The sequence below is a fragment of the Paenibacillus assamensis DSM 18201 genome, from assembly GCF_000422445.1.
Lineage (GTDB): Bacteria > Bacillota > Bacilli > Paenibacillales > Paenibacillaceae > Paenibacillus_B > Paenibacillus_B assamensis.
Genome location: NZ_KE383837.1, coordinates 461,371 through 692,056, shown reverse-complemented (window position 1 = coordinate 692,056; position 230,686 = coordinate 461,371). Strand labels below are relative to the sequence as shown.

Annotated in this window: 204 protein-coding genes, 4 tRNA genes, 1 other RNA gene, 1 pseudogene and 2 other annotated features (2 of these 212 running past the window's edge); of the genes and pseudogenes, 183 read left to right on the top strand and 27 right to left on the bottom strand. The window is 44.3% G+C overall.

Annotated elements, in window-relative coordinates:
- The 24 genes and pseudogenes from H580_RS0117490 to leuS form a co-directional block, all read left to right on the top strand.
- A protein-coding gene (locus H580_RS0117490; protein ID WP_028595933.1) for a non-ribosomal peptide synthetase crosses the window boundary here: on the top strand, nt 1-3,904 show its 3' portion. Its footprint begins 998 nt before the window's first position; the window shows 3,904 of its 4,902 coding nt (coding positions 999-4,902); the start codon falls outside the window, past its left edge; its stop codon occupies nt 3,902-3,904.
- A gap of 33 nt (nt 3,905-3,937) precedes the next feature.
- Nucleotides 3,938-4,678 (top strand): TrmH family RNA methyltransferase, encoded by a 741-nt coding sequence (locus H580_RS0117485; protein ID WP_028595932.1) that lies wholly within the window; start codon nt 3,938-3,940, stop codon nt 4,676-4,678.
- 687 nt (nt 4,679-5,365) lie between these two features.
- On the top strand, nt 5,366-5,692 hold the full coding sequence (locus tag H580_RS27070) for a helix-turn-helix transcriptional regulator (RefSeq protein WP_051217522.1): 327 nt from the start codon (nt 5,366-5,368) through the stop codon (nt 5,690-5,692).
- Complete coding sequence (locus H580_RS0117475; protein ID WP_028595931.1) at nt 5,685-5,948, top strand: acyl carrier protein; 264 nt, start codon at nt 5,685-5,687, stop codon at nt 5,946-5,948. The genes H580_RS27070 and H580_RS0117475 overlap by 8 nt, the downstream gene beginning before the upstream one ends.
- Nucleotides 5,949-6,245: 297 nt before the next feature.
- The gene (sigK, locus tag H580_RS0117470; RefSeq protein ID WP_028595930.1) at nt 6,246-6,944 is read left to right on the top strand and encodes an RNA polymerase sporulation sigma factor SigK; all 699 of its coding nucleotides are present in this window, start codon (nt 6,246-6,248) and stop codon (nt 6,942-6,944) included.
- Nucleotides 6,945-7,130: 186 nt separating this feature from the next.
- Nucleotides 7,131-7,856 (top strand): carbohydrate-binding family 9-like protein, encoded by a 726-nt coding sequence (locus H580_RS0117465; RefSeq protein ID WP_051217521.1) that lies wholly within the window; start codon nt 7,131-7,133, stop codon nt 7,854-7,856.
- Between the two features lie 143 nt (nt 7,857-7,999).
- Nucleotides 8,000-8,134 (top strand): hypothetical protein, encoded by a 135-nt coding sequence (locus H580_RS26850; protein WP_281167983.1) that lies wholly within the window; start codon nt 8,000-8,002, stop codon nt 8,132-8,134.
- 183 nt (nt 8,135-8,317) lie between these two features.
- The gene (gene spoVAC / locus H580_RS0117455) at nt 8,318-8,815 is read left to right on the top strand and encodes a stage V sporulation protein AC (RefSeq protein ID WP_028595928.1); all 498 of its coding nucleotides are present in this window, start codon (nt 8,318-8,320) and stop codon (nt 8,813-8,815) included.
- Nucleotides 8,816-8,891: 76 nt separating this feature from the next.
- On the top strand, nt 8,892-9,908 hold the full coding sequence (gene spoVAD, locus H580_RS0117450; RefSeq protein WP_028595927.1) for a stage V sporulation protein AD: 1,017 nt from the start codon (nt 8,892-8,894) through the stop codon (nt 9,906-9,908).
- The gene (gene spoVAE / locus H580_RS0117445) at nt 9,905-10,255 is read left to right on the top strand and encodes a stage V sporulation protein AE (protein ID WP_028595926.1); all 351 of its coding nucleotides are present in this window, start codon (nt 9,905-9,907) and stop codon (nt 10,253-10,255) included. Before spoVAD ends, spoVAE begins: the two co-directional genes overlap by 4 nt.
- A 354-nt stretch (nt 10,256-10,609) precedes the next feature.
- Complete coding sequence (locus tag H580_RS0117440; protein ID WP_051217520.1) at nt 10,610-11,563, top strand: AAA family ATPase; 954 nt, start codon at nt 10,610-10,612, stop codon at nt 11,561-11,563.
- A gap of 4 nt (nt 11,564-11,567) precedes the next feature.
- Entirely contained in the window at nt 11,568-12,821 is a 1,254-nt protein-coding gene (locus H580_RS0117435; protein WP_028595924.1) for a DUF58 domain-containing protein, read from the top strand.
- Nucleotides 12,821-15,118 carry a transglutaminase TgpA family protein gene (locus tag H580_RS0117430; RefSeq protein ID WP_028595923.1) on the top strand — a complete coding sequence of 766 codons (2,298 nt, stop codon included), beginning with the start codon at nt 12,821-12,823 and terminating at the stop codon, nt 15,116-15,118. The genes H580_RS0117435 and H580_RS0117430 overlap by 1 nt, the downstream gene beginning before the upstream one ends.
- Before the next feature lie 117 nt (nt 15,119-15,235).
- Nucleotides 15,236-15,754, top strand: a complete 519-nt coding sequence (locus tag H580_RS0117425; RefSeq protein WP_028595922.1) for a YqeG family HAD IIIA-type phosphatase — start codon at nt 15,236-15,238, stop codon at nt 15,752-15,754.
- A gap of 5 nt (nt 15,755-15,759) precedes the next feature.
- Entirely contained in the window at nt 15,760-16,875 is a 1,116-nt protein-coding gene (gene yqeH, locus H580_RS0117420) for a ribosome biogenesis GTPase YqeH (RefSeq protein ID WP_028595921.1), read from the top strand.
- Between the two features lie 66 nt (nt 16,876-16,941).
- Entirely contained in the window at nt 16,942-17,832 is an 891-nt protein-coding gene (aroE, locus tag H580_RS0117415) for a shikimate dehydrogenase (protein WP_051217519.1), read from the top strand.
- Nucleotides 17,833-18,048: 216 nt separating this feature from the next.
- Nucleotides 18,049-18,348, top strand: a complete 300-nt coding sequence (gene yhbY / locus H580_RS0117410) for a ribosome assembly RNA-binding protein YhbY (RefSeq protein WP_028595919.1) — start codon at nt 18,049-18,051, stop codon at nt 18,346-18,348.
- A gap of 57 nt (nt 18,349-18,405) precedes the next feature.
- A complete protein-coding gene (locus H580_RS0117405) occupies nt 18,406-19,017 on the top strand; it encodes a nicotinate-nucleotide adenylyltransferase (RefSeq protein WP_036605394.1) in 612 nt (203 codons plus the stop codon).
- Complete coding sequence (yqeK, locus tag H580_RS0117400; RefSeq protein ID WP_084509313.1) at nt 18,998-19,585, top strand: bis(5'-nucleosyl)-tetraphosphatase (symmetrical) YqeK; 588 nt, start codon at nt 18,998-19,000, stop codon at nt 19,583-19,585. Before H580_RS0117405 ends, yqeK begins: the two co-directional genes overlap by 20 nt.
- Nucleotides 19,586-19,688: 103 nt before the next feature.
- Nucleotides 19,689-20,036 carry a ribosome silencing factor gene (rsfS, locus tag H580_RS0117395; protein ID WP_028595916.1) on the top strand — a complete coding sequence of 116 codons (348 nt, stop codon included), beginning with the start codon at nt 19,689-19,691 and terminating at the stop codon, nt 20,034-20,036.
- Nucleotides 20,033-20,902 (top strand): annotated as a pseudogene (locus tag H580_RS24660) (CvfB family protein); the annotation flags it as partial. The gene rsfS and the pseudogene H580_RS24660, both read left to right, overlap by 4 nt.
- 379 nt (nt 20,903-21,281) lie before the next feature.
- Nucleotides 21,282-22,040, top strand: a complete 759-nt coding sequence (locus tag H580_RS0117385) for a class I SAM-dependent DNA methyltransferase (RefSeq protein ID WP_028595915.1) — start codon at nt 21,282-21,284, stop codon at nt 22,038-22,040.
- 199 nt (nt 22,041-22,239) lie between these two features.
- Nucleotides 22,240-23,511, top strand: a complete 1,272-nt coding sequence (locus H580_RS0117380; protein WP_028595914.1) for a hypothetical protein — start codon at nt 22,240-22,242, stop codon at nt 23,509-23,511.
- A gap of 107 nt (nt 23,512-23,618) precedes the next feature.
- Nucleotides 23,619-23,878 (top strand) — a binding site (T-box leader).
- Between the two features lie 102 nt (nt 23,879-23,980).
- On the top strand, nt 23,981-26,422 hold the full coding sequence (gene leuS / locus H580_RS0117375; protein ID WP_028595913.1) for a leucine--tRNA ligase: 2,442 nt from the start codon (nt 23,981-23,983) through the stop codon (nt 26,420-26,422).
- A 9-nt stretch (nt 26,423-26,431) separates the two neighbouring features.
- On the opposite strand, the gene comER is transcribed toward leuS, so the two are convergent.
- Nucleotides 26,432-27,256: a late competence protein ComER gene (comER, locus tag H580_RS0117370; protein ID WP_028595912.1), complete on the bottom strand. Its 825-nt coding sequence runs from the start codon at nt 27,254-27,256 to the stop codon at nt 26,432-26,434.
- 113 nt (nt 27,257-27,369) lie between these two features.
- On the opposite strand from comER, the gene H580_RS25575 reads away from it, so the two are divergent.
- The 8 genes from H580_RS25575 to holA all read left to right on the top strand — a co-directional run bounded on the left by H580_RS25575 (nt 27,370) and on the right by holA (nt 35,637).
- Entirely contained in the window at nt 27,370-27,990 is a 621-nt protein-coding gene (locus tag H580_RS25575; protein ID WP_051217518.1) for a ComEA family DNA-binding protein, read from the top strand.
- Between the two features lie 142 nt (nt 27,991-28,132).
- Complete coding sequence (locus H580_RS0117360) at nt 28,133-28,663, top strand: deoxycytidylate deaminase (RefSeq protein ID WP_028595911.1); 531 nt, start codon at nt 28,133-28,135, stop codon at nt 28,661-28,663.
- Nucleotides 28,664-28,792: 129 nt separating this feature from the next.
- Nucleotides 28,793-31,447, top strand: coding sequence for a DNA internalization-related competence protein ComEC/Rec2 (locus tag H580_RS0117355; protein WP_028595910.1), 2,655 nt, complete (start codon nt 28,793-28,795; stop codon nt 31,445-31,447).
- A 173-nt stretch (nt 31,448-31,620) separates the two neighbouring features.
- A complete protein-coding gene (locus tag H580_RS0117350; protein WP_028595909.1) occupies nt 31,621-32,172 on the top strand; it encodes an RNA polymerase sigma factor in 552 nt (183 codons plus the stop codon).
- The gene (locus H580_RS0117345) at nt 32,169-33,593 is read left to right on the top strand and encodes an anti-sigma factor family protein (RefSeq protein WP_028595908.1); all 1,425 of its coding nucleotides are present in this window, start codon (nt 32,169-32,171) and stop codon (nt 33,591-33,593) included. Before H580_RS0117350 ends, H580_RS0117345 begins: the two co-directional genes overlap by 4 nt.
- Before the next feature lie 175 nt (nt 33,594-33,768).
- Nucleotides 33,769-34,095, top strand: coding sequence for a YbjQ family protein (locus tag H580_RS0117340; protein ID WP_028595907.1), 327 nt, complete (start codon nt 33,769-33,771; stop codon nt 34,093-34,095).
- Entirely contained in the window at nt 34,095-34,322 is a 228-nt protein-coding gene (locus H580_RS0117335) for a hypothetical protein (RefSeq protein WP_028595906.1), read from the top strand. The genes H580_RS0117340 and H580_RS0117335 overlap by 1 nt, the downstream gene beginning before the upstream one ends.
- Nucleotides 34,323-34,596: 274 nt before the next feature.
- Complete coding sequence (holA, locus tag H580_RS0117330) at nt 34,597-35,637, top strand: DNA polymerase III subunit delta (protein WP_028595905.1); 1,041 nt, start codon at nt 34,597-34,599, stop codon at nt 35,635-35,637.
- A gap of 217 nt (nt 35,638-35,854) precedes the next feature.
- On the opposite strand, the gene rpsT is transcribed toward holA, so the two are convergent.
- Nucleotides 35,855-36,127, bottom strand: a complete 273-nt coding sequence (gene rpsT / locus H580_RS0117325) for a 30S ribosomal protein S20 (protein WP_028595904.1) — start codon at nt 36,125-36,127, stop codon at nt 35,855-35,857.
- A 267-nt stretch (nt 36,128-36,394) separates the two neighbouring features.
- On the opposite strand from rpsT, the gene gpr reads away from it, so the two are divergent.
- Nucleotides 36,395-37,396 (top strand): GPR endopeptidase, encoded by a 1,002-nt coding sequence (gene gpr / locus H580_RS0117320; RefSeq protein ID WP_028595903.1) that lies wholly within the window; start codon nt 36,395-36,397, stop codon nt 37,394-37,396.
- A 77-nt stretch (nt 37,397-37,473) separates the two neighbouring features.
- Here gpr and H580_RS0117315 read toward each other — a convergent pair whose 3' ends face one another.
- Nucleotides 37,474-38,553, bottom strand: a complete 1,080-nt coding sequence (locus H580_RS0117315) for a M23 family metallopeptidase (RefSeq protein ID WP_157282967.1) — start codon at nt 38,551-38,553, stop codon at nt 37,474-37,476.
- Nucleotides 38,554-38,851: 298 nt separating this feature from the next.
- Here H580_RS0117315 and H580_RS0117310 point away from each other — a divergent pair, with 298 nt between their 5' ends.
- The 13 genes from H580_RS0117310 to dnaJ all read left to right on the top strand — a co-directional run bounded on the left by H580_RS0117310 (nt 38,852) and on the right by dnaJ (nt 54,685).
- Entirely contained in the window at nt 38,852-39,661 is an 810-nt protein-coding gene (locus H580_RS0117310; protein WP_028595901.1) for a response regulator transcription factor, read from the top strand.
- A gap of 2 nt (nt 39,662-39,663) precedes the next feature.
- On the top strand, nt 39,664-41,394 hold the full coding sequence (locus H580_RS0117305) for a sensor histidine kinase (protein ID WP_028595900.1): 1,731 nt from the start codon (nt 39,664-39,666) through the stop codon (nt 41,392-41,394).
- A gap of 237 nt (nt 41,395-41,631) precedes the next feature.
- A complete protein-coding gene (locus tag H580_RS24650) occupies nt 41,632-42,945 on the top strand; it encodes a stage II sporulation protein P (RefSeq protein ID WP_051217516.1) in 1,314 nt (437 codons plus the stop codon).
- 70 nt (nt 42,946-43,015) lie between these two features.
- Complete coding sequence (locus tag H580_RS0117295; RefSeq protein ID WP_028595899.1) at nt 43,016-43,468, top strand: hypothetical protein; 453 nt, start codon at nt 43,016-43,018, stop codon at nt 43,466-43,468.
- 86 nt (nt 43,469-43,554) lie between these two features.
- Nucleotides 43,555-45,375: a translation elongation factor 4 gene (lepA, locus tag H580_RS0117290; protein WP_028595898.1), complete on the top strand. Its 1,821-nt coding sequence runs from the start codon at nt 43,555-43,557 to the stop codon at nt 45,373-45,375.
- A 160-nt stretch (nt 45,376-45,535) separates the two neighbouring features.
- A complete protein-coding gene (locus H580_RS0117285; RefSeq protein WP_028595897.1) occupies nt 45,536-45,895 on the top strand; it encodes a hypothetical protein in 360 nt (119 codons plus the stop codon).
- 147 nt (nt 45,896-46,042) lie between these two features.
- Entirely contained in the window at nt 46,043-47,245 is a 1,203-nt protein-coding gene (gene hemW / locus H580_RS0117280; RefSeq protein ID WP_028595896.1) for a radical SAM family heme chaperone HemW, read from the top strand.
- 307 nt (nt 47,246-47,552) lie between these two features.
- Entirely contained in the window at nt 47,553-48,020 is a 468-nt protein-coding gene (locus tag H580_RS0117275) for an N-acetyltransferase (RefSeq protein ID WP_028595895.1), read from the top strand.
- 127 nt (nt 48,021-48,147) lie between these two features.
- The gene (gene hrcA / locus H580_RS0117270; protein WP_028595894.1) at nt 48,148-49,191 is read left to right on the top strand and encodes a heat-inducible transcriptional repressor HrcA; all 1,044 of its coding nucleotides are present in this window, start codon (nt 48,148-48,150) and stop codon (nt 49,189-49,191) included.
- Nucleotides 49,192-49,229: 38 nt separating this feature from the next.
- Nucleotides 49,230-50,813 (top strand): TCP-1/cpn60 chaperonin family protein, encoded by a 1,584-nt coding sequence (locus H580_RS0117265; RefSeq protein ID WP_028595893.1) that lies wholly within the window; start codon nt 49,230-49,232, stop codon nt 50,811-50,813.
- Nucleotides 50,814-50,922: 109 nt separating this feature from the next.
- The gene (gene grpE, locus H580_RS0117260; RefSeq protein ID WP_157282964.1) at nt 50,923-51,477 is read left to right on the top strand and encodes a nucleotide exchange factor GrpE; all 555 of its coding nucleotides are present in this window, start codon (nt 50,923-50,925) and stop codon (nt 51,475-51,477) included.
- A 109-nt stretch (nt 51,478-51,586) separates the two neighbouring features.
- Nucleotides 51,587-53,428, top strand: coding sequence for a molecular chaperone DnaK (gene dnaK / locus H580_RS0117255; protein WP_028595891.1), 1,842 nt, complete (start codon nt 51,587-51,589; stop codon nt 53,426-53,428).
- A 129-nt stretch (nt 53,429-53,557) separates the two neighbouring features.
- Entirely contained in the window at nt 53,558-54,685 is a 1,128-nt protein-coding gene (dnaJ, locus tag H580_RS0117250) for a molecular chaperone DnaJ (protein ID WP_028595890.1), read from the top strand.
- Between the two features lie 121 nt (nt 54,686-54,806).
- On the opposite strand, the gene H580_RS0117245 is transcribed toward dnaJ, so the two are convergent.
- Together H580_RS0117245 and H580_RS0117240 are read right to left on the bottom strand one after the other, a co-directional pair.
- Complete coding sequence (locus H580_RS0117245) at nt 54,807-56,084, bottom strand: MFS transporter (RefSeq protein ID WP_028595889.1); 1,278 nt, start codon at nt 56,082-56,084, stop codon at nt 54,807-54,809.
- A gap of 24 nt (nt 56,085-56,108) precedes the next feature.
- Nucleotides 56,109-57,008 carry a polysaccharide deacetylase family protein gene (locus H580_RS0117240; protein ID WP_028595888.1) on the bottom strand — a complete coding sequence of 300 codons (900 nt, stop codon included), beginning with the start codon at nt 57,006-57,008 and terminating at the stop codon, nt 56,109-56,111.
- 274 nt (nt 57,009-57,282) lie between these two features.
- Between H580_RS0117240 and H580_RS0117235 the strand changes: the two genes are divergently transcribed.
- Nucleotides 57,283-57,615: an antibiotic biosynthesis monooxygenase family protein gene (locus H580_RS0117235; RefSeq protein ID WP_028595887.1), complete on the top strand. Its 333-nt coding sequence runs from the start codon at nt 57,283-57,285 to the stop codon at nt 57,613-57,615.
- A gap of 51 nt (nt 57,616-57,666) precedes the next feature.
- Here the strand turns inward: H580_RS0117235 and H580_RS0117230 are convergent, their stop codons facing one another.
- Entirely contained in the window at nt 57,667-59,193 is a 1,527-nt protein-coding gene (locus H580_RS0117230; RefSeq protein ID WP_028595886.1) for a glycine betaine uptake BCCT transporter, read from the bottom strand.
- 448 nt (nt 59,194-59,641) lie between these two features.
- Here H580_RS0117230 and H580_RS0117225 point away from each other — a divergent pair, with 448 nt between their 5' ends.
- From H580_RS0117225 to deoC, 8 genes are all read left to right on the top strand, one after another.
- Nucleotides 59,642-61,507 carry a fibronectin type III domain-containing protein gene (locus H580_RS0117225; RefSeq protein ID WP_028595885.1) on the top strand — a complete coding sequence of 622 codons (1,866 nt, stop codon included), beginning with the start codon at nt 59,642-59,644 and terminating at the stop codon, nt 61,505-61,507.
- 151 nt (nt 61,508-61,658) lie between these two features.
- Nucleotides 61,659-61,832: a YfhD family protein gene (locus H580_RS26260; protein WP_157282961.1), complete on the top strand. Its 174-nt coding sequence runs from the start codon at nt 61,659-61,661 to the stop codon at nt 61,830-61,832.
- A 224-nt stretch (nt 61,833-62,056) separates the two neighbouring features.
- Nucleotides 62,057-63,034, top strand: a complete 978-nt coding sequence (gene prmA / locus H580_RS0117215) for a 50S ribosomal protein L11 methyltransferase (RefSeq protein ID WP_028595884.1) — start codon at nt 62,057-62,059, stop codon at nt 63,032-63,034.
- Between the two features lie 76 nt (nt 63,035-63,110).
- Nucleotides 63,111-63,791 carry a site-2 protease family protein gene (locus tag H580_RS0117210; protein WP_028595883.1) on the top strand — a complete coding sequence of 227 codons (681 nt, stop codon included), beginning with the start codon at nt 63,111-63,113 and terminating at the stop codon, nt 63,789-63,791.
- Nucleotides 63,792-63,913: 122 nt separating this feature from the next.
- Entirely contained in the window at nt 63,914-64,681 is a 768-nt protein-coding gene (locus H580_RS0117205) for a 16S rRNA (uracil(1498)-N(3))-methyltransferase (RefSeq protein ID WP_028595882.1), read from the top strand.
- 3 nt (nt 64,682-64,684) lie between these two features.
- On the top strand, nt 64,685-66,034 hold the full coding sequence (gene mtaB / locus H580_RS0117200) for a tRNA (N(6)-L-threonylcarbamoyladenosine(37)-C(2))-methylthiotransferase MtaB (RefSeq protein WP_028595881.1): 1,350 nt from the start codon (nt 64,685-64,687) through the stop codon (nt 66,032-66,034).
- 135 nt (nt 66,035-66,169) lie between these two features.
- Entirely contained in the window at nt 66,170-66,601 is a 432-nt protein-coding gene (locus tag H580_RS0117195; RefSeq protein ID WP_028595880.1) for an NUDIX hydrolase, read from the top strand.
- A gap of 5 nt (nt 66,602-66,606) precedes the next feature.
- Nucleotides 66,607-67,317 (top strand): deoxyribose-phosphate aldolase, encoded by a 711-nt coding sequence (gene deoC, locus H580_RS0117190; protein ID WP_028595879.1) that lies wholly within the window; start codon nt 66,607-66,609, stop codon nt 67,315-67,317.
- On the opposite strand, the gene H580_RS0117185 is transcribed toward deoC, so the two are convergent.
- Nucleotides 67,250-68,215, bottom strand: a complete 966-nt coding sequence (locus H580_RS0117185) for a Na/Pi cotransporter family protein (RefSeq protein WP_028595878.1) — start codon at nt 68,213-68,215, stop codon at nt 67,250-67,252. The genes deoC and H580_RS0117185 overlap by 68 nt on opposite strands.
- A 178-nt stretch (nt 68,216-68,393) precedes the next feature.
- Here H580_RS0117185 and H580_RS0117180 point away from each other — a divergent pair, with 178 nt between their 5' ends.
- From H580_RS0117180 to H580_RS0117035, 31 genes are all read left to right on the top strand, one after another.
- Nucleotides 68,394-69,779 (top strand): class I SAM-dependent rRNA methyltransferase, encoded by a 1,386-nt coding sequence (locus H580_RS0117180; protein ID WP_028595877.1) that lies wholly within the window; start codon nt 68,394-68,396, stop codon nt 69,777-69,779.
- A 381-nt stretch (nt 69,780-70,160) separates the two neighbouring features.
- Nucleotides 70,161-73,691, top strand: a complete 3,531-nt coding sequence (gene addB / locus H580_RS0117175; RefSeq protein WP_028595876.1) for a helicase-exonuclease AddAB subunit AddB — start codon at nt 70,161-70,163, stop codon at nt 73,689-73,691.
- Nucleotides 73,675-78,054, top strand: a complete 4,380-nt coding sequence (gene addA / locus H580_RS0117170; RefSeq protein ID WP_051217515.1) for a helicase-exonuclease AddAB subunit AddA — start codon at nt 73,675-73,677, stop codon at nt 78,052-78,054. The genes addB and addA overlap by 17 nt, the downstream gene beginning before the upstream one ends.
- 104 nt (nt 78,055-78,158) lie before the next feature.
- A complete protein-coding gene (locus H580_RS0117165) occupies nt 78,159-79,364 on the top strand; it encodes an exonuclease SbcCD subunit D (protein WP_028595874.1) in 1,206 nt (401 codons plus the stop codon).
- Nucleotides 79,361-82,882 carry an AAA family ATPase gene (locus tag H580_RS0117160; protein ID WP_028595873.1) on the top strand — a complete coding sequence of 1,174 codons (3,522 nt, stop codon included), beginning with the start codon at nt 79,361-79,363 and terminating at the stop codon, nt 82,880-82,882. Before H580_RS0117165 ends, H580_RS0117160 begins: the two co-directional genes overlap by 4 nt.
- A 383-nt stretch (nt 82,883-83,265) precedes the next feature.
- Nucleotides 83,266-84,108 carry a hypothetical protein gene (locus H580_RS24645; protein WP_036605393.1) on the top strand — a complete coding sequence of 281 codons (843 nt, stop codon included), beginning with the start codon at nt 83,266-83,268 and terminating at the stop codon, nt 84,106-84,108.
- A 217-nt stretch (nt 84,109-84,325) separates the two neighbouring features.
- Nucleotides 84,326-84,673 carry a histidine triad nucleotide-binding protein gene (locus H580_RS0117150; RefSeq protein ID WP_028595872.1) on the top strand — a complete coding sequence of 116 codons (348 nt, stop codon included), beginning with the start codon at nt 84,326-84,328 and terminating at the stop codon, nt 84,671-84,673.
- Nucleotides 84,674-84,798: 125 nt separating this feature from the next.
- A complete protein-coding gene (gene rpsU / locus H580_RS0117145; RefSeq protein ID WP_005547957.1) occupies nt 84,799-84,972 on the top strand; it encodes a 30S ribosomal protein S21 in 174 nt (57 codons plus the stop codon).
- Nucleotides 84,973-84,987: 15 nt separating this feature from the next.
- Complete coding sequence (locus H580_RS0117140) at nt 84,988-85,431, top strand: GatB/YqeY domain-containing protein (protein WP_028595871.1); 444 nt, start codon at nt 84,988-84,990, stop codon at nt 85,429-85,431.
- Nucleotides 85,432-85,721: 290 nt separating this feature from the next.
- Nucleotides 85,722-87,074, top strand: coding sequence for an NfeD family protein (locus H580_RS0117135; protein ID WP_051217552.1), 1,353 nt, complete (start codon nt 85,722-85,724; stop codon nt 87,072-87,074).
- A 59-nt stretch (nt 87,075-87,133) separates the two neighbouring features.
- Nucleotides 87,134-88,129 carry a flotillin-like protein FloA gene (gene floA, locus H580_RS0117130; RefSeq protein WP_028595869.1) on the top strand — a complete coding sequence of 332 codons (996 nt, stop codon included), beginning with the start codon at nt 87,134-87,136 and terminating at the stop codon, nt 88,127-88,129.
- Between the two features lie 10 nt (nt 88,130-88,139).
- A complete protein-coding gene (locus H580_RS0117125; protein WP_028595868.1) occupies nt 88,140-88,661 on the top strand; it encodes a hypothetical protein in 522 nt (173 codons plus the stop codon).
- 137 nt (nt 88,662-88,798) lie between these two features.
- On the top strand, nt 88,799-89,095 hold the full coding sequence (gene yqfC / locus H580_RS0117120; RefSeq protein WP_028595867.1) for a sporulation protein YqfC: 297 nt from the start codon (nt 88,799-88,801) through the stop codon (nt 89,093-89,095).
- On the top strand, nt 89,092-90,279 hold the full coding sequence (gene yqfD, locus H580_RS0117115; RefSeq protein ID WP_028595866.1) for a sporulation protein YqfD: 1,188 nt from the start codon (nt 89,092-89,094) through the stop codon (nt 90,277-90,279). The genes yqfC and yqfD overlap by 4 nt, the downstream gene beginning before the upstream one ends.
- A 38-nt stretch (nt 90,280-90,317) precedes the next feature.
- Nucleotides 90,318-91,286 (top strand): PhoH family protein, encoded by a 969-nt coding sequence (locus tag H580_RS0117110; protein ID WP_028595865.1) that lies wholly within the window; start codon nt 90,318-90,320, stop codon nt 91,284-91,286.
- Between the two features lie 15 nt (nt 91,287-91,301).
- Entirely contained in the window at nt 91,302-93,635 is a 2,334-nt protein-coding gene (locus tag H580_RS0117105; RefSeq protein WP_028595864.1) for an HD family phosphohydrolase, read from the top strand.
- Between the two features lie 37 nt (nt 93,636-93,672).
- Complete coding sequence (gene ybeY, locus H580_RS0117100) at nt 93,673-94,170, top strand: rRNA maturation RNase YbeY (RefSeq protein WP_028595863.1); 498 nt, start codon at nt 93,673-93,675, stop codon at nt 94,168-94,170.
- A complete protein-coding gene (locus tag H580_RS0117095; RefSeq protein ID WP_028595862.1) occupies nt 94,170-94,544 on the top strand; it encodes a diacylglycerol kinase family protein in 375 nt (124 codons plus the stop codon). The genes ybeY and H580_RS0117095 overlap by 1 nt, the downstream gene beginning before the upstream one ends.
- Before the next feature lie 64 nt (nt 94,545-94,608).
- Nucleotides 94,609-95,046: a cytidine deaminase gene (cdd, locus tag H580_RS0117090; protein WP_028595861.1), complete on the top strand. Its 438-nt coding sequence runs from the start codon at nt 94,609-94,611 to the stop codon at nt 95,044-95,046.
- Nucleotides 95,047-95,176: 130 nt separating this feature from the next.
- Nucleotides 95,177-96,082 carry a GTPase Era gene (gene era / locus H580_RS0117085; protein WP_028595860.1) on the top strand — a complete coding sequence of 302 codons (906 nt, stop codon included), beginning with the start codon at nt 95,177-95,179 and terminating at the stop codon, nt 96,080-96,082.
- Between the two features lie 119 nt (nt 96,083-96,201).
- Nucleotides 96,202-96,339: a YqzL family protein gene (locus tag H580_RS26255; protein ID WP_157282958.1), complete on the top strand. Its 138-nt coding sequence runs from the start codon at nt 96,202-96,204 to the stop codon at nt 96,337-96,339.
- Nucleotides 96,340-96,368: 29 nt separating this feature from the next.
- The gene (gene recO / locus H580_RS24640; RefSeq protein WP_051217514.1) at nt 96,369-97,172 is read left to right on the top strand and encodes a DNA repair protein RecO; all 804 of its coding nucleotides are present in this window, start codon (nt 96,369-96,371) and stop codon (nt 97,170-97,172) included.
- 382 nt (nt 97,173-97,554) lie between these two features.
- The gene (gene glyQ / locus H580_RS0117070; RefSeq protein WP_028595859.1) at nt 97,555-98,442 is read left to right on the top strand and encodes a glycine--tRNA ligase subunit alpha; all 888 of its coding nucleotides are present in this window, start codon (nt 97,555-97,557) and stop codon (nt 98,440-98,442) included.
- Nucleotides 98,435-100,510 carry a glycine--tRNA ligase subunit beta gene (gene glyS, locus H580_RS0117065; RefSeq protein ID WP_028595858.1) on the top strand — a complete coding sequence of 692 codons (2,076 nt, stop codon included), beginning with the start codon at nt 98,435-98,437 and terminating at the stop codon, nt 100,508-100,510. The genes glyQ and glyS overlap by 8 nt, the downstream gene beginning before the upstream one ends.
- A 239-nt stretch (nt 100,511-100,749) precedes the next feature.
- Nucleotides 100,750-101,235, top strand: a complete 486-nt coding sequence (locus H580_RS0117060) for a YaiI/YqxD family protein (protein ID WP_028595857.1) — start codon at nt 100,750-100,752, stop codon at nt 101,233-101,235.
- A gap of 36 nt (nt 101,236-101,271) precedes the next feature.
- Entirely contained in the window at nt 101,272-103,101 is a 1,830-nt protein-coding gene (dnaG, locus tag H580_RS0117055) for a DNA primase (protein WP_028595856.1), read from the top strand.
- Nucleotides 103,102-103,140: 39 nt separating this feature from the next.
- On the top strand, nt 103,141-104,265 hold the full coding sequence (gene rpoD / locus H580_RS0117050) for an RNA polymerase sigma factor RpoD (RefSeq protein ID WP_028595855.1): 1,125 nt from the start codon (nt 103,141-103,143) through the stop codon (nt 104,263-104,265).
- A 295-nt stretch (nt 104,266-104,560) separates the two neighbouring features.
- Nucleotides 104,561-105,343: a tRNA (adenine(22)-N(1))-methyltransferase gene (locus tag H580_RS0117045; protein WP_051217513.1), complete on the top strand. Its 783-nt coding sequence runs from the start codon at nt 104,561-104,563 to the stop codon at nt 105,341-105,343.
- Nucleotides 105,319-106,434 carry a Nif3-like dinuclear metal center hexameric protein gene (locus tag H580_RS0117040; RefSeq protein ID WP_028595853.1) on the top strand — a complete coding sequence of 372 codons (1,116 nt, stop codon included), beginning with the start codon at nt 105,319-105,321 and terminating at the stop codon, nt 106,432-106,434. The genes H580_RS0117045 and H580_RS0117040 overlap by 25 nt, the downstream gene beginning before the upstream one ends.
- 54 nt (nt 106,435-106,488) lie before the next feature.
- An RNA gene (gene rnpB / locus H580_RS25590) (RNase P RNA component class A) lies at nt 106,489-106,891 on the top strand.
- A gap of 1,001 nt (nt 106,892-107,892) precedes the next feature.
- Nucleotides 107,893-108,474 carry a hypothetical protein gene (locus H580_RS0117035; RefSeq protein WP_028595852.1) on the top strand — a complete coding sequence of 194 codons (582 nt, stop codon included), beginning with the start codon at nt 107,893-107,895 and terminating at the stop codon, nt 108,472-108,474.
- A 224-nt stretch (nt 108,475-108,698) separates the two neighbouring features.
- Here the strand turns inward: H580_RS0117035 and H580_RS0117030 are convergent, their stop codons facing one another.
- Complete coding sequence (locus H580_RS0117030) at nt 108,699-110,657, bottom strand: S8 family peptidase (RefSeq protein WP_028595851.1); 1,959 nt, start codon at nt 110,655-110,657, stop codon at nt 108,699-108,701.
- 215 nt (nt 110,658-110,872) lie between these two features.
- On the opposite strand from H580_RS0117030, the gene H580_RS0117025 reads away from it, so the two are divergent.
- From H580_RS0117025 to H580_RS0116975, 11 genes are all read left to right on the top strand, one after another.
- A complete protein-coding gene (locus H580_RS0117025) occupies nt 110,873-111,370 on the top strand; it encodes a DUF3907 family protein (RefSeq protein WP_028595850.1) in 498 nt (165 codons plus the stop codon).
- 133 nt (nt 111,371-111,503) lie between these two features.
- Nucleotides 111,504-111,722 carry a DUF1540 domain-containing protein gene (locus tag H580_RS0117020; protein ID WP_028595849.1) on the top strand — a complete coding sequence of 73 codons (219 nt, stop codon included), beginning with the start codon at nt 111,504-111,506 and terminating at the stop codon, nt 111,720-111,722.
- 19 nt (nt 111,723-111,741) lie between these two features.
- Nucleotides 111,742-112,086 carry a hypothetical protein gene (locus tag H580_RS24635; RefSeq protein ID WP_036605392.1) on the top strand — a complete coding sequence of 115 codons (345 nt, stop codon included), beginning with the start codon at nt 111,742-111,744 and terminating at the stop codon, nt 112,084-112,086.
- Nucleotides 112,087-112,307: 221 nt separating this feature from the next.
- Nucleotides 112,308-113,492 carry a cysteine desulfurase family protein gene (locus tag H580_RS0117010; protein WP_051217512.1) on the top strand — a complete coding sequence of 395 codons (1,185 nt, stop codon included), beginning with the start codon at nt 112,308-112,310 and terminating at the stop codon, nt 113,490-113,492.
- A gap of 10 nt (nt 113,493-113,502) precedes the next feature.
- The gene (thiI, locus tag H580_RS0117005; RefSeq protein ID WP_028595847.1) at nt 113,503-114,807 is read left to right on the top strand and encodes a tRNA uracil 4-sulfurtransferase ThiI; all 1,305 of its coding nucleotides are present in this window, start codon (nt 113,503-113,505) and stop codon (nt 114,805-114,807) included.
- Between the two features lie 69 nt (nt 114,808-114,876).
- Nucleotides 114,877-115,539 (top strand): TerC family protein, encoded by a 663-nt coding sequence (locus H580_RS0117000; protein WP_028595846.1) that lies wholly within the window; start codon nt 114,877-114,879, stop codon nt 115,537-115,539.
- A 243-nt stretch (nt 115,540-115,782) separates the two neighbouring features.
- Nucleotides 115,783-116,271, top strand: coding sequence for a hypothetical protein (locus H580_RS0116995; protein WP_028595845.1), 489 nt, complete (start codon nt 115,783-115,785; stop codon nt 116,269-116,271).
- A 177-nt stretch (nt 116,272-116,448) separates the two neighbouring features.
- Nucleotides 116,449-118,281, top strand: a complete 1,833-nt coding sequence (gene typA, locus H580_RS0116990) for a translational GTPase TypA (protein ID WP_028595844.1) — start codon at nt 116,449-116,451, stop codon at nt 118,279-118,281.
- An 85-nt stretch (nt 118,282-118,366) separates the two neighbouring features.
- On the top strand, nt 118,367-118,651 hold the full coding sequence (locus tag H580_RS0116985) for a YlaH-like family protein (RefSeq protein ID WP_028595843.1): 285 nt from the start codon (nt 118,367-118,369) through the stop codon (nt 118,649-118,651).
- Between the two features lie 29 nt (nt 118,652-118,680).
- Nucleotides 118,681-118,953 (top strand): hypothetical protein, encoded by a 273-nt coding sequence (locus tag H580_RS0116980; RefSeq protein WP_028595842.1) that lies wholly within the window; start codon nt 118,681-118,683, stop codon nt 118,951-118,953.
- A gap of 12 nt (nt 118,954-118,965) precedes the next feature.
- Nucleotides 118,966-120,126 (top strand): LCP family protein, encoded by a 1,161-nt coding sequence (locus H580_RS0116975; RefSeq protein WP_028595841.1) that lies wholly within the window; start codon nt 118,966-118,968, stop codon nt 120,124-120,126.
- 222 nt (nt 120,127-120,348) lie between these two features.
- Here H580_RS0116975 and H580_RS24630 read toward each other — a convergent pair whose 3' ends face one another.
- Nucleotides 120,349-120,873 (bottom strand): YhcN/YlaJ family sporulation lipoprotein, encoded by a 525-nt coding sequence (locus H580_RS24630; protein ID WP_036605390.1) that lies wholly within the window; start codon nt 120,871-120,873, stop codon nt 120,349-120,351.
- A 155-nt stretch (nt 120,874-121,028) separates the two neighbouring features.
- Here H580_RS24630 and H580_RS0116965 point away from each other — a divergent pair, with 155 nt between their 5' ends.
- The 3 genes from H580_RS0116965 (at nt 121,029) to H580_RS0116955 (ending at nt 124,648) form a co-directional block, all read left to right on the top strand.
- Nucleotides 121,029-122,363, top strand: a complete 1,335-nt coding sequence (locus H580_RS0116965; RefSeq protein WP_028595840.1) for a PhoH family protein — start codon at nt 121,029-121,031, stop codon at nt 122,361-122,363.
- Nucleotides 122,364-122,561: 198 nt separating this feature from the next.
- The gene (locus H580_RS0116960; RefSeq protein ID WP_028595839.1) at nt 122,562-122,990 is read left to right on the top strand and encodes a hypothetical protein; all 429 of its coding nucleotides are present in this window, start codon (nt 122,562-122,564) and stop codon (nt 122,988-122,990) included.
- Between the two features lie 233 nt (nt 122,991-123,223).
- Nucleotides 123,224-124,648, top strand: coding sequence for an extracellular solute-binding protein (locus H580_RS0116955; RefSeq protein ID WP_028595838.1), 1,425 nt, complete (start codon nt 123,224-123,226; stop codon nt 124,646-124,648).
- A gap of 196 nt (nt 124,649-124,844) precedes the next feature.
- On the opposite strand, the gene H580_RS0116950 is transcribed toward H580_RS0116955, so the two are convergent.
- Complete coding sequence (locus H580_RS0116950; RefSeq protein ID WP_028595837.1) at nt 124,845-125,960, bottom strand: coiled-coil domain-containing protein; 1,116 nt, start codon at nt 125,958-125,960, stop codon at nt 124,845-124,847.
- Between the two features lie 108 nt (nt 125,961-126,068).
- Between H580_RS0116950 and H580_RS24625 the strand changes: the two genes are divergently transcribed.
- A complete protein-coding gene (locus tag H580_RS24625) occupies nt 126,069-127,190 on the top strand; it encodes an SAM-dependent methyltransferase (protein ID WP_036605389.1) in 1,122 nt (373 codons plus the stop codon).
- Between the two features lie 98 nt (nt 127,191-127,288).
- On the opposite strand, the gene H580_RS0116940 is transcribed toward H580_RS24625, so the two are convergent.
- A complete protein-coding gene (locus H580_RS0116940; protein ID WP_028595836.1) occupies nt 127,289-127,525 on the bottom strand; it encodes a DUF2626 domain-containing protein in 237 nt (78 codons plus the stop codon).
- Between the two features lie 278 nt (nt 127,526-127,803).
- Between H580_RS0116940 and H580_RS0116935 the strand changes: the two genes are divergently transcribed.
- The 34 genes from H580_RS0116935 to H580_RS0116775 all read left to right on the top strand — a co-directional run bounded on the left by H580_RS0116935 (nt 127,804) and on the right by H580_RS0116775 (nt 164,981).
- Nucleotides 127,804-128,448 (top strand): RsfA family transcriptional regulator, encoded by a 645-nt coding sequence (locus H580_RS0116935; RefSeq protein ID WP_028595835.1) that lies wholly within the window; start codon nt 127,804-127,806, stop codon nt 128,446-128,448.
- A gap of 145 nt (nt 128,449-128,593) precedes the next feature.
- Complete coding sequence (locus H580_RS0116930) at nt 128,594-129,547, top strand: ketopantoate reductase family protein (RefSeq protein ID WP_028595834.1); 954 nt, start codon at nt 128,594-128,596, stop codon at nt 129,545-129,547.
- A 23-nt stretch (nt 129,548-129,570) separates the two neighbouring features.
- The gene (locus tag H580_RS0116925; RefSeq protein WP_028595833.1) at nt 129,571-129,957 is read left to right on the top strand and encodes a DUF3397 domain-containing protein; all 387 of its coding nucleotides are present in this window, start codon (nt 129,571-129,573) and stop codon (nt 129,955-129,957) included.
- A gap of 218 nt (nt 129,958-130,175) precedes the next feature.
- Nucleotides 130,176-131,807, top strand: coding sequence for a bacillithiol biosynthesis cysteine-adding enzyme BshC (gene bshC, locus H580_RS0116920; RefSeq protein WP_028595832.1), 1,632 nt, complete (start codon nt 130,176-130,178; stop codon nt 131,805-131,807).
- A 145-nt stretch (nt 131,808-131,952) separates the two neighbouring features.
- A complete protein-coding gene (locus tag H580_RS0116915) occupies nt 131,953-133,227 on the top strand; it encodes an adenosylhomocysteinase (protein ID WP_028595831.1) in 1,275 nt (424 codons plus the stop codon).
- 136 nt (nt 133,228-133,363) lie between these two features.
- Nucleotides 133,364-134,359: a DUF4349 domain-containing protein gene (locus H580_RS24620; RefSeq protein WP_051217511.1), complete on the top strand. Its 996-nt coding sequence runs from the start codon at nt 133,364-133,366 to the stop codon at nt 134,357-134,359.
- 153 nt (nt 134,360-134,512) lie between these two features.
- Nucleotides 134,513-134,944, top strand: coding sequence for a division/cell wall cluster transcriptional repressor MraZ (gene mraZ, locus H580_RS0116905; protein ID WP_028595830.1), 432 nt, complete (start codon nt 134,513-134,515; stop codon nt 134,942-134,944).
- Between the two features lie 72 nt (nt 134,945-135,016).
- Entirely contained in the window at nt 135,017-135,970 is a 954-nt protein-coding gene (rsmH, locus tag H580_RS0116900) for a 16S rRNA (cytosine(1402)-N(4))-methyltransferase RsmH (protein ID WP_028595829.1), read from the top strand.
- Between the two features lie 13 nt (nt 135,971-135,983).
- Nucleotides 135,984-136,370 carry a cell division protein FtsL gene (ftsL, locus tag H580_RS0116895; RefSeq protein ID WP_028595828.1) on the top strand — a complete coding sequence of 129 codons (387 nt, stop codon included), beginning with the start codon at nt 135,984-135,986 and terminating at the stop codon, nt 136,368-136,370.
- Nucleotides 136,371-136,427: 57 nt separating this feature from the next.
- Nucleotides 136,428-138,608 carry a penicillin-binding transpeptidase domain-containing protein gene (locus tag H580_RS0116890; RefSeq protein ID WP_028595827.1) on the top strand — a complete coding sequence of 727 codons (2,181 nt, stop codon included), beginning with the start codon at nt 136,428-136,430 and terminating at the stop codon, nt 138,606-138,608.
- 69 nt (nt 138,609-138,677) lie between these two features.
- Nucleotides 138,678-140,606 (top strand): stage V sporulation protein D, encoded by a 1,929-nt coding sequence (locus H580_RS0116885; RefSeq protein WP_028595826.1) that lies wholly within the window; start codon nt 138,678-138,680, stop codon nt 140,604-140,606.
- 18 nt (nt 140,607-140,624) lie between these two features.
- Nucleotides 140,625-142,112 (top strand): UDP-N-acetylmuramoyl-L-alanyl-D-glutamate--2,6-diaminopimelate ligase, encoded by a 1,488-nt coding sequence (locus tag H580_RS0116880; RefSeq protein WP_028595825.1) that lies wholly within the window; start codon nt 140,625-140,627, stop codon nt 142,110-142,112.
- Entirely contained in the window at nt 142,109-143,521 is a 1,413-nt protein-coding gene (locus H580_RS0116875) for a UDP-N-acetylmuramoyl-tripeptide--D-alanyl-D-alanine ligase (protein WP_028595824.1), read from the top strand. The genes H580_RS0116880 and H580_RS0116875 overlap by 4 nt, the downstream gene beginning before the upstream one ends.
- A 48-nt stretch (nt 143,522-143,569) precedes the next feature.
- Complete coding sequence (mraY, locus tag H580_RS0116870; protein ID WP_425414137.1) at nt 143,570-144,514, top strand: phospho-N-acetylmuramoyl-pentapeptide-transferase; 945 nt, start codon at nt 143,570-143,572, stop codon at nt 144,512-144,514.
- Nucleotides 144,515-144,517: 3 nt separating this feature from the next.
- On the top strand, nt 144,518-145,945 hold the full coding sequence (gene murD, locus H580_RS0116865; protein ID WP_028595822.1) for a UDP-N-acetylmuramoyl-L-alanine--D-glutamate ligase: 1,428 nt from the start codon (nt 144,518-144,520) through the stop codon (nt 145,943-145,945).
- Between the two features lie 42 nt (nt 145,946-145,987).
- Nucleotides 145,988-147,085, top strand: coding sequence for a stage V sporulation protein E (gene spoVE, locus H580_RS0116860; RefSeq protein ID WP_028595821.1), 1,098 nt, complete (start codon nt 145,988-145,990; stop codon nt 147,083-147,085).
- A 5-nt stretch (nt 147,086-147,090) separates the two neighbouring features.
- A complete protein-coding gene (gene murG / locus H580_RS0116855) occupies nt 147,091-148,197 on the top strand; it encodes an undecaprenyldiphospho-muramoylpentapeptide beta-N-acetylglucosaminyltransferase (RefSeq protein WP_028595820.1) in 1,107 nt (368 codons plus the stop codon).
- Nucleotides 148,198-148,554: 357 nt separating this feature from the next.
- Nucleotides 148,555-148,710, top strand: a complete 156-nt coding sequence (locus H580_RS26845) for a hypothetical protein (RefSeq protein WP_084509305.1) — start codon at nt 148,555-148,557, stop codon at nt 148,708-148,710.
- A 16-nt stretch (nt 148,711-148,726) separates the two neighbouring features.
- Nucleotides 148,727-150,013, top strand: a complete 1,287-nt coding sequence (gene murA / locus H580_RS0116850) for a UDP-N-acetylglucosamine 1-carboxyvinyltransferase (protein ID WP_028595819.1) — start codon at nt 148,727-148,729, stop codon at nt 150,011-150,013.
- A gap of 47 nt (nt 150,014-150,060) precedes the next feature.
- Nucleotides 150,061-150,918: a cell division protein FtsQ/DivIB gene (locus H580_RS0116845; RefSeq protein ID WP_245583583.1), complete on the top strand. Its 858-nt coding sequence runs from the start codon at nt 150,061-150,063 to the stop codon at nt 150,916-150,918.
- A 214-nt stretch (nt 150,919-151,132) separates the two neighbouring features.
- Nucleotides 151,133-152,383 (top strand): cell division protein FtsA, encoded by a 1,251-nt coding sequence (ftsA, locus tag H580_RS0116840; protein WP_028595817.1) that lies wholly within the window; start codon nt 151,133-151,135, stop codon nt 152,381-152,383.
- 65 nt (nt 152,384-152,448) lie between these two features.
- Nucleotides 152,449-153,567 (top strand): cell division protein FtsZ, encoded by a 1,119-nt coding sequence (ftsZ, locus tag H580_RS0116835; protein WP_028595816.1) that lies wholly within the window; start codon nt 152,449-152,451, stop codon nt 153,565-153,567.
- Between the two features lie 272 nt (nt 153,568-153,839).
- Nucleotides 153,840-154,829 (top strand): sigma-E processing peptidase SpoIIGA, encoded by a 990-nt coding sequence (gene spoIIGA / locus H580_RS0116830; protein ID WP_028595815.1) that lies wholly within the window; start codon nt 153,840-153,842, stop codon nt 154,827-154,829.
- Between the two features lie 68 nt (nt 154,830-154,897).
- Nucleotides 154,898-155,620: an RNA polymerase sporulation sigma factor SigE gene (gene sigE / locus H580_RS0116825; protein WP_028595814.1), complete on the top strand. Its 723-nt coding sequence runs from the start codon at nt 154,898-154,900 to the stop codon at nt 155,618-155,620.
- Nucleotides 155,621-155,724: 104 nt separating this feature from the next.
- Nucleotides 155,725-156,507, top strand: a complete 783-nt coding sequence (sigG, locus tag H580_RS0116820; protein WP_028595813.1) for an RNA polymerase sporulation sigma factor SigG — start codon at nt 155,725-155,727, stop codon at nt 156,505-156,507.
- Nucleotides 156,508-156,715: 208 nt separating this feature from the next.
- Complete coding sequence (locus H580_RS0116815) at nt 156,716-157,003, top strand: YlmC/YmxH family sporulation protein (protein ID WP_028595812.1); 288 nt, start codon at nt 156,716-156,718, stop codon at nt 157,001-157,003.
- A gap of 86 nt (nt 157,004-157,089) precedes the next feature.
- Nucleotides 157,090-157,980 (top strand): peptidoglycan editing factor PgeF, encoded by an 891-nt coding sequence (gene pgeF / locus H580_RS24615; RefSeq protein ID WP_084509303.1) that lies wholly within the window; start codon nt 157,090-157,092, stop codon nt 157,978-157,980.
- Nucleotides 157,981-157,984: 4 nt separating this feature from the next.
- Nucleotides 157,985-158,668 carry a YggS family pyridoxal phosphate-dependent enzyme gene (locus tag H580_RS0116805; protein WP_028595811.1) on the top strand — a complete coding sequence of 228 codons (684 nt, stop codon included), beginning with the start codon at nt 157,985-157,987 and terminating at the stop codon, nt 158,666-158,668.
- Nucleotide 158,669: 1 nt separating this feature from the next.
- The gene (locus H580_RS0116800) at nt 158,670-159,143 is read left to right on the top strand and encodes a cell division protein SepF (protein WP_028595810.1); all 474 of its coding nucleotides are present in this window, start codon (nt 158,670-158,672) and stop codon (nt 159,141-159,143) included.
- Nucleotides 159,144-159,150: 7 nt separating this feature from the next.
- Entirely contained in the window at nt 159,151-159,429 is a 279-nt protein-coding gene (locus tag H580_RS0116795) for a YggT family protein (RefSeq protein WP_036605384.1), read from the top strand.
- 12 nt (nt 159,430-159,441) lie between these two features.
- Nucleotides 159,442-160,224 carry a YlmH family RNA-binding protein gene (locus H580_RS0116790; RefSeq protein WP_028595808.1) on the top strand — a complete coding sequence of 261 codons (783 nt, stop codon included), beginning with the start codon at nt 159,442-159,444 and terminating at the stop codon, nt 160,222-160,224.
- 152 nt (nt 160,225-160,376) lie between these two features.
- Entirely contained in the window at nt 160,377-160,862 is a 486-nt protein-coding gene (locus H580_RS0116785) for a DivIVA domain-containing protein (protein ID WP_028595807.1), read from the top strand.
- Between the two features lie 107 nt (nt 160,863-160,969).
- Nucleotides 160,970-161,248: a binding site (T-box leader), on the top strand.
- A 90-nt stretch (nt 161,249-161,338) separates the two neighbouring features.
- Nucleotides 161,339-164,431: an isoleucine--tRNA ligase gene (ileS, locus tag H580_RS0116780; RefSeq protein WP_028595806.1), complete on the top strand. Its 3,093-nt coding sequence runs from the start codon at nt 161,339-161,341 to the stop codon at nt 164,429-164,431.
- Nucleotides 164,432-164,600: 169 nt separating this feature from the next.
- On the top strand, nt 164,601-164,981 hold the full coding sequence (locus tag H580_RS0116775) for a DUF5665 domain-containing protein (RefSeq protein WP_028595805.1): 381 nt from the start codon (nt 164,601-164,603) through the stop codon (nt 164,979-164,981).
- 21 nt (nt 164,982-165,002) lie between these two features.
- Here H580_RS0116775 and H580_RS0116770 read toward each other — a convergent pair whose 3' ends face one another.
- Nucleotides 165,003-165,728 (bottom strand): TraR/DksA C4-type zinc finger protein, encoded by a 726-nt coding sequence (locus H580_RS0116770; RefSeq protein WP_028595804.1) that lies wholly within the window; start codon nt 165,726-165,728, stop codon nt 165,003-165,005.
- A 64-nt stretch (nt 165,729-165,792) separates the two neighbouring features.
- Between H580_RS0116770 and H580_RS26430 the strand changes: the two genes are divergently transcribed.
- From H580_RS26430 to pyrE, 11 genes are all read left to right on the top strand, one after another.
- Nucleotides 165,793-165,957 carry a hypothetical protein gene (locus H580_RS26430; protein WP_169449380.1) on the top strand — a complete coding sequence of 55 codons (165 nt, stop codon included), beginning with the start codon at nt 165,793-165,795 and terminating at the stop codon, nt 165,955-165,957.
- A complete protein-coding gene (gene lspA / locus H580_RS0116765; protein WP_028595803.1) occupies nt 165,917-166,423 on the top strand; it encodes a signal peptidase II in 507 nt (168 codons plus the stop codon). The genes H580_RS26430 and lspA overlap by 41 nt, the downstream gene beginning before the upstream one ends.
- A gap of 7 nt (nt 166,424-166,430) precedes the next feature.
- The gene (locus tag H580_RS0116760) at nt 166,431-167,435 is read left to right on the top strand and encodes an RluA family pseudouridine synthase (protein ID WP_028595802.1); all 1,005 of its coding nucleotides are present in this window, start codon (nt 166,431-166,433) and stop codon (nt 167,433-167,435) included.
- A 151-nt stretch (nt 167,436-167,586) separates the two neighbouring features.
- Nucleotides 167,587-168,840, top strand: coding sequence for an LL-diaminopimelate aminotransferase (locus tag H580_RS0116755; RefSeq protein ID WP_028595801.1), 1,254 nt, complete (start codon nt 167,587-167,589; stop codon nt 168,838-168,840).
- Between the two features lie 491 nt (nt 168,841-169,331).
- Nucleotides 169,332-169,886, top strand: coding sequence for a bifunctional pyr operon transcriptional regulator/uracil phosphoribosyltransferase PyrR (pyrR, locus tag H580_RS0116750; protein ID WP_036605487.1), 555 nt, complete (start codon nt 169,332-169,334; stop codon nt 169,884-169,886).
- A 3-nt stretch (nt 169,887-169,889) separates the two neighbouring features.
- On the top strand, nt 169,890-170,801 hold the full coding sequence (locus H580_RS0116745) for an aspartate carbamoyltransferase catalytic subunit (RefSeq protein ID WP_028595799.1): 912 nt from the start codon (nt 169,890-169,892) through the stop codon (nt 170,799-170,801).
- Nucleotides 170,802-170,963: 162 nt separating this feature from the next.
- The gene (locus tag H580_RS0116740) at nt 170,964-172,244 is read left to right on the top strand and encodes a dihydroorotase (RefSeq protein ID WP_028595798.1); all 1,281 of its coding nucleotides are present in this window, start codon (nt 170,964-170,966) and stop codon (nt 172,242-172,244) included.
- A 78-nt stretch (nt 172,245-172,322) separates the two neighbouring features.
- On the top strand, nt 172,323-173,453 hold the full coding sequence (carA, locus tag H580_RS0116735) for a glutamine-hydrolyzing carbamoyl-phosphate synthase small subunit (protein ID WP_028595797.1): 1,131 nt from the start codon (nt 172,323-172,325) through the stop codon (nt 173,451-173,453).
- A gap of 2 nt (nt 173,454-173,455) precedes the next feature.
- Nucleotides 173,456-176,668 carry a carbamoyl-phosphate synthase large subunit gene (gene carB, locus H580_RS0116730; protein ID WP_028595796.1) on the top strand — a complete coding sequence of 1,071 codons (3,213 nt, stop codon included), beginning with the start codon at nt 173,456-173,458 and terminating at the stop codon, nt 176,666-176,668.
- A gap of 159 nt (nt 176,669-176,827) precedes the next feature.
- Nucleotides 176,828-177,565 (top strand): orotidine-5'-phosphate decarboxylase, encoded by a 738-nt coding sequence (pyrF, locus tag H580_RS0116725; RefSeq protein WP_028595795.1) that lies wholly within the window; start codon nt 176,828-176,830, stop codon nt 177,563-177,565.
- A 1-nt stretch (nt 177,566) separates the two neighbouring features.
- Complete coding sequence (gene pyrE, locus H580_RS0116720) at nt 177,567-178,211, top strand: orotate phosphoribosyltransferase (RefSeq protein ID WP_028595794.1); 645 nt, start codon at nt 177,567-177,569, stop codon at nt 178,209-178,211.
- 147 nt (nt 178,212-178,358) lie between these two features.
- Here pyrE and H580_RS0116715 read toward each other — a convergent pair whose 3' ends face one another.
- The 4 genes from H580_RS0116715 to H580_RS0116700 form a co-directional block, all read right to left on the bottom strand.
- Nucleotides 178,359-179,075, bottom strand: a complete 717-nt coding sequence (locus H580_RS0116715) for a PepSY domain-containing protein (protein WP_028595793.1) — start codon at nt 179,073-179,075, stop codon at nt 178,359-178,361.
- 198 nt (nt 179,076-179,273) lie between these two features.
- Nucleotides 179,274-180,467, bottom strand: coding sequence for a PepSY domain-containing protein (locus tag H580_RS0116710; protein WP_028595792.1), 1,194 nt, complete (start codon nt 180,465-180,467; stop codon nt 179,274-179,276).
- Between the two features lie 102 nt (nt 180,468-180,569).
- Entirely contained in the window at nt 180,570-181,931 is a 1,362-nt protein-coding gene (locus tag H580_RS0116705; protein WP_028595791.1) for a sensor histidine kinase, read from the bottom strand.
- A 7-nt stretch (nt 181,932-181,938) separates the two neighbouring features.
- Nucleotides 181,939-182,643, bottom strand: coding sequence for a response regulator transcription factor (locus tag H580_RS0116700; protein ID WP_028595790.1), 705 nt, complete (start codon nt 182,641-182,643; stop codon nt 181,939-181,941).
- A gap of 666 nt (nt 182,644-183,309) precedes the next feature.
- On the opposite strand from H580_RS0116700, the gene H580_RS0116695 reads away from it, so the two are divergent.
- The 12 genes from H580_RS0116695 (at nt 183,310) to H580_RS0116640 (ending at nt 192,624) form a co-directional block, all read left to right on the top strand.
- Nucleotides 183,310-184,041, top strand: a complete 732-nt coding sequence (locus H580_RS0116695; protein WP_245583595.1) for an ABC transporter ATP-binding protein — start codon at nt 183,310-183,312, stop codon at nt 184,039-184,041.
- Nucleotides 184,004-185,128: an efflux RND transporter periplasmic adaptor subunit gene (locus H580_RS0116690; RefSeq protein WP_028595788.1), complete on the top strand. Its 1,125-nt coding sequence runs from the start codon at nt 184,004-184,006 to the stop codon at nt 185,126-185,128. Before H580_RS0116695 ends, H580_RS0116690 begins: the two co-directional genes overlap by 38 nt.
- Entirely contained in the window at nt 185,128-188,010 is a 2,883-nt protein-coding gene (locus tag H580_RS0116685) for an ABC transporter permease (RefSeq protein WP_028595787.1), read from the top strand. Before H580_RS0116690 ends, H580_RS0116685 begins: the two co-directional genes overlap by 1 nt.
- A 3-nt stretch (nt 188,011-188,013) precedes the next feature.
- Complete coding sequence (locus H580_RS0116680) at nt 188,014-188,877, top strand: ABC transporter ATP-binding protein (protein ID WP_028595786.1); 864 nt, start codon at nt 188,014-188,016, stop codon at nt 188,875-188,877.
- Between the two features lie 5 nt (nt 188,878-188,882).
- Nucleotides 188,883-190,364: an ABC transporter substrate-binding protein gene (locus tag H580_RS0116675; RefSeq protein WP_028595785.1), complete on the top strand. Its 1,482-nt coding sequence runs from the start codon at nt 188,883-188,885 to the stop codon at nt 190,362-190,364.
- 255 nt (nt 190,365-190,619) lie between these two features.
- Complete coding sequence (locus tag H580_RS26425; RefSeq protein WP_169449379.1) at nt 190,620-190,784, top strand: hypothetical protein; 165 nt, start codon at nt 190,620-190,622, stop codon at nt 190,782-190,784.
- 135 nt (nt 190,785-190,919) lie between these two features.
- Nucleotides 190,920-190,996 (top strand) — tRNA-Met (locus H580_RS0116665).
- A gap of 29 nt (nt 190,997-191,025) precedes the next feature.
- A tRNA-Ile gene (locus H580_RS0116660) sits at nt 191,026-191,102 on the top strand.
- Nucleotides 191,103-191,141: 39 nt separating this feature from the next.
- Nucleotides 191,142-191,230 (top strand) — tRNA-Leu (locus tag H580_RS0116655).
- Nucleotides 191,231-191,368: 138 nt separating this feature from the next.
- On the top strand, nt 191,369-192,040 hold the full coding sequence (locus tag H580_RS0116650; RefSeq protein ID WP_211224420.1) for a uracil-DNA glycosylase: 672 nt from the start codon (nt 191,369-191,371) through the stop codon (nt 192,038-192,040).
- Nucleotides 192,041-192,148: 108 nt separating this feature from the next.
- Nucleotides 192,149-192,224: transfer RNA gene (locus H580_RS0116645), tRNA-Val, on the top strand.
- 196 nt (nt 192,225-192,420) lie between these two features.
- Nucleotides 192,421-192,624 carry a hypothetical protein gene (locus H580_RS0116640; protein ID WP_028595783.1) on the top strand — a complete coding sequence of 68 codons (204 nt, stop codon included), beginning with the start codon at nt 192,421-192,423 and terminating at the stop codon, nt 192,622-192,624.
- A 145-nt stretch (nt 192,625-192,769) separates the two neighbouring features.
- Here the strand turns inward: H580_RS0116640 and H580_RS24610 are convergent, their stop codons facing one another.
- Nucleotides 192,770-192,973, bottom strand: a complete 204-nt coding sequence (locus tag H580_RS24610; RefSeq protein WP_036605379.1) for a hypothetical protein — start codon at nt 192,971-192,973, stop codon at nt 192,770-192,772.
- Nucleotides 192,974-193,077: 104 nt separating this feature from the next.
- Between H580_RS24610 and H580_RS0116630 the strand changes: the two genes are divergently transcribed.
- The 3 genes from H580_RS0116630 to helD all read left to right on the top strand — a co-directional run bounded on the left by H580_RS0116630 (nt 193,078) and on the right by helD (nt 196,571).
- Nucleotides 193,078-193,521 (top strand): GNAT family N-acetyltransferase, encoded by a 444-nt coding sequence (locus H580_RS0116630; RefSeq protein ID WP_028595782.1) that lies wholly within the window; start codon nt 193,078-193,080, stop codon nt 193,519-193,521.
- Between the two features lie 141 nt (nt 193,522-193,662).
- The gene (locus tag H580_RS0116625; protein ID WP_028595781.1) at nt 193,663-193,893 is read left to right on the top strand and encodes a DUF3892 domain-containing protein; all 231 of its coding nucleotides are present in this window, start codon (nt 193,663-193,665) and stop codon (nt 193,891-193,893) included.
- A gap of 320 nt (nt 193,894-194,213) precedes the next feature.
- A complete protein-coding gene (gene helD, locus H580_RS0116620) occupies nt 194,214-196,571 on the top strand; it encodes an RNA polymerase recycling motor HelD (RefSeq protein ID WP_028595780.1) in 2,358 nt (785 codons plus the stop codon).
- A 117-nt stretch (nt 196,572-196,688) separates the two neighbouring features.
- Here the strand turns inward: helD and H580_RS0116615 are convergent, their stop codons facing one another.
- A complete protein-coding gene (locus tag H580_RS0116615) occupies nt 196,689-197,426 on the bottom strand; it encodes an MBL fold metallo-hydrolase (RefSeq protein WP_028595779.1) in 738 nt (245 codons plus the stop codon).
- A gap of 201 nt (nt 197,427-197,627) precedes the next feature.
- On the opposite strand from H580_RS0116615, the gene H580_RS24605 reads away from it, so the two are divergent.
- The 3 genes from H580_RS24605 (at nt 197,628) to H580_RS0116600 (ending at nt 199,510) form a co-directional block, all read left to right on the top strand.
- Nucleotides 197,628-198,401, top strand: coding sequence for an N-acetylmuramoyl-L-alanine amidase (locus H580_RS24605; RefSeq protein ID WP_169449378.1), 774 nt, complete (start codon nt 197,628-197,630; stop codon nt 198,399-198,401).
- 108 nt (nt 198,402-198,509) lie between these two features.
- Complete coding sequence (locus H580_RS0116605; protein ID WP_028595778.1) at nt 198,510-199,076, top strand: stalk domain-containing protein; 567 nt, start codon at nt 198,510-198,512, stop codon at nt 199,074-199,076.
- Nucleotides 199,077-199,198: 122 nt separating this feature from the next.
- Nucleotides 199,199-199,510, top strand: coding sequence for a DUF1292 domain-containing protein (locus tag H580_RS0116600; RefSeq protein ID WP_028595777.1), 312 nt, complete (start codon nt 199,199-199,201; stop codon nt 199,508-199,510).
- 165 nt (nt 199,511-199,675) lie between these two features.
- Here the strand turns inward: H580_RS0116600 and H580_RS0116595 are convergent, their stop codons facing one another.
- A complete protein-coding gene (locus H580_RS0116595) occupies nt 199,676-201,154 on the bottom strand; it encodes an aminotransferase class I/II-fold pyridoxal phosphate-dependent enzyme (protein WP_028595776.1) in 1,479 nt (492 codons plus the stop codon).
- A gap of 218 nt (nt 201,155-201,372) precedes the next feature.
- Between H580_RS0116595 and H580_RS0116590 the strand changes: the two genes are divergently transcribed.
- Complete coding sequence (locus H580_RS0116590) at nt 201,373-202,554, top strand: MFS transporter (protein WP_028595775.1); 1,182 nt, start codon at nt 201,373-201,375, stop codon at nt 202,552-202,554.
- 144 nt (nt 202,555-202,698) lie between these two features.
- Here H580_RS0116590 and H580_RS0116585 read toward each other — a convergent pair whose 3' ends face one another.
- The gene (locus H580_RS0116585) at nt 202,699-203,325 is read right to left on the bottom strand and encodes a YktB family protein (protein WP_028595774.1); all 627 of its coding nucleotides are present in this window, start codon (nt 203,323-203,325) and stop codon (nt 202,699-202,701) included.
- A 249-nt stretch (nt 203,326-203,574) separates the two neighbouring features.
- On the opposite strand from H580_RS0116585, the gene H580_RS0116580 reads away from it, so the two are divergent.
- Both H580_RS0116580 and gndA read left to right on the top strand, forming a co-directional pair.
- On the top strand, nt 203,575-204,171 hold the full coding sequence (locus H580_RS0116580) for a hypothetical protein (RefSeq protein ID WP_028595773.1): 597 nt from the start codon (nt 203,575-203,577) through the stop codon (nt 204,169-204,171).
- 225 nt (nt 204,172-204,396) lie between these two features.
- A complete protein-coding gene (gene gndA, locus H580_RS0116575; RefSeq protein ID WP_028595772.1) occupies nt 204,397-205,812 on the top strand; it encodes an NADP-dependent phosphogluconate dehydrogenase in 1,416 nt (471 codons plus the stop codon).
- A 91-nt stretch (nt 205,813-205,903) separates the two neighbouring features.
- Here the strand turns inward: gndA and H580_RS24600 are convergent, their stop codons facing one another.
- The gene (locus H580_RS24600) at nt 205,904-206,245 is read right to left on the bottom strand and encodes a hypothetical protein (RefSeq protein ID WP_051217509.1); all 342 of its coding nucleotides are present in this window, start codon (nt 206,243-206,245) and stop codon (nt 205,904-205,906) included.
- A gap of 191 nt (nt 206,246-206,436) precedes the next feature.
- Between H580_RS24600 and H580_RS24595 the strand changes: the two genes are divergently transcribed.
- A complete protein-coding gene (locus H580_RS24595; RefSeq protein WP_245583582.1) occupies nt 206,437-206,988 on the top strand; it encodes a shikimate kinase in 552 nt (183 codons plus the stop codon).
- Between the two features lie 2 nt (nt 206,989-206,990).
- On the opposite strand, the gene H580_RS0116560 is transcribed toward H580_RS24595, so the two are convergent.
- A complete protein-coding gene (locus H580_RS0116560; RefSeq protein ID WP_028595771.1) occupies nt 206,991-207,308 on the bottom strand; it encodes a rhodanese-like domain-containing protein in 318 nt (105 codons plus the stop codon).
- A gap of 160 nt (nt 207,309-207,468) precedes the next feature.
- Between H580_RS0116560 and aroA the strand changes: the two genes are divergently transcribed.
- The 4 genes from aroA (at nt 207,469) to ptsP (ending at nt 213,183) form a co-directional block, all read left to right on the top strand.
- Entirely contained in the window at nt 207,469-208,767 is a 1,299-nt protein-coding gene (aroA, locus tag H580_RS0116555) for a 3-phosphoshikimate 1-carboxyvinyltransferase (protein ID WP_028595770.1), read from the top strand.
- A 45-nt stretch (nt 208,768-208,812) separates the two neighbouring features.
- Complete coding sequence (locus H580_RS0116550; protein WP_036605377.1) at nt 208,813-209,253, top strand: CoA-binding protein; 441 nt, start codon at nt 208,813-208,815, stop codon at nt 209,251-209,253.
- A 250-nt stretch (nt 209,254-209,503) separates the two neighbouring features.
- Entirely contained in the window at nt 209,504-211,387 is a 1,884-nt protein-coding gene (locus tag H580_RS0116545; RefSeq protein WP_028595768.1) for a glucose PTS transporter subunit IIA, read from the top strand.
- Between the two features lie 2 nt (nt 211,388-211,389).
- Nucleotides 211,390-213,183 (top strand): phosphoenolpyruvate--protein phosphotransferase, encoded by a 1,794-nt coding sequence (ptsP, locus tag H580_RS24590; RefSeq protein ID WP_084509301.1) that lies wholly within the window; start codon nt 211,390-211,392, stop codon nt 213,181-213,183.
- 126 nt (nt 213,184-213,309) lie between these two features.
- Here ptsP and H580_RS0116535 read toward each other — a convergent pair whose 3' ends face one another.
- Nucleotides 213,310-213,834, bottom strand: a complete 525-nt coding sequence (locus H580_RS0116535; protein WP_028595767.1) for a type 1 glutamine amidotransferase domain-containing protein — start codon at nt 213,832-213,834, stop codon at nt 213,310-213,312.
- A 303-nt stretch (nt 213,835-214,137) separates the two neighbouring features.
- Here H580_RS0116535 and H580_RS0116530 point away from each other — a divergent pair, with 303 nt between their 5' ends.
- From H580_RS0116530 to H580_RS0116515, 4 genes are all read left to right on the top strand, one after another.
- Nucleotides 214,138-214,575: a hypothetical protein gene (locus tag H580_RS0116530; protein WP_028595766.1), complete on the top strand. Its 438-nt coding sequence runs from the start codon at nt 214,138-214,140 to the stop codon at nt 214,573-214,575.
- An 88-nt stretch (nt 214,576-214,663) separates the two neighbouring features.
- A complete protein-coding gene (gene ytxJ / locus H580_RS0116525) occupies nt 214,664-215,005 on the top strand; it encodes a bacillithiol system redox-active protein YtxJ (RefSeq protein WP_028595765.1) in 342 nt (113 codons plus the stop codon).
- 118 nt (nt 215,006-215,123) lie between these two features.
- Nucleotides 215,124-216,134 (top strand): catabolite control protein A, encoded by a 1,011-nt coding sequence (gene ccpA, locus H580_RS0116520; protein WP_028595764.1) that lies wholly within the window; start codon nt 215,124-215,126, stop codon nt 216,132-216,134.
- An 84-nt stretch (nt 216,135-216,218) separates the two neighbouring features.
- On the top strand, nt 216,219-216,917 hold the full coding sequence (locus H580_RS0116515; RefSeq protein WP_028595763.1) for a 5'-methylthioadenosine/adenosylhomocysteine nucleosidase: 699 nt from the start codon (nt 216,219-216,221) through the stop codon (nt 216,915-216,917).
- Nucleotides 216,918-216,956: 39 nt separating this feature from the next.
- Here H580_RS0116515 and H580_RS0116510 read toward each other — a convergent pair whose 3' ends face one another.
- On the bottom strand, nt 216,957-218,141 hold the full coding sequence (locus tag H580_RS0116510; protein ID WP_028595762.1) for an acetoin utilization protein AcuC: 1,185 nt from the start codon (nt 218,139-218,141) through the stop codon (nt 216,957-216,959).
- A gap of 20 nt (nt 218,142-218,161) precedes the next feature.
- On the bottom strand, nt 218,162-218,794 hold the full coding sequence (locus tag H580_RS0116505; protein ID WP_028595761.1) for a GNAT family N-acetyltransferase: 633 nt from the start codon (nt 218,792-218,794) through the stop codon (nt 218,162-218,164).
- Nucleotides 218,795-219,042: 248 nt separating this feature from the next.
- Here H580_RS0116505 and acsA point away from each other — a divergent pair, with 248 nt between their 5' ends.
- Nucleotides 219,043-220,767, top strand: coding sequence for an acetate--CoA ligase (acsA, locus tag H580_RS0116500; RefSeq protein ID WP_028595760.1), 1,725 nt, complete (start codon nt 219,043-219,045; stop codon nt 220,765-220,767).
- Between the two features lie 81 nt (nt 220,768-220,848).
- Here the strand turns inward: acsA and H580_RS0116495 are convergent, their stop codons facing one another.
- Nucleotides 220,849-224,001: a transglycosylase domain-containing protein gene (locus tag H580_RS0116495; protein WP_028595759.1), complete on the bottom strand. Its 3,153-nt coding sequence runs from the start codon at nt 223,999-224,001 to the stop codon at nt 220,849-220,851.
- A gap of 340 nt (nt 224,002-224,341) precedes the next feature.
- The gene (gene rpsD, locus H580_RS0116490) at nt 224,342-224,941 is read right to left on the bottom strand and encodes a 30S ribosomal protein S4 (RefSeq protein ID WP_028595758.1); all 600 of its coding nucleotides are present in this window, start codon (nt 224,939-224,941) and stop codon (nt 224,342-224,344) included.
- Nucleotides 224,942-225,465: 524 nt separating this feature from the next.
- On the opposite strand from rpsD, the gene H580_RS24585 reads away from it, so the two are divergent.
- The 6 genes from H580_RS24585 to H580_RS0116460 all read left to right on the top strand — a co-directional run.
- Nucleotides 225,466-227,436 (top strand): sensor domain-containing diguanylate cyclase, encoded by a 1,971-nt coding sequence (locus H580_RS24585; RefSeq protein ID WP_051217508.1) that lies wholly within the window; start codon nt 225,466-225,468, stop codon nt 227,434-227,436.
- 87 nt (nt 227,437-227,523) lie between these two features.
- Complete coding sequence (locus tag H580_RS0116480) at nt 227,524-228,321, top strand: hypothetical protein (protein ID WP_028595757.1); 798 nt, start codon at nt 227,524-227,526, stop codon at nt 228,319-228,321.
- Nucleotides 228,322-228,436: 115 nt separating this feature from the next.
- On the top strand, nt 228,437-229,552 hold the full coding sequence (locus H580_RS0116475; protein WP_028595756.1) for an aminopeptidase: 1,116 nt from the start codon (nt 228,437-228,439) through the stop codon (nt 229,550-229,552).
- A gap of 137 nt (nt 229,553-229,689) precedes the next feature.
- On the top strand, nt 229,690-229,932 hold the full coding sequence (locus H580_RS0116470; RefSeq protein ID WP_028595755.1) for an HPr family phosphocarrier protein: 243 nt from the start codon (nt 229,690-229,692) through the stop codon (nt 229,930-229,932).
- A 145-nt stretch (nt 229,933-230,077) separates the two neighbouring features.
- The gene (locus H580_RS0116465; protein ID WP_028595754.1) at nt 230,078-230,377 is read left to right on the top strand and encodes an Fpa/YlaN family protein; all 300 of its coding nucleotides are present in this window, start codon (nt 230,078-230,080) and stop codon (nt 230,375-230,377) included.
- A gap of 281 nt (nt 230,378-230,658) precedes the next feature.
- Nucleotides 230,659-230,686, top strand: the beginning of a protein-coding gene (locus tag H580_RS0116460; protein ID WP_028595753.1) for an Asp23/Gls24 family envelope stress response protein. The gene runs 362 nt beyond the window's last position; the window shows 28 of its 390 coding nt (coding positions 1-28); the start codon lies at nt 230,659-230,661; its stop codon lies beyond the right edge, outside the window.

Sequence of the window (230,686 nt, the reverse complement as noted above, 5' to 3'; positions counted from 1 at the left end):
AGATTTTGTTGTTTCCATGCTGGGTATTTGGAAAGCGGGTGGGGCGTATGTTCCCATAGATCCAAACTTTCCGCAAGAGAGAACCAAAGCATTGCTAAGAGATGCCGGAATTAAGCTTGCAATTAGTGAAGAAAGATATTTCAGCATTTTTTCTGAGTATCAAGAGCATGAAGATAACGAGCTTTATGTTTTGAGTATAAGTGAAATGCAAGAATATCAGACGGACCGAGTTACAATAAATGAGCACCCTGAGACCACATCTGAAGATTTACGACGGTTGGCTTATGTAATTTATACCTCAGGTTCTACAGGAAATCCAAAAGGAGCAATGGTAGAGCATCTGGGTATGATGAATCATATCAGGGCAAAGATAGAAGACTTGGAAATGACGGAACAAACTATTCTTGCACAGAATGCATCTCAATGCTTCGATATATCGGTATGGCAATTTTTAACCCCCCTTATAGTTGGTGGGAAAACGGTTATTTATTCAAATGATAGTATTATGAATCCTTCTACATTCTTATCGAAAATACTTGATGATAAAATATCAATTCTAGAAGTGGTACCATCTTATTTATCAGTTATTAATGATCTTATTGAGTCAGAACAATTCAAAAATATAACGCTTAAATATATTGTCGTTACAGGCGAAGAGGTGAAACCGAAGCTCGTAAAGCAGATTTTCGACAAGCTCTCGAACATAAGAATCGTAAATGCATATGGGCCGACTGAAGCTTCTGATGACATTACACATCATATAATGGCTGAAGCACCAGTCGTAGATACTATACCGATTGGTAAACCCGTAAGAAATTTTACGATATATATCGTAGATCAAAATATGCAGTTATGCCCGATTGGTGTGAAAGGTGAGATTTGTGTTGCTGGTATAGGAGTAGGGCGTGGATATTTGAATGATGAAGTGAAGACAAACAACGTATTTGTTCACAATCCGTTCCTTGTAGATGATAATAAAATGTATAAAACAGGAGATGTAGGTTGCTGGTTGCCAGATGGTTCGATTACGTACTTTGGTAGAAAGGATTATCAACTTAAGATCAGAGGACATAGAATTGAGCCTAATGAGATTGAAAAGACAATTGCTTCGTTTCCAAACGTAAAGGAAACGGTGGTTATGGCACATGAGAAGGAAGATGGAGGTAAATTTCTTTGTGCATATGTAGTTATGTATCAACATAGTCAAACGACAAGTGAAGAGTTGAGGGAGTATTTAAAAGGACACCTTCCTGACTATATGATCCCAAATTATATTATTCAGTTGGATAAATTTGATCTTACGTATAATGGTAAAATAGATAGGAAATCACTTCCTATGCCGCGTTCTAATGACAGTACAGAATCTGTACTTCCATCAGGCCATATTGAAGAAGTATTAATTAAGGTTTTTTCAGAGGTGCTGCGTGCTGATAATGTAAGTGTAGCATCTAATTTTTTTGAATTGGGTGGAGATTCGATTAGTGCTATGCAAATAGCAGCCAGAGTTCAAAAATACGGTTATTTTGTGAATATAAAAGATATTCTTAATTATGTAACAATTATGCAATTAAAGAACCATGTCACTCTCGTTAATCGTAATATTGATCAAGGTACTGTAGAAGGCGAGTTACCACTAACTCCTATACAGCATTGGTTTTTTGATCAGAACTTTACCAATAAGCATCACTATAACCAATCTGTTATTTTGCACGCTGAACAAGGCTTTGACAAAAAAATAATAAGTAACGTGTTCAAGCAAATGGTACGTCATCATGATGCACTCAGAATCGTTTATGCATTTTCCGCAGAAGGCATTAGACAAATGAATAACGGTATTTCGGATGAACTAATTGATATTGAAGAGATCATCTTAAAAGAAAATTGTGATGTGGAAGTAGAGATTGAGAAAAAAAGTGCTATGTTACAAAGTCAATTAAATCTAACGGAAGGCCCACTTATGAAATTGGCTCTATTTAAAGGGTTCGGGGCAGGGGATTACTTATTGATTCTTGTTCATCACTTACTTATAGATGCTGTGTCATGGCGGATTGTAATGGATGACTTTGCAACTGGATACCAACAAGCCCTCCAAGGTGAAGACATTGTCTTTCAGGATAAGACAGAGTCATATATGACATGGGCCAACAAACTTAAGGAATATGGTAACCGTAGTGAGCTTCCACAAGAGATGGACTATTGGAAAAGCATCGTGTATTCCAATGTTGAAAAGTTACCGCGAGATTTTATTATTGAAGAGAGCGAACGAATAGTTCATAATATGAAAGTAATTGAGATGAAACTTAATTCAGACTTAACGGACACTCTTTTAAAAAGAGTGACTCAAAATTATGATTCTGAAATCAACGATATCCTTCTGACTGCCCTAGGAATGGCTATAAAAAAATGGTGTGGTATAGAGAGAATATCTGTTAACCTAGAAGGGCATGGAAGAGAAGGGGGGATTTATGATCTTAACGTAAACCGCACAGTAGGTTGGTTTACTTCATTATTCCCAGTAATGTTGAATAGTAATGAGCATTCTTTAAGAAACAGCATTGATTCTATCAAAAAATCATTAAGAGATATTCCGAACAAAGGGTTTGGCTATGGGATAATCAAATATTTACTATCTGATAATGGTGATATAAAAGATCAGATGCATCAATTTCAACCTGAAATTCTATTTAATTATCTTGGTCAATTCAACAACCATGACTATGATAACATGTTCAAAATACTTGATATGAATATGGGTGAGATAAAAAAAGGTATGAGTATGGGGAGTACATTAAGTCCTCAGTCCGAAATATTGCATACTTTTGAAATAAGCTGTGAAGTTATTGATGGTGAGCTATCCATTTCATTTGGATATAATCGTGCTGAATATTCGGAACGCAATGTACAGCAACTTGTCACTGACTATTATGGCGCTCTGATAAATATGATTGAGAGTGTTGAGCAACTTGCTTATTTCCCTTGTTTTTTCAATTCCTTTTTTCCTGTTATCAAGCACTTCAAAAAAGGTATCACACCTTTCCTCATCAATGATGTTGTCGTATATACAAGAAACTCCACGAACTCCACTAACTTTGATATCGAGTATATTGAAAATCAAACTGCTGAAGAAATCTGCAAAAATCAAGGGATATCTTTTGAAGTAGATTATGCGATTCATGATATAATAGGAAAAATAAAAACAACTACCTCCAAGAAAAGACCGATTCTTATATGGATCGATTGCTACTATGAATCTATTAAATTAGATTCATATATGAAATTCCATCAACCACACACACTTTTTATATATGGCTATAACGAGAAAGAGGACATGTTCACAGTTATGGAGCGTGGCACATTGTCTTATGAAAGCAAGTTAATTCCTGCTAATGATATTAAACAAGCGTATGAAAGTTATATTCAACGATTTTATGAGAATAATTCCCCTACTTTTTATGAATTTTACCCTACTCTAGAACATCAACTTAGTTATGACTTCCATAATTTCAAAAGTATCCTGAACAACAATTTGTTACTCCACAGAGATTCAATTGAAGAAGGTTTGAGGCATTTAAGTTCTTTTGTTGGCGACTATAAAATGATAGTATCCGATGAAGAAGTATTACAAACCCATCATAAAGAGCTGATTGAATTTCTTAATAAGGTAATTTTGGCAAAACAATTTGAAAAGTATAGATTAATTGAGATTCAAATAAATAATCCGCTACTCATTGATTTGGCGGACAGAATCATTGAAACGTGGAGTTACGTTCGTGCAGTACTAATAAAATATATTTACTCGTCCAAATATTCTTATAGAAAATTTGATGTTTCTGTACAAAAATTATCCCAACTTCCTATTTTAGAATCTGATTTTTATGACCAGCTGTTTAGTGGAATTGATTGAGCTTAAATCATGATGAAAGAGGAGAGCATTATTGTGGCTTATCAAGTATATAAAAAAGACCAGGACATCTCATATTCTTTTGGTGTTTATCCTACTATTGAATTGCTGCATCATAAGGTAAACACGGTAAGAAAGATACTATTACACTCTAAAGGTATGAATAATACCGGTGTGGATCTCATACTTGATTTGTGCAATAAAAAAGGAATTGCATATGAAGTAAATGATAAACTTATTTATAAGCTAACTAAGAAAGAAAATTGCTATGCCGTTGGAATTTTTGAAAAATATAATTCACTTTTAATGCAGGGAGAAAATCATATAATACTTGTTAACCCGAGCGACATGGGAAATCTAGGTTCCATTATAAGAACAATGGTTGGGTTTGGCGTTACCAATCTAGGTATTATCAAGCCAGCAGCAGATGTGTTTGATCCCAAAGTAATACGAGGTTCTATGGGAGCTGTTTTTAAAATTAATATTTGTGAATATGAGGATATCTATGAATATAGAGCAAGATACAACAATAACTTGTATTCATTTATGCTAAACAGTAATAGGACACTTCATTCAGCCGTAGCTAATCCACATGAAAATTATACGCTTGTATTTGGCAATGAATCTTCTGGATTGGATGAAAGTTATCATGAACTGAGTACTAGTCTAATTATTCCCCATAGTTCCGATATAGATTCTTTAAATCTTTCTGTTGCAGTAGGTATAGCAATATACCACTTTAGTCGTGTTGAACATGCATTAGAGATGAGTCTATAAAAAGAAGCCCGTCACATTCGTTGTATAACCTGATTTACTAATCGAACAGGGGTCACAAGTGCTCCTGTTCGACAATAATAAGATTAACTCCTTTTTCCTAATATCATTCCCCTTATCCTCACTATTATTGCAAATAAGCCAAGAGTCCATAAACTAGAGCTTTATTTTACTATAAATTCAATTATTTTCCGTAAGAAGATATGTGCGTGTTTTACATTTGTTCGATACAAATACTACCTAAAGGGGGATGAGATTATTCTATCTTCAATACAGCAACTTGTTTTATTTCCTGGTCAGAAATACGAGATAAGTGGGAGTAATAGTTGTTATATTTTAGATTGTTCCAGTTATTTAGAGATATGCGGTAAAAAGCGGTATGTCATTAATGAAGAACAACTGGTAGTAGGTAGTAGTATCCAATTAAAGAATGCACGCAAAGATACTCGTGTAACAGTAAGGATTATCATATTTAAAAACAAGAAGCTAGATAAGACCCCAATACAACCTATAATCATTCATAAAAATGAATGTAATGGTGGTATACTTTTTGGTAAATTTCTTAGGGTTTTTGAAGTTGATGCAATCCATGAAATAGATGCTGAAAAAATCGAGAATGTTGTATGGAGTACCCTTTATCAAAAGGATTGCGAAGAAAAGCCAAAAGGTAAAATTGACAAAAGGATAATAATGGTTAACAGATATTTAAGGAAATTTTATTACAAGCCGATTTCTTTACAATTACTCGCTGACCTTATTAATTGTAATCCTGTTTATTTGAGTAATACTTACACCAAAGTATTGAAAGTTTCACCTATTAGGCATTTACAAAATATTCGAATGTCAAAATCTGAACAATTGTTACTGACAACAAATTTGAAAATAGGGCAAATAGCCGAAGCAGTTGGATACATCTCTTTATCTCAATTTTCTTCAGTATTCAAACAATACTTTGGTGTAACTCCCTTTGAGTATAGGAAGGAACAGATTATTAAAAGGGGTATCTTTTATGAATGAGTTGATTTCTAGGGAAGAACTGTCTATAAAAATTACCCGATTAGTTGGGGATATACTTGAGATAACAGAAGAGGATCACGCAATATTATATGATGATGATTTAACAGTGTTAGGATTAGACTCAGTAAAATCAGTAAGACTTGTTCTCGTACTTGAGGAGATATTTAACGTCATTTTTAATGACGATGAACTTTTGTTTGAAAGTTTCAATACAATTAATAAAATCATTGATAGAGTTAGTTGCAGATTGGCATGATTATGTGAATTGCTTATTTTCTAATAATTAGCGTGTTTATGGTCAAAAATTTCAGATTGATGTTATCGGTAGTCGTCAAAAGTGAGTCTGTAAAGTCTCCTCATCTTACAAGGTTAGCCGCTACGATAGGGTTAACCTTATTTTCATTTAGTTTGAGAATGAATCGAACCGTACATGCACGACTGGGCGGCCGCCTACATACAATGTATCACTGCGCTGCGAACAGCAGGTTGTGAAAGGCCAGATGTAGCGCAACATGCAGAATACAACGTCGTCAGACTTCTGGAGGTGGCCGGCATGGCGGGCTTATTTACAGCAATTGCCCTCTTTATTAAGCAAATATCTATGCTCGTGTCCTATGTGAAAAACAATGCATTTCCCCAACCGTTGACCGAAGAGGATGAGATGAAGCATCTGTTGCAGATGGCCGAAGGCAATGCGCACTCACGCAATATGCTGATTGAACACAATCTCCGGCTGGTGGCGCATATCGTGAAGAAGTTCGATAATACGGGCGATGATTTGGAGGACCTGATTTCAATTGGTACGATTGGATTGATTAAGGCAATAGAGAGCTTCCAGCCAAACAAAGGGACGAAGCTCGCTACCTTCGCAGCTCGGTGTATTGAGAATGAAATTTTAATGCATTTACGCTCATTGAAGAAAACACGTAAAGATGTATCGTTACATGATCCAATCGGTACCGATAAAGAAGGCAACGAAATTACCTTGATCGATATTCTCGGTACAGACGGTGACGATGTCGTAGACAAAGTACAACTGAAGATAGAGAAGAGCAAAATTTATCGCAATCTTGATATTTTGGACGAACGGGAACAAGAAGTCATTCGCGGTAGATTTGGCTTGGATGGCGGAGGGGACGAACGAACACAACGGGAAATAGCGCGTGAACTGGGAATATCACGGAGCTATGTATCTCGGATTGAGAAGCGAGCTTTGATGAAGCTGTATCACGAATTTTATAAGAAAAAATAATACCAAACACATAAAGGCCGTACTTCCAATTGGAAATCGGTCTTTTCGTGTTATTAATTTAGTAATTGCATGGATATGGTTGTAGGTGTAACCTGATTTATATGTCTTTTGAATGCGTAGTTCTCATGCAATAGCATAACACTTTAACTTATCGTATATTTTATAGTGGAAATGGAGTTATCAAATATGACTGTTATCGAGTATCACTCCGTGTCTAATGAATCTGGCAACAGTGAAGAAATTACAGCAAGTACGAGCACAGTACCAACCTATTTGTGTCGACATATCGCTCATGCGCCCGCAGACATGGACTGGCAGGAGATGCAGGTGATCCAATTAGTCGATGTAGAAACAGGGGAGCAGCCAAGACTCCAAACTACTGTTCAAGCATGTTGGACGGATGCAGCACTGCATATTAGGTTTACTTGCGAAGATGATTATATACATAGTCCTTACCATGATCGAGATGATCTTTTGTTTCATGGGGATGTCGTGGAATGGTTTATCGATGTAGATGGAAAGGGATTGCAGTATTATGAGTTTAATTTGAGCCCTAACAACGTTGTGTTTGACGCGCTTATTTTGAATGAACCAGGTAAGGAAAGAGAGTATTTATTGGAATGGAATGCAGATGGTCTGAGCACAAGCGTTACACAACTGGAGTCAACTGCGTATGATAAGCAAACTGCCCAGCAATCGATACAAGAACAGGTGCGTGTTTTCTCATATATGATTGAACTTCCCTTCACAGATTTGAACACGACTCCTCAAGAGGGAAGTGAGTGGAGATTCAATGGTTACCGTATTGATGAGAACACAGATAAGGAACGTTCTTACTGGGCTTGGTCACCTACAGGGGAAATAAATTTCCATGTGCCTGAACGATTTGGTTGTCTGCGTTTTGTCCGATAAGCAGCAGTATAAGTAATATAATCGTATCCGAAGCCTTCTCACCTCTACAAAAGTGGAGAGAAGGTTTTTTGCTATGGGTAATGTCCAGACAGGCAAATGCCACATACAATGAAATATGCAGCTAAGGTAAAGGAGTGATAATTATGGTTTCTTACGGTAACTATAAGTCCAAATCAGTTGATTTAGACGCGAATCAACATCTATACACGTTTTTGTTTGATGTTCTTGCGCTGCTGCTGTTTGTGTTGCTTGTTTATCTTCTATTGCAGGCAGCGTAAAGGTAAATAAAGCATAAAGCCCCTTTTCTCCTTATAGAAAAAGCTACTTACACACAAATCTATAATCCCCATAATCTAACAATCAACTTTATTGTCATGGTTAACATATTCCCGCTTCATTGGACAAATACTGTAACAGACATCTGCCTGACAGATGCGATTAAGATGGCAGGAGGGTTGCCCGTGGCGACTTCGACGAAATCTAAATCCCCATTGTGGAAAGACGGCCAATGGAACATGTCCGATCAGCAATATCAGCAAATCGCAAAGAAGCGGGAGCCTGCACGTTCGGTCTTCGCTAACTGTGTACGAGCATTTCTAGTGGGCGGTACCATTTGCGTGATCGGACAAGCGATTTCGCAAGCATTAGTGAAATGGGCGGATATGACAAAGGAAGAAGCGAGTGGACCTACCATTTGCATATTAATTTTTATTTCCGTCGTTTTGACCAGCTTCGGTGTGTACGACAAATTAGCTCAATGGGCAGGGGCTGGTTCAGCGGTTCCGGTAACAGGATTCGCCAACTCCATGTCTTCGGCGGCGATGGAGCATCGTTCGGAAGGCTTGGTGCTTGGAGTAGGGGCTAATATGTTCAAGTTAGCTGGTTCGGTTATCGTATTTGGAACGGTGGCTGCCTTTTTTGTAGCGTTGGTGTATCTCATTTTTGGCTTGAAGCATTAGTGAGATGATTTTCTTTTATGTACACAATGATGTACACATTTCTAGAAGAACAACGTGAATGAAAGGAGGACGACGTATGCATATTGGCCGCCAAACGTGGCTGTTCAAGAACAAGCCGGTCATTATAAGTACGGGAACAGTGGTTGGCCCAGATGAAGGTGAAGGGCCGCTTGCAGCGACCTTTGATTTTGTCCACGATGATTTGGACATGCAGGAGAAAAGCTGGGAGAAGGCAGAGCGTAAGCTTCTGGAACAAGCGACAGAACTTGCTGTGCTGAATGCTAAGCTGAAAGACGAGGATATTAACTACTTTGTTGGTGGGGACTTATTAAACCAAATTATTAGCAGCAGCTTTGCTGCACGCAAGCTCGGGATACCGTATTTGGGCGTGTTCGGCGCCTGTTCTACAGCGATGGAATCATTAGCTGTTGCATCTCTGCTTGTAGATACGGGCAATGCGAAGTATGCGATGGCTGGGACATGCAGTCATAACTGCACCGCGGAGAAACAATTCCGCTATCCAACGGAATACGGCTCACAGAAGCCGCCTACTGCACAATATACGGTAACAGGTGCAGGGGCAGCCGTAGTAGCCCAGCAAGGAGATGGTCCGCGAGTCATTGCGGCTACCATTGGTAAAGTCATTGACTTTGGCATTACGGATCCGTTCAATATGGGAGCAGCGATGGCTCCTGCTGCAGTGGATACGATCCAGACCCACATTGAAGATTTGAAGCGCAAAGCCTCGGATTATGACCTTATCGTTACAGGTGACTTGGCAAAGGTTGGACATGCTATTGCAAAAGATTTATTTGCACAGAACAATTTTTCATTGGAAGGTACTGTGTTCAACGATTGCGGTCTCATGGTATTTGATACCGATAAACAGAAGGTGCAGGCTGGTGGGAGTGGCTGTGGTTGTACGGCTGTTGTCACGTATGGGCATATATTGCAGCGTATGAAAAAAGGAGAGTTAAAGCGGGTGCTGATCGCCGCGACGGGTGCTTTGTTGTCGCCGTTATCGTACCAGCAAGGGGAGACGATTCCGAGTATTTCACATGCGGTTACGCTCGAAATGGAGGATGCACCATGACCTTTGTATGGGCTTTTATTGTAGGTGGATTAATATGTGTAATTGGACAGCTTATGTTTGACATTGCAAAACTTACACCAGCACATACGATGGCCATTCTCGTTGTGGCTGGCGCTGTAATCGATGGTATTGGATGGTACGATCCACTCATTGAGTTTGCAGGTGCAGGAGCAACTGTTCCCATTACAAGCTTCGGCAACTCACTTGTCCATGGAGCTTTGACTCAGCTTGATAAGGATGGTTGGGTTGGTGCAGTCAGTGGTATTTTTAAGACGACAAGCGCGGGCATATCAGCAGCGATTGTGTTCTCATTTTTAGCAGCGCTGTTTGTTCGACCGAAGGGGTAGCAAGCCTGAATGTGACGCTTGTGATAGTCAAAGCTAACGTAGATCAGTTCACACTAGAAGAAGCCGTTTCTTATAAAATGGGATTCCAAACCATTTAAAAAGAGACGGTTTTTTGTTTTTTTATAATAGCCCCAATCTATCAATGTGAGATATTAAAAAATAATATTTGGGTCAAATGTGCTGTTTAATCAAGCAGCGGAAGGTGATTCGACAGAAATGGGAGTGATTAATATAAATAGTCGTTGTTTTTGGTACGTGTACGTTCGTTCTCTTATAGTGTAAAATAATAGGATGTAATCTTGATTATACAATTTTATACATCAATATTCATAAGTTGCCTGAGGAGGTTTCAGCATGAACACATCCCCACTGCACGCTAGTATGTTGCATCTTCAATCTACATTGGAAAAATACATATTAGGGAAACATCAAGAAATTGAACTACTATTAACAGCGGTTATCGCTGGCGGACATATTCTCATTGAAGATGTACCAGGTACAGGGAAGACACAGCTCATTAAGTCGCTCGCGCGATCATTGGAGGGGCAGTTTCGCAGGGTGCAGTGCAACCCGGATCTGCTGCCGACAGATATAACGGGTATGTTTATTTTTCATCCGAAAGATCAAGCATTCATATTCCGCCAAGGTCCGATCATGACGAATTTTTTACTCGTAGATGAAATAAACCGAGCTACGACGAAGACGCAATCGGCTTTGCTTGAAGCGATGGAAGAGCATCGAGTGACTATTGACGGTCAAACCTTTGATCTGCCGCAGCCATTTGTCATGTTCGCTACGCAAAATCCGATAGAGTTTGAGGGTACGTATGCGCTGCCTGAGGCGCAGCTCGATCGTTTTATGATGAAGATTCATTTAGGTTATCCAGATGAGGCAACAGAGAAGTTGATGTTGTTCCGTCATGTATACGGTCAGCCGTCTGAGCGAGTAGAGACAATTGCCAATATCGAACTCATACATAAAGTACAAGAAGAAGCGAAGCATGTGCATGCCGATGATGCGATAGGTGGTTATATTATCGATATCGTTCGTGCGACACGCAAGCATCGTCATATTTTGCTTGGAGCGAGTCCACGTGCATCGCTTGCGCTTATACAGGCTTCCAAGGCGTACGCATGGTTGAAAGGCCGCTCTTATGTTACACCAGATGATATTAAAGAAATAGCTCCACATGTGCTGTGCCATCGCCTGATGATAAGTATGGACGCTAAAATAGAAGGTGTTAGTGCTAAGTCTATTTTGGATCAAATTCTTAAACAGGTGCCAGTGCCAATTCGATTGGAGATGTAAAGTGATGACAGAGCACCAGCCGTTATTTTTACGTCGTCGAAATCGTTATGTGCCTGTGTACGCAGCTTGTCTCATTTATGCTTCATTAATTTTATATTTTTTATTTCAAGGTGGAAAAACTTCTTTCATGCTGCTCGTGATGGCAACCATTCTTGCTTGCTACTGGCTACTTGGAGCTAGAAATGGTATTAGAAAGGTGACAGGTGCTCGTACATTTGGGAGTGGGGCTGACCAATCTTTTACTGTGGGTTCTTCTATCCCTGTACATGTAGAAATCTGTGTTCCAGGTTGGTTCCCAATCCCATATATCGTGGTAAAAGACGGTGTAAGCCGTTTTGGCAAGCCGATACGGATACACGAGACAGTCGTTTCCTTAGATACGAAGCGACGAGCTGTCGTTGAATATCGAATTGTTCTGCACAAGAGGGGCAGCTATCAATTTATCGAGACTAGCTGTCAGACAAGGGATCTGTTTGGGCTATTTATGCAGGAAGGACGTTTTCAAGAGAAACAAGAGATTCATGTGCTTCCGCAAACGATAACGATAGCATCCTGGCCAACGTCTCCTTATTGGCGCAATATGCATCATCATGATCAAATAAAAGCGATTCATCGCAGAGAATCGACTCAGCTAAGCGGTATACGAGAATATGTACCGGGAGATCGCTTATCAAGAATTCATTGGAATGCTACCGCTAGAACAGGAGAATTGAAATCCAAACAGTACGAGTTCGAAGGCATTCCACGTCTTATCATTGTGTTGGATTGTGCTGCGGAGGCGTATGATTCTGAGGAGCAATTCGAATTAGCTGTTTCGGTCGCTGCTTCTCTGGCAGAATACGGACGTAAAAATAAACGCCAAGTAAATGTTGTCGGTATTCATTCCGGATTGACGATATGGTCATCGGATGCCGTACGTGAGAAGACTAAATCCTACCGTGAGTGGTTGGCTTCGGTGCATCTTGATGCTACCGTGGGAAATAAGCTTGATGGATCTGCTTGGATAAGCAGTTGGATGAGTCATTCCGAACTTCAGCGAGGCGGGATGGTTGCTTGGGTAGGTGGGGAAGACAACCCACGTCAGCTGTCGGCAGCAACCGTGCTTAGTCAATACGGTTTGTTCGGCAGTTGTTTTGGAGTTGGTCAGCAATCTGGTCAAGGAACAAATAACCAAGCTCAATTAGCGCGTCTAGGATTTGATTACATTTTTGTTCCAGAGTTGAATCAACTCCCGGTTCGATTGGGGGGACAGAAGTAATGGAACTTGCTCGTTCAAAGGAAAACCGCGAGAGCTTCGATCGCAGGCAGCAGCAGGCGCATGATCATAACGCTGGACGATCAAAAAGATGGAAATATGCTTTTTTTGGTCTTCACTGGGAGAAGCGTCTTATTGCCGTATGTATATACTTGATTATGTCTCAATGGACGACGGCTCTTGTTCCTTACTGGTATGAAGAGACGATTGAAATGACGAGAAATATGCTGGATGGGGTACTCATCTTGACCCTTCTGCTTCCAGCTGTGCCTTGGGCGAGATTATTAGCAGGCATGTTTATTGTCATATGGTCTGTAAGAGCAGGTGGACATGCCTATGAACTATGGGGGTCTGCGGCAAGTTACGAAGGCATCCGATTTTCTTTTTCAGACTACCATCCTTATATTTGGTTAGTTGGCCTTATTTGGTGCACCTATGAGATTTTTAATCAAACAGTCCGCTGGACATGGCATGTTATGTTATTGCTCGTTATTCAGTTTATCGTGTTTGGTGCGCTCGATTCCTTTACATCAGACGAGTTGTGGGATCAGGTTGCATGGTTGACAGGAGCATCGCTAGTATGGTTGATTGCCCTTCACTTCAGCTCGATCAATCGTCGGTTTCCCCATATGTGGCGGGGTTCTGCACGTTATCCGATTCAGATGTTGGTCAGTGCTGTTGTATTAGTCTCGCTCATTGTTACTTCGGGTGTTAGTATGCCGACGGTGCAGCCTATTTTGCAAGATCCTTATACCACTTGGGTAAATGGAGGATATGGTGCAGGTATGGGAGGCGGTACATCGCAAGCTAATACAACTTCGGGATACAGTCGCACGGATCAAGATTTGGGTGGAGGCTTCAACCTTGATTTTTCGCCTGTTATGGATGTAACTTCGGATGTGCGCGGCTATTGGCGAGGTGAATCAAAGTATTCTTATGATGGTACCGGTTGGAAAGATTCCGTTCCGCAACTAGATGAGCCATTGCCGAATGAACAGCTTCGGCTTCCTACGGATACACGACCTGATGAATTAATACCGAAACGTAAAATAAAGCAGAAAATTGAAATGCTGAATGATGAAGCGTATCCGGTGTTGTTCGGTATGGGGATGATAGCTTCCTATGATATTATTTCGACTGAACAGCAAGGTACAGTACGATGGGGGGCTAGAGATGCAGAGCTATGGTATTACTCCAAGCCAGAATCATATCCCAAATCGTATAGTATTGTATCTGAAGTTGTCATTTTGGAGTCTCATATGGCTGCCAAAGCTACAAAGGATGGCAGTACCCCGGAGTATGGTCTAGACGAAAATTGGGATCCTTATTTGCAACTTCCGGATACTGTACCTGCAAGGGTAAAAAATTTAGCCTATGATATAACTCGTGATGTTGACAACGATTATGAGCGTGCGGTTCTCATTGAGGAGCATTTACGAGAGAAGTATTTTTATACGACGAAGCCTGATGTAAGCAAAAAGGAGAGTGAGGACTTCGTCGATTCCTTCCTATTTGAAATACAGGAAGGATATTGTGACTACTATTCTTCTTCTATGGCGGTTATGCTTCGTTCATTAGGAGTACCAACGCGCTGGGTTAAAGGGTATGCTCCTGGTACGAACACGTATATGATGGACGGGGGCCGTCCTGATCAAATGAATAGCCCTGCGAATGATCTTGGCAGTGCAACGTATCGCGTGACCAATGCGGATGCTCATTCTTGGGTAGAAGTATGGTTAGACGAGTATGGTTGGGTTGCGTTCGAGCCGACACCAGGCTTCAACTTGCCAATTATTTCTGAAAATCCAGGTGCCGAGAAAGAAAAGGCTCAAGAGCCTGAAGTGAAACAGGAAGAAAATAAGCCAGTAGCAGAGAAAGAAGAAGAATCCGAGGTTTCCTTGCCCACTTGGGTAGCGAAAGCAGCACAAATCATTCTCATGTTGAGTGTTGCAGCAGCGCTTGCTTATATGTTGTTCCGTTGGTCTCAGGTTGGATTCTCCTTGCGCTGGTTCCGCCTACTGAGTAAGAAACTGTCCATGCGCGAGCGCATTATACTTGAAACTGAAATGTGGCTTAGTTATTGCCGTATGAAGGGATGGCGGCGTGCGGAAGGCGAGACGGTTCGTGAAATGGTCACACGTTTATTCCCGCAAGATGATAGCCGCAAAATTGCAGCTGAGCAAATTGTAGCGGCTTTTGAAGAGGCAAAATATAGTGGACGTGAACTTAGCGAAGAGGATTGGCAACAATTGAAAAATGCGGTTCGCCGATTTAAACACCCTCGTTCGACAGTTTTATGATAAGATGAACAAAGATAGCCGTATTCGGTACGTGAGCTAAGCGACGAATACGGCATTTTTTTGCATGAAAAACGAACAATATGGTATAGTTTTTCGTATGAAAAAGAGGTGACAGCGTTGTTAGAGGGACTTATTCCACGTTTGCGTGTAGGTACGGTTTATGATATCGACTTGGACTTGCTTCAAGATAAAGGATATAAAGGCATTATTACAGATTTGGACAATACGCTAGTTGGGGCCAAAGACCCTCTCGCGAACCCGAAGCTGGAAGCTTGGTTGGAAGAAGTAAAACGCAGAGGCTTTAAATTGGTCATCGTATCGAACAATAACGAGCATCGCGTGGCGCATTTTGCCACTCCATTGGATATTCAATATGTGCATGCGGCACGTAAACCAGCGCTAAAGGCGTTTCATAAGGCACTCCGACTTATGGAATTGAAGCCAGAAGAAACGATTGTAATCGGTGATCAGATGCTGACTGATGTAATGGGTGGCAATCGAATGGGAATGTTTACGATTCTTGTACAGCCGATTGCGATTCATGATGAAGGCTGGACGACACGGATTAATAGAAGAATAGAACGGATTGTCACTGCTCGTTTACGGAGAACAGGCAAGTGGCATGAGGAGGACTAACATCAATGGGTAACGAAACGATACAGCAGTGCAGCGGCTGTGGGGTCAAGCTGCAAACGGACAAGCCAGCGGAGCTAGGCTATTTGCCTCAGCAAGCATTGGAGCGGACGCCAGTTATTTGCCAGCGCTGTTTCCGTATCAAAAACTATAATGAAGCAATGAGCGTAACGATGAACAATGATGATTTCCTTCGTATGCTGAGCCGAATTGGGCAAGAGGATGCAGTTGTCATTCACATCGTCGATTTGTTCGATTTCGATGGAAGCTTAATTTCGGGTTTGCAGCGTTTCGTGGGGAACAATCCTGTGCTGCTCGTTGTTAACAAGATTGACTTGCTGCCGAAGTCTACGAACTGGAACCGTTTGACGAACTGGGTACAGCGTCAGGCGAAAGAGCATGGCATTCGTATTGTGGACGTTATTTTAGTGAGTGCGAAGCGCAATCTAGGTTTCGAACGCTTGTTGGATCAGGTGGGTAACTATCGTGGCAATCGTGACGTGTATGTGGTTGGTGCAACGAATGTAGGCAAGTCTACACTTATTAATCGCCTCATTAATGATTACAGCGATATGGAGCGAGAATTGACTACGTCCCGTTATCCAGGGACAACTTTGGATATGGTAAACATTCCATTGGATGATGGCAAGCATATCGTAGATACGCCTGGTATCGTTTATACGAGTCGTTTGACAGAGCTAGTGGCTAGAGAAGATCTTGGAACTTTGCTGCCAGACAAGCCGCTTAAGCCGAAAGTATATCAATTGAATGAAGGGCAGACGTTATTCTTTGGTGCTTTTGCTCGTATGGACTTTGCAGAAGGGGAACGTCAATCCTTCACATGTTATGTATCCAATGCAATGCCAATCCATCGTACAAAGTTGGATCGCGCAGATGAGTTGTATGAACAGCATGCGGGTGACATGCTTGCTCCACCAACGAAGGAACGTCTTGTTGATATTCCGGCATGGACGAAGCACCAGCTTCGCATTAATCGTGGCAGTGCGACAGACGTATTTGTATCTGGCTTAGGCTGGATTCGCTGCAATGGCAAGGAAGGTGCGATTATTAACATCCACGTACCAAAAGGAGTTAAGGTCATTACACGACCTGCTTTAATCTAAAAATAGCACTCCCGATATCGCAACCAGACACACGATTAAATTCGGGTGAAGGAGTTGGAGATAAAGATGGTAACGCCGACTGTGGTGAGTACTGCTAGCACATCCCTTATATCGAGCAGCACGCAGCTGCTTGCCGTTATAGGAGATCCGATAAGACAGTCCAAATCACCGCTTATGCACAACGCTGCCTTGCAGGCTTGCCATTGGGATGGTGTATACACTGCTTTTCAAGTGCCTTCGGAGCAATTGGAGCAAGCCATTGCCGGTATGCGCGCTTTAGGAATCAAGGGAATGAACGTTACGATTCCTCACAAAGAGCAAGTCGTACACTATCTGGACCAACTGGATGAAAGTGCAAGCGCGAGTGGAGCGGTTAATACAATTGTGAATGACAACGGGACATTAATCGGTTACAATACGGACGGACTTGGATATGTGCGATCTTTAAAGGAAGAGTCCGGTGTTGATGTATCTTCTGCCTCGATCCTTATTGTCGGTGCAGGGGGCGCGGCACGCGGAATCGCCTATGCGCTGTTGAGAGAAGGCTGTCGCAAGTTGTATGTAGCTAATCGGACGCAAGAGCGAGCGATTCAGCTTGCTGAGGACTTAGCGAAGTTTGGGACCGTGTTCCCAATTGGCATCGATGAAGGGATTCCAGATTTACATCCAGACGAGGTAAATGTGGTCATTCAGACAACTTCAGTTGGTATGCATCCGAATGTGGATGAATCTCCCGTTGCGGTCTCATGGCTTAGACAGCATATGGTTGTGAGCGACATTATTTACAATCCGCTTCGCACAAAGTTGCTTCAATCCGCAGAACAGCTAGGAGCAACGGTTCATGAAGGATTAGGCATGTTTGTGTATCAAGGAGCCATTGCATTTGAGCTGTGGACGCAGCAGCCAGCTCCGACGGCATTGATGAGACAGACCGTCTATGATACGCTGGGCAAATGATTTGACTCGTATCTAAATATGGTATAAAGAAGAAGGTTGTCCCATTTAGGACAGCCTTCTTACAGTGAGTATACGAAATATAGCTAGCTGTTCAACGTCTTCGTTTCGTAAAGAGTAGATAATCACGTACCGTACCGATATGAAGGCATAGCTTATCCTAGTTTGCAGGATAAGAAGTATATTAGGCAGTGACAACAGGAAGGATGAATAACATTCATGTTAACAGGTAAACAAAAGCGCTATTTGCGTTCTCTAGCTCATAATCTACAACCTATTTTTCAAGTTGGTAAAGGCGGCGTAAACGATCAGCTTATTCGCCACATTGAAGAAGCAATCGAAACACGTGAACTTATTAAAATATCGATCTTAAACAACTGCTTGGAAGATCGTTTCGAAATTGGCGACGAGTTGTCCAAACAATCTGGTGCAGAGCTTGTACAAGTTATCGGCAAGACGATTGTATTGTACAAGGAGTCTAAGGATAAGAAGCAAATTGAATTGCCTAAGTCCAAATAATTAGACAAAACACGTTAATTGTGTGAAATAGAATGGAAATGGCTAGGGGGCTCGGTGATGCAGGTTGCTGCAAAGCGTATTGGAATTATGGGGGGAACATTTGACCCGATTCATCTTGGTCATTTGCTGGCAGCGGAAGCAGCCTACGAGGCAGCGGGGCTGGATGAAGTATGGTTCATGCCGACGCATGTTCCACCTCACAAGACGAGGCAGCCTGAAGCGAGCCAAGAGTATCGCTTGCAGATGGTCGAGCTCGCTGTCGCCCCTGTAGATCATTTTCATGCTAGTTCATGGGAATTAGAACAAGGCGGCGTTTCGTATACATGGGATACGGTGCAAGGACTGCGGGCCCAATATCCAAATGTAGACTGGTACTGGATTATTGGCGGTGATATGGTGGCTTATTTGCCCCAATGGCATGCTATTGAGGAATTGATGAGCGCGATTCACTTCATTGGCTTACAAAGGCCAGGATCGTCGTGGACGGTTGAAGCGCTGCCGCCAGCATGGCAGCAGCGAATTATTGAAGTAGCAATGCCTCAGCTGGATATTTCCTCAACGAATATTCGCAAGCGTCGTAAAGATGGAAGGTCCATTCGCTTCCTCGTACCGGATACGGTGGAGCAATACGTGAAGAGGTGGGAATTGTATGAAACTGACTCGCGATGAGCTAATGGAAGCGGTTCGTTCCCAGATGCCGGCTTCTAGATGGAATCATACAGCTGGAGTGATGGCAACCGCTATACAGCTTGCTGAACAATACGGAGTAGACCCGGTTAAGGCAGACTTGGCAGCACTGCTGCATGATGTAGCCAAATACTGGCCCACGTCCAAAATGGAACAGGTTATTCGTGAGCAGCAGTTGCCGAGCGATCTCCTTCATCATGATAAAGTATTGTGGCATGCTCCAGTGGGAGCGGTTGTGGCGGAACGTGATTACGGTGTGACGGATGTGGAAATATTGGATGCCATCCGATACCATACTTCTGGGCGTGTGCAAATGACGATGTTGGATAAAGTGATTTGTCTAGCTGACTACATGGAGCCAGGACGTGATTTTCCAGGTGTGGACCGGATTCGTGAGTTGTCGAAGCAGAGCTTGGAGAAGGCGCTGCTTGCTGGATTGGACAGCACAATTTCGTTCCTGCTCGAAAAGGGCGCGCGTATTTATCCGTTAACGATAGATGCACGCAATGCCTTAATAGAAGAAATTCAGGCAGGCGCTGCCGTGAACTAATGGCGTGATGCCTTAAGGTGTGCAGCCGCAGAGGGCGAGCCTACGGGGAGTAGCGTTTGTACAGAAAAATATAGAATGAAAGTAATTACCAGGAGGCTAACTAATGAAATTGACAATTGAACAATTGCTTGAAAAAACAGTACATGCTGCAGAAGATAAGAAAGCGATGGATATCGTGGCGCTAGATTTGAAAGGAATTTCTTTGATCGCCGATTATTTCGTAATTTGTCATGGTAACTCCGATACACAAGTACAGGCGATTACGAACGAAATTCGTAAAACGGCACATGAAGCAGGAGTAGCTGTTCGTGGTACAGAAGGGCTTGATTCTGCTCGTTGGGTACTTGTGGATCTTGGAGATATCGTTGTACACGTATTCCATCGTGAGGAACGCGAATTCTACAACTTGGAGAAGTTGTGGTCTGATGCGAAAGTTGTGGAGCTAGCATGACATTAACAGCTGGTACGATTCAACGATTGCGAGTGGCACGTGAAGTGTCACCGTTCGGTTATTTTTTAACGGATGAAGAGCATGACGTTATTTTGCACTATACCGAGCTAACGCGCGAGATTCATATTGAGGAAGAGCTGGACGTGTTTCTGTTCTTTGATACCGAAGATCGTCTTGCATCAACGATGAAACACCCTATGTTGACTTTGAACGAAGTTGGCTTAGTGAAAGTGGCTGATCAAACTCGTTATGGATATTTCCTTGAAATCGGCATCGGCAGACAATTGTTGCTGCCAAAGTTCGAGCTGCCTGATTTTGAGCCTTTGTATCCAGAGGTGGGCGATTCGGTTTATGTGAAAATGGTTCATGATAAATATGGCCGCTTAATGGCTAAGCTTGCAACAGAGGAAGATCTAGCACCACTAGTGTTCCATGCACCTACAACTTGGATGAATACGTGGCAGGATGCGATTGTGTATCGTGCTTTGAAAATGGGTACATTTTTCGTCATTCAAGGTGGATTGCTTGGATTCGGTGCGATCGGACTTCTTCATCAATCACAGCGTCCAACGGCGCTTCGAATTGGCGAACGTGTTCGCGTCCGTGTTTCTCATGTGCGTGAGGACGGTCGTGTAAATGTAACGTTGGCAGAGCGAAAAGAAGTTGGCATGGATCAAGATGCAGAGAAGCTGTTCAAGCTGATTAAAGAACGCTCCAATGGGGCAATGCCTTATTCCGATGAGACGCCAGCAGATGTCGTTAAGCAGCGCTTCAATACGAGCAAGTCATCCTTCAAGCGGGCAATGGGTCGTTTGATGAAGGCTGGACTTGTCGTGCAAGAAGGCAGTTGGACGAAGCTGACAGAGAGCGGTGAAGCTACGAGCATTGAAGACGCGATGCATATGCTGAGCATGATGCCATCGCAGCCTAAGCGCCCAGCTTCTGCTTCAGAGGCTCCTCGTGGCAAGGGAGGTCAAGGAGGCGCTCCACGTAAGCCGTTTGGCTCTGATCGAGTGCAGCAAGGCGAACGTAGTCAACGCAGTGGCAGTGCAAAGCCGAGCGATAGGCAGCATCGTGCAGGTGCTGGCACAGGACACGGAGCGAAGTCTTCCTTCGGTCAACAGCGTTCTGCATCAAGGCCTTCTCCGTCTACTAATCGTTCGGCATGGGCGGATCAAAATAAGCCTAAGTCAGATCGTTAAGCGCGAGGCTAGGGTTAACCGCTGACGATTGGAGGGGAGCATCATGAACGCTTACGAATCATTTGCACTTGTCTACGATCGACTGATGGCCGATATGCCGTATGACGAGTGGCAGCGAATGGCGAAGGAAGCGCTTGAGCGCTATCAGATACGTCCCACACGAATCGTGGATCTAGGTTGTGGGACAGGCTCACTTACTCTTCCACTTACTAAAGAGGCGGCTGAGGTCATCGGAATCGATCTTTCGGAGACGATGTTAACGATGGCCCGTGAAAAGGCGGATGCACATGGACGTGTGGGGGATAAGATTCAATGGGTATGTCAAGATATGCGTTCGTGGTCTATTCCTGAGCCTGCCGATGCTGTTTTTTCTTTTTGCGACTGCATCAACTACATCACAGAGCTTGAAGGCGTAAGAACGGTATTTGAGCATACAGCGAGAAATTTGCGATCTGGCGGGTTGTTCATGTTTGATATGCATCATGCACGTCAATTTGAACAATATGAGCAGGAACAGCCGTTCACACTCGATGAGCAGGATATAGCTTATATGTGGCACTGCGACTATGACAGGGAGCAGAAGCTGATTGAGCATGACCTAGCTATTTTCGTTCAGGATGCGGATAGTGACCGTTATCATCGAATTGATGAAGTTCACGTTCAACGCGCCTATGACACAGAGAAAGTCATCGAAATGCTAAAGGATGCAGGCTTCGGTCAAATAGAAGTGTTTGCAGACTTCGTGTGGCAATCGGCTAATGAAGAGAGCATGAGGTTGTTCTTTACAGCTGTGCGTCAGTAAGTAACGGCTATTAGAAACCGTCAATATGGTTTCTTTTCTTTCATTGTTGCAGATTTTCTTTTGGTGTAGTGTAATAAGGTATAAGCCCGGCTCACATGCCGGGCTTATTTGTGTAGCTAATAGTACATTGAATGAAAACTTAACGTGATAGCGAAGTTGTAAATGTTCTTAAACGTAAACAAACAGAGGTGACGAGGAAGTGGACAAAAAAATACAAGAACTAATTGATTTAACAAATGAGAAATTTGGATTAAGGAACTATCGTTTAGAACGATATAGCCTTTATCGAAAAGTAAATGTGTTCAACGATACCGTTTACACAATGGTTATGGAGTGGTTTCCTAAACATGTTACTACACAAGAGGATGATGATTCCAACCCGGAAGGTACAGCGGTTGTTGAGATAAATGTTCATGATCGTAAGTTTTTGAGTGCCATTTTTGTCAGAGGGAAGACCTATGCAACCGATGGAGTTATGTTCACTGATGTGCGTTCGAACAACATTATCAGATGGATTGAAGATGAAACGGGACTGGTATACGGGGAACAATTTCAATTGGACCAAGCAAAAGAGAGAGACTTTTTATTTAAAGAATGTATCAATGGTATTGCTATTTCTCCATCTGGATTGATTCAAGTAACATGCAATCAGGAAGGCAAACTGATTTCTTTCTCTGCGCATGGGCAATTTCCTCCTACAGCAATGATTAGAGAAGAGTCGTATACCCTTTCACTTGATAAAATAAAGCATTTAGCAATGGAACAATTGAAATTGATTGAATTTCCCTCTAATAAAGACGAAACATTAGTTCCTGTTTATGCGATAGAAGAGATTTTTGTCCAGAATGATGGAAAATCAACGATTCCATATGAAGTTTTTTCGGATACAAGGTCCTATTTGAAAATAGACCAGACTTTGTGCTGGGATGATCCGATTGATACACCATTTGAGAGGCAAGAAGTTAGTTGGATGGAAGAAGTGACATGGGAACAAGTATGGTTAAGTGAACGGAGTCCTGATTCGTTTCCAATCACAACAGAAGAGCAGACGAAATGTTTAGTGGCAGTAAAGAACTTATTGCGACAGCAATATCCGAATGATTCAGATCAGTGGATGGTCAAAACGTTGCATCGTGATCAAGGCCATATCTATGCAGTCTTGAGAATGAATAATCAGGTGAACCGTGTATTTCAAAGAAAATTAACGATTATAATAGATACAGGGAGCTATCAAGCGGTAAATTATATGGATAACGAATCGATGCTAAACTTTTTCGACCCGTTTAAAGTAGCTAATCCAGTATCGATCAACAAAGAAGAAGCATATGACAACCTTTTAGAAAGGATCGAGCTTACGCCTTGCTACGTTTATGACTTCGAACAAAAACAATTTATTTTATATGGGAAATTAGATTGTCATTACGCCGTGAATGCAGGCAGTGGGGAAGTTATTTCATTAGCTACTTTGTAGATGAGAAGTAGAGAAATCGCAACCTAATCATGTCATACATTGACAATGTTCGCTTTTTTTCATATGATAAATTTAATTATCGAACAACGGCTGAACAATGGAATACATGGATGACGGTGAAGAGGAATAGTAGCTAGCTGAGAGTACTTCAGAGAGCCGGCGGAAGGTGCGAGCCGGTGTGCACAGTAGGGAACTCACCTCGGAGTCATGCGACTGACAAATTGACAGTACTCTGCCTATGTGGAGCTGGCAGCCAGGTCGCAGCGTGATGCTCGCGTTAAGAGCATACAAGTGAGCAGCAGACAAAGCATGTCTGACGCTAACTAGGGTGGTACCGCGGGAAAATATATAACCTCTCGTCCCTAGCGATTGACGCTAGGGATGGGAGGTTTTTTGCTGGTTTGAGCAATGATCCGGCCGCTTCATTCATGTGAAACCTTACAAGACCGTTGGAGGAGGCAAAGTATTAATGAGTACAGAACAACAGAAGGTTGGCTATCAACCACAGCAACTTGAGCCGAAGTGGCAGAAATACTGGGACGAGCATAAGACTTTCGCTACATTGGATAACGATGAATTGCCGAAGTTTTATGCACTAGACATGTTCCCATACCCTTCCGGCTCGGGCCTCCATGTAGGTCATCCAGAAGGCTACACGGCTACAGATATTATTTCCCGCTTTAAGCGTATGCGCGGATACAATGTTCTTCATCCGATGGGATGGGATGCATTCGGTCTTCCTGCGGAGCAGCATGCTTTGGACACAGGTGAGCATCCACGTGACATTACGGTAAAGAACATTAACAACTTCCGTCGTCAAATCAAGTCTCTTGGCTTCTCTTACGATTGGGATCGTGAGATTAGCACAACAGATCCAGAATACTACAAGTGGACCCAATGGATTTTTATCCAATTGTACAAAAAAGGTCTTGCTTACGTAGACGAAGTGGCAGTTAACTGGTGTCCTGCATTGGGCACGGTACTTGCGAATGAGGAAGTTATTGATGGCTTGTCCGAGCGTGGTAACCACCCGGTTATCCGTAAGCCAATGCGTCAATGGGTATTGAAAATTACCGAATATGCAGAGCGTTTGCTTGAAGATTTGGAAGAGTTGGATTGGCCAGAAAGCATCAAAGATATGCAGCGTCACTGGGTTGGCAAGTCAACAGGTGCGGAAGTTCGCTTTGAGATTGACGGGCACCAAGATGAAGCTCTTGTGGTGTTTACAACTCGTCCAGATACATTGTTCGGTGCGACATACTGCGTGTTGGCTCCAGAGCATACATTGGTGGAGAAGATTACGACAGAAGCACAGCGTGAAGCTGTAAAAGCTTATCAAGAACAAGCTGCTCGTAAGAGTGACCTTGAGCGTACAGACTTGGCAAAAGAAAAGTCCGGCGTATTTACAGGTGCATATGCAATTAACCCTGTAAACGGAGCTCAAGCACCGATTTGGATTGCTGACTATGTATTGGCTGGCTATGGTACAGGTGCAATTATGGCTGTTCCAGGTCACGATGAGCGTGATTGGGAATTCGCGAAGCAGTTCGAGCTGCCGATTATCGAAGTTGTATCCGGTGGCGATGTGACGAAGGAAGCATACGCAGGCGACGGAGCTCACGTTAACTCTGACTTCTTGAACGGTCTTGAGAACGAAGCGGCAATCGCGCGTATGATTGAATGGTTGCAAGAAAAAGGCGTAGGTCAAGGTAAAGTGACGTACCGTCTGCGTGACTGGTTGTTTAGCCGTCAGCGTTATTGGGGAGAGCCAATTCCGATCATCCATCTAGAAGATGGCACAATGAAGACTGTTCCTGAATCCGAGCTTCCGCTTATGCTGCCGGATGTAGATCAAATTCGTCCTTCTGGTACAGGCGAGTCACCACTTGCGAATGTAACGGATTGGGTAGAGACGATTGATCCTGAGACAGGCATGAAAGCACGTCGTGAGACAAATACGATGCCGCAATGGGCAGGCAGCTGCTGGTACTACCTACGCTTCATTGATCCGAAGAACAATGATGAGATTTGTTCCAAAGAAAAACAAAGCAAATGGTTGCCTGTAGACTTGTATATTGGTGGAGCTGAGCATGCGGTACTTCATTTGCTCTATGCTCGCTTCTGGCACAAAGTATTGTACGATATCGGTGTAGTTGAAACGAAAGAGCCATTCTACAAGCTCGTTAACCAAGGTATGATTCTTGGTACGAACGGTGAGAAGATGTCCAAGTCTCGCGGAAATGTCATCAATCCTGATGAAATTGTAAACGAGTACGGTGCAGATACACTTCGTATGTATGAAATGTTCATGGGTCCTTTGGAAGCAACAAAGCCTTGGAATACAAATGGTGTTGAAGGTATGTACCGCTTCTTGAGCCGTATTTGGCGATTGTTCATTACGGAGGACAATCAATTGAATCCGAAAATTGTAGATGAGCAAGGTGACGATGCATTCGTTCGCGTATGGCACAAAACAGTTAAAAAAGTAACGGAAGACACAGAGGCATTGCGTTTTAATACAGCAATTAGCCAAATGATGATCTTCATCAATGATGCTTATAAGCAAGAAACATTGCCACGTAAAGCAATGGAGAACTTTGTTCAATTGTTGTCTCCTTTGGCACCGCATATCGCGGAAGAGCTATGGGAGCGTATGGGCTTCAACGGTACGATTTCGTATGTGGCATGGCCAACGTATGATGAGCGTCTTACGGTTGATGCAGAAGTTGAGATCGTTGTACAAGTGAATGGCAAAATCGTTGAGCGTCTAAAAGTAGCTGCAGACGCGGATGAAGCCACTACACAAGAAACAGCGATGCAGTCTGCGAATGTCCAAGCCGCAATTGCGGGCAAGACAGTGCGCAAAGTGATCGCTGTTAAAGGTCGCCTAGTTAATATCGTAGTTGGCTAATGTTACGTGTTAGGTCTCTGACCATGACGTTTTTACTTTTTCCAAGTCCTCTTGGAATTTACCATGTGTAACATCAATAAGCTGATGGAATACACCATCTAACTTATGCTGTAGCAAGTGCAGTGCTTCGGCGGTTATGCCGCCGGGTACTGCAACTCGCTGCTGCAACTGTTCAGGCGTCAATTTCCCTTCGGTTAAAAGCTTGCCGGTACCAAGTACCATTTCGCAAGCCAACCTCGTAGCCTCAGAATAATCAATTCCTGTACGTTCTACCGCCGCATCAATCCATTTCTGTACGAATAATGCTAAAAATGCGGGTCCACAACTACAAATATCACTTGTAATTCGTGTGTGCTGCTCCGATATGACAATCGGCTGGCTAATCGATATCATCAATTGCTCCAGCAGTAACCGATCTTCTGTCCCAATACGGGAACCATACATACAGATGGAAGCACCACTTTGTACATAATTTGCAATACTCGGAATGATTTTTGCTACTTTGCAAGACAGACTGCTCTCTAACTGCTCGATCAGTATCGGGCTAGTGATGGAAACAACGAGTTGATCCGGTGTGACGACATTGGCAATCTCGTTCACCACACGTTTGAACTCAAGCGGCTTTACGCATATAAATACGATATGACTAAGTCGCGTCGTTTCTGCTACATCTGCAGCAGTATGCAGTCCTGGATACTTTTCGGCTAAACGCTGCGCCTTCGCGATTGTGCGATTCGTTACGACAACTTGCTTTGACTCCAATACGCCCGATTGTATAAAGGCTTCGATTAATATAGAGCCCATGCTGCCCGTTCCTATGAATCCGACCTTCACGTGGACGTCCTCCTTTCTTTCGACCGTACACGGGCCGTTATGCAACGCTTTAAATCACTATATGAACGACTAGTTGACCACTATACCGCATCAATAATATTGGGGGGATGTTTATGTCTGCTAATCGTAAGCAGGCTTCACTTGTATCTTGGATGGTTGTCGTAATAGTTGGTGTTATTGGTATCATCTTATTTGCTTTTATGTGGCTTCGTCCTCAGCTTGGAGGTGCGACAGAGGGGTGGAAACCTGTCAATGATCAAGTGTCTCAACTGCTGGAGACTGAGAGCAGTGCTTCATCTAATGGAGAGTCTGCCCAAAAAGCACCCAAAGTCTCTACTAATGTACCGGCTAAAGCTGCACAAGCTAATGAAAGTAGCAATCCAACAGGAGTGAGTGGGGAATCTCAGCACGATCAGCACGGAGTAAGTAATAGTCTTAATGAAAGGTCTAATAATGAAGAGACACCAACCTCTAGAGATGCGATGAATGCCAACAATGCCCCTTCTAATGCGACTGGAAAAGCCTCAGAGCAGAACAGTGAACTTATTTCATTAAATCGTGCAGATGAGCAGCAGCTTGACGAGCTGCCAGGCGTTGGTCCCTCAAAAGCAAAAGCAATTGTTGCTTATCGCGAGCAGCATGGAAAGTTTAACTCGATTGATGAGGTAATGAAGGTTAAAGGAATCGGTCCTAAAATGTTTAAAAAGATGAAAGACAAGCTTACAGTCGACTAAAGTGCGTGTTGAGGGTGCGGTTTGACTATAAACGTTGCAAGTCCATTTCTTGCATATGACAGAAGAGGTTGCATCTCTTAATCTGCCATTTTACAATAGGATGTAATTCAAACATAGAGTGGGTAGAGAAGGGGTAAGCATCATGACGGCAACGCTACGCAAAGATTGGGATACGTATTTTATGGATATCGCATATATGGTTTCTACACGGTCTCGCTGCCCGCGCAGACATGTTGGCGCAGTGCTCGTTCAAGGCAAGAAATTGCTTGGGACGGCGTATAATGGGGCACCTATGGGGGTGCCAGATTGTAGTGAAGAAGGGTGTATGATTGTAGAGCAGTATGAGGTTGTGCATCAAGCGGATGGCAGTGAGGAAATGGTGAAGAAGCAGCGCTGTATTCGTACGATTCATGCGGAGCAAAATTTGCTATTGTTTACTGACCGGATCGACCGTGAAGGCTCTACTGTCTATGTAACGGATCAACCGTGCTGGACATGTGCGAATATGCTAACGAATAGTGGTGTGACGGAGATTGTGTTCCATCGCCCTTATTTAAAGGACACCGAGAAAGTCTCACGGATGATGGAGCAAAGAGGAATTGTATTCCGTCAGCTGTTGCAGTACGACCCTCCGCAGCAAGCGGTCGAGGAAATACAAAAAGAACATATGTAGGTTATGTTAAGGAAGAACCTTGCGGCCATTCGTAAATCGTTGCATTTACGTAGTTGGCAGCAAGGTTTTTTGTTTTTCGTAAATCGTGATGAAGGTATAGAATTTGTACAGAAGGGAAGAGAAGGGGAGATGACTATCGAACGGCGACCTATCGTTACGGCAGCTTGCTGCTGGGTGTTTGGCATTTATTTTGCGATTACGATGGCTTTTGTGGATATCGTATGGAGTTTGATTGGGTTAGGTCTGCTGCTTCCGCTGCTGGATCGTTTAAAATGGCTGAGCTGGAGAATTGGCTGTTTATGTCTATTGGCTATGTTAGTATCAGCTAGCTACTATTGTTGGTATGACAATAGGCAGCTTTCGGAACTTCCGATGTTAGTGAACGTTCTGCCTGATGATCGGCAGGTGGCAGAAGAAGCATGGAGCGGGACAATGGAAGGTACGATTGCTTCAGGTGTTGAGCGAGACGGAGATCGGGTACAATTTCGACTTAGTGTACGTACTTTTAGCCATAATCAGAATCGGATAAAGCCTACTTCTGAGCTTGTATTCGTGCAAATAAAGCTTTTAGAAGAAATTGAATTGCAGCAAGCTGCTCAATGGAAAAGGGGCGCAAATATAAGCTTAGAAGGTGAGCTGAAGCTGCCTTCAGATGCAGACAACTTTGGGGTGTTTGACTACAGGAGCTATTTAAAACATCAGCATATTTATGGAGTTTTTCAAGTCAAAGGAGCACAGTCTGTACAAATAAATGATTCAGCAGACATGATGGACTGGGAGCACTGGATGGGGGCCGTTGAACAGCTGCGGCTACACAGTGCTTCCCAGTTTGACGCGTTGTTTCCTGTGGAACAGAGCAGTTATTTGCAAGGATTAATATTAGGGTTACGCAGTGATCTTGATCTAGAGTTGGAGCGTTCATTTTCTCAACTAGGATTGACTCATGTTCTAGCCATATCAGGGTTGCATGTGGCTGTATTTGTTGGAGGATGCTTGTATTTGCTTCGTTGGTTGAGATTACCTAAGGAGTCGGCATTAACGGTAGTTATCGTTCTTATTCCTCTTTATGTTTTGTTTACAGGGGCTTCTCCATCTATTCTTCGTGCTGGCTTTATGTCCATACTTGTCCTCATTGGGCTTCGTCAAGGTTGGCTGCGTGATGGGCTTCATATTTTGTCTGCGGTGTTGCTAATGATGTTGTTGTGGAATCCTTATTATGCAGTAGATGTTAGTTTTCAGCTGTCTTTTGCTGTAACTGCTGGTCTTATCATCGGTGTGCCCTTATTTACGAGACTCCTTCCTGCTAGTTGGCCAGTATGGCTGACTTCTTCTTTAGCTGTGTCTATTGTAGCTCAGGCCGTATCTTTTCCTTTAACCATTTATTATTTCAATCAAGTGTCACTTCTATCGCTAGGCGTGAATATAGTGCTTGTCCCATTCATAAGCTTGGTAATTCTTCCACTTGGTACAATCATTTTATTGATAAGCTATTTGTACATGCCCTTAGCAGAGGGTCTTGCTATTATGGTGCGAATCGGGAATGAATGGACATTTGCGCTGGTTCATTATTTGCCACAGTGGGAGGGGACAAGTGTTATTTGGCCGAAGCTCTCTGCAGCTTGGATAGTTGGATATTATGTATTGTTATTTGTACTGCTGAAGCTAGGTGCAAGTCTAAGACAAAGACAAAGACAAAGCCATACTTATTGCAATGATTTAGCCCAACATAGGTTAGTAGAAGATGAAAATTTAATACCTGATACGATGCCGTTAGCGAACTTTATTGTATTACAACCAGTTTCTCGGCGACCAATCTATGTTGGTCTTGTGTGCACTATAAGTTTACTTTCTTCTTTACTTTATGCTGGGTACCACGCAGGAAGGCCTGAGGAGACCGTAGTATCTTTTCTGAATGTGGGACAAGGGGATAGCATTTTGATACGCACAGCTTCTGGCCGCAATATCCTCATTGATGGAGGCGGAGAAATAAAGTTTGGCAAGGCAAAGGAAGCTTGGAAGCAGCGACGTGATCCGTACGAGGTAGGCGAGAAGCGGATTGTTCCTCTGTTAAAGCAGCGGGGAGTTCGGCATTTGGATGCGGTTGTTGTTACACACGGAGATGCTGACCATGCAGGTGGTTTGCGAGCGGTTCTTAAACATATACCAGCAGATCGGCTAGTTATGAATGGAACGTGGAAATCTTCTTCCGTTATGCGTGAGTTGTATAGTATTGCACTTGAGCGTCATATATCTATAATTGGATGGAAAACGGGAACAAGCTGGCAAGTTGATCCGGATACCCGAATTGATGTATGGCATCCGTCCTCTTCAGTCACGGCATCCAGTACGCAGCTTGACGTTGAAGAGGAGCAAAATGAATTCTCGTTAGTACTGCTGCTGACATTAGGTGAAGGGAAGAGTAAGAGTACTTTCTTGCTTACTGGCGATATCGGAGCTGATGAAGAGATGATTTTACTAATGAATGATAAGGAGAGGGAACAACAGGGGAGCCCATATCCCGAAAGGATCGATGTATTAAAAGTCGCGCACCATGGCAGTCGTTCCTCAACAATTCCAGAATGGGTGGATCGATGGAAGCCTAGAACATCTGTTATATCAGCAGGAAGAAACAATCTGTACGGTCATCCTCATCCGCAGGTATTAAGAGAACTATCGCGTGTAGACAGTGTTATATTTCGTACTGACCTTCATGGTGAGGTGCAATATAAGTCTACCAGACTAGGTTTGAAGATGAGAATGAAACGTGATAGGATTGCACAGTAGAGACATTCATTTACAATAGAAGCTTGGCGGACTCATACATAATGGTAACTGTTATTTTCTATATTCCTGCTGCTTCTATTCAGGCCCAGTTATTGGGTGGCAAAAAATAAAATCTGACTGCAACCATTTGCGCTTACGCTGCGTCAATGGATATGCAAGAGAGGGGGGGCAAAGTGATAGAGCAAGGTCTCATACGAGCCGCTCAATCCGGTGATCGCGAGGCTCTAATCACCCTTTTGCGAGAAATAGAACCGTATGTGTATCGAACGGCTTATTACGTATTGAATCACAACGAGCAAGATGCCATGGACGCGTCCCAAGAGGCATTGATTCGTATATACTCCAAGATTAACTCTTATGAGGAGAAAGCTCAATTTAAGACATGGGTACAACGAATTGTAACGAATATTTGTATTGATAAATTCCGACGTGCCCGTCCCACGGTCTCCATTGATGAGCATAATCTGGTGTTTCTCGGGGATCAAAGTGTGGAGAAAGAAGTGTTATCCGCCTATGCGGCTCAAGATATACGTGAGGCCATCGACCGCCTACCTGAGCACCATAGAACAGTCGTCGTTTTGCGGTACCTACAAGACTTCTCTTACAACGAAATTGCGGATAGCTTAGACATTCCGTTGAATACCGTGAAGTCTTATCTATTCCGTGCGCGTCAACAATTGCAAACGATGCTACAAGATTATGAGAAAGGTGGTGTGCGAGGGTGAACTGTTCAGAGGTGATGGAAATGATGCAATTAAAGCTGGATGATATGGAATACGACCATAACCTGCTGACAGAACATATGCGCCGTTGTCCCGCCTGTGCCGAGATGTTTGAACGCTTGTCACGTCTACATCAACAATTAGTGGAGCTTCCTAAAGTGCAACCAGCTTATAGCTTGGTTGATGCCATATTGCCTCAACTAGATGAACTTGATCGAGAAAAAGCAAACGCACCTCAAGCAGAAGAGAATCCGATTGTAGCAGCATCTGTGCCGCTTATGCAGCAATCCAATTCTCAAGAGGAAACATTAAGCAGGGCTAAGAACGTACATGGAAGCGCCATCCCAACCGTACGTGCGAACAAGTGGTTCAAATGGAAAGCAGTCAGCGGCGTTATTGCAGCAGGATTAATAGTAGGATTGTTTGTTATTAATTATCAGCCCGTTTCGCAAGAGAGTGCAGACTTTAAAGAACTTTCTCTTCACAAAAATGAAGAAAAGGTTGCGAACTCTACGGATCCTTCCTCAGAGCAAGGATCGACAGAGGTTGGTGGTGAAGCTGCTGCTAATGAATCTAATCAAACGGACCCAAACCATAATGGTAATGGTGATAGTCCAGGTCAAATCGATGCACAAGATGCCATTGGGCCAGAACAGGAGAGCAATGAATCTAATCGTGAGCAGATGGAGCAGCCGGGAACAAATGAAGATTCGTCGAAGCCGCTAACTACGAGCAGAATAAGTCCTGTTAATCCAACAGACAATGGAAGTGAACAGCCTTCTAGTAGGAACGGAAATAAAGGGAATCAGCCACAGCCGAATCCCAAAACCGTGAAACCTGCAATCACTGAGACGCCAGATACGAAGCCTCAAGGTGATAAAGATAAACAACAGCCTCCAAAAGGAGGGCATGGGATTACAGATGGTGCAGGTGAGTCCGAAGGAAGGGATAAAAAAAGCATCGTCCCTGACGGTAAAGAAGCATCTTTGTTTAGTGCATCTATAGACTCCCATTCCCCAGATAAAAGTTACACCGTACGTTGGATCAACGGACAGCTTATGCTGTATCGATATGAGAATGAGAGCCCGGTGATTGTACAGATTTTGGATTTCGCTGATACGCCTGAGCAGATAAAGTGGAGCGAGGATAGTAAGCAGATCACTGTCACGGCTTGGGTAGCGGATGGAAAGATAAAAGACGTTGTGTATCAGGTAGATAATAAAGGTCTGCACAAAGTTGATGCTCCAGCTAAACCAAGTGAGGACCATGCTAAATCTCCAACTTTGCCTTCATTGGAGACAGAGCAAGGAGTTCCAGCAAATGAGAGCCCCTCACCAGTGAATGGAGATACTCCAGCGACGGAACCAGGTGGAGATCCGACGGTGAACCCAGATCCTAATGCAGGTGCGGGTTCCAATCCGTAAATAGTTTCATTTAATGCTTGCTAAGAAGCAGCCTAGCTAATTACAGTAGGCTGTTTTCTTGTTATCAGACATTTGAATTTGCGTATGAGGCATTTCATTTATTTCAGATAGAAGTTGAAACATATGTATCGCTTCTCCGTATGAAATAATAAATCAACGGATGAGGGGCGATAGTATGTTAATCGTAACAACTGAACGCGTTCCAAATTATGAGGTGAAGGAAGTAATTGGTCCTGTATTTGGTTTAACTGTACGTGCACGAGGGCTAGGTAAAGATATTATGGCAGCGTTTAAAGGACTTGTTGGTGGTGAGATTACACAATATACTGAAATGCTGGAAGATGCTCGTAAACAGGCAATGGATCGTATGGTGCAAAATGCTCAAGCCATGGGTGCCAATGCGATTGTAATGGTTCGTTTTGATTCTGGTGAAGCAGGCAGCAACATGACGGAAATTGTAGCTTATGGCACTGCCGTTGTCGTAGAGAAAGTTAAAGCATAATGGACAAATTTCTGTGGGTTTATTTTGGTGTTCAGGCATTGATACTCCTTGTGTTACTTATTGTTGCACGATTCAAAGATCGCAGATATCGAAATGAATCAGATAAGGACGACGTGCCAAATGGATATGAACGTACATCTGAAGTAAGTATTGATCCACGAACAGGGCAAAAGGTAAGAGTGTATTATAACCCTCGTACAGGAGAGCGGTTTTATAAAGCTGAATGAGTTCTTATGGAATGGAAAAGTTCAACATAAAATTGCACGGGATGCTGCACACTTGAAGCATGACCTGCGTATAGTATTAGCAGAAAGAAACAACACATAACTAGTAACGGACCCGTCGTCGTGTAACCGTCTGCGAGGAGGACCTAGGCCTTCTCCACACAGACGTTTATCATAGATGTTGGGGACAAAGGGATTGATCGGATTGCCGTTCAATCCCTTTGTTTTTCTTCTTAAGTCTGATATGATCGGTACAGATGTTAAGGAGGAATGGTACGTGGATTTGAAGACGGCTGTGAAGCAAATTAAGAAGGGCCAAGCACAACCGTTCTATGTGTTATATGGTTCAGAAAAATATCGAATGGATGAATTCGTTCAGTTTATGTTGGAGCAGCTCGTGCCTGAAGATAATCGTGAATTGGCGATTACGAAGATGGATACATCTGAAATGCCGGTTGAGCTAGTTGTAGAAGAAGCGGAAACACCGCCGTTTCTCGTTGAGCGGAAAGTGATTCTTGTGAAGGACCAGTCGATTTTTGGTACGGGCAAGGACGGGAAGATGGAGCATCGTACCGATCGTTTGCTGCAATATATGGCGGAACCGATGGATACCACGATTATTATCTTTATGGTGCAGGGGGAAAAGCTTGACGAGCGCAAGAAGACGTCAAAGGCTGCCAAGTCGGTTGACGCTGTACTAGCGTTTAATCCATTCAGTGCGGAAGAACTGGTGCAGTGGGTAATAAAGCAAGCTGAGCAGCGTCAGTGTATCATTGAGGAGCAAGCGGTAGATGTGCTTATTCGAAGTGCTGGAACGAAGCTGCAAGCTTTATCGAGTGAAATGGAGAAGCTGTGTCTGTATGTAGGTCAAAGTCAGCAAATAGATGTTCATGCAGTTGAAAGCTTGGTTCCTAAAAATACAGAACAAAATGTGTTTCAGCTGGTAGAAGATATAATAGGGAAACGTACGGATCGGGCTCTTTCTACTCTACATGAATTGTTGAAGCAGAAGGAAGAACCTATCAAGATCGTTGCCCTTATTGTTCGCCAACTTCGTATTATGCTGCAAGTGAAAGAACTGACTGGCCAAAGTTTTAGTCAGCAGCAGGCAGCATCTCAGTTAGGATTGCATCCCTATGCGGTTAAGATGGCAGCAGAGCAGGCGCGCTCACATCCAGCCAGTGCGTTGGCAGCATGGCTCACAGAGGCAGCGGAGTTGGATTATGAAATGAAGAGCGGACGTGTGGAAAAGACGCTAGGGCTGGAGCTGTTCATTATGAGACTTAGCAGCGGCGTGCCTCGTCATAAGCTGCACTAGATCGTATTTCTTCTAGAACATGCTGCGTAAAGAGAAGGAAGACATAGAGATTAAGAATACTGAGAGGTCGGATCGAGTCTGCTAGAAGAGACTCGAGAAGATTTCCTGCTGAATATATTCCTAGTTATAGAAAATGGATCGTAAGTATGCAAATAAAAAAAGCTGTCCAGTAGGACAGCCTTTTTTTGCGCTTTAAGCTAAGTATGAAAGGCTTTGATTATGCTTGTGCAGTCAAAGCGTTCAATTTTTGTGCTAAGCGAGATTTTTTGCGGGCAGCCGCATTTTTGTGGATCAAACCTTTAGTCACAGCTTTGTCCAATTTCTTGGAAGCCAAAGCTACAGCTGCTTTAGCTGTTTCCACTTCAGTAGTTGTCAAAGCGACATCAGCAGCTTTAACAGCTGTACGAAGTGCGGATTTTTGGGAAGCGTTCAACATACGACGTTTGTCGTTTGTTTTTACGCGTTTAACAGCGGATTTAATGTTTGGCATTGCTTTCACCTCCGTTGCATCGTAGTGCGACAATAGAATCAATTCCACAGAACAAGGTCTGAATGAAATGATTCACAACTTAAAGTATTCTATCATGATGTATAGTAAAAAGCAACACACAACCCATACTGGCAGCACCTCCCATTACGTGGAAATCCCGCGATTTGACGCGAGTTTATCGAGGAATTTACGTAAGCTTACGCATAATGGAATGAACAACTTGCGCATAATAGCGAGAGCACAAGATGTTTTGACGGGAGGAAGACGATGACGGCAGATTTGAACAAGTATTCGGTACGAACGGACTTAGCACTCGAAGCTCGTGAAATGGCGCAGCCTGATATCCATGTGCCACTACCTGGTGTGGAGGAACATGTAGAGAATGTGGCGGGAATTAAAGTAACCAACTTGAATGTATATAATGAAGAAGGTTCTCGAGTAATGGGGCGCGTACAAGGGCGGTATTTGACATTAGAAGTGCCTGCCTTGCGTAAAAAAGACTCTGACTTGCAAGATCGAGTCGCGACGAAGTTTGCTCAACTATTTGAAAAATATTTAATAGATGCAGGAGTAAAGTCAACTGACAAAGTATTAATCGTCGGATTAGGTAACTCGAATGTAACGCCGGATGCGCTCGGCCCGATGGTTGTAGAAAATATATTAGTAACAAGGCATTATTTTGAACTCGTGCCTGAGCAAGTAAGTCCAGGTTATAGACAAGTTAGTGCTGTAGCTCCTGGTGTACTCGGGACAACGGGTATCGAATCTAGTGAAATTGTGCATGCTATCGTGGAAAAGACGCGTCCTGATGTTATTATTGCAATCGATGCGTTAGCATCAAAGGCTTTGGAAAGGGTCAATACGACGATACAGGTTGCTGATATCGGTATTCATCCAGGTTCTGGGATCGGTAACAAGCGTAAAGGATTGACGAAAGAAATACTTGGTATCCCTTGTATTGCAATTGGTGTGCCAACTGTATGCTATGCCTCAACGATTGTAAATAATGCAATTGAGCTGATGAAAGAGCATTTTAAGCATGAAAATGTAAAATCAAGAGACGTTATTGGTCTTTTAGATGAAGTATCAGAGCAAGAACGTTTGCAGCTTGTAAAAGAAGTGTTGGAACCGTTGGGACATGATGTCATTGTAACACCTAAAGAGGTCGATGAATTTATTGAGGACATGGCGAATATTATTGCCAGCGGCTTGAATGCTGCACTTCATGAAGCGGTGGATACGAATAATGTAGCTGCTTATACGCATTAATGAAAAAACCTTTCCTAGTAAGGGTAGAGATTATTGAAATCTCTCACTTACAGGAAAGGTTTTTTGTGTAGAGCATTTTATTTATTTGTTGGCGACTGGCCTTTTAGTATTTGACCTTGTACAGGGAAAATTCCTTTTGCGAAACGTGGAGGCAATGAACGACCAAGTTCCAAGCTTGGTTTGTCACTTACTTGATAGTGAATGTGCGCCTCACTTGAGTTGCCTGAATTGCCGCAGTCTCCCAGATAGTCACCAGTTTTGACCTTGTCGCCTTTCTTGACTTTGATCGTATTCTGCTTGAAATGTGCTAAAAAACTATATTCGTTGTTGCCATGATCAATAATGACATAGTTGCCAGCAGTTTGTTCTGAGTTCATCTTTCCGGGCATGTTGTCTGGGATATCAGTTACTACATCAACGATGGTTCCGCCCGCAGGGGACAACACTTTTTTACCGAATGCGTAATAGTCTTCATTTTTTTTGCCATCGCCCTTAAAGCTTTTTCCGTTCTTCGTTACGATAAGGTCAAGTGCATAGCGTTGTGTATCATAAGCGTAGTGATAATTTTCGATTACATTGTGACCGCCCCAGGCTACGAACCATTCGCCATCAAATGGAAGCTGGAAAGTCGTTTTCGTTTGATAGGAGTCTGTCTCTGGAAACTTTAAAGGTGGCGGCATGAGTAAATACTGTATTTTCCCGTTTTTAATCATTGCTAAAATAAGTTTGCTTTTATCTTTGTTTGTCCAGGATTCAACAATGAAACCTTCGGGTGAAAATCGCTGCCCTACATAACGAGGCTTCTCTCCTTTTGTCCAGAAAGATTCTAAAAGCTGCTGAATATCTTTTTGGCTGACATCTTTTTGAAAACTTGCTACTAATGCTGCGTGCAGGGAGCGACCATCATGTGCCGATACCCATTTTTCAAAATTTTCTTTAGTTGCTGTGATCGGTTTCTTTTTTTCCGCAGTCAAAGTCCCCTTATTTGCTTTCGTTACATGTTGCGTAGCTGCCTCCGCTTCTTTATCGACACATCCGCCTAGCAATAGAGAAGAAAAAAGTAGAGTTGCAAGCATAGCTGCTGTTGAACGTGATAGCGATGTTCTATTTTTCCTTGTAAGGTTTGAATGGTTTGTAACGTCTACGCTCTTTTTCATTATGCAATCTCCTTTGTGAGTGGCTCGTTTTTGTTTGTTTTCGTTTCTCTAATATGAATAATAAAGGTTTACTTTTACGTGCAGCGAAACGGAATATAAATGATTTATGTAATATATTGGTTAAAAATAAAGGTTGTTAAGATTCCGTTAAGGAACTGTTAGAGGAAAGGTAAGCATAGCGTGGTATGGTGTAGCGTATAGCGCCCTAGTTTACAGGTTTGGGTCATATGATATGATGATTTTACTTATTTGGAACATGTTAATTATTAGTAGAAGGGGGACATACATAATGAAAGATTTGCAGCAAGCACATATCCTTATCGTCGAAGATGAGTTAGCTTTGCAGAAGCTCGTCGTAACCGTATTGAATAAAGAAGGATTTGTAAACGTACATACAGCTTCAAATGCAGAAGAAGCTCTACTCATAAATGAACAAATTCAACTGCACTGTATCATATTAGATGTGATGCTGCCCGGAAGAAGTGGATTCGAGATCGCTCCTCTTCTTAGACTGAAAACAGAAGCGCCTATTTTATTTGTGACCGCCCGCACGACGGATTTGGATAAGTTAACTGGCTTCGCTCTTGGAGGAGACGATTATATGACGAAGCCGTTCAATCCGCTGGAGTTAGCTGCGAGAGTGAAGGTACAGTTGAAGCGACATTTATCTTATCAGCAAGCCATTCAGCATGCTCAAGGAAGCGTAGATTCGTTATCGAAACATGATAGAGCGGCTTTAGAATCTATAAATGAAGAGCGGACTTCATATACGTCGCAATCTACTAGAGACATATATGATTTCGGTAGATTCCAAGTTGATGAGCAAGCTGGCGAATTAATTGTTGCTGGTCAATCTATGGATTGTCCAGCGATGGTGTTCCAACTGCTGCTCTATTTGTGCAAGCATCCGAATCGGATTTTTTCCAAAGGCGAACTGTATGAACAAGTATGGGGCTTGGATGCTGTCAAAGACGACAACACGGTCATGGTACATATTCATCGAATTAGGGAACGGATTGAGGAAATGCCGAGTGAACCATCCTACCTCGTTACGGTACGCGGAATGGGCTATAAGCTGCTCTCCCGTCCAAAACGCAAGGAGGGTTAATCGTGAAGGCGACTCAAAGACTTGCATGGCATTATATTAGACAGTGGTTGTTTATTTCGATCGCTTTGCTTCTTAGTGTTGTCATCGCATTTTCATGGATTGTAGATCGTACGATGGCTCTAAATATGAACCGGAGTTTTGCGAATCATGGATTTGACAATTTGGTAGATTCGATTTCGATTACAAATGGACAGCTTCAATGGGATGAGCAGTTGATGCAACAAGTGAAGGTTAGCGGAGGGTGGCTTCAGATTGCAGATTCAAGCGGAGCTGTTTTACATGAATTTTTCGTTCCTGACGATGTGCCTAAGAAGTATAAGGCAGGAGAGCTTGCCTCTTATATGCATCAAAAAGTTCCATTTCCATATGACGTATACGCTTATTTGAGGCCTATTGGTGACTATGAAATCATGCTCATTTATGGTGAGAAGTCAGAAGAGGAGCATTTGTTGGACTCATGGATAGAAGATTCTGAACAGGCAAAAGAAATATTAAAATCGGCATCGGCTTGGGTGCAGTTGGTGAATGCGGAAGGCGATGAATTGGAGAGTTGGAATAAGCCTAAAGGTGTTGAAAGTGGAATTAGTCCATATGAATTGGTGCTACGTGCTATCTATGAGAATCATTATGGTGAGCGAGTTGCTTTCGAGTATAATCCAAACTCAGGAGAAACATGGATTGTTCGGATGCCTTATTCACCGTCGGAGGCAGAGCCATATGTGATGATGTCAGGCATGCGCTTACATAGCGAAATGGAGATATGGATGGTCGGCATCGGGGCTGTCGTACTCTCAATGCTGCTTCTGTTTGTCATCATGGCATGGTGGGAAAGTAGTCGAATTGGTCGTCCACTTGCTCATTTTATGAGATGGGCAGAAGCGATGTCTAATCATCAATACGAGGAGCCACGGAACCTATCTGGAAAGTATCCTTCGCTTAATCGTAAGGGGAGGTTAAAGCTTAATTATCGGATATATAGCGATGTTTGGCAGGCATTGCGTACGTTATCTGGCCGATTACAGCAGTCTGAAAGTGACCGAGAACAGCATGAACGGCTGCGAGAGCAATGGTTGACGGGATTGACTCATGATCTTAAGACGCCATTAGCTTCTATTATTGGCTATGCTCATCTATTGAATGCTAACCAGTATGACTGGAGTGAAGCAGAGCGAATGGAGTTTAGTATGCTGATTCAACAGAAAGCAGAGCGAATGGATGAGCTTATTCAAGATTTGAATTTAACCTATCAATTAAAAAGCAATGCCTTACCGATGGATCGAGTGGAGACCGAAATGAATGATTGGCTGTCTAGTATCGTCCATGAACTGCTGCCGGTGCCGGCTGATGCAGAAGCGAAAATCATTTTTAACCCTTCTCCGCAATCGATTATGCTGAACATTGATGTTCGATATTTTGTACGGGCAATAGAAAATGTGTGTATGAATGCTTGGATTCATAACGAATCAGGAACGACAGTGACGGTATTTATCGAGCAAAATGAAGCAGGAACGACCATTCTGTTTATGGATGATGGACGTGGTATGGATGAGCATGCCCAGCAAAACTTGTTCCAAAGATATTACCGCGGGACATCTACAGATACGACGGATCAAGGCAGCGGTCTTGGTATGGCTATTACGAAACAATTAATAGAAGCGCATGAAGGTGAAGTTTCTGTACAGAGTCAGATAGGAAAAGGAACGACTATTCGTTTTTATTTCCCGAGAAATTAGGTTTTAGTTCTAGTATTTTGTTTGTCCTCATAGAGTCTACTAATAGCAATCTTTCATTCCATGCACTTGCTTGCAGAGCCTATGCAATATTGAGAGATTACGAGAATGTAATAGGATGCGAAACAATACTCTACTCATTTCGCCCTTCATTTTCGCAGCTGTTCAACAAAGGTTTCTCGCAAGGTTGTGTTATCCGAATGAAAGACGGTGACAGCAGGCAAGGAGGCGAACAAATAGATGGAATGGAATGATGAAAATAATAATCGTTGGAATAAACAGAATTTGAAGAAGTGGGAGCCGCTCATTTTATCCGGGCGGATGTTTATGTTGATGGCGGTTGCTTCAGCTGCTTTTTTCATCGTAATTGGCATAGGGGTTATTGCTGAGCAGAAGGTGCAGTCTACTCCTTTGGCTGGTATGAAAGGCATGGCAGCTCAAATGCCTGCGCAACTATTTATGAACGCGATTGCGATGGAGATGCCAGGTGTACCCGATTCTGCACAACAATTGCAATGGAATAGCAAGGATGCAGCGAGGCTGTTGGTTCGTTTGATGACCAATATGAATCCGCTTGATCCTAAAACATTGCTAGCAGGAGAATTGCCACGGGCCAATCGTGAACAGACTGTTCCACTACGGCTTCCAGAGGGGAATCAGTATGCGAAAGGCCCTGCTGATTATATGCCTTTGCCTAATCAACTTACGCAAGGTGAAGACGATCCTCAGTCATCACAGGATGATAGGATCAAGCCATTGCCGGGGGGGGCGGGTAAAGATTCCGCTGGCACGAAACAGCCTTCTTCACAGTTGAGCAATAAAGTCGTGTTCATTTATCACTCGCATAACCGGGAATCTTGGAATCCAGTATTAAAAAGCAAAAGCTCCAATCCAAACGATGCTGAATTGAACATTACACTTGTTGGTAAACGACTTCAGGATCAATTAGAGAAGCGAGGGGTAGGAGCTGCGCATTCCGATAAAGATTATGCATCCAGTGTGGAAGGATACAAATGGAATCAGTCTTATAAATATTCACATAGCACGATTAAAGAAGCGATGTCGCAGCATAAAGATTTACAGTTCTTTTTTGATATTCATCGCGATGCGCTTCGTCGGGAAGATTCAACCGTGACGATTAATAATAAATCATATGCCCAAGTATACTTTATTATTGGACATCGCAATCCGAACTGGAAGAAGAACGAGAAGTTCGCTTCAGAAATTCATAGCAGGTTGGAAAAAGATTATCCTGGCATCTCTCGTGGCATTTGGGGCAAGTCGGCTGCTCAAGGCAACGGTGAGTACAATCAGTCTATATCTCCAAACAGTGTCATTGTGGAAATAGGCGGTATCGACAATACGTTGGAGGAGAGCTACCGGACGGTGGATTTACTGGCAGATCTAATCGCTGATATCGTGCATAGGCAGCAGGGAGATAAGCCAGTAACGAAACCAGTGAATGCGGATAGCAACAAAGGGAAGAAAGCCTATTCGGCTTACTCTCCAGAACAATTGCTTGACGATACGAATGCTGCTACCTCTATTGGTTAGGTTAAGACAGCACATTTTGGGATACACCTTCTATTGTGATTCGGTACCTAATGAAATGGAGGTTTAGGAGATGAAACGTATTGTTCCGCGCCTTACGGTTTTGCTTCTGTTCACCATTATTGGCGTCTTAGTTGGTATGGAATGGACGCGTCTAGGTATCGAGAGGGTGTATGGCCCTATGCCGCAAACTGCCGTCACGGAGGCATCATCTGAGCTGTCTGACAGTGGACAGCAGGATTTAGAAAAGCAGCAGTGGAATGTGCAACCAGGTTCAACCGAACCAACTGCACGTTGGGAAACAGAATGGAATCGACAACTAAAGCCTGTATCTGAAGTGAATCATCGTAATGAGGAGCAGGCTGCTGAAGAAGAATGGGAGGAGCAGATGCCTGAGCATCTGGGACTACCTCCAATTGAAGAGCCTCCGGTCAACAAATTAGCGGATAAAACAGCTGGTTTCTTATCTAGATTGTCTGAAGCAGGAATCCAGGCTGTTGTAGGAATATTCGACGGATTGTTCTAAATGTTACTGCGCCATTGATGCCGGCGGCGTTATTCGGTATAATAAAACAATTGAAACTTGGCACAGTGGTGGGGGTATTAGATCGAATGACGGAATTGCTGTCACGACAGAAGAAAATTCGCAATTTTTGTATTATTGCACATATTGACCACGGGAAGTCCACGCTTGCCGATCGTATTCTGGAATATACGGGAGCACTAACTTCCCGTGAAATGCAAGCACAGGTGCTTGACCAGATGGATCTGGAGCGCGAACGTGGTATTACGATTAAATTGCAAGCGGTTCGTCTTACTTACAAGGCGGACGATGGAGAAGAATACATTTTGAACCTGATCGACACGCCAGGACACGTCGACTTCACGTATGAAGTTTCCCGTAGTTTGGCAGCTTGTGAAGGGGCATTGCTGGTTGTTGATGCTGCGCAAGGTATCGAAGCACAGACTTTGGCTAACGTATATTTGGCACTTGATAACAACCTGGAAATTATTCCTGTTATCAATAAGATAGACTTGCCAAGTGCAGATCCTGAGCGTGTTAAGCAGGAAGTAGAAGATGTAATCGGTTTGGATTGCTCGGATGCTGTTCATGCTTCTGCCAAAGCAGGTATCGGTATTCGTGAAATTTTGGAGCAAGTCGTTACTAAGATTCCGGCTCCTACAGGAGATCCAGAAGAGCCGTTGAAGGCGCTTATTTTCGATTCTCATTATGATCCGTATAAGGGCGTAATCGTTTATGTTCGTGTTGTGAATGGTGCGATTCGTGCCGGCAGCAAGATCAAAATGATGGCAACGGACAAAACGTTCGAAGTTATCGAAGTCGGTGCATTCAAGCCGCGTATGACAATCGTCGATGAGTTGAATGTCGGTGATGTAGGATTCGTCGTTGCTGGTATTAAAAATGTCGGTGACACACGTGTCGGTGATACAATTACAGACGCGAAAAAACCTACAGCAGAGCCATTGCCAGGTTACCGCAAGATTAACCCGATGGTATTCTGTGGTCTATATCCGATTGAGACGACAGACTATAACGATCTGCGTGAGGCGTTGGAGAAGTTGCAACTGAATGATGCATCTCTAACATTCGAGCCAGAAACATCGACCGCGCTTGGCTTCGGTTTCCGGTGTGGATTCTTGGGTCTATTGCATATGGACGTTATTCAAGAGCGTATCGAGCGTGAGTTCAACATTCCGTTGATTACGACAGCGCCAAGCGTTATTTATAAAGTTACGCAGACAGATGGAATAGAGCTGCGTATTGATAACCCTTCTAACTATCCAGATCAGCAGAAGATCGATTTTGTAGAAGAGCCATTTGTCAAAGCATCGATTATCGTTCCTAACGATTATGTTGGTGCAATTATGGAGCTTTGCCAAGGCAAGCGCGGTGAGTTCGTAGATATGCAGTATTTAGATGCGACTCGCGTTACCATTACGTATCAGATTCCATTGTCAGAAGTTGTGTATGACTTCTTCGATCAGTTGAAGTCCAGTACGCGCGGATATGCGTCCTTCGACTACGAGTTGTCCGGTTACCGCCGTTCGAACCTCGTGAAAATGGATATTATGCTTAACGGTGAGCAAGTGGATGCCTTGTCCATCATCGTTCACAAAGACCGTGCTTACTCACGTGGTAAAGTCGTTTGTGAGAAGATGCGCGAATTGATTCCGCGTCAAATGTTCGAAGTACCGATCCAAGCTTCGATCGGAACGAAGATTATTGCTCGTGAAACGGTTAAAGCGATGCGTAAAAACGTATTGGCGAAATGTTACGGTGGTGACATCTCCCGTAAACGTAAGTTGTTGGAGAAGCAGAAGGAAGGTAAGAAGCGCATGAAGCAAGTCGGTTCCGTTGAGGTTCCGCAAGAAGCGTTCATGGCGGTTCTTAAGATTGACGATAGCAAGTAAGCAGCGAGCATACTTGTCTAGATCTGAGTGCTTTGAACAGTGAACCGTGCCTAATAGGTGCGGTTCTTTGTGTTTATTCGATTTTTTGAAAATGATTTGGTTGTCCAAGCCAAACTCCATGACAAGCCATATGTTATTTTATAAGGAAGGAGGGAGGACAATGGACGAAGTTAAAATCTCGCAAGTGGTATATCCGAGGTTAACACTTTATTCTGAAGAAAATTATCGAGGCAGGACACGTATTCTAAACGGAAATTTAGGATTAACGAACACAGATGAAGTAGAGAGTTTACGATTCTTTTCCACAAGTGCGAATGCAACCTTGGTATTGTTTACTCGCATTAATTTCAAAGGAAATTTCCGTATCTATAGAGGGAGTCGAAACATCCCTGATTTAGATGATCTGATTGCTGGCAATGATGTTGAATCCCTTATTTCATCCAATATTCGCTTGAGTGAAGCGCAGGTAAGAGAAATTCGTAGAACAGGTACGCTGCCACAAGGCTTTAGAAGAATATGATGAACGGAACGAGAGAGATGTCCTATTGGAGTTTGGGTTAATCCAGAAAAGGGCATGTCTCTTTTATTTGTAGATGGCTTATGATTGAGAACCGTATAGGAGTGTGCTATTCTGTACTACATAAAAGAAAGCAACGAGGAGGAAGTTATGACGGCTTCAGCGGACTCATCTATTCAACAGCAAGTACAGGCAAGCCACTCGCCGCGGGCTGTCTATATTCATATACCGTTTTGTACAAATAAATGCTTTTATTGCGATTTCAATTCTTACGTTCTGAAAGACCAGCCCGTGATGGAGCATTTGCAGGCGATGGATCGTGAGATGGCATATACGGTGCAGCAACAACCTGCTGGGACGATCGATACGATTTTTGTAGGTGGAGGAACGCCTACTGTGTTGAATCCAGTAGAGATGGAATTTTTCCTTAAGTCTGTTCGTACCCATTTCCCGCACTGGAATGAAAATATTGAGTTCAGTATGGAGGCTAACCCAGGTACGACGGATGAAGAGAAGCTGCGTGTCATGATGACTGGCGGTGTAAATCGCATCAGTTTTGGCGTGCAATCATTTAATAATACGCTGCTCAAAGATATCGGACGTATTCACCATACAGATGATGTATACCGTAGTATTGAGGCGGCGAGACGTGTCGGTTATGAGAACATGTCGATCGACCTGATGTTCGGATTGCCGAATCAGACGTTGGAAATGATGTCGCACAGCTTGGATCGTGCGCTTGAGCTGGATCTCCCGCATTTGTCGATTTACAGCTTAAAGGTAGAGGAAAATACATTGTTCCATACGATGTTCCGCCGCAATCAGCTGCCGCTGCCTAGTGAGGAGACAGAGCTAGCGATGTACTTGCTCATTATGGAGCGAATGAAAGCAGCAGGATATGTGCAGTATGAAATCAGTAATTTTGCTAAGCCAGGCTATGAGAGCCGTCACAATCAGACGTATTGGCGAAATGAAGATTATTATGGTATCGGTGCTGGTGCTCATGGTTATGTACAAGGACAGCGTCATATCAATATAAAGGGCGTGAATCCTTATAATGAAGCGTGCAAGCATGGCTTGCCTCGACTCGATACGTTTAAAGTAGATGAGCAGGAAGCGATGGAAGACTTTATGATGGTTGGTTTGCGCATGCATGAAGGAGTTAACCGTTCTAGCTTCCAAGCACAATTTGGCGGTCGTGACTTTGACGATGTATTTGGAACTCAATTGAAGAAGCTGCTTGCTTCTGAGTTGATCGAGCAAACAGATATCGGATATCGATTGACAGATCGGGGTGTGCTGTTCGGTAATGATGTTTTCGGTACATTTGTTGGTGTGCTTACTGAGGAATAGAAATAAGGCTGTTTCGAAAGTATCGCGACTTGGCTTCCACGCAAGAAAGTCGTATGTGCTCCAAACCTGTAAGTTATAACAGCTTCATGCAGTGAACAGAATGAATCAAGCTTTTATGAAAGAGAGGTGCCGTTGTGGCGCCTCTCTTTTATTTTATATATAGGTTTGAAAAAGGCCTTGTGCTGTGGAAAAAACAGACGAAAGGCGGGAATGTTTTTTATGAAACAGGATTGAAATATTATGCATAATGATGTATATTAATTCGTATTCATATTTGCAATCACTACCATCCAGAGGTGAAGGTAAGATGACCACGACGCTTGTTTGCCGCTCGGCGACAGAGAGCGATGTAGAGGCGCTTTATCAATTAATACAAGGTTATGCGGTTCAAGCTATTATGTTACCGCGTACACGTGAAATACTAGCAACTTTAATCCCAGACTTCGTTGTTGTTGAAGCGGAAGGAGAGCTGGTCGGGTGCGGATCGTTATGTCAGCTAGGTCAAGATCTCGTTGAAGTTCGATCGTTAGGGATATCTCCGGGCTATCAAGGAAAAGGGATTGGCAGTATGATCATGGACTCCTTACTGCAGATGGCTAAGGAAAGAGGACTGACTAAGGTAATGGCATTAACCTATGAAGTTCGTTTTTTCGAGAAGAATGGTTTTACGGTTGTAGAGAAAGAGATTTTTCCTGAAAAAGTATGGAAGGATTGTATCCATTGCAGCAAACAACATTGCTGTGATGAAATAGCAGTGCTTAAAGTACTGAACTGACTTGACAATCGTCTTGTCCGTTTGGTATTTTTGTTATATCGGTTAGCACTCGACGCCGATGAGTGCTAACGAAGAGGAAGTTCGGAATGGCAGTAAGCTGCCTATACTTATATTTGGAGGGATGCGTATGTTGACGGAACGCCAGCGACTTATATTAACAGCGATAGTAGATGACTACATTAGCTCGGCAGAGCCAGTCGGTTCACGCAGCATTTCGAAGCGTGGCGACGTTGGATATAGCCCGGCGACGATACGGAACGAGATGGCGGATCTTGAGGAGCTTGGTTTTCTTGAGCAGCCTCATACGTCAGCAGGGCGCATCCCTTCACACAAGGGATATCGTTATTATGTCGATCATCTTGTTCGTTTGGATGATTTATCCAAGGAAGAAGTACATCGATTGAAATCGATGTTCGCGGAAAAAATAACAGCGATGGAACAAGTTGTTCAACATACAGCTTCTACACTAGCCCAGTTAACGAATTATACGTCGATCGCACTTGGGCCGGGTATGTTCGATACGACCTTAAGACATTTTCAACTGTTGCCGCTGAATGAAGATACGGCGGTTGCGATCATTGTGACGAATACAGGACATGTTGAAAATAAGACAGTGGCGATTCCACCAGGCATCTCAACCTCAGAGTTAGACAAGGTTGTGAATTTGCTGAATACGAAGTTGGCGGGTGTTCCACTCATCAAGTTGAGATCTCAGCTGTACAAAGAAATTGGCGATGAGATGAATAAATACGTATCTCATGCCCAAGAGATGATTTCACTGGTTGAGACTGTTCTTAGCGGTGATGAGGCTCATCGGGAAGTGTACTTGAGTGGAACGACGAATATGCTGAACCAGCCAGAGTTCAAAGACGTCGATCGGATTAAGACAATCTGGGAGCTGCTTGAGGAAACGCCTGCTCTGATTAAAGTAATCGGGGCACCGGGCGGAGAGGAGCAAGGAACGGGTATCCAAGTGAGGATTGGTCAGGAAAACACACATGCCGCAATTTCGAATTGCAGTTTAATTACAGCAACGTATTCTGTTCATGGACAAAATCTTGGGACGATCGGGCTTCTTGGTCCAACTCGTATGGAATATGCCAAGGTCATTAATTTGATGCAGCAGGTATCTCAGCAGCTAGCTGTATTTATGGAACGATATCATAAGTAAGTTTGAAGAATCGTCAAGAATCAGAAAGGAGGAGTTCGATGGCGCAGCATCCATCTTCAAGGCAGGACAGTGATGAGCGTTATGCGACGCTCCTCAACAATGCTCAAGCGGTTCGCACCTTGTGCTCAGCCGTAGAAGGCACATTAGGTCCGAAAGGGCTGGACGTTATGTTGGTCGGAGCGCAGGGGGATATCATATTAACGAATGATGGTGTCACTATCCTTGATCGAATGGATGTGACGCATCCTGTTGCCAAACTTGTTATTCAGGTTGCACGAGCTCAACAGCAGGAAGTTGGAGACGGGACGACGACAGCGACGGTGCTTGCGGGAGCGTTAGTGGAAGCGGGTGTGCAGCAAGTGATGCGAGGCGTTCCTGCGGCAAAAGTTGTGGCAGGCATTCTTCAGGGCGTTGCTTATGCTTCGCAACTGCTGGGTGAACGGTCTATAGTTTTACAAGGCTGGGACGACCCATTGCTGAGGCAGGCTGTTTATATAGCAGGGCGTGAACAAGAAGACATCGTGCAGCTTGTGCTGAACGCAGGCAGACAAGTAGGGTGGGAAACGCTAAAGAGCCGTTCCTTCCGCTTGGCAGATACGGTAGAAGCTCACGAGCTAGCTGACAACGAATGCTTTGAAGGTTTGTTATTGAAGCAGAAGCCGCTTCATTATGAATGGTTGTCTGAGCAATCTGATTGTCGAGTACTCGTCTTGCAGGACGGACTTGTGCCGGAGGAGCTTGATGAGCAGGTGCTCTCTACAGAAGCTGGCTTCCAGCAGTATATGCAGCTGCAGCGTGCTTTTATGCTACAGTTGGAGCAGTTGAAGCAGCTTGGTGTTGGCCTCATCGTCTTAGAGCGAAGCATTCACCCAGAGGCAGAGCAGTTCTGCTTCGACCATGAGATTATGGTCGTGCAGCGCGTAAGCCGCGAGCAGGTGAAGCGTGTGGCGCAGCTCACGGGAGCGAAGCCGCTCAAGCGGACGGCCTTAAGCAAGGCCGTCGACGAGCTCGAAGCGATGCTCGGGCGGACGCCAGCCGTTCGCTATGACGAACGGCTGGAGCGCGTGCGGCTGTATGCATCGCCACAGCCGTCACCGTCTGCATCGTCACCTGCGGCAGGAGCCGCGAAGCAGGTGACGATGCTCGTCGGTGCGAGCACGCGCGAGATTGTCGGCGAGCGGGCACGCATCGCCGCCGACGCAGCCTCCGCGCTGCAGGCCGCCATTCAAGGCGGCGTCCTGCCGGGCGGAGGCACCGCCGAATTGGCGGTGTCCTACGCGCTGGAGCGCTATCGCGAGACGGTGCGCGGCATGGAGGCGTTCGGCATTGCCGCAGTCGCTGAAGCGCTGCGCAAGCCGATGGCGCAAGTGGTGCTTAATGCCGGCTACAATCCGCTGGAGAAGCTCGAGGAAGCGCGCGCAGCGCAGACCGCCGCAGGCAATGATGCCATTGGCATCGACTGCGATACAGGCGCCCTGCTGCCTGTCATGGAAGCAGGCATCGTTGATCCAGCGCGCGTGAAGCTGCATGCATTGCGTGCGGCGGGTGAAGTAGCCGCAGCAGTCCTTCGCATTCATACGGTAATCAAAATGCGCGATAGCACTTCAAGCAGAGAGCAATGAGGGCATTTCATCAATGAGTCCATATAATCATCAATAAGATGAATGAGATCAATGACGCAAGTCATCTTGATAGAGAAGTTAAGTTTACTACATAGGGGAGGTGAAGGAGTTGAAACAAGAACAAGATGCGAACCTGCAAGAGCAGGAGGCAACTGCTTTCGAGCAAGAGCAAACAGAAGCTGCTGCTGAGGTTGGTGGCGAGGAGTCAAACGACCTTCAAGCAGCATTGGAGCAAGCGAAAGCAGAAGCGGAAGAGAACTATCAACGTATGCTGCGCGTACAAGCAGATTACGATAACTTCCGTCGCCGCACGCTGAAAGAGAAGGAAGACTTGGCGAAATACGCATCTTCCAAGCTCGTTACGGACCTCGTTCCGATATTGGATAACTTTGAGCGCGCACTTTCCACGAATCCATCTAACGATAGCGATTCGTTCTCGAAAGGTGTCGATATGATATTCCGCCAGTTCCAGCAAGTGTTGGAGCAAGAGGGTGTAACTGCGATTAAAGCGGTAGGCGAGCCGTTCAATCCGGAGTACCATCAAGCGATTATGCAAGTGGAGTCCGATGAGCATGAAGAAGGCATCGTCGTAGAAGAGCTGCAAAAAGGATACATGCTGAAAGATCGCGTTGTGCGTCCAGCAATGGTCAAAGTAAGCTCCTAGTTCCGTAGATCAAAGCAAATTCAATTTTTAATAGTAACTATAAAACATTCTACGCAGCGGCAATAACCACTATTTGCGAAGCTGCATAACGTTAAGGAGGTCACTTTTCATGAGTAAAGTAATCGGTATTGACTTGGGAACAACAAACTCTTGTGTGGCAGTAATGGAAGGCGGCGAGGCTGTCGTAATTCCAAATCCAGAGGGTGCACGTACAACTCCATCCGTTGTAGGTTTCAAAAAAGACGGTGAGCGTGTTGTTGGTGAAACAGCAAAGCGTCAAGCGATCACAAATCCAGATCGTACAGTAATGTCTATTAAGCGTCATATGGGTACAAACTTCCCAACGAAAATTGACGACAAGAGCTATTCTCCACAAGAAGTATCTGCAATGATTCTTCAAAAGTTGAAAGCAGATGCAGAAGCTTACTTGGGTCAACCTGTAACACAAGCGGTTATTACCGTTCCAGCTTACTTCAATGACTCCCAACGTCAAGCGACGAAGGATGCAGGTAAAATTGCAGGTCTAGAAGTACTTCGTATCGTCAACGAGCCGACAGCGGCTGCATTGGCATACGGTGCAGATAAAGAAAACGATCAAACGATCCTAGTATATGACTTGGGCGGCGGTACATTCGACGTATCCATTCTTGAGCTTGGCGACGGCTTCTTCGAAGTTAAAGCAACTAGCGGCGACAACAGCTTGGGCGGCGACGACTTCGACCAAGTTATCATCGACCATTTGGTTGCAGAATTCAAGAAAGAGAACGGCATTGACCTAGGTAAGGACAAAGCAGCTGTTCAACGTCTTAAAGATGCTGCTGAGAAAGCGAAAAAAGAATTGTCTGGTGTGATGACAACAACAATCAGCTTGCCGTTCATTACGGTTGTTGATGGCGTTCCACAACACTTGGAGCTTAACTTGACTCGTGCGAAGTTCGAAGAGTTGTCTGCGAACTTGGTAGAGCGTACGCTTGCTCCTACACGCCAAGCAATGCAAGACGCTGGCTTGACACCAGCTGACATCCACAAGATCGTTCTTGTTGGTGGTTCTACTCGTATTCCAGCTGTTCAAGAAGCAATCAAAAAGTTGACAGGTAAAGAGCCATACAAAGGCGTTAACCCAGACGAAGTTGTTGCACTTGGTGCAGCTGTTCAAGCAGGTGTCTTGACTGGTGACGTGAAAGACGTTGTATTGCTAGACGTAACTCCATTGTCTCTAGGTATCGAGACAGCTGGCGGCGTATTTACGAAAATGATCGAGCGCAATACAACAATTCCTACGCAAAAGGCTCAAGTATACTCTACGTATGCTGACAACCAAACAAGCGTAGAAATCCACGTGCTTCAAGGTGAGCGCTCTATGGCAGCTGACAACAAAACACTTGGACGCTTTATCTTGTCTGACATTCCACCAGCACCACGTGGCGTTCCACAAATCGAAGTTACATTCGATATCGATGCGAACGGTATCGTTAAAGTATCTGCACAAGATAAAGGTACTGGCAAAATTCAAAACATCACGATCACATCTTCCAGCGGTTTGTCTGATGATGAAATCGACCGCATGATGAAAGAAGCAGAGCTTCATGCGGAAGAAGACAAGAAGCGTAAAGAGATGGTTGAAGTAAGAAACAACGCTGACCAACTCGTTTACACAACAGAGAAAACAATTAAAGATCTTGGCGACAAAGCAGACCAAGCTGACGTTGACAAGGCAAACGAAGCTAAAGAAAAAGTGAAAAAAGCGCTAGAAGGCGACAACCTGGATGAGATCAAAGCAGCGACAGAAGAACTTACTGAAGTAGTTCAACAGTTGTCTGTGAAGCTTTACGAGCAAGCTCAAGCAGCTCAACAGGGTGCTGAAGGTCAAGGCGCTCAAGATAGCGGTGCGGCACAAAGAGACAACGTCGTAGATGCGGATTATGAAGTTGTTGACGAAGACAAGAAGTAATCGTCTTCGCTAGGAAGTCAAAGCTGAGCTGTGCTCGGCTTTGACTTTCCTTTTGTCAGCGGTGCTAGACTTGAATGGGAGAGCCATCGCTGATAAGATTAAAATTTGTAAGGTAATGGGGGTGGAACAGTGGCAGATAAACGCGATTATTATGAGGTGCTTGGAGTCAATAAAGGCTCTGGCGATGATGAGATCAAGAAAGCATACCGCAAATTGGCTCGTCAGTATCATCCTGACGTGAACAAGGCTGCAGATGCTGAAGATAAGTTCAAAGAAGTAAAAGAAGCTTATGACGTGTTGAGCGATACGCAGAAACGTGCAATGTACGATCAGTATGGTCACGTCGATCCGAACCAAGGTATGGGCGGCGGAGGTTTCTCTGGCGACTTTGGTGGCTTTGGCGATATTTTCGACATGTTCTTTGGTGGCGGAGGCGGCAATCGTCGTGATCCGAACGCACCGCAGCGCGGGGGCGATCTTCAATATACGATGCAAGTGGAATTCAAAGAAGCGGCATTCGGCGTAGAGAAGGAAATCACGATTCCGCGTACGGAGCAGTGTGATCCGTGCTTCGGTACAGGCGCTAAGCCAGGTACAAAGCCAGAAAAATGTTCTACATGTAGTGGAACAGGTCAACAGGAAGTTGTACAGAACACACCGTTCGGCCGTATGGTAAACCGTCGTGCTTGCTCAACTTGCCAAGGAAAAGGCAAAGTGATCAAAGAGAAGTGCGGCAGCTGTCATGGTAGCGGAACCGTGAAGAAGCAGCGTAAGATCAACGTCCGCATTCCAGCGGGTGCTTATGACGGCGCACAGCTTCGCATGACAGGCGAAGGTGAGAGTGGACTGCGCGGCGGACCGGCAGGCGACTTGTATATCGTCATTCGCGTGAAGCAGCATGAATTCTTCCAACGTGAAGATGATGACATTTACTGCGAAGTACCATTGACGTTCGCGCAAGCGGCGTTAGGTGACGAGATTGAGATTCCGACGCTTCATGATAAAGTGAAGCTGAAGATTCCAGCGGGTACGCAAACTGGTACGTATTTCCGTCTGCGTGGCAAAGGTGTTCCTCATCTGCGCGGTAACGGCAACGGTGACCAGCACGTAAAAGTTATCGTAGTGACACCTACAAAGATGAATGACGAGCAGAAAGACCTGCTTCGTCAGCTCGCTTCTATTAGCGGTGAACATCCAAAAGGCAGTCATGAAGAGACATTTTTTGACCGTATGAAGCGTGCATTCCGTGGTGAATAACCAATAATGCTTGTTATATAGGTTATGCAGATGTTTATGGAGTTAACTCATAAGAAAACATAGGCAAACGATACTGCAAACCTTAGCTGAGTGCTGCTCGGCTAAGGTTTGTTTTTATAGGCTATGCTTTGACTTTTAAACGATAGAAACAAACAAATGCAAATAGCAGTGCTGTTATAGGGATGCCCGCGAGCATAAGACGTATACCCAATATCGCTAACTCAGGCTGCTGTGCAGCGTCTCGAACGTATCCGGTCTTTTCAAGGAGGAAGCTCATAATTAGCGCTTGAAGAGAAACACCCCAACGAATAATGAACCCATTCATACCAAAGTACATTCCTTCTCGTCTAGCCCCGCTTACTGCTTCATCCTGATCAATGACTTCCGCAAGCAGAATTTCCAACAACACCATCAATCCAGCTAGGCTAAATCCGATAAATAAACTGGTCACATAAGTAGCTGCGCTTGTTGAAATAAAGAGTAGTGGTAGTAAAGAAAGCATATACAGTACAATCGCTGCTAAAATGACTCGTTTAGGACCATATCTTGTTGTCCAACTCGCCCATACGTAAACGCTCGGAATAGCCGTTAGGAACACGATGCCTAACATATACGTATTTGCTAGCTCAGGGGCGTTCAACACATATTTGCTGAAAAAAGGGATAGCGGCAGGTACAAGCGCGAACGTAAATTGGATAAGAAATCCGCCAGTGACGTATATAACAAACATGCGATTGCGCAGCGTAAGGCGAAGGGACTTGACTAGATGGATTGGTGTGGTTGCGTTTACATTTGATCGTTCTTTGGCGCCAGCAGCAGTAACGAGAAGAAAGACGACTGAACAAAGGCCGAATACTAAGCCCATAGACTCCCACCCGTACTCAGTATAAATAAGTGGAGGGAGCGCCACGCCGACAAGCATGCCGACAATGCCGAACATTTGCTTCCAAGATGCTGCCGCCGCTCGTTCGCGTATCGTAATAAACATCTCAGGAAACAGAGCAGAATAGTTCAAAATAACAAGTACGTATAAAATATCAAATAAAATGACGACTCCGAAAAAATAATAGATGATGCTTTCCTGTGGCGCTAGGGGAAACCATACAAGGGTGAACACAGCAGCTAATGGAATGGAGCCAAATGCAATGTAAGGGATGCGTCTTCCCCAACGCGTTCGATATCGATCTGAGACATATCCGAACAAAGGATTAAGAACAGCACCGATAATCCCATGCACGACCATAACAATGCCGACATGGGAAGGTCGTGCACCTAAAATGTCTACATAGTAATACACGATATAGGCAGCAAACATTTGCGCCATCACATTAGCTGAAAAGTTGCCGGAAGCATAGAAAATCGTTCGTTTCCTTGGCAGCGACTGTGACTGTTCACCCATTGTCAATCTCCTCCTCCATCGATTTTATGGAATAGAGCGGCGTTGAGCATCACGAACTTCGGACCATTTTATAAGCTTAATCCCTTCTTCTTGAATGACTTGCTGTACGTCAGGATCACGGAATAGCTCGAACTCCATGCCGCGTCTCTCCCAATGTGGGGTAATCGATTTGAGCTCATCGGTGACGATAGCAGGATGAAGAATGATCTCGGTTAAGCCAGCAGTTATGCTGCGCAGCAGGGCAATCATCTGTGCTTTGACTCCTTCATACGTATCTCCAGGTTGGCCTGAATAAGGAAGCCCTACGAGGTCATCAAGAATATAAACACCCTTAGATAACCCGAGTTCAGCACGCTGCTGAGCCAAGGGTTGTAAAATAGCAGGGATCGATGTTCCATGCTGAGGCATGCGGAAAGGCAACTGATATTGCGTACATACGTCGAATACGATATCCAGGAAATCATGGCCTGCTGCCAGCCCATAGACGCTGCCCATATGGTTATCCAGATGGGAAGGTACAAGACCTGCACGCACGGCCATTTCAATTTGACTGGTCATTTCAGCACGCAGCTCTTCGGGATTCGCATGTTCTTCTACAGCTAAGCAATGTTCAGGAAAATGTCCAAGCTCATCTACTAATGACAAGGTGGAGCTGGTTCGGTTCACAGGTCCCCATTTATAAGAATCCCATTCACTCGTAAAGGTAAGATGCACACCTACATCATAGCTCGGATGACTTGCAGCCCAGTTCACCGCATCTTTGGACCATGGACATGGCATCATCACTGTAGCAGAGCTTATCACTTGCTCCGTTAATAGCTGTTTTATGGCTGCGTTAACAGAATGACACATGCCGAAATCATCAGCATTTATAATCAGTAATCTGTCATGTGGGGAATATCCTAATCGTTCAGCACCATTCATGATGCAACCTCCTTTTATGGTTGAGTAGCTGATATTGTTATCGCTTACTTCATCGTTACTTTAACATATTCAACTTATGAGTAAATTGAACGTAGAACGCACGAAGCAAACGCATATGTTTCAAACAAACAGCATTTAAATCGTCCTTTAGATTTTGCATAAATAACATCGATGATATTCAATTAAGATATGCGCTGTTTTATACTTAGAGAATGGCATAGAAAATGACATGGACCAGCGCTGCTGGACTAATGTTTATCAATGGAGGGGTTAAATGAGTGATATTGCACAAACGCCACAGCCGCCATACTATGCGGTCATTTTTACTTCTGAACGGACAGAAGGAGGTCACGGATATGTCGAAATGGCAGATGAAATGGTAGAGCTTGCATCCCTTCAATCTGGATTTTTAGGTGTGGAGAGCGCCCGTGAAGGTGTAGGCATCACCGTGTCATATTGGGACTCTCTAGAAGCGATACATAAGTGGAAACAAAACGAGAGACATGTCGTTGCACAACGTAAAGGTATGTCTGAATGGTATAGTAAATATAAAACGAGAATTTGCAAAGTCGAGCGAGATTATGGATATGAAGCAGCACATGAATGAATGGGAGTAGCAAAAGAGGGGCCTTCTGTTCGAAGTGCCCCTCTAGCTGTATTAAGATTGATTAGCACGCAGTAATTTCTCAAGCTGCTTGCGTTTCTGTTTCTCAATTAAACGTCGTTCCCGATCTTCTGCTTTGAGCGCTCGATTCAAGGACATGACCATGCCAAGCAAGACAAACGTAAATGGTAATGCGGTCATGATCGATGCACTTTGCAAGGAATTTAAGCCTCCACTCATAAGAAGAACAGCAGCAATTAAAGCGGTAAATACGCCCCAAGCAAACTTCACCTTTCTACTTGGGTTAGGATTGCCGTCTGTAGACATCATCCCTAGAACAAATGTTGCTGAGTCCGCAGATGTGATGAAGAAGGTTACGATTAGAATAATAGCCAACACGGCGAGTATAAGGCCGCCAGGTAAGCTTTCTAACGTTATGAATAGAGCAGATGTCAAATCAGCCTTCACTGCCTCAACGATCGGCTTGCCTTGGAACATATCAAGATGCAGAGCTGTCGAACCAAATGTAGCAAACCAGATAAAGCTGAATCCACTTGGCAGCAGCAAGGTACCTAGTACGAATTCTTTAATCGTGCGTCCTTTTGATACTCGTGCAATAAATGAACCGACAAATGGAGCCCAAGCGATCCACCAAGCCCAATAAAATAAAGTCCAATTCGCTACCCATGAATCTTCGGTAAACGGAGTTAATCGCAAACTCATTTGGATAATATTTTGGAAGTAGCTTCCTAATGTTGTTGTGAACGTTTCGAAAATAAATGATGTTGGCCCGATTAACAAGATGATGAGCAGCAAACCGATTGCAATAACCAAGTTCGTATTGCTCAATAATTTCATACCTTTATCCAATCCAGACAAGGTAGAGGCCAAGAACATGATGGATACGATGACGATAATAATAATCTGCATCGTTGTCGTATTAGGTATGCCGAATACATGAGACAAACCACCATTGATTTGCAGTGCTCCAAGACCGAGTGAAGTAGCGACACCAAAAGCAGTTGCGATAACAGCTAAAATATCAATTGTTTTTCCAATCGGACCGTTTACTTTATCGCCTAGCAGTGGGTGGAATGTCCAACTAATAAGCCCTTTGTAGCCTTTGCGGAACATAAAATAGGCAAGTCCCAATGAGACAAGTGTATATATTCCCCAAGGATGAAGCCCCCAATGGAAGAAGGAGTAGCGCAAAGCGGTACGAGCAGCTTCTACAGTCATGGGATCGCCTTCTGGTGGTACCATGTAATGGCTGATCGGTTCAGCAACTCCCCAAAATACGAGACCAATCCCCATGCCGGCACTAAATAGCATAGCGAACCAGGACATATTCGAATACTCAGGTTCATCATCTTCATCACCAAGCGTAATATTGGCGTACTTACTGAAGGCCAGATATAGCGTGTAAAGGAGGATAATCAACGCAGCGATTAAATAAAACCAGCCAAACTTATTCGTGGCGAACGATAGGGCTTCATTAGTAAAGGCACCTAAATGTTCAGGGGCGACCAATCCCCATAATACAAAAATCATAATGATAATAAGAGAAATAAGAAATACCATCGATTCACTCCTGTTCTGATCTCAGGATTTTGGAAAATTCCACTTCTGACACAGCATTTTTCAACATATACACGAATATCGTCTCTTTTGAGCGGCTATCTGCCGGTAATGATCGACTGTGTGGAATTTTGCAAAATCCTAAATATGATAAGTACGACATATTAATTACCCATTTTGTGTAGAGGTGAAACAAGTTTGTTTCATAAAAAGAAAATTTATTTCCGCGGCACTATGTAGCTAGCATCTGAGCATCTGAATCATCGAACATGTTGATCAGAACCTGTATTTGTGAACGCGATCATTCGCCGCTTTTTCTTTTAACATGTACGATTTCCTCATCTTCCATCCATTGAGTTTTTCATTAAGGGGGTGATTGAGCAAATACGAACAGGCGCTTAATTATGTAAGCACTATGAATGCATGAACATAACAAAGGAGGTATGGTTTAATGAATGTTTGGTTGGAAAAAGTTTGTTGTAAGGCTGCTGTTATCGTATGGATTACTGCGCTTATCAGTACACTTTTCCCCTTAACTGTCGCTAATGGAGCTCCTGGAAGTAGCACTTATGCACAAGCTTCTGCTATCGCATCACTTCCTGCCACCAACAAGCTGATCGTCGGCTATTGGCACAATTTCGATAACGGGTCGGGCTACGTTAGGTTGAAAGATGTCTCCCCCAAATTTGATGTAATTAATGTTGCATTTGCTGAACCGACAAACGGGCCACGAGGCGGAACGATTGGATTTACCCCGTATCAAATTACTCCAGCAGAGCTTAAAGCGGACGTTCAATATTTGCAAAGTCTAGGGAAAAAAGTTATCATCTCCATCGGTGGTGCAAACGGACAAGTCCAGTTGGAAACGGCACAAGCGCGTGACCAATTCGTTAGCTCCATGAAATCGATTATTACGACCTATGGCTTTGATGGCTTGGATATAGATTTTGAAGGACATTCCCTCTACTTAAATAATGGTGATTCAGACTTCCGCAACCCAACTACTCCTGTTATAACCAATCTCATCTCAGCAATAAGAGAACTCCATACTCACTTCGGCAATTCCTTTATGATTACGATGGCTCCAGAAACTTTCTTTGTACAGGTTGGCTACAGCTTCTATGGCGGCACAGGCACTGGTGCTGATCCCCGCGCAGGGGCTTATTTGCCAGTCATTCATGCGGTACGTGATATTCTCGATTGGCTGCAAGTACAGCACTATAATTCAGGGCCGATTACAGCGCTCGACGGTACGTACTATACGATGGGAAATGCGGACTTTCATGTCGCGATGGCGGATATGGTGCTCACGGGTTTTCCAGTGGCGAGAAACAATGAGCGATTTTTTGCTCCGCTGCGGCCTGATCAGGTCGTGATCGGTTTACCTGCGAATGTGAATGCTGGAGGTGGCTTTACAACCGTAGCAGAGGTGCATAAAGCATTGGATTATTTATATAAAGGGCAAACGTTTGGCGGTCGATACGTACTGCGAAATCCTGCTGGATATGCCAATATGCGCGGGTTGATGACATGGTCGATCAATTGGGATCGCTACAATAACTTTGAATTTTCAACGAGGCATCGTGCTTATCTTGATTCGTTGAATGTGGTGCCTGATACACAAGCGCCGTCTGTTCCAGATCAAGTACGAACAACAACCATAGGTACGACGAGTGTGGGTTTAGCATGGCAAGCATCTACAGATAATGTAGCCGTAACGGAGTACGATATCTTTGAAGGAGTGAATAAAGTGGGCAGCACGGCAGGTACATCGTTTACCGTGCAAGGGCTTACTCCTGATACAACGTATTCGTTTACGGTTAAAGCAAAAGACCGTGCGGGTAATCTATCTGGGGCCAGCACGGTAGTAACGGTCAAGACAGGGGCAATTGTGCCAGATCCAACACCACCAACCCCTCCGACGAATGTTGTCGTCAGCAGCACTACTGCATCTTCTATTGCTCTTACATGGACGCCTTCAACAGATAATATAGGTGTCACCGGCTACACCGTTAACTATGGCACTTCGCAAGTGAATGTTGCAGCGGCCAATGCAACGATTACCGGATTAGTAGCCAAAACCACGTATACCTTTACAATCGTGGCTAAGGATGCAGCGGGCAATCAATCGACAGGTACGACGATACAAGCCACAACGAGCCAAGCACCGAGTGCGAGTGATTGGAAGGCAGGTGTCAGCTACAAAGTAAACGACGAGGTGACCTATGCTGGAAAGGTGTATGTATGCCGTCAACCTCACACATCGCTGTTAGGGTGGGAGCCTCCGAATGTACCTGCACTTTGGAAATTGAAATAGAAAGCGCCGTTGGACTAATCTTAATGGAGGATCAAGGATAGTTAAAGCAAGGATAAATAATAGCTCCTTCAGTCATGTTAATGAATGACGTCCATGCCCTAGTTCATTAGAGGTGTAGATAATCGTTCTATAAGTGACGGGAGGGATTACGATGACCCAGCATGATGAAAATAAGCAATTGAGCCTTTATGGTCAAGGAGCACAAAGCAGCAAGCTGCCAGTAGCTAAAGCCGAGGATGTTGAGTTCTCTGAAGAATTAGCAGATGAAGCGGATCGCATCGCAGCAGAACGTGCACGTCAAGCTGATGCGCGTGCAGAACAGTAGTAGGGACTAGGGCCTGAACTCCTATTTTCACATCAGAAAACATTTTAAGATACGAGTTAAGTAACAATTCGTTAAACCAAACAGGTTGAACCCCTTCCGAACAGATGTTAATGGCTTTGCTGCTATTGGCCTGTCATTGTAAGGGGTTCTATTTTTGTGTACAATAGTAAGGATGTAGACCTATTTCTGCATGCAATATGAGAGTTTAAGGGAGGCACCAATACGTGTATTGGCATGAATTAACGATACATACAACAGAAGAGTCGCAGGAGATGATCTCCAACTTCTTGCATGAAGCAGGAGCGGGCGGCGTCGCAATTGAAGAATCCGGTACTTTGAATAAACAACGTGATACGAGCTACGGACAATGGTACGAGCACGATTTGAACGATATTCCTGAAGGTCAAGCTGTTATTCAAGGCTATTTTGCAGATGGTACTGATTTGCAAGCTGTTGAAGCAGAAGTGAAGTCGCGCATCGATGAATTGAGCGGCTTTAACATTGATACAGGTGATGTGAAGATGAGCTGGCGTCGTGTTCATGAGGATGATTGGGCAAATGCATGGAAGCAATATTTCAAGCCTATTCGTGTGTCGGAACGTTTAACGATTAAGCCGACATGGGAAGATTACAAGCCTGAATCAGAGAACGAGCAAATTATTGAGCTTGATCCAGGTATGGCATTCGGAACAGGAACGCATCCGACGACTTCTCTATGCTTGCGTACGCTGGAAACCGTTATTACAGGCGGGGAAGAAGTTATCGATGTAGGGACAGGTTCTGGTATTTTGGCGATCGGTGCGTTGAAGCTTGGAGCTCGTCACGTACTTGCTATCGACCTTGATCCAGTAGCGGTAGCGAGTGCGGCGGAAAATGTTAGTTTGAATGGATTGTCCGATCAAGTTACGGTACGTGAAGGCGATCTATTGAAGATCATCGATACGCAAAGTGGTGACAAGAACACTGGATTAGGTGTAACGTTGCCTGTTCCTGTTGTAGTTGCTAACATTTTGGCAGAAATAATTGTTCTGTTTATCGATGACGTGTATAAAGCCCTTCAACCGAACGGTATTTATATCGCTTCTGGTATTTATAAGAACAAAGAAGATCTTGTTGAGCAGGAGCTTATCAAGGGTGGCTTCGTGATCGAAGCGAAGCATCGTGATGAGGACTGGATCGCAATGGTTGCTCGCAAAGTTTAGGTTAACGTCATTCCAATTTCAATGGATATCATGATCAAGATGTCATGATGTCTGAACAAGAAAGGCGTGGGAGAGTATGGATTGGAGTAGCTTTTTTCGTGTGCCACTTGATCACCTGCCGTTCGTAGTATTAGTCTTATTAATCGCGTTTGCGGTGCATGAGTTTGCACATGCGTATGCTGCATACAAGTTCGGTGATCCAACGGCTAAAATGCTTGGTCGCGTGACGTTAAATCCGGCCAAGCATATCGATATTTTAGGCTTGCTGCTATTCGTCATTGTCGGGTTCGGATGGGCGAAGCCTGTACCTGTTAATCGTGCGAATTTTGAGAAGCCACGTATGATGAGTATTATCGTGACAGCAGTAGGCCCCTTAAGCAATCTGCTGCTTGCATTTTTCGGTATGCTTATTTATTACTTGCTTATTTTTAATCTTGGGCTTGATTTAGGAACGGGCAATCCACGAGTTGGAGAAGCGCTATCTATCTTCTTCGGGTACTTCTTACAATTTAATATTGTTATGTTCGTCTTTAACTTGATACCGCTGCCGCCGCTTGATGGCTATCGCATTGTAGAGGAGCTTGCTCCCCTGCCTGTCCGTCGCAAGTTGGCGCAGTTTGAACAATGGTCGGTCTTTATCTTTTTGTTAATCGTGTTTATACCGCCGTTACGAGCAGTAACGATTGAGCCATTGTTTAGTCTTGTGCAACCAATGATGACAGGCATTATGGAATTTTGGCTCCGCTTCTTCGTGTGACCTTAATCTAGTAGGTAACAACGCGGTTGAATGGTGCGGTTTCCTTGATTCATCTTGTGCTAGTCAAGCGGATCGGTAGCGTTTGAGTGAATAAAGTTGTATGATGAGGAATGTTGATAACGATGCAAAAATATTTTGTAGAGCCTGCACAATTTGGCGCTGAAGAAGTCATCATTACGGGGCAGGATGCACATCATCTTGTCCGTGTCATGAGATCGAAGCCAGGTGCAAAGTTCATCGTCAGTGATGGAGAAGCTAGAGAAGCTTTGGTAGAGCTTGTAGAAGCAAATAGCGAGCAAGTTATAGCACGTATTGTCGAGCATCGTGAGACGAAGGCAGAAGCCGCGTGTCAAGTAACGATTGCACAAAGCTTGCCAAAGGGCGACAAGATGGAGCTTATTATTCAGAAATGCACGGAGATCGGTGCTGTTTCTTTCATTCCGTTTCAATCGGATCGGACGGTCGTACAATATGACAGCAAGAAAGAAGCGAAGCGACTGGAGCGTTGGAGCAAGATAGCGAAGGAAGCGGCTGAGCAAAGCCATCGCAACCGTGTTCCTGATATGCAACCAAGTATGAGCGTAAAGCAGCTCGTTCAGGCAATGGAACAGTATGATCTGGTACTTCTTTGCTATGAAGATGAACGCGGCACTCAAATTCGCGACGTTGTGCAGCCTTTCGCAACGAAGGTTGCAAACGAAGTGGACAAGGGTGAAGTTCTTATTATTGTTGGCCCTGAAGGCGGATTCACCGCACAGGAAGTAGAAACATTTGTGAATGCAGGTGCTGTGAGCATAGGCTTGGGGCGCCGCATATTACGAGCAGAGACAGCAGGCATGTTGGCATTAACGTGCGTGCTGTACGAAACAGGTGAAATGGGAGGAGTGTGAACAATGCCATCGGTAGCTTTTTACACCTTGGGCTGTAAAGTTAACTTTTACGATACCGAAGCCATTTGGCAGCTGTTCAAACAGGAAGGTTACGACCAAGTCGAATTCGAGGAAACAGCAGATGTCTACCTAATTAATACATGCACGGTGACGAATACGGGAGATAAAAAGAGCCGTCAAATTATTCGTCGCGCCGTGCGTCGCAATCCAGACGCAATTATTGCAGTAACAGGCTGCTACGCGCAAACGTCGCCAGCAGAGATTATGGATATTCCAGGTGTGGACTTGGTTATTGGTACACAAGACCGTGAGAAGCTCATGGACTTCGTCGCTCAAATTCATGCGGAACGCAAGCCTATCAATGCGGTTCGCAACATTATGAAGACGAGAGCGTTCGAAGAACTGGACGTTCCTGACTTTGCAGAACGCACGCGTGCGTTCCTCAAAATCCAAGAAGGCTGCAACAATTTCTGTACATTCTGTATTATTCCATGGTCTCGCGGTTTGTCCCGCAGCCGTGATTCGGAGAGTGTACTGAACCAAGCTCGTCAGCTCGTTGCTGCGGGCTATAAGGAGATTGTCCTTACAGGTATCCATACAGGGGGGTATGGAGATGATCTGGAAAATTACGATTTGACAGATTTGCTGTGGGATTTGGACAAAGTGGATGGACTAGAGCGTATTCGCATCAGTTCTATCGAGGCGAGCCAGATTGATGATCGAATGATTGAAGTGTTGAAGCACTCTAAAAAAATGTGCCGTCACCTTCATATTCCATTGCAAGCTGGTAACACAGATGTATTGAAGCGCATGCGCCGTAAATATACGACAGAAGAATTCGGTACGAAGCTTGCTCGCATTCGTGAAGCAATGCCGGATGTAGCGATTACAACGGACGTTATCGTTGGTTTCCCTGGTGAAACAGATGAGCAGTTCCGTGAAGGCTATGAATTCATGAAGCAAGTTGGCTTCTCTGAGATGCATGTATTCCCTTACTCCAAGCGTACGGGAACACCTGCTGCTCGCATGGAAGACCAAGTGAATGAAGAGGTCAAAAATGACCGCGTTCATCAACTGATTGACTTGTCTGAACAAATGCAGCTGCAATATGCAGAGCAGTTCGTTGGAGAAGTATTGGATGTCATTCCAGAGCGCGACTATAAAGGAGCACCAGGAACAGGCCATGTTATGGGTTACTCCGATAACTACTTGCAAATTATTTTCGAAGGCGACGAATCATTGATCGGACAATTATGCCGTGTGAAAGTGACCGAAGCTGGCGTAAACGAGTGTAAAGGTGTGCTCGTGCGTGTACTTGATGAGAAGGTATTGAACCAAGCGGCGAACCTGTAATTACTGTTCGCTTTCCTTAATAGCGGTTGAACACGCAGTAATAGATGGGAGGATTTTGCTTGCTGCCAAGGCAGAGGTGAAATCCTCCCTCTTTTGGGATAGGATATAGATAACACATATAAAGGAGGAACGGGGATGAAAGAAATATCAGCAGGCGGGGTCGTATTCCGTAAACGTGAAGGCCAATTGGAAATTCAGCTTATTCAAGACCGTTATGGCAAAGTTTCGTTGGCGAAAGGGAAAATGGAGCCGGGCGAAACCATTGAAGAAACGGCACTGCGCGAAGTGGTGGAGGAGACTGGCATTCATGGTCGTATCATTGAGCCGATTGATATGATTAAATATCAATACAATCATCCTGAGCATGGTCTTGTGGATAAGGAAGTTCATTATTATTTGATCGAGGAAGAAAGCGGAAGCTTGCAGGCGCAAGTTGAAGAAATTCGTGGTGTAAGTTGGTTCTCACCTGAAGCTGCATGGCAGCAGCAGAAGCAATCTGGGTATGATAACAATGACATTATTGTAAGTAAGGCATTCCAAAAACTTGGTCTAAGCATAGGAGGATAATCATCATGACAACCGTGAATCTTGCTTCATACATCGATCATACGTTTCTTAAGGCTGACACGAACTCGAAACAAATCGAGCAATTATGCAAAGAAGCACTTGAGCATCAGTTTCATAGTGTTTGCGTAAATGGAGTATGGGTTCCTGCTTGTCGTGAATTATTATCAGGTTCCTCTGTGAACATAGCGGCCGTAGTCGGCTTTCCTTTAGGTGCTAATGCGCCATCTGCCAAGGCATTTGAAGCAGCTCGTGCTGTAGAAGATGGCGCGACAGAAATAGATATGGTACTGCAAGTGGGGCAGTTGCTTGAAGGCAATCATCGTGCGGTTGAAGCGGACATTGCTGCCGTTGTACGCATGGTCGAGGGAAAAGCAATCGTCAAAGTGATTTTTGAGACTGGATTGTTGAACGACGAGCAGAAAATAACGGCATGCAAATTGTCCGAGCAGGCTGGAGCGCATTTCGTCAAAACCTCAACAGGCTTTGGTATTGGTGGCGCAACAGTTGAAGATATTCGATTAATGCGTGCTAATGTGTCTGCTGCTATAGGTGTTAAAGCATCAGGTGCTGTTCGTGATCGTGCGACAGCGCTCGCGATGATTGAAGCGGGAGCGAATCGAATTGGTACAAGTTCAGGTATTGCGATTGTTACCGGAGGCGGTTCCACAACGGCAAATAGCACAGCGGGAGGGCCAGAAGCGAACTCGCAATATTAAATATCGTTTGTGCATGAGCAATTTGCGCGGATTCAGTTGCTGAAATCATTGCTGATATATCATGCAGCAGGTGGATGAGCGGATAAAATAACAGTGCACCACCTACATTTAAGGCGACATGGCTCCAAGCGACGAATTGTCCACTGCGACTGCCGCCAAGTGAAGCAATCAAGGCAGTGAAGCAAGTTCCTACGTTGGAACCGATAACGATTGCGATGCCGACTTCTACAGGCAGTGCACCCGTTGCAGACAGGCCCATTGCCATGGCAATAATCGCTGCGCTGCTATGTACGAGCGCTGTAATGACCATGCCGGCGAGAAATGCCCATAGTAGGCTTTCTTGGGAACGTTCAAGGAACCAGGTAAATAAGCCGCGCTGCTGTAAGGGCTCACTAATCGCCTTCATCCATTCGATACCAAACAGAATGAACGCAAACCCCGCCGTTGCAATGGCAGCATATTGCAGCGGCTTCCACCATGCATGTAGGCGCGGCAGCATTTCTGGGCATATATCATCGGCAATCACACCCCAGATCCATGCGGTTACAGCAATGAGCAGCAGGGGCAATGCATAATGATTAATATTTAGACCAATTAATTCTGTCGTCAACGTTGTACCTATATTGGTACCTAAAATGATGCCAAGAGATCGTTGAAATGTCATTAGGCCAGCGTTGACTAAACCGATAGAGATAACGGTAATCGCCGTACTGCTCTGCATAATTGCAGTCATAATGGAGCTAAACAGCATGCCGTGGATTGGTGTGCTTGTCGAGCGATGCAGCAGCCGTTTTAAATGGGGACCCGCCCACAAATGTAGGGCAAATTCCATTGTCTTCATGCCGAACATAAATAGTGCGAATCCGCCAATAAGCGGAAAAATTATGGATTGCATCATAGGTCGGCTCCTTTTTGAACCTTTATAGTAAAGGTGCTCATAAGTGTGTCTGCTTGTACTATCATTAGGACATATGTATGCATGAAAGAGGACAACCATGACAATCATGGATCGGCACTATCCTATATTTAGGCATGAACTTGAGATAAGTTATTAGTAGAGGAGAAATCGTATTAACATGCAGTTACAGCGTCCATATGTGCAATTAAAGCGTGCGCGAAAGAAGCGCATCGAACGTTCTCATCCTTGGGTATTCCAATCTGAGGTTGAACTTGTATCAGGAGACCCTAAGTCAGGGGCATTAGTCGATGTATGGAATGAAAAGGGGAAATACATCGCGACAGGTTACTACAATCCAGAATCACAAATTATTGTTCGTATTGTGAGCTATGAACCGATCGATGTGATGGATACGGCTTTCTTCGTTGCTAGATTCGAAGCTTGCTTGGAACATCGGGATCGCTTCTTGCAAGGTGCTAAGGCGTACCGTCTTGTGTATGGTGAAGCAGATTTCCTGCCAGGTCTAGTTGTAGACCGTTTTGACGATGTACTCGTCGTTCAAATCGTGACATTAGGTATGGATCTATGTCGTGACGCTATTATTGAAGCGTTGGTCCAAGTCATGAAGCCGCAAGGTATTTATGAGCGCAGTGATGTGCCGATTCGTGAAAAAGAAGGATTAGAACAGCGTACTGGCTTGCTTTACGGAGAATGCCCACGTCACGTACAAGTGAAAGAAAATGACCTAATTATCGAAGTAGACATCGTAGAAGGTCAAAAGACAGGATATTTCTTCGATCAACGTGAAAACCGTGCTTCCATCGCTCCATTGATGAAAGGGTGGGGGAAACGCAGTGGAATCGCTTTGCAAACCGTTGAAACGGAAGAGGGAACGCAGCAGCTTCCCGTCAATGCGAATGGAAAAGTGGTTAGCTTTCCTTGGTGGGATGGTGCAACTGTACTAGAGTGCTTCGCTCATACAGGTAGTTTCACGCTGCATGCTTGTAAGTATGGTGCGAAAAAGGTGACTTGTCTCGACATCTCCGACCATGCAATTCAGAGTGCGAAGCGCAATGTGGAGCTGAATGAGTTCACAGATCGTGTGGAATTCGTCGTTGCCGATGCATTCGATTATTTGCGTGAACAAGTTCGTGGTCGCGATGAGCGCAGCGAGCGCAATGAAGCAGGCGGCGCTGCTAAAAAAGTAGATACATCGAAGAAGATGACTGCTGGCGGCGGACGCACGTGGGATGTCGTTATTCTTGATCCGCCTGCATTTGCAAAAACACGCCATGCGGTTGAAGGCGCCTATCGCGGTTACAAAGATATCAACTTGCAAGGGATGAAGTTGGTTAATGAGGGCGGATACCTCGTAACAGCGAGCTGTTCCTTCCATATGAGACCAGACCAGTTCATGCAATCCATTCTAGATGCAGCGCAGGATGCTGGTAAAGTGCTTCGCCTCATTGAATGGCGTGCTGCTGGCAAAGACCACCCGCAAATTGCAGGTGTCGACGAAGGTCACTATTTGAAATTTGCGATCTTTGAAGTGCGTTCCAAATAACGTTGGTTCTACCTATCACATGACAAAGTCGGACAACTCTTTTTAATAAGGGATGTCCGACTTTTTGTTATTTGATGGGAATGACATGATGGCTATGGGCTGGCACCATAATATACAAACGGGTGTTCTAGAAATAGTCATGTTATAATCGTAATCAAAGCTTGTTAAGAAGAAGGATAGAACAAAGATAGAACAAAGATAGAACAAAGAGTTACCAATCATTCACGAACGGAGCATTCCAACATGCGCGAAGACCTCTTTATAGAGCTGAGCTGCACATATGGAACGTTGAAATATAAATGAGTCATTGATTCGTTATTACATGATCGGAATTTTCACGACACACAGGACACATACACGACATAAGGGCGGTGAGAAACGATGGCTTTGACATTTATAATAGGGCGTTCTGGAAGCGGGAAGACGACTTATATATTGGATCGAATTCGGGAACAGGTCATGCAGCAACCGGAAGGACCTCCTATAATACTGCTCGTACCGGAACAAGGAACGTTCCAATTGGAGCATGAGCTAGTGAAGACGGAAGGGCTTCACGGTTTGCTGCGTGCACAAGTATTAAGCTTTCGACGTTTGGCCTATCGGGTTATGCAAGAGACTGGCGGTACGGCATTGACTCCCATTAATGAAGAAGGGAAGAAAATGCTGCTGTATCGTATTATGCAGCAGAAGAAGAACCATCTTTCTCTCTTCTCAGGTACAGCAGAGCAGTTTGGTTTCATTGAGAAATTGAATGCTTTGTTCGATGAGATGAAACGTTATCGGATTCAATCTTCTGATGTTGAGGAGCAGCTTAGTTGGCTGACAGGAGGGTCCGGGCATCCGCTGCTGGCTGCAAAGCTGCGAGATATTACAGAAGTTATGCGGGAGTTCGAGATTGAATTGTCGCAGCATTATTTAGATGGTGAAGATGTGTTGATGCGATTGGCAGAAAGTGTGCCCCAATCTACCTATGTGCGTGATGCTCAAATATGGATCGATGGATTCCATGGCTTTACGCCGCAGGAGCTATCCGTATTGGCTGCACTCATGCTCCAATCTAAAGATATGCGAATTGCGCTTACTCTGGATCGACCATATGAGCAAGGACAAACGCCGCATGAACTGAACCTATTTCATCCTACAGCTACTACGTATATTCAGCTTCGAGAAATTGCCGAAACATTGCAAGTACCGACTGGGGATTTGGTTCAATTGGATGGTCGAACAGAAGGTAGTTTGCTACGTTTTAAGGAGTCACCGTTGCTGTCTCACCTTGAGAAGCATTATGAGCGTCGGACGGCTTGGCAGGAAACAACGGCTACAGAGCAAGAACAGCAAGCTGTTACTGTGCATGCAGCCGTTAATCGCCGAGTAGAAGTAGAGGCGACAGCAAGAGATATGTTGGCTCGTGTACGTAATGGGGAAGCGCGCTGGCGAGATATGGCGGTCGTGGTGCGAAACATTGGAGACTACAGCGCCCTTATAGATACGGTGTTTACAGACTTTGATATTCCTTATTTTAAGGACCAAAAGTCAGTGGTGCTTCATCATCCGTTCGTTGAGATGACGAGAGCAGCGCTAGATATTTGGATTGGTTTCTGGAAGCCAGATGCGGTGTTCCGCTTTATTAAAACTGATTTTGTACTGCCGGAGGATGGTTCCATCTCACGGTTGGATATGGACCGGTTTGAGAACTATGTATTGGCGGCTGGAATTGAGGGCAGACGTTGGATGAGTAAGCGTCCATGGCCTAAGATCCCTTCCTTGTCTTTGGATGCAGACAGCTCTTCAGATGAAGAAACGGGAGCTCCAGCCTTGATCGAGCAGTGTCGACAAGTCGTTGCTGCACCGCTTATGGCGTTAGAGCGAGGTTTGACTCGCGCAAAGGATATTCGCGATATGTGTGAGGCTTTGTATCGATTTTGGATCGATTTAGGTGTACCGCATCGATTAGAGCGTATGAGTGCTGAAGCGATGATGAATGGGGATGTTCAACGTGCTCGCGAGCATCGTCAAATATGGGATGCGGTACTTAACATCCTCGATCAGCTTGTTGAAATGGCTGGAAGTGAAACGATTACGCTGGAATTGTTCGCGGGTATGTTGGAGACAGGCTTTGAAAGCGTGAAGCTGGCACTTGTTCCTCCTGCGCTTGATCAAGTGCTTATTGCTTCGATGGATCGGACGAGAACAGGTCACATTAAACATGCTTATTTACTAGGGGCCAATGATGGCATTATTCCAGCTCGTCCCATCGAAGATGGTGTGCTTACAGAGAATGAGCGTGACGTCCTGCTTGATACGGGTATGCAATTAGCGCCTGGAGTCCGTCGTCAATTATTGGATGAACGTTTCCTTATTTACAATGCATTGACGGCAGCTAGCCATACACTATGGGTGAGCTATGCGCTTGCTGATGAGGAAGGAAAATCATTGCTTCCATCTGAGGTGATTCGTCAAATTAGACAACTCTTCCCGCATGTAGAAGAGCAGTTGGAGCTGGCTGAGCCAAATGAATTCATGGGTGAGCTGGAGCAGCTTCGTTATGTTGCGCATCCAGAAATGGCCTTGCGACATCTTATTTCGCAGCTGCGAGAATGGCGTCGTGGAGTAGCAATCTCTCCTGTATGGTGGGATGTGTATCATTGGCTGCGTGCCCAGCCAAGCTGGCAGCACCGACTACGTACGTTAACAGGCTCGCTGTTGTATCGCAATCAAGTGCAGCCTTTAGATAAAAATACGAGCCGCAAGCTTTACGGGAACAAGCTGCGAACGAGTGTTTCGCGGATGGAGCGATTTGTCGCTTGTCCATTTTCTCATTTTGCTTCACACGGCTTAAAGCTTAGACAGCGCCAATTGTACCGCTTGGAGGCGCCGGACATCGGCCAGTTGTTCCATGCGGCTTTAAGCCAATTTGCGAATGATTTGAAGTCCAACCAACGTTCGTGGGCGGCATTGACGGCTGATGAAAGCCGAGCGGAAGCAGATCGAATTGTCGATTTGCTATCGCCTCGCTTACAAGGCGAAATATTGATGAGTTCCAATCGCTATAAACATATTTCGCGCAAATTGAAGCAAATCGTCGCCAAGGCTGCGGATGTTATAGGGCAGCATGCAAAGCGTGGAGAATTCGAACCGCTTGCGCTTGAAATCGATTTTGGACCAGACAAGCCGTTACCGCCGCTTCAATTTACGTTGGACAATGGCTGTACGATGGAGATTATCGGAAGAATCGATCGGGTTGACTGTGCGGATAGCGAACAAGGCATTTTGCTGCGAGTGATTGATTACAAGTCCAGCGCTACTGACTTGAAGCTTCACGAAGTCTATTATGGCTTATCGCTGCAAATGCTAACTTATTTGGATGTGCTGTTGACTCATGCGGAGGAATGGATTGGGCAAACTGCATTGCCGGCAGGAGCGCTTTATTTCCATGTGCATAACCCATTGCTTGCTGCTACGAACGGAATGGCACCAGACTTGGCCAATGAGCAGTTAATGAAGAAGTTTAAAATGAAAGGTCTTGTACTGGCGGATCGAGAAGTAGTAGCGAAGATGGATGCACCGTTGGAGAAAGGTTATTCTGACATATTGCCTGTTGCTGTTAAGCAAGATGGGTCTTTCTATAGTAACGCGAGTGTAGCTACAACGGAACAGTGGGATGTTTTACGTGACAACGTCAGAAATGTGATTCAACGTATAGGCACGCACATTACAGATGGTGAAGTACAAATTGAGCCATATCGAATGGGAACTAGCAAAGCTTGCGACTATTGTGATTATAAGCCCGTGTGTCAATTCGATGAGCTGCTGGAAGGTAATCAATATCGGATGCTGCCTCGGATGAGCAAAGACGACGTATGGATGCAACTGCAGGGAGGAGGCGATTTATCACATGGATCAAACGAATAAGCGAACAAATGTCAAATTGGGACAGTCCTCCCAGCAAGAAGTAGAGCAGATAGCTATTGATCTTTTTGATATCGTGGACCAAACCATGGAGGACGAGCTAATTGTGCAAGCTGCTGAACCAACAACTACATTACCACCAAAGCCGCAAGATGCGACTTGGACCGATGAGCAATGGCAGGCTATCGTTGACGGTGGCCGCAACATTCTTGTAGCTGCGGCAGCTGGATCAGGCAAGACGGCAGTTCTGGTAGAGCGCATTATCCGAAAAATTATAGATGAGCACCAACCCGTCCATGTCGATGAATTGCTGGTGGCAACGTTTACGAAGGCAGCGGCAGCTGAAATGCGCGAACGTATTCGTCTTGCGCTTGAGACGAAGCTTGCTGAGACTCCTGATTCGGAGCATATTCATCGTCAGCTGGCGCTGTTGAATCGAGCTTCGATTACGACCTTGCATTCCTTCTGTCTAGAAGTAATTCAACGTTACTTCCAAATGATCGGATTGGACCCTTCTTTCCGCATTGCGAACGAAACAGAGACGCAGGTAATGCGTCAGGATGTGTTGGAGGAGCTGTTCGAGGAACAGTATGAGCAAGAAGATGAGGGGTTTCGTCGCTTTGTTGACTGGTTCAGTGGGGAACGAAATGATGAAGCTGCTTTCCGCCTTGTCCAACGTTTATATGATTTCTCACGCAGTCATCCGTGGCCAGATGCATGGTTATCGCAAATGGCAGCTTCGTTTGGAGCTGGCTCTGTAGAGGAGCTTTCTGCTTCACCGTGGGCGACAAGTATTATGGCTGATACAAAATTGACACTGAATGCAATTGTAGAGCTGCTGCGGCAAGCGACACAGCTGAGCGGGGCGCCTGGTGGGCCTGAGCCTTATCAGGCTGTAATAACGGAGGAGTGGCAGGTGGCTGCTCAATTGTACAACCGATCGCTTCAGCACCGATGGCATGAAATGGGCGAGTTTATGGACCAGCTTGAATTTGGCAGGCTGCCTGCATGTCGAGGCGATCGTTACGAGAAGTCCTTGCAGGAGCAAGTAAAGAGGCTGAGGGATCAAGCGAAAGCTCGTTTCTCGCAGCTTCGTGAAGAATTGTATAGACGTGCACCAGAGCAATTTCTTATCGAAATGAACCAAATGGCGCCGCTTATGGATACGCTCGTCCATGTCATTCAGCAGTTTGGTGAGCGTTATGAGCATGCAAAGCGCGGCAAAGGCTGGCTTGATTTCTCGGATTTAGAGCATTATTGCCTTCGTATTTTGCGTGCACCTCATAGTACACCTGAACGTACGGAGCCTTCAGATGCAGCGCTGCAATATCGAGCGCAATTCGCTGAAATTTTACTCGATGAATATCAAGATACGAACATGGTGCAAGAGGCAATTGTGAACTTAATTTCGCGTCAAGATAAAGGCAATCGTTTTATGGTAGGCGATGTAAAGCAGAGCATTTATCGCTTCCGTTTGGCAGATCCTACGTTGTTTATGGAGAAGTATGATCGCTATGTGCGTTATGATCAAAGTGATGACGATTGGAACATGCATGCCGTTCAAGAAGGAATGAACGATGAGGCTGAGCTAGAAAAGGCTTCTTCGGATTTGAATAGTTATAGAGATGAAGTTGCTCTAAAGGGTGGCCGTATTGATTTGGCGCGCAATTTCCGCAGTCGAATGGAGGTTGTCGATGCAGTCAATATGCTGTTCCGTCAGCTTATGAATCGGCAAGTGGCAGAACTAAGCTATGATCAAGATGCAGAGCTTGTATGCGGTGCGATGTATTACCCTGAGCTGGATGTGGAAGATGATTCGGCATCTGGGGACTACAGCTATCATGTTCGCCCAGAGTTTGTCTTGATTGAAAAAGGTGGAGCGGCGGAGTCTCAGGCTGGGGATGAAGAAGATGTGCTTGATGGGGATCAGCCTCCAACACAGGAAGTTGATCCATCAGAGCTAGAAACCGCACGAATCGAGGCCAGAGCAATCGCTGCTCGGATACGAATGATGATGGGCGATGGGCGTGAGAAGCCTGCTCAAGTGTACGACAAGCAATTGAAGCGCATGCGGGCAATTAGCTACCGTGATATCGTCATTTTGCTCCGTGCGACCCAATCATGGGCCCCATTGATGGTTGAGGAGCTGCGTTTGGAAGGCATTCCAGCTTATGCGGAGTTCAATACGGGCTACTTTCAAGCGACAGAAGTGGAGATCATTGTGTCGTTGCTTCGTGTCATAGATAACCCTTATCAAGATATCCCGCTTGCGGGCGTGCTTCGCTCTCCTATTGTAGGGCTATCCGCAGAGTCCTTGGCGCAAATTCGCTTATATGCGAAGAATAAGCCGTATTTTGATGCATTAACGTCAGCAGCCGAAATCGGAACAGCTGGTGCAGCACAATTGGAGTTGGATGGTGAGGTGTTGCTGTCTGAGGAAGATGTGCAGCGGGTTCAGCATTTCATGTCCTTATGGGAGCGTTGGCGTGAGGAAGCACGTCAAGGCAGTTTATCAGAGCTTATTTGGCGCATCTATCGCGAGACAGGGTATTACGAATGGGTTGGAGGATTAGCAGGTGGTACACAGCGTCAGGCTAACTTACGGGCGTTGTACGATCGTGCTCGTCAATACGAAAGTTCTTCTGTTCGAGGGCTGTACGCGTTCCTTCGTTTCATAGACCGGATGAAAGAAACGGGCGGCGACTTGGGGACAGCTCGCGCATTGGGTGAGCAGGAAGATGTCGTTCGTCTCATGACGATTCATAAAAGTAAAGGGCTTGAGTTCCCTGTCGTGTTTATTGCAGGCATGGGGAAAATGTTCAATCAGCAAGACTTGAACGCTGCTTTCCTGATGCATAAGCAAATGGGATTCGGGCCGAAATATGTAGATGAATCAACACGTGTTACGTATCCGACACTGGCTAATTTGGCTATTCGTCGTCAAATGAAACTGGAATTGCTGGCAGAGGAACTGCGTGTGCTTTATGTTGCTTTAACCCGTCCAAAAGAAAAGATGATTCTTATCGGCACGGTAAATGATGCCGCTAAAGTCATTTCGCAGTGGGGAGAAGCCCTTGATGTGGAGTCTTTGCTGCTGCCTGACTACTTGATAGCTCGTGCGCGCAGTTATATCGACTGGATCGGCCCAGCACTAATTCGCCACCAAGCTGCATCGGAATGGCGTACGTTAGCGGGTTTGCCAAATCGTAACGGCAGTTGCATGATCGACGAGCCGTCGGATTGGAAGCTGACGCTTATTCCTGCCTCGATGCTTGCACTTACTTCCAGCTTGGAAACGGATGATTCCTCGGTAAGCGATAAGTTAGCATTGTTGGAACGAATAGCTGCATTGGATGAGCATGTTGAGGTAGAGCCTTCGGAACATGAGCAGACGATTGCGGAGCGGCTTAGCTGGAGGGATCCTTATCGTCTTGCAGAAATGCTTCCAGCGAAGACGTCTGTTACGGAGATGAAGCGTTTATTTGCACAGGATGATTTGCCTTCTTCTACTTGGGTTCATAGCAGCGAGGTGGAGGATGGTATTGCGGACAGAGATCATTTGCCAGCTGAGAAAAAGCTTCCAGAGCTCCCAGAGCAACCAGTTGAGCTTGCAAAGCTGGAACCAGAACAGCAGGCTCCAACTGGACTGGCAACTACTACTTCTACGAAAGAAGTGCAAGTGAACTCTGTGTCAGAAATCGCAGACGGGTCTGACTTTACGTACACGCTGCATTTACGCCGTCCTCGCTTTATGGAACAGAAACGACTGACTCCAGCAGAGCGTGGAACTGCCTATCATTTGCTGATGCAGCATTTGCCGCTTAACGGCAGCATGAGCACTGATATTATTGCGCAAACGCTGAACGGAATGCAGGAGCGTCAGATTATGACGGTTGCACAAGCAGAGGCGATCGATGTGGATAGCGTCTATGCCTTCTTTGAGAGTGATATTGGTCAGCGGCTGCTTCATGCAGATTGGGTGCAGCGAGAGCTACCATTCTCCTATGGGCTAACAGCTGCAGAAGCATACACAATTGAATTATCTACGCAGGGGGATGCGGATGAAAAACTTCGCTATGTGGCGACGTCCTCGTTCGCAGCGAAGGATAATTCTCATTTATTAGATGATGAGACCGTACTTGTACAAGGGGTTATTGATTGTATTTTCCAGTCCAATGACGAGCTTATATTGCTTGATTACAAGACAGACCGTGTGTTAAGCCATGAAGGTGGCGTAGAGGGTCTAGCAGAGCATTATCGTTTCCAACTTGATTTATATGCACGTGCGATTGAACAAATATGGAAGCGTCCTGTCCATAAGCAAGCCTTGTATTTCTTTGATGCTAGAGAAGCGAGATTCCTATAACTTGCGAAAAGCAATCAGAGCAATTTGAAGTGCTGACGATGTGTAAACGAATAGATGATAGATAGACAAGCTTAGCGAGTAGTAAAAGGGAGAGGAGGATGGATATGCGGGTGTTGCATACGGCGGATTGGCATTTTGGCCGGACGCTTGAAGGACGCAGTAGAATGGAGGAGCAAGAGGCTTTTGTAGATGAGCTTGTACAGATCGCCGATGAAGAAAAGATCGACATTATTTTATTGGCTGGGGATGTATACGATACCGTCAATCCTCCGGCGGCAGCGGAGCAATTGTTCTATGAATCGATGGAACGTTTGTCTGACCAAGGCAGACGCTCCATCGTGATTATATCGGGCAACCATGATCATCCTGATCGATTAGCTGCGGCATCTTCACTCCTGCGGCGTCAAGGAATAACGCTCATTGGTCAGCCCTCTGAGCAGGCGGTGCGTATTCAGCTCGCGCGTACGAACGAAGAAGCGATTATTGCCGCACTTCCTTATCCGTCAGAAGCGAGATTGAAGCAATTGCTTACGCACAACAATGAGGAAGAGGCTATTCGCTCCGCTTATAGCGACAAGGTGGCCCAATTGTTTGCAAGGCAGACAGCAGCTTTTCGGTCAGATACGGTAAATTTGATGATGAGTCATTTGTATGTACTCGGCGGCAAAGAAACGGAGTCGGAACGTCCGATTCAAGTTGGAGGCGCATATACGGTACATCCTGATGCCTTTTATCCATTGCTTGGGGAGGAGTTGCTGCAAGCACAATATGTTGCATTAGGGCATCTTCATCGACCACAGATGGTTAAAGGAAAAGGGGTTATTCGTTACAGTGGATCTCCCATTGCCTACAGCTTCTCAGAGGCGGGTCAGACGAAGTCAGTTACTGTATTCGATGCTGCTCCAGGCGCTGTTATTACACCTGAAGAAAAGTATTTATCATCGGGGAAAGTGTTGTCTACGTGGACGGCGAAAGGTGGATATGCGGAGCTGTGCAGTTGGCTTGACGAAGGCCGTGATGCGGAAGCATGGCTGGACGTAAGTGTCCATTTAACAGAAGCATTAACGATGGAACAAATACAGCATATTCGCCGTGCCCATGGTGGTATTGTGCATATTCGTCCTATTTATCCGGAGATGGAGGCAATTGCTATTGAGGAAGGTCAGCGTTCAGCTATGCCTGTTCATGAGTTGTTCAGACGATTCTATGAGCGGCAAACGGGCGGCGCAGCTCCTGATGATGCGCTAGTCGATCTGTTCCTTGAACTGATTGGCGAAGAAGAACCTGTAGAGGAGGAGACTGCTGGATGAAGCCATTAACGTTAAAACTGAGTGGTCTCCAGAGCTATCGGGAAGAACAAGTTATTGATTTTGAAACGTTGTGTGAAAGTGGCTTATTCGGCATTTTTGGTCCAACAGGCAGCGGGAAGTCGACGGTTTTAGATGCGATAACACTTGCGTTGTATGGCAAGGTGGAGCGGGCGACAAATGGGACACAAGGCATTATGAACCAAGCTGAGAAACAATTGATGGTTTCTTTTGCGTTCCAGTTGAGTAATGCGGAGGAGACGAAGACATTTCGTGTGGAACGTAGATTTAAGCGCGCTAATGAAATAAGTATAAGCAATTCCGTTAGCCGATTTGTAGAGATTACCCCAGAAGGCGATGTTGTGTTAGCGGACAAGCTTGCTGATGTTACCCGACTCGTTGAGGAGCATATCGGATTAAAAATGGATGACTTTACTCGTGCGGTTGTACTCCCACAGGGCAAGTTTGCTGAATTCCTCTCGCTTAAGGGCAGTGAGCGCCGCCAAATGCTCCAGCGTTTATTTTCTTTGGAACGGTATGGCGATGTGCTGGCAGGTAAATTGTCACGATCACTCAAGGAAACGGAGAGTGAAATACGTACCAGCTTGGCAGAACAGCAAGGGCTGGGTGATGCATCTGCTTCCGCCTTGGAAGCGGCAGAAGCAGTCATGACAGAGGCGGCACAGGCGGCAGAGACAGCTAAGGCTGAACGACAGCAAACAGAAGAACGGTATCAAGCTTGGAATGAGCTTCGTAAAATGCAAGCTGAGCGTGATCAGCTGGAAGAACGCCGTAAGCAGGGCGCACAGCAATCTGAGCGGATGCAGCAACAGCAGCAGCGTTTGCAGCGTGCGCTGGAGGCTGAGCAAGTCATGCCTTCTATTCATGAAATGGCGAGAGCGCAATCGGAACATAACCGCAGTATAGAGGTGCTCCGAAATGCTGAAGTGCTGGCTAAAACCGAGCAAGCAGTACGACAAACAGCAGAGCAAGCATGGAACGAAGCTAAGTCTCAGCGTGAACAGCAAGAGCCTGAGCTTCATCAGCGGATTGATCAATTAAAACAGGCTGCACAAGTTAATCAAGAGTTGGAGCAATTGACTATTGAGCTGACAGAACATGAGGCAAAGGGGCAGACGTCTGCCGATAAGGCTGCCCAGGCGCAAGTGGAAATGACTCGTGTCAGTCAACTTTTGCAGCGAGCTGCTGTGCGGCAGGGTGAGTTAAAACAACGGATGCGTGAGCTTGATTGTCCATCTGCGCTTAGAGAGCGCATGCAAGAAGCTCGTCTTGCGAAGACGACGTTAACAGAGGCAGAACGTCGTAGAGTTGAGTTGGGCAGCCAAATGGAACAGGCTAACAAGCAGCTTGAACGTGCGAATGCAGTGCTGCGAGAGCAGATGGAGCATATGGTTGCCTGGAGCGAGCGATTACCAACTTGGCTGACATCTGTAGGTGAAGTGCAGCGCGAGTTGATGACAGCGAAGCAGTGGACCGAACAATGCACGATACAGGTGCGCATCGAGTTGGAGCAGGCACGAGTTGAAGTGCGGAATGCTTCAAAGGCGGCATTGGCTGCTGAATTGGCGGAGACATTGCAAGCCGGAGAGTCTTGTCCTGTATGTGGATCGAAGGAACATGCCGTAGTGACTCATAATTATTCAGAGCAGCAGCAGGCATATCTTGAGGCGGAAAAACAAGCTGAGAACTATGAGCGCTGGCTAGAGGAATTGCGGACAACAACTATATCGGTGGAAAGTGCGCTTGAGCGTTGTTATTCATTGCGCACAGATCTCCGTGATCGTCTAGCAGATGCGAATAAGCGTGCCGCATCTTGGTTGCCGTCCTCCGTCGCAGAAGCAGAAGGGGCGGCTGCTATACAGGCTAAGCTCATGTTTGAGGGAATGGCGGTGAACGAACTATCGGAACCTCTTCTAGCTGATGAAGTGTCGCATGTTAGAGACATGCAGTCAGAGCAGGCGAATAGCACTCGTTTAGATGAACTATCGGACATGAAGAAATGTGTCGGTCAGGCGGTTGCTGGAATTGATACTCTGACACAAGAAAAAGACAGCATACTTCGTTCCATTGATGAGCTGTTGTGGAATTTGCAGCAGGCGGTATCGAATCTGAATACTTCACAGCAAGCTTATCAAGAAGTAACCGTACAGCATACTGCAGCAGATCAAGTGCTAAAGGACAAGCGCCAGTCTTGGCAGGAGCTTTATCCTGAATGGGAACCTCAATCGCTAGAAGTGCAATGGCAGGCACGTCAAGAAGCGGACCGTGAGCTTGAAGATAGCCGTCAGCGTTACGAGAAAAGCGTAGCCTATATTGAGGAGATGGAAGGGCAGCTGAAGCAGCAGCAGATGCTGCATCGTGAGGCTGAGCTTGTAGTTGTACAAAGTGAAACAGCCAAACAGGGCTTATTGCGCATAAAGGCAGAGTACGATGCTAGACTCGCTCCTTGGTTGGAGTTTGGTCCAATTCCAACACAACTTCATTCCAATGAGCAGCAGCTGTTTGCTATTCGTCAGCGCGAAGAACAAACACAGCAGCATGCTGAGACAGCAAGACGCCGTGAGGCAGAAGCGGCGCAGCAGCTAGCCTTATCACAGCAGTTCACGAACAGCGCAGAGGTTCGACTTCGTGATACGCAGCAGCAGCTTCATCAAAGGCTAGAGCAATCTGGATTTGCGAACCAAGATGAGGTTGTTGGTTGCCGATTAGAAGAGATAGAACGTCAACAGCTTGCTGATGAATATGCGGCTTATGAAGAAGAGCAGCGTACGATTCAAATTCGTATGAACCGAATTGTAGAGCAGCTTCAAGGCCGAGAGATCGGTGATGAAGAATGGTCTTCATGCGTGCAGCAATGGCAGTTGGCAGCGGAGCGTGATGAAGCAGCTTTCGCTTTGCGTGTGAAGACGGAGCGTGATGTGGAACAGCTGCGTGCTAAGCATGCACGGTGGATGGAGTTAGAGGAAAATATGAGCGGCGGTCGCGAACGACATAGTCGTTTGCAGCAGCTTCAAAGTGTATTCCGTGGCAATGCATTTGTTGAGTTCGTTGCCGAGGAGCAGCTAATGCAAGTTAGTCGTGCTGCCTCTGAACGATTGAAGCTGTTAACGAAGCAGAGATATGCGTTGGAAGTTGATTCAGGTGGAGGATTTGTTATCCGGGATGATCTGAACGGCGGAATTCGAAGACCTGTGTCAACATTATCGGGTGGCGAAACATTCTTGACATCCCTTGCCTTGGCGCTTGCACTATCTGCTCAAATTCAACTTCGTGGCATGTATCCATTGCAATTTTTCTTCCTTGATGAAGGCTTCGGTACGCTGGATCCAGAATTGCTGGATACCGTAATTACTGCGTTGGAGAAACTGCATCATGATAAGCTTTCTGTAGGAGTCATTAGCCATGTGCCTGAACTTCGAGCGCGTTTGCCGCGCAAGCTTGTAGTGACGCCAGCTGAACAGGCGGGCAGAGGTTCGCAAATTGGACTAGAGACGTTGTGAACGTTTTTGTTTAATTCGGAAAATGGAAGTTGCTGATCTGATCTTTTGTGAAGCAAATCACAGTAACCGTTTCTACCGACTGTTATAATACAGTTACCGACATTTTTACTTTGGATGGCACCTCGGTAAACTTGTTGTTTCTACAATACACATGTATGTTAAGTCCGCCTTCATTTGTAGAAACAACATGTTTACAGCGTTTATGCGCAGCCTGCAACTGCAGGAGGGGGTGTCTTTTTGTTGTGCAATACATTCAAGTGAACTTGAATTTGTATCTATATTATAAATATTTACTTGTTCTTAAGGTAATTTGCTCACCTCCTTGGGCGTAGGCGAATATCATGGAGCATTACATGATTGTGCTAGTCAATGAGGAGGTTCTTATGGAAAATAACAAGCAAGGTAACCAGATTGAACGACAAGGTGCTCAAGAGGAAAATCGATTTGATGGAAACAATGCGCCTAACTTTGGCGCTTCGTATGTACCACAATATACACAGCCTAATATGGCTCCTATGCAGTCGGTACCAAATATGCAGCCTATGATGCAGTCCATGCCTAACTTCCCACCAATGCCAATGCCGAATATGCAGGCTGCGATGCAATCGATTCCTAACATACAGCCGATGCCCAATATGCAGCCAATTACACAACAGGCTGTGCTGCCTAATCAACAACCATATCCAGCTATGCCGCAAGGGTCTGTTGTACAACAGTCCATGGGAGAAAATGCATGGAAGCCAAATGATGAATATGGTGGATTGGCTGTTAATGGTGAAAATATGAAAGACATGTGTAAAAAATATATGCATCACCATGTCCAACTAAAAACAAGTGAGAATCAAGTTTATCAAGGTGTAATTACTCACGTTGATGATACGTATGTACATTTATCCCCAACGTCTACAGGTGGAGGAAATAGTCAGTATAGTGAGCAAATGACGTCGTATCCATACACGATGTCACAGGACTATTCGGCATATTCAACACCTTATTATTGTGAATCATGTTACCGCGGATTGGCTTCGCACCATGGTTTTGGAGGCGGTGGCCCTGGGTACCATGGTGGAGGCTATGGATATCACGGAGGGTACTATCCCCGGCCACGCCCGCCCTATTATCCATACTATGGTGGCTACTATCCCTACAACCCGTATTACTATGGATATGGCTACAATCCGATCATTTTGCCTCTTGCAACGCTAGCAGCTTTAGCTCTTCTCTAAAGTAAATCCATGATTCAAGCACCTCTATGCTGTGGCTGTGGGGTGCTTTCATTTTTTATAAAGATGCATAGGGTAACTAAGAGAATGGATTGAAAATTGGACGTGCGATGCATTTTTCGATATGATAATTGTATAGTCTAGGTTCATTCGTACTGCATAAGATAACGCTGAAGTAACATGGGCTGTATAGGTGAATATATTTCTAGGAGGAATTAGGATGGATTGCATTTTTTGCAAAATAATCGAAGGTACGCTGCCTTCTAAAAAAGTATACGAAACAGAACGAGTGGTTGCTTTTCATGACATCCAGCCTAAAGCGCCTGTACATATTGTAATTATTCCTAAGAAACACATTCCGACAATGAATGATCTGCAAAAAGAAGATTATGCGTTGTTAGGAGATATCCATGAAGCGGCACAACAAATCGCAAAAGATCTGGGTGTGGCGCAGTCAGGCTATCGTTTAGTTAACAACTGCAACAAAGACAGCGGACAGATTGTGTTCCATATTCACTACCATCTATTAGGTGGCGAACCGCTAGGAGATATTGTTGGTTCTAGATAGTGATTTCAGTAATTATTTACAGTTCGCAAGTGCAAGGTTGACACTGTATTTCACCATCACATATAATGTAATTTGATGAACCGTGATTTGTTCTTGGACGGTCTGGTCGGAGGGAGGGATAACTGGTGTCTGAAACGAAAGTTCGCAAAAACGAGACGATCGATGCTGCACTTCGTCGCTTTAAGCGCTCCATCGCAAAAGATGGCGTATTGGCTGAAGTTAAAAAGCGTAAGCACTATGAGAAGCCAAGCGTCAAGCGTAAGAAGAAGTCCGAGGCTGCTCGCAAGAGAAAGTTTTAGGAGGATATAGCACCAATGGATCTAAGCCTACGATTGAGCGAAGATATGAAGCAAGCGATGAAGAGTAAAGACAAGTTCAAACTCTCCACCATCCGCATGGTTCGTTCGGCAATCCAGAATATTGAGATAGAATCGAAACGAACTTTGAATGACGATGAAGTGCTTGAAATTCTAGGTCGTGAAATCAAACAGCGGAAAGATGCCCTCCATGAGTTCGAGAAAGCTAACCGATTCGACCTTGTAGATAACTTGAAACTAGAGCTTGACATTTTGTTGGAATACCTTCCAGCACAGCTTTCTGAAGAAGAAATTAAAGCCATTGTACGAGAGACCATCCAAGAGACCGGTGCTACTTCGAAAGCAGACATGGGTAAGCTTATGGCTGCCCTAATGCCAAAGGTCAAAGGACGTTCCGACGGTAAACTTGTCAATTCAATTGTTCAACAGCATCTGCAATAAGCGAATCTTTATAACTGATCGACTTCAAAAACACTCCTTGTTTCAAGGAGTGTTTTTATTATGCCTTCTTTTTGCGTAATAGTTGGTTGCACTTGGATCATTTTTATGTTCTGCTTTGCAGTTGAACGTTGTTGGGCCTGATGGCTTTGTTAGATTATTGAAACGTAATTGATGGAATTACGTATTACCGCATATATGGAATCAAGAAAGTAAGAACAATTGATATACTAAACAAAGAAGGGGGTAGTGGATTGAATTCACGTTCTGTAACGTTAAAAAGATGGCTTATTATGACGACGCTTACTGTTTTTGTGTTGACAGGCCTGCTAGGGGTAATGAGCAGTGTTGGTGTACAACCAGCCTATGCTGAACCTGTTCCTGGGACTGTGAATGATGGAGTAGTTGCCGTCATAAATCTAGAGGGTGCTGTAGATCCAGTTATGGAGTCATACGTGCGCCGGGCGATTGAAGAGGCGAAGCAATCAAAAGCGGAGCTTATCGTGTTTGACATGAACACACCTGGTGGAAGGTTGGACAGTGCTGAAGCATTGGGGCTTCTCATAGCGGAGAGTCCGATCCCAACCGTCGTTTATGTAAATGGTAAAGCAGCTTCTGCTGGTAGTTATATAGCACTCAGCGCGGATCAGATTGCAATGACACCTACGAGCATGATTGGCTCAGCTGCAATTGTGGATATGAATGCCGAATTGGTTGATAATCCTAAACTGGTCGCTGCCTGGTCGAGCATGATGAAGGGTGCCGCTGAGGCGAATGGCCGTGATGGAACTTATGCAGTTGCAATGGTCGATGTGAAAAATGAAATAAAACTTCCTGAGCTGAACCGTACCAAGAAGGCGGGAGAAGTGCTTGCCTTGGATACGAAAGAAGCAATTAAAGTTGGTTATGCAGATTATGAAGCCTCCTCCCTTCAAGAATTGCTCACTCAAATGAAGCGCAGCAATCCGCTTGTGCTCACAATCGAGGTAGCTGCTTCGGAGAAGATTGCTTCATTCCTAATGAATCCAATTGTCGCTACGGTACTACTGTTCATTGGTATTGCAGGTATTGCCATTGAACTGATTGTGCCAGGATTCGGTGTGCCAGGTATTTTAGGTGTACTTAGTTTCGGTCTATATTTCTTTGGCGCTTATGTCGCTGGATTAGCTGGTATGGAGGCGTTTGTCCTCTTTATTCTGGGGCTTGTGCTGCTTGTATTAGAATTGTTTGTACCTAGCTTTGGCATATTGGGAATACTAGGTTCTGCCAGTCTTATTACAAGTGTGGTGCGAGCTGCATATGACACATCTGATGCACTGTTATCGTTGGGAATTGCATTTATTGCAGCTACTGTTGTCGTTGTCATCATTGCACGTATATTTAAGCATCGTGGAGTATGGAACCGATTCATTCTTCGTGAGCAATTGACAACGGAAGAGGGCTTTGTGTCTGCACGAAATGCATCAGAGCTTATTGGAGAAATTGGTGTTGCATTAACTACGCTTCGACCATCTGGTACCGCATCGTTCAACGAGCGCAAAGTTGATGTCGTTACAGATGGTGGATTTATTAGCGCTGGCAAGCGCGTAAAGGTGATTCATGTAGAAGGAGTTCGTGTCGTAGTGCGCGAACACGCAGATGACTAGGGGTCGCGGTTTATTGTAAACCTGCCTATATAGAAAATTGAATCGGAGGTTGTGCTTTTATGGAATTGAATATTAGCTTTTTGCTTACGATCGCAGTCATTATTATTGCGGTCAGTGTATTCCTCAGTTTCTTCCCAGTGATGCTCTGGATTTCTGCTATCGCATCCGGTGTGAAAATTAGCATTATTACGTTGGTGGCTATGCGTCTACGTCGTGTTACTCCGAGCCGTATCGTTAACCCAATGATCAAGGCGACTAAAGCTGGATTGGGACTGTCCATTAACCAGTTGGAAAGTCACTATTTAGCGGGTGGTAATGTAGACCGAGTTGTTAATGCGCTAATTGCTGCACAACGTGCAAACATTAGCTTGGAATTTGAGCGTGCAGCAGCTATCGACCTTGCGGGTCGCGACGTACTGCAAGCTGTACAAATGAGTGTTAACCCTCGTGTTATCGAGACGCCGATCGTTGCAGCTATGGCGAAAGACGGTATTGAAGTGAAAGTTCGTGCTCGTGTAACGGTGCGTGCTAACATTGAGCGTCTCGTTGGTGGTGCAGGTGAAGAAACGATCATCGCTCGTGTAGGTGAAGGTATTGTTACAACAGTAGGTTCTAGTGGTACGCATAAAGACGTATTGGAAAACCCAGATTTGATTTCTCGCACAGTACTTGGCAAAGGATTGGATGCGGGTACAGCGTTTGAAATCTTATCGATTGATGTTGCTGATGTTGATGTAGGTAAAAATATCGGTGCACACCTTCAAACCGAGCAAGCAGAGGCTGATAAGCGTATCGCTCAAGCGAAGGCAGAAGAGCGTCGTGCGATGGCGGTTGCACAAGAACAAGAGATGAAGGCTCGCGTCGTAGAGATGCGCGCGCGTGTTGTTGAGTCTGAGTCTCAAGTTCCATTGGCAATGGCTGAAGCGCTTAAGAGCGGCAAGTTGGGTGTTATGGATTACATGAACCTTCAAAATATTGAGGCGGATACGCAAATGCGCGGCTCGATTGGTAAGAACTCAGACGCAGGGCGTACCGACCACAGTTCAGAAAGCTAGGCGATAAGCCATGGACAAATTATTTGATTTTATTGCTTCAAATATTTTTGTAGTCGTTGCGGTTGTGGGCTTCTTACTTTCACTAGTGGGCAATAAAAAGAAGTCAGCCACTGGTATGCCAAACTTTGGTGGTGATGCCCAAACTACGGCTAGCCAGAACCAATCTAATCATGATCATGATAAGGGTAGCTATGATGATTATGAAGAAGATGAGGAAGAGTATGAGCGTCAACAGTCTCGACTAGAGGATGTGCGTACTACTCCTGTATTCTCGACAGATTATAGCAATGATCGAGAAGAGAGTACATTTGGTTATCCATCATCAAGATTGGCCGATACAAGCTATCGTACTCAAACCGCGGCAGCTAGAGAAGCTTCTTCACCTATTTACTCGCGGAATGTTCATGGAGGGCAGCAACAGCGTAGTAAGGCTGACTCCAATCAAACATTAGCTGAACAGGCGCGTCAAGGTGTAATATGGGCTGAAATATTAGGTCCGCCTCGAGCGAAACGTCCGTTCCGCAATCGATAAATACAAAAGTAGTCCCAGTCAATGTTCCTGTTTGGAACGGGCTGGGACTTTTTTTGTATTGGCATCCTGCTGCTAATTTTCATATTCATTGCTGCTGGAGCATAAGTTGTAAAGTACAGGAAGGGGGCCTCGCACGTATGAGCCGTATCATGCGCAAGTTGAATCAGTGGACGGCGCATTTGTTTGATTTGCCGCAGGATATCGTATCTGATGTGCCCCGTGTATCCTTAATAGGCAATCGCAAGCTGTTCGTAGAGAATCATCGTGGAATCGTTCATTTTTCCAATGAAAATATGAGATTGTCGCTCGCAAAAGGGGAATTGGAAGTGACGGGAAGTGAGCTTGTCATTCGAGGAATATGGACAGAGGAAATATGTATCGAGGGCTACATAACTGAAGTGAAGGTTCACGGAATGGAGGACGCAAAGCCATGAAACCACCGTTAATGGGTAAAATACGTGGATATGTCAAAATTCAAATTCGAGGACAGCATACTGAACAACTGCTTAATCACCTTTTAGCAAAGCGGATAGCGATATGGGATGTGAGGCGCACAGAGGATCATCAGGTGAGCCTCTTTATTATAGTGCCTGACTTTTTTCGGTTACGTCCGTTTTTAAAAAAGACAGGCTGCCGTGTTCATGTATTGGCGCGTCATGGGCTTCCATTTTCTATAGGACAAGTACGTCGACGTTCTTTTTTTGTAACCGGTGCTTTTTTATTTTTGCTAGGACTGTACATGCTGTCATCTCTTGTATGGACGATAGAAGTAAAGGGGAACGAATCGATCTCAACCGAGCAAGTGCTTGCAGCAGCGCATGAGGAGGGCATATATCCATTTCAGTGGACATTTAGGCTTAAAGAGACAGAAGAGCTGTCAAAAGCGCTGCATGCAAAGCTGTCTTCTTCATCCTGGGTTGGGGTGACAAGGCAAGGTACCAAAATTGTTATTCATATTGTAGAATCCACTGTGCCAAAATCGAGAAAGCTGAATAATCCGCGCAATATCGTAGCAAGTACAGATGCTGTCATTACAAGCATTATAGCTGAAGAAGGCAAAGCAATCGTAAAACCGAATGATCGTGTGAAAAAGGGTCAGGTCCTTATTAGTGGCGCTCTGGGATCTTCGGAGTCTCCATTAACCGTTGTTGCCAAAGGCAGCATACGAGGCCTCGTTTGGTATGAATATTCGATACAGTCACCTCTTGTAAGCAAGCAAAAAGTAATGACTGGACAAAGTGTAGAAAAGTCTTATGTACAATTGGGGGAACGACGCTTACAAGTAAGTGGTTATGGTCAAGTTCCATTTTCTCATTACGAAGTGAAGACCGAATTCAATGATGTAAGTGTAGGGATGTTAACTTTGCCGCTTAAATGGGTAAAAGAAAAGATAATGGAAGTACAAATTGTTGAAGAGGCGCAAGAACAGCAAGAGGCTGCTCAAATTGGATTGCGTCATGCAAGAACGGATATCATGGCGAAATATGGGCCAAACGCTCGAGTTGTAACGGAAAAGATTTTGCATCAGAAGACGGAGAATGGTAAAGTGAAACTTAAGGTTATGTTTGAAGTAGAACAATCGATTGCAGAAGAGCAGCCTATTCTCGGCACTTCATAAAGATTGAATCATATGACTAAGGCAAGGAGACTGAGATTTTGTCGCAACAACAAACAGTGAAACTTTCATTAGAGAATGCAGCTGAAGGTCTTGCATTATTCGGACCACAAGACAAGTATTTTAAGCTTATCCAATCCCATACCGAAGTCGAAATATCGTCACGTGAAGCAGAGATTGTCCTGACAGGTGATTCTGAAGAAGTGGAAAAGTTTAAGCAGTTATTTGAAGTGCTGCTCCAACTTATCCGCAACAATGTTGGGTTGTCAGAACGGGATATGATGTACGCGCTTGAATTGGCAGAGCAGTGGAAGGTCCATGAGTTGTTGGATTTATTCAAGGGAGAAGTGGCTCATACATATCGTGGCAAGCCGATTCGTGTCAAAACAATCGGTCAACGTCACTACGTTTCTTTAATTAAGAAGTTAGATGTTGTATTTGGGATTGGACCTGCGGGTACTGGTAAGACGTACCTTGCTGTTGTTTTAGCGGTTACTGCTTTGAAGGAAGGAGCAGTTAAGCGTATTATCTTGACACGTCCGGCTGTGGAAGCAGGAGAGAATCTAGGCTTCTTGCCGGGAGATTTGCAAGAGAAAGTAGATCCATACTTACGTCCTTTGTATGACGCCTTGCATGATGTGATGGGCCCTGATCAAGTGGCTAAGGCACTAGAGCGAGGCTTAATCGAAATTGCCCCGTTGGCATATATGCGTGGGCGTACATTGGATGATGCATTCATCATCTTGGATGAGGCGCAAAATACGACTCCTGAACAGATGAAAATGTTCCTGACGCGCCTTGGGTTTGGCTCAAAAATGGTCATTACAGGCGACGTTACGCAAATTGATTTGCCTAGGGGCAAACATTCAGGACTTGTCGAAGCGTATAAAGTGCTTCGAGATATTGAGGAAATTGGCTTTATGCATTTTGCTGAACAAGATGTCGTTCGTCATTCCTTAGTACAAAAAATTATTGTAGCTTACCAGAAGGAAAGCGAAAACCAAGGATAGAGAGGGTTGTTCTCTATGCTAGAAGCTCAAAATAACGGTAATAAACGAAGTGTGCGTCCTGTGAAAACGGGAGGATGGAAATATAGCTTAGGCATGCGTATTGTATTATTCGTTGTCCTAACGATATTTATTTATTTTTCCCTCGCACCTAAAATGCTTCCAGAAAAGTATGATATTCAAATTGGTAATTCGGTAGAGAAAAATATTATCGCTCCCATGCAAATTAAGGACAAGCAGGCGACGCTGAATGCTCAAGAAGAGGCAGCTGAAGGCGCACCACCTGTTTATCCAATTGTGTCGATCAAGAACGATCGGTTAATTGATAATATTTTTAATCGTATTGAATTGTTGAATCAAGATGAACAGCTATCTTTCTCTGAGAAAGTGGATTTGTATCGGCGTGTGATCCCACAAATATTCGATGATTATATTCGTACGTTTATTTTAACCAGTCGCAATGCCAATACCTATTCTGCGCAGTTGTTAGAAGAAGTAACGAAACGAATTGAAGAGCAGAAATATCGGGTGCCTGAAGAAACCTACATCAAAATGGCACGTCTTTCAAAAGAGGACATTGCTGAAATGAAGGTTGTAGCTCGCGATATTGTTAGTAAGTTAATGGCTGATTCCATCGCAGATGCGGCAGTAGCCAGAGCCAAAGTAGCGGAGTATGTCAATACAAGTTCATTGGATAAACGTGCAGAACGTGAAGTTGTCCAAGAGCTTGTTAGGTTGGCGATTACGCCGAACAAGTTCTATGATGAGGAAGCTACGAAGCAGGCGAAGGTACAGGCTCGCGAAAATACGCATGAGGTGTTTATTAAGCAGGGTGAGATCATCGTTCAAAAAGGCGAGATTATTACAAAAGATATGTATGATCTGCTCAAAGAAAATGGTCTATTGAAAACAGAAGTAAACTTGTGGCCGCAGCTTGGTCTATTGCTTCTTTCAACACTCTTTACTGTGCTGCTAGTTATGTTTATGCGTCAGGCAAGCCATACTCATTTTAAGTACAACAATTCACAGCTGTTAATGCTGTTGTTAATTTTCGTCATTAATATTATTTTGATGGAAATTGTATCTTTTGCGCAAACGGAAACAACCGCTTATATCGGCTACATTGCTCCCGTTGCGCTTGGCGTTATGCTAATAACGCTGCTGCTTGATGTCTCGCTTGCTTATGTCTCGGCTGTACTGTTCAGTATTATAGCGAGCATATTGTTAAATACTCATCAAAATATGCTGTTTGATTTCAACTATGGTCTGTTTGCGCTCGTTGTGTCTTATGCATCAATCTTTGCTATACATCGAGCAAGTCAGCGTTCAACCATATTAAAGGCTGGAATTATGATATGCATCTTTGGTGGTTTAACTGTATTGACTGTAGCGATGCTTAATGGTCTGCCGTTGAACAGTAAAGAAACAACTTTGGCTGCGGTATTTGCTTTTAGCAGTGGCTTAGTTACGGCAGTGCTAGTTATCGGGCTTATGCCATTTTTCGAGGTTACGTTCGGCATATTATCTGCATTGAAGTTGGTTGAGCTGTCGAATCCGAACCACCCACTGCTTCGCAAGCTATTAACTGAAACGCCAGGTACTTATCATCACAGTGTAATGGTTGGTAATTTGGCTGAGCAGGCAGCAGAATCGATTGGAGCAAATGGTCTATTGTGCCGGGTTGGCGCATTTTACCATGATATTGGCAAGACGAAGCGTCCAAGCTACTTTATTGAGAATCAGACCAATATCGATAATCCACATGATTTTATTGATCCGAAGCTGAGCACCTCGATTATAGTCGCTCATGCTGGTGATGGTGCGGAACTGCTTAAAGAATACAAGCTGCCAAAGCCAATACGAGATATTGCAGAACAGCATCATGGAACTACGTTCCTGAAGTATTTTTATCATAAAGCATTGAAGCAGGCTGAAGAGCAAGGGGAAGAGCCGAATTTCACAGCCGATGATTTCCGTTATCCTGGTCCGAAGGCGCAGTCAAAGGAAGCAGCAGTTGTCGGCATTGCGGATTGTGTTGAGGCAGCGGTTCGTTCACTTCGTCATCCGACAGTGGAACAGATCGAAAATATGATACAAAAAATCATTAAAGATCGTCTCGATGATAACCAGTTTAATGAATGCGACTTAACGATGCGCGAACTGGATATGGTTGCTCATTCACTAAAAGAAACGGTAATGGGTATTTTCCATTCTCGTATTGAATACCCGGATGGTGCGAAGAAACAATCGGAGCTTGCTAAAGGTGATTCCATAGAAGTAGCAGTTAATCAGTCTAAACCTGATAACTCGACTGGTGAAGATACAGCTGCTACCAAGAACGCACTGAAATAATGAACAAATAAGCAAGGCAAGAAGGAGAGTTTAATTGATGAACATCAAGTTAGAGTGGAGCGACGAACAGTCCATTTACCCTATTAGCGAAGCATTAATACAAAAGTTGGAGCGTGTGCTTGAAGAAGCGGCTCAGATGGAAGGGATCGTGGAAGGTGAAGTAGCGCTTACATTCGTCGATGATGAACGCATCCATGAACTCAATCGTGATTATCGTCAAATTGACCGTCCCACAGATGTGCTCTCGTTTGCATTGAATGAGTCTGTGGATGAGGAAATGGACATATTGTACGAAGTAGAAGATGAGCAAGAGCTAGCCTCTTTAGGGGACATGCTTGGAGACATCATTATCTCTACAGAACGTGCCCAAGCTCAGGCAGACGAATATGGTCATTCCCTGGAAAGAGAAATTGGCTTTTTGTTCGTGCATGGATTCCTTCATCTGATCGGTTACGATCATCAAGATGATGAAAGTGAACGTGTAATGATGGACAAGCAGGAAGCGGTTCTCTCCAAGATCGGGTTGACACGATAATGGACTGGCGTCATAATTGGCGTCGAACGTTCCAAGCGGCCATAGACGGAATTAAGTATGCATATGCTACGCAGCGCAATATGCGAGTGCATCTATTTGCTTCCATCATTGTTATACTGCTTGGCATACTGTTAGGTGTTAATACGAGCGAGTGGCTATGGCTCTTGCTTAGTATCACAGTTGTGATCGCAGCAGAACTCATAAATACTGCGATTGAAGCAGTAGTAGATATGGTCATGCCGGATCAGCATCCGCTGGCTAAGATAGCGAAAGATACCGCCGCCGGAGCCGTTTTGGTAACGGCGGCGTTCGCCGTTATAACTGGAGTTACTATATTCGGTGGGAGATTCGTAAGTGTGATTGGTACACTGTAAATTTTGTTGTAATATGAAGATGTGAGGATTTATACCCAATCCTGAATATAAGGAGTTGAACATCATGGATAAACAACAATTGATGGAATTGGCAAGACAAGCGAGGGAGCGTGCTTACACTCCTTATTCGCACTTTAAGGTAGGTGCTGCCTTGTTGGACAACGAAGGAAACGTTCACATGGGCTGCAATGTTGAGAATGCTGCTTACGGTCCTACCAACTGTGCGGAGCGGACGGCATTGTTCCGTGCAATCGCAGATGGCTGCAGTGCGAAATCTTTCACAGCTATCGCAGTCATTGGAGATACAACTGCTCCTATAACTCCTTGTGGGGTATGTCGTCAAGTTCTAGTTGAATTATGTTCTGCTGACATGCCCGTTTACATGGGCAATTTGAACGGTCAATTAGTAGAGACTACGATTGGTGAATTACTCCCGGGTGCATTTGATGTATCCAGCCTAGACAGTTCAGCTTCACGCGCTGAAGGCTTGGCAAATAGCTAATAGAGGATTAATTTTGTTATTGCACACGAAAAGGGAGCAGAATCAGGTCAGAGATCTGATCTGCTCATCTATGATTGGCAATACGCTGATTGTTATAAAGAAAAGTTATAAAGAAGATTAGGAGTACAACATGAACAATAAATCATCTTATAAATCTGGATTTGTCGCAATCGTAGGTCGTCCAAATGTGGGGAAATCAACACTGATGAACCATGTTATCGGCCAAAAGATTGCGATTATGTCGGATAAACCACAAACGACGCGTAACAAAATTCACGGTGTTTATACGCAAGAATCATCGCAAATCGTATTTTTGGATACTCCGGGTATTCATAAACGCACATCAAAGCTTGGTGACTATATGAATCAGGTTGCTCTCAACACGTTGAATGAAGTTGAGGCAGTGCTGTTCTTGGTGGATGTTGCTGCTGGTTTAGGCGGGGGAGATCGTTTTGTTATTGAACAATTGAAACAAGTTAAAACACCGGTTATTCTTGTCATGAACAAAATTGACCAAGTGCGCCCTGATGAAGTACCTGCGATGATTCAGCAGTACAATGAATTGCATGAGTTTGCGGCGATTGTTCCGATCTCTGCCTTGCAAGGAAACAACGTAGATCGATTGCTTCAAGTGCTGCACGGCTACTTGCCAGAAGGACCACAATACTATCCAGATGATCAGATCACAGATCATCCAGAACAATTCGTTGTGGCAGAGCTTGTTCGTGAAAAAATATTGCATGCGACACGTGAGGAAATTCCACATTCTATCGCTGTAACCATTGAAGATATGCGTGTGCAGGAAAATGGTGTAGTTTACATTTCAGCTGTTATTTTTGTTGAGCGTGACTCGCAAAAAGGAATTATTATTGGCAAGCAAGGTGCCCTGCTTAAGCAAGTAGGTAAGCAAGCCCGCAGAGACATTGAGACACTACTTGGATCTCGTACATTTATCGAGTTATGGGTCAAAGTGAAGAAAGACTGGCGTAACCAAGATCGTGTGCTCAAGGATTTAGGTTTCCGTCACGACGTGTAGCAGACAACATATCACTTATACATCCAGCACATGTCCATTTTTTGCAAAGGATAATCCCCTTCTGCTAGCACATGCTAGTGTTGAAGACAACGTCATGTCCGACGAAAGGGGATAACACAATGCGTGATTTCTCATGGAATGTGTTCGCAATGACTGGTGATGTAGATGCATATTTGTTGTATAAGCATATTGCTCAGGTTCGAGATGCTGTTCCTACAGACGTTGAACCTGTGCAACCGTCAGAGCATGCGGAGTAAGTGATCGCTTGTCACATGGGAGGGACAAGGTGTTATATCGCATAGAAGGTATTGTCATCCGCAGTATGGATTATGGGGAAGGCAACAAGATTATAACGCTGTGTACGAAGTCTCACGGCAAAGTAGGAGTGCTCGTTCGCGGAGCCAAAAAAGTACGCAGCCGCCATGGTGCAGCCACACAATTGTTTACGTTTGGTGAGTACGTATTTTTTCGTGGTATGGGCTCGATTGGCACTTTGAACGCATGCGAAATTACGGAACCGAATCATATGCTACGAGAACAGCTCCATCTGGCGGCGTACGCGTCGTACGTGGTGGAGCTTGTTGATCGTGGATTGCAAGATGAAGAAGCCGGGGGCGCGATGTTTGACCAACTGCTTGCCTATATGCGAGCAATTCGAGCAGGCAAAGATGCGCAGGTAACGACTCACATATTTGAAATGAAGCTGTGCCAAGCTGTAGGGGTTGCCCCGTCTGTAGACAGTTGTGTGGTGTGTGGTCGAACGGATGAATTATCGGGGTTTGGATGGAGGCTTGGAGGAGCGATTTGCTCGCGATGTCGACCTCGTGAACATAGCCGTTACATTTGTTCAGGTAACATACTAAAGCTCATGCAAGTCTTTATCAAGACGGATTTACGAAGACTGGGTGATATAACACTCAAACAAGAAACGAAACTTCAACTTCGAGACTGCATGCGGGGTTATATGGATACTCATATAGGGGTTCGCTGTAAATCGCTGCAATTCCTAGAACAGATGGAGAAGTATGATCTTGCTCCGCTTCCATCTGTTGATAAAGCGGTGGAGGATCAAGGGGAAAACAGCGAATGATAATCTAAATTGTCCTGCGACTGCATTGCTTGACTAAAGTTGAGTCATTCGATATGATATAATTTATTAATCAATTTAATAACATGCAGTGATGAAGTAAGTAGTTCGATCCTCAATTCGAGAATAGCGATTCAGGGATGGTGGGAGCCTGAGCGAATGGACGAATGAAACGGCACTTCGGAGCATGGATAACTCAAAGTGGATAATTGCGAATTCATGGAATCACGTTGGAATCGCGATTATCAAGTAGGGTGGAACCGCGGGATACAACTCTCGTCCCTATGTCTGGCAGCAGACGTAGGGGCGGGAGTTTTTTTGTATAACCACACTCGTGCTCATCACGTCAGAGCTGAACCTATTCGTGTTAGGAGTGAACAGTCGCATGAATTTTCAACAAATCATTTTGACTTTGCAAAATTTCTGGGCAAAGCAAAACTGTATCATCGTGCAGCCGTATGATGTCGAAAAGGGTGCCGGTACGATGAATCCAATGACATTCCTTCGTTCTATTGGGCCTGAGCCTTGGAATGTTGCTTATGTAGAGCCTTCTCGTCGACCAGGAGACGGTCGTTATGGGGAGAACCCGAACCGTCTGTATCAGCATCATCAATTCCAAGTTATTATGAAGCCTTCACCAGACAACATTCAAGAATTGTACTTGGAAAGTTTGAAGCAGCTTGGCATTGATCCTTTGGCGCATGATATCCGCTTTGTCGAGGATAACTGGGAATCACCGACACTAGGTGCATGGGGGCTAGGCTGGGAAGTGTGGCTTGACGGCATGGAGATCACGCAGTTTACTTACTTCCAACAAGTAGGTGGAATCGACGCGAATCCAGTAGCAGTAGAGATCACATACGGACTAGAGCGTCTAGCATCATATATACAAGAAAAAGAAAATGTATTCGATCTGGAATGGGTAGAGGGGATCACTTACGGTGATGTTTTCCTACAGCCTGAATTCGAACACTCTAAATATACATTTGAAGTTAGTGACACAGCGATGTTGTTCAATTTGTTCAATACGTATGAGCAAGAAGCGAAGCGTGCGATGGATGAGCATTTGGTATTCCCGGCGTATGATTATGTGCTGAAATGCTCGCATACGTTCAACTTGTTGGACGCACGTGGTGCAATCAGTGTAACAGAGCGTACAGGATTTATTACACGTGTACGCAACTTGGCTCGCCAAGTAGCAGCTACTTACTATGAAGAGCGCGAGAAGCTTGGCTTCCCGTTGTTGAAGAAGGGAGAGAACCAAGATGCCTAAACATTTGCTCCTAGAACTAGGACTTGAAGAAGTGCCAGCACGTTTCGTACGTGGTGCTATTGAGCAGCTGCAAGAGCGTGTGGAGCGTTGGTTGGAGCAATCCCGTATCGCCCATGAAGGTGTCAAAGCTTATGCAACTCCACGTCGTCTTGCTATCGTTGTACATCATGCAGCTGACAAGCAGACAGATGTGCACGAGGAAGTAAAAGGTCCTGCTCGTAAGATTGCAGTAGATGATCGAGGACAATGGTCAAAGGCTACACTTGGTTTTGCTCGCTCTCAAGGCGTAGATCCTGAACAGCTTTTCTTCAAAGAGTTGAACGGCGTTGAGTACATTTACGCAAACAAAAGCAGCATTGGTACGGATACGGCTGATGTATTGGCTGAAGGCTTGAGCAGCATTGTTCACGCAATGACGTTCCCTAAAAACATGAGATGGGGCGGCTATGAAATGCGCTTCGTTCGCCCAATTCGTTGGGTTGTCGCATTATTTGGTAGTGATATCATTCCTATTGAATTTACAGGCGTTCAAGCAGGTAATGTATCACGCGGACATCGTTTCTTGGGTCAAGAGACTGTCATTACAAGTGCAGAACAATACGTAGAGCGTCTTCGTGAGCAGCACGTTATCGTTGATATAGAAGAGCGTAAAGCGCTTATCGTCAGTCAATTGGAACAGCTGGCTGCTGAGAAGCAATGGCATATTTCGATCAAAGAAGACTTGTTGGAAGAGGTATTGTTCCTTGTTGAATATCCGACCGCATTGTTCGGTACATTTGATGAGTCGTTCCTTCGTATTCCGCAAGACGTGCTCATTACTTCGATGCGTGAGCATCAGCGCTACTTCCCTGTACTTGATGCACAGAATCAATTGCTGCCTTACTTCGTCACTGTACGCAACGGTGATGACAAAGGTCTTGATATTGTTGCAAAAGGTAATGAAAAAGTTCTTCGTGCTCGTCTGTCCGATGCGAAATTTTTCTATCAGGAAGATCAAAAGCTTCGCATTGAAGATTGCGTGAAGAAACTCGATTCTATCGTGTTCCACGAAGAGTTGGGTACGCTTGGAGACAAAGTACGTCGTATTCGTGCGATTGCAGATAAATTGGCAGCAGTCGTTAAGGCTGATGATCAGGTAGCTGTGCAAGTAAGCCGTGCAGCTGATATTTGTAAATTCGATTTGGTTACGCAAATGGTATACGAATTCCCTGAGCTGCAAGGTCAAATGGGTGAGGACTATGCCTTGAAATTAAATGAAGATGCTGAAGTGGCACGTGCGATTAACGAGCATTATAAGCCTCGGTTCGCTGGTGATACAGCACCGGCTTCACTTGTCGGTCAGCTTGTAAGCTTGGCAGATAAAATGGATACGTTGGTGGGCTGCTTTGCAATTGGCATTATTCCCACTGGTTCCCAAGACCCATATGCATTGCGCCGTCAAGCAACAGGTATCGTACAAATGATTGTGGAACAAAATGTACCGCTTACTTTGTCACAATTGTTCGACGTTGCACTGGATGTGCAGGAACAAGCACAATTATTGAAACGTAATCGTGTTGACGTACGTAATGATTTGTATGAGTTCTTCGGCCTACGTGTTAAAAATGTATTGTCTGAGGAAGTTCGCTATGACGTAGTAGACGCTGTGCTGGCAGCTGGCTATGATGATGTGAAGCTTACGATTGCACGCGGTAAGTCCTTGATGAATGCGGTTCAGCAAGAGACATTTAAGACAACTGTCGAATCCTTCAATCGTGTTGCTAACTTAGCAGCCAAGGCTGAACATGAAGATGTGAAAGAAGAGCTATTTGAGCAAGATCAAGAACGTGAGCTGTATGCAAGTTGGAAACTGGCACATGAGCAGATCGAGCGTTCCATTCAACAGCCTGAACAAGTTCTAGTCGAACTTGGCAAGTTGGAGAAGCCGATTACTGCATTCTTTGATGATGTTATGGTTATGGCCAAGGATGAGGCAGTGAAAAATAACCGATTAGCTCTATTGAAACGAATTGCTAACGATCTACATCGTTATGCTGATTTCTCTAAGTTAGTATGGGCGTCTGTCTAAAGTAGACCTGAGTACGGAATACGGAATGAGCAGAACAGGCATAATGTTCAGCCCATTCCGTACTTTTTGTTGCCGGTTCGACAAAATTCTACAATAATTTATAGAGTTGGCTTCTGACAAGCAGGATTTTTCATGTTGGCAGCGTATATAATATAGACGATGCTGAATAGTTGTAAATCTGTTGCGAATACGACTTGCAATTATTTGTATCTTAATCATGACTAGCGGGCGGATTAAGCATGGAGAACAGGATGTCCTTACATCGAATTATTGTCGATGCGGATGCTTGTCCAGTAAAAGTCGAAATTATGACGATTGCTGAGCAGCATCGCGTTCAGGCTTTATTTATAGCTTCTTACGCCGCATATCAGAGCCACTCATTATCATCCAGCTATATTCGCAGCATTTATGTGGATCAAGGCTTTCAAGCAGCAGATATGTATATTGCAAACGAAGCGCGGTCAGGTGACATAGTCGTGACGAATGACTATGGATTGGCCGCGCTATGTTTGCCCCGAGGGTGTGTTGTATTGACACCTCGTGGCAAAGAGCTGCATATCGGCAATGTGGATGAGCTGCTTGAACAACGTCATTTGTCTGCAAAGGCAAGGCGGGCTGGCCAGCGTACGAAGGGACCAAAAGCAATGACGCTTGAGGATCGAGAGAAATTCCAACATGAACTGACAAAAGTTTTGCTCAGTCAGCAGGAGAAACACTCCCTTTAGCGAATTAGTATTACGTGTTTCTATGAAGGTGATAATATGGTGAATGGAAATGGACCAATCCCTGAGCACTTTATTGAGGAAGTGCTCGCCCGTAATGATATTGTGGACGTTGTCTCCAAGTACGTTCATCTTTCGAAACATGGTAAATATTTAAAAGGACTTTGTCCTTTTCACTCGGAGAAGACCCCGTCCTTCACCGTTACGCCTGACAGACAGATATACCATTGTTACGGTTGTAATGCTGGTGGCACCGTTATTAAGTTCCTTATGGGAGTCGAAGGGTTTACCTTTCCAGAAGCGGTCAAACAGTTAGCTGAGCAAGCCAACTTGGACTTTCAATGGGGGGATATTTCCTTTGAACGCAGTCCGCAAAGCGAACTAAAGGACAAGATGATCGAGGCTCACGAGCTTGCGGCTAAGCTGTATCATTATATTTTAATGAATACGGCTCATGGTCAAGAAGCCCTAAGCTATCTGCGAGATCGGGGTTTTAATGATAAGCTGATTGAGCAGTTTCAGATTGGCTATGCACCGACACAATGGGATACGCTCGTACAATTGCTGGAGAAGCGCGGTTTCTCGCTAGAAGCGATGGAGCAAGCAGGACTATTATCTGCAAAGCATCAACAACCAGGTTATGTCGATCGCTTCCGGGATCGAATTATGTTTCCAATATGGGATCGAAATGGGAAGGTAATTGGCTTCGGAGGTCGAATATTGGGGGAGGGACAGCCCAAATATTTAAATTCACCTGAAACGTTGCTTTTCAATAAGTCTAAGCTCATATACAATCAGCATTTGGCACGACCGCATATGAAGCGTACAGGACAGCTTGTGCTGTTTGAAGGCTATGCGGATGTCATTCAGGCATGGGGTGCCGAAGTATTCAATGGTATAGCTACGATGGGTACCGCTCTTACTTCCGAGCATGTGAAACTTATGAAGCGGCTGGTGGAACGCGTTATTATCTGCTATGACGGAGATAATGCGGGACAAGCAGCTGCAAGCAAAGCCATTCCATTGCTCAAGCAAGAGGGATTGGACGTATCGGTTGCCATGCTTCCTAACAATATGGACCCGGATGATTACATTCGAGCCAACGGAGCAGAACGATTCAGACACGCCATTCTATCTGCAGCAGTGTCACCTGTTAAGTTTCAGCTACTATCTTTACGCGGTGATCATATACTGCTAGAAGATGATGGTAAACGTAGATACTTAAAAGAGGCATTGAAGCTGATTGCGCCAATCGAATCACCGACTGAGCGCGAGATGCATCTAGCGGAACTGTCCAAGCAGATTGGAGTAACCATTGAGAGTCTTAAGCAAGAGTGCTTCGAACTAAGACAGAAGCTGTTGTCAGGAGGCCGAAGGGATAATTCGGACGATTGGTGGAATAATGTTAGGAATGATACGAGAAGTATGGCTCCTCCAGCATTATTGCCAGCCTATGTTTATGCCGAGCGTACCTTGCTCGGACTTATGTTTCAAGATGTAGAAGTGGCTGATTATGTTGAACGACATCTTGGTGAAGGATTTAATACGGATGATCATGCGGCTTTAGCCGCTTATCTATATGCTTACTATGCGCAAGGGAAAGAACCGGATTTTAGCCGCTTTCTCGCATCGCTGCATGACGATCGGTTAGAGCAGGTTGCGGCTTCGATATCCTTGTCGGAAGTGCCACTGCGTTATGATCATAGTGTGTTGGATGATTATATTTCCATTATACAAAAGGTTCCTCTCCAACGCGAGATTGAACGTTTACATGAGGAAATGATCCAAGCCGAGCGTGCGGGCGATTGGATGCGTGCTGCACAGATTGGTAAAGAAAAAGTGACCCTAGAGCAACAACTGAAGCGATAGCAACAGGAGAGCGATATCTAGGGAGGAGGGAGTCGGAACATGGCGAAAGATCAACATACTGGACTTGAAGCCGAAGCTGCTTTGGACCAAGTGAAGGATCAGTTGATTGAACTCGGCAAAAAGCGGGGGGCGCTCACATACAAAGAAATTACCGAGAAGTTGGCTAATTTTGATCAAGATTCTGATCAAATGGACGAGTTCTATGAGCAGTTGAGTGACCTTGGAATTGAAATTAATGAGAACGACGATGAAATGGGCGGTCGACCAAGAGGAGAGCGCGATGAGGAGCAAGACGACTTCCATTATGAAGATGATTTGTCTCTTCCTCCAGGGATAAAGATTAACGACCCTGTTCGTATGTATCTCAAAGAAATAGGCCGTGTTCCTCTTCTCTCTGCTGAGGATGAGATTGATTTGGCGAAACGCATTGATCTAGGTGACGAGGAAGCTAAGAAGCGCCTTGCAGAGGCGAATTTGCGTCTCGTTGTCAGCATTGCGAAACGCTATGTCGGCCGTGGTATGCTATTCTTGGATCTTATTCAAGAAGGCAACATGGGTCTTATCAAAGCGGTTGAGAAATTCGATCACGATAAAGGCTTCAAATTCAGTACGTATGCGACATGGTGGATCCGTCAAGCGATAACGCGGGCGATCGCAGACCAAGCACGTACAATCCGAATTCCGGTTCACATGGTAGAGACGATCAATAAGCTGATCCGTGTCTCCAGACAGCTCTTGCAAGAGCTAGGTCGTGAACCGACACCAGAAGAAATTGCAGCTGAGATGGAACTTAGTGTGGAAAAAGTACGCGAGATCATGAAGATTGCACAGGAACCTGTATCGTTGGAGACTCCAATCGGGGAAGAAGACGATTCGCACTTGGGCGACTTCATTGAAGATCAAGAAGCGTTGGCACCAGCAGATGCAGCAGCATATGAATTGTTGAAGGAACAGTTAGAAGATGTTCTCGATACGTTAACAGAACGTGAAGAGAATGTACTTCGTTTACGTTTCGGACTCGATGATGGACGTACACGTACACTTGAGGAAGTCGGCAAAGTATTCGGCGTTACTCGTGAACGTATTCGTCAGATCGAAGCTAAAGCATTGCGCAAGCTTCGTCATCCAAGCCGCAGCAAACGCTTGAAAGATTTCTTAGAATAGACACAGGATGTATAGACCTTCTGTTGCGCTCTGCAGCGCGCAGTAAGGTCTTTTCTTCCATATTGGCTATGTTAAAGCGCAGAACATGGAAGGATTGCATCTAGGAAGCATCGCGATTAGATATCATATGGCTAGTGCTTCGCAATACTTACATTAACATAGAAACTAACTTTATTTTTCAAATCTTCCTTCATTTATGCTGATGGGGATTATTTTACCTTTTTTAATTCTCAAATGCAAATGTGCGGTTAGATGATTTCAACATTAATAAAAGTACAGTGGGTGAAATAAACACGTGATCATCAAGTTATCGAAAAGACTCCAGCAAATTGCAGACTGGGTTCCAAAAAACAGTCGACTTGCTGATATAGGCTCTGATCATGCCTTGCTGCCAACTTATTTGGCTAAAGAAAAGCACATTGTTAAAGCCATTGCTGGTGAAGTGAATCCAGGTCCTTTTGATGCGGCAGTACGGCAAGTGAAAGGCGCGCGTTTAGAGTCTATTATTGAAGTGCGTCGAGGTGACGGATTGGCCGTTGTTCAGGCAGACGAAGTGGATTGTATTACGATAGCAGGAATGGGTGGCGGATTGATCGTCTCCATTTTGCAAACAGGTGTTGATAAGCTATCAGGTGTTCAGCGTCTCGTGCTACAGCCGAATGTTGGTGAAGACCTAGTTAGACAATGGCTTCGTGAAGAGAAGTGGCTGCTAAAGGCAGAACACATACTTGAGGAAGATGGCAAGATTTACGAAGTGCTGTTGGCTGAAAGACCGATTGAAGGTTGGGAAGCGGATGAATTCGTACAAGCAGATAAGGCGATGTATGCATCCAGGCAATTGGCTTGTGGCTTCGTTCTTGATGAGAAATGGCTGCTTAAGCTAGGGCCTTATTTGTCACAAGAGGTTAGCGGTGTATTTATTGAAAAATGGCAGCATGAAGTGAACAAGCAAGAGCGAATTCTGAATACGATGGCGAAATCTGATGCCGAAGAGACAGCTGAACGTAGAGAACAGTTTGTTGCCTACAAATCAGAATTGGAGGAGTTGATCGCATGTTGGCAAAAGGGCAGACAATAGCACAGTGGATCGAGCAGCTTGCTCCCAAATCTTTTGCTGTACCTGATGATCGCATTGGTTTGCAATTAGGAACGCTGCGTAAGGAAGTAGAACATGTGCTTATCTCGCTTGATGTGACGGAAGCGGTCGTCGATGAAGCGATACGTTTGAATGCGGGGCTTATTATTGCGCATCATGCGATTATTTTCCGACCTCTTAAAGATTTGCAAACGGACACACCTGCTGGTCGCTTGTATGAAAAGCTAATCAAGCATGACATCGCCGTGTATATTAGCCATACGAACTATGATATTGTCGATGGCGGCATGAACGATCTGATGGCACAAGCACTTGATTTAGAACAGCTTAAAGTGCTTGAAAAGGTGCACGAGGATCGTTTGGAAAAGCTCGTCGTATTTGTTCCCAAAACGCATCTGGAATCGGTTAGACAAGCCATTCTGGACGTTGGTGCAGGTTGGATAGGCGAATACAGCCATTGCAGCTTCTACAGCGAAGGCACAGGCTCCTTTAAGCCTTTGGAAGGAACGAATCCTTATATCGGGTCTACAGGCAAAATGGAAGAGGTAGATGAAGTACGTTTGGAAACCATAGTACCCCGCTCTATAAAGAGCCGTGTTCTTCGTACGATGCTTAAGGCTCATCCGTATGAAGAGGTAGCATACGATATTTACCCACTACAATTAGAGGGAAAGCCACATGGTCTTGGACGAGTAGGCAAATTGAAAGAGGCGATGAGCCTATCTGATTTGGCAGAGCAGGTTAAATCGCGCTTTAAGGTTCCATTTGTACGTGTCGTAGGATCGATGGAGCGTGAAATTCGAAAAGTAGCTGTACTTGGCGGCTCAGGGTCTAGATATGTGAAGCATGCCCTTTTCCATGGTGCAGATGTGCTCATTACGGGGGATGTAGATTTCCATACGGCACAGGATGCGCTAGCTGCTGGTCTATGTATAATCGACCCTGGTCATCATGCGGAGAAGATGTTTATTCCAGATGTAACAGCTCGTTTACAGCAGCTTGCAGAGCAGAATAGCTCGAAGACGATTTTCCATGCTTCAGGCGTTCATACCGAACCTTTTCATTTTATGTAAAAGTTGAGTGTTGAGTTTCTTGCGAGAAGCTAGTATACTTACGAATGTTGTCGGAAAGTTTGACAGACAATCGCTGGTGGTGTTCAACCACGAGAGGAAAGTCCGGGCTCCACAAGGCAGGATGCTGGATAACGTCCAGTCAGCGCGAGTTGAAGGATAGTGCCACAGAAATGGACCGCCGATGGCCGCTTATGCGGCACAGGTAAGGGTGGAACCGTGGTGTAAGAGACCACGAGGAACGCTGGTGACTTCGTTCCTGGTAAACCCCATCTGGAGCAAGACCTAATGGGACGCAAGCCCTGCAAAGGGCTAACCTTAGCCTGAGGTGCGTCTGGGTTGGTCGCTGGAGCTGCTTAGTAATAGGCAGCCTAGATAGATGATTGTCACTTCGTAGTGGGAGGGTTGTTCCCGTAATACCACGATCAGTACAGAACCCGGCTTATGGCAAGCTTTCCATCGCACAACACATTTATTATGAAGCTATATTCATATGAAACACATTAAATTATGAACTGCTCAGAAAAAAGAAAAAATGGTTTCGAAATAATTAAATCATTGAAGGGTTAGTTGCTCCCTGTTAAGTGGATAGTATATAAAAAGAAAAGACTCGGCTCTGTTAAATTGAGCCGAGTCTTTTTCGTTATGCCGATCATCGGTGGCAAGCTCTTTGATACTCTGTATAGCATGCTATAATAAATGTGTATGCTAACTCCTTTGATAACATCTTCATAGTTATTATGGAATTAACTTCACTCATGAAACCTCATGAGTGAAAAAATGGGAATATATAAGATCTTACTCGTGAGCATTCTACAGCCTATTAATCCTATTGTTGAGTTCATTAATAATAGTGTTTAAACAGGCTTTGTGACCATTCTTATACTTAAATTCGGATATAGCTGAAGAGAATTTTATGCTTGTTGGAATCAAATCACGGTTTAGTTACTTGGATTTCAGCGGAGTTCTAAAAATGATTGTTTTCACGCTTCTAATTTTTTTGTTGTAGGAACTTCCTTTTTGTATAAACCCTCTTGGTTTTAATACAAAATCAGACAATTATTTGTCCTTATTATCTTTTACTTGATTATTTTTTGATTTGAGGTGATACTTTTTCTAAAACAATGTGTTCAAATTGTATATTTTGCTTCTGTGTTAAAAATCCTCATCTTTTAAGTCAAGTTTTGTGATTTTACAAATGAAAAACTAACACTTCAACTAACACAACATTTCAATAATACAATCTACTTACTTACTTTATTTCAGTTTAGTTTACTATAACAAAAATTCATTTAACGTTGTCGGTTATTCTAAAGATTCAGTTTACTTGGCGGAATTTGGTGGACTAAGTTATTATGGATATCAAAAAATCGATGTTAGATATGATTATTAGTTAAAAAGAATAGAACTGCTTCTGCGTGCAGAAGCAGTTCTCTATTTTCGTAGAGGGGGGCTGCTGTTATGAGCAGAAAAATATGTTGTGCTGTATTTTTATTAGTCTTTATATTTGGATGCTCTAATAATAACCTGCCTGGGATGCAAGCAGAACTTTTTCGAAATAATAACTCAACTTTATTTTGGGCAAAATTGAGTGAGAATTTTGCTTTAGATGAACATGTTCGATTACAAGATTTTAGGTTAACTCTTGAGGGTGGTTTGATTGATAACTACAAATTTGATGTGATTGATTTGAAAAATGAATTGCAACTATATGTGAAACAATGTTATCAATGTCCTAATAAAGAACTACAAGTTTTCAAGAGTAAATACAGTCATATATCACACCATGAACAACTAGTTGAAGCAAGGGAATTCTGGGGAATGTATGCTAACCTTATAAAGAGCGATATGATAAAAAACTTGTCGGATAAGGTTATTATATATACCTCTGGAAGAAAAGAATTAATCAATATGAAGGCCGGCTACTATAGATATAGCGAAAAAGAAGAGAAATTAACTCCCGTGATACATTCAAATAGACCTAGTTACTCCATTCAGATATTAGATGAAGTTACTAATTCAACATATGTAGTGATCTACTAGTAAAGTAGCAAGCTAAAACTTATGATTTGTAAGAGGTTGCTCCAAAAGTGTTCTCATGAAATGAGAACATTCCAATTCATGAACGAAACAACCCCATCCTCCACCGCGAAGTGGAGGATGAGGTCCTTTTTATAGGCGAAATTCAACTCATAGTGGGGCTTGAAAAATCTTGAAAGTTTTTTGGGATAACCCCTATTTAAGAATTATAAATTACGTTGCTCCTATCATTGCTTATCAAACTCAGAAGCAGTCCGCTTCAATTCACGTTGTACATTTTGAGGATACAATGACAAGGAGTGTGTACTTTGATTTGCAAGGAGAAGTGCGCGCTCTACATCAATTTGTCCGTGGCCATAATAATTATCCTTCCCTTTAGTACCTAAGTCGTTCACCGTCTGGCGCATAATGTCATAGACCTCGGTATTTTTTAAGCTAGGATTAACGGAGCGTATCAAGGCAGCCAATGCAGCTACGTGGGGGCTAGCCATCGATGTTCCTGACAAAGCAGCATATTGATTGTTCGTATATGAACTAGCGATAGATGTACCAGGTGCTACGACATCTACATAGTTGCCGTAGTTGGAATACGATGCTTTCCCAGTGTTGGAATCCGTAGCGGATACGGCGAACACTTCAGGGTAAGCTGCAGGATAACCGGGCTGACTCGTATTGTCATTACCTGTTGCTGCGATAAGGACAACATCTCTTTCATGAGCGTAGCGCACAGCATCATGCAGCAATGCTCCATCGACATAATTGCCCAGACTAAGGTTAATAACTTTTGCTCCATTATCGGTTGCCCAAATAATTCCTTCCGCTACTGAGTACGATGTACCAGAACCTGAGCTATCGAGTACTTTGACAGGCAGTATTTTATTGTACCACGTCATGCCAGCGATACCTTCCTCATTATTCACAGAGGCTCCGATAATGCCTGCTACATGGCTGCCATGTCCGACATCATCTTGCGGCTGTGCATTACGATTAATCGCATTATAGCCAGGCAGCAGCTTGTCTTTCAAATCACTATGCTTCAGGTCCACACCAGTATCAACGACAGCAACGATAACATCTTCGCGACCTTTTGTTAGGGACCAGCCATTGTTTGTCTTAATCAATGGCAAATTCCACTGATAAGGACGATATAGCACGTCATTTGGTTCGTCTTCTGTCGTGTTAATTGCTCTAGGAGCTTGGTTAAGTCGGTTGTCTCTTCCGAAACGATCACGTAACGGTGTCGCATGTAGGCTTGTCGGTGTCCCATCGCTTCGTTTCAGATCATTCGTCAAATATAAGTAATGTGGCTCTACATAGATCGGGTTATAAGAAGCAAAGTATTGCTGCAGTCGCTCTGTCTCCATCCATTTGGATTGGAAGACGTAGGCATTGCCTACTTTTTTCACGGCTGTAGCACGTATATCATCCCGTATACGCTGTAGTTGCTGCTCTGTAGGCTGCTGTCTGAAGCGTACGACGATTTCGTCTGTGTAATAGTGACTTGTACCTTGATTGTCTTCGCCATCTGCGACATTCACATCTTTTTTCGTATTCGTATCTACGGATTTAACCCGATATTTATGCTCAGGAGGATAAGGGACTACGCGCAGATTGCGCTGCTGATGATTATGCACTTGATAAACAACATGCTGGCTAACAACGGTAACGATGCCACCGTTTGTTGCAGGGCTTGGATGGCCTTCCACGACATATTGTTTGCCATTGAGCATGATCTCAGGCGAGCGATACGGTTGTTTGTTTGTAACAGATGTTTCTGCTTTGCGTACGTAGCTTACAAGCTGTTCTTTCGTTGATTTGCCATCATGTTTGCTTGTTTCAGGTATAGAACCGCTGCGCACATGAGCTCCAGCCGATTGATTAACCCAACTTGTGTAAACGAAGTGTGGATTTTTTGCTCTGAAGCGATCCATCTTCACTTTTATATGGTTTTGATCTTTGGACGGCCACTGGCTAAGTGCTCGATTCATGGCTTGTTTCGTATCCGTTGACAGCAATCGTTCTGTAACTTTCATGTCTTGATGTACGGTGTTGAGCTTGTAGTGCTTCTCTTGAGAAGCAGATTGATATCGGGCTGGCTGCTGGTTGCTAGACATGTTCCAAAGTAAAGGAACGACGACAATGGTTGCTCCCAACAGAGACAAGCCAAGTGCTGTGCCACGACGCATGGTAATCCCTCCATAAATAATTCAAGTCGTCCGTCGACGTTGTTGCATCTGTCATAGCTTGAGAGTTGTTGGGTCTTTTTATTCTTCTTGCCTAAAAAGGTGGAAAGGTGTACCTTTTCCGCTTGGGATGTGGTAGGATGTGGGTAGTGTGGTCTCATTATAAATAGTACCTAACATCGTCTAAGCGATAGGGCCAAGTTAAGGGGGAGCATTCCATGCCAGCTAATGTTAAGCAGCTGTGTGAAGCGTCTAGAGAGAAGCTGAAGTCCGTTATCGATCAAGTGGAGCCATTTTTAAATACGTACAGTTTGCAGGAGCTGGTAGGCAGCGAGCAAGATGAGGAAATCGCTAGCTTTTACAAAGGATTTTTGTCTGATCTACGCCATTTGCTCGTGTTCTCAGAAGTAAGCTATGAGAAGCTGGGTGTTACACTTCGTCGTGCGAACTTTGATGTGAACTTTGCAGAACGTTCCTTGTATGAGGTATACCATCATGTCGTGAACGCATTCTTTTATCCGAAAAATGAATGCTACTCGGAAGATGGTCGTTATGCATATACTGGGCAAGAAGCGATTCGATTCCGTAAGAAGCCGATTCGTGTAGCGAGTGATATTATTTTGAATATTACGAAAATGTTCGAAGAACTTCGCGATGAGCTAGCTTATTATGAGAATGACTATTTGACACAGCGTAAAATGCAAAGCAATAAATAATATAGATGTAACCAAGAACGTCCGAACTTTATGTCTCGGTACGTTCTTTTTTTATGCGCGATAACAACTACCAGCTTGTTAGGTGAGTATGCCCCTTACGTGACGGACAACCTGTTAGTGGAGGTGTAGTTACATGTCAATTCAACCGATGGTTAGATGTACGGTAGCTAACTGTACATTCTGGGGTGATGGGAATATGTGTAGGGCAGATTCCATTCAGATTGATATTGATGCGCATAGTCACAAGAGCTCCAAAGAGGAGTACGCAGATGAATTAGGTGTATTGCATCAAGATCATGCCTCAGAGTCTTCAGTGACTTGCTGTCTGACGTTCAAACCGAAAACTTCCTAATTGCAAAGGGGAGCTGACTATGTCTCATAAAAAGCAAGACCGTCGTTTGAAGCGGAATCGCACCCGGAACCAAATGCAAGATCAGCGGGAGTACCATATCGAGAGCGCTTATGAGCTTACGGGAAATGAAGCACATCATTTAAATGCTGCTGACGAGAAGCGGGAAGTTGATGTACCAAGTGGACTTGGATATACTGCGATTGGCTTTGCGATCGCTTCGATCTTCATGTTTCCATACATTTTAGGATTAACGAGCATTGCACTCGGCTTTATGTCCATTTATCAAGGAAGTCGTTCAGCAGGGGCAACTGCTATGATTATTGGTGCAGCGGCAATTTTGATTCATTTTTTATTTTTTCCTTGACTTCTACAATACAGAGCAACAAAGGCTGAAGGAGCTAGCAGGTGCGTACTGCTGCTCCTTTTGTCATAAGTGCAGGGGATAAAAAGATGGTGAAATAACGTGAATACGTGTACAATAAATACTGTTCTAGGAACGTTCTAGTACTAGGCTGGGATCAACAACGGTATTCGAAACAGGCCGTTTTGATCTTTTTTGTTGTGAAAAGGAGGAGTCAGGAGGATATGAAAGCAAACGACATCATTTATGCGGATTATAGCGCATCAACCCCTCCTCATCCTGAAGTCATTCGTACGATGACAGAAGTGATGGAGCGTATTTACGCGAATCCATCTTCTATACATGAGTTAGGCGGACAAGCTGATCAATTAGTGCTGCGCGCACGTAGTGTCGTGGCGCATGCTCTACTTGTTCAGCCACAAGAAGTGATATTTACATCAGGGGCAACGGAAAGCAACAATATGGCTGTTTTCGGTGTCATTCGTGAGGCTATGCGTCTAACAACGGCGGGCAACCCTATTCATGCGATTGTATCTGCCATTGAGCATCCATCCGTATTTGCTTGTTATGAGCAATTGAAGCGTGAAGGTGTAGAAGTGAGCATCGCACCTGTTGATCACGACGGTAGGGTTGATCTGAAGCAGTTGGAACAGCTGATTAAGCCTCATACCGTGCTGCTCAGTGTGATGCATGTGAATAACGAAACGGGAGCCGTGCAGCCTTTGCGCGAAATTGGCCAATTGGTTGCTCGCTATCCTAAGCTTGTCTTTCATGTGGATGGGGTACAGGGGTTAGGAAAGCTGCCTGTAGAGCTGGCAGATTGGAATGCCCATCTGTACAGCTTATCCGGACATAAAATCCACGGCCCTAAAGGGATGGGAATCCTTATTAAGCGTGGCAGCTTGAAACTGACACCGCTTATCCATGGAGGTACACAAGAGTTCGGCTTGCGCGCAGGCACAACTAATGTTCCTGGGATATTGGCTATGTCCAAGGCGGTACGTATGGCGGTTGAAGCACAAGCCAAAGCTGAAGAGAGTCTGCTTGTACTAAATGAACGTATGCTGAAGTACATCGGAGAAATACCTGAGCTGGTGCTGAACAGCCCTGCTTATCCATTCGGGGCTCCACATATTATAAATGCATCTTTCCCTGGAATGAAGGCAGAAGTAGCTGTTCATGCAATGGAGGAACATGGGGTTGTACTGTCCACACAGTCAGCTTGTTCTTCTAAGCTTCATAAGCCAAGCCGAGTGCTGCTGGCACAGACACAAAATGAACGTATCGCAGCGAGCGGCCTGCGAATAAGTATGGATGCATCTATGACGATAGAACAAATTGATCGGATTGGCAGTGCGTTAAAGGCAACAGTTAAACGGTTGAAGCCGCTTGTACAGCGGGAAAGGTAGGTTATAAGCAATGATTTATGATATGTTACTGCTGCGTTTCGGGGAAATTACGATTAAGGGACGCAATCGAAATAAATTTGAAAAGGCTGCTTATCGGCATGTTAAAGAAGTACTGAAGCCATTTGAGAAAGCTAAGCTTATTAGAGAATACGGCAGACTATACGTTGAACTGAATGGAGAGGAAGTTGAGCCTCTCATCGCGGTATTGCGTCATGTATTTGGTATCGTATCCATTAGTCCAGTAAAAGTAGCACCGTCTGTCCTTGAGCCGATTATAGACACGGCATTAGCGATGGTGCGTGAATATGATCCGCAGCCGGGGACGAAATTCAAAGTTGTCGGTCGCAGAGCTTGGAAGGGATTTCCTCATACTTCTCAAGAATTGAATCATTTGGTAGGAGCACCGTTATTGCGTGAATTCGAACAGTTATCGGTAGATGTACGTAATCCAGAATTTAAGGTAACTGTTGAAGTGCGTGAAGAGAATACGTATATCTATTCTAATGTAGTTCCAGCGGTAGGCGGATTCCCATATGGCACGAACGGTAAAGCAATGCTGCTGCTGTCTGGCGGTATCGACAGCCCTGTAGCGGGATATATGGCATTGCGCCGAGGATTGGAAATTGAAGCGGTGCACTTCCATAGCTACCCGTTCACAAGCGAACGTGCCCAACAAAAGGTGCTTGATTTGGCACAAGTGTTGGCTAATTATGCGGGCAGAGTAAAGATTCACATGGTGCCTTTTACAGACATTCAAACACGCCTGCATCAAGCGAATGCTGAAAACGTACTTATTACGTTGATGCGCCGCGCATTTTTGCGCATTACGACGAAGCTGGCTGATAAGCATAAGGCGCTTGCTATCGTGTCGGGCGACAGCCTGGGTCAAGTGGCGAGCCAAACGTTGGGCAGCATGAACGTGATCGGACGAGCAACGGATTTGCCGCTGCTTCGACCACTTGTCACGATGGATAAAGAAGAGATTGTGCGAATTGCACAAGGGATTGGCACATTCGAGCTTTCTATTTTGCCATATGAGGATTGCTGTACACTATTTGTTCCAAAATCTCCAGCTACGAATCCGAACTTGAAAGTGCTGGAGCGAGTTGAAGCATCGATACCGGAACTGGACGAATTGATTGATAAGGCTGTAGAAGAGACAGATACGGTAGTACTTCGTGCTATTCGCGGTGGAGCAGGCACACAGACAATTTCTGAGAACGATGCAGAAAGTAAGCTTGAAGCTTCATCTGTACCTGCTGAGTTGAACGTTACGAACAACAAAAAAGATCAATCGATTGGGGATTGGTTCTAATAATGGTCATATAGTGTCATACCTCCAGCTTGTACAACATACAACTGTACAACAAGGGAGGGGACCACATTGGATTCATTATGGATTTTAATCGAGATCTTATTAATTAATATGGTACTTAGTGGAGATAATGCAGTTGTAATCGCGATGTCGACGCAGCATCTCCCTGAGGCACAGCGAAAAGTAGCGATCTGGTGGGGTGCTGCTGGAGCAGTCATACTCCGAATTTTATTGACAGTGGTTGCGCTGTGGTTAATGGACATTCCTTTGCTGCAAGCGGTAGGAGGAGTTTTGCTATTCGTCATTGCCATTCAATTGCTTGGAAATGGGAATAGTCATGCTGTTTCTGAACGGAATACGACCAGTTTAAGGAGCGCCGTTGGTACCATCTTAACCGCAGATGTAATTATGAGCCTGGATAATGTACTTGCCATTGCGGCTATATCGGAAGGACATTTTCCATATCTAGTCATTGGTATTGCATTAAGCATTCCAATTGTCGTATGGGGCAGTGCACTCGTTAGCCGGTGGTTGGAGACATTTCCGCTTCTTGTTTATGCAGGAGCAGGTATATTAGGGTATACAGCTGGTAAGATGATGGCATCTGATGAAAGACTGCTGCTATGGCTGCCGGCTTGGGAGGGGATTAAAGGAACGCTTCCGTGGGCATTGACGTTGTTAGTCTTGGTACTTGGGATTTGGTTCCGCTCTAATCCAAAGCCGTCAATGTAAATATAAGATCATTTGCTTGATGAAGAATTCAACCTTGAGATACTGCATCTTGAATATATAAAAAATGCGCCTTCCTCCTGACTATCTGAGCGTTTTAGATGAGGGAGGAAGTTTTTTTATGTGGTGAGGTAGTATTTTTGGTACGTTTCATATAAACTAGTAAGGATAAATGGGCGCGAATATCGTCGTACCGTGTCCGCCATCCTAAAGATGGTTGATTAATGGTCGTCAGAGGTGAATGGTATGTCCAGAAAAGAACCCGTTATCGGTATTTTTATACTAGCTGCGGGATTGTTCATCCTGCTGGGCAAATGGGGCTTTTTTAATTTTGTAGGTGGGACGTTGTGGCCACTGTTTCTATTTTTGGCTGGAGCGGGACTTGTTTTGCTCGTTAGGAATAGACTGCTTCCCCCAATAGCATTTGTACCTGGTGGAACATTGCTCGTATACGGGCTGTTGTTCATGGTATGCCATTGGATTTCATGGGAGTTGTTCCGTTCTTTATGGCCGTTTATTTTAATCGGATTAGCTGTAGGATTATACGGCTATTGCAGACTTGAATCCTATCCATCGCCACGAGTATGGCAGGCGGCTGTTGTTCTAGGCGGAGCAGGGGTATTTCTGCTCGTTCTGACGCTAATTGTGAGTATTAGCGTATACTTGATCGCATTCGGACTCATCGTTGTAGGAGCGCTGCTCATCTTCGGTGGGGCGTCACGGATGCGACGTTAAAGGTAGCAGAGGCAGCATTACTACGTTCTGAACGATTATTTCACATGAACGGCGCCGTTAATCGGCGCCTTCTTCACGCAATTATTGCGATAACGGACTGTTGTGGACCGTACGGAGCCAACCGATAAGACGACCCATTTTATAAATGTGCTACTATAGAAAGGAAAGATCGAACGTATGCAAGAGCGCAATAAGATCAAGAATATCGCAATTATCGCACACGTTGACCACGGTAAAACAACGTTGGTTGACAAGCTGCTACAACAATCCGGAACTTTCCGTAACAATGAAGTGGTGCATGAGCGCGCCATGGACTCGAATGACTTGGAACGAGAGCGCGGTATTACGATTCTAGCGAAAAATACGGCGATTACGTATAAAGATCATTTGATCAACATTGTAGATACGCCTGGTCACGCTGACTTCGGTGGTGAAGTAGAGCGTATTATGAAAATGGTTGACGGCGTACTTCTAGTCGTTGATGCTTTTGAAGGCTGCATGCCGCAAACGAAATTCGTATTGCGCAAAGCGTTGGCGCATAACTTGACGCCAATCGTTGTTGTGAACAAAATTGACCGTCCAAATGCTCGTCCAAGTGAAGTTATTGACGAAGTATTGGATCTGTTTATCGAATTGGAAGCAAACGATGAGCAGCTTGAGTTCCCTGTCGTATATGCATCTGCATTGAACGGTACAGCGAGCTTGAATCCTGAGAAGCAAGACGACCACATGGAAGCGTTGTTCGAGACAGTAATTGAACATATTCCATCCCCGCAAGAGAATCCAGAAGAGCCGTTGCAGTTCCTTGTAACGTTGCTGGACTACAATGAATACTTGGGCCGTATCGCAATTGGTCGTGTGAACCGTGGTACGATTCGTGCAGGCCAGCCTGTTGCGGTTATTAACCGTGAAGGGCAAGTGAAGCAAGCACGTATTGAGAAATTGTTCGGCTTCCAAGGTTTGAAGCGTATCGAGCGTGAAGAAGCAGCAGCAGGTGATATCGTAGCAATCGCTGGTATCCGTGAAATCAACATCGGTGAAACGATCGCAGATATGGCACACCCTGAAGCTTTGCCTGTATTGCACATCGATGAGCCTACTTTGCAAATGACATTCCTTGTTAACAACAGTCCATTCGCTGGTCGTGAAGGTAAATGGGTAACATCCCGTAAGCTTCGTGAGCGTTTGTTGAAAGAATTGGAAACAGACGTGTCCCTTCGTGTAGAGGAAACAGAAAGCCCAGACGCATTTATTGTAGCTGGTCGCGGTGAACTTCACCTTGGTATTCTTATCGAGAATATGCGTCGTGAAGGCTACGAGCTTCAAGTATCCAAGCCAGAAGTAATCATTAAGGAAATCGATGGCCAGAAGATGGAGCCGATGGAACGCCTTCTTATCGACATTCCTGAAGATTCGATGGGTGCAGTAATGGAGAGCCTTGGATCACGCAAAGCGGAAATGGTAAACATGATCAACCATGGTACTGGACAAGTACGCTTGGAATTCATCATTCCTGCACGTGGTCTTATCGGATACCGTACTTCATTCCTGACACTAACTCGCGGCTACGGTATTATGAATCATGCGTTCGATCATTATGGTCCTTTTGCAGGCAGCCAAGTAGGCGGCCGTCACCAGGGCGTATTGGTATCGATGGAGAACGGTGTATCAACTATGTATGGTATGTTGTCTGTAGAAGACCGTGGTATTTTGTTCCTTAACCCGGGTACAGACGTATACGAAGGTATGATTGTCGGTGAACATACGCGCGATAATGATATCGTTGTTAACATCTGTAAGGAGAAAGCACTATCTAACGTACGTTCTTCTGGTAAAGATGACACAGTGCGTTTGAAGACACCTCGTGCTTACTCTTTGGAGCAGGCGCTTGAATACTTGAACGATGATGAGTATTGCGAAATTACACCTGAATCCATTCGCTTGCGTAAGAAGATTCTTAACAAGAATGAGCGTGAACGTGCGGAAAAGCAACGTAAAGTTCAGTCATAGACCTTAAACGGGGAATTCGTATTTTTCGTTGAAGAGCAATTTGTGTAAAGACAAATCTTATCTTCGCTGAAAGGATGGAGTCGTTATGCAGCAATGGTTTGCCGACCACATGTTAATCAGCTACTTGCTTATATTTGCATTTGTAGCTTTCATATTTAACCAGGTGTTTCGGGTCCAGAAGCTACCCCTCCTAAAGGAGATTATTATTCATATTGTGATGGCGTTAGGTTGTCTTATTCTGCTTGTATTGCAGATTGACAAGCTGCCTATCATACAGTGTTTGTTTGTAGCTGTAGTGCTTATGTTTATGGTTCGTATTCGCTATTTTGTAGAGGGACGCCAGAAGAAGAAGCATCAGAATATGTCGTAATCGTATCCTCATCGACTGGAGGGGTTAACTTGAAGCTGCATGACGCTCTGTTTAATTGGCTGCAAATGGTCATTGTCGTTCGGCATCGTCCGGACGACGGTGCAGCCAAGCAGACGCTTGATTTCTTCGCTCAAATTCTGCATGAAGATCACATGTTGACCAGCGTAGCCGATCAAGTCAATGAAAATACGTATACCGTCACTTATGAGCGTGAAGGACAAATCAATCAAGCTGAGTTCGACAGAAACTTGTGTGAACAGCTGTGGCATGATATTGAATCCAACCCGAAATACAATGAATAAGTGAGGTCAGTTATGAAAGTGAACACACCTTTACCGCCAAGACAGTCACAACATTCTAAGTCACGACCAAAGTCAAGTTCCAAGCCTAATCCAAGAGCTCGTTTGAAATCTACAAAAAAGAAAATGCCCACATGGTTGAAAGCTATGCTGACGGGTATTATTCTGCTTGTTATTACGGGTATCGGAATAGCAACCTATTTAGTTCTGTATGCTAACAATAAGTTGCCGACCATATCAACTGTGGAGAAAGGCGGAACGGGTAACCAAGTGGTTGTACCTACATTGGCACCTCAAACCGAGCCGTTTTCCTTTGTTTTAATGGGCGTTGACTATCGTAAAGAATTGCCAGGTATGCGTACGGACGTTGTTATGGTGGGAGCTATGCATCCCGAAACAAAGGAAGCTGTGCTCGTATCTTTACCACGTGATACGTATTTCGAGATTCCGGGATACGGACCTGACAAGCTCAATCATTTCTATCCGAACTTCCATAGCCTGCATAAAAAAGGCCAGTTGGATAGTCCTACTCCGATGGAAGAAATGAAGGTCATGCTCGGTAAGTATATGGATCTAGATATCGATCATGCGATGGAGATTAACTTCCAAGGCTTTGTGCAAGTCGTTGATGCACTCGGTGGGGTAAGCATGAATGTGGATCAAAACATGTGCTATCGAGATCGAGCGGATGGGACAAATATTAATCTCAGAGCAGGACAGCAGGACTTAAGCGGACAAGAGGCGCTTGATTTGGTTCGCTATCGGAAGTCTAACTGTAGTCCAAGAACACCAGAGACGACCGATGAAAATCGTAACCTCCGTCAAAATGCGGTGTTGCAGGAGCTTGTAGGCAACATGCAGTCTTTAGGTGGATTTTCAAAAGTTACGGACATTATCGACGCTTTGGCTGATAATTTTAAGATTGATATGACAAGTACACAGATTCGCGATTCCTTTACTACATATATTGATATTAATCGCAACAATATTCACTACGTTTCAGTCGGTGGAGATTGGAAGAGTCCTTATATTTATATTAATGAAGAGAAGCTCGCATTGGCTAAACAACTGCTAAAAGATGTGATGGATGGCAAATCAATTACACCTGAACAAGCAGCTGGTGAAAAAGTTGCGGATAGTAGTGAGTCAACGCCAAATTCGGCTCCAACTCGCTAACCATTTCAAACAGGTCGATTTCAATAAAATAATGCTCGGTCAAAAGCATAAGCAAGTTCTGCCTTCCATGCTAATACAATGTATAGAAATGGTGTATTGACTAGGAGGTTTGAGTAGTATGTCCGATTATACAATGATTGAGATCGATAATATGCACTTATATACAAAAAGCCTAGCGGTTAACCGTTAGGCTTTTTGTGCTTCGTGGAGGCATGTCCATCTCTACTTGTTAGGAGCTGGTGATCGCTGCTCTACGGTTTGTTTCATTTGCTTCACGCTTTTCGGCATCTGTGGGACAATGCGACCCATAATGTCTGCTAATTCATTGCTGAACCCTTGAATGGGGTATCCATTCCGAATATCATTTCCAATTTCCCGCAAGCGCTGATTCATATCCACGTCAGCAGTTACAACGCTTTGTGCACCGTATTTATCCTTGCTCAATGCTTCTGCTACGGAGTATTTGATTGAGCCAACACGTGATCGATCCAAATTAGCGTCTACATCTATTCCAACGATAGCTGTGTTTCCGAATACAACGCAGTTTACATTTTGAACGCCCGGAACTCGCTTGGCGATGTTGGTTAAGTGGCTGCGTAGTGCTTCTCTATCCATAGGTTCTTCTGGCTGAGTTGGAGAAGCGGCATGATATTGGGTTTGCTGCTGAGGGGAAGGTGCTGCTTGCTGTTTGGAACCGCAGCCTCCCAATATGCTGATGAGAAGGACAGCTATAATAAGTTTCCGCATCCTGATCTTCCTTTCGTCTGTATCATCGATGTTGCATGAAATGGTAACAGGTAATCGCTCTTAATAGTGTGAGCGGCAGTGCAATGAATTATGTATATAGACATCATGCCCTCATACTGGATAAAGCGCTGAACAAACCAATCGGAGGGGATTTTATGACCAAAATATTTGTATTGGATACGAATGTTCTATTGCATGACCCGAATGCTTTGTTTGCATTCGAGCAGCATGAGGTTGTTATCCCAGCTACTGTCCTTGAAGAAATTGATTCTAAAAAACGCCTCGCCGACGAAATTGGTCGAAATGCCAGGACGGTTTCACGACTTCTTGATGGGTTGAGGGAGTCAGGGAGCCTGCATAAGGGGGTCCCGCTGCCGAACGGAGGGTCACTAATTGTGGAGCTCAATCATCGGAGCTTCGTGAAAGTCCAGGAACTGTTTGGTGAAATGACAAATGATAATCGCATTTTGGCAGTTGCTTTAAATTACAGTCTGGAACAACAGCAGCTAGAACAACCGAAAAGCGTCGTGCTCGTTAGCAAAGATGTGCTTGTACGTGTAAAAGGTGATGTACTCGGTTTGCAGACGGAGGACTATTTGTCAGACCGTAGTGTATCATCAAGCGACGAGTTGTATGCAGGGCATCGAGTTCTACATGTTCATCCATCTGTAATTGACCAATTTTATAGCTATCGTTTCTTACCTGTGAATAGTTTGAATGTTGTTCTGAAGCTTCATCCACATGAATTTGTTATTTTGAAAGACGAGATGGGTACGAGCAAGTCGGCCATATTAAAGGTGAATGTTGAATGTACGCGATTAGAGCCGCTATTTCTTAGCAATGATCCAGTGTGGGGCATTGCTGTACGCAATGCCCAGCAGCGTATGGCTATAGAACTGCTGCTTAATGACGATATACCGTTGGTCACGTTAGCAGGCAAAGCAGGTACAGGGAAGACGCTGCTCGCCCTCGCGGCAGGATTGTTGAAGGTAGAGGATGAGCGTAAATACAAAAAGCTGCTCATTGGACGCCCTGTTGTGCCAATGGGCAAAGATATCGGATTTTTACCAGGAGAAAAAGAAGAGAAGCTGCGTCCTTGGATGCAGCCTATATACGATAATTTAGAGTTTTTATTTGATACGAAAAAGGCTGGAGACATCGATAAAATTTTAGTTGGCTTAAGCAATATTCAAGTTGAAGCGTTAACCTATATCCGAGGCAGATCGATTCCAGGGCAATTTATCATCATTGATGAAGCGCAAAACTTATCTAAACATGAAGTGAAGACGATTGTTTCTCGTGTAGGCGAGGGAAGTAAAATTGTTCTGGTAGGGGATCCAGCACAAATTGATCATCCTTATTTAGACTCTGCTAGCAATGGACTAACTTATTTAATCGAGCGATTTAAATCAGAAGGTTTAAGCGGCCATGTCACTTTGGAAAAGGGAGAGCGTTCGCAGTTGGCTCAAATTGCTGCTGATTTGCTGTAGTATCATTGTTTATTCGTTTAAAATCCTAATGTGATGCATGAATGATAAAGAAGTACAGGGTGTGTTTAGCCTTTTAGGCTAGGGACACCCTTTTTATGGTGTCATTGGCGATGAATAGAACATAACTTATTGAATATGAGATAGATTGTCCACACCGATTACTTCTATTTACATAAACTTAATAGTGGAGGTGATGATATGGGAGCAAGACTTTTAGATGCACAAGGCTCACAAAATGCAAGTTATACACCATCAATCTTAGTCGATGTTACTTCGACCCCTGCTGTTTTTGGTACATTAGGACTTGATATATCGGGAGCAGCAGGTGCGGCGGTAGGTGTTCATTTATATGCAACTGTCACATTAACTACGGTTACTACAATCCCGAGTATTGTGAATGTATCTATTATAAGAAATGGAAGTACACTCGTTTATTCATCAGCGATAACGACACCCAACCCACTGTATACTACTTTTGATTGTAAGGTCACAGCGTTCGATCATGATGTACCTGCTACATCTGGTTATGTGCTTTACGAAGTACGTGTTAGTGGAAATGGTTCAGATGTAAATTTGCGAAGAGTAGGTCCTGAAAGCTTCACGGCAATCGCGTATGCTTCACCATAGTGAAACAATAGTTCACGCTCATTTTACGTCTTCTATTTTATAAATGGGTTACTACGTATAGGCATCCCCAAGGGATGTCTTTTTTTAGGTTAAATCTTACATTCAACAATGTGAAAAAATGGTACAATGGACATGCGTCTTGCTAGTTGTCTGAGACCAGCAGTAAACAAAGTGTGATACACAATAACGTTTTATCGGTAATTCGTCACATTAAACCCAGAAGGGAGAACAGAATGCCGAAGTCGAAAAAGACGATTATTATAGGTATAATGATACTTATTTTGTTGGTATTGCTTACCCAATTCGGAAGTGGATTGAAGCAGTTTATGAACCAACCGCGACCTGACGAAGACGAAGGAGAATACAATGAGCCTGTATTTGCAATAGACAAAGCAGGGCTTGCGCTCAAAATAGATGTCAGCTTGCCGCAACAAGTATTTAAGGAGTTAATGAAAGTAAGCGGACAGTTCGAGCGACAGTATGGTATTGCTGTTGAGTTGCGTAATAAGACGGAACATGAAATAAGCGAAGGCTTGAAGCAATCACTAGCCCTTCAACAAAGTGCTGATGTAATTATGATTCGAAGCGAGCGAGTTAAATCATATGCTCAGACCGGCAAATTACTGCCCCAACAACCGTCTGCAGAAACGTGGGCATACGCTCCAGAATGGTTGAAAGAGGCGGTAAGCTGGAATGGTTTCGTATGGGGAACGCCTTATTATATGGATCCTTATGTGCTGGTTTGGAACCCAGTAGCTTTAAAAGCACAAACAGGAATAGAAAAACCACCGATTTCCTTGAGGGAATGGCATGCGGCCATGCGAGCTCCCGCAGTGTTGATGTTTGGTCAAATGCAGCCCGTTCGTCCCTCGTTGCATTCAACATTAACGATGACGGAACACGCTGAGAAGAGTGGGGAGAAACAAATAGCCCTGCCATGGTTTGCATGGGAGGAGCGCGATCCGTATGCACTTCTAGCGCTGATGTGGCGCTTAGGGATGATCCAGATGTCAGATGACAGTAATGTCAATCAAAATGACTTGTCAGACACGGTAGTGCAGACCTTGCCGCATAATCAATCCATAGGTCGAGCAGTTGCCTATCCATGGCAGGAGAATTTGAAGGAGTGGGAGCATTCACGGTTGTTATTTAAGTCTGTTTCTTTTAAGAATGAGAAAAGTATATGGGAAATGATTAATCAAGGAGAGGTGCCATTTGCAATTGTACCTTTTTCAGAGGCTGCTCCTCGGCTAGGTGAAACGCTCGCTGTTGAAATGCCGCGTGATATTGCTCCTCCATATGGAACTTGGGTGAAAAGTATGAGTTACATCGTGCCGGCATATACCGAATTGGAAGAAGAGGCAAACCTTTGGATACAATTCGTAACTGATGTAAAACAGCAGCAGCAAGTACTGAATATTTCGTCATTCCTATTGCCTGCAAATCGTACTTCTCAAGATAAAATATGGCAATTGTGGAATCGTAATTTGCCTGCTGTGTATAATCAATCAGATACAAGGCTCAAAGAGGCGTTGCGACATGCCTTTGAGCTGGAGAGATGGCATAGTAATGTGCTGGGGTGGATGAAGGGTATAGTGAGTACGGATGTATTGGTTAAGGAATTTAAGGCGTTGTGGAAGTTGGAGTCAGCTTCGTGAGCGGTTTCAACTGCAGTTTCTATTACATCGGGCAGGGATTAGATCATTTATGTATTATAAGTGACTATATGGTCAAGCAGCTCATGCTATTTTTTCATAGTAACAAAGTATACAGCCCCAAAGTCTGGCGTTGAACGATGGACTTTGGGGCTATATCTTAATTAATTACTCGTTATAGATTTGAATTTGAAATGTATTATAGCGAAACCTTTAGGACTACGACCATTTCATTCTTGTCGATTGTAATTTCTGTTGCTTCAATGAAAGAGACGAGTTGCTGCGGATAGAAGCTAAGGTCAAACTGTTCCTCTAATTGTGAGCGTGTAGATTCAGGCAGCTCGAGTCCATTGAATTGGAGATGATCGACATGGAATCGAAGCGCATTTTCTGGTTCCTGCTCTAGCGTGTAGCTGCCTTGAACGACTACACGAAGCCCTTCTCGGTCGCCTATAGCTGTAACGATGCCTTTGTCAAACACAAATTCAAAATCATCAAACATGGAATCTTGTTGACGCAGAAACTCATTCAGCTCGCTATCTTTGATGCGTAGCGTATACTGAAGTCCATTTGACTTCATGTTTCCATTTTCTTTAACGAATTCGGGCAGCTTCTGCATCGCATCAGCCATCGCTCTGAAGTAGTGCCGCACTTCAAACAGCCCTACACTTTGCCAATACTTCGTAAATTCTTCAACTAACTTCTTCATCGCTTCTGGGTCTGAACTTGTAGTGATCTGGGTATTAAGTTTATTTTGAAGTTCAATAACGCGTTTCCGCTGATCTTCTAGATTGATTCGGACTTGCGATAGCTCCTTCTCTAATAGGGCTTGCTCATTCCGAAGCTGATCAATACGCTGCACGTTGACTTGATAGTCAGATAAAATACGATGATCAGACTCCATTAAGTAGGAAAAGTAGTTCAGAAGTAGAAATAAATCAGAGACCTCACTAGAAGATAATATAGCCTCTAAAATAAGATCGCGTTCACCAACATAATAGGAACGAAGCACACGTCCTGCATCTTTTTGTTTTAGTAGAAGCTGTTCCTGCTGTGTTTGCAAATCTGCTTCTAGAAGTTTCCTTTGTTTACTTGCCTCTTGCTCTCTCGCTGTTACGCGAGCAATCTCTGCATCCAACTCTTGAATGGATAAGCTTTGCTGTAAAATATGTTTCATTTCGGTTGATTGATTAGCATCATCCCATGGAATCGGCTCACTCGGTTGTGCATGAGATGAGAACGGGATGGCTGAAGCAATGAGAACAAAGATTAGTATTCGCATACAAGCGCTCGTTGCGCGTTTCCCTAGTCGCATTGAGGGCCCCCTTATGTACACCGTGCATCTGTATCGTTTGTAGACCTCGTTAGAAATCATGCTGCAATGCTGCTCCAAACAAGGACAAATACGAAAGGATGAACAGTTATGTTGTCGTCTAGTCAATCGTCTAGTCTCATTCATCGAATCCAACAAAGATTGTCACAATTTCCCGACTATCGTATGCCCTTTTCTATGTATATGTCAAGCTGTATGTATGATCAGGAGGGAGGGTACTACACGAAATCGAGCGAAAAAGTAGGGCCTGCTGGTGATTTCTACACGAGTGCATATATTGGAGATGCAATGGCTCTTATTATCGAACGTTACATTCGATTACGGTGTTCGATACGAGAGTGGAAAGATAAAACCTATCGAATCATCGAATGGGGGGCGGGAACTGGGAAGCTAGCAGAGCAGCTATTGAATGTCCTGCAGCATTCCGATTGCCGACCGCTGGAGTATGTTGTTGTCGAATCGAGCCCTTATCATCAAAGCATGATCAAGGAGCGATTAGCTAACAACGCATGTCCTATTCCAGTAATATGCTGGGACGAGCAAAATTATTTCGAACAGGCTGGAGAAATGCCTATTTTCTTGGTTGCTAATGAGCTGTTGGATGCATTTCCAGTGGAACGCATTCGACGGCAGAGCAGTAAGTTGGATCAGGCTTACGTAATTTGGAACGGTGACAAGTCTATATTCGAATATGAATGGGCTGAAGCCGAGGAGCATGTTATCGATTGGGCTAAACAGCATGATATAGGTTTGCAGGAGGGACAAATTTATGATGCAGGTATTGCTGCTTCAGAGTGGCTTGGACGCGTGTTACTAGCTGCAGTTGATATAGAGGGGGTATTCATTGATTATGGGGACGGTACGAGACAGCTTACGGGGGCGCATCGGATGAATGGAAGTTTGCTTTGCTATCGCAAGCATCAAGCTTATGATGATCCGTTTGCTGCTCCTGGCGATCAAGATATGACGGCTGATGTAGATTTTGATATAGCTGAACGCATTGCCTTTTTATCAGGATGTAAGGTCCTGCCTCGAATGGATCAAAAGCAATTTCTTGTAGAGAATGGTGTTCTTGATTTGCTGCAAGAGCATTCAGATGCGGATCCTTTTAGTGACAAAGCGAAAAGCAATAGAAAGATTAGGCAGCTTCTTTTGTCTGACCAAATGAGTGAACGGTTTAAAGTGATGACTGTTAGTAAAGGAATGGAATAAGCCTTATTGAAAGAAATTCTGTTGAATAGAAAAAGCCCGGAGCAGGTAGCTTCGGGCTCTTTGCTGTCATTCCTAGTCATGATAGTAGGGAGGTTAAGTTAGAATGGGTTGCTCATTTCGAATATCGTCCAGTAAGAGAAGCCCGTAAAGCAAACTAACATATACCCCCAGAATGACAAGATGTATGTACGTTCAGTGAGTTTTAAATAGCCAAGCAATACAAAGAAGGCGGTCTGTAGGAAGAATAACAACGCCATTTCAACCATGTGGCCTGCATAGGCCATTAGACCAATGACAAGTGTCCAAAATCCAAGTACGCGAAACATTCGTGCCACGATTAATCCCCCTCTCCATACAAAAGCTGCCAACTTTTCTATTGACATTATATCGTTCGACGCAATTGGTGTAAACTGCCAAGTGTGATGAATTGAAGATTTTTTCATATTGTTTAGCTTTATGTGCACTTACATGTACATTTCACGTATGTTTCCTAGAAAAAGTGGATATACATTTTAGTATCCGATAGATTCTATGAACTCTACTATGTGCATAGAGATGAAATGAAGCGGTGCTTACTATGAGCAATAATGATGTGTTGTTAGGAGGTTGTGGCATGACAGCCATTAGACAAGATGCATGGACAGCGGATGATGATTTGATTTTGGCAGAGGTAACGTTAAGGCATATACGAGAAGGAAGTACACAATTAGCTGCTTTTGAAGAAGTGGGAGAGCGAATTGGCAGGACGTCTGCAGCCTGTGGATTTAGATGGAACAGTTTCGTGCGTAAAAAATATGAGACTGCCATCCAATTGGCCAAATCTCAGCGCCAAAAGCGTAATTACGTGAAGAAACATCCAATCGGGGTACAGGTTGCTTCCATTGCTTTGGAAGATGCAGAACTATTAGCAGGGAAAAATGAAACTTTTACAGAAGAGTCATTGTCCATTGATTCAGTTATACGCTTTTTGCGCCAGTGGCGCAGCAACTATCAAGATCTTGCTCGCCAAGTGAAACAATTAGAACGCGAACTGTATGACAAAGAAGAGAAGCTGGCAAAGATAAGTAAGGAGAAAGAATACTTATCTAAGCAAGTAAACGAAGTTCAGACAGATTATCGTACGGTAAATGATGACTATAAAGCTCTCATTCAAATTATGGATCGAGCGCGTCGTCTAGCGATTTTGTCCGATGATGATGATGATAACAAGACAAGATTCCGTATGGATGCAAATGGTAATTTAGAGCGTATTGAATAGAATTGTTGAGGAATAGCAAGTACGATAGAAGAAGTGGATGAGCGTTCAACGATCAGGTTGGATGACATTCACTTTTTTTGTGTTTTATAAACAGGTCTGTTATAACTAACATATGAAATAGGCTGAAAGTTGTAGGTGGTAGAATATGAAATGGGATCTTATTGGCGGTGGGGCACTTGGTCTGATGTTCACGGCACGGTTGCTGCAACATGGCGAGCAAATTCGATTATGGACCCGTACATCAGAACAGGCAGAGGAACTGCGTCAAAAGGGCTTATTCCTAATAGATAGAAAGGGGGTTCAACAGCATTATCCGAACATTCATGCGTATCCATTAGATGAAGCTGAGCGTGTGTTGAAACGGTCAAATGAACCTATTAAGCGGCTTGGGCTGTTCATTAAGCAAACAAGCTTTACAGATGCATTTATGAAGCAGTTAGCGGTATTGCCAGTTGAGAAGGTAAGCAGCGTACTTTGTTTTCAAAATGGGATTGGACATGATGAGAAGCTCAAGCAGCTTTTTTCAGAAAATATGCTTGCTATGGCCGTGACGACTGAAGCTGCGAAACGGACATCCTCTTATGAAGTTACGCATACTGGAGATGGTGAGACTTGGCTTGGGAACGCGATTGACCCAAATAATGATGAAGTGCGTGTATGGTGTAATTTGTTCAAGGAGGCAGGATTTCAGGCATTTGTGTCGAACAACATCGAAGATAACATTTATCGCAAGCTGATTGTTAATGCGGTAATCAATCCTTTGACGGCCTTGCTTCGCTTGCGCAATGGAGAGCTGCTTCATAGTGAGAAGCGACTTCAGCTTATGCGTGAAGTATTTGAAGAAGTAATCGCGATTTATCGATTACAAGGCATACCTGTGCACGCAGATGAAGCGTGGGATAACCTCATTCGTGTATGCAGCGCAACTGCTAGCAATACATCATCGATGCTTGCAGATGTATTGGCTGAACGCACGACCGAAATCGATGCGATTACAGGACAACTGCTGCGGATTGCAGATGCGCATCAATACCATTCTCCTGCGCAAACCTATCTTTATCGAAGTATTCAGGCATTAGATCCGGCATTCTTATCGTAGGAAAGGAGTGAATCTTGTCCAAGATGTGGAATTGGATCTCTCAATCATTTATAACGTTGACTATACTTCCGTTCATTCCATTTATGGCGATATGGTTCATTTCAGCATTTTGGATAAAGAACAAGAAGAAATCGTTCCTTCTAGCTGTAGACATCACGAATGTATTCCTGATCGCTTCTGTGGCAGGATTGTATAATGTGGTGTTCCAATCTAATACAGGCTTATATGGAATTATGCTTATTATGCTCTTGGCTGCTGGATTGTTAGGAGGAGCTATGCACCGCAAGCGTGGCACGGTTAATGTGAAGCGACTTGTAAGGGCCATATGGCGCATTTCGTTTGTCGTGCTTGCTATTTTTTATTTCTTCTTGTTCTTTATGGGGATGTTCGTATATTTGAAGGATGTATAATAATCTAACCATAACGTCGAGTGCAGGACAACAATCATGTTTATATCATACATAATGTCACGGAAATAATCACATATATCATAGGTAAATCTTTAATAACTTGCTGCATATTTCGCTTTATTTAAGAGTGTTTAGGAATTAGATGGATCTGGCATGTTTTGTTTTGACGGGTCAAGCAGCGATGTGTAAAATCAAGGTTGTAGAGGAGGCGGCTTATAATGACAACTTGGGATACGTTGCCGGTTCCCGTATCACAACAATTAGCGAAACTTTACATAGAGCGAGATCCGGTTGTTGTGGAGCAGTTTTATGAATTTCATCCTGATGAGGATTGGCATAAGCGCGTCTCATGGGTTGATGAAGCAGCACATATGCGAGCAGACCGTTTTGAACTAGTCAACGTCCTTATGCAGTATCAACAGAAGGTGAACAATCACCCAGAAGCGATACGCTCTTTAGAGCGTCTTCAAGATAGTCAGGCTCTGGTTGTTGTAGGTGGCCAGCAAGGAGGGCTGCTTGGTGGCCCGCTGCTGGTTGTATATAAGGCGATATCGATCATTCGAATGGCGCAGGAGGCAGAGCAGCGCTTAGAACGTCCCGTTATTCCTGTATTTTGGCTTGCGGGCGAGGATCATGACTTCGATGAAGTGAACCATACCTATATGCTTTCTTCTCAATCTGGCATTCAACGCATTCGTTTGGAGCATTCACCTTCAGGGAGGCAGCCAGTGAGTCACTATCATGTAGATGAGAGTGAATGGGATGCAGTTATTGGGCAGTTGGAAGAACTCCTTCCTACTACTGAGTTCAAGGCGCCTATGTTGGAGCGTTATCGGATGGTTATGCAGGAGAGTTCATCGCTAACAGAGGCGTGCGCAAGACTGCTTGGTTATATGTTTGGTGAAATGGGGCTTGTCTTGCTTGATTCTGCTGATGAGCAATTACGTGCAGTGGAAGGGCCATTGTTCAAGTCTATCATTCAGCAGCAGGATGCTCTTCAACAAGCCTATGCACAAAGTGAACAAAGGATGAAATCCGCTGGTTATCCTATTCAGGCGGAACATGCTGAAGAAAGCGCTAATTTATTTGTGATGGAGCAAGGTGAGCGTGTACTTCTTATGCATCAAGATGGCGTATTTGCAGACAGAAAGCGCACGATTACATATTCACAAGCTCAACTGGAGCAGCTTACCGAGCAGCATCCTGAGCGATTTAGCAACAATGTGATGACTAGACCGCTTATGCAAGAATATTTATTCCCCGTGCTTGCTACGGTGTTAGGTGCAGGTGAGATCGCTTATTGGGCTCAAACGAAGGATGCGTTTTGTGCAATCGGCATGAAAATGCCTATCATTTGGCCGCGCATGGCGTTTACTTGTGTAGAGGGAACCTTGCAGAAATTACTGAACAAGTACGAGCTGCAAGTTGAACATATTTGCAATCAGTATGAAGCTAAGCGCGATGAATGGCTACTATCTCAAGATGAGCTAAAGCTGGACGATCGCTTTGCTCAACTGCGAGGAGATGTGGAGCATCAGTATGCAGAATTGTTAAGCGTATTGAATCAATCGCTACCCACTCTTGGCAAGCTAGGGGATATGAATCGTGACAAGGTGCTGGAACAGATTGATTATTTGCATAATCGAGCACAGGATGCTTTGAAGAAGCAGCATGAATCTGGGCTTAGACAGTGGGAGCGCCTGAAGCTCGCTTTGTGGCCGTTGGATCGTCCGCAAGAGCGAGTATTCAATATGGCGCTTTACGAGAATCGCTACGGAACTGATTGGTACAAAGTTATCATGGATGCGCCTGTCGTATGGCAAGGCGAACATCGACTTGTACCTATGTAACAACTAGAGCAGTATACAACTTGAGAGAAAGGGTCCGTGGTCATTAAGGAGCTATGTTCTTTGTTTTTAGATCATAGATGTTATGGTGTGAGCAGCTAGAGGCAAGTCAGACGACGTTTATTTTAAACATGTGGAGGGGTAACGTATGTCGACATCTACGAAAGCTTTGCAAAACAGCATTATTACAGATATCCAATTAGCACCAGAAGGACACTTGAAAATTGACTGGGTACGAGCTCATATGCCGGTACTTAATCGCATTCGCGAACAATTTGAGGCGGAGCAGCCTTTTAAAGGTTTGAAAGTAACGATATCTTTGCATTTAGAAGCAAAGACAGCTTATTTGGCGAAAGTCATTCAAGCAGGTGGAGCTGAGGTTACGATTACTGGCAGCAATCCGCTTTCTACTCAAGATGATGTATGTGCAGCGCTAGTGGAAGATGGCATTACGGTTTTTGCAAAATATAATCCGGATCCAGTTGAGTACAAGCAATTGCTCATTCATGCACTAGAAACAAAGCCTGATTTGATTATCGATGACGGTGGGGATCTCATTACGATTCTTCACTCTGAGCGTCCAGACTTACGACCGCAAGTTCGCGGTGGTGCGGAAGAAACGACGACAGGTATTTTACGCTTGAAATCGCTAGAGAAGGAAGGACAACTGGCTTTCCCGATGGTAGCGGTGAATGATGCATTTTGTAAGTACTTGTTTGATAATCGCTATGGAACGGGTCAATCCGTATTCGATGGTATTAATCGTACGACTAACCTAGTCGTAGCTGGTAAAACGGTTGTCGTTGCTGGATATGGGTGGTGCGGTAAAGGTGTTGCAATGCGTGCAAAAGGTCTCGGAGCACAAGTTATCGTCACGGAAATTGACAGCATCAAAGCAGTGGAAGCTTACATGGACGGATTTAGTGTCATGACGATGGAAGAGGCTGCGAAGCTAGGGGATATTTTCGTTACGGTAACAGGTAATCGTGATATTATCCGCGGCGAACATTACGATGTGATGAAGGATGGAGCTATTCTATCCAACGCCGGACATTTTGATATTGAGGTTAACAAGCCTGAATTGGCAGTTCGCTCGGCTAATATTCGCACCGTTCGACGTAATATTGAAGAATACAAGTTGAACGATGGACGCAGCATATATGTGCTCGCTGAGGGCCGTCTTGTTAACTTGGCAGCTGGTGATGGACATCCAGCGGAAATTATGGATATGACGTTCGCTCTTCAAGCGATGTCATTGAAATATGTCAATGACCGCTATCAAGAGCTTGGACAGCACGTCATTAATGTACCTTATGAGCTTGATGAGCAAGTAGCGCGTTTGAAGCTGGAATCGCTCGGTATGCGTATTGATACGTTGACGGATGAACAGAAAAAATATTTAGACAGCTGGCAAGAGCATTAATCCACTTTTTAATAAAATAAGGATTATAATCTTGTTCACCATAGAAGGCATCGTGATGCAACATCACGATGCCTTTTTGCGTCTAGAGATAGATTTGTAGGTAAAATAATCCAGTTTGATGAAAGGGGGAAATGTGGTGTGTAGATCTGTAGAGAGGAAGAAGAGAAAGCTAGGGAATAGAATAGCACTGCATGTATGTGTACTTTTACTTATTTTCTCGGCGATGTTGGCAGGATGCGGCAGCTCAACAAGCTCAACAAGTTTAACAAGTTCAGAAGCGAAGACAGAAACGCTTGGAACTCAATCCGATAGCAAGAATCAGCAGAATGCTCAAGAGATGGCTAGAAATGAAATCCAAACAGAAACTTCAAATTCAGAAAATAATCAAACAGCCGATCAAGAGCAAGTTGCAGCACAACCAGCCGCCGCACAGGATCGCAAACTTGTCTACAAAGCCGAAATTACGATGGAAGTAAAGGAATATGATGCAGTTAAGCCGTCTATCAACAAGCTGATCCATCGTACAGGTGGGTATGTTACGGAATACTCGGATACACAAAATGCTCATGAGCATGGTGGTGTATATACCGTTCGAGTACCGGTTGATAAGTTTCAGGCTATCATAACGCAGTTGGAGCAATTGGATGTAGAACGTTTTGAAAGAAGCTACACGACACAAGATGTAACGGAGGAATACGTAGATCTTGAATCTAGACTTAAGGCGAAGAGGTTGGTTGAATCACGATTGCTTGGTTACATGGAGAAAGCGACGAAAGCGGATGACTTGCTCAGCTATTCCGATACTTTGGCCACAACGCAGGAGGAAATTGAGCGAATTGTTGGGCGTCAGAAATATTTGAATAATCTCGTTTCGATGTCGACGATTCAGCTTCGTGTCTATGAGTCATCGGAGAACATTGCTGCGAAGAAACTAGAAGAGGCATTCGGAGAACGGATTGGACGGACGCTTACTAACAGTTTGGAGGCGCTCGTAGAACTTGGAAAAGGGATATTGCTTGCAGCAGTAGCAGTGCTGCCATTTGTTATTGTTTTTTCCATTCTCGTCTCCCCGATCGTATATATAGTACGGCGCAGAAGGCATTCTCGCGGCTCGTCAAAACAGAAAGAGTAGACAAGCGATGGGCATAATAAAAAGTTAGCATAATTAGGAATAACAAAAATCCTGCTTGCAAAGCAGGATTTTTTAATTTTATAGCGAATAAGTATTGCGTTAGTGGTGGAAAGTGGGGACATGTGGTGAATAATAGGGAGGATGTGGTAGGCGATGTTTATGGGCGAATATCAGCACAGTATCGATGACAAAGGCCGCCTTATCATTCCTGCTAAGCTGCGTGATAACCTAGGCACCACATTTGTATTGACTAGAGGATTGGACCAATGCTTGTTTGTTTATCCTATGGATCAGTGGAAGCAACTGGAGCATAAGCTGCAGGCGCTGCCGCTTATGAAAGCTGACGCTCGCGCATTCACTCGGTTCTTTTTTTCAGGTGCTTCTGAGTGTGAATGGGATAAACAAGGCCGCGTTAACATTCCGAATCATCTACGTGAATATGCCAAGCTGGAGAAAGAATGTATGGTCATCGGCGTGCAAAATCGAGTAGAAGTGTGGAGCAAGGAAGCTTGGGAACACTATGTCAATGAGTCCGCTGCTGCCTTTAGTGAAATTGCGGAAACATTGGTCGATTTTAACTTCTAATAAGAAGCATCACCCTGCCATGCTTCAACAAAGGCAACAGCTAGAAGGAAACGGAATGTAGGAGGAATTTACTTGTTTCATCATGTCACGGTTCTAAGAGAAGAGTCGGTGGATGGATTAGCCATTCGACCTGACGGCATATATGTAGATTGTACTTTAGGGGGAGCTGGGCATAGCGAGTTAATCGTCTCTCAGCTATCGCCAGAAGGAAGATTAATTGGGCTCGATCAAGATGATTGGGCACATGACAACGCCAAAAATCGTCTAGCAGCCTATTGGGATCGAGTTACACTCGTACGGACGAACTTCCGTCATTTAGAGCAAGCGTTGAAACAGGCTGGGGTACCTGAAGTAGACGGTGTACCTCAAGTAGACGGCATCTTATTTGATCTAGGTGTATCATCACCACAGCTTGATGAGGGTGAGCGTGGATTTAGTTACAATCACGATGCTCCGTTGGACATGCGAATGGACCAACAGGGGCTGTTAACCGCATATGACATTGTGAATACATGGTCTGAAGCTGAGATTGCCAAAATTTTATTCGTGTATGGCGAAGAGAAATTTTCACGTCGTATTGCGCGTGTCATCATCGAAGAGAGAGCGAATCATCCTATAGAAACGACAGGCCAATTAGCTGAGCTTGTGAAGAAGGGAATTCCTGCTGCTGCACGCCGTACTGGCGGTCATCCGGCGAAGAAGAGCTTCCAAGCATTGCGAATCGCTGTTAATGATGAGCTCGCTGCTTTTGAAGATGCTTTACAGCAAGCGATACGTTGTCTGAAGCCTGATGGGCGTGTTGCAGTCATAACGTTCCATTCGTTAGAGGATCGTATTTGTAAGCAGACGTTCCAATCTTATGTGGGGACATGCGAATGCCCACCTGATCTTCCAATGTGTGCATGTGGAGCCAAAGCTGTGCTGAAGCTCGTCAATCGTAAACCGATCGTTCCGAGCCAATCGGAGCTTGAACATAATCCAAGATCGCGATCTTCCAAACTGCGGGTCGCGGAGAAGTTAGATTGAAAGGAGCAAAGATATGGCATATGTAAGAGGCAACTTGGCTGTTAAGCCGAAGTACAAGCCACCTGTACGACAACGTGAGCGTCAACCGCATAAGAAGCAGCAGGCTCCTCGCAAGTCGACGTTGTCGGCAAAGGAGAAGTTGCTGTATTTGTTCACGATTGTGTTCTGTGTCCTGATCGCAAGCGTGCTCATTTATCGTTATGCCATTATCTACGAGACCAATAAAAATGTGCAGACCCTCAAACGTCAGACAGAGGCGCTGCACGCCGAATCGAATGTGCTCAAAGTAGAGAAAGAGAAAAAGTCCGATTGGGCAAGAATTGAGCAATTCGCTAAAGACAAAGGTCTCAAAATGTCAGATAAGCCGAATGACATCATTGCACCTAAAATTACACGTTAATGGAATTTGGGAAGATGCCTACCATTAACAACAAGTGCAGACAATAAGGAGTACGGTATGGTTAAGCGCATCAAATTACGAACGATAATTATAGGAGGGATATTCTCCCTCTTTTTTGTTATTTTAATTAGTCGGTTATTTTGGTACCAAGTGTGGAATGTGGACTTTTGGATGGAGGAAGCTAAGGCGTCATGGTCTGCTAACAAAGTACTTGATGCTAAGCGAGGGACGATCTATGACCAACAAGGTAATGTGCTGGCAATGGATGCTCCCGCGTACACAGTAGCCGTTAATCCTAAAGTCATTCAGTCGCTGAAGACAGACAGCAAGTTGATTGAAAAAAATATAGATGTTGAGAAGCTTATCGTAGAGCAGTTGCATCAGGTGCTTGGTAAGCCCCAAGACGAGCTCTATGAGTTAACACGAAAAAAAGGTTCGAATGGGGAGTACCTGATTCATCGAGAAGTCCGTAGTGAAGGATGGAAAATTGATCAAGAACCTGCCGATAAGCTGAATACGTTCATTTCCGACTTGAAAAAGCAATCCGGGAAGGCGGATATCGGCTTATATTTAATGCCTGACAGCAAGCGCTTCTATGCAAAAGGAAATATGGCGTCCCATGTGCTTGGTTATTTGGACAAGGAAGAGAAGCCAGTTGGCGGCGTAGAAGTTATGTTTGACGAAGCATTGAGCGGGCAGGACGGCAGTGTCTATTATGAGAAAGACCGTATCGGCAATAAGCTGCCTTCTGCTTCGGAAATGTATAAGCCTGCAAAGGATGGAAAGAACGTCTACTTGACGATTGACCAAACGATACAGCAATATATTGAAAGCTCGATGCAAAAAGTATACAACCAGTATCGTCCGCAAAGTATTACCGCAATTGCAGCTGATCCGAAGACGGGAAATATTTTAGGACTGGCGAATATGCCTACCTTTGATCCGAATCGCTATTGGGAAGCAGAGAACTTGTCTGCCTTCTACAACCATGCGGTACAATCGCGCTATGAGCCAGGCTCTACATTCAAAATTGTAACCTTGGCTGCCGCGGTGCAAGAAAATATTTTTAATCCGAATGCATACTTCCAATCCGGTTCTATTCGAGCGGGTGGCCGTCGAATTAGTGACCATAACAATATTGGTTGGGGAACGATTACGTATTTGGAAGGCTTGAAGCGTTCAAGTAACGTTGCCTTCGTTAAGCTCGGATATGAGCAGATGGAAAAAGAGACTTTTAAATCTTACATCGAATTGTTTGGCTTTGGTGTACCAACAGGCATTGAATTGCCCGGAGAAAATAAGGGATACCTTGGATTCCAATATCCAGCAGATTACGCGGCTGCTACTTATGGTCACGGTCAAGTAACGGTTACTCCTATTCAGCAACTTATGGCTGTTTCTGCTGTTGCGAATGGTGGTAAATTGATGAAGCCAAATATTGTCCAGAAGATTGAGGATCCAGCTAGCGGAACTGTAGAGCAGCGTAAGCCAGAAATGGTAAGACAAGTCATCGATGAGTCGACTGCGAAACAAGTTAGCGAGTATTTGGAGCAGGTTATATCCGACCAGAAAATTGGTACAGGTAAGAACGCCTACATGGAAAGCTACCGTGCTGCTGGTAAAACAGGTACAGCCCTCAAAGTTGTTAATGGGGAATATGACAGAGAGCGAGCGGTTGTCTCTTTTATCGGCTATGCGCCTGTTGAGGACCCTCAAATTGTTGTGCTTATTGTTGTAGATGATCCAAAGGATTATATCTATACAGGCGGGGGGATGGTAGCGGCTCCGATGTTTAAGGATATCGTCTATAAATCTCTCCGTTATATGGGAGTTCCTACGACGCAGGAAAGAAACAAAGTAAGTTCCAAGAGCAGCGAAAGCAATTTCGTCAAAGCTCCAGATGTAAAAGGGTTAAAACCTGCTGAAGCGAAGAAAAAGCTTGCGGAACAAGGGATTTTATATGAAATGATAGGGAATGGTCCAACGATTAAAGATCAAGTTCCTAAAGCAGGAGAGTGGCTTGCCACAGACCAGCATCTGTATTTGCTAACGGGTGAAGCTGATAAGATGTCGTTGCCGGACTTGAAAGGAAAATCACTGCGTGATGTGATGGAGATTTGCTCCTTACTTGATAGGAAAGTGCAAGTAGAAGGCGAAGGCTTTGTTACTTCCTACGAAGAGAAAAATGAAGGCGGGCAGCGTACAGTATATGTAAAATTGGCACCGAAGAGCAAGTAGCTTGTTCTATCCCCCAAATGATTCGAATAGGTTGATTATGAACCAATGTCGGACAAAGGAGGGGTAGGCGTGAAAGTGTCAGCATCGACGGTGCGCAATCGTCTCGTAATCGGCATTGCGCTTATGACAGTTGGATTTATGGCTCTTATTATTCGTCTTGCCATTGTACAATTATGGCAAGGAGATGAAATCAGTGCGAAGGCAGAGGAATCGTGGAGACGCAACATCCCGGTTACAGCGAAACGTGGTGAAATTGTAGATCGGGATGGTGATCGTCTTGCCTATAATGTCAGCTCTCCGAGCGTTATAGCTGTTCCTGCTCAGATTAAAGATGCGGAGTCAACAGCGGCCAAGCTGTCTCCGCTTCTCGGCATGCCAGCAGAAGAGATTAAGCGCATCATTACAAAGCGACAATTGACGATGAAGCTTAAACCCGGTGGGCGAAAGATTTCTGTTGAAAAGGCAAAACAAATTCGCGAGCTGCGCTTGCCTGGTATTGTCGTATCCGAGGATAACAAGCGATATTATCCTTATACGGATTTAGCAAGTCATATACTTGGCTTTACAGGTATAGACAATCAAGGGTTGTCCGGACTAGAAGAGCGCTATAATTCAGCTTTAAGCGGCAAAAATGGCAATGTATCTTTTCTTACCGATGCAGCTGGACGAATGATGCCAAATTCAAGTGAAAAGTACATGCAACCACGGGATGGTTTGAATTTACAATTGACGGTTGACAAAGATATACAGACAATAATGGAGCGGGAGTTAGATCAAGCGATGCTGGATCTGAATCCTAAACATATTGTTTCGATTGCGATGGACCCGAACACAGGAGAAATATTGGCGATGGCGAGTCGACCTAATTATTCACCGGAACGTTTCAATGAGTATCCAGCAGATGTTTACAATCGTAATTTACCTGTATGGATGACATTTGAGCCGGGTTCGACCTTCAAGATTATTACATTGGCTGCTGCATTAGAAGAAGGTAAAGTAGATTTGAAGAACGAGCATTTCTTCGATCCCGGTCGTGTTGAGATTGGGGGGGCACGCCTGCGCTGTTGGAAGAAAGGCGGTCATGGCAGCCAAACGTTTTTAGAAGTTGTTGAGAATTCCTGCAACCCTGGTTTCGTTGCTTTGGGCAATCGACTAGGGAAAGAAAAACTGTTTGAATACATACGCAATTTTGGGTTCGGACAGAAGACAGGTATTGACGTAAGTGGTGAGGCAAGCGGTATACTTTTTAAGTTGGATCGTGTCGGACCTGTTGAGCTTGCGACGACTGCGTTCGGACAAGGGGTGTCTGTCACTCCGATTCAGCAAATTGCGGCAGTATCCGCGGCCATTAATGGCGGTAAATGGTTTAAACCGCATATAGCGAAGCGATTTATCCATCCTGAGACTGGGATGGTGGTAGATGAGATTGAACCTGAAATGGTAAAGCAAGTGATTTCACCTGAAACTTCTGCTAAAGTACGTGATGCGCTTGAGCATGTGGTAGCGCAGGGGACAGGTCGCAACGCATTCATTGATGGCTATCGTGTCGGAGGTAAGACAGGTACTGCTCAAAAGGTTATTAATGGAAAGTACTCACCTGATGAGCATATCGTTTCCTTTATTGGATTTGCGCCTGCCGATGATCCCAAAATTGTTATTTATACAGCAGTTGACGATCCGCAAGGTATTCAATTTGGTGGACTGATTGCCGCTCCGATTGTGAAGCGGATTATGGCGGATTCCTTAGAAGTTCTTGGCGTTAAGCCGCGTGAGAAGCAAGTGCCAAGAGAATACCGCTTTGACGAGCAACCGCTTGTCACGGTACCAAATCTTGTGGGGAAAACATTATCAGATCTATACGAAGATATGAACACGAACTTTTTATTATCCAAATCCGGCTCTGGACAAACGGTCATTCACCAAGCACCGAAGCCGGGAACCCGTGTAGATAAAGGTTCTACAATACGTATTTACATGGGAGAAGAGATGGAGGAATGATAGATGACAACATTAAATATGAATCTAACTGAAGCAGCTTCTACACTACTAACCTCCACGTTAATTGGAGACCAAACGACTACGTTTACAGGTATAGCAATTGATTCGCGCCTCGTTCAAGCAGGCGACTTGTTCTTCTGTATATCAGGTACTGCACAGGATGGTCATCAATATGCGCCTAAAGCTGTTGAGCAAGGTGCTGCAGCGCTTGTCGTAGAGCGTCAATTGGAGCTTGATATCCCACAATTAATCGTAAAAGAGGCTCGTCATGCTTTGGCTGTTATTTCGAACGCATTCTATCGTTATCCGAGCCAAGAAGTGAAGCTGATAGGTGTGACGGGTACGAATGGGAAAACAACAACGACGTATTTGATTGAGCGCATCTTGCAAGATGCTGCAATCTCAACAGGCGTTGTCGGCACAATTGAGATGCGTTATGCAGGCCAAGTATTCCCGATGTCTGGAACAACGCCTAGCTCCTATGACCTGCAACGCTCTTTGCGGGATATGGCTGATCAAGATGTTAAGGCCTGTGCAATTGAAGTATCATCTCATGCCCTTGAGCAGCTTCGAGTAGCTGGTAGCCGCTTCCGCGTGGCTGTGTTTACCAATCTTACCCAGGATCATCTTGATTATCATGGCTCGATGGAAGCGTATCGTGATGCGAAAGGATTGCTCTTCTCGCGACTTGGCAACACATACAGTGCTACTGAGCAAGAACGCTCTTATGCAGTACTGAATGCTGATGATGAAGCAAGTGCAGTATTTAAGCGCATGACGACTGCTGAGACTGTCATGTATGGCATGCACGAGGGTGCAGACGTTAGAGCGACAGATATCCGCATTACAGCACAAGGCACGAAGTTCCATGTGCATACGTTTAAAGGCAGTGCAGACATTCAGCTTCGTATGGTTGGTAAATTCAACGTTTACAATGCACTTGCTGCCATTTCCGTTGGTCTGATTGAAGGTATTGAATTGTCTGCGATCGTGAACAGCTTGGAATCGATTGAAGGTGTTGCAGGTCGAGTAGAGGCGGTTCAAGCAGGCCAACAGTTCTCTGTCATCGTTGACTATGCACACACACCAGATGGATTGGAAAACGTATTGCAGACGGTGAAAGAGTTTGCAGAAGGTCGTATTTTCTGTGTGTTTGGCTGCGGTGGGGATCGTGATCGTAAGAAGCGTCCGATCATGGGACAGATTGCTGCTCGCTATGCAGATTATTTGTTAGTCACTTCAGATAATCCAAGAACAGAGGTTCCAGATCTGATTTTGGTTGATATTGAAGAAGGATTAAAGGCTGATAAGGTAAGTGAAGAGCGCTATGAGCTCATCGTTGATCGTAAAGCTGCGATTACAAAAGCTATTGAAATGGCAAGCCCTAACGATGTAGTATTGATTGCGGGGAAAGGGCATGAAACTTACCAAATCATTGGAACGGAAATACTTGACTTCGATGACCGTAAGGTTGCCGAGGAAGCGATAAGGGGAATCGGTTCGTGAATGAACGTAGTTTAGCAGCTATTGCTGCTATGTGCGGCGGTGAGTTGGTACATCCAACTCACGCTGCCATTGCGGTTAATGGCGTATATACAGACTCACGACAAACTAAGCTAGGTGCATTGTTCGTTCCGCTATCCGGGGAACGCTTCGATGGGCATGTTTACGTCGAACAAGCTATACAAGATGGTGCAGCTGCTGCACTGTGGCAAAATGATCATCCGCAGCCCAATGCTGACCTTCCATTAATTTTAGTAGAAGATACGTTAGCTGCATTGCAGCAATTAGCTCAGTCTTATATTCAAGAGCTTCCTGTACAGATTGTTGCTGTGACAGGAAGTAACGGCAAGACGACAACGAAGGATCTCGTCGCTTCTGTGCTGTCTGCACGTTATCGTGTGCATAAGACAGAAGGAAACTTCAACAATCATATTGGGCTTCCGCTTACGGTGCTTAATATGGCTGAAGATACGCAAATTGCTGTTCTAGAAATGGGCATGAGTGGACGTGGGGAAATTGAGCTGCTTACGAAGCTCGTCAAACCGCATGTTACAATTGTAACTAATGTGGGCGATGCTCATTTGCTTCAGCTTGGATCCCGCAAAGAAATTGCTAGAGCTAAGATGGAAATTATTAGTGGACTTCGTGAAGGTGGCTTGTTTATCTGTCATGGAGATGAACCACTAATAACAGAGGTGCTGGAGGAACCAGCAACGGTTCAACCTGCTTCCATGAAGACGGTTAAGTTTGGCCTGCATGCTTATTGTGATTATAAGCCAGATGCGATCATGCAATCAGAAGAGGGAATCAGCTTTACCTTATCGTCCGAAGCGTTTGGCCCAATGATGTATCGATTGCCAATACTGGGTCAGCACAATGTGATGAATGCATTGGCCGCGATTGCAGTTGCGCAGCATTTCGGAGTGCCGCAGCCGCTTATTGCAGAAGGTCTTGAGCGAGCTAGAATATCGGGCATGCGCATCGAGAAAACAGTGACGCGTGATGGCTGGACCTTGTTGAATGATGCCTACAATGCGAGTCCTACTGCTACTAAGGCTGCATTGCAAGTGCTGGCAGCCATGCCGAAAGATGATACAGCGAAGCGAATTGCTATTTTGGGCGATATGCTGGAGCTTGGTGAGACGGAGGAACAGCTGCACTATGAGGTAGGGACTGCGATTACGCCAGAGATGGCTGATGTCGTGCTTACGTATGGCAGGCTTGGTAGAGCGATTGCAGAAGGTGCTGCAACACAGCTGTCAGCAGATGCTGTTCAAGCATTTGATAGCAAGGATGAGCTGCAACATTACTTTGCTGCCATCGTCAAAGAAGGAGATGTCGTGCTGTTGAAGGCGTCTCGGGGAATGAAACTTGAGGAAGTTGTGAAAGACTGGATACATGCTCAGCATTAAACCGGTCAGGCGTAGCGGGAGGTGTAAGGATTGGATTTCAAATTAATCATGATGACAGTCGGAGTATCGTTTATCCTAGCCGTTATATTAGGCCCGTTATGCATTCCGTTGCTGCGTAGGTTAAAATTCGGTCAGCAAGTGCGTGATGACGGGCCCAAGGCTCATTTGAAAAAAGCAGGGACACCAACGATGGGCGGTATTATTATTTTACTTGCTTTTACGTTGGCATACTTGAAGTTCTCCGTTATTAATACAGATTTCTATGTGCTGCTTGTAGCAACACTAGGATACGGCCTTATCGGCTTTTTGGATGATTATATTAAGATTGTGTTTCGTCGCTCACTAGGATTAACGGCGATGCAGAAACTATTTGGACAGCTGTTTTTTGCTGGAATCGTGTGTGCATTGCTCATTAAGATGAACCACAGTACGTTTGTCGGTATTCCAGGCACAAGCGTAGGTCTTGATCTGGGTTGGTTCTATTATATTTTTGTTGTCTTGATGCTTATGGCGATCAGCAATGCCGTTAACTTTACAGATGGAGTGGACGGTTTGTTGTCCGGTTCTAGTGCAATTGCGTTTGCTGCTTTTGCGATTATAGCTTTACAAACATCAGAAATTAGCGCGGCTGTTTGTGCGGCTGCTATGGTAGGTGCGGTACTTGGATTTCTGGTATTCAATGCGCATCCAGCTAAAGTGTTCATGGGAGATACCGGCTCACTAGGTATTGGTGGGGCGATGGCGGCAGTGGCCATTCTTACGAAGACAGAGCTTCTCTTTATTATTATTGGAGGAGTATTCGTAGTGGAGATGCTGTCTGTTATTATCCAAGTTGTCTCTTTCAAAACTCGTGGCAAGCGCGTATTCAAAATGAGTCCTATCCATCATCACTTTGAATTGTCAGGTTGGTCTGAATGGCGTGTCGTCATTACGTTCTGGGCAGCTGGCATTGTGTTGGCTGGACTCGGACTATGGATAAACAAGGGGTTGTAATCGATGAATCAACCAGACACGTATCGCGGTAAATCAATCGTTGTTCTTGGGATGGCGAAGAGCGGTTCTGAGGTAGCGAAGCGTTTTCATGCGCTTGGTGCAAATGTCAAGGTTAATGATAAGAAAGAACGACACCTATGTCCCGAAGCTTCTGAATTAGAAGCTTTGGGCATTTGTGTTGTATTGGGAGGGCATCCAGCGGGTCTTATTCATGACCAAGTATCCCTCGTTGTGAAAAATCCAGGTATTCCATATACAGCAGAACCTGTTCAGCAGGCATTGGCTCTTGGGATCGAGGTCGTAACCGAGATTGAGGTTGGCTATCATTTATGTCAGGCACCTATTATCGGTATTACGGGCAGCAATGGTAAGACAACAACAACAACATGGGTAGGCAAAATGCTTGAGTCTGCACAATTGAAGCCGCTCGTGGCAGGCAATATTGGAACGCCTTTCAGTGGAGTGGCACCTACAGTAGCTGCGGATCAAACGGTTGTATTAGAGTTGAGCAGTTTCCAGCTAAAAGGGACAACTTCTTTCCGTCCGCGTGTAGCAGCGTTGTTGAATGTAGTAGAGACCCATCTCGACTATCATGGATCGATGGACGACTATGTGGACTCGAAGCTTAAATTATTTTCTAATATGACAGCTGATGATATTGCGGTCTTGAATGCAGAAGATGCTATGTGTCAGTTGGCGGCATCGCGTATCCAAGCTCGTGTATGGAAGTTCTCCTCATCCAATGAAGTAGAGGTGGGCACGTATGTGGAGCCTGCCTATGGAGCTGAGGGGACGACGGACCTTACTTCTCGTCAGGTGATGTTCCGTGATGAAGCAGGAGCGACGCACCGTATTGTCGATGTAGCTGACATCGGGCTGGCTGGACGTTTTAACGTGGATAATGCGTTGGCGGCATGTGCTATTGCTTTGGCTGCTGGAGCGCGTCCTGAGCAGCTCGTAGAGCCCTTGCGGCAGTTCAAAGGGGTTGAGCATCGTTTGGAGTGGGTACGAGAGCACAATGGCGTACGGTACTTCAATAACTCCAAAGCGACGAATACCATTGCGACACAAATGGCACTGGAAGCTTTCCCAGGCTCTATTATTCTTATTGCAGGCGGCTTAGACCGTGGACTAGCGTTCAAAGAACTTATTCCTTATTTTTCAGAGAGAGTCAAAGCGATTGTAACGATGGGCCAGACACGAAATGTTTTGCGCAGTGTAGCTGAGCAAGCAGGTCTGAAAATGATTCATGTCGTCGACACTGTGGATGATGCAGCGCTTGCTATTCAGGAAGCCGTTCAGGAAGCAGAGAAATTTGCACAGCCAGGTGATCTCATTCTCCTATCTCCAGCGTGTGCAAGTTGGGATATGTTCCCTTCGTATGAAGAGCGTGGACGAATGTTTAAGGAAGCGGTGCATACTCTTAAGTAGAGGGGTGTTCAAGCCTCTACATTGTCCAATGAGGTGTACCGCATGGTCAAAGCTAAAACCGCGCCCGATTGGTGGCTAATCGTTGCCGTTGTATCGCTTCTCGCGATCGGTATCGTCATGGTGTACAGTGCAGGTTCAGTGCTTGCTTTTCATGATTATGGAGACTCGTATTATTTTGTGAAGCGTCAGCTGTTATTCGCTGTGTTGGGGATAGCAGCGATGTTTGTCACGATGAACGTAGACTATCACGTCTGGAAACGTTATGCTAAAGTCGGATTGGTTATCTGCTTTGCCTTGTTAATTATCGTATTAATTCCAGGATTAGGAGTTGTACGTGGTGGTGCACGAAGTTGGCTTGGTATCGGGTCGTTTGGTATACAACCTTCTGAGTTTATGAAACTTGCTATGGTTGTTTATTTATCCTATCGCCTATCCGAATCTCAGCATACCATAACGAATTTTATTAAAGGGTTAATGCCAGCGCTGCTTATTATGGGGACAGCTTTTGGACTTATTATGCTGCAACCAGACCTTGGTACAGGTACCGTTATGGTGGGAGCTTCGTTATTGGTTATATACATATCAGGAGCTCGTATTCAGCATTTGATGTCCCTGGCTTTAGTAGGGGTTGCAGGATTTGTTGCTCTCATATTGGCCGCGCCCTATCGGTTGCTTCGCATCACAGCTTTTCTCGATCCTTGGAAGGACCCCCTTGGTTCGGGCTATCAAATTATTCAATCGCTTTATGCGATCGGTCCGGGCGGCTTGACAGGATTAGGATTTGGAGCGAGCCGCCAAAAATACAGTTATATGCCAGAACCACAGACAGACTTTATATTCGCTATCCTAGCAGAAGAGCTTGGTTTCATTGGTTGTACAGCAGTTATAATTCTTTTTATGATTGTAGTATGGCGGGGAATGCGGGCAGCGCTCGCGGCACCAGATATGTTTGGAAGCTTGCTTGCTGTAGGTATCGTGGGGATTGTTGCGGTACAAGTCTTAATCAATGTGGGAGTCGTTATTGGTTTGATGCCAGTTACAGGCATCACGCTGCCGTTAATTAGCTACGGAGGATCTTCTCTTACTTTGATGCTGACGGCTCTCGGCATATTGCTTAACATATCACGTTATGCGAGGTGAATCACATGCGCGTCGTCCTTAGCGGCGGAGGAACAGGGGGACATATTTATCCTGCACTTGCCATCGCGCGGGAATGCGAAAAACGCGATCCCAAAAGCACTTTTTTATATATTGGAACAGAACGAGGATTGGAAAGTAAGCTTGTTCCAGAAGAGGGAATTTCATTTGCCTCGATTGATATTACGGGCTTTAAGCGTAAACTTTCACTTGATAATGTGAAGACGATAATTCGCTTCATTCAAGGTGTTCGTCGGGCGAAACAATTGCTGAAGGAATTCAAGCCTGATGTTGTCATTGGAACGGGTGGTTATGTATGCGGACCTGTTGTATATGCGGCAGCTAAGCTGGGGATCCCTACGATTGTCCATGAGCAAAATGTTATTCCAGGCTTGACGAATAAGTTTTTGAGCCGTTATGTGGATACGGTGGCTGTAAGTTTTGAAGACTCAAAATCGTATTTTGCAAAGGCCAATCATGTGCTTTTCACAGGCAACCCACGGGCTACCGAAGTTGTGGAAGCAAGTCGTGAGCGGGGCTACGCATCACTTGGTTTGCCTACCGGAAGTCCTATTGTCATGGTTGTTGGAGGAAGTCGCGGGGCAAAAGCTATAAACGAAGCAATGATAGGGATGCTTCCTCACTTGAAGCGCCTACCGGATGTTCATTTCGTTTATGTGACTGGGCAAAATTATTACGAGGAGACGCGTAAGGCGGTTCTAGCAGGCAGTCAGAGCATTCGCAACCACTTACACGTTCTTCCCTACATTTCAAACATGCCTGAGGTGTTGGCTGCTACAACAGTTGTCATCAGTCGTGCGGGTGCCTCTTCCTTGGCGGAGATGACTGCGCTTGGTATTCCTTCTATTTTGATTCCGTCTCCAAATGTGACGAACAATCATCAAGAGGCGAATGCACGTTCATTAGAGCAGGCTGGCGCAGCTATTATGGTGACTGAAGCACAGCTCAACGCTGCTGCGCTATTTGGTCAAATCGAACAGTTGTTAAACAATGAGGATAATCGAAAGCAAATGTCCGAGCGAGCTAAAGCGTTTGGACAACCTGATTCAGCGACTCGAATTGTTAATGAAATGGTAAGGCTAAAGGGCAAATGATATTTGCCCTTTTTGCTATTTTCGAGCATATTGCTCCTTAGGCGTCTGTCACACAACATAATCCGCTGACATACTATGGTTTATAAATCGTGACAACGTCCTACATGACCTAATTAGCTATATGTCCATACTGCTATGATGTAATGAGCAGTTCGGAAAGGTGCGCATTAGGGCTTCGGATATGGTTAGGGCATCTCCAAAAAGTTTGGTGGGCCGTTAATAGGTATGTCGATGCGCATGGATATGAGGAGTCACGAATCTCACAATCAGCTGAGGTTGTACTGGAGACAGAGGAATTGGCGGTGAGGGGATCGTCGTCGGGGCGCAGCTTCCACTTCCACGAAGCAGGCCAATTTCATTGTAAACACCGGGCAAGCAACAGCGTCTGACGTGCTCACCCTGATAGTAGGGATTCAGCAGGGAATACGGCGGATGGCTAAAATGGCTACAAAGAAAGCCCATAATAGCCTACAAAAGCTGAAATCAAACTTATTGGTGGTGGGTGAGCGGTAATCTCGGAGGTGATACATTGGACAAATTGGTGATAGAGGGTGGAAGGCCCCTTTCTGGAACCATTCGTATCCAAGGAGCGAAAAATGCCGCATTGCCTATTATGGCAGCTGCCATCTTAACTGACGGTGTTATCCAGTTGGATCGCATTCCTAAGCTGCTGGATATTGATGTGATGCTTAACATCCTTAGACGTCTAGGATGCAGAGCGACGCAAGAAGGTCATACCGTCATTCTGGACAACAATCATATTCATGGTTCACATGTCCCAGAAGAAATGATGCGGCAAATGCGGTCTTCCATCTTCTTAATGGGGTCGCTGTTAGCCAGATTCAAAGAGGTGCACATTTACCAGCCTGGTGGTTGCGCGATTGGCGAACGGAAGATTGATCTGCATCTAAGGGGCTTGCAAAGTCTAGGTGCCAAGCTTGAAATTGTTGGGAATCGGATTTCGTGCACAGCAGAACGATTAATCGGTAATGATATCCATCTTGATTTCCCAAGTGTCGGTGCGACAGAGAATATTATGATGGCTGCAGTTCTAGCAGAAGGCAAAACCGTGATTACGAATGCTGCACGGGAGCCTGAAATTACGGATCTGCAAAACTTTCTGAATGCGATGGGTGCCAAAGTTTCCGGTGCAGGCAGCGATACAATTATTATTGAAGGCGTAGAGAAGCTGCATGGCTGTCGTTATGAAATTATTCCTGATCGAATTGTAACGGGAACCATTATGATCGCAGCTGCAGCTACTAGAGGCGCTGTTACGCTTATGAATGCGGATGCCACTCATCTTACGTCATTGATTCATATTCTCAGGCGTGCTGGTGTTCAGATAGCTATTAGTAATGATATAATTAATGTTACGAGCTTTGGACGTGCAAAGGCGGTTGAACGCATTGTCACTTCTCCGTACCCTGCATTTCCAACAGACCTTCAGTCTCAGTTGATGGTACTGCTGTCGCTGGCCGACGGAGTGAGTACGATGAAAGAGACCGTGTTTGAGGGAAGATTTAAGCATGTAGATGAGCTGACCCGTATGGGGGCAGACATTCGTGTCGACTTGAGCAGTGCTTTTGTCAAAGGCACACCGCGTCTATACGGTGCTACGGTGGAAGCGACAGATCTTCGGGCTGGTGCGGCCTTGGTCATTGCTGGCTTGGCGGCACAGGGCAGAACGGTTGTCGAACATGTGCATCATATTGATCGTGGATATGAGCGCATTGAGCAGCTCTTTAGCAAGCTAGGAGCTAATATCAAACGTAGTTCAGCAGTAGCTAAGTTAGATTTTGCTAATGGTGGATAAATAATAATTCATGCATCCCCTCCGTTTTTGGAGGGGAGAGTAATTCCGTGCAATTGTACATGTCTACCATTTGTGTTGGACAAGTATTATTGTTACTATGGAAGGGAATGGAATTTTTGCAAGCGAGAACAATTCCAGCGCTGCCTAACAAGCCTGAGCGCAAACGGAAAAGTAAACGTATATTGTGGCTAGTTATTCTGTTGTGCATCGTACTTCTAGCCGTACTATTCTTTCGATCTCCGATAAGCAAAATAGATAAAGTTACTTTTATTGGTCAAACCTTTGTTACTTCAGAACGGCTGGGTGAAGCCACTGGATTAGTAGCGGGGGCTCCTTATTTTACGGTTTCTGAGAATGAAGTGGTAGCTAATATTAAGTCTACATTTCCATTTGTGAAGTCTGTTAAAGTGAACAAGCATTTCCCAGGAAAAATAGAAGTGTTTGTAGAAGAGTTCGAAGCGGTTGCTTATGAGCTGGATGCTGAAGGCGAAGTGTTAGCAAGTCTAGTGAATGGGAGCAGCGTTTCGTTATCTGAGATGAAGGCAGTCGTACTGGAGAAACCGCTCTTGACGGGGTGGAGAGACAAACAAGCGCTTGAATTAAAAGCAAAGTTGACGAAACAATTGATCCAAATTCCTGACAGTTTGCTTGCAGACATTTCAGAAATCGTATATGATCCATCTGCTTCCTTTTCAGATCGAATCAGGATGTATACGCGCTCTGGATTTGAAGTTATAACGACAGTAGATTTATTGCCCACTAAACTTGCTTATTTAAGTGGCGTTGTAGAAACACAAGAGCCAGGACGTATTACGATGTTGAAAGCAGACTCCTATATCTCGTATACTAACCTTGCAAAGAATGATCATGATGTGCTAGACGAACAAAAAAACTCTACTCAATAAACCAATTAAATGATAGAATAAACGTTATGGTATTTCCCATCCGTTCCTTCTTTTTTCTTCAATGTTTTGTCATATATTGACGCTATATTATAGTGTTCCTGATGATTTCGGGACAAAATTGTAGAAAAAAGAGGGAATGACTTGTTGGCGTTGAATAGAGTGTATAATAATCTGGGAAATACAACAATTGACTTGAAATGGGAGGTGCCACGGCTTGAGCAGCAATGACATCATTGTGAGTTTGGACATCGGTACATCCAAAGTACGCGCTATCATCGGCGAAATTAACAACGGAACGCTGCAAATCATTGGCGTCGGTTCAGCTGAATCTGAGGGAATTCGCAAAGGTGCGATTGTAGATATTGATCAAACTGTGCACTCGATTCGCAATGCGATCGAACATGCAGAGCGCATGGTCGGTATTGAAATATCGGAAGTGTATGTTGGAATAACTGGTAATCATATCGGGCTGCAATCTAGTCACGGTGTAGTGGCGGTGTCCAATGAAGATCGTGAAATCGGTGAAGAAGATATAGTACGTGTTCTGAAGGCTGCTGAAGTAATTGCTTTGCCTCCAGAGCGGGAAATTATTGACGTAGTTGCTAAACAGTATGTAGTAGATGGGCTCCATGACATCCACGATCCTCGTGGTATGATTGGCGTTCGCCTTGAAGTAGATGCTACGATTGTAACGGGTGCAAAGACCGCGATACATAACCTGCTAAGATGTGTAGAAAAAGCGGGCTTGCATGTTAAAGATCTCGTGTTAATGCCATTGTCAGGTGGACAGTTGGCATTATCCAAGGATGAAAAAGTTATGGGCTCTGTACTTGTGGACGTAGGTGCTGGCGCAACAACGATTTCTGTATTCCAGGAAGGTACGTTGACTGCTACATCCACGCTTCCAATTGGTGGAGACTTTGTAACGAATGACATTGCTTACGGATTGCGTACGATGTCTGACCAAGCCGAGAAGGTGAAGTTGAAATTCGGGTGCGCTTGGATTGATGAAGCGTTGGAAGACACAACTTTCAAAGTAACACGTATCGGCAGCAACGTGGAGAAAGAATTTAACCAAGTATTTTTGGCGAATATCATCGAACCACGTGTGCAGGAAATTTTCCATTTGGTCAAGAATGAAGTGAAAAGACTAGGATTCGAAGATCTCCCAGGTGGTTATATTTTATCGGGCGGTACCGTTTCAATGCCTGGTGTATTGAAAGCAGCGCAAGCAGAGCTTCAAACATCAGTACGTATCGCTATACCTGATTTTATTGGAGTAAGAGATCCTGGATTCGTAAGTGGTGTAGGTGTTCTGCACCATGTAATGCGCTCGATTCGCCCGCGCAGCAACAACAGTGGTGGAGCTAAGAAAGCATCCCCGCGCAAGGCGGCTCCTGCGGAGACGGCAAACAAACCAGGATTTATTGAACGAATGAAGAATATGTTCAGTGAATTTATCTAATTAAAATAATCCTAAGTAATTGACTTCATGCCGTCCATGCACAATGAAGGGGAGATGGAGGACTCATGTTGGAATTTGAATTTGAAATGGAACATCTAGCCCAAATTAAAGTTATCGGTGTTGGGGGAGGCGGCAGCAATGCTGTGAACCGAATGATCGACAACGGTGTAAAGGGCGTTGAATTTATTACCGTTAATACGGATGCACAAGCTCTTCACTATGCAAAGTCTGAGCACAAGCTTCAGATTGGGGACAAGCTAACTCGTGGTCTAGGTGCAGGTGCAAACCCTGAGGTAGGAAAGAAAGCAGCGGAAGAATCCCGCGAGCTTATTATGAACACACTCAAAGGCGCTGACATGGTATTTGTCACGGCTGGAATGGGTGGCGGTACAGGTACAGGTGCTGCGCCAGTTATTGCTGAGATCGCTAAAGAATGTGGTGCGCTTACAGTTGGTGTTGTAACTCGCCCGTTCACATTTGAAGGTCGCAAGCGTTCTACGCATGCTGATCTTGGTATCGAAGCTCTCAAAGAAAAAGTAGATACACTTATCGTTATTCCAAATGACCGTTTGCTAGAGATCGTGGATAAGAAGACGCCAATGATGGAAGCATTCCGTCAAGCTGACAACGTTCTACTTCAAGCTGTACAAGGTATTTCTGACTTGATCGCTGTACCAGGTCTTATCAACCTTGACTTTGCTGACGTCAAAACGATTATGACTGAGCGTGGTTCCGCTCTTATGGGTATCGGAATTGCGAATGGTGAAAGTCGTGCAACGGAAGCAGCTCGCAAAGCGATTATGAGTCCTTTGCTAGAAACTTCTATCGATGGTGCGCGTGGTGTCATTATGAATATTACAGGCGGCACGAATTTATCTTTGTATGAAGTAAATGAAGCTGCAGAGATCGTTACAGAAGCATCTGATCCAGAAGTAAACATGATCTTTGGTGCGATCATTGATGAGAATATGAAGGATGATATCAAAGTAACGGTAATTGCGACAGGATTTGAGCATCGACCAACTCCTACAGCAGCACCGATTCGTAGACCTTCTACACCAACTGCTCAAGAAGCACAAGACGTTCGTTCTGCTTCCTTGCGTCCGTTTGGTAACCAACCGACGGGAGATCAGCTTGATATCCCAACTTTCTTGCGTAATCGCTCCCGTAACAACAATGAATAAGCGTCAAGCTTACTATGAGATAAGGTAATGCTATGATGATAGGAAGAAGCCCAGTGTATCCAGACACTGGGCTTCTTTGTTGTCTAAACCAAATCATCCTCTACAAGTACGTACTTCTAACGTCTATATCGATTTCCCCCAATAATTACACCTGAAGCTCGACAAAAAAAGTGGCTTTCCCACAACCAACATTAGACAGACTTCGGATAACCCTCTATTTATACTTAAACTAACTTACTTGACTGATGGCGGGACAGTAAGGAGGGAGTGCGTTGACCGTCATATACGCTGACATTATTCTTGTCACGAATTTCATACTGGATTGGACCTTGCTTGCGCTGACAGCCCGCATGCGCAGCATACGAGCCTCTACCTTTCGTATGTTGGGGGCTGCTGCTCTTGGAACGGTCTATGCGGGAGTACTATTTTTTCCGACGGTACCGTTTCTCGTAACGATAGGTGGAAAAGTACTTTTATCTATATGTATGCTCGTTACTGCATTTGGATATCAATCTTTTGGCAATTTGGTACGAAATTTAGGTGCGTTCTATTTTCATGCTTTTGTCATTGCTGGCGGCGCATTTGGCATTCAATATTTATGGAAGGACGCTTCCAGTTGGACGATGTTTGCTGCTGCTGCGGATTGGGCCTCTAGACAAGACTTGCCTACTGGCGGTGCAATCGTTGTGTTTGGACTTGTATTTGCATTGCTCATCTATAAATTAGCTTGGGGCGAACGCAAGCAGCAAGTTCATCACGAATCGTACAGTGTGGAGTTGGAGGTAGTTATTGGTTCAATTACGCGTACCTGTACGGGACTTATTGATACGGGCAATGGACTGAAGGAGCCGTTATCAGGTACTCCTGTTATCGTAATGGATGTATCGCTGTGGGAGGATGTTCTACCGCTTCATTGGAAGGAAATTGTGAAGAGTGGGAGTGTTATGGAGAGGATGGGTGGATTTACTGACAGCGATCGACCTCATGAAAGTATATTTGATGAGAGTCGGATGAGGCTGCTTCCCTATCGTGCAGTAAACCAGTCCAATAGTTGGATGCTTGGTTTCCGTCCAGATTATATTCGATTGAAGCATGGTGAGCGTTGTTATATGACGAAGAAAGTCGTGATTGGATTAGAAGGAGAAAATCTCTCTCAGGAACGTCGTTTTCAAGCCATTATTCATCCTGAGTTGTTAGAAGAATCCCTGCTCCAGCCAACTGCAGGGATGAGTGAGGTCGAATCAACTCATAAGGCTTCCTAGCTGTAGGTTACAGTCTAGATGAACATATTTTATACATCCTATCCTATGAGGATAAAGGGGGAAATGCAATGCGATTAAAGTGGAAAATGCTCGTCAAAATTAACATGTACCGACTGTTATTATTTTTAGGTCTCAAGCGAGCTGATGTTTATTATATTGGTGGCAGTGAAGCACTTCCCCCGCCATTAACGCGTGAAGAAGAGGAGTATTTGCTGGGGCGGCTGTCTAGTGGAGATTCAGCTATTCGAGCGATGCTCATTGAGCGTAATTTGCGTCTTGTCGTCTACATTGCCCGTAAATTTGAAAACACAGGGATTCATATTGAAGATCTCGTATCCATTGGCGCTATTGGCTTAATTAAAGCGGTAAACACATTTGACCCTGAGAAAAAAATTAAGCTGGCGACGTATGCTTCACGCTGTATTGAAAATGAAATATTAATGTATTTGCGTCGTAACAGCAAGACGCGAACAGAAGTATCTTTCGATGAGCCGCTGAATATTGATTGGGATGGCAATGAGTTGCTGTTGTCTGATGTGCTTGGCACGGAGAACGATACGATATATAAAAATATTGAAGATCAAGTAGATCGTAAATTGCTGCATAAAGCGTTGGACAAACTTAGTGACCGTGAGCGTCTCATTATGGAATTGAGATTCGGATTGTCAGACGGAGAAGAGAAGACACAAAAAGATGTTGCTGATCTTCTCGGTATTTCGCAGTCCTACATATCGCGTTTAGAAAAGCGGATTATAAAGCGTTTACGTAAAGAATTCAACAAAATGGTATAAAATTTGAATATGCCGACTTGGATGTTGAGATACATTTTCAGGAATAAAAAAGCACCTCAAGGAGATAATGTACATTAATGTTTCTCCTTGGGAGGTAGTCGCGAATGACCCGTAACAAAGTCGAAATTTGCGGTGTAGATACATCTAAGTTGCCCGTGCTTACGAATGCCGAAATGAGAGAATTGTTCGTGGCTCTGCAACAGCGTAACGAGCTATTGGCTCGGGAAAAGCTGGTCAACGGTAACTTGCGGTTGGTATTGAGCGTGATACAACGCTTCAACAATCGGGGCGAGTTTGTTGATGATTTGTTCCAAGTGGGATGCATCGGCCTGATGAAAGCCATCGATAACTTTGATCTCGGTCAAAATGTAAAGTTCTCCACTTATGCCGTACCGATGATAATTGGAGAGATCAGGCGTTACTTGCGTGACAACAATCCGATTCGCGTATCCAGAAGCTTGCGGGATATTGCTTACAAGGCATTGCAAGTCCGTGACTCGTTAACGAATATGAATGCGCGTGAACCGACGATCAATGAAATTTCAGAGGCCCTTAATGTCCCAAAAGAAGATGTCGTATTTGCATTGGATGCGATCCAAGATCCAGTTTCTTTATTTGAGCCGATATACCACGATGGTGGTGATCCTATCTATGTGATGGATCAAATCAGTGATGATAAAAATAAAGATGTATCTTGGATTGAAGAAATCGCACTTAGAGAAGCGATGCGCAAGCTGAATGAACGAGAGAAAATGATTCTCTCCATGCGTTTCTTTGAAGGCAAGACACAAATGGAAGTAGCAGATGAAATCGGCATTTCACAAGCTCAAGTATCTCGACTTGAGAAATCTGCTATCAACCAGATGCAGAAGCACGTTCGTACGTAATCCATAATTGAATAGTGTGGCTAGATTTATAAAAGCCGCTTCGGTCTCATAAAGGGCCTGGAGCGGCTTTTCCTATTTTATTTTGAATATAATATCGGCATCCCTTATTTCTTATCATTTGCACAAGTTATGTGCGAGCAATAGGGCATTTTGCTCATGTGGCACATATACTAGCATAACGGAACTTAACAGATGGGATGTGACAGTAATGAAAATTTCAGACTTCCAAACAAAGGATGTTATCAATATTGTGGACGGCAAGAAACTTGGACAAATTAGCGATCTAGAGCTTGATCTGAAGCAGGGGCGAATTGATGCCATCGTTGTACCGAATTATAGCAAGTTGTTCGGATTGTTTGGCAGTGGCAATGAACTAGTTATCCCATGGCGCAACATTGTAAAAATAGGTGCAGATGTTGTGCTCGTAAAATTGGAACAGCATCAACTGCAAAAAGCAGATGAGTCTGATAGTCAGGCAGTAACTTTCCGATCGTAGGTGCGCTTAGATGTGCAGAGCATGCACATCTTGATATGAGACGTGGCCCTTCATAGTATGTTACACTGTATCGAAGAGGTGAGATGATGGAACCTTTTCAGTTCAAACATAGACAACATACAGCAGAGACAACAGATGTTGACACTTATCAGGGTCTAGAAACAGGAGATCCTGCCGTTCTGGAGTTGAAAACATGGATATCCGAAATGCCTGAGTTGACTGCAGGCTTTACGACGAGGATTGGCGGAGTGAGCCAAGGTGGCCGGGATTCATTAAATTGTGCCCTGCACGTTCAGGATGATCCTAATCATGTTGTGGAAAATCGAAAAAGACTGGCATCGGTTGTTAATATGCCATTTGAAGCTTGGACCTGTGCGGAGCAAGTGCATGGGCAAGACGTATATGTAGTAAAGGCAGCAGATAAGGGAAAGGGAAGACTGGAGCGTGAAGATGCGATACCAGATTCGGATGCACTCATAACCAATGAATCTGGTATATGGCTTACCTCTTTCTACGCTGATTGTGTGCCGCTCTTATTTGTCGATCCAGTGACCCGTGCGATTGGTGTTGCGCATGCTGGATGGAAAGGGACAGTTGGCAAAATTGCTGAACGTACGATAGAAGCGATGCAGCGTACATATGGTTCCGAACTAACTAATATTCGAGCTGCAATTGGACCTTCCATCGGTGCGTGTTGTTATGAAGTCGATGAACGGGTAATACATCCTATACAGCAAATGCTGCCTAGTTTGCCGAGAGAAGCAAATGCTGCGCTGAAGCCGACAAATGAAGGACGAGCTATGCTGGATTTGCGTGAAATCAATCGACAATTGTTGATTCAAGCAGGAATTTTAAGCAGTCATATCGAATGTACTACATGGTGTACCGGTTGTCATACACAATTATTTTATTCTCACCGCGTAGAAGGCGGAGGGACGGGACGCATGGCAAGTTGGATTGGCTGGAAGAAGGGATGAAACTATGACATTACTGCAGCGCATGGAAGAAGTAGAGCGTCGGATTGCAGCTGCTTGTGAGCGCAGCGGGAGACGACGTGAGGATGTTCATGTTGTGGCGGTGACGAAGTATGTATCGCTGGACATGACAGGTCGCGTTATCCGTGCCGGATTAACACATATTGGCGAGAATCGGTGGCATCATGCCGAATCGAAATGGAATGAGTTCCGTAATGAGGCTAGCTGGCACTTTATAGGAAGCTTGCAATCGAAGAAAGCAAAGGATCTAGTGGGTAAATTTGATTATATCCACTCGTTGGATCGTGTGTCCTTGGCGGAAGCGATAGAGAAGCAGGCACAAGCGTTGGATATAACGGTACGCTGCTTTATACAAGTGAATGTATCGGGAGAACAATCCAAGCATGGTCTCGCTCCGAATGAGGTTAAACCATTTCTGGATAAGCTAAGTCAATATCCACATATCGAACCGATCGGCTTAATGACGATGGCTCCGTATGAAGCAGAACCAGAAGAGACACGCCCTGTATTTCGCAGCTTGCGCCAATTGCGCAACGAATTAAATGAGACACGCAGTATACCATTACAGCATTTGTCCATGGGGATGTCTAACGATTTCGAGGTTGCTATCGAAGAAGGTGCATCATGGGTTCGACTCGGTTCCATCCTAGTTGGGCAGGAAGGGGATTAGTATGGGAGTTATGAACCGGATATTAAATATGTTCAGTGTGCAGGACGATGAGTACGATTATGCTGACCGTGATCGCGATCGTGACCGTGATAGAGAAGAGCACGCTGAGGAATATGAGCAGGAAATAGAGGCTCCGACATTTGAACCTAGAAAGGCAAAGGCTTCGAATGTCGTCAGCATTCATTCGCAAAAGGGATCCAAGGTAGTATTGTGCGAGCCGCGTTCGTATGACGAAGCTCAAGAAATTGCGGATCATCTTCGCTCAAGACGATCTGTTGTCATTAATTTACAACGTGTTCGGACCGATCAGGCACTCCGAATTATCGATTTTTTGAGCGGAACAGTGTATGCTTTAAGTGGCAACATTTCTAAGCTGGGGAGCAATATTTTTCTCTGTGTACCTGAAAATGTAGAGATTCAAGGCTCCATCGCAGAAATGTTCGCTGAGGATATGGAATACAAGCAATCGAGGTGAGCTTAATTTGTCGTCATTAGAACTAACTATAGTTGAGTACGTGCATTATTTGTTTCAGATTTATTGGTGGCTCGTTATTATTTACGTTCTTATGTCTTGGGTACCGAATGTAAGATCGAGCTTTATCGGTGAAATTATAGGCAAGATCGTTGAGCCTTATTTGTCTATTTTCCGTCGTATCATTCCGCCGATCGGTGGAGTGCTCGATATTTCTCCGATTGTGGCATTGTTCGTATTGGAATTTGTAAAAATCGGTTTGATTACTGTAATCACATATATTTTGTAGGACAGCTGAACGATGAGTGATCAGATTAAAGTTCATTTTCATCCTGATGAGCGGCCATTCGTAGATCGCGCGTCAGAATGGATTACACGAGCAGCAGATCGTCATGAAGTCCGCTTAACGGACTTTCTTGACCCAAGACAGGCCTATATTGTCCAATCGTTAGTGAATCGCAGAGATGATGTAGTGCTGCGTATTGACGGAGGATATGAAGGTGCTGAGCGATGTCGGGCAATCATTGCACCTGAATATGTCTATGTCGAGGCTGAGCCTACGGACATGACTGTACTTTCTATCTCCTCATCTGATCAACGGTTGAGTGAGTTGGAGCATGGTGACTATTTGGGAGCATTGCTCGGGCTTGGCATTAAACGAGATAAAATTGGTGATATTCATACGAGTGATGCTGGTGCTCATGTACTGGTTACCGCTGATATCGCTTCCTTTTTAGACACCCACTTGAGGCAGGTTCATCGCGTGCCGGTATTAACAGATTTACTTCCTCTTACCGAATTGCGTGTCATTGGGCAAGAGTGGAAGCCATTTACGATATCGGTTGCTTCCATGCGATTGGATGGAATTGTGAGCGATGTATTTCGTTTAAGTCGTGCGAAAGTAACAGTCCCGATCAAAAATGGACGTTGTAAAGTGAATTGGAAAGTAGAAGAGAACCCTTCTGTTCCGTTGGCTGTTGGTGATGTTGTCTCTTTACAAGGCTTTGGTCGATTCAAAGTGCTTGAAATAGAAGGGGTATCTAAGAAGGGGCGCATGCGTGTGATGGTGGGGACTTATCAATAAACGTACAGTATGAGACATGAAGGAGCATATTGCTCCTTCCTTTCACCGATGCACCAAATAGGCAATGAATGGCTACGATTCGACGCAGCTGTCGGACGTATATTTCATAACATCAATAAGATAGGTTCGATATTTATAAGGAGGTGCATGCTATGCCATTGACACCATTGGATATACATAATAAAGAGTTTCCGCGTAAGCTTCGCGGTTACGATGAGGATGCAGTAAACGAATTTCTAGATCAGATCATTAAAGATTATGAAGCGCTCATTAAAGAAAATAAAGAAATTCATAACCATGCTCAAAGCTTGCAAGACAAGCTTGATCATTTTGCGAATCTTGAAGAAACGTTGAGCAAAACGATCATTGTCGCTCAAGAAGCAGCAGATGATGTGAAAAGCAACGCAAAGAAAGAATCGCAGCTCATCGTGAAGGAAGCAGAGAAAAACGCAGATCGCATTGTAAATGATGCACTTGCCAAGTCACGCAAGATTGCATTGGAAGTAGAAGAACTGAAGAAGCAGGCTTCTATTTACCGTGCTCGATTCCGTACACTTGTAGAAGCGCAGCTTGAACTGCTTAGTCAAGATGGATGGGAAGCGTTGGAACGCGCAGAAGTGAGCAGGGAAGAGTATTAATTTGAAGCAAAGTTGGTGAGTTGACTGCTGCGTTAAGCCAGCAAGTAAGCTGCATTGACTTTTTGCTCAAAACACGATATAACATAGTAATAATCGAAATTGATGATTAACAATCAGCGACGGGAACACGCCATTGCAACCGTTTATTCCATCAGAGAGTCGGGGTAGCTGAGAACCGATGAATGAACTGCATGTGGACATCATCCCTGAGATATTAAGCTGAACGTACGTAGAGTAAGCTTAATCGGCTGTCGGCCGTTATCCGACTGCGTCTTTGCACTAGGTGAAGATGCTTCAGAGTGCTATCCGGCTTTAACTCCGATGACGAGTAGGTCATCTGTACGGATAGAACAAGGGTGGTAACGCGAGTCAACCTCGTCCCTTTATGGGACGGGGTTTTTTGGTGTTTTTGGCCTGAGACTTGTATTACTTAGCTGTCGACAGTGGTTCTGTATAGAGAAGAAAGGATGAGGACGATGAAGAAAGTAGACGTCAAAGAACGAGCTAGGGAACGTGAACTCCGCATCTTGGAGAAGTGGAATCGCGAAGATACATTTAAACAAACGATTGAGAATCGTCAAGGCAAGCCAAGCTTTGTATTTTATGAAGGACCTCCTACAGCGAATGGTGCACCTCATATCGGGCATGTGCTTGGACGTGTTATTAAGGATTTTATTTGCCGCTATAAGACGATGTCAGGCTACTATGTTCAACGTAAAGCGGGTTGGGACACGCATGGTCTTCCTGTAGAGTTGGGCGTAGAGAAGCAGCTAGGTATTTCCGGTAAGCAAGAAATCGAAAATTACGGTGTAGAAGCATTTATTCAAAAATGTAAAGACAGCGTATTTGAATATGAGCATAAATGGCGTGAATTGACGGAAGCAATCGCATATTGGACTGACTTGGACAATCCGTACATTACACTTGATAACAAATATATCGAGAGTGTATGGCACATTCTATCTACGATTCACAAAAAGGGTTTGCTGTACCGTGGTCACCGTGTAAGCCCATACTGTCCTTGCTGTCAAACGACTTTGAGCTCTCATGAAGTGGCACAAGGCTATGAAACGGTAAAAGACTTGTCTGCTACGGTGAAGTTCAAGCTTGATGATTCTGGTGATTATGTCCTTGCATGGACGACAACGCCATGGACGCTTCCTTCTCATGCCGCGCTCGCAATGAATCCGGCAATGGACTATGTACGCGTGAAGCAAGATGACGAAGTGTACATCATGGCGAAAAATCTTGTTGAAAATGTAATGTCTGGCGAGTATGAGATCGTATCCGAGCATAAAGGCTCTGAATTTATCAACAAGACTTATCAAGCGCCATTTGGCTATGTGAAGCCTGCTAAAGGACATCTCATCGTCGGTGCTGACTTTGTTACAGATGCAAGCGGTACAGGTATCGTTCATATGGCTCCTGCTCATGGTGAAGACGATAACCGTGCATGCCGTGAGAACGGAATTACCTTCTTCAGCGTTGTTGATTCACATGGCCGTTATACACCAGAAGTAACTGACATGGCAGGTCGCTTCGTTAAAGATTGCGATATTGATATCGTGAAAATGTTGTCTGAAAAAGGGCTTCTGTTCAGCAAAGAGAAATACGAGCACAGCTATCCATTCTGCTGGCGCTGTAAGTCGCCTTTGCTCTACTATGCGACAGAATCTTGGTTCATTCAGACGACAGCGGTTAAAGAATTATTAATTGAAAATAACAGCAAGGTCGACTGGTACCCTGGTCATATCCGTGAAGGCCGCTTCGGTAATTTCTTGGAAGACTTGGTGGATTGGAACATTAGCCGTAATCGCTATTGGGGAACTCCGCTTAACGTGTGGGTATGTTCATCTTGTGATGAGCAATACGCGCCTGAGAGCCATGCTGACTTGCGTGCTCGCTCTGTTGATCCAATTGCAGAGGACTTGGAGCTGCACAAACCGTATGTAGATGCAGTAAAATTGCATTGCCCTCACTGTGAAGGCGGCACGATGGAGCGTACCTCTGAAGTTATCGACGTATGGTTCGATAGCGGTTCGATGCCATTTGCACAGCATCATCATCCATTCGGCGATGAGCAGAAGTTCGAACAGCAATTCCCAGCAGACATTATCTGCGAAGGTATCGATCAGACACGCGGTTGGTTCTACAGCTTGCTCGCCGTTGCGACACTATACAAAGGCGTTGCTCCGTACAAAGCCGTAATCGCTACAGGACATATCTTGGATGAGAACGGACAAAAGATGTCCAAATCCAAAGGTAACGTTATTGATCCTTGGGAGATCATTAATGAGTTCGGTACAGATGCATTCCGTTGGGCGCTATTGTCTGACAGTGCGCCATGGAACTCCAAGCGTTTCTCGAAGCAGATCGTGGCAGAAGCGAAGTCCAAAGTTATTGATACGCTCGTGAACACGCATGCTTTCTATGCGTTGTATGCGACAATCGATAACTATGATCCGCAAGCTTATCCAGCTCGTACTTCCGAGAATAAATTGGATCGTTGGATTTTGTCTCGTCTACAAACGCTCGTTACAGGTGTAACGAAAGGTTTGGAAGCGAATGACTTCCTAAACCCTGCGAAAGCGATTGAAAGCTATGTAGATGAGTTGAGCAACTGGTATATCCGTCGTTCCCGCGATCGCTTCTGGGGTAGTGAAATGACAGATGACAAATTGTCTGCTTATCAAACCCTTCGTGAAGTGCTATTGACGCTTTCTCGTCTTATTGCACCTTACGCTCCAATGGTTGCAGAAGATATTTACGGCAATCTTGGCGGAACAGAGCAAAGTGTTCACTTGGCTGGTTATCCAGAAGCGAATGCATCGATCATTGATGCTGATCTTGAGCGTGACATGGAGACAGCTCGTCAAATCGTTGAGTTGGCTCGTAACGTACGTAATGAAACGAGCATCAAGACACGTCAGCCGCTTTCCGAGCTTATCGTATCGATGGATCGCGAGTTCGATCTAGCGGGCTACGAAGAAGTTATTAAAGACGAAATCAATGTGAAGCAAATTCGCATTGAGAACAGCGATAACGGATTTGTAGATTTCAGCTTGAAGCTGAACTTGAAAGTAGCGGGTAAAAAATACGGTAAGCATGTGGGTCCATTGCAAAATGAGCTGCGTTCCATGGGTGCAGAGCAAGCGCGCCAAGTCGTTCAAAGCGGCCAGTTCCAATTCACAACAGCAGAAGGTGAAGTTCTGCAATTGACGGAAGAGGAGCTTCTCATCGAGAAGAAGGCTAAAGAAGGCTTCGCTGCTGCTTCTGGATATAAAATGACAGTAGCATTGAACACGGATATTACACCTGAGCTTGAGCAAGAAGGCTGGGTGCGTGAAGTTGTTCGTGCCATTCAAGATACGCGTAAAAAGCTCGATTTGCCGATCGAGAAACGCGTAAACATCGTGCTTCATGTCGATGAGGAATTGCAAGCTGCTATCATTGCCTTTGAAGGTACGCTGCGTGACAATGTACTCGTGGCTGAGCTTTCATTTGGCCAAGCGGAACAAATGGAGTCCATTGACCTCGGTACGAAGACAATTGGCGTTCATATTCAGTAACAGGCATAAGATAGGCTCATGTGAGCACACTAGTTGTGCGAGCGGAAGCCTTGAGCTTAACGGATAAAGGGGAGCGTCGACCGTGCGAATATTCTCGCAGCTGTCGACGCTCTTTTTTCATGAATAGGGACTGTTGATGTTGTTGTTTGAGTAGGAGGCCTAATTAGTGATGAAAAAAAGAAAACGTACGGTTGAACGTGCTGAAGTTGATATGGAACAGTTGAAAGAATGTTTGGACGACAAAAACAAATCTGACCGTGAAATTATTGAAGGCATGCATGCATTGCTGCAAAAAATAGCATTACAATTTGAGCGCTCCAGAATGCTGGAGTATACAGAGTTAATGCTCAGTATGCCGCGTTTGCTGTGGGTTAACTTTGTTGCTGGTGTAGCACGTGGTGTTGGTGTTGTTATCGGAATCACATTTGTTACCGTCGCGTTGCTCTACGTTCTGCAGTGGCTTGGTGCCTTAAATCTCCCTCTTATAGGAGACTTTATTGCTGATATCGTTCGTATCGTTCAATATCAATTGGATTCAAAAATGTATTAATGTGATGTCTCGGTCTCGATGTTATAAGTGTCTATCTGGCTCAAGCAAAGGCTCGCCTTCGCCTGTGTTCATATAACGGGCGTACTGTCGATTACGAACAACGGACACAAATTTACCTGTTATATCCGTTGCGACAAAGCTTTCGAAAGATTCAACACAGCCATCAATTTCTTCCGATGCTTCAATCATGATGCGGTCATAACTATCTAGGTCAGATTCCTCATGCATGGCTGGACTGTCAGAAGTGCCCCATGCTTCTACGATCTGCCAAGCATCTTCACCATCAAAACCATTCTGTTCTTCGCGCTCGTCTAAGCTTGTGCGACCAAATGGCGGAGTAAGGAACTCTTCTTCGACAGGACGGTTATGAGAAATAGTCTGTTCAGGGCAATCTTTGACACAATACATGGTTGAAGGTATCGCTTCTAATCGCTCGTATGGAATAGGTTGACCGCATACCACACAGATACCGTACGTACCTTTTTCCATTAGCTTCAAAGCGGTTTCAATACGTTCAAGCTGAATTTCATGGTGCTCTAATAAAGAAATATCTTTTTCGCGCTCATAAATTTCGGAGGCAACATCAGCTGGGTGATTATCGATGGTAGACAGTTCGCCTGTCGTTTCCTTAAGTGAATCTGCCAAATTATATTGATCGTTTTGATGCAGTCTTTGTTGCAGATCATTTTGTTCAGTTGTAAGCTCACGTTTCAGATGCTGTAATTGTTCTGAAGTTAGATGTGACACGATCATTCTCCTTCCTGTCTGGACATCCTGATTATAGAATGCACGGAATGCAGGGAGTTGCCCCATGGAAAATGAATCACTGGTTGGTTCGTATTGGTTCGTATTGGACGGTCTATGGGCGGTATGTTACAATGAGCGAGTCAAACTGTTTTCAACATTGATTATGCTAATCGAGGTGACGGGTTTCAGTGTGGTACTATATACTGGCAATTATCGTTCTAGTTCTTGACCAAGTAACAAAGTGGCTCGTTGCTACGCGTATGGAGCTTTATGAAGAAATCTCGATTATTGACGGTTTCTTTTCACTGTTTTCACATCGTAACCGTGGAGCGGCCTTTAGTATTTTGGAAGACCAGCGTTGGTTCCTCATTTCTGTAACGATTGTTGTATTGATCGGAATCATCTGGTACTTGGAAAAATTGAAGCATGAGCATAGTGCGATTTTACAGCTTGGCTTAGGGCTTATATTAGGTGGAGCAGTTGGAAACTTTATTGATCGAGTCATGTCGGGTGAGGTAGTGGACTTTTTCAAATTCGACTTTGGTTCCTATACGTTCCCGATTTTTAACATTGCAGACATTGGTATATGTGTAGGTGTAGGTTTCGTCATACTGGACGCTTTCTTGTCCGTAAAACGTGAGAAGAAGTTACTGGAACAACAAGAAGGATCTGAAGGATCAGTTGAGAAAGGGTAAAATTCAAATGAATGAACAATATGAATTAGATGGAACAACGATAGATTCGTCCACTAACTCCTCGAACTCGCCAGTAGAAGGCAAGGGCGGGGAGTTTCATTCGTATACATGGACGATAACAGCAGAGCAATCCAAGGAACGACTTGATAAGCGAGTGCTTGAGTCATTAGGTATGGATATTTCTCGGACGCAAATTCAAATGTGGATTAAAGATGGACACGTACTCGTAAATGGAGCTGCGGTAAAATCGAATTACAAATGTGCAGCAGGCGATGTTGTGGAGCTTACGATGCCAGAGCCAGAATCTGTTGATATCGTAGCTGAGAATATCCCGCTTGATGTTTATTACGAAGATAGCGACGTCATTGTTATTAACAAACCTCGTGGGTTAGTTGTGCATCCTGCGCCAGGTCACACATCTGGCACGGTAGTAAATGCGCTTATGCATCATTGTAAAGATTTGTCCGGGATTAATGGCGAACTGCGTCCTGGTATCGTTCATCGCATTGATAAAGATACATCAGGATTGTTGATGGCCGCGAAAAATGATAAAGCGCACGTATCACTTGCTGAGCAATTGAAAGCCCATACCGTACTGCGTAAATATATAGCGCTCGTTCATGGCAACATACCTCATGATCAAGGAACAATTGATGCACCTATCGGTCGTGATGAGCAAGACCGTAAAATGTATACGGTCACTGAACGTAACAGCAAGCATGCAGTTACTCACTTCAGAGTATTGGAGCGTTTCGGTGATGCGACATTGGTGGAGCTACAGCTTGAAACAGGGCGTACGCATCAAATTCGTGTTCATATGAAATATATTGGACATCCACTAGTAGGGGATCCGATGTACAGCCGTGGTACACGAGGATTAAAAATGAATGGGCAAGCACTTCACGCACAGACACTAGGATTCGTGCATCCGACATCGGGTGAAACTTTGCAATTCCAGGCACCTTTACCAGAAGATATGGAAGAGCTGTTGAAATCAATTCGCAATAGGTAGATACTGTATGATTGGCAATGATTTCTCTGTACAAGAAGTACAAATGTTTGCGTGAATCATCCATGGTGTTTCGGACATGCTTCCTTCATAGTAAGGATGCAATACATTCGTGCTTTAACAGGCGAGTTTTACGGTAAAGGAGAGGTCATTTATGTCTATTCAACATTATCAACAAACCTATATTCAGGGCCAATTTGCCAATCGCATTGGTGGCGAGAATTATGGAAAAGATACAAACATTTATAAGTTTGAGAAAATTAAACGCGCTAAAGCAGCAGCGAAGCAAGCTCATCCTGATGTAGAGCTTATCGATATGGGTGTAGGTGAGCCTGATGAGATGGCTGATGCTGGCATCGTAGCAAAGCTTGCTGAAGAAGCAGCGAAGCCAGAAAACCGTGGTTATGCGGACAATGGTATCGTAGAATTCAAAGCAGCAGCAGCGAAGTATCTTCAAGACGTATTTCAAGTAGAAGGCATTGATCCTGAGACAGAGGTTGTCCACTCTATCGGATCTAAGCCTGCGCTTGCTATGCTTCCTTCTTGCTTCATCAATCCTGGTGATGTCACAATTATGACAGTACCTGGTTACCCTGTTCTTGGGACGCATACTAAGTACTTGGGTGGAGAAGTATTTAATGTACAGTTGACGAAGGAAAATAACTTCCTTCCTAATCTTGATGCAATTCCAGCTGACATTTGCAAGCGTGCCAAGTTGTTGTATTTGAACTACCCGAACAATCCAACTGGTGCGGCTGCAACGGTTGAGTTTTTCGAGAAAGTTGTTGCATGGGCGAAGCAGCATGAAGTGATCGTTGTTCACGATGCTCCGTATTCTGCATTGACTTATGATGGCGTGAAGCCGCTTAGTTTCTTGAGTGTTCCAGGAGCGAAGGATGTTGGTGTAGAACTACATTCCTTGTCCAAGTCTTACAATATGACAGGATGGCGTATTGGCTTTGTAGCAGGTAACCCGCTTATCGTTAAAGCTTTCTCTGATGTGAAAGACAACAACGATTCTGGTCAATTCATTGCCATTCAAAAAGCGGCTGCATATGGTCTTGCACATCCAGAAATCACAGAAGCGATTTCCGAGAAATATTCTCGTCGTCATAACTTGCTTGTTGCTGCTTTGAATGAGATCGGCTTCCATGCGGAAAAGCCAAAAGGCTCTTTCTTCTTGTATGTAGAAGCGCCTAAAGGTGTGAAGAACGGTCCAACATTTGCAACGGGCGAAGATTTTTCTCAATATTTGATACGTGAAAAGCTTATTTCCACAGTACCATGGGATGATGCTGGACGCTTTATTCGTTTCTCCGTTACGTTCCAAGCTAACGGTGAGGAAGAAGAAAAACGTGTTATTTCTGATTTGAAGCGCCGCTTAACAGATGTAGAGTTTGTATTTTAATGGAAGTGAATGTGACCTTGACAATTGCGAACTAGGATGTCATAATCCTAGTAATCGCATATTGAACCTTTAATTCAGTCCCGTGAGACTGGCAAGGTCACGCTCGTAACTAGAATGAGCTGATACAAGATGAAGACGTAGGAGTCCAGAGAGACCCAGTCCCATTACTGTACAGCTAGAAGCCTGCGCACAGAACGAAGCATACACATAACGTAGTATGCCGCGCATGACTTCTTCAGCGTATTGGATAGTCGAGTGATTGGTGTGATGCACCACTCATCGATGACTAGCACTGTAATTTGTTGTGCAGTCTTCTTTCCAGCGCTATCATTCTAACACTATGGTTGATACGAACTCCTTGCCTATGGGCAAGGAGTTTTTTTGTACCTTCTTCACAGACCTAATAATGAATGGTTAAGAAGTTAAGCAAGCATAGAGGTTTATTACAGCGGAGCAAGCTATATACACAGGATGAAGATGAAGGAGGACGTATGGTGAGTACGAAGGAATACAACGTTATTATGGATGATGCCGCCATCCGACGAGCATTGACGCGAATCGCACACGAAATATTGGAGCGAAATAAAGGGATCGACAACTGCGTACTGGTAGGTATCAAAACGAGAGGAATATACCTTGCTAACCGAATTGCAGAGCGTATTTTCTCGATCGAGAATGAAAGCATTCCAGTAGCAGAACTAGATATCTCCGACTACCGCGATGATCGTAAAGATGCAGGTAAAGAAATGGGCAGCTTAACAACAAATGACGGTTTCCAAATCGAAGATAAAAAAATTATTTTGTGTGATGACGTCTTATACACAGGCAGAACGATTCGGGCTGCAATGGACGCTCTTATAGATAAAGGAAGACCACAAATGATTCAGCTGGCTGTACTGGCTGACAGAGGTCATCGGGAGCTTCCGATTCGACCAGATTATGTAGGGAAAAACGTTCCGACTTCACGTTCTGAGGAAATCGAAGTAGCACTCAGCGAAATAGACGGCATGGATGAAGTCAAAATTGTTCACAACAGGGGGCTATAACAAATGACTACCGCTCAAATGGAGAGCAGAACGAAGGAACGAAGTCTTCTCGGGTTGAAAGACCTGAGTCGCGAAGAAATTCAATCGATTCTGGACCGCGCGACGTATTGGGAAAATCATGTGCTGAAGGTGAACCAAACATTCGCTCACAAAATTGTGACGAATATGTTCTTCGAAAACAGTACTCGCACGCGCTGCTCCTTTGAGGTTGCTCAGCGTCGTCTCGGTGCTGAAGTCATTAACTTCAGTGCATCAGCTTCTAGTGTTGAAAAGGGAGAATCCATCTATGATACGGTTCGCACCTTAGAGTCAATGGGACTTGATGCAGGAGTTATTCGACTGAAGCCAGTTGGCATGTTGGCTGAGTTGGCTGAGCGGGTCAAAATGCCTCTAATTAATGCAGGGGATGGTAACAATGAGCATCCAACACAAGCTTTGCTGGATATGTACACGATGCGCAACCATTTCGGTGACTTATCTGGACTGAATGTAACGATAGTCGGAGATATTGAGCACAGCCGTGTCGCTCGCTCCAACTACTGGGCGCTGCGCAAGTTTGGTGCAAATGTACGATTCTGTGCGCCGGAAAGCATGAAGGCGAAAGACTTGGATGCACCTTACATTACAATGGAAGAAGCTCTTCTATCGGATGTTGTGATGATGCTGCGTGTGCAGTTCGAACGACATGAATCGAACGTATTCTCTACAGCAGCGCAGTATCGAGATGCCTTTGGGATGACAGCTGAACGAGTGAGTAAATTGCAGCCGCATGCGATTGTAATGCACCCAGCGCCTGTGAATCGCAACGTTGAAATTGATGATGCTGTGGTTGAATGTCCGCAGGCAAAAATTTTTGACCAAATGTCCAACGGGGTGCCAATTCGAATGGCAGTTATGGAACGGGCATTGCGATAAGCGTTAACAACCAAGCAAAACAATAAATGAGATGTAAGATGAGCGGTATCAACGGCACACAACGAAATGCCGCTCTTTAAATTAGGAAGTAAAGATAGAACGGAACGCAAAGTAGGTAACGGGACAACCAACGAAACAAGATGCGGGAGAGGGGATAACACAATGTATATTTTAGCAAATGCACAAATGTTCAATAATCAAGATGAGCTGGTAAAACGGCACATTTGGATCGAAGATGGCATTATCTCGCGCATAACAGACGTAGAAGTGGAACTGCCTGAACAGGTGGAAATTGTGGATGCAGCAGGTAAGTTCGTATCCCCAGGGTTTATCGATATGCATGTCCACTTGAGAGAACCGGGCTTTGAACATAAAGAAACAATTGCTACAGGTACACGTTCAGCAGCTAAGGGAGGCTTCACGACGATAGCGTGTATGCCGAACACGAAGCCAGTTATTGATACTCCGGAAACGGTTCAGTTCATCCACGACAAGACGAAGTCAGAAGGTATCGTTAAAGTTCTACCCTATGGAGCGATTACGAAAAATGAGCTTGGACGTGAATTGACGGACTTTGAAGGCTTAAAGGAAGCGGGAGTGATTGGCTTCACGGATGACGGAGTAGGTGTGCAGTCAGCACAAATGATGAAAGACGCGATGGCGCGTGCTCATGCACTTGATATGCCAGTAATCGCACACTGTGAGGACGATACCTTGGTTAAGGGAGCGGCAGTAACAGATGGAGCATTCGCACGCAAGCATGGATTGAAAGGCATCCCGAATGAATCGGAAGCGATTCATGTAGGCCGAGACATCTTGCTCTCAGAAGCGACAGGCGTTCACTATCATGTGTGTCATGTGAGTACAGAACAGTCGATTCGCCTCATCCGCCAAGCAAAACAAATTGGCATCAGAGTGACTGCAGAAGTATGTCCACATCATCTCATTCTGTCAGATGAGGACATTCCAGGCTTGGATGCAAATTGGAAGATGAATCCGCCGCTACGTTCACCTCGTGATGTAGAAGCGTGCATTGAAGCGATAGAAGATGGCACGATTGATATTTTAGTAACGGACCATGCTCCTCATAGTGAGGAAGAAAAAGCTCGTGGAATGGAGCTGGCGCCATTTGGCATCGTGGGCTTGGAAACAGCGTTCCCGCTTATGTACACGAAGTTTGTCGCTACAGGAAAATGGTCGCTGGCATTGCTTGTGAAACGTATGACAGCTGACCCGGCACGAGTATTCCGCTTAAATACAGGGCGCTTGGAAGAGGGAGCGCCAGCAGATATCGCAGTGATTGACTTGGAAACAGAACGTGAAGTGAATCCAGAAACATTTGCTTCTAAAGGACGCAACACACCATTCACAGGTTGGAAGCTGAAAGGCTGGCCAGTGATGACGATTGTAGATGGTCGAATTGTATGGAGCGAACAAGTGTAGAGCTTATATAGATTAGCTTGAACAAAAGCCAATCAGTGCGGTTGAGTTGATAAGAGTGGAGAGCGAGGAGTGACGAGCATGCAAGCAAAACTATTATTGGAAGATGGAACTCTATTTACGGGCCCGGCGTTCGGAGCAGAAGGTGAGTCCGTTGGTGAGGTAGTATTTAATACAGGAATGACAGGATATCAGGAATTGTTGTCAGACCCATCTTACTGCGGTCAAATCGTAACGATGACTTATCCGCTTATCGGCAACTATGGAATTACAAGAGATGATTTCGAATCCATTCGCCCTTATGTGCACGGATTTGTTGTTCGTCGTCATGAATCCATTCCTAGTAACTGGAGAGCTGAATATACAGTAGACCGCTTGTTGAAAGAATACGGCATCGTTGGTATTAGCGGAGTGGATACTCGTATGCTTACTCGTAAGCTGCGTCACTATGGGACGATGAAGGGCATTTTAGCAACAGGCAGCAAGTCTGTGGAAGAATTGCAGGAAATGCTTGGCGCAACGCCATTGCTGCGCAACCAAGTGGCACGCACTTCGACGAAGAATCAATTCACAAGCCCAGGACTCGGAGAGCGCATCGTATTGGTTGACTTTGGTGCGAAAAGTGGGATTTTGCGCGAACTAACACAGCGTGGATGCGACGTTATCGTCGTACCGCATGATACAACGGCTGATGAGATTCGTCGTTTGCGTCCAGATGGGATTCAATTGTCCAACGGACCGGGGGACCCGAAAGATGTGCCGCATGCGGTGAAGATGATTCAAGAGCTGCTTGGAGAAATCCCAATCTTCGGTATTTGCCTAGGACATCAACTGCTAGCATTGGCTTGCGGTGCGGATACAGGCAGATTGAAGTTCGGACATCGCGGAGGAAACCACCCAGTAAAAGAGCTTGCAACAAACCGCTGCTACATCACTTCTCAGAACCATGGCTACACGGTAGTGGATGAGACGATTGCAAGCACGGAGCTTGAAGTTACTCATATTAACAACAATGATAAAACGATTGAAGGGTTGAAGCATAAGCGCTTCCCAGCATTCTCTGTACAGTACCATCCAGAAGCAGCACCAGGACCTCATGATAGCAGCTACTTGTTCGATGAATTTTTGGAGATGGTTCGTGACCATAAACGCAATTTGCCAGCTGTACCGCGCCAAGCGGAGCTCGTGGCTCAGTTGAGAGGAGAACTATAATTATGCCGAAGAATCAGGAACTTAAGAAAATACTCGTCATCGGCTCCGGCCCAATCGTCATTGGTCAAGCGGCAGAGTTCGACTATGCTGGAACACAAGCTTGCCAAGCTTTGAAAGAAGAAGGCATGGAAGTTGTTCTCATTAACAGCAACCCAGCTACGATTATGACAGATACAAATATGGCAGACAAAGTATATATCGAGCCTATTACGTTGGACTTCGTTAGACAAATTATTCGCCAAGAGCGTCCTGATGGATTGCTTCCAACACTAGGTGGTCAAACAGGATTGAATATGGCTGTAGAACTAGCTCGCGCTGGCGTTCTAGAGCAAGAAAATGTTCGATTGCTAGGTACGCAGCTCGATGCCATCGAGCGTGCAGAAGACCGCGACTTGTTCCGCGAGCTAATGCGTGAATTGGAGCAGCCGGTACCTGAAAGTGAAATTATTACGACCGTTGAAGGTGCAGTGGACTTTGCAAATACAATTGGTTACCCAATTATCGTTCGCCCAGCTTATACGCTTGGCGGCACGGGAGGAGGAATTTGCGATAACGAAGAGCAGCTTCGTGATATCGTAGCTTCCGGTATTCGCTACAGTCCAATTGGACAGTGCTTGGTTGAGAAAAGTATCGCAGGTATGAAAGAAGTAGAATATGAGGTTATGCGTGATGCGAATGACAACTGTATCGTTGTCTGCAACATGGAGAACTTTGACCCAGTAGGGGTTCATACAGGTGACAGTATCGTAGTAGCACCAAGCCAAACGCTATCTGACCGTGAATATCAGATGCTGCGTTCAGCATCGTTGAAAATTATTCGTGCCTTGAACATCGAGGGTGGATGTAACGTACAGTTCGCACTCGATCCGTACAGCTATCAATACTATGTAATCGAAGTTAATCCGCGTGTAAGCCGTTCTTCTGCACTAGCATCTAAAGCAACAGGCTACCCGATTGCGAAAATGGCAGCTAAAATTGCGGTTGGTTACACGCTTGACGAAATTGTTAACCCGGTAACAGGGCAAACATACGCTTGCTTCGAGCCTACGCTGGATTATATCGTTTCTAAAATTCCACGTTGGCCATTCGATAAGTTTACACAAGCTAACCGTAAGCTTGGTACGCAAATGAAAGCTACGGGCGAAGTGATGGCAATTGGCCGCACGTTCGAGGAATCAATGCATAAGGCGATTCGTTCCTTGGAAATTGGTGTGCACCGTCTCTATCTGAAAGGCACGGATGCGCTTGATATAGAGACGCTTGAATCACGTCTGAAAAAGCCGGATGATGAGCGTATGTTCCTTATTGCAGAAGCTTTCCGTCGCGGTTATACGCTGCAGCAACTGCAAGACCTTACGAAGATTGACTGGTGGTTCCTTGATAAGTTGGAAGGCATGATTCGTTTCGAGGATCGCATTCGTGGGGAAGAAGAACTGTCTGCTGAGACATTGTATGATGCGAAGCGCAACGGCTTTACTGACCGTGCCATCGCTGAGATTCGCAATGAGGTATTTGTAGGTGGAAGCTACACAAGCGAAGCAGAAGTGCGCAGCCTTCGTAAATCTCACAATCTAGAACCAGTTTATAAAATGGTAGATACGTGTGCGGCAGAGTTTGAAGCAACGACGCCATACTACTACTCGACATATGAGATGGAAAATGAAGTTGTCCAGTCTACGAAAGAGAAAGTGCTTGTACTAGGTTCCGGTCCAATCCGTATCGGGCAAGGAATTGAGTTCGATTATTCGACTGTACACGCAGTGTGGGCCATTCAAGATGCTGGCTACGAAGCAGTTATTATTAATAACAACCCTGAGACTGTGTCTACGGACTTCTCTACATCTGACAGATTGTACTTCGAACCGCTCTTCTTCGAAGACGTTATGAACGTAATCGAGCAGGAGAAGCCAGTAGGTGTTATCGTCCAATTCGGTGGACAAACGGCAATTAATTTGGCTGCGCCGTTGGCGAAGGCAGGGGTACGTATTATCGGTACGAGCCTAGAGAGCATTGACGAGGCGGAAGATCGAAAGAAATTCGAGGCGCTGCTCTCACGTTTGAATATCGCACAGCCTAAAGGTAAAACCGTAACTTCTGTAGATGAAGCAGTAGGTACGGCGCAAAGCTTGGGCTACCCTGTACTTGTACGTCCGTCATACGTACTTGGCGGTCGAGCGATGGAAATTGTCTACTCTGATGACGAGTTGCTCAACTACATGGAGCATGCGGTGCAAATTAATCCGGAGCACCCGGTACTGATTGACCGCTACATGCTAGGTAAAGAAGTAGAAGTAGACGCAATTTGTGATGGCGAAACGGTATTGATTCCGGGCATCATGGAGCATGTTGAGCGTGCAGGCGTTCACTCTGGCGACTCGATTGCGGTATATCCGCCGCAGCATCTCAAGCCAGAATTGAAGCAAAAGGTTGTTGACATTACCATCCGCATTGCGAAGGAATTGAAGACGATTGGACTTGTTAACATTCAGTTTGTCATCTTCCAAGACGAAGTGTATGTTATCGAGGTAAATCCTCGTTCCTCGCGTACGGTGCCATTCTTAAGCAAAGTGACAAACATTCCGATGGCGAATGTAGCAACGAAGCTCATTCTTGGCAGCAAATTGACAGACCTCGGCTATCAAGAAGGCTTGTGGCCAGAAGATGACCATGTATCTGTAAAAGTGCCGGTATTCTCCTTTGCGAAACTGCGCCGCGTAGAGCCGACGCTTGGCCCGGAAATGAAATCTACGGGTGAAGTAATGGGACGCGATGTTGAATATGCGAAGGCGCTGTATAAAGGACTCATCGGATCTGGAATGAAAATTCCAGCAGCAGGTGCTATCATCTGTACGGTTGCTGACAAAGACAAGGAAGAGGCTGCGAAATTGATGCAAGGCTTCAGCCGTCTTGGCTATAAGCTAATTGCAACGGGTGGAACGGCAACTGCGCTTGAAGAAGCAGGCTTGCTCGTAACACGAATACAGAAGCTGACAGAAGGCACGCCAAACATTCTTGATTTGATTCGTAATGGTGAAGCGCACTTTGTTGTCAATACATTGACGAAGGGGAAAACACCAGAGCGTGATGGCTTCCGAATCCGTCGTGAAGCGGTTGAGAACGGGGTCGTATGTATGACTTCTCTAGATACAGTACGCGCGTTACTTGAGATGCTGGAGCGTATTAACTTCTCCTCACGTCCGATGCCAGTACTATAATGTGAATAGAAACGCTTACGACGAGGAGGCCGATTGGCCTCCTCGGACTGTGTGCTGATAGTTTGAATGCTCTTCATAAGTATATACTGCAATAATTAACGAGTATTGAGTGGTGCGTATGGAACAAGCGAGACAATGATAATAGGGGGAGCATAACGGATGACAAATCGAATGACGATAGAACAGGCAGCAGGCCGAGTGATGGTAGCACTTGACTATCCTAGTGTAGAAGCAGCTAAGCAGTTAATGACGCAGCTTGAAGGTATACCTTGCTATATGAAAGTAGGTATGCAGCTGTTCTACGCATCGGGTTCAGACTTCATTCGTGAGCTTAAGGCTAGAGGTTATCGAGTGTTCCTCGATGTAAAGATGCATGATATTCCGAACACAGTCAAAGGCGGTTCACACAGCGTGACGAAGCTAGGCGTTGATATGTTCAACGTACACGCAGCAGGCGGCGTAATGATGATGAAGGCGGCTGTAGAAGGGATTGAACAGGCATTAGAGGAAGATAGCAGCTTGATTCGACCTACTGTTATCGCTGTGACTCAACTGACAAGCACCAATCAGCAAGTAATGAATGAAGAGATCGGCATTGCGGGTACGGTTCCTAATGCCGTTATCAAATATGCGAAGCTGGCTAAAGAAGCGGGACTACATGGAGTTGTGGCTTCACCACAAGAAGTACAGCTTATTAAAGATGCATGCGGCGCATCATTTCAGACGATTACGCCGGGTATTCGACCTGCGGGCAGTGCAGCAGGTGATCAAGCTCGAATAATGACACCAGCTATGGCGATTCAGCAAGGTACAGACTATCTCGTAATCGGCCGTCCAATAACAGCTGCAACGAACCCGCGCGAAGCGCTGGAACAAATCCTGAAGGAGATGATTTAATATGACAACAACATCGAAGTCTTTGGCATCAACGATTGCGAATCATTTGCTTACCATTCAAGCAGTAGCACTTCGCCCAAATGACCCATTCACGTGGACATCTGGCATTCGTTCTCCCATCTATTGCGACAATCGTTTAACGATGGGTTATCCTGAGATTCGCAATGCCATTGCAGAAGGATTTGCGCAGCTTGTACGTGAGCATGCACCTGATGCAGAAGTCATTGCTGGTACAGCAACAGCAGGTATTCCGCATGCTGCGTGGGTAGCGGACAAGCTTGGGCTTCCAATGGCCTACGTACGCGACAAAGCAAAAGGACATGGTAAGCAAAATCAAATCGAAGGTTCGATTAAGCCAGGCCAAAAGGTTGTCGTTATCGAGGATCTTATCTCGACAGGAGGAAGCTCCATAAAGGCGGCTCAAGCTATCCGTGAGGTAGGGGCAGAGCCAATGGCAGTTATGGCTATTTTCAGCTATGAGTTCGACAAGGCAACGGATGGATTTGCTCAAGCAAACGTTCCTTTGCATACGTTGTCTAACTACACAGCGCTCATTAAAGCGGCAGTAGAGATGAATGTCATCGAAGAAAAAGACGTGGATATGCTGCAAGCATGGAGACGTGACCCAGCATCTTGGGGTGTATAGGATCGTGCTTATGACTGGCTAAAATAACAATCTCTTTAAGCGACTGATCAATGAATGGGATAAATAGATAGAAAAAGCACCTCGACTTTTTTAAAAGTTAGAGGTGCTTTTTAATAGGGTAATCATGAAATTACTGATAAAGATAAATTAGTCGTCCCATTTTACTTTAAGTACTTTGCCATCGGTTGCGGAAACGTATACTTTAGCATCATCGTCGTCGTTCTTTTTCTTTTTTGCTTTAATTTCAATTTCGTATACAAGCTTGTTGTTTTCTTTTTCAAGCTCAACTTCTTCTACTTTTCCTGGTACTTTCGTTAATGCAATTTTAATTGCTTGCTCTTTTGTTATTTTTGCACTTGGTTTGTTCGGCTTGTTTTGCTTTGGTTTAGCTGGCTTCTTATTATCGTCATCGTCTTTGTCGTCATTATCATCGTCGTCGTTCTTGTTCGTGCTTGGTTTGTTGTTTTTATTGTCCTTATTTGTAGGGTTTTTCTTGTCTTTCTTTTGTTTATTATCGTCATCATCGTCATTAAAATCTTTTTCCCATGTTACTTTGCCTGTGTATGCATCAATGTAGACTTCATCTTCTTTATCTTTACGGTTTTCAAATTCTACATGATAAACGAGGCGGCCATTTTTCTTCTCAAGTTCGATTTCTTCGATTTTAGCGTTTTTAAACAAACCAGTTGCCATTTTTTTTGCACTATCGATTGAAATTTTCCCTTTGTTATTGTTGTTGGATGTTTGTACGGCTGGAGCAGGTTTACTCGTATCATTGTTTTCTTTAGCCATTACGTTATTTCCTAATCCGATTCCGCTAAGAACTAGCGCTCCTGCTAGTGTAGTTGCTGCCCATTTTTTCATAGTAAATCCTCCCAGTGTTAGATATTCCCTTGAAGTTCTAATGTTTATATCGTAATAATAACTTTCAATTATTAGAGTAAAGAGGCAATTAGATGAGAATTAGATGAGAAATTGCTTTGAATTTCGAATATTTGTGCCACACATAGAAAGCCGCCAACTGTTAAGGTTGGCGGCTTGTTGGGTAGAAGCATGTTTCAATTAATAATCATCATCGTCGTCATCTGAGCTGTTATTGCTATTGTTACTACTGTTATTGCTGGTGTTATTACTGTCATTACTGCTACCATCATCGTCGTCATCATCATTATCGTCGCTCGGTTGGCTGCCTACTTGATCATCGTCATTGTTTACAGGTGTGTTGGTATCCGTAGAACTGCCGTTATTATTTGTGTGGTTATTGTCAGTATTATTTGTATTGTTTGTGCTAGTAGGCTTACTGGTGGTAGGCTTACTAGGTTTATTGACTATGGACCCAGCGTTATTATTTTTGTTGGTATTCTTGCTGTTCAAAGTACTATTGTTTTTGTTATCCGTGCTAACGCCCTTGACCTCTTTTTTACTTGCAGTATCATCGTCGTCTGAGTCGTCGTCATCATCGTCATCTGAGACGGTGCTGATAACAGCTCCAGAATAGGCATTAATGTATACCTTTTTTGTGCCGGTTGCCATTTTTACCTCTACTTCATAGACAGGTACTCCATTTTCATCGTCTAGTTCAATGGATTTGATTGTACCTTTTACATGTTTGAGTGCAATGGACTTGGCTTCAGATTCTGTGATCGGCATCGTGTTGTTTGTTGGTTGTTTATTGGGTTTGGAGGTGATCTCTTTTTTGAGCACTTCGCCATTAGCTTCATTAATATACATAATGATTGATTCTTTATTATTTTCTAATTTGGCTTGGTAATAGCGGCTGCCGTCCGGTTGTATTTTCAATTCGAGCGAGCTGAGTTTTCCATTAAATTGTGTTTTCGCGATCTGCTTCGCTTCTTCTTTTGTTATAGGCGTAGAACCATTTCCAGGTTTATTAGGATTAGTAGGCTGACCAGTTCCAGGATTATCCTTGCCTGGTTTGTTCGGATTCATTGGAACACCTGATTCATTTATTTGTTTAAGATGAAGGATATCGCCATTATATCCACCAACATGCAGCTCGTACCATCTATCACCATTTTTAAGCTTGGCCACATATTGAGGTGGATTGCTATGTTCATTGAGTTGAATGCGCTCCACCTTGCCAGCATAGGCGTTGCTAATGATTTGTTTCACTTCTTGCTCAGAAAGGAGTGGATTCGTTTGCTGTGCCCAAATTTGTCGTACACCAAATAAAAGGAAAGCTAGCAACAGTGCGCTGCTTGCAGCATAGATCCATTTTTTCTTAAGTCGATCCATTGTATATTCACCTCTATTCGAGAAGAATCTGTGCGTTGTTTTAAAGGTAACAGATATAGCTTAGTTTGCAATGATAAAATAATGAGAATTTGATGAGAGTGACTATGCTTTTACTTGCCAAGTAAGTGGAAAATGAATAATGAAGCTAGTTCCTACGCCTTCTTGGCTTTCTACTTCAATCGTACCATCATGGGCATCCACGATTTGCTTGGCAATGGAAAGTCCTAATCCAGTTCCGCCTGTTTCCCGATGTCGAGCTTTATCTACACGATAGAATCGTTCGAATAGATGTGGGATATCCGCTTCAGGAATGCCCACTCCACAATCTTTAACCACAATGTGAGCATGGGATTGGTCGGCAGAGACGTGGACGTCGATATCGCCTGAGCTGTATTTGACAGCATTGTTCAACAAAATGAACAGAAGCTGTTTGTACTTGGCTTCATCTGCATGTACTTCAAGTGCAGTCAAATCCTGCTGCAGCGTAATTTCGCGATGGTAGGCTTGTTTCGTTAATTTGACAGCTTGAGCAGTAGCGTCGATCAAATCGAACGTATTGGCCTCTATATGCATGCCCGCATCATGTCGAGCTAAGTCCAGCATTTGATGCGTCATTTCTTTCATACGCACAGCTTCAGAATAGATCGCTTCCACAGATTCTTTGAGTACTTCCGGATCGTTCATTCCCCAGCGTTTTAGCATTTCTGCATAGCTTTCGATAACGGTTAGTGGTGTCTTCAACTCATGTGAAGCATCTGATACGAATTGCTGCTGCTGATCGAAGTGAAGTTTTAATCGTTCTATCATTTTATTAAACGTATTGCCAAGCTTATACAGCTCGTCTTGGGATTTACCCTTTACGTCAAGTTTTTTGAACGTATTCTTCCGCTGGATCTCTTCCATCGTTGCAATAAGTGCATTAATAGGACGCAAAATTAAATTTGTCAAAAATCTACCAGCTAAAAAAGAGGGGATTAATACGGCAATGGTCGCAATCGTTAATACCCATCTTAATTGTGATAAATTTTTCTGAGTCGATTGTATGTTCTCTGTCACTTCAAGCATTGCAATCCGACCATCTTCATAAATGATAGGAAGATAGCTGCGTGCAAACATCGTATCTAAATAAAAAAACAGCTCGTTTTTTTGTTCCTGGTAGTACGTTGCGGGCATTTCTTGATACTGTACTTGACGGGCTGGATCATGCTTTACTTTTCCATCTTCAAATATAATTCGAATCATTCCGTCTTCAGGTAAATAACCACCGCGAAGAAAATCATTAATGTCGCCTCCCGTAAATTCTTGAAGCGGCTTAGAGATTTGTTGCGCTTGAAGCTGAACGCTGCTCAATGCATCTCTGGTTGTCATATTATAGAACAAAGCGTAAATTGACATGTTGATAATGAGAATAACGAGCAGCAGCCAGACGGATGACAGCAAATAAATTTTCGTGCGCATGTTCATTAGCGATCTACTCCTTCATGACGTACCCCACACCACGAATCGTGTGTATAAGCTGTTTGTCGAACTGATGGTCGATTTTTTTGCGCAAATAACGAATATAAACATCGACGACATTGGTATCTCCGAAATAATCAAAGCCCCATACATTGGTTAGTATTTGTTCGCGGTTCATCACTTGATTCGGATGTTTTAACATGAATACAAGTAAATCATATTCACGAGGTGTCAGTTCAATATCATGATCTCCTCGCTTTACTGCTCTTGATTTGTCATGGACGCTTAAATCAGCCATCGTCCAAACATCACCACTATCTACAGGAATTGTAGGTGCCGGCTGAAGCTGAGCTTTCATGCGCAAACATGTGCGGATACGTGCTAACAGCTCTTCAATTTGGAACGGCTTTGTAACGTAGTCATTTGCACCTAGATCAAGTCCGCTTACTTTGTCATGTACAGAGTCCCGCGCCGTCAACAAAATAACAGGAGTCATATTGCCGGACGTGCGAAGACGTCGCAATACCTCCAAGCCGCTTAATCCTGGGAGCATCACGTCAAGCAGAATCAAATCCCAGTTCTGTTCCTGGCATAGTTGATATCCGTCTAAACCATTATCTATCGTTTCTGATTCATAACCTTCATGCTTTAATTCAAGCTGGATAACTCTCGCTATTTTCACTTCGTCTTCAATAATAAGAATACGTGGCTTCTCCATAACTGCACTCCTGTTCGTTCATCATGTAGAATCGCTTGCTAATAACAGCATATCTGCAACTGCACTGTATTTCAACAAATTATCCTTCTAAAGAAGGAGTTCAAATCCACATGGAGGTTGTGTTGGCGCTAACCACATTTCGTTATATATTACACTTTGTGCCACTCATTTCATTCATGAATGGAATAAGAGGTACGATGCCTTACGATACGAGTTTGAGCAATGTTACCTAATAGGTAACGTCTTTTATTTTAGTCCTGTGGGAAGTGGGGATATCATAGCTGGATGATTTGCTGAGTCTATGATTATGAAGGGAAAAAAGCTGAAATCGTGTATGTGGGAATACGCATAATCATGTAAATATTGACATGCAGCAGACTTGTTTTTGGGATGAAGTTCTACAAGGGTAGGTCTGTTATTTTTTCCAAATAATTTTAAAAACGTGTAGGATTATGTTAATCAGTCTGTAACTTTTCCATTGATTTCTTCGTTTATACTTGAGAAGAATTTTTATTACGGGGAGAGGGGGCAAAGTCATTGCTGAAGAAGCTTCGGCTCAAGAAAAAACAGCATCAGAAGCCGGATGTCTCAAGTGCTGATACGGAGCAGCAACCAACGATAGAAGCAGAAGTAGAAGTAGAAGTAGACGCGAAAGTAACTGCAGACATCAAGAGCAAAGATTCGACTAAAGAGTGGCCGCAGCGTAAGGTGACGTTAGCACTTGATCAGCCGCTGCTTGAAGTGCGTAATGTAGAGCGAATATTTGACGTGGGCAGTCAAAAGCTGCATGTCTTGAAAGGCATAAATATGCAAGTTATGCAAAGCCAGCTTGTCATGTTGAAGGGCCGTTCAGGATCGGGTAAGACGACGCTGCTTAACATGTTGGGCGGATTAGACTTACCTACTAGCGGGGAAATATGGTTCCGTGGCGAACAGCTATCTGCTTGGAGCGATGATAAGCGCACACGTGTCCGCCGGGATGATGTCGGATTTATTTTTCAGGCGTTCGCTCTTATGCCGCTATTATCTGCGTATGAAAATGTAGAATTATCATTACGGATGGCTAACATTCCTCGACATTTGTGGAAAGCGAGAGCCCAGCATTGTCTTGAACTTGTAGGGCTTGGTAAACGCATGTATCATCGTCCGTTTGAGATGTCGGGTGGTGAACAGCAGCGTGTTGCTATAGCAAAGTCAATCGCGCATAAGCCGCTGCTGTTGTTGGCCGATGAGCCTACAGCTGAACTCGATACGCAAATGGTTGCTCAAGTCATGGGGGTATTTCAGCAAATTATCGAGACTGAGAACATTTCCATATGTATGACAACCCACGATCCAACAATAATGGAGGTAGCCGATCATGTATACGAAATGGTTGACGGAAAGTTCGTCTCCTAATTCACAACGATCTCGCAGCAGACGTCTACAACGCTGGATGTTAATTGCTATATCTAGTACATTACTGTTCACTTCTGCTTGTTCGCTTCTGCCTGCTGAAGAGGAAGAAGAGGCATTGCCAGTAATTACACCGCCAACGATTTCGAAGAAGCCTGAGCATGAAGTTACGACGCAAACGTTAGTCAATCAGTTCAGCGCTAGCGGTAAGATTATGTCGCAGCAGGAAGAACATGTGTACTTCTCTGTAGACGGCAAGCGGATTAAAGATGTACTTGTGAAAAATGGTGACAAGGTTAAAGCGGGACAAGTTGTCGCCGTTTTCGAAACCGAGGATATTGAGAAGAGCATCCGCGACAAAAAATTCGATCTTCGCAAAGAAGAATATGCGATGAAGGAAAATTTACGTAAGCGCGATGAAATGGATGAGCTTGAATTCGAACAAATGCAATTGAATTATGAGCAGAAGAGGCAAGATCTTGCCGACTTGGAAAAGGATCTAAGCAAAGCTACGCTCCGTGCTCCGTTCTCAGGATCTGTCGTTGCATTGTATGGACAGAAGGGGAATCAGACAAAAGCCTATGAACCCATTGCGACTATTGCCAATACTTCTACGCTGACGGTAGCTGTCAAATTGTCTAAAGATGAACTTGAAGATGTTGCGATAGGAATGGAAGCTGAAGTCAAAATTAACGGGCAAGACAAGCCGATCAAGGGTAAAATCAAAGCACTTCCGAATCCAAACAGTTCTAGCGGCTCCGATCAGCCAAATCAACCAGATGGTGGACAAGGCGGTAATGGTGCGCAAAAAGAGAAACTAGAGGATTTTGTTATCGTGCAGGTCGATAAGCTCCCAGCTAATGTTCAACGCGGTACGAGTCTTGGTGTCAACATTATCAAGAGCCGTAAAGAAAATGCAGTTGTCATTCCAAACTCAGCACTTCGTAAGATTGGCTCACGTAAATATGTGCAAGTTGTAGAGTCAGATGGAACGAAGCGTGAAGTAGATGTAGAGGTTGGGCAGGAAGACTCAACGGTAGTTGAAATTTTGAGAGGCTTAGAGCCTGGTCAGAAAGTGGTAGGTAATTAATGGGGATTCCATTATTTAGATTCCTGTTCCGCAAAATGTGGAATACACGCTGGATGACGCTTAGCACATTGCTCGGCTTGCTCGTCGCAATTTCTTTTACAGTTAGTATCCCGATGTACTCGGATGGCGCATTGAAACGCGTTGTCAGCAAGTCGATTGTAGATAATAGCCAATCACTTCCAGCTGGTTCACTGCTGATGCGTTATCAAGTGAGCGGTGCTGATAAGACCGACTTAAATGCGCTGCAGTCAGTTGACCAATACATCAAAAAAGATGTGAAAGAAAAAATAGGTTTTCCTTCACAAGTGTTCGTAAGGACACAGTCGCTTAGAGCGACAGAAGTTTATCCAGAAGATCCTACAAAGGTAGATGCGAGTCGAATTCGGACGATGACGATCGCGTCGATGGATGGATTGCAGGATAAAATTGAATGGACAAACGGTCGTACATACAAAGAATCGGCACCTGACAGTCCGATAGAAGTAGTCATGTTGGAAGACGCGATGTATCGCAATGATTTGCATATCGGTGCTGTGTTGGAATACCCGGTTTCCGGTGGTACCGAATCAATCGTTAAAGTGAAGATCGTAGGTACATTTAAGCCATTGAAAGATACTGATCCGTATTGGTATCAAGGATTTGACAGCATGGTTAACGTGCTGTACGCGGCCCCGGACATATTTGAAAACAAGCTTTTGAAAGAAATGCAAATTCCGATCAATCAATCAAGCTGGTACTATGCGTTTGATCTACGTGATATCCAGACGAGTCAAATTACTGATTTAAGTCGTACCCTAAATCGCATGAAAATTGATTTGAATCAACAGCTCAAAGATACGAAGATCGAGCTTTCCTTTGAGAAGCTGCTGGAGGAATTCCGTAGTCAAAGTATTCAGCTTCAAATGATGTTACTTACATTAGCTGCGCCGATGATAGCGATGGTATTTTACTTTATTGCGATGAATGCCAATCAATCTCTGCAAAAGCAGCAAAGTGATATTGCGGTGCTCCGAAGCCGTGGAGCAAGTACACGCCAAATCATTATGCTTTATTTAATGGAAGGAATTATCCTTGGCGGTCTAGCTCTTGCTATTGCCCCATTCGTAGGTTGGTTTATGGCCAAGTCTATTGGTTCGGCAAACGGATTCCTCGAATTCGTCAATCGCAAGTCTATACCGGTCGGCTTTACAACCGATGCCGTTATTTTCGGAGTTGTAGCAGTCATAATTGCATTATTAGCAAGTATTATTCCAGCTGTTATTTTCGCGCGCTCGTCGATCGTTAACTTGAAGCAGAAGCTGGCGCGTTCCGACAGAAAGCCGTTCTGGCAGCGTTGGTTCCTAGATATATTGCTGCTAGGTGTTGCGGGATATGGCTATTATTTATCCAGTCAGCAGCAAATGCTGTCGTTCCAGACAGGAATGAGCGCTGACCAATTGCAAGTACAGCCATTCTTATTCTTTGTACCCGCAATCGCGATATTTGCATCAGGCTTATTTTTCCTACGTTTATTCCCTTGGATACTAAAGCTTATTCAATGGATTGGTGGGAAATTGCTCCCTGTACCGTTGTATTTGACATTGACCCAACTTTCACGCTCATCTACAGCTTATTATCCACTAATGATCTTGCTAATTTTGACGCTCGGTCTTGGTGTGTATAATTCATCTGCTGCACGTACGATCGATGTGAACTCAACGGAGCAAATCTTATATAAACATGTTGCTGATGTCGTCATTACCCCGGTATTTGAAAGTTATCAAGAGCGAGATCCTGATGCGAACAAAGGAAACCAAGGCGGCGGTGGCGGCCAAGGTGGTGGTGGTGGCAGACCTCCTGGTGAAGGTGGAGGAGGTCAAGGTCAGCAGCCGCAGGGCAAAATTATATACAATGAGCCTCCATTCGGAGTATTTAAACGACTGCCAGGAGTTGAGGAGGCAACAAGAGTGATGCAGGTGAAAGCTAATGTTCTATCAGCTGGCAGCTCACTTGGTTCTGGTAATTTGGTCGGTATCGACAATGTCGATTTTGCTAAAGTCGCGTGGTTCCGTGAAGATATGTATCCTTTGCATCCGAATCTGTATTTGGATGCGCTCGGCAAACATGTGGAATCGGCTGTCATTATTCCAACGAGTATTGCGAAGCAGTATCAAATAAACCCTGGAGATCCACTTACCTTAACCGTGAATGGTCAAGAGCTGGAACTGGTAGTTGTCGCTACATTACCTTATTGGCCAGGGCAGTATCCTGCGAAGATGCCTTTTTATATCGTAAACTTAGATTATGTTTATGATCAGCTTGGTACGATTCCTTACGATGTTCTATTGAAGATGAAGGATGGGGCCAAAACGAAACCAATTGTAGATGCGCTGCAAAAAGAGCAAATCGATCTCGTTTCTATAACGGATACGAAGGGTGAATTGGTTAGTCAGAGCAAGCATCCAACGAGAGGTGGAGTGTTCGGTATTTTAAGCCTAGGCTTCCTGATATCGATTATCGTTTCACTTATTGGTTATATTTTGTATTGGTTCTTTAATTTATCGGGCCGGGTCGTACAGTTCGGGGTACTACGAGCAATGGGTCTATCACGCCGCCAGCTTACAGGAATGCTCCTGCTAGAGCAAATCTTTACGGCAGGACTATCGATTGGACTAGGTATTCTGATTGGTAAGCTTGCGAGTATTTTGTTCCTTCCATTCTTGCAAAGCACGACAGATGCACGAATGCAGGTGCCGCCGTTCCGCATTATATTTGATTCGAAGGATACGACGCAATTGTATATGGTTGTCGGTGTCATGATGCTACTGGGCGCCTCCCTTCTCTTTGTTCATATTCGTCGTCTGCGCGTGCATCAAGCCGTGAAGATGGGAGAGGAGCGTTAAACGATGATACATTGCGAAGGTCTCGTAAAAATATACAAAACCGACGATTTGGAAGTTGTCGCCTTGCAAGGACTTAACTTAACCGTTAAGGAAGGCGAAATGATGGCCATTATCGGAAACAGTGGTAGTGGTAAGTCTACATTTCTAAATATTCTAGGTGGCTTGGATCGTCCCTCTGCTGGGACGATTCAAGTTGGGGAATGGAATTTATTAAAAATAACGGATGATCAGCTTGTTAAATACAAACGAGATACGGTCGGGTTTATTTGGCAAAATAATGCCCGTAATTTATTACCGTACTTAACAGCTTTGGAAAATGTAGAAATGCCAATGATGCTGTCAGGGCGATTGGACCGTGCTTATGCGAAGCAGTTGCTAGAATGGGTCGGTCTCGGCCATCGCTTAAATAACAAGCTGCAGCAGTTATCAGGTGGTGAGCAGCAGCGGGTTGCGATTGCGATCTCTCTTGCTAACAAACCTAAGTTGCTGCTCGCAGATGAGCCGACAGGATCAGTTGATACGCAAACTTCTGATCTGATTATGGACATTTTCCGTAAAATGAATAAAGAATTGGGCGTTACGGTTGTTATCGTAACGCACGACTTGTCTATAGCTGGTAAAGTCGATCGCGTAGTAGCTATTCGTGACGGTTTAACAAGTACAGAGTTCATCAAGCGTAATCCAGGATTGGATGAAGTAGGAAAAGGTTTGCAAGAGATACATGAAGCTTATGTTGTTGTGGATCGTGTCGGTCGTTTGCAAGTACCAAAAGATTATCTAGAAGCGTTGAGTATTAACGATAAAGCATCGATGGAATTGGATGGCGATAAGATTATTATCCGCACACCTAGACAATTGGAGGAGTAATAGAGATGAAGAAATCATGGGTGAAGAAGGCGTTAATGCTGACAGTAGCATTGACAATGATCGTGCCAATGCTGGCTGCATGTACGAAGAAAGAGGAAGCAGTTCCTCCAGGCAAGGAACGTGTATTGCGTATCGGGATGCCATATGGCGGTGGAGATGACAGCTGGTTTAGACAACAGTATGTAGAAGCATTTGAAATGGCGAATCCGAACATTCGAATCGAGCTTGTCCCTGCCGTTAACTATGAGGATCGCAGATACGAAGATGATAAAGATCCGAAAAAGAAAGAGCCATCTTTCAAAGAATCATGGAAAAAAATATTAGAAGGCGCTAATGCGGTCGATGTAGTCATTTCTGATGCAGAAAGCTTCCGTCAACTAGCTAAAGATGGTATGTTGGCGAAGTTGGATGAGCGCATGGTACAAGACAAGTTTGACACTTCTGATATCGTGCCTGCTGTTCAGGATGGAATTAAGTCGATGGGAGAAGGGGGCGTTTATGGCTTGGCACCAACGTTCAATTCCAGCGCTTTGATCTACAACAAGAAGTTGTTCCAAGATGCAGGGGTAGAATTCCCTAAGGATGGAATGACATGGGATGAAATGTTTGCATTGGCGCAGCGTGTAAGTAAAGGTGAAGGTAAGGATCGAACGTATGGCTTCGCATTCGATCGTTACACGGGAGATCCGTATTATTCCATGACATATGCGTACATGAGCCCACTTCAGCTGCAAATGTTTGATACTAAAGCTGAAAAAATGCTTGTTAACTCGCCAAATTGGGAGAAAGCTTGGGATAAAGTAGCGAAATTGTACAAAGATAAAGTAATTCCTACACAAGATGCAATGATGATGGATGGTCCGCCACAGGAGGATAATCCTTTCGCTCATGATCAGTTCTTATCTGGTAAAGTAGCAATGATGCTTACAGATATGTACTACATGAACGGGGATCTTGCAAGTGCTGCACGTAATGCGGGCAAGATTAAAAATTTCAAACCGTTTGAGTGGGATGTTGTATCCGTTCCGCATCACTCTGAAGTACCTGGTGTTTCCAGCATGATTAATATTAACAACATTTTCTCTATTAATGCAAAAGCGCCAAATGCTGATGATGCTTGGAACTTTATCCAATATGTAAATGGCGAGCAATGGGCTAAAGTACGCAGCCGCAGCACTAGCTATGAAATGGTTACACGCAAATCGTACATTAAACCTAAAGAAGGTTTGAATTACAATATCGCAGCGTTCTACAATGTGAAACCTGTAATTAATACTAAGAGCAATAGAGACCTTTATGAGAGCAAGCCAGATTTGAGCTATGTAGAAACGTTTGCTCAGCAATTGTTCAATGAAGTTGTTACTGGTAAGAAAACGACGAAGGATGCATTAAAAGAGTGGGAAACAAAAGGTAACGAAATGCTGCAAAAAATTAAAAATGGGGTCCCTATCCAACCAGATGGTGTTCCAGGTGGGGTATATCGCTAAAGATGAGAGAGGCGTGCCAATTATGGCATGCCTTTTTTATTGTGCTCTTTATCTAGATCGAATACAGCGAGTTCTTTGTAGTGTGCTATTTGTTCATGGAAATGTATGAAATGGGGTACATTACTTCTATATAAACATAAAGTGTTAAATCATGCCTAATAATCACTCACTTTTGATGCTGGGTCTTACATGATAGGAGCATATCCATTCAAGATATTAGATGAGGGAGTATAAGTAAGGAAAGGATGTATGAACATGCAATGGATTTATTGGGGGAAGCTTTATGATACGAAATTTCAGGCTCGAGTGCTTCAGCAGCGTTTGGAGCATGATGCATGGCTATATGGCTACAGTACGCCTCACGATATAGAGATTTATCGCTCTCGTCGTGGGAAATATGGAGTAAGATTCGTGTTGTAATGGGGCTGTAATGTGGTGGAATTTCATTCGAAATTTTAATTTTAAAAAAAGTTTAAATAAATGGTTGACTGAACATGTGTGATGTAGTATAGTATTACTTGTCGCTGATGAACGACGCGATGAAAGAAATGATGACGCGGGGTGGAGCAGTTCGGTAGCTCGTCGGGCTCATAACCCGAAGGTCGTAGGTTCAAATCCTGCCCCCGCAACCAAAGCAATCATATACCCTTGTGGCAATCAGGGGCCCTTAGCTCAGTTGGTTAGAGCGGTCGGCTCATAACCGATTGGTCGGGGGTTCGAGTCCCTCAGGGCCCACCATAATTCAACATATATTCTACGAGTTAGTGCTTATTATATGCCGGGATGGCGGAATTGGCAGACGCACAGGACTTAAAATCCTGCGGTAGGTGACTACCGTACCGGTTCGACCCCGGTTCTCGGCACCATTACATAACCTTTTAGCGCTACTTATGAATATAGCATTGAATATGGACTGGCTAAACTCCTTTCGCGAAGCGGAAGGGGTTTTTTAGTTCATTGACATGAAAATCCATTTAACTTGATAGGGAGGAATAGAAGTGGCTATGAAAGTCGATAACGATTGGTCAGACATGCTGCATGATGAAGTCCGCAAGCCATATTTTAAACAACTATGGTCATGGTTAAAGGGGGAGTACGAGCGAGAAGAAATTTACCCTCCTTATGATCAACTGTTTACAGCGTTCCGACTAACTTCATATGAAGATGCGAAAGTTGTAATCGTTGGACAAGATCCTTACCACGGCCCAGGACAGGCACATGGATTAAGTTTTTCTGTGCGCCCTGGTGTGCGAATTCCACCTTCGCTATTGAACATGCTTAAGGAAGGTGCCTCAGATGTAGGTATAACGATGCCGAATCATGGTTCGTTAACTTCTTGGGCTGAACAGGGAGTGCTACTGTTGAATACGGTTTTAACCGTGCGTGCTGGACAAGCTGCTTCACATAAGGGTATGGGATGGGAGCAATTTACCGATTACGTGATTGAACTGTTGAATGAGCGTGAAAAACCTATTATTTTCGTCCTTTGGGGTAGTCATGCACAAGCGAAGGCGAAAATGATAGATCAGAAGAAGCATTTTATTGTTCAATCGCCGCACCCGAGTCCGTTGTCGGCTCATCGTGGATTTATGGGGAGCAAGCCATATTCGAAAATCAATGCCAAGCTTCGTGAGTGGGGTGAGGCTGAAATTGATTGGCAGCTGCCGCAGCTATAGATTAGATGGATGATGCAAGTTAGTATATTGGTTGTTATATGCGTTGACATTAGCGATATTGCTTGTTATATTATTGGTAAGTATTTCATATAGAAGATGTTATACAACGATCTGATAGCTCAGCTGGGAGAGCACTATCTTGACAGGGTAGGGGTCGGCGGTTCGAACCCGTCTCAGATCACCAAACTTATACGTCCAAACCCTTGTTGAAACAAGGGTTTTTTCTTATTTACCACAGAAAGTTGAGCCGGCTTTTTATATATTTTAAGGTGCAAGTGTCCCAATTAGGGTCGGTTATCGTTCAAATTTATTTGGAGTAGGGTTTATGGACAGGCCGACGCGGGTACACTGTCGGTAGATTTATCGAGGAGGTTAGCTTGATGAATGTATCGGATGTGCGTAAACGAGCTGTCACATACGTGGTGACGGGTGTTCTTGTTGTTATAATGTCAGGATGCACGAGTTTGCTTATGGTTGAACCAGAGGCGAAAGAAGAAGTTTGGGACATGCACGAGACTAAAGTTCCTATATATGAAGAGGTGTATGGAAAAATAGTCATTCCTGAAGAGGTGTATCAACCGTAGTTTTGAGAAAGTACAAGCTAAAAAAATTAAAAATATACCTCGAAAGTCGATGTTCTTACATGGCCGATTTTCGAGGTTATTTGTTCTTTATACTTATTAGTTGTAAAAGTGAACCACGTTAAGAGATGGTGATCAAGTGATAAAGTTATGATTTAACATGTTGTTTGTGCTCTTGGGGAATGTTGTTCGATTGCTCTGCTTGTTCGCTTGTAGTTGGAAGGTTACATGTATCTGGATTGAATTTATCCCAGCTTCTCGAATAGGCTTTGCGTGTGACGACTAGCAATAAAGTAATCATGCCGATTACCATCATAATGACGGCAACTATGGTAGCAGTAATTGGATCCATGTGTTAACCTCCGGATGATTTGGTAAAATGCGTGTCAGTATAACTATACATGATATCCAATTTTTTGTATAATAATGTTTCCTGATTAATGGAGGTGCCGAATAATGACGTCAGAACTATTAGAAGTAAAAACACAAGCGCAATTGGATGCATGTATTGCGATAAGATTAGAAGTGTTTGTAGAAGAGCAGCAAGTACCGGTTGAGGAAGAGTGTGACGAGTATGATAAGTTAGAGGCCCCCGCCTATCATGTGCTCTTGCAGCAAAAAGGGGAATACATAGCTACAGGCCGCATTAAACTGTTGGATGAGCTTACAGCTAAAATGCAGCGAATCGCTGTTCGTAAATCATACCGTGGGCAAGGTATAGGGCGTGTACTCGTATTAGGGATGGAGCAAACTGCTCGTGTTCATGGGGTAGAGCGCAGTGTATTGGATGCTCAGTGTCAAGCAGAAGGGTTTTATCAATCACTTGGTTATGTAACGATTTCGGAAGAGCCTTTTTATGATGCGGGTATTTTACATGTTCGTATGGAGAAGAAGTTGTAGAGGCGAGCAAGTGTATATGTGATTCATTCTAAAGGTATGCTAACCCTATGTGAATGATTGGCTGCTTCATAGTAGGATGTTAAGCAAGATCGGGAGGGCAGTTGATCGTTCGCCATTACAGATGTGAAGGGGCTGCGTAAAATGAATGAACGAGAAACATTTGTTGCTGTTCAGAAAAATGGTGATGGTGATTTAACTGCTTTCCAAACGAATAGTGGTCGGGTACTTGGTTACGAGCAAGCGTTACAGGCTGTTCAAACCGGTGAAATAGCAGGTGCCAACGTTTTTAAAGGAAGAAATGGAAAGATGTATATCCGTGGTGATGCCGATGGAGATCCAACTAATAACTTGGACAGCTTACCTCTTTTTTAGTGCTAGATGTTGAATTAAAAATGAATGACAGCAGCTATCCTGATGTTGGACAATGGACTGATTAAGGGATAGCTTTTTTATTTGTGCGAAAATGGGCATTAAAAAAGCGGAGACGCTATGTCACCGCTATAAGTTGTTATCTAATTTAATGAAAATACAAAAAATCCAATCGATTCGATTGAATGAAGCTGTACAATATGTTAAGATAATTCTATTCATCAATTGATTTTCGAATCCAATCATTTTTATCCTAATTATATCTTATCATTTTCGACTCTTGTTGTCAACACAATTTAATTATTTATATAAGGAGTGGTGGAATGACTACCAATCATGACCAATTTGAGGCGGAACAATTGCGAGTTGTGCGCGTGCTTGAATGTATAGACGACCGTCTAGATAGTTTACAGGATGAGCTCAAGTTCGTTAAAGGGGATGTTGTTAGCATCCGCCAAACGTTCTGGGACGACGTTACAGTAAATATGGAAGATGCGAGCGAAGAGGCAGAAACGGCAGCTAGTATTAAGCAGCAAGCTGAGCTTTTGTCAGAGCGTGAACGAAGCTACAGACGTGCTCATAAGCAGGCAAAAATATTGCACAGATTGCAGCAATCTCCTTACTTCGGTCGGATTGACTTTCAAGAGAAGGGGGAGCTGAAGGCAGAGCAGATATATCTCGGCACGGGATCTTTGTTGGATGACGAAGGAATGGAGTTTTTAATCTATGATTGGAGGGCTCCTATTTCTAGTTTGTACTATGACTATCCACCCGGTAAAGCCGAATACAAGACACCGGATGGCACGATTAGTGGAGAATTGGCGTTGAAGCGTCAATTTATTATTCGTGGAGAGCAAATTAAAAGTATGTTTGATACGGGTGTTACAATCGGTGATGAACTGTTAAAAGAAGTGCTTGGTAAGCAGGCGGATTCCCAAATGCGCAGCATTGTCGCTACGATTCAGCGAGAACAGAACCGTATTATTCGTAACGAGCATAGCCGACTGCTTGTTGTACAAGGAGCAGCAGGAAGCGGAAAGACATCTGCGGCCCTTCAGCGCGTTGCTTATTTGCTCTATCGTTACCGAGAGACGTTACAAGCGGAGCAGATCGTGCTATTTTCACCGAATCCGATGTTTAATCATTATGTGTCGACTGTATTGCCTGAACTTGGTGAGGAAAATATGCAGCAGGTGACGTATCAGGAGTTTTTAGAGCATCGTCTACAAAACGAATATGTCGTCGAAGATCCATTTACATTGTTGGAGTACGAATATTCTGCAATGAATGAGCCTGAGTATGAAGCTCGCTTGCAGGGTATCCATTACAAATCCTCAACGGTATTTTTGGCTGTTATTAAGCGATATGTTGATTACCTTAGTCAGCAAGGACTGAAATTTAAGGATTTGACATTCCACGACAAAGTTATTATTGCAGGTGAGGAGATGGGGGAGTACTTCTATTCGCTAGACAGTTCCTATTCCGTGCCTAATCGGATTGAAATCGTGAAAGACTGGCTCCTTAAGCGATTAACGGACATTGCTAAACAGGAGAGGAACAAAACTTGGGTGGAAGATGCCGTTGAGCTATTGGACAAAGAAGACTATTTATGGGCGCATCAAGAGCTGAAACGTAGACGCGGCAAGCATGAGGATGAAGAAGCGTTTGATGACTTTGATGCGGAACGGAATTTGCTGGTTGCTAAACTTGTACAGGAACATTTCAAGCCTTTACGTAACATGGTTAAGAAGCTAGAGTTCATAGATTTATCGCGTATTTATATACAATTGTTTGAAGATGGCGTCAGTATGGAACAGTTGTACTCGGATGGAGAACGACCTGCCGAGTGGGAGCGAATTGCAAGCGATACGGTCACGAGATTAAAGGATAAGATGATGCCATATGAGGATGCTACACCTTTCCTTGATTTGCAGGGCAGACTAGAAGGTGTACAGGTGAATACGAATATACGACATGTATTTATTGATGAAGGGCAGGATTATTCACCCTATCAATATTTTTACATTCGTCGTATGTTTCCACGGAGTAAATTAACGGTGCTGGGTGATTTCAATCAGGCGATATTCACACATACAGGTATGAGCAATGGGCTCCAGGCAATGTTGGCTCATTATAATAAAAATGAGACAGAAATGATTGTTTTAGCTCGCAGCTATCGCTCGACAAGGCCGATTATTGAATTTACACGTCAGTTTATAGAAGGTGGACAGGAAATCGAGCCATTTAATCGAGATGGCAATAAGCCAACTGTAACGTATGTATCAGATGAAGCGGAACGGGCTACGCGTATCGTGGCGCAAATAAGCCAAATGCAGCAAGAAGGCTATGAGTCTATAGCTGTTATTTGTAAAACAACAGCGGAAAGCAAGCGAGCGCACAAGTTGCTAGCATCGCAGTTGTCTATTCGGCTCGTTCACAAAGAGACATCGGTATTTGAAGGCGGTGTCGTTGTCATTCCAGCCTATTTGGCAAAAGGTGTAGAATTTGATGCAGTTATCCTATTTGATGCTTCATCGGATCGATATAGCAAAGATAATGAGCGAAAATTGTTCTATACCGCGTGTACACGAGCTATGCATGAATTGCATCTGTACTACACGAATATGCTCAGTCCATTCGTAACAGAGGCTTCAGACGATAGTTATATAAGGATAAAGTAAGGTCATAACGCAAAGGGGATATCCACCGTCATCTAATTCATGATGAAGGTAGGTATCCCCTTTTTGTTTATAGTGCTAAAAGATGCTCAGTCGCACGGTGGTTCAGTCCATTGCAGCTTAAGTCACGATCGTATATACGTGATGAGGCTCTACGAATGGCATCAAGCCTGTTCTTCCTTCCCACTCCGATCGTTCATCTCCATAATGCATTAATGAAATAAGCGATTGAGTAGCAGGTGGAAGGGATAGCAATTCTGTTATGGTTGCATGTACCTCGCCTGCTCCAATAAGCTGACAATCATGCCAGATGGAGGAAATCCCCTGTTGTACGAGTTGTTCTAGCAGCTGAGGTTGGAAGCGCATATCCGCACTGTAGAAAAAAATCTCATTTACTACTAAAGAATAACTGTACTTATTCGGAATATGCGGGGTTTGGATAAGACGGATAGAACATTCATCGTCAATGACATAGCTTGTTTCGGGTACGAGCGGGTGTACATCAAATACGTCTTCTAAGCATTCGAGTCCAGGCTGACTCATCCCGCCTTTTAAAGTATGCTCCCATAACGGTTCTACGAGTGTATTTGCTATGTACAGCTTAGGCTTGCGTTTATACCGGAACATCATTTGAAACCCATATTCTTCAAGTCCGCCAACGTGATCTCCATGTAGATGCGTAATAATGGCCCCGTCTAGTTGATCGAATGTTAGTCCTAATTGGTGTAAGGCTAGAGGAGCTGTAATTCCGCAATCTATGAACAACTTCGTAGAGGAAGTGCTGATGATCCCATTATTGTTGGCATATTGCTTAGCGAAGGCGCTCCCGGTTCCAAGCATTTGCAGCTTAACAGTCATATATAGTCCTCCTCTGTTCAATCCAATTCAACAATATTTCTAATGTATCATGGGCTAGGTTAGCACACAAGCGAACGTATTCTAGCATGAATATGATAGTTCATAGAGAAGTTGGTAGCTCTTGCTTCAAGTGAAACGACAGCATAAAAGGAGTGGGTTATTCACAGGAGTTAAGCAGGTATGGAAGGAGGGACAACGCGCATGAAAATGGTGTGGAAAGGAAATGAGTACACCAATAGTAGCTCTCGCAAGGGACAAGTTCCTTCAATCATTGTTGATCATATTTCTGCTGGCACGATGTCCAGTATGGATTCATGGTTTACAAGTCCAAACAATAAAGTCTCTTCTGCTCATTTTGGTATTTCAAAGCGAGGAGATATTCATCAATATGTGGCGATTGAACAAGCGGCATGGGCACAAGGTATAGCTTTGGACAAGATACCGAACGCCTTGTCACCGGTTGTACGTAGTAAGCCTTACAATCCTAATCAATATGCGGTTTCCATTGAGCATGAAGGAATGGATGGGGATTTGACGGAAGAGCAGTTTCAGGCTTCTGTACAGTTGCATCGCTATATTCGGGATTATGTGAAGCGGGAATATGGTCATGAAATACGATTGAATCGCAATTATGTCATCGGTCATTTTCAAGTTGATCCTGTTCGTAAAGCGAACTGCCCGGGGCCGAAGTTTCCTTGGACACGACTATACGAAGAATTAGCGAAAACGGATGAGGAGGAGAAAAAAATGCAGGAGCTGAGAAATGAGGTGAATGAGTTAAAAAATAAATTGATAGTAGCTGAGCAGCGAATCAAGCAACTGGAACAAGCAAATAGTCTTGCGGAAATACCAACTTGGGCAAAGTCAAGTATGGACAAGGCTGTTCGCAGCGGAATTGTTCATGATCCAGAGCACGCCTCTTTAGATGTATATCGGCTAATCGTCATTCTTGATCGGTTGAATTTGATAAAATGATCAGGTCGTTGTAAAATGAAAAGTTACAATTCTGTTATTATTTCAAGCGCAACTCTCCTGTAAAAGTAGAGTATACATTTACATCAAAGCAGTTGGGGGTTAACAGAAATGAAATGCAGGAGAATTGCTGCACTTGTACTAGCAGGGATGATGTTCGGTGGAACACTTTTATCTGCAGTACCTGCGCACGCTGAAGCTGATAACATGCGTGTTACTTTAAATGGCGAGGCGTTAGCTGACGGAGGATACATCATTGACGGCAAGACTTATGTCTCTGTGCGTCAACTGCAGGATGCGTTACAAGCATTCGTACATTTCGACGAGAAAACAAAGAAATTATATGTGGAGAAGCCTAATGTTCACATGCTTCTTTTCCAAGGGAAGAATCCTTTTGGCAAAGTAGAGACAGGTCGTACTTCTTTCTCTGCACTCGTTCAAGTTGATAGTTTGAAGACAGAGGTCGATGCCATTCGGTTGACCATTACCGATCCGAAGGGAAATACGTCAACGATTCAGGAAAAGGATCTTAAAGGGAAAGATAACTTCTGGTTCCGCTCTGAGGAATATAAGTATGATTTTAAGTCTAAAGGTGTATATACAATCAATTGCTATATGAGAAAGAAGAATGAAGATTTTACACTTTTGTCTCAGATCAAAGTGGAAGCTATAAAATAAAACAAACAATCATTTCAATTTTACATAATATTGTACATGCACTCCTCCGCGTTGACCTGTTGGCTATAACGTGATACGATACGGTAGTATTACACTACTTGTACTAAAAGGAGACCCGCATAATGAGCGAACATAAACATGACTGCGGCTGTGGTCACGACCATGACCACGATCATTCTCATGAAGAGATTATTGTAACGTTAATTGATGACGAAGGCAAAGAAGTAGAAATGGTTCTTGTCGAGACATTTAACGTAGAAGATCAACTATACGCGCTTCTTCTTGAGCGCAACAACCTTGAAGCTGACGGTGCTATCTTCCGTATGGACGAAGATGAAGAGGGCATGGCTCTTAACCCGATTGAAGATGATGCTGAGTGGGATCGTGTTCAGCAAGCATATCAAGAGTTGCTAATTGACGAAGATCAAATGTAATATTTGATGAACAAAGCTCCAAGGCGACTTGGGGCTTTGTTTTATTTATCCGACGGTTAATTATTTACATGCCGACAATAAAAGAAATTTGCGATGTTGATGAAAGCATCTATCATAATGTAAAAAAGATGATTCCTACTTCACATAGGAATCATCTTTTTTTAACTATTCAAATATTGCTTCTTCTTCGCGAATGACTTTTACATATTGAATATAACGATCTTCTGGCCCTTTGACTGGTAGACCGATCTCAACATGATCACGAATATAATCAATATTTTCCTGCGATATCACTTCACCAGGCAGCAAAATAGGAATACCTGGAGGGTAGACATATATAAATTCCGCAATAATGCGTCCAGCTGATTGTTCGAATGGAACAACTTCTGTATCCCCATAGAACGCATCGCGCGGAATGAGCGATAGTTGTGGGATTTCTGGAATTTTGACGACCAGTTCTTGTACTTCTTTTCGCTCAAAATGTTCTTGCGATAGAACTTGAAGTGCATGGAGTAGGATGCCTACGGTTTCCTCTGAGTCTCCAGGTGTGACAAGACATAGAATGTTGTACATGTCACTCAGCTCAACTTCGAGGTTAAAACGATCGCGCAGCCAATTCTCCACCTCATATCCTGTAATGCCAAGATGGCGTACATGGATAGTCAGCTTCGTTGCATCATAGCTATGTGTAGCTTCTCCGCCCAATATATCATCTCCGAAGCAATACAGCCCTGGTATCTCATTGATGGCTTGTCTTGCTCCTTGTGCCAGCTTAATCGCTGTTTCTGCGATTTGATGCCCGTTCAACGCAAGGTTTCGACGAGACGTATCTAACGAAGCAAGCAAAATATAGGACGTTGAAGTTGTAGTTAACATGCTAATAATCGTTTGGACACGATGCATATGGACGAGGCCATTTTTCGTGTTTACGTTTAATATAGAGCTCTGTGTCATAGAGCCCCCCAGCTTATGGACGCTTGTTGCTGCCATATCGGCACCAGCTTCCATAGCTGACATTGGCAAATCCTCATGGAAATGAATGAGTACCCCATGTGCTTCATCGACAAGTACAGGTACATCATAGGAATGTGCGAGATCAACAATCTCTTTTAAGTTGGCACATATGCCGAAATAAGTTGGATTGATGACAAGCACTGCCTTGGCATCAGGATGCTTCTCCAAGGCGCGTCTCACGGAACGCGTTGTAATACCGTGATCGATCCCCAGGTTGGAGTCTCGTGCCGGAGATACGAATACCGGCTTAGCCCCAGCGAAAATAATCGCTGACATGATCGATTTATGCACATTGCGCGGAACAATAATTTTGTCTCCAGGAGCGCATACGGACATAATCATCGTCATGATAGCTCCACTTGTGCCTTGTACGCTGAACAGCGTATAATCGGCACCGAAGGCGTCAGCTGCTAATTGCTGCGCTTCTGCAATTACACCAGTAGGCTGGTGCAAATCATCGAGGGGAGCAATATTGATCAAATCTATAGAAAATGCTTGCTCACCGATGAAATTACGGAATTGTTCATCTGCTCCTGCGCCTTTTTTGTGTCCAGGTATATGGAACTGAACAGGGTTGCGGGATGCATGATTCGTCAATGCTGTAAATAGTGGAGTTCGATGATGGTCCATCGCGGTCTCACAACCTTTCATATGGAAATGCCGGTCTCCTTAAATAGGGGACGGCTAAAAGAAACAAGGATTAGTTTAACAAAAACCCCCCGGAATGCAAGAACAAATTACAACAGCAGTCGACGACATCGCTAGAAAGCAGTTCCGGTATATTCGAAGTTTGTTCATTTTGTTGCCATGAAAATTGTGGTACGATGGGATTTACGGAGGGAAAGTGTATGAATAAACAACTAACTGTCGTCATGCTCATGCTAATGATGGTATTTATTGGTTTCGGTATCGTTATCCCAGTATTGCCAATGACAATAACGGATACTGGGGCCAATGAGATGCATTTAGGATGGATGCTTTCGATTTATTCGCTTGTGGCCTTTATCGTGTCGCCGATCTGGGGGGCTTGGTCGGAACGCGTTGGACGCAGACCAATCATCTTAATCGGTATTAGTGGATTTAGTGTAAGTTATTTGTTATTTGCGATTGGCACGGATATGCTGTGGCTTATGTATGCGTCCCGAATATTAGGGGGCTTGTTCTCAGGGGCAGTCACGGCAGTAATTGTAGCTTATGTGGCAGATATTACAACAGATGAACAGCGTACAAAAGGGATGGCTTATGTTGGGGTGTCCATTGGTTTAGGTTTCACCTTCGGCCCCGCATTCGGTGGTATCATTAGTGAAGTTGGTGGTTCAGCAGCTCCGTTTTATGCAGCGGCAATTCTTACGTTTATAACAGCCGTTCTTGGAGCGTTGGTATTGAAGGAATCCTTACCTGTTGAGAAGCGTATGTCCAGCACCATGTCGTCGCCATCCAGATGGACTGCCTTTACGGGACGGATGAAATATTTATACGTGCTTTCCTTTTTTGTCACGTTCACGTTGGCCGGACTTGAAGCTACGTTGATGTATTTTCAAATGCTGCGCATACCAGGTACGACAGCATGGGATATTGGCTGGATGTTCTTCTTCTGCGGTCTGGCAGGAGCTCTCGTGCAAGGTGGCATTGTGCGTCGCTATATTAAGAAGGGAACAGAGAAGTATGGCATTATGGCTGGACTTGTCATTTCAGCGCTAGGCTTTGTACTTTTACTATTCTCATCTACGATAGTTAACGCAACGATTTTCCTATGCATCTTTGGTATCGGGAATGCATTGATTCGACCATGTGTCACATCGTTGATTACCCAGAAGACAACAGTCAGCCAAGGTATTGCATCTGGACTTAACTCATCGATGGATAGTTTTGGGCGTATCGCTGGACCAGCACTAGCAACTGCTGTATTTAACTGGAACGCTAATATGCCATTTATTATCGGAGCGGTATTATCGATTGCTGCAGTAGCACTAGTTATCCGCTTTAACTCCTTAGACCAAACTTCTTCGCTTAACACGACAATATCTTAATTCGGTTAAGTACGTACACTAATGAATACGATATAGAAAAGGGCTGTCTCTGCAGGTGTTTATTTCCTGCTAGGACAGCCCTTTTACGTGCGTGGAGTTTAATCCGTGCAAGGTGTAGTTGCGTTATTCGTAAAAAAAGTGATGTTATATATTTGCAGCTTTATAGATCGGCATTAGTGTATGAATCGTATCTGATGCGAGCTTTATAAAGGCTTGTCCATCCTGCAAGATAGGATCGTTAGGTTTCAGATGGAGACCAACTAGCCATTCAGAGGATTTGATGTCACGGAAGCGGGTTAACGTCGTCTGTAGTTCCTCATCCGTAAGTTCTGTAATTTTAGCTGCATCTTTTTTCATATGGTCCATGGACAAGACATAATGATTAGGGAGGGTATTTATAAGTTCGTCAGATTGAGCTAAGAGACGCTCTGCGATTTGTTTCTTATTCTCAACTTCATAGATGAATGCGAGCCAAATAAACAAATGATCGTCGAACAATCCAACTTGAAAATGCGGCAAAGCTTTATAGCCTCGTTTGTTAGGGCCAATTGCCATCCATGTATCTTTTGGTGCATTAACTTTGCGGCGAGCATGCTGAGCAATGTGCAAGTACATTTCCTGCCCAGCAAACACGGACGCATCTGCAACAAGCTGTTCACCGATTGCGCGAAATTTTGGCTGAATGCGAGTGCGAATACCCTCCATCCGCTGCTCTAATCCTTCAATGTGAAACGTTGCAAAATCTGATGATTCAAAACCGTTAAACGTCATCGTCTAGTCTCCTTCGTATTTCTTTTGCGATTGCAGTAGCTAGGTATATAAACACCCCATAGTGCTGTCATTGGAAAAGGAATATCTTTATTTTATCACATTTTTAAAATTGAAGAGACATGAGACGAGGCTGCAAGGCTGAGAAGAAAAGTTCAATTTTCATTGGTTCCGCTTAAATTTCCAGTCAATAATCCAAGTTGCACCGTCATATGATGAACTACAGTCGAAGTTAGCAAGGAGGTATTTGCCGTGAATCGCAGCGATGAAGTGGAATATTGTAATCTGGAGTTACGCTTTGACCGGCGGCAAATCCAGGACCTGATCCGCGATCTTATCCGAGAAGGATATTCGCTGTACTGGAGTGAGAATGAGTCATTGTTCATTATCTCCATTCGAACAGGCAGAAAGCTCGTGAAGCTTCGTTTTCAGCGTATTCAGCAGAGATATAAAATCGTGGGTGATTATACGCTGCGTGACGAGCGATTGTCTGAATTTATGGAGAAGCTCATTGGAGATGCGCGTGGTCACGCAGTAGTTAAGCGCTTTAAAGATCGTCATATATTTGTGGAAAACATTATGTTTGGGGAGCGGATTCGCTTAGTAGAAATATGTGGGCTGGAGCAAAAAGTCATATTTCAAAAACGTCCGACTGTTTCGGCAGAAGAAATGATGCAAACTTTTCTATCTACGAGAGCAGAAGAACGAATGGATATGATGCGTATTGAAATTGATGAAACATTGACAGAACTGTCCGAAGCGTTGAGGCTAGAAGATATTGACCAGATGGAGCAGTGTAAAGCAAGGCTAAGTCAGCTTCGCTGTGAGATGATTCAATTGGAATGGTAAGTATTACAAGATTCTCTTCACCCTGCCTGACGCATTGCTGAAAAGTGATGTGTAGCGGCTAGGGTGATTTATTGTGTGCATAGTGACTGGACAAGTATCCTCTATGAGGAGATTCATTTGATTTATGATCTTGACGAGGGGTTCACTTCTCCATGCAAAAAGGGTACAATAACAATGTTATACAGTAATTTATCTAAATAAAGAACAAAGGGTGGAAGAACCAATATGGCAAAAACACAAATCGGTGTCATCGGACTTGCAGTCATGGGCAAGAATTTGGCTCTGAACATTGAGAGCCGCGGCTATTCGGTATCGGTATTCAACCGTTCCCGCGAAAAGACAGATGCGCTTATGAGTGAAGCGCCAGGCAAACAGCTTACGCCTACATATACAATCGAGGAGTTTGTTCAATCGCTTGAAGCACCGAGAAAGATTCTCATCATGGTTCAAGCTGGTAAAGCAACAGATGCAACAATCGAATCTCTCCTCCCACATCTAGACCAAGGCGATATCATTATCGATGGAGGAAATGCTTACTTCCCAGATACAGTGCGTCGCAGCGCGTATTTGGAGGAGAAAGGCTTCCGCTTTATCGGTTCTGGCGTATCCGGCGGGGAAGAAGGAGCTCTTATCGGTCCTGCGATTATGCCAGGTGGACAAGAGAGTGCATATAAGTTAGTTGAGCCAATCTTGACTGCTATTTCTGCTAAAGTTGGCGATGAGCCGTGCTGTACGTATATCGGTCCAGACGGTGCAGGTCACTATGTGAAGATGGTTCATAACGGTATTGAATACGGCGATATGCAGCTCATTTGCGAAGCGTATCACCTTCTTAAGACAGTTGTAGGGGTAGATGAGAAGGAACTTCACTCTATCTTCACAGAGTGGAACAAAGGTGAGCTAGACAGCTACCTAATCGAAATTACAGCTGATATTTTCTCCAAATATGATGACGAAACAGGCAAGCCAATGGTGGATGTTATCTTGGACGAAGCTGGTCAAAAGGGTACAGGAAAATGGACAAGCCAGAGTGCGCTTGATCTAGGCGTTCCATTGACTATGATTACAGAGTCTGTATTCGCTCGTTTCTTGTCTGCTATGAAGGCAGAACGTGTTGCGGCAAGCCAAGTATTGTCTGGTCCAGCGCATAAGCCATTCACAGGCGACAAAGCGGAATTCGTTGAGAAAGTACGCAAAGCGTTGTTCGCAAGCAAAATCATCTCTTACGCGCAAGGCTGGGCTCAAATGAGAGCAGCATCTGAAGAGTATAACTGGAATTTGAACTACGGCAACATCGCAAAAATCTTCCGCGGCGGTTGCATCATTCGTTCTCAATTCCTTAACAATATTAAAGAGGCTTATGATACGAATCCTGAATTGAAGAATTTGTTGTTGGACGATTACTTCAAAGAGATCGTAGAGAAGTATCAAGATGCATGGCGTGAAGTGATTGGCTCTGCAATTGCTTACGGTGTTCCAGTACCTAGCTTCTCGGCTGCATTGGCATACTATGACAGCTACCGTACAGAGCGCTTGCCAGCTAACTTGCTGCAAGCACAGCGCGATTACTTCGGTGCTCACACGTTCAAGCGTGTGGACCGCGAAGGTTCGTTCCATTACAACTGGCTCACTAACGAATAATAGACAACAACGCCGAGCCCTAGGGCTCGGCGTTGTTTATCATCGTGTGATTGTTCATGGATAGTCTTTGATAGGAGTAGACATGTATTACTCATGATGGTGTATCTTTGTTGGCAGATGATGTTGTGTTCCAAAGCCCATATGCTGCTTCGGACAAATAATATCGCAAGCGCTCGCTTTCTTGACCGTATCTTCCGTTGCGTTTGAGCATCAACGTAGATATTTCTGCGAAGTATCGAAAGTTACGGCGCAGTCGTTCAGGATCTAGAGCATCAACATGTGCATCTGGCTGAGCAAGTTTCTGCTTGACCATATTTAAAGCCCATAAAATGTCGTCTTTACACAATGGATGTGAAGAATCAAGAATTTGTGCCATACGATTGGCAGTAGAAAGCGCTCGTCCATTGGATGAAGGCAGTTGGGATGGAGACATCGTCTGTTCACTCCTATTAATAGGCTGATACGATACAAGTTGTATAATTGATTGTCACGTATATTGGATTGTTACATGTTCTGAGTATTACTATGTTTACGTAGAATAGTTTTGTTTTATACGTATCCATTGTCTAACTGTTTCATGCTATGTTATCATATGGGCAGTTTATGTGGAGTAGGAGATATAGTATGCATATACACGATAAGAGAAATCACCTAATCTTAATCGGCTTTATGGGTACGGGCAAGTCTACAGTAGCGCAGTATTTAGCTGAGCAGCTTGCATATCCTTTTGTAGACCTTGATCAAGAAATTATTCGCTTAGCTGGTCGATCAATTCCGGATATCTTTGCAGAAGAAGGAGAAGATGCCTTCAGAAACTATGAGTCTGAGGCGCTTGGCAAAGTATCGGAATTTACTTCTCCAGTTGTATTGGCAACTGGCGGTGGAGCAGTACTGCGTGAAGGAAATTGCCAAGTCATGCTGGATAGCGGTTGTGTGATCGCCTTAACAGCTGACGAGCACACAATCGTCTCGCGTGTGCAAAATGATCGCAATCGTCCACTTTTACAAGGTGAAGCGTCGAAGAGAGTCAGTGAACTTATGGAACAACGTAGAGGAAAGTATGATTTTGCCCATCTGAGTGTGAAGACAGACAATCGTCATGTACAGCAGTTGGCGGAAGAGATTGTAGCCTACTACCGCCAATTTGCGCAATATGAGGAGAGTGGACAAGCATAGTATTATGCTATTGGACCTTCAATCTCAGCCCACGCCAACATGCCGCCTTCTAAGTTAATGCCGCAATTGATTCCGACTTGCTGTAAATATTCACACACACGTTCGCTGCGATATCCGCTTCGACAGATGAAAATCGTTTCTGCAAGAGGATCAATCTCATCGATACGATTCGGAATATCGTTCATTGGGATATGCTTGGCACCAGGTATAATGCCATGTGCGACTTCTTCATGTTCTCGCACATCGATCAACTGGATCGCTTCACCGTTATTTAATCTAGCTTTGAGCGTATCAACTGCCATTTGAGGGACTGGTTGCATGTTATGTTGCCTCCCATGTTATTACATCGTTCAACTAGACCAATGCCTATAGTATACTTTCCCCGTTATCATATTCATCCTTTATAAATTTGTCAAATCAAACTTGCCTTTGGAACATCCAGTTGTAATGGAGGTTTAGGCACGAAGAGGAGTGTTTTAGATGGATATCATAGTTAATCCAATTTCGCGTTTGCAGGGGGATATTCAAGCCCTATCATCTAAAAACTATACGACAAGATATTTACTAGTTGCTGCGTTGGCAGAAGGTACAAGCACAATCTATTATCCTGCACACAGCGAAGATAGTGATGCGATGCGTCGCTGCCTTCGTGACCTTGGTGCAACGCTTGATGAGGATGATACAAAGATCGTTATCAAGGGATTTGGGGCGCAACCTGTGCTTCAACCTGCTTCTAAGCAGCTCGATGTAGGTAACGCAGGAGCGGTGCTTCGTTTCTTAATGGGTATCGCATCCTTGCTACCAGAGGTACACTTTATTAATGCTTATCCTGATTCACTAGGTAAAAGACCGCATCATGATCTAATTGATGCTTTAGAACAGCTTGGTGCTGAGCTACAGCATCAGGATGGGAAGTTGCCTATTACAATTAAGGGCGGTAAGCTTAAAGGTGGTGCTATTCGGGTATCTGGTAATATAAGCTCTCAATATTTGAGTGCATTATTGTTCCTAACGCCGCTTCTTCCTGAAGATAGCACGATCGAAGTAACAGATGACCTGAAGTCCAAAGTTGTCGTCGGTCAGACGCTGGAAGTTATTCGGGAAGCAGGTATCATAATTGAGGCAAGTGAAGATCTTATGTCATACCGCATACCAGGCAACCAGCGCTATGCAGCGCGTACGTACCGTGTACAGGGGGATTACCCTGGCTCTGCTGCCATATTGGCAGCGGCTGCTGTAGTGCCTTCCGATGTTACATTGCGCGGACTGACAGAGGACAGTAAGCAAGGGGAACGTGCTATTGTAGATGTGCTGCGAATGATGAACGTTCCTTTAACGCATGAAGACAATGTAGTGCGAGTTCAGGGGAACGGGCAATTGAGTGCAGTTACGTTTGATGGAGATGCTGCTACGGATGCGGTACTTGCTATGGTTGCGGCTGCTGTATTTGCTGACGGGACGTCTCGCTTCTACAATGTAGAAAATCTTCGTTATAAAGAATGTGATCGAATTACAGACTACTTGAATGAGCTGCGTAAGGCAGGGGCTAATGTAGAAGAGCGTCAGGCAGAAATTATCGTCCATGGTCGTCCAGAAGGTGTAGAGGGTGGCGTCTCAATCGATGCGCATTATGACCACCGTGTTATTATGGCGTTGTCCGTTGTAGCCCTAAGAGCGAAACAGCCAATCCGAATTAAAGATGCACATCATGTTGCGAAGTCTTACCCACAATACTTTGATCACTTAACTGCATTAGGTGCGCAGGTAGAATGGATTTAATTATTTACAACATGGACAAGTCTTACTAAACCGAGGTGTATACAAATGACTACTCATCAAAATCCAAATCAGCAAGAAATTAAGCAATTACTTAACAACGCCAACACAATCGCTGTTGTTGGTCTTTCAGAAGACGAAACACGCACGTCGCATATGGTTGCCAAAGCGATGCAAGCAAAAGGATACCGTATCATACCGGTTAACCCAAAGGCAGAAAGTATTTTGGGCGAAAAATGTTACGCTACTTTGCAAGAGGTTCCTGAAGCCATTGATATCGTCAACGTATTCCGTCGGAGTGAATATTGCTTAGATGTTGCCAAAGATGCGGTGTCTGTTGGGGCTGGAGCAATCTGGTTGCAGCAAGGCGTGATCAATGAAGAAGCGGCTAGTTACGCGAAAGAGCATGATTTAACAGTTGTCATGGATCTTTGCATTAAAGTTCTAGATGCTATTTTGCTGCCGCATGGTAAAGTTGCATCTGAATAAGGCGCATCTTATACAGCGAATGTCAAGATGGCATTCGCACAATCTCATACATCATTCTCAACGGATCATGCTATAATGAATGCATAGTAACGATACGTTGAGCGTGTGGAATGCCGAAGTCGGCTGCTGCATTCAGGGCGGTCTTGCTTCGGCATTTTACTGTGCGCTCATGTTTGCGAATAAAGAACATATACAACGGTTATAGGGTTCAACCGTCATAGGATGATGAAACTGTGAAGGAGAGATGCTCTTGAACCAACTAGGATCATTACAGCAGCTTTCGCGTGCCATAATGCAACCGTTAATGGTACTGCCAGCTATAGCAGTTGTATTATTTGTAGGCTATATACTCAACTGCTTTGGTTTCGTTGAAGCTTCTACGTGGATGCAATCATCGGCCAAAGGGCTCTTGGATATGATGCCTTATCTATTTGCGGCTGGTGTAGCTCTGGGTATGTCTAATAACTCAGGCGTTGCAGCGATGTCAGGATTGCTCGGCATTTTTATTTTTTATGAGCTTGTTAGTGAAGTGCTGCCAACTAATGTTGTAATAGAACCGACTATTTTAATTGGAATTATATTTGGTATGATGGCGGGGGCCATACATGAGAGGTTTCATGCGATAAAGCTTCCGGAGTATATGCAAATATTCGGTGGCGCTAGGTTAGTTGTTCTCATCATGATTGTATTGTCTGTGGCGTTATCATTCTTATTTATTCAGATTCTTCCTGGCTTGAATCATGTCATTCAAATTATTGGACATGAAATTATGGCATTAGGCAGCTTTGGTGTGTTCTTATATGGGGTTGTTCATCGTGTGCTGATCGTATTTGGATTGCATCATTTGCTGAACAACTTAGTATGGTTTCACGTAGGAAGCTTTACAGATGCGAGTGGTAGTGTGTATACCGGCGATATGGTTCGCTTTTTCGCTGGAGATCCGACTGCGGGCGGTTTTATGGCAGGTTTGTTCCCGATTACGATGTTTGCACTGCCAGCCGTAGCAATGGCGATTATTCATGAGTCAAGGGAAGATTTGAGACCAAAAGTAAAGAAAACATACTTAACAGCAGCAGGCTCCTCTTTTCTGACAGGAATTACGGAACCTATTGAATTTGCCTTTTTGTTTGCCGCTCCTTATTTATTTATTGTTCACGCCTTGTTGACAGGGGTAGCGATGTGGATTACGTTCGAACTTGGTATACTCCATGGATTCTCTTTCTCTGCTGGAGCCATTGATTATATCGTTAATTTGCATTTGGCGAATAAAGGGCTGCTCTTACTACCGATCGGAATTGTGTTTGGCTTGTTGTATTACGGTATATTCCGTTTTGCTATACAGAAATACCAGATCCCTACTCCAGGAAGGGTAGAAGCAACACTGTTGGATGATATGGCAGGCGATTTGCTGCATCGGGTACCATTAATTATTCAAGCGCTCGGCGGAAAGGACAATCTTGTAGAAGTGCAGGCTTGTATAACAAGACTTCGTCTTCGAGTACGTCAAGAGAAGAAGATTGACCGTCATGCATTACGAATGCTAGGAGCAGTCGGCGTACTTCGCTTAGGTGGAGGTCATGTACAGGTTGTTTTTGGAACCTATTCCGAATTTATTCGTGATGAAATGTTAAAACGATTGCAGCGAGATAGCAAGCAAGTATCACTGGTCGCTCCTTTGCAAGGGCGTATGATTCCTATCGAAGATGTTCCAGACACCATATTTGCTAAGAAGCTAGTAGGGGATGGAGTGGCCTTTATTCCTGACAAAGGGGAGCTTGTAGCGCCTGTAGCGGGCCTCGTGCGCCATATTTATCCGACGATGCATGCGATTGGCATTGAAACAAAAGAAGGAGTTGAGGTTCTGCTTCACATCGGAATCGAAACTTCTGGCTTGAATGGGTCTGGTTTCCAGTCTGTTGTAAAAGAGGGAGATGAAGTCAAGCCTGGGCAGCTATTGATCAAATTCGATATGGCTTATATTAAGAAAAGGGGCTGTTCGTTGGTAACGCCTATGGTTATTACAAATTCCAATCGTATAGCTTCTTGGAGTAAAGCTCCTTTTACAATAGTAAAGAAAGGACAGACGTCAGTGCTGTCAATTGTATTGCATGAAGACGGACATGGGGGTGAGTAGAGATGATACAAACAGCGCGTGGAATTGGTGCATCCAGTGGGATTGCGATCGGTAAAGCTTTTGTACTGCCGTCGTGGGAATGGGACGTTCCTGAGAAGAAGATGGACCCTTCTGATTTGGCGAAGGAGTTTGAGCGTCTGTACGAAGGTGTTCGTTCTTCTAAAGATGAGATTCAGTATATAAAAAATGAAATTAGCGAGATGGTTGGCAAGGAAGAATCAACAATATTCGATGCTCACTTGGCTATTTTGGAAGATCCAGTATTTATGAATGAAATTCAAGGGATCATCCAACGCCAATACAAGGCGGCAGAAGTGGCTGTCAAAGAAGCAATTGATCATTTTGTAACCATGTTCGACTTGCTGGACGATGACTACATGAAAGAACGGGCATTAGATATTAAAGATGTCGGCAATCGTCTCTTGAAGCACTTATTGGGGGCACCCGAAATTACGCTTCCGACGGATGCCAATCCGTATATTTTAGTCGCAAAAGAGTTGTCGCCATCTCAGCTCGTTCATTTGAATCCTAAAAATGTGTTAGGTATTGTCATGTTGATGGGCGGGAAGACTTCACACTCAGCTATTATGGCTAGAGCGCTGGGAATCCCGCTTGTACTTGGGCTGGAAGGCAAGCTAAAGGATCCGATCCAGACTGGAGAAAAAGTCGTTGTGGACGGCGAACAAGGGCATGTATTGGTTGAACCGTCTGCTGAAGTGTTGGCATGGTACAAAGAGCGTCAACGTGTGTTTCAAGATGAGATGGCTGAATTGTGTAAAATTAAAAGCTTGCCTGCTGTTACAACAGATGGACATTCTATTCATTTGGCGGCTAACATTTCTTCAACAAGGGAATTGGATATAGCTGTTCAAAACGGGGCGGAGAGCGTAGGCTTATTCCGCACAGAATTTATGTATATGGATCGAATTTATCCGCCTAATGAAATGGAGCAGTTTACGGTTTATCGTGAGCTTGCTCAAACTTTTAGAGAGAAGACGGTCATCATTCGAACGTTGGATATCGGTGGAGATAAACCAATGGATTATTTGCAAATACCAGAGGAAGATAACCCATTCCTAGGGTATCGCGCCATTCGCATTTGTCTGGATCGGACTGATGTATTTAAGACACAATTGCGTGCTATATTGCGAGCGAGCGATTATGGCCCGATAAAGGTCATGTTCCCTATGATAAGCTCTATGGAAGAAATCGTGGCCGCAAAACGTATTCTTGAAGAAGCTAAGCAGGAACTTAGAGAAGAAGGACAGGCGTTTAATGAGGACATTCCAATCGGAATTATGATTGAAGTGCCTGCAGCAGCAGCAATGGCAGATTTCTTGGCTGAAGAGGTAGATTTCTTTAGTATTGGGACGAATGATCTTGTTCAGTATACCCTTGCGGTTGATCGGATGAATGAACAAATCGCTCATATGTATGATCCATACCATCCTGCTGTTCTGCGTTTAATTCGTCAGACGGTTGAAGCTGCGAAGCAGAAAGGCATCCATGTCGGGGTATGTGGGGAAATGGCTGGTGATCCGCGTGCAGTGCCATTGTGGGTTGCGCTTGGCATTGATGAACTAAGTATGTCATCGCGTACGATTCCGCGTGTTAAAGCTGCAATACGCAGAACTTCATGTGAGGATTCCAAAGGCCTTGCTTCTCAACTATATCGCTGTCGTACCAAGGCAGAAATAGAAGGAGTGCTAGGCTTCGAATCGTTACCACCTACTTCTTCATTTGAGCAAGCAGAGGCAGCCATGAAATATGTAAATTCAGAATCGTTTGAGCAGTAGAGCGATGATGTAGGTTTTACGTTATAAATGCGCTGCGGAACTATAACAAAAAGCTCTCGGTCCGAGGATCGAGAGCTTTTTGATGTCATCAATATAGTCGTGTGTATGTTTGTATCGTACTTATACTTACGCTTGAGCAAGTACATCACAAAATGCTTTACCGTAAGCAGGCAAATCTGGTGGACGACGTGAAGATACTAAGTTGCCGTCAATAACAACATCTTCATCAATCCACGTTGCTCCTGCATTCTCCATATCGTCACGAATACCAGGTGTAGAAGTAACTTGGCGCCCGTTTAGAATTTTTGCAGAGATAAGCACCCAGCCAGCATGACAGATTTGTCCGATAGGCTTGTTAGCCTCGTTCATTTCACGAGTGATGCGAAGCACATCTTCATATCGGCGCAGTTTATCTGGAGCCCAGCCTCCTGGAACGAGTAGACCATCATAGTCAGCTGTATGAATATCTTTAAAAGCATAATTCGAGGTAGCAGGTACACCATATTTTCCAATATACGTTTTTCCTGTCTCGGCACCTACAAGATGAACCTCAGCACCTTCTTCACGAGCACGGTATACGGGATACCACAATTCTAGGTCTTCAAATTCTTCATCGACGAGTGCAATGACTTTCTTGCCTTCAAGTCTCATCATGACTTCCTCCTTTCAATCCAAACAAGATGGGCGAATATAATAAGCTAGTGATTGTACAGCTTGCTTTTTATTACCCATAAACGTACTTAAATTAACATATTTAGGCGTCAATCACAAGGACAAGAGAGAGAATTATCATTGGAAAACACAGCAGGCATATCAATTGTAAATATATTCATGCGGATGTGCAGGAGGATAACGGTGGAAGAAGTCGAAATAGTATTGATTATTAATCGTGTTGTGCTATACAGAGAGAGAAGTTAGGTGAGAGAAACTACATACCGGCTAGGGGGATTACGGATGAAGAAGAACTGCTCTTGTGGTCAAGGAATGGACATTACAATGCGTACTATTGTTCATGCACGTAAAATACATATACATCATGTACCCGTATACACCTGTGGAAGTTGTCAATATTCCGAACTGCTGCCCAATGTAAAAGATGAAGTTGTGTTTATTATGCGCCGTCTCGTTCAAAAAGGGATGGTTGAAGAACAGAGTGTTGCGTTTGATCATATGCATGAAGTGGCCAGCGTAATCAAAGAATGCTTGGAATACAAGGAAGATGATTATCTTGCCTTATTTGAGAAAATCAGCACTGAGCGTGTTAATCATTTATTGGACGTGTATCTTGTCGCTAAAACATGCAAAGATACCGATTGGATGACGGATATAGAGCGTAGATTAAATCAGCTCGCAGGTTTTAGAGTTGAGGATCATCAGGCTAAAATAAGTTAATGAGCATCGACCCATAATAGAATGGATAAGAGGAATGGAAAGACAAACTATATCTTGTGGCCTATTGCTGCAAATGAGAGGTGTCGTTATGAAAACTATCACCACACATGAAGAGCTCCAACAGGGGATTCAGCGTTCTCACGAAGGTACTTTCGTTATTTTTAAGCATAGTACGCGCTGTCCGGTTAGCAGCAGCGCTAATGAAGAAATGAAACATGTCGTTGATGTTTTTGAACCGAAGGGCATTTCATTTGGGCTTATTTACGTCGTTGAGAACCGTGATGTTTCACTCGCTTGTGCAGACCAGCTTAGTATTAAACATGAGTCCCCGCAAGTGCTGGTCTTAAAAGACGGTCAAGTGGTGTGGCATGACTCTCATTATAGAATTCGATATGATAATGTAGAGCAAGTGTTAACGACTACTCCTTAAAATCCGACATTTTGTGATGAAAATTGATTGCTTCATTGCGATTTTTCAGAAAATAAAGTAATATGAAATGTAATATGTATGTACGTATTAAATAACTCGGTAATTGGAGAGAAGGATCGTGACGGTAACTATTTATGATGTAGCTAGAGAAGCTGGCGTATCAATGGCGACAGTTTCCCGGGTTGTAAATAACAATCCGAACGTGAAGCCGCAGACACGTAAGAAAGTATACGAAGCGATTGAACGTTTAGGCTATCGCCCAAATGCGGTTGCTCGTGGTCTGGCGAGTAAAAAGACGACGACCGTAGGTGTTGTTATACCTGATATTTCGAATTCGATCTTTGCTGAGATTGCGCGTGGTATTGAAGATATTGCTAATATGTATCATTACAATATCATTCTATGTAACGCCGATAAGAAGAAGGAAAAAGAAATTCGGGTTATTAACACGTTATTGGAGAAGCAAGTTGACGGCTTGTTATTCATGGGCGGTGTCATTACGGAAGATCATATTCAAGCTTTCCGCACAGCGTCTGTTCCGATTGTTTTATGTGCGACGAGAGATGAGAACGGTATCATGCCGTCCGTGGATATTGATCACGAGGCAGCTGCATTTGATGCTGTAAATACGCTGATCCGTCATGGACATCGTGAGATTGCAATGATCAGTGGAACGTTGCAGGATCCTGCTAATGGGTTTGCACGATTCCAAGGCTACAAGCGTGCCCTTGAGCGTGCTGGTATCGATTACAAGGAAGACATGGTTCGCATCGGAAACTATCGTTATGAGTCCGGTGTAGAAGCTATGCAGTATTTCTTGGGCTTGAAGAAGCGTCCAACAGCTATTTTCTCTGCAACTGATGAGATGGCGATTGGAGCGATTCATTCAATACAAGATGCAGGACTGAAAGTTCCTGACGATTTCTCTATCATTAGTGTAGACAACATCCGCATGGCATCGATGGTTCGACCGCAGTTAACTACGGTTGCACAACCTATGTATGATATTGGTGCTGTAGCGATGCGTCTGCTGACAAAGTTGATGAAGAAAGAGAATGTGGAGCAATCCCAAGTCATTTTACAACATGAGATCATTCATCGTCTGTCCATTAGCCATGTGAATGAATAGTCTGCTTGGACAGCGGTACGAAGCCCCGTATCTCGGGGCTTTTTTTTGACCATATAACGGAATATAGGAGCGGGGGTTATTCAGATGACAATTGGAATTATCGGTGCAATGGATGAAGAAATTGCTTTGTTATTGCAAGCAATGGGTCAAGTTGAGGAACATGAGCAGGCGGGAAATCGTTACTATCGTGGAACGCTGCATCACCACTCTGTTGTTGTGTGTAAGTCCGGGGTAGGGAAAGTGAATGCGGCGATTACGACGCAAGTACTTATCGATCGTTTTAGTGTAGAGCGTATTCTCTTTACAGGTGTTGCAGGTGCGGTTAACCCGATGCTGAACATTGGCGATATTGTCATTTCTTCTGCCTGTATTCAACATGACATGGATGTAACGGCATTAGGGTTCAAATTGGGCGAGATTCCGTATCAATCTAACTCTATCTTCCGTGCCGATCAGCAGCTGATTGAATTAGCGAAACGCGTCTGCGAGGAAATGGTGCCTCAGCGCCATATGGTAGGTATCGTACTTTCAGGTGACCAATTCATTGCTAGCCGTGAAAAAGTAAAAGCGCTGTATGAGACTTTCAATGGTGCCTGTACGGAGATGGAAGGTTCGGCTGTTGCTCAAGCTTGCAGCCTAAATAATGTCCCATTCGTTATCATTCGCTCGATGTCGGACAAGGCAGATGGCTCGGCACATGTAAACTTTGCTGAGTTTACAGTGGAAGCATCAGAACGCTCTTATCAAATGATTGATCATATGCTGCAGCAATTGCCTGCATAAACGTTAAGCCGCTCTTACATAAAGAGCGGCTTTCATTATTTATCTAATATACTCTTGCGCTAAGGTTACAATGTGGGAGTTCTGCTTCTCAATTAGCTCACGCCTTGGCATTGGCGTCCAATCGCTCGTATCATCGAGCCAAGTAGTTGGCAATGGTGTGGGGGAATTGTGCTGCCATTTATGCAGCCAAGCAGCGGGTAGTGGCGTCAGTGGTTCTGCTCTTAGTTGAGCGGCTAGGGGATGTTGAATCATTTCGAGCCATAGAAGGCTCCATGCACGTGGGACGACGCGCCAAATATCGTATCCTCCGCCACCGAGTGCTACCCATCTGCCATTACAGTAGGTGTGAGCAAGTTGATGAATGATAGCAGGCATCTCTTGATAAATTCGCATACTGCAATGCATGTGGGACAGTGGATCCAAGGCGTGTGCATCACAACCATGCTGACTTACGATAATATCTGGCTTGAAGCTAGCAGCAGCTCGTCCAATCGTGTCCCGAAAGCTTGATAGCCACGAATCATCTTCTGTGTAAGGCTCCAATGGCACGTTGACACATATACCGAATCCTTCGCCTTCCCCTCGTTCCTGCACGAATCCTGTGCCTGGAAATAAGTATTTGCCTGTTTCGTGGATGGAATAGGTCATGACTTCAGGGTCTGTGTAAAATGACCACTGCACACCATCGCCATGGTGCACGTCCGTGTCGATATACAGCACACGTGCACCGTACTTTTTGCGTATAGACGCTATGGCAATAGAGGCATCGTTATAGACGCAGAAGCCTGCTGCTTTGTCAGGGAATGCATGATGCAGACCTCCTGCCATATGAAGAGCATGGAGCGCTTTCCCTTCCATCACAGCCTCGCATGCTGCAATGGACCCGCCTACGATAGCGCTTGCGGCTTCATGCATGCCTTCGAAGTAAGGTGTGTCTTCGTGATCGAGGCCGTATTGAGCAGTGCGGACAAGATAGTCTGGATCAGGGATCGTTTGGCTAAGTTCTTTGACGGCTGTAATATAATCTTCACGGTGATTCAATTGAAGTGCCTCAAGTGAAGCACAGGCTGCTTGAACCTGTTCAGTTGGATACAGGGCACCAATTTGAAACAAGAGATCCTGAGTCATCTCAATTCTTCTCTGATCGAAAGGATGATCTGCATAGAAATGGTACCGCAGCGCGTCATCGTGCAGAAAAAATAGAGATTTATGCGAATCTGTCATCGCGCTTTCCTCCTGACGATCTAGTACATGAACCGCTGCTTGAAGCGAACGCGGTCGAATTGTTCTTTGGATGACAAAGGAACATCCTTTCCAATCCGAACCATTAGGCAATTTGCGGGATGAGAGCAGATTTCAGGATCATCCGTAGCGTACCAGATCATATCAACCGACTCCATAAGTTTCTCCATCATTTTGCGATAATCCCATACGCTTAATTTTGATCCTTCTAGATCCCAGTGCCAATAGTATTCGGTCGTAAATACGATGTAGTTCTCCATTTGTTCATCCTCGAACGCGGTTTGAATCATTTTTTTTCCTAGTCCAAAAGAACGATATTCTCTTGCTACTTCTACGGCTCCAAGCTCTACCAGGTCTTCCATCTGACCCTCTGACCAACGTTCTAGTTCGTCAGGATAGTGAAAGGTAACATAGCCGACAATGGTCTGTCCGTCACGTGCAACGATGATGCGTCCTTCGGGTAAAGCTGCTATCTCAACTAAGGCTTCGTGCTGCTCGCGCGGGCGTCGGAAGGCGTTAAGTCCACTGTGCATGTCCATCGTTTGGAGCACTTCTGGCTTAACAGGACCTTCGATAACGATAACGACATCATCGCGTGTAACGACGTGCGCATGATAACACTTTCGATGTTCCATAGTCGACCACTCCTTATTCTCTTCACATAGGTTATAACAAAAAAAGGAACAGTTGAAAAGGAAAAGAATAGGCGAATTACAATTGGTGTGCTATAATAATGCTGTTGTTACTATGTTCATAGAATTTCCTCTTGACAACATGTACAGTCAACATCGTCCTTAAGCTTACAACTTCGTGAAAGCGGTTAACTATCGGTATCACATGGGAAGGTCCTAAAGAAGTGAATGAAACAGGAGGATGAAAGACAATGGGTAATGTGCAAGGAGAAATCATCGAAGCATCGGCATTGAGTCCGAACCTAAGCAGCTATGAATCAGCAGCAGAATCGTTCAATTGGGAAGAAATTGAGAAGCATTTTACATGGCATGCGACTGGTAAAGTGAATATGGCACATGAGGCTATTGACCGTCACCTGGCAGAGGGGCGTGCTGATAAGGTTGCACTTTATTACAGTGATGCTGTGAGAGAGGAAAGTTATACGTATGCGGAGCTCAGCCGCAAGTCCAATCAATTTGCGAACGTGCTGCGTAAGCAAGGGATTACGAAAGGTGAGCGTGTGTTCGTATTTATGCCGCGTACGCCAGAGCTATACTTTAGTTTGTTCGGTATTTTGAAAATAGGTGCTGTAGTAGGACCATTATTCGAAGCGTTTATGGAAACAGCCGTAAAGGATCGACTAGAGGACAGTGGAGCGAGTGCCATTGTTACAACTCCTGAACTCCTTCATCGCATTCCGCGCGAGCAACTGCCTGAATTGAAACATATTGTGCTTGTTGGTGAGAATATTCAAGCCGAAGAAGGTATTGTTGATTACTACGCAGAGATGGCTGTTGCTTCGGAAGAAGCGGAGATCGAATGGCTCGATCGTGAAGATGGACTCATTATACACTATACTTCCGGTTCCACAGGTAAGCCAAAAGGTGTATATCATGTGCAAAATGCGATGATTCAGCATTATTTTACGGGTAAAATGGTACTAGATTTGAAGGATGACGATATTTACTGGTGTACAGGCGATCCAGGTTGGGTCACTGGAACATCTTACGGTATATTTGCACCATGGCTAAATGGTGCTACCAACGTAGTGCGTGGTGGTCGTTTCAGTCCACAGAACTGGTATTCAACGATTGAGCGCTACAAGGTAACGATTTGGTATAGTGCGCCTACAGCATTCCGTATGTTCATGGGTGCTGGAGATGAAATTATTAAAGAGTTTGACTTGTCGAGCTTGCGCCATGTGCTCTCAGTAGGTGAGCCGCTTAATCCAGAGGTTGTACGTTGGGGGATGAAAGTATACGGCCAACGAATTCACGATACGTGGTGGATGACAGAGACGGGCGGCCATATGATTTGTAACTATCCGAGCATGGCCATCAAGCCTGGCTCTATGGGACGTCCAATTCCAGGTGTGCAGGCATCGATTATTGATGATCAAGGTAATGAGCTGCCTCCATATCGTATGGGTAACTTAGCAATTCGCACACCATGGCCTTCAATGATGCGCAAAATTTGGAATAATCCAGGTAAATACGAAGAATATTTTCGTCTCAAGGGCTGGTATGTGTCTGGTGATTCCGCTTATAAAGATGAGGATGGATACTTCTGGTTCCAAGGGCGTGTCGATGATGTAATCAACACTTCTGGTGAGCGTGTAGGGCCATTTGATGTGGAGAGCAAGCTTGTTGAGCATCCAGCAGTTGCTGAAGCAGGTGTCATTGGTAAGCCAGATCCACTTCGTGGTGAAATTATTAAAGCTTTCATCTCGCTAAGAGATGGCTACACACCATCAGATGAATTGAAGGCAGATATTGCGAAGTTCGTCAAAGAGGGCTTGTCTGCCCATTCTGCTCCGCGAGAAATTGAGTTCAAAGACAAGCTACCTAAGACGCGTTCAGGCAAAATTATGCGTCGTGTGTTGAAGGCTTGGGAATTAAACTTGCCGACTGGTGATTTATCCACAATTGAGGATTAAGTATTTCACTGAGCATAATAAAGAGGGATATAAGCTACTATCAGCTTATATCCCTCTTTTCTGTGCATTTGTTGTTTGTTGTTATTCTATCGTCACGCTTGCTGAGGCGGAGGATTCTCCTGCGCGATTCTCAGCCGTTACATGATAAGAGCCTTGCGGAGCATCGCTCGTATAGGTGAATGATGTACTGTTAGTGTTACCTATACGTTTATAGGAACCAGCTTGGCTGCTTTTGTGATACACATGGTATTTAGTAGCTGTAGCAGAGGAGTTCCACGATAGGGACACTCCTCCAGCTGTCTTGCTAGCACTCAGACCTGATGGCGCCTCAGGCTTGATGGATGATGAATCGTTACCAGAAGAACCTGTTTCAGATGATCCATTTCCATTCGTTGTTTGCCCGTTAGTTCCAGGTGTTTCAGTCGTTGAACCAGATGTATTACCTGAATTCGTGCCTGGTTCTAACGATGGATCTGTAGAATTGCCATTGTTCGGATCTGTCGGTGGTGTTCCACCGTTTAATGATGCCGTAGCAGATGCTGCAGATTCTTTACCAACGACATCAACTGCTGTGACGTAGTAGTTATAGCTATGGGTATTAGAAATATCATTGCCGAACGTATAACTGTCACCAGCTAGGACGACTTTCCCCGTTCGTTGATAAGGCTTGCCATCGATAGAACGATACAGACGATAGCCTACAACATCGTTCGAGCCGCTAGGGTTGAAGGTTATCGTTGCCTTGCCATTATTCGATGTGACGCTTACAGAGCTTGGAGCAGTTGGTGCTTTGCCATCATCTTTGCGCGGGTCTTTCTTGGTTGGCGCGTCTGTTGATGCGTCAAGCGGCAAGTACCATTCTAACGAGCGGCGGCTGCTGCCAGACGATAAGTTTCCAAGCGCTCTTCTTAGTTCGTCCATCAAAGTTTGAATCGACTTTTCACGTTTGACAACAACTTTTTGTTGTGTCATGTCATCAGGTGTGGCCGGATTGGCAATATAATTGACACCGTTGTACGTAATATATGTCATGCTGACAAGGACATCTTCGACTTTAGTCGGTACGTATTTGCGGTTAAACAAATCCGTATTGAATTTATCCGTATTTTTGCTCGGCAGCTTACCGCTATAGCCGGATACGGTCATTCTAACGATGTCATCTGGACGCTTGAACGTTTTGTTCTTGAACATTTGTGGCTTGAGCTCAATTGCTTCGTCCATAATTTTTGCCCATATTTGCATCGAATCTTTAACTTCGTTACGACTCAATGTATGTTTTGGCTCTTTAAAGCCGACCCATACACCAAGCGTTACATCAGGACTATAACCAATGAACCAAGAATCCGCATCATTTTGTGTCGTTCCTGTCTTACCGGCAATCGTATAGTCATCATGACGGAATTTTCGATTTACCTCGCCGCCTGTACCATTCGTTACAGCTGTACGCAGCATATCTGTCATTAAATATGCGGTTTGTGGCGATACAACTTGTGTAGGCTTAACTTTATGCGTGTAAACTTCTTTTCCGTTTGAATCTACAATTTTATTGATTAGGAATGCGTCGTTAAATTTACCGCTATTTGCGATTGCCGCATAGGCATTTGTAAATTCTTCTACAGTAACTCCATTCGTTAGTCCACCGATAACACCCGTTTGTGCTTGATAGTCTCGTTCATGTAAGGTAGTAATCCCAAGTTTCTCAACGAAATCCCATGCATTTTTCACTTTGAGCTTCTCGTTGAACAGCTTAATAGCAGGTGCATTCAAAGATTGATTCAAGGCATGCCGAGCTGTTACGAGACCTTGGAACTTACGTCCAGCATTAATCGGAATATGGTATGTTCCATCCCCGTTCTTCAAAATGACTGGAGCATCATCGATAATAGATGCTGGCTGTATAATTCCTTGCTCTAATGCTGGCAAGAAGGCAGCAAGTGTCTTCATCGTTGATCCTGGCTGACGCAGCATCTGAGTGGCATGATTCATCTGTTCTTTGTAGAAATCACGGCCTTCAATCATACCTAAAATAGCGCCTGTACGGTGATCGATCATCATAGCTGCTACTTGTTCTGTGCCTTTAACTGGATGATCCTTTGAGAAATTGTTAGGATCTTCCGCGATATTTCGCATCATCTTGTAAATCTTCTTATCAATCGTAGACGTAATGTGATATCCACCACGTAGAACTTCTGCTTTTGTATCCTCTAGAAGCTGCTGATGCTCTTCTTTGCGCAGATCAGCCTTTGTCATCTCAGGATTTCGGCTAAGTATAAGAGTTTCAACAGCTGCACGTTCTATATCCAACATTAAGTATGGATATGTAGAATATGCTTTCTGCCTCGGCTGCGCTAGTGATTTGCGGATATCGAATTTTAGTGCTTCTTCATATTGCTGCTGCGTAATTTTGTTCTCTTCTAACATCCGCTTTAATACAAGCTTCTGTCTTTTGATTGCGCGATTGATGCCTTTTTCGTTATAAGCGCCTTTACCAGTAAAGGCGGTATAAGCAGAAGGCAGCTGCGGAAGTCCTGCTAAATAGGCGGATTGCGCAATATTCAGTTTATTCAAATCATGAACATTGAATATTCCTTTTGCAGCTGATTTGATTCCAAATACTTGATAGCCGTTTGCACCATTTCCAAATGGCACTTTATTCAAATAGGCTTCTAAAATTTGTTCCTTCGTTAGTATCCGCTCGATGCGCAAGGATAGGAAAATTTCCTTTGCTTTACGTGTATTTGTACGTTCAGCATTTAGAAACACACTTCGAGCAAGCTGTTGCGTTAATGTACTTCCCCCTGTCTGAACAGGTTTATCTAGTACTTGTTGCAATACAGCTCTTGATGTACCTCTTATGTCTATTCCGTTGTGCTCAAAGAAACGGTTATCTTCCGTTGCGATAAGTGCGTCTATTACGACTTTAGGGATCTGATCGTATTTAATAGGGATACGATCTTCTTCTGTGCGAAGCTGACCGATAGGAGTGCCATCATTAAAATAAGCAAACCCGGTTATGGCATTCTCATCAACCTTCTGCACGATATGTTCTTTGGAGCGTATCGGGTCGTCTTTGACGAGAGAGGTAATGTATCCCACCGCAATGCCGCCTGCTAAGAAGCAGCAGAGAACGCCAAATAGCGTGAACCATTTGAACGTATTCCAAATGATACGTCCCACGGAACGCTTTGGACGAGTCGGGTCCCCCTTTGACTTCGTCAATGTCTCCTCAACCATACTTTCTTCCTCCTTAATGATTGCAGCGCTTCCCATTATACCACAAAAAAACACAAGAAAAGTGTCTGTATATTCATGTAAAATACTTTTTGTTTGCGAATAAGATCGAAAATGCGTTTGCTTGCAATCGCCACTCTTCCATGGAAGAGGTTGGTGAAATAGTAGAGCTAGTGTGCGAATGTGATAGAGGATAGTTCCTTCTTTTGAAGTTATGTAGCAATGATGATATTGATGTCCTGATGGATGACTAAAGCTTGAGGCTGAACGTGGGGAGGTTAATAAAAAAAGAGGATATCCTCCAAGTTGGATAACTTGAAAGATAACCTCTTCTTCACATTGATTAACGGCTGTAGAACTCGACGATTTGCTTCTCATCGATTTCTTGGGACAACTCAGCGCGCTCTGGAAGGCGAACATACTTACCTTCAACAGCTGCATCGTTGAACTCCAAGTAGCCTGGCAAGTGGTGACGGCCTTCGATAGCTTCTTTAACCACTTTCAAGCTGCGGGATTTCTCACGCAAGCCGATAACGTCGCCAATGCTTACAGAGTAAGAAGCGATGTCAACTTTTTTACCGTTTACAGTTACGTGACCGTGGGATACCAACTGACGAGCTCCTGCACGGGAGTTGGAGAATCCAAGACGGTAAACAAGGTTGTCAAGACGGCTCTCAAGCAAGAACATGAAGTTCTCACCAGCGATACCTTGCAACTTCGTAGCGCGGTTGAACAAGTTGCGGAATTGCTTCTCGTTCATGCCGTACATGTGACGAAGTTTTTGTTTTTCTTGAAGCTGAACACCGTATCCGCTCAATTTTTTACGTTGATTTGGACCGTGTTGTCCTGGAGGATAAGCACGCTTCAATTCTTTACCAGTACCGCTCAAGGAAATTCCAAGACGACGGCTTAATTTAAACTTAGGACCTGTGTAACGAGACATATTATATTGACTCCTTTTTCGTTCAAGTATAGGTTAGAATGCGGGTCTTTTGCGTCGAATTCATACTTAATGCAGACTCAATCGATTCGTGTCGTTGAGTAAGCTCAGACATAGATGTTCAGCCGCAGCCATGCCTGCTATGAGATTCGTGAGGGTGACACAGATTCGCCCATATACATCAAGTAATTCTATAAGATAAGGCCAAGTCATGTCAAGATCCAGAATGTGAATCTAAATATACAATAAGTTGAAAAGTCGAAAAATTATCTTGAAATCATGACATATTTATGATTAGTTTTAATGTAGGATAATTTTTCAAGGGAAAGTATGTCATTACTAATTTACATATCGAACAGCATTAGGTTTAGGATTTCCAATTCGTAGATGAAGTATACGAATTTCTATTCCTCGACATAGTTCTTATGGCCTAAAAAGTTTTGCGACGATGATTGGACGTAGTACCTTTTCACAGTAATCTATTGTATGATTAATGAAAGAGACTATAGCGTTTGAAGGAGAAGGAAATGACGAATCGTCGACTCCATCCTCAGAGCAATGCTGGCTTGATAGCCAACTATCAACAGAATTGGAAGCGTAGTTTTGGTGCTGATCGAAGCCCAGAACATTGGCTGCTGCAACGTGATATCACGCTGCATGATTTGCCGTACACGCATTCTCTTCTACAAACCGCATATATCCAATGGTTACTAGAAATCCCATCCTCAATACGCAAGCATCTGAAATGTGTATTGTTGTATGACTATAAAGGTGAATGTTTGGAAGGTTTGGACAAGCTGAATGAGCTAGGAACGGCTACGCCAATACAAGAGCTCGTACAGCGTGTACTATCTAAGCGCAAACCCGTGTGGGATGAAGAAACAGAATACGCAGGCAAAGTAGCTGCATTTCCAATCGTTTCTCGATATACAAAGGAATTGATTGGTATCGTTCTATTTGTATGCGAGGAGTCGGACTTGCTGCATTCGTTTGCGTTAGAAGGTTGGGTGTACGCTCTAAGAACCCATTTTTATCGCGAGTTCGAGCATTTGTTTGTAGAAGAGATGTATCATACACACCGTATGTCAGAGCGAGAAGCAGAGCGGCGAGAAGTGTTGTATTATGTGATGCGCCATATTCACGATCGGATAGATGTTGATTCTGTTCTATCGCAGATTATAGATGGCATACAGCGGCTCGTGCCAGATACGATTGTCGAGGTATACTTGTCTCAAGATCACCGCAGCGAGAATCCTAATGTCAAAGCGTTAGTGTTCAAGTCATGGGGCGATCCAATTGTTATGGAAGCCTTTATGAAAGGGGAAACATGCACCGCGAACTCTGATTCCGGATTCGAGGTTGCTTTTGCTCTTAACGGTAAACAAGGCTCGTATGGTGTGCTGAAGCTAATTTTCGCACAAGAGCAGCCCGAAACTTCTGATCTTCAAGTTATCGAGCTTATTGTCGAAACAGCTGGTACAGCATTTGAGAATGCACGATTGCATGAGCATGCCAACAATGTTATCCAAGAACTGCGTCTTATTAATGAATTAACGAAACGCATTAATCAGAGCTTGCGTTTACGTGATGTGTTTGATGATGCTATGCATGAGCTGCTGCGAGTATTCCATGCTGATTTCTGCATGCTGCTGCAGCTTAATGAGGACAAGTCCTTGTTTGAAGTTGTTTCTTCCAACATGGCTGAATATGTAGGATCGTCGTACTCCACTCAAAAAGGATTGTTTGGATACGTACTTAACTTGCGTGAGCCAGTTATTATTTCTGACAGTGAAGACCATCATATTGAGCGTATTCAAATGATTGAAGATTTAGGATTGCGCTCTATTATTGCCGCACCACTGTTTAGTGGTGGTGAATTAGTAGGAATTGTGGCGGTTGCCGATAAACGTCCTCATTTCTTTACGTATGATAATTTTAAATTGTTGCAAATGCTAAGTGCGCATCTAGGTCTTGCAATAGCAAATGCAACTTTACATGATCGTGTGAAGCATCTAGCGAATAAAGATCAGCTCACGGGCTTGTATGCAAGGCATTATTTGGACAAGCAAGTGAACCGTCAGCAGCAAAAAGATTTTTGCGGCTCGTTAATTGTTGTAGATATTGATTATTTTAAGCAGGTTAATGATACGTTTGGCCACCAGATTGGCGATAAAATACTCATTCAAGTCAGTGATATTATTCGATCCTCCATAAGAGAAACCGATATTGCATCACGTTGGGGAGGCGAGGAAATTGCGGTGTACCTGCCTCAGCTTAATACGGCCCAAACAAAGAAAGTTGCAGAACGCATTCGCAATCGTGTAGAGCAGGAAACGGACCCAAAAGTAACGGTTTCTTGCGGAGTTGCAGAGTGGAGTTGGCAAGATGAGAAGGTAAGTGTTGAAACGTTATTTTATCGAGCAGATATGGCACTGTACGAAGCGAAGAAAAAAGGGCGCAATGTGATTCAAATTGCATCTGGCGAAGAACATGTATAATTGCCCTTCATATGAGTGAGTCTAAACGGGATGAGTCGATGTGCTCATCCCGTTATTTGTCTTCGTTCAGGAATGGAGGGGTCCCCTATGTTGAGGAACAGGGGCTGCACAATTTGGAATCGGAAAATAAATGTAGGGATCGTCTTGCTGTTGCTATTCGGATTGGTAGGATGCGATGCGCCGTTCTCTCAAAAGCCTGAAGAGGTTCTGACTCGTGCTATCAGTGGAATGGCAGGTAAAGATCAGTTCTTTTTCGAGGGGATAGGCGAACTGAAAGTTGGAGAAGGTCAACTAAAGACGAAGACGATTCGGTTTCAAGGTGAGGTTCACAATCACAGAAGCACCCGTATGAAAATGACTCGGCAAGAGTATGCGGAAACGACGCCTCAACGCTGGAATCCTATTCGACTGCTTACTGACATTCGTACGTCTCATAAACAAGTGAGCTATGTGGATTCAGCCGTGGCTGCTGCCGTTGGGAATGACGTTGACAGCTCTCCATCAGAAGCAGATCGGCCCAAAATACTCGTTCGTGTTGATCTTAATCCTGAAGAGGCTAAACGTGTGTTTGGCGAGCGAATGCTAGAGGAGTTCGATACCGCTGTTGTGCCAAGTCGAATATGGTCGCAAGGCAAGGAAGAACGTTCAGAGGCAGAACAGCAAGCGTTGAAATCTCTTCTTTATAACCAAGTTGAAAGCTATCGAAACTGTTTTATTCAGATGCTTCAAGAGGCAGAAGTGAAGGCCAGTTACTATGTGTGGATAGACCGCAAATCTCAGCTCCCACATCGGATCGAAGGTCAAATGGATGTTGCTTATAAAGATCAAGGAGTTCCTTACAAAGAAGCAATTCGAACGACGGCGAAGTTTACGCAATTCCGCTGACTTCTGGCTCCTTACATGGTACAATATCGTCATTGCGGAAAAGTTAACCAACAGTTAATTAAGATTGTTATAATCGCAATGTTAACAGCAAAGGCGAACTAGAGGAGGAGCATGTATGAAAGATCCTAGAATACAAAAATTAGCAGAGAATTTAGTGCAATACTCCGTAGATGTCCAACCCGGTGAACATATTTTGGTAGAAATGATTGGTTCTGAGCGTGAGCTCGTAGAATGTTTAGTTCATGAAATTGCGAAACGCGGTGGACACCCTCATGTTGAGCTTACGGACCGCAAAGTTCAGCGGGCATTGCTGATGAATGCAACGAAGGAGCAAATGGAAACGTGGAAAGAGTACGATCTTCTTCGTATGCAGCGTATGGACGGTTATATTGGCATTCGTGCAGGTGAGAACGTAAATGAAATGTCGGATGTTCCAGCGGATAAAATGAAGCTGTATGAGTCTTTTTATTCACATCCCGTACATATGGAAGAGCGCGTAAAGCGTACGAAGTGGGTCGTATTGCGCTATCCTAACGCATCGATGGCACAGTTGTCGAATACATCGACGGAAGCGTTTGAGAACTTCTATTTTGACGTATGTACGTTAGATTACACGAAAATGGATCAGGCTATGGAAGTTTTGAAAGAACTCATGGAGCGAACGGATCGTGTGCGTCTAGTAGGTAAGGGAACGGATTTGACATTCTCAATCAAAGGAATTCCAGCAGTGAAGTGCGCAGGAAAGCTTAATATTCCAGATGGAGAAATTTATACATCACCAGTAAGAGATTCTGTAAACGGGACGATCACATACAATGCGCCAACGTTGTACAGTGGCACAACGTTTGAAAGCGTATCTTTCCGTTTCGAGAATGGCAAGATTGTTGAAGCTACAAGCAACAATACGACACGTCTGAACGAAATTCTAGATTCAGATGAAGGCGCTCGCTACATTGGTGAGTTCGCTATTGGTGTGAATCCATATATTCTTCACCCGATGAAAGACATTTTATTTGATGAAAAGATTACGGGCAGCATTCACTTTACACCAGGACAGGCTTATGAGCAGGCTGATAACGGAAATCGTTCTTCCATTCATTGGGATCTCGTTATGATTCAGCGTCCAGAGTATGGTGGGGGAGAAATGTATTTTGATGATGTACTAGTACGTAAAGACGGCTTGTTTGTTCTTCCTGAATTGGACGTTCTTAATCCAGATAATTTGAAATAGAAAGTGAATAAGGATGAAATTCCCATCCTTGGAATGGCCAATTGTTGCGCTTCTCCCTTGCATCTAGAGATAAATTCAAGGTATGATGGAATTAGCAAACACTCATGTGCACAGAGTTTGATATTGGAGGGATTACAATGGCAGACAACAATGCTGCAGTCGTGGAAATTTCACAAAAGGCGAGCTCTTTCCGTTCTTCCATCGTGCTTCAAGCAGAAAATAAGTATATCGATGTTAAGAGCATTCTAGGCTTGTTCACAACACTGGTAAACAGCCATGCTTATGAACTACATGTTCATGGCCCAGATGCTGAAGAAGCAAAGAAAACAATGATAGAAGTGTTCCAGAAGCATGGTCTGAACATTAACATTGTTGAATAGTTATTCTATATAACTACGTAAGAGAAAGCCGAGTAACGTAATTCGTTCTCGGCTTTTTCCATGCCTACATCTTGTGTTCAATGTCATGATCGTCTAATATGATAATAGAACAATCGTGACCTCAGGTCATAGGGGGGAATTAGATATGACATCGTCGAATGTGCTGCAACAGTTGAACGATCGAGCGCTCGCCCTGTTGGAAGATGAGGCGCATCAAATAGAGAAGCTGATTCAAGTTCAGATGGAGAACTTGGCTACACGCTACTGTCCTCTCTATGAGGAAGTGTTGGACACGCAGATGTACGGATTCTCTCGCCAGGTCGACTTCGCTGTAAAAGCGGGTCTGTTACAAGAGCAGACAGGCAAACAGCTTGTCAGCAAGTTAGAACGGAATCTGGCAACCTTATACGAAGCATTGGAAAACCGTTCGGTATCTTCTTCGTAACGAAGCTTGGGTGACTGTAGTCGCCCAAGCTTTTTTGATCATAATATAGAACAATAAGCATTTCCTTATTAAAATACCTCTAACTTCTATGATGATTGAAACGAATTAAGAAAGTAAGAAAGTCTCTACATGCAGCTGCGTATTCTCAAATGACTGAATTAAGCATTTTTTTGCAGCTATTTCGTGTTTCACATTTAGACAACATTCGCGAAGTTTCAACATTTGATTTCGGCGTTCAGTATCGGTACAATATTATTAAATGGAAAAGGAGGATGACGACGATGACGGAAGAGCAATTGATGAATCAAG

Coding starts and splice junctions, on each gene's coding strand:
- rpoD (WP_028595855.1), top strand. CDS start 103,141: ATGGCGAAAGATCAACATACTGGACTTGAAGCCGAAGCTGCTTTGGAC.
- cdd (WP_028595861.1), top strand. CDS start 94,609: ATGGATAAACAACAATTGATGGAATTGGCAAGACAAGCGAGGGAGCGT.
- yqfD (WP_028595866.1), top strand. CDS start 89,092: ATGAAACCACCGTTAATGGGTAAAATACGTGGATATGTCAAAATTCAA.
- ileS (WP_028595806.1), top strand. CDS start 161,339: ATGAAGAAAGTAGACGTCAAAGAACGAGCTAGGGAACGTGAACTCCGC.
- H580_RS0116650 (WP_211224420.1), top strand. CDS start 191,369: ATGAAAGTCGATAACGATTGGTCAGACATGCTGCATGATGAAGTCCGC.
- yqfC (WP_028595867.1), top strand. CDS start 88,799: ATGAGCCGTATCATGCGCAAGTTGAATCAGTGGACGGCGCATTTGTTT.
- H580_RS0116745 (WP_028595799.1), top strand. CDS start 169,890: ATGACTACCGCTCAAATGGAGAGCAGAACGAAGGAACGAAGTCTTCTC.
- H580_RS27070 (WP_051217522.1), top strand. CDS start 5,366: ATGGTTAACAGATATTTAAGGAAATTTTATTACAAGCCGATTTCTTTA.
- H580_RS0116690 (WP_028595788.1), top strand. CDS start 184,004: ATGTATACGAAATGGTTGACGGAAAGTTCGTCTCCTAATTCACAACGA.
- H580_RS24610 (WP_036605379.1), bottom strand. CDS start 192,973: ATGGATCCAATTACTGCTACCATAGTTGCCGTCATTATGATGGTAATC.
- H580_RS0117160 (WP_028595873.1), top strand. CDS start 79,361: ATGAAGCCATTAACGTTAAAACTGAGTGGTCTCCAGAGCTATCGGGAA.
- H580_RS0117195 (WP_028595880.1), top strand. CDS start 66,170: ATGAAAGAAATATCAGCAGGCGGGGTCGTATTCCGTAAACGTGAAGGC.
- bshC (WP_028595832.1), top strand. CDS start 130,176: ATGACAACTTGGGATACGTTGCCGGTTCCCGTATCACAACAATTAGCG.
- H580_RS0116930 (WP_028595834.1), top strand. CDS start 128,594: ATGAAATGGGATCTTATTGGCGGTGGGGCACTTGGTCTGATGTTCACG.
- H580_RS0117150 (WP_028595872.1), top strand. CDS start 84,326: ATGGATTGCATTTTTTGCAAAATAATCGAAGGTACGCTGCCTTCTAAA.
- H580_RS0116465 (WP_028595754.1), top strand. CDS start 230,078: ATGACATCGTCGAATGTGCTGCAACAGTTGAACGATCGAGCGCTCGCC.
- H580_RS0116685 (WP_028595787.1), top strand. CDS start 185,128: ATGGGGATTCCATTATTTAGATTCCTGTTCCGCAAAATGTGGAATACA.
- H580_RS24650 (WP_051217516.1), top strand. CDS start 41,632: ATGGAATGGAATGATGAAAATAATAATCGTTGGAATAAACAGAATTTG.
- H580_RS0117275 (WP_028595895.1), top strand. CDS start 47,553: ATGACCACGACGCTTGTTTGCCGCTCGGCGACAGAGAGCGATGTAGAG.
- spoVE (WP_028595821.1), top strand. CDS start 145,988: ATGGTCAAAGCTAAAACCGCGCCCGATTGGTGGCTAATCGTTGCCGTT.
- H580_RS0117295 (WP_028595899.1), top strand. CDS start 43,016: ATGAAACGTATTGTTCCGCGCCTTACGGTTTTGCTTCTGTTCACCATT.
- H580_RS0117030 (WP_028595851.1), bottom strand. CDS start 110,657: ATGCGTCGTGGCACAGCACTTGGCTTGTCTCTGTTGGGAGCAACCATT.
- rpsD (WP_028595758.1), bottom strand. CDS start 224,941: ATGTCTCGTTACACAGGTCCTAAGTTTAAATTAAGCCGTCGTCTTGGA.
- H580_RS0117025 (WP_028595850.1), top strand. CDS start 110,873: ATGCCAGCTAATGTTAAGCAGCTGTGTGAAGCGTCTAGAGAGAAGCTG.
- H580_RS0116585 (WP_028595774.1), bottom strand. CDS start 203,325: ATGACGTTTAACGGTTTTGAATCATCAGATTTTGCAACGTTTCACATT.
- yqeH (WP_028595921.1), top strand. CDS start 15,760: ATGGGTAACGAAACGATACAGCAGTGCAGCGGCTGTGGGGTCAAGCTG.
- H580_RS0116640 (WP_028595783.1), top strand. CDS start 192,421: ATGAATGTATCGGATGTGCGTAAACGAGCTGTCACATACGTGGTGACG.
- H580_RS0116975 (WP_028595841.1), top strand. CDS start 118,966: ATGAAAGTGAACACACCTTTACCGCCAAGACAGTCACAACATTCTAAG.
- pyrF (WP_028595795.1), top strand. CDS start 176,828: ATGACAAATCGAATGACGATAGAACAGGCAGCAGGCCGAGTGATGGTA.
- H580_RS0117245 (WP_028595889.1), bottom strand. CDS start 56,084: ATGGGTGAACAGTCACAGTCGCTGCCAAGGAAACGAACGATTTTCTAT.
- H580_RS0116960 (WP_028595839.1), top strand. CDS start 122,562: ATGGGAGCAAGACTTTTAGATGCACAAGGCTCACAAAATGCAAGTTAT.
- H580_RS0116790 (WP_028595808.1), top strand. CDS start 159,442: ATGAGTGATCAGATTAAAGTTCATTTTCATCCTGATGAGCGGCCATTC.
- H580_RS0117125 (WP_028595868.1), top strand. CDS start 88,140: ATGGACAAATTATTTGATTTTATTGCTTCAAATATTTTTGTAGTCGTT.
- H580_RS0116600 (WP_028595777.1), top strand. CDS start 199,199: ATGAGCGAACATAAACATGACTGCGGCTGTGGTCACGACCATGACCAC.
- H580_RS0116480 (WP_028595757.1), top strand. CDS start 227,524: ATGTTGAGGAACAGGGGCTGCACAATTTGGAATCGGAAAATAAATGTA.
- H580_RS0117165 (WP_028595874.1), top strand. CDS start 78,159: ATGCGGGTGTTGCATACGGCGGATTGGCATTTTGGCCGGACGCTTGAA.
- H580_RS0116510 (WP_028595762.1), bottom strand. CDS start 218,141: ATGACAGATTCGCATAAATCTCTATTTTTTCTGCACGATGACGCGCTG.
- H580_RS0117230 (WP_028595886.1), bottom strand. CDS start 59,193: ATGGTATTTCTTATTTCTCTTATTATCATTATGATTTTTGTATTATGG.
- H580_RS0116805 (WP_028595811.1), top strand. CDS start 157,985: ATGACATTACTGCAGCGCATGGAAGAAGTAGAGCGTCGGATTGCAGCT.
- H580_RS26430 (WP_169449380.1), top strand. CDS start 165,793: ATGGAAAATGAATCACTGGTTGGTTCGTATTGGTTCGTATTGGACGGT.
- H580_RS0117095 (WP_028595862.1), top strand. CDS start 94,170: ATGGACTGGCGTCATAATTGGCGTCGAACGTTCCAAGCGGCCATAGAC.
- sigE (WP_028595814.1), top strand. CDS start 154,898: ATGCGATTAAAGTGGAAAATGCTCGTCAAAATTAACATGTACCGACTG.
- H580_RS26260 (WP_157282961.1), top strand. CDS start 61,659: ATGACCCAGCATGATGAAAATAAGCAATTGAGCCTTTATGGTCAAGGA.
- glyQ (WP_028595859.1), top strand. CDS start 97,555: ATGAATTTTCAACAAATCATTTTGACTTTGCAAAATTTCTGGGCAAAG.
- H580_RS0116950 (WP_028595837.1), bottom strand. CDS start 125,960: ATGCGACTAGGGAAACGCGCAACGAGCGCTTGTATGCGAATACTAATC.
- H580_RS24595 (WP_245583582.1), top strand. CDS start 206,437: ATGCATATACACGATAAGAGAAATCACCTAATCTTAATCGGCTTTATG.
- H580_RS0116590 (WP_028595775.1), top strand. CDS start 201,373: ATGAATAAACAACTAACTGTCGTCATGCTCATGCTAATGATGGTATTT.
- H580_RS0116680 (WP_028595786.1), top strand. CDS start 188,014: ATGATACATTGCGAAGGTCTCGTAAAAATATACAAAACCGACGATTTG.
- spoVAD (WP_028595927.1), top strand. CDS start 8,892: ATGCATATTGGCCGCCAAACGTGGCTGTTCAAGAACAAGCCGGTCATT.
- H580_RS24585 (WP_051217508.1), top strand. CDS start 225,466: ATGACGAATCGTCGACTCCATCCTCAGAGCAATGCTGGCTTGATAGCC.
- H580_RS0116760 (WP_028595802.1), top strand. CDS start 166,431: ATGAATGAACAATATGAATTAGATGGAACAACGATAGATTCGTCCACT.
- H580_RS0117265 (WP_028595893.1), top strand. CDS start 49,230: ATGGCGCAGCATCCATCTTCAAGGCAGGACAGTGATGAGCGTTATGCG.
- glyS (WP_028595858.1), top strand. CDS start 98,435: ATGCCTAAACATTTGCTCCTAGAACTAGGACTTGAAGAAGTGCCAGCA.
- mraZ (WP_028595830.1), top strand. CDS start 134,513: ATGTTTATGGGCGAATATCAGCACAGTATCGATGACAAAGGCCGCCTT.
- H580_RS0116815 (WP_028595812.1), top strand. CDS start 156,716: ATGAAAATTTCAGACTTCCAAACAAAGGATGTTATCAATATTGTGGAC.
- H580_RS0116550 (WP_036605377.1), top strand. CDS start 208,813: ATGACTACTCATCAAAATCCAAATCAGCAAGAAATTAAGCAATTACTT.
- H580_RS0117335 (WP_028595906.1), top strand. CDS start 34,095: ATGGACAAATTTCTGTGGGTTTATTTTGGTGTTCAGGCATTGATACTC.
- rpsT (WP_028595904.1), bottom strand. CDS start 36,127: ATGCCAAACATTAAATCCGCTGTTAAACGCGTAAAAACAAACGACAAA.
- H580_RS0117430 (WP_028595923.1), top strand. CDS start 12,821: ATGGAACTTGCTCGTTCAAAGGAAAACCGCGAGAGCTTCGATCGCAGG.
- carB (WP_028595796.1), top strand. CDS start 173,456: ATGCCGAAGAATCAGGAACTTAAGAAAATACTCGTCATCGGCTCCGGC.
- typA (WP_028595844.1), top strand. CDS start 116,449: ATGCAAGAGCGCAATAAGATCAAGAATATCGCAATTATCGCACACGTT.
- ytxJ (WP_028595765.1), top strand. CDS start 214,664: ATGAAAACTATCACCACACATGAAGAGCTCCAACAGGGGATTCAGCGT.
- H580_RS0117140 (WP_028595871.1), top strand. CDS start 84,988: ATGGATCTAAGCCTACGATTGAGCGAAGATATGAAGCAAGCGATGAAG.
- H580_RS0116775 (WP_028595805.1), top strand. CDS start 164,601: ATGAAAAAAAGAAAACGTACGGTTGAACGTGCTGAAGTTGATATGGAA.
- ftsZ (WP_028595816.1), top strand. CDS start 152,449: ATGTTGGAATTTGAATTTGAAATGGAACATCTAGCCCAAATTAAAGTT.
- H580_RS0116515 (WP_028595763.1), top strand. CDS start 216,219: ATGACAATTGGAATTATCGGTGCAATGGATGAAGAAATTGCTTTGTTA.
- H580_RS24635 (WP_036605392.1), top strand. CDS start 111,742: ATGTCTCATAAAAAGCAAGACCGTCGTTTGAAGCGGAATCGCACCCGG.
- yhbY (WP_028595919.1), top strand. CDS start 18,049: ATGTTAACAGGTAAACAAAAGCGCTATTTGCGTTCTCTAGCTCATAAT.
- carA (WP_028595797.1), top strand. CDS start 172,323: ATGCAAGCAAAACTATTATTGGAAGATGGAACTCTATTTACGGGCCCG.
- H580_RS0116675 (WP_028595785.1), top strand. CDS start 188,883: ATGAAGAAATCATGGGTGAAGAAGGCGTTAATGCTGACAGTAGCATTG.
- H580_RS0117405 (WP_036605394.1), top strand. CDS start 18,406: ATGCAGGTTGCTGCAAAGCGTATTGGAATTATGGGGGGAACATTTGAC.
- H580_RS0116495 (WP_028595759.1), bottom strand. CDS start 224,001: ATGGTTGAGGAGACATTGACGAAGTCAAAGGGGGACCCGACTCGTCCA.
- H580_RS0116535 (WP_028595767.1), bottom strand. CDS start 213,834: ATGAGACTTGAAGGCAAGAAAGTCATTGCACTCGTCGATGAAGAATTT.
- floA (WP_028595869.1), top strand. CDS start 87,134: ATGGAATTGAATATTAGCTTTTTGCTTACGATCGCAGTCATTATTATT.
- sigG (WP_028595813.1), top strand. CDS start 155,725: ATGACCCGTAACAAAGTCGAAATTTGCGGTGTAGATACATCTAAGTTG.
- murD (WP_028595822.1), top strand. CDS start 144,518: ATGAATCAACCAGACACGTATCGCGGTAAATCAATCGTTGTTCTTGGG.
- H580_RS25575 (WP_051217518.1), top strand. CDS start 27,370: ATGTCTGCTAATCGTAAGCAGGCTTCACTTGTATCTTGGATGGTTGTC.
- aroA (WP_028595770.1), top strand. CDS start 207,469: ATGGATATCATAGTTAATCCAATTTCGCGTTTGCAGGGGGATATTCAA.
- H580_RS0116475 (WP_028595756.1), top strand. CDS start 228,437: ATGAAAGATCCTAGAATACAAAAATTAGCAGAGAATTTAGTGCAATAC.
- pyrR (WP_036605487.1), top strand. CDS start 169,332: ATGGTGAGTACGAAGGAATACAACGTTATTATGGATGATGCCGCCATC.
- H580_RS0117465 (WP_051217521.1), top strand. CDS start 7,131: ATGACTGTTATCGAGTATCACTCCGTGTCTAATGAATCTGGCAACAGT.
- H580_RS0117240 (WP_028595888.1), bottom strand. CDS start 57,008: ATGAATGGTGCTGAACGATTAGGATATTCCCCACATGACAGATTACTG.
- H580_RS0116700 (WP_028595790.1), bottom strand. CDS start 182,643: ATGGAGAAGCCACGTATTCTTATTATTGAAGACGAAGTGAAAATAGCG.
- H580_RS0117315 (WP_157282967.1), bottom strand. CDS start 38,553: ATGAAAAAGAGCGTAGACGTTACAAACCATTCAAACCTTACAAGGAAA.
- H580_RS0116615 (WP_028595779.1), bottom strand. CDS start 197,426: ATGACTGTTAAGCTGCAAATGCTTGGAACCGGGAGCGCCTTCGCTAAG.
- H580_RS0116890 (WP_028595827.1), top strand. CDS start 136,428: ATGGTTAAGCGCATCAAATTACGAACGATAATTATAGGAGGGATATTC.
- H580_RS0116740 (WP_028595798.1), top strand. CDS start 170,964: ATGTATATTTTAGCAAATGCACAAATGTTCAATAATCAAGATGAGCTG.
- era (WP_028595860.1), top strand. CDS start 95,177: ATGAACAATAAATCATCTTATAAATCTGGATTTGTCGCAATCGTAGGT.
- H580_RS0117385 (WP_028595915.1), top strand. CDS start 21,282: ATGAACGCTTACGAATCATTTGCACTTGTCTACGATCGACTGATGGCC.
- thiI (WP_028595847.1), top strand. CDS start 113,503: ATGATTTATGATATGTTACTGCTGCGTTTCGGGGAAATTACGATTAAG.
- H580_RS0116630 (WP_028595782.1), top strand. CDS start 193,078: ATGACGTCAGAACTATTAGAAGTAAAAACACAAGCGCAATTGGATGCA.
- mraY (WP_425414137.1), top strand. CDS start 143,570: ATGATGACAGTCGGAGTATCGTTTATCCTAGCCGTTATATTAGGCCCG.
- ptsP (WP_084509301.1), top strand. CDS start 211,390: ATGATACAAACAGCGCGTGGAATTGGTGCATCCAGTGGGATTGCGATC.
- yqeK (WP_084509313.1), top strand. CDS start 18,998: ATGAAACTGACTCGCGATGAGCTAATGGAAGCGGTTCGTTCCCAGATG.
- H580_RS24625 (WP_036605389.1), top strand. CDS start 126,069: ATGTTGTCGTCTAGTCAATCGTCTAGTCTCATTCATCGAATCCAACAA.
- H580_RS0116715 (WP_028595793.1), bottom strand. CDS start 179,075: ATGAAAAAATGGGCAGCAACTACACTAGCAGGAGCGCTAGTTCTTAGC.
- acsA (WP_028595760.1), top strand. CDS start 219,043: ATGGGTAATGTGCAAGGAGAAATCATCGAAGCATCGGCATTGAGTCCG.
- gpr (WP_028595903.1), top strand. CDS start 36,395: ATGACGGCAGATTTGAACAAGTATTCGGTACGAACGGACTTAGCACTC.
- leuS (WP_028595913.1), top strand. CDS start 23,981: ATGAGTACAGAACAACAGAAGGTTGGCTATCAACCACAGCAACTTGAG.
- H580_RS0117355 (WP_028595910.1), top strand. CDS start 28,793: ATGACTATCGAACGGCGACCTATCGTTACGGCAGCTTGCTGCTGGGTG.
- H580_RS0117210 (WP_028595883.1), top strand. CDS start 63,111: ATGGATTGGAGTAGCTTTTTTCGTGTGCCACTTGATCACCTGCCGTTC.
- H580_RS0117040 (WP_028595853.1), top strand. CDS start 105,319: ATGTTGGCAAAAGGGCAGACAATAGCACAGTGGATCGAGCAGCTTGCT.
- H580_RS24630 (WP_036605390.1), bottom strand. CDS start 120,873: ATGCGGAAACTTATTATAGCTGTCCTTCTCATCAGCATATTGGGAGGC.
- rsfS (WP_028595916.1), top strand. CDS start 19,689: ATGAAATTGACAATTGAACAATTGCTTGAAAAAACAGTACATGCTGCA.
- H580_RS0116530 (WP_028595766.1), top strand. CDS start 214,138: ATGAAGAAGAACTGCTCTTGTGGTCAAGGAATGGACATTACAATGCGT.
- H580_RS0117205 (WP_028595882.1), top strand. CDS start 63,914: ATGCAAAAATATTTTGTAGAGCCTGCACAATTTGGCGCTGAAGAAGTC.
- helD (WP_028595780.1), top strand. CDS start 194,214: ATGACTACCAATCATGACCAATTTGAGGCGGAACAATTGCGAGTTGTG.
- H580_RS0116710 (WP_028595792.1), bottom strand. CDS start 180,467: ATGGATCGACTTAAGAAAAAATGGATCTATGCTGCAAGCAGCGCACTG.
- H580_RS0116965 (WP_028595840.1), top strand. CDS start 121,029: ATGACCAAAATATTTGTATTGGATACGAATGTTCTATTGCATGACCCG.
- H580_RS0116755 (WP_028595801.1), top strand. CDS start 167,587: ATGTCTATTCAACATTATCAACAAACCTATATTCAGGGCCAATTTGCC.
- hrcA (WP_028595894.1), top strand. CDS start 48,148: ATGTTGACGGAACGCCAGCGACTTATATTAACAGCGATAGTAGATGAC.
- H580_RS24605 (WP_169449378.1), top strand. CDS start 197,628: ATGAAAATGGTGTGGAAAGGAAATGAGTACACCAATAGTAGCTCTCGC.
- hemW (WP_028595896.1), top strand. CDS start 46,043: ATGACGGCTTCAGCGGACTCATCTATTCAACAGCAAGTACAGGCAAGC.
- H580_RS0116605 (WP_028595778.1), top strand. CDS start 198,510: ATGAAATGCAGGAGAATTGCTGCACTTGTACTAGCAGGGATGATGTTC.
- H580_RS0117105 (WP_028595864.1), top strand. CDS start 91,302: ATGCTAGAAGCTCAAAATAACGGTAATAAACGAAGTGTGCGTCCTGTG.
- gndA (WP_028595772.1), top strand. CDS start 204,397: ATGGCAAAAACACAAATCGGTGTCATCGGACTTGCAGTCATGGGCAAG.
- H580_RS0116985 (WP_028595843.1), top strand. CDS start 118,367: ATGCAGCAATGGTTTGCCGACCACATGTTAATCAGCTACTTGCTTATA.
- H580_RS0116560 (WP_028595771.1), bottom strand. CDS start 207,308: ATGCAACCAGTCCCTCAAATGGCAGTTGATACGCTCAAAGCTAGATTA.
- H580_RS0116880 (WP_028595825.1), top strand. CDS start 140,625: ATGAATCTAACTGAAGCAGCTTCTACACTACTAACCTCCACGTTAATT.
- dnaK (WP_028595891.1), top strand. CDS start 51,587: ATGAGTAAAGTAATCGGTATTGACTTGGGAACAACAAACTCTTGTGTG.
- H580_RS0117020 (WP_028595849.1), top strand. CDS start 111,504: ATGTCAATTCAACCGATGGTTAGATGTACGGTAGCTAACTGTACATTC.
- H580_RS0116595 (WP_028595776.1), bottom strand. CDS start 201,154: ATGGACCATCATCGAACTCCACTATTTACAGCATTGACGAATCATGCA.
- H580_RS24645 (WP_036605393.1), top strand. CDS start 83,266: ATGGAAAATAACAAGCAAGGTAACCAGATTGAACGACAAGGTGCTCAA.
- H580_RS0116925 (WP_028595833.1), top strand. CDS start 129,571: ATGTGGAATTGGATCTCTCAATCATTTATAACGTTGACTATACTTCCG.
- spoVAE (WP_028595926.1), top strand. CDS start 9,905: ATGACCTTTGTATGGGCTTTTATTGTAGGTGGATTAATATGTGTAATT.
- sigK (WP_028595930.1), top strand. CDS start 6,246: ATGGCGGGCTTATTTACAGCAATTGCCCTCTTTATTAAGCAAATATCT.
- H580_RS0116505 (WP_028595761.1), bottom strand. CDS start 218,794: ATGGAACATCGAAAGTGTTATCATGCGCACGTCGTTACACGCGATGAT.
- H580_RS0116800 (WP_028595810.1), top strand. CDS start 158,670: ATGGGAGTTATGAACCGGATATTAAATATGTTCAGTGTGCAGGACGAT.
- ftsL (WP_028595828.1), top strand. CDS start 135,984: ATGGCATATGTAAGAGGCAACTTGGCTGTTAAGCCGAAGTACAAGCCA.
- aroE (WP_051217519.1), top strand. CDS start 16,942: ATGGTAACGCCGACTGTGGTGAGTACTGCTAGCACATCCCTTATATCG.
- lepA (WP_028595898.1), top strand. CDS start 43,555: ATGACGGAATTGCTGTCACGACAGAAGAAAATTCGCAATTTTTGTATT.
- addB (WP_028595876.1), top strand. CDS start 70,161: ATGGCTTTGACATTTATAATAGGGCGTTCTGGAAGCGGGAAGACGACT.
- H580_RS0117440 (WP_051217520.1), top strand. CDS start 10,610: ATGAACACATCCCCACTGCACGCTAGTATGTTGCATCTTCAATCTACA.
- H580_RS0116955 (WP_028595838.1), top strand. CDS start 123,224: ATGCCGAAGTCGAAAAAGACGATTATTATAGGTATAATGATACTTATT.
- H580_RS0117475 (WP_028595931.1), top strand. CDS start 5,685: ATGAATGAGTTGATTTCTAGGGAAGAACTGTCTATAAAAATTACCCGA.
- H580_RS0117360 (WP_028595911.1), top strand. CDS start 28,133: ATGACGGCAACGCTACGCAAAGATTGGGATACGTATTTTATGGATATC.
- H580_RS26850 (WP_281167983.1), top strand. CDS start 8,000: ATGGTTTCTTACGGTAACTATAAGTCCAAATCAGTTGATTTAGACGCG.
- H580_RS0117285 (WP_028595897.1), top strand. CDS start 45,536: ATGGACGAAGTTAAAATCTCGCAAGTGGTATATCCGAGGTTAACACTT.
- H580_RS26425 (WP_169449379.1), top strand. CDS start 190,620: ATGCAATGGATTTATTGGGGGAAGCTTTATGATACGAAATTTCAGGCT.
- H580_RS0116625 (WP_028595781.1), top strand. CDS start 193,663: ATGAATGAACGAGAAACATTTGTTGCTGTTCAGAAAAATGGTGATGGT.
- pyrE (WP_028595794.1), top strand. CDS start 177,567: ATGACAACAACATCGAAGTCTTTGGCATCAACGATTGCGAATCATTTG.
- H580_RS0116785 (WP_028595807.1), top strand. CDS start 160,377: ATGCCATTGACACCATTGGATATACATAATAAAGAGTTTCCGCGTAAG.
- dnaG (WP_028595856.1), top strand. CDS start 101,272: ATGGTGAATGGAAATGGACCAATCCCTGAGCACTTTATTGAGGAAGTG.
- H580_RS0117060 (WP_028595857.1), top strand. CDS start 100,750: ATGGAGAACAGGATGTCCTTACATCGAATTATTGTCGATGCGGATGCT.
- H580_RS0117435 (WP_028595924.1), top strand. CDS start 11,568: ATGACAGAGCACCAGCCGTTATTTTTACGTCGTCGAAATCGTTATGTG.
- H580_RS0116705 (WP_028595791.1), bottom strand. CDS start 181,931: ATGAACATGCGCACGAAAATTTATTTGCTGTCATCCGTCTGGCTGCTG.
- H580_RS0117235 (WP_028595887.1), top strand. CDS start 57,283: ATGAGTGATATTGCACAAACGCCACAGCCGCCATACTATGCGGTCATT.
- H580_RS0117180 (WP_028595877.1), top strand. CDS start 68,394: ATGCAGTTACAGCGTCCATATGTGCAATTAAAGCGTGCGCGAAAGAAG.
- H580_RS0116915 (WP_028595831.1), top strand. CDS start 131,953: ATGTCGACATCTACGAAAGCTTTGCAAAACAGCATTATTACAGATATC.
- H580_RS0117340 (WP_028595907.1), top strand. CDS start 33,769: ATGTTAATCGTAACAACTGAACGCGTTCCAAATTATGAGGTGAAGGAA.
- H580_RS0117225 (WP_028595885.1), top strand. CDS start 59,642: ATGAATGTTTGGTTGGAAAAAGTTTGTTGTAAGGCTGCTGTTATCGTA.
- murG (WP_028595820.1), top strand. CDS start 147,091: ATGCGCGTCGTCCTTAGCGGCGGAGGAACAGGGGGACATATTTATCCT.
- H580_RS26255 (WP_157282958.1), top strand. CDS start 96,202: ATGCGTGATTTCTCATGGAATGTGTTCGCAATGACTGGTGATGTAGAT.
- H580_RS0117135 (WP_051217552.1), top strand. CDS start 85,722: ATGACGACGCTTACTGTTTTTGTGTTGACAGGCCTGCTAGGGGTAATG.
- H580_RS0117010 (WP_051217512.1), top strand. CDS start 112,308: ATGAAAGCAAACGACATCATTTATGCGGATTATAGCGCATCAACCCCT.
- H580_RS0116995 (WP_028595845.1), top strand. CDS start 115,783: ATGTCCAGAAAAGAACCCGTTATCGGTATTTTTATACTAGCTGCGGGA.
- deoC (WP_028595879.1), top strand. CDS start 66,607: ATGACAACCGTGAATCTTGCTTCATACATCGATCATACGTTTCTTAAG.
- H580_RS0116935 (WP_028595835.1), top strand. CDS start 127,804: ATGACAGCCATTAGACAAGATGCATGGACAGCGGATGATGATTTGATT.
- pgeF (WP_084509303.1), top strand. CDS start 157,090: ATGGAACCTTTTCAGTTCAAACATAGACAACATACAGCAGAGACAACA.
- addA (WP_051217515.1), top strand. CDS start 73,675: ATGGATCAAACGAATAAGCGAACAAATGTCAAATTGGGACAGTCCTCC.
- H580_RS0117035 (WP_028595852.1), top strand. CDS start 107,893: ATGAGCAGAAAAATATGTTGTGCTGTATTTTTATTAGTCTTTATATTT.
- ybeY (WP_028595863.1), top strand. CDS start 93,673: ATGAACATCAAGTTAGAGTGGAGCGACGAACAGTCCATTTACCCTATT.
- H580_RS0117185 (WP_028595878.1), bottom strand. CDS start 68,215: ATGATGCAATCCATAATTTTTCCGCTTATTGGCGGATTCGCACTATTT.
- mtaB (WP_028595881.1), top strand. CDS start 64,685: ATGCCATCGGTAGCTTTTTACACCTTGGGCTGTAAAGTTAACTTTTAC.
- H580_RS24600 (WP_051217509.1), bottom strand. CDS start 206,245: ATGTCTCCATCCCAACTGCCTTCATCCAATGGACGAGCGCTTTCTACT.
- H580_RS0116470 (WP_028595755.1), top strand. CDS start 229,690: ATGGCAGACAACAATGCTGCAGTCGTGGAAATTTCACAAAAGGCGAGC.